We start from the raw sequence: 230,686 nt of genomic DNA on the forward strand, positions 1-230,686 counted from the left end.
GTAATGCGGCGGTAACCATATCGTCCTTTATGATAATGAAATAGTGCAGCTATTCTTTGCTGTTCGCCTTCAAAGCGTTCTCCACAGCCCTCCGCCTTAACGTGCCAGTAGTACGTGCTACGCGGCAATCCTGCTATATGAAGCAGCATTCTCAGGTTATGGTTTTGCCTTAATTCGGTAATTATTTTTGCTTTGTCTTCTGCTTTTCCCGGATCAAGGCTTGAAGCTTTTTTAGGTAGGCATTTTCCGCTCGCAGGTATTCAAGCTCTTCTTCAACGCTCTGGAACGCTGGAGGGGGATTATTAAGTTTTTTATCTGACGTTTCGTTCTTCCCTGACTTCACCGGACGTCCTCTGGGTTTATCCTGTAGGGCAATAACACCGCCTTCACGGTAAAGGCGCTCCCACTTGCTGACAGTATAAGCGGTTGCGATAAAAAACTCCGCCGCAGCTTTCCGGGATGACTTGTTGTGTTGCTGCATCCAGAGCACAACAGACTCTTTAAACTCAGCAGAGTAAGCTCTGGTAGGAATGGTAAAACCGTCCACACCATTCACTTTCCAGTGTTCAGTCCAGCGTCTGACCGCTCCGTGATCGACGCCGAACAACCTGGCTGTTTTCTTTGCACCGTCACCACTGTTCAGATAGTGGAGAACAACTTTCTGCTTGAATTCAGATGAATATTTTTTTCTGCCCATTGAAACGCAAAACCCCTAATCATTGGATGTCCAACTTTCGGGGTTCACTTCACCGGGCGGCCTTTTTTATTTCATCGCGTCTACACTTCATGGCAAAGTACATAAAAGCCTGCACCATTTTTTCTTTGGTAGCATGGCCTTACGGACATAATGGATATTTGCCTGGAGTTTTATGCCCACCCATCTGATTTGGTTCCGTGCAGATCTGCGCGTACATGACAACACCGCACTCGCGGCGGCTTGTCGTTCTCAGGATGCCAGCGTATTGGCGCTGTTTATCGCTACGCCTGGACAGTGGCAACTGCACGATATGGCACCGCGACACGCGGCTTATCTCAAATCACATCTGAACGATCTGCAATGTTCGCTTGCCGAAAAAGGCATTCCCCTGATTTATAGAGAGGTGAGTGACTTTGCCGCACAACTTCAGACGGTACAGGAGATCTGTCAGCAGAATGAAGTCACACATCTTTTTTATAACTATCAGTACGAACTGAACGAGCGTCAGCGAGATCGCCAGCTGGAGTCAATCCTGAAGGATGTTCAGTGCCAGGGATTTGATGACAGCGTAATACTGGCGCCGGGCAGCGTCATGACCGGCAGTCATGAAATGTACAAAGTGTTTACGCCCTTTAAAAATGCCTTTGTTAAACGCCTTAAAGAGGCATTGCCGGAGTGCGTGGCCGCCCCTGCAGTCCGGGGCGATGTGATAGCGGATCTGCCTGAGCTGACATTTAACTATCCCCAGCAGGCGTTCAATGCACTTCTGTTCCCCGAAAACGAGAAATCTGCCATCGCGAAACTGCGCCAGTTTTGCAAACAGGGCGCGGGCGAATATGACACGCGCAGGGATTTTCCCGCTATTGAAGGAACCAGCCGGTTATCGGCCTGTTTAGCGCTGGGTGTCCTTTCTCCACGCCAGTGTTTGCACCGTCTGCTGGCCGAACAACCTCAGGCGCTGGACGGAGGCGCTGGCTTAGTCTGGCTTAACGAACTTATCTGGCGTGAATTCTATCGCCATTTGATGACGTATCACCCTGATTTATGTAAGCATCGGCCATTCATTCCCTGGACCGATAACGTAAAATGGCAGTATAGCGAGACGCTTTTACAGGCCTGGCAGAAGGGAGAAACAGGCTACCCAATTGTTGATGCCGCGATGCGCCAACTGAATGAAACCGGATGGATGCACAACCGTCTGCGGATGATCACCGCCAGCTTCCTGGTGAAAGATCTGCTTATCGACTGGCGTATCGGGGAGCGCTATTTTATCTCTCAGTTGATCGATGGCGATCTGGCGGCGAACAACGGTGGCTGGCAGTGGGCGGCCTCGACCGGCACCGATGCGGCTCCCTATTTCCGGATTTTTAATCCGACCACCCAGGGGCAAAAATTTGATGCTGAAGGCGCATTTATTCGTGCCTGGGTACCTGAACTGAAGGATGTTCCCGCCAAAGCGATTCACGAACCGTGGATCTGGGCGGATAAACAGCGCGTCACGCTGGATTATCCTCGTCCGATTGTCGACCATAAACAGGCGCGCGTCGCCACGCTGGCGGCGTACGAAGCCGCCCGTAAAGCTTAAGAGAGTCATGATGAAAAATAGCGAACTGGAAAGCCTGATTAACGAAAAACTGAACAGTGTCTCCTTCAGCGATTATGGCCCGAATGGGCTCCAGGTTGAAGGACGTGAAACGGTACAGAAAATTATCACCGGTGTGACGGCAAGCCAGGCTCTGCTGGATGAGGCTGTTCGTCAGGACGCAGACGCGGTGATTGTCCATCACGGTTATTTCTGGAAAAACGAATCGCCGATTATTCGCGGAATGAAGCGCAATCGCCTGAAAACGCTGCTGGCAAATGACATCAACCTGTACGGTTACCATTTGCCGCTGGATGCGCATCCGGAACTGGGTAACAACGTCCAGCTGGCACAGCTTCTGGGGATTACTGTCATGGGTGAGATTGAACCTCTGGTACCGTGGGGCGAACTGGCGATGCCGGTTCCAGGTCTGGAGTTGGCCTCCTGGATTGAAGCGCGCCTGGGGCGTCGTCCATTGTGGTGCGGTGATACCGGACCGGATTTGGTTAAACGTGTTGCCTGGTGTACCGGTGGCGGTCAGGGCTTTATCGACAGCGCTGCACGCTTCGGTGTTGATGCGTTTATCACCGGCGAAGTCTCAGAGCAGACGGTTCACTCAGCCCGTGAGCAGGGCCTGCATTTTTACGCGGCAGGCCACCATGCCACTGAGCGCGGTGGCATTCGCGCCCTCAGCGAATGGCTGACGGAAAATACCGAGCTGGATGTGACCTTTATTGATATCCCCAACCCGGCCTGATGAGAGGTGATTAAGTGCAGCGAGCGCGTTGTTATCTTCTGGGGGAAACCGCAGTCGTACTGGAGCTTGAACCCCCGATCACGCTGGCCACACAAAAGCGTATCTGGCGGCTGACGCAGCGTCTGACCGAGATCCCTGAAGTGGTGGAAACCATTCCAGGTATGAATAACATCACCGTGGTACTGCGTAATCCGCATACGCTGGCCCTCGATGCCATCGAACGTTTGCAGTGCTGGTGGGAAGAGAGTGAAGCGCTGGAGCCTGACTCCAGAACGATTGAGATCCCGGTCGTTTATGGTGGCGCGCAGGGGCCCGATCTCTCAGTGGTGGCTGAACACTGCGGCTTAACGGAAAAGCAGGTCGTTGAGCTGCACGCCTCTGTTGATTACGTTGTCTGGTTTTTAGGATTTCAGCCGGGCTTTCCGTACCTGGGAGGACTCTCTCCGAGGCTGCATACACCGCGTCGCGCCGAGCCTCGCCTGAGTGTGCCAGCAGGTACTGTTGCGATTGGCGGTGAGCAGACCGGTATTTATCCACTGGCCTCACCGGGAGGCTGGCAACTAATTGGGTGGACATCCACACCGTTATTTGAACCCGGGCAGGAATCGCCGGTTCTCTTGCGTCCTGGCGATACCCTTCGCTTTATTCCGCAGAAGGAGGGGGTATGTTAACGCTTATTCGCGCCGGGCTTTACACCTCCGTTCAGGATGCAGGCCGCTTTGGTTTGCGCCAGTCTGGCGTGAGCTACTGTGGTGCGCTGGACAGGCCTGCACTGGAGATTGCTAACGTGCTGGTGGGCAACCCTGGCAATACGGCTGCGCTCGAAATTACGCTGGGTCAGTGTGTCATTGAGTTTGCTCAGGAGACATGGTTTGCCTTAACCGGAGCGGGGTGTGAGGCCACGCTGGATGGCAAAGCCGTCTGGACGGGCTGGAGACTGCGGGCGAAAGCCGGACAGCGTTTGACGCTTAAGCGTCCTCTGCACGGTGTCCGGAGCTATCTTGCGGTCGCGGGCGGCATTGATGTACCTGCGGTCCTGGGGTCTTCCAGTACCGATCAGAAAGCGGGTATCGGTGGGCACGAAGGACGTTTGTTACGCGACGGAGATCGCCTTGCGATTAAACCTTCAGCCCGCCATTTCTCCACGACGCTTGGCGTAAAACAGCTGTTGTGGGGAAATCAAATCCGCGCGTTGCCCGGACCGGAATATCAGGAGTTTGATGAGGTCTCTCAGGAGTCTTTCTGGCGTTCACCGTGGAAAATAAGTCCGCAAAGTAACCGCATGGGCTATCGTCTTCAGGGGCAACCACTGACCCGTACCACCGACCGGGAATTGCTTTCCCACGGTTTATTGCCTGGTGTCATTCAGGTACCGGGTAACGGTCAACCCATCGTCCTGATGAACGATGCGCAGACAACGGGCGGATACCCGCGAATTGCCTGCATTATTGAAGCCGATCGCTACCATCTGGCACAAATTCCCCTCGGGCAGCCGATTCATTTCGTGCAATGCTCACTGGAGGAGGCGCTGAAAGCGCGTCAGGATCAGCAGCGTTATCTTGAACAACTGGCGTGGAGGCTTGATGGCAAAGATTGATTTAAACGCCGATCTGGGCGAGGGCGGCAGCGCCGACGCGGAGCTGATGACACTGGTCTCTTCGGTCAATATTGCCTGCGGTTTTCACGCGGGCGATGCGCAAACCATGCTGGTGAGCGTGCGTCGTGCCATTAAAAATGGCGTGGCGATTGGCGCTCACCCGAGCTTCCCTGACAGGGAAAACTTTGGCCGTACAGCAATGGTGCTTCCACCTGAGACGGTATACGCCCAGACGCTTTACCAGATTGGTGCGCTGGAGGCGATAGTGCGTGCTGAGAAGGGGACGCTGCGCCACGTGAAGCCGCACGGCATGCTCTATAACCAGGCGGCAAAAGATCCGGCTCTGGCAGATGCTATTGCCCGTGCGGTAAGAGACTGCAATCCACAGCTTATTCTGGTGGGACTGGCGGGTAGCGAGCTTATTCGTGCCGGGCAACGGCTGGGGTTAACCACTCGGCAGGAAGTGTTTGCTGACCGGGGTTATCAGCCTGATGGTAGCCTGGTTCCCCGTTCGCAACCGGGGGCGCTTATCACCGACGAAGCGCAGGCGTTAGCGCAGACGCTGGATATGGTGCGTCTGGGGCAGGTCACAGCGGTTGATGGCACTTTAGCAACGGTGCAGGCGGAAACGGTTTGTTTACATGGTGATGGGGAGCATGCGCTGCAGTTTGCTCGCCGTTTGCGTGCAGCGTTTGCAGAGCAGGGGATCCTCATCAGCGCCTGACAAACACGATAAGGACAGAAAATAGCAGAAGGCCCGGTAGGCGTTAGCGCCACCGGGCTTGTCTTTTAGCGCTTCAGATCAGACTTAAAATCACGCTGCTCGTAGCCGGTATACAGCTGACGAGGACGAGCGATTTTCATGCCTTCGCTGTGCATTTCGTTCCAGTGCGCAATCCAGCCTACGGTACGTGCCATAGCGAAGATCACGGTGAACATGGAAGACGGAATACCCATCGCTTTCAGGATGATACCGGAGTAGAAATCGACGTTCGGGTAGAGTTTCTTCTCGATGAAGTACGGGTCGTTTAGCGCGATGTGTTCCAGCTCCATCGCCACTTCCAGCAGATCATCTTTGGTGCCCAGCTCTTTCAGCACTTCGTGGCAGGTCTCACGCATCACAGTTGCGCGTGGGTCGTAGTTTTTATAAACACGGTGACCAAAGCCCATCAGGCGGAAGGAGTCATTCTTGTCTTTCGCGCGACGCACGAATTCAGGAATGTGTTCAACAGAGCTGATTTCTTCCAGCATCTTCAGTGCCGCTTCATTCGCGCCGCCGTGTGCCGGTCCCCACAGGGAGGCGATGCCCGCAGCGATACAGGCGAACGGGTTCGCGCCTGAAGAGCCTGCGGTACGTACGGTGGAGGTAGAGGCGTTCTGTTCGTGGTCAGCGTGCAGGATCAGAATACGGTCCATTGCGCGTTCCAGAACCGGGTTCACTTCGTATTCTTCGCATGGTGTGGAGAACATCATGCGCAGGAAGTTACCGGCGTAGGAGAGGTCGTTACGTGGATACACAAACGGCTGACCGATGGAGTATTTGTAGCACATCGCTGCCATGGTTGGCATTTTGGACAGCAGGCGGAACGCCGCGATATCACGGTGGCGTGGGTTATTCACGTCCAGAGAATCGTGGTAGAACGCCGCCAGCGCACCGGTAATCCCGCACATCACCGCCATCGGGTGAGAGTCACGACGGAAAGCATGGAACAGACGAGTAATCTGCTCATGGATCATGGTGTGACGGGTCACGGTGGTTTTGAATTCATCGTATTGTGCCTGCGTCGGTTTTTCGCCGTTCAGCAGGATGTAGCACACTTCCAGGTAGTTGGATTTAGTGGCTAATTGATCAATTGGGAAGCCGCGATGGAGCAGGATACCTTCGTCACCGTCAATGTAGGTGATTTTGGATTCGCAAGATGCGGTAGAGGTAAATCCAGGGTCAAAGGTGAAAACTCCTTTAGAACCCAGCGTACGGATATCAATAACATCCTGACCGAGCGTGCCTTTTAGCACATCCAGTTCAATAGCAGTGTCACCATTTAGGGTGAGCGTTGCCTTTGTATCAGCCATTTACGGTCTCCTTAGCGCCTTATGCTTAAGACTGCGCTTTACCGGATTTGCTTTCAGCTGTTAATCACCGTTACCAGATTGTTATTTGGCTTACCGCTCAGCTCACGAGGACAAACCAGGGTACAGAGCTATGGCGCCTTGCAGGTAAACGAATGAAATATCAGTGAAACAACAGCAAATCAGCGTTTTTGCAGTCCGAATTATTCAAACCTGTATATCACTAATAACTGTCCTGATAACTTCGGTCAATACCATCACACTGTTACATAACTATTTGTCAGGTGAAAGAGAGACCTCATAACTTTTGCGCATTATATGCCTTTTCTGATGACGTTTGTAACAATATTGTTTAACATTTGTCAAATCAGATGATTAAAATTTAAAAAGATGTTGTTATCGTGACCCTGATCACTGTTCCAGAGAAAACCCGACAAACTGTATGTAGGTTAATTGTAATGATTTTGTGAACGGCCTATACTGCCGCCAGGTCTCCGGAACACCCTGCAATCCCGAGCCACCCAGCGTTGTAACGTGTCGTTTAAGCATCTGGAAGCAATGTTTTGCATGACGCGCAGTTATAGAAAAGGAACGCTGCTTGACCCGCATCGCAGTCCGGAGGAAGGAAACAATAAGAACAGCATGTGGGCGTTATTCATGATAAGAAATGTGAAAAAACAAAGACCTGTCAATCTGGATCTCAAAACGATCCGGTTCCCTGTAACAGCAATAGCGTCCATTTTGCACCGTGTTTCTGGTGTGATTACGTTTGTGGCGGTCGGTATTCTGCTGTGGCTACTGGGCACCAGCCTCTCTTCCCCTGAAGGATTCCTCCAGGCCTCTGCCATCATGAACAGTTTCTTCGTGAAATTTATCATGTGGGGCATTCTGACCGCGCTGGCATACCACGTTGTGGTGGGTGTTCGCCATATGCTGATGGACTTTGGCTATCTGGAAGAAACGTTCGAAGCCGGGAAACGCTCCGCTAACATTTCATTTGTGATTACAGTCGTGCTCTCACTTCTCGCAGGAGTTCTCGTATGGTAAGCAACGCCTCCGCATTAGGACGCAACGGCGTACATGACTTCATTCTGGTCCGTGCTACCGCCATCGTTCTCACCCTTTACATCATCTATATGATCGGTTTCTTCGCGACCAGCGGCACGCTGACGTGGGAAATCTGGAGTGGGTTCTTCGGATCTGCCTTCACCAAAGTGTTCACCCTGCTGGCGCTGTTCTCCATCCTTATTCATGCCTGGATTGGCATGTGGCAGGTGTTGACCGATTACGTTAAACCACTGGCTATTCGTCTCCCTCTGCAACTGGCTATCGTCGTTGCACTGGTGGTTTACGTTATTTATGGATTCGTTGTGGTGTGGGGTGTGTAATGAAACTGCCAGTCAGAGAATTTGATGCTGTCGTGATTGGTGCGGGTGGCGCAGGTATGCGTGCCGCACTGCAAATTTCCCAGAGCGGCCAGACCTGTGCGCTGCTCTCTAAAGTATTCCCAACCCGTTCCCACACTGTGTCTGCGCAGGGCGGTATCACCGTTGCGCTGGGCAACTCCCATGAAGATAACTGGGAATGGCACATGTATGACACGGTAAAAGGTTCCGACTACATCGGCGACCAGGATGCCATCGAATATATGTGTAAGACTGGCCCGGAAGCGATTCTGGAGCTGGATCACATGGGCCTGCCATTCTCCCGTCTGGAAAATGGCACCATCTATCAGCGTCCTTTTGGCGGCCAGTCGAAAAACTTCGGCGGCGAGCAGGCGGCACGTACCGCAGCGGCGGCTGACCGTACCGGTCACGCACTGCTGCACACCCTGTATCAGCAGAACCTGAAAAACCACACCACCATCTTCTCTGAGTGGTATGCGCTGGATCTGGTGAAAAACGCCGATGGCGCAGTGGTGGGTTGTACCGCGCTGTGCATCGAAACCGGTGAAGTGGTCTACTTCAAAGCACGTGCAACCGTGCTGGCTACCGGTGGTGCAGGCCGTATCTATCAGTCCACCACTAACGCCCACATCAACACAGGTGACGGCGTCGGTATGGCTATCCGCGCTGGCGTGCCGGTGCAGGATATGGAGATGTGGCAGTTCCACCCAACCGGTATCGCCGGTGCGGGCGTTCTGGTAACAGAAGGCTGCCGTGGTGAAGGTGGTTATCTGCTGAATAAACATGGCGAGCGCTTCATGGAGCGTTATGCCCCGAATGCGAAAGACCTGGCGGGTCGTGACGTGGTGGCGCGCTCCATCATGATCGAAATCCGTGAAGGCCGCGGCTGTGACGGTCCATGGGGTCCACACGCCAAGCTGAAACTCGACCATCTGGGTAAAGAAGTACTGGAGTCCCGTCTGCCAGGCATCCTGGAACTGTCCCGTACCTTCGCTCACGTTGACCCTGTAAAAGAGCCAATCCCGGTAATCCCAACCTGTCACTATATGATGGGCGGTATTCCGACCAAAGTGACCGGTCAGGCGCTGACCGTGAACGAGCAGGGCGAAGATGTGGTTATCCCGGGCCTGTTCGCGGTAGGCGAAATCGCCTGCGTCTCCGTACACGGTGCCAACCGTCTGGGCGGTAACTCTCTGCTGGACCTGGTGGTATTTGGTCGTGCGGTGGGCCTGCATCTGCAAGAGTCGATTGCAGAACAGGGCGACCTGCTTGACGCGACCGACGCTGAAATTGATGCTTCTCTTGAACGCCTCAACCGCTGGAACGGTAACCGTAACGGCGAAGATCCGGTGGAAATCCGTAAGGCTCTTCAGGAATGTATGCAGCACAACTTCTCGGTATTCCGTGAAGGTGACGCGATGGCCAAAGGTCTTGAACAGCTGAAAGCGATCCGCGAACGTCTGAAAAATGCCCGTCTGGACGACACTTCCAGTGAGTTCAACACCCAACGTGTTGAGTGTCTGGAGCTGGATAACCTGATGGAAACCGCATTTGCTACCGCGATGTCGGCAAACTTCCGTACCGAAAGCCGTGGCGCGCATAGCCGCTTCGACTTCCCGGAGCGTGACGATGAAAACTGGCTGTGCCATTCCCTGTATCTGCCAGAGTCGGAAACCATGACGCGCCGTCAGGTGAACATGGAACCGAAACTGCGTCCGGCGTTCCCGCCGAAGATTCGTACTTACTAATGCGGAGACAGGACAATGAAACTCGAATTCTCAGTTTATCGTTATAACCCGGACGTAGACGATGCTCCGCGTATGCAGGATTACACCCTGGAAGCGGAAGAAGGTCGTGACATGATGCTGCTGGATGCATTAATCCAGCTGAAAGAAAAAGATCCGACGCTGTCGTTTCGTCGTTCCTGCCGTGAAGGGGTGTGTGGCTCTGACGGCGTGAACATGAACGGCAAAAATGGTCTGGCCTGCATTACGCCAATTTCCGCGTTGCAGCGCCCGGGTCAAAAAATTGTTATCCGTCCTCTGCCAGGCCTGCCGGTTGTGCGTGATTTGGTGGTGGACATGGGGCAATTCTATGCACAATATGAGAAGATTAAGCCTTACTTGTTGAATAATGGGCAAAATCCACCCGCTCGCGAGCACTTACAGTCTCCTGAGCAGCGTGAAAAACTCGATGGGTTGTACGAGTGTATTCTCTGTGCATGTTGTTCGACGTCCTGCCCATCGTTCTGGTGGAACCCGGATAAGTTTATCGGCCCGGCCGGTCTGCTGGCTGCCTATCGCTTCCTGATCGATAGCCGCGACACCGAAACCGATAGTCGTCTGGAAGGACTGAGTGATGCTTTCAGCGTATTCCGCTGCCATAGCATCATGAACTGCGTCAGTGTGTGTCCGAAGGGACTGAACCCGACACGCGCCATCGGCCATATTAAGTCGATGTTGTTGCAGCGCAGTGCATAAGTAGTGAGAGGGGAGCGCTGTTCCCCTCACCCTGACCCTCTCCCTGTGGGAGAGGGGACAGATTGCAGAAACCTTTAAAAACTGCCCTGTACTACCCTGAAGTCCAGACAGTTTCTAAAGGTTCCTTCGCGGGCCAAATGAAAAGAGCTCGCAGGTGAACCCCGGCACGTACACGTGGTGTGCGTGGTAGTTTCTACGGCGAAAGTAAGCATAAAAATGCTTAAGGGATCACGATGCAGAACGGCGCAATGAAAGCCTGGCTGGACTCTTCTTACCTCTCTGGTGCCAACCAGAGCTGGATAGAACAGCTCTATGAAGACTTCTTAACCGATCCTGACTCAGTGGACGCAAACTGGCGTTCCATGTTCCAGCAGTTACCTGGCACGGGAGTCAAACCGGATCAATTCCATTCCAAAACACGTGATTATTTCCGTCGTCTGGCGAAGGATGCCTCACGTTACTCTTCTGCGATTTCCGACCCTGACACCAATGCGAAGCAGGTTAAAGTCCTGCAACTTATCAACGCTTATCGCTTCCGTGGTCACCAGCATGCGAATCTCGATCCGCTGGGACTGTGGCAGCAAGACCGTGTGGCCGATCTCGATCCGGCGTATCACGATCTGACCGAGGCCGATTTCCAAGAAAGCTTTAACGTAGGTTCCTTTGCCATCGGCAAAGACACGATGAAGCTGGGCGATCTGATTGACGCGCTCAAGCAAACCTACTGCGGCTCCATCGGCGCGGAATATATGCACATTACCTCTACCGAAGAGAAACGCTGGATCCAGCAGCGTATCGAATCCGTAGCGGGCCACGCGACCTTCTCGGCTGACGAGAAAAAACGCTTCCTTAACGAACTGACCGCTGCCGAGGGTCTTGAGCGCTATCTGGGCGCGAAATTCCCGGGCGCAAAACGCTTCTCGCTGGAAGGCGGTGATGCGCTGGTGCCGATGCTGAAAGAGCTGATTCGTCACGCAGGCAAGAGCGGCACCCGTGAAGTGGTACTCGGTATGGCGCACCGTGGTCGTCTGAACGTACTGGTCAACGTGCTGGGTAAAAAACCGCAGGACCTGTTCGACGAATTCGCGGGCAAACATAAAGAACATCTCGGCACTGGCGACGTGAAGTACCACATGGGCTTCTCGTCTGATATCGAAACCGAGGGCGGTCTGGTTCACCTGGCGCTGGCGTTTAACCCGTCACACCTGGAGATCGTCAGCCCGGTGGTTATCGGTTCCGTGCGTGCGCGTCTGGATCGTCTGGACGAGCCGAGCAGCAATAAAGTACTGCCAATCACCATCCACGGTGATGCGGCGGTAACAGGGCAGGGCGTGGTTCAGGAAACCCTGAACATGTCCAAAGCGCGTGGTTACGAAGTGGGCGGTACCGTTCGCATCGTGATCAACAACCAGGTGGGCTTCACCACCTCTAACCCGCTGGATGCACGTTCTACCCCGTACTGCACCGACATCGGTAAAATGGTACAGGCGCCGATCTTCCACGTTAACGCGGATGACCCGGAAGCTGTTGCTTTCGTTACCCGTCTGGCGCTGGACTTCCGTAACACCTTCAAGCGCGATGTGTTCATTGACCTGTTCTGCTACCGTCGTCACGGCCACAACGAAGCGGATGAGCCAAGTGCAACCCAGCCGCTGATGTACCAGAAAATCAAAAAACACCCGACCCCGCGCAAAATCTACGCTGACAAGCTGGAAGCGGACAAAGTGTCCACGCTGGAAGATGCGACCGAAATGGTTAATCTCTACCGCGACGCGCTGGATGCGGGTGAATGCGTGGTGAAAGAGCTGCGCCCAATGAACATGCACTCCTTTACCTGGTCGCCGTACCTCAACCACGAGTGGGATGAGAGCTACCCGAACAAGGTCGAGATGAAGCGCCTGCAGGAGCTGGCTAAACGCATCAGCACCGTACCAGACGCTATCGAGATGCAGTCTCGTGTGCAGAAAATCTACGCTGACCGTCAGTCCATGGCGGCAGGTGAGAAACTGTTCGACTGGGGCGGCGCGGAAACCCTGGCTTACGCAACCCTGGTTGACGAAGGCATTCCTGTTCGTCTGTCCGGTGAAGATGCGGGCCGTGGTACCTTCTTCCACCGTCACGCAGTTGTTCACAACCAGTCCAACGGTTCAACCTACACCCCGCTGCAGCACGTGCACAACGGTCAGGGCCAGTTCAAGGTCTGGGACTCCGTGCTGTCTGAAGAAGCGGTGCTGGCATTCGAATACGGTTACGCCACCGCAGAACCTCGCACCCTGACCATCTGGGAAGCGCAGTTCGGTGACTTCGCCAACGGAGCGCAGGTTGTAATCGACCAGTTCATCTCTTCTGGTGAGCAGAAATGGGGCCGTATGTGTGGCCTGGTGATGCTGCTGCCGCACGGTTATGAAGGCCAGGGTCCGGAGCACTCCTCCGCGCGTCTGGAGCGTTATCTGCAACTCTGCGCTGAGCAGAATATGCAGGTCTGCGTACCGTCTACCCCGGCTCAGGTTTACCACATGCTGCGTCGTCAGGCGCTGCGCGGTATGCGCCGCCCACTGGTGGTCATGTCGCCGAAATCGTTGCTGCGTCATCCGCTGGCCGTGTCCAGCCTGGACGAACTGGCGAATGGCACCTTCCTGCCAGCCATCGGTGAGATTGATGAACTGGATCCGCAGGCTGTGAAGCGTGTGGTGATGTGTTCTGGTAAGGTTTATTACGACCTGCTGGAACAGCGCCGTAAGAACGATCAGAAAGATGTCGCCATCGTGCGTATCGAACAGCTTTATCCGTTCCCGCACCAGGCGGTGCAGGAAGCGCTGAAACCGTACGCTCACGTTCATGATTTTGTCTGGTGCCAGGAAGAGCCGCTCAACCAGGGCGCATGGTACTGCAGCCAGCATCATTTCCGTGAAGTAATTCCATTTGGGTCAGCCCTGCGCTATGCAGGTCGCCCGGCCTCCGCCTCACCGGCGGTAGGGTATATGTCCGTTCACCAGAAGCAGCAACAAGATCTGGTCAATGACGCGCTGAACGTCGATTAATTAAAGGATACATAATGAGTAGCGTAGATATTCTTGTTCCCGACCTGCCTGAATCTGTAGCTGATGCGACCGTCGCTACCTGGCACAAAAAACCAGGCGATGCCGTTAAGCGCGATGAAGTGCTGGTAGAAATCGAAACTGACAAAGTGGTACTGGAAGTACCGGCTTCGGCGGATGGTGTTCTGGATGCAGTGCTGGAAGATGAAGGCACGACCGTAACCTCTCGTCAGATCCTGGGTCGTCTGCGCGAAGGCAACAGCGCGGGCAAAGAGTCCAGCGCGAAATCTGAAGAGAAAGCCTCTACGCCGGCTCAACGCCAGCAGGCTTCTCTGGAAGAGCAGACCAACGACGCACTCAGCCCGGCGATCCGTCGCCTGCTGGCTGAGCACAACCTGGATGCGGCTGCTATTAAAGGCACCGGTGTGGGTGGTCGTCTGACGCGTGAAGATATCGAGAAGCACCTGGCGAAAGCGCCTGCGAAAGCAGAAGCAAAAGCCCCTGCGGCAGCGCCAGCAGCACAGCCTGCTCTGGGTGCCCGTAGCGAAAAACGTGTGCCAATGACTCGCCTGCGTAAGCGTGTGGCTGAGCGTCTGCTGGAAGCGAAAAACTCCACCGCGATGCTGACCACCTTCAACGAAGTGAACATGAAGCCAATCATGGACCTGCGTAAGCAGTACGGTGACGCGTTTGAAAAACGTCACGGTATCCGTCTGGGCTTTATGTCCTTCTACGTGAAAGCGGTGGTTGAAGCGCTGAAACGCTACCCGGAAGTGAACGCGTCCATCGACGGTGATGACGTGGTTTACCACAACTACTTCGACGTCAGCATGGCGGTTTCTACTCCGCGCGGCCTGGTGACCCCGGTTCTGCGTGATGTGGATACCCTGGGTATGGCTGATATCGAGAAAAATATTAAAGAGCTGGCTGTGAAAGGCCGCGACGGCAAGCTGACCGTAGATGACCTGACCGGCGGTAACTTCACCATTACCAACGGCGGCGTATTCGGTTCGCTGATGTCTACCCCAATCATTAACCCGCCGCAGAGCGCGATTCTGGGTATGCATGCCATTAAAGATCGTCCTATGGCGGTAGACGGTAAAGTTGAGATCCTGCCGATGATGTACCTGGCACTTTCTTACGATCACCGTCTGATCGATGGCCGCGAGTCCGTGGGCTTCCTGGTGGCGATTAAAGAGCTGCTGGAAGATCCAACGCGTCTGCTGCTCGACGTCTAGTTTGCAGTCTTGCCCGGCGGCATATGGCTGCCGGGCCTATAAAAGCACGACCTAACGATTACCTGAAGGATGGATAGAACACATGAACTTACATGAATATCAGGCCAAACAGCTGTTTGCCCGGTATGGCTTACCGGCTCCGGTGGGTTATGCCTGTACTACCCCGCGTGAAGCAGAAGAAGCCGCATCTAAAATCGGTTCCGGCCCTTGGGTAGTTAAGTGTCAGGTTCACGCTGGTGGCCGTGGTAAAGCGGGCGGTGTGAAGGTTGTTAAGAGCAAAGAAGAGATTCGTGCGTTTGCTGAACATTGGCTCGGCAAGCGTCTGGTTACGTACCAGACAGATGCGAACGGCCAGCCGGTTAACCAGATCCTGGTAGAAGCCGCGACCGACATCGCGAAAGAACTGTACCTGGGTGCGGTCGTTGACCGTAGCTCCCGTCGCGTGGTGTTCATGGCGTCTACCGAAGGCGGCGTGGAAATCGAAAAAGTGGCAGAAGAAACCCCTCATCTGATCCACAAAGTGGCAATCGATCCGCTGGCAGGCCCAATGCCTTACCAGGGTCGTGAGCTGGCGTTCAAACTGGGTCTGGAAGGTAAACTGGTTCAACAGTTCACCAAGATCTTCATGGGTCTGGCGACCATCTTCCTTGAGCGCGACCTGGCGCTGATCGAGATCAACCCGCTGGTGATCACCACCCAGGGTGACCTGATCTGCCTCGACGGTAAACTGGGCGCTGACGGCAACGCACTGTTCCGCCAGCCGGATCTGCGCGAAATGCGTGACCAGTCTCAGGAAGACCCGCGTGAAGCGCAGGCTGCACAGTGGGAACTGAACTACGTGGCACTGGATGGCAACATCGGCTGCATGGTTAACGGTGCGGGCCTGGCAATGGGCACCATGGACATCGTTAAGCTGCACGGCGGTGAGCCAGCAAACTTCCTCGACGTAGGCGGTGGCGCCACCAAAGAGCGCGTAACCGAAGCATTCAAAATCATCCTGTCTGACGACAACGTGAAAGCCGTTCTGGTTAACATCTTCGGCGGTATTGTACGTTGTGACCTGATCGCCGACGGTATCATCGGTGCAGTTGAAGAAGTGGGTGTTAACGTTCCGGTGGTTGTGCGTCTGGAAGGTAACAACGCTGAACTCGGCGCGAAAAAACTGGCTGACAGCGGCCTGAATATTATTGCAGCGAAAAGTCTGACGGATGCAGCTCAGCAGGTTGTTGCCGCAGTGGAGGGGAAATAATGTCCGTTTTAATTAATAAAGATACCAAGGTTATCTGCCAGGGCTTCACCGGTAGCCAGGGGACTTTCCACTCCGAACAGGCAATTGCCTACGGTACGCAGATGGTAGGCGGCGTAACGCCTGGTAAAGGCGGCACCACACATCTGGGTCTGCCAGTCTTTAACACCGTGCGTGAAGCGGTAGAAGCGACGGGCGCAACCGCGACCGTGATCTACGTTCCGGCACCGTTCTGCAAAGATTCCATCCTGGAAGCGATCGACGCAGGCATCAAACTGATTATCACCATCACCGAAGGTATCCCGACGCTGGATATGCTGACCGTGAAGGTGAAGCTGGATGAAGCTGGCGTGCGTATGATCGGCCCGAACTGCCCGGGTGTTATCACCCCAGGCGAATGCAAAATCGGCATCATGCCGGGTCACATTCACAAGCCGGGCAAAGTGGGTATCGTTTCCCGTTCCGGTACGCTGACCTATGAAGCGGTCAAACAGACCACCGATTACGGCTTCGGCCAGTCCACCTGTGTGGGCATCGGCGGTGACCCGATCCCGGGTTCTAACTTCATCGACATCCTGAAGCTGTTCCAGGAAGATCCACAGACCGAAGCGATCGTGATGATCGGTGAGATCGGTGGTAGCGCTGAAGAAGAAGCGGCTGCTTACATCAAAGAACACGTAACCAAGCCGGTTGTCGGTTATATCGCGGGTGTGACTGCGCCGAAAGGCAAGCGTATGGGTCACGCAGGCGCGATTATCGCGGGTGGTAAAGGTACGGCTGATGAGAAATTCGCAGCGCTGGAAGCCGCAGGCGTGAAAACTGTTCGCAGCCTGGCGGATATCGGCGAAGCACTGAAATCCATCATTAAGTAAGTCCTCTCTGCTCCCCGAAAGGGGGGCGTTGAAGTATAAAAATGTCCGTTTCGACATGGTTGGCCGCTGTAAAGCGGCCTTTTTTTATTGTTTGCGTTTAGCGACCAGAGTGAATTTGTAGTCGTCGGTGTTAAACACGTTGCGGCTATATTCAAATACCTGGCCATCTTTCAGAAACCCGCGGGACACTTTTTCCAGTATCGGTTTTGCCGGATCTAGCGCCAGTGCGGCGATTGCTTCTTGCGAAGGCATGATCGGCACCAGCTCCTGCTCACTGCGGTCGATAACCATCTTTTTAATCTGTTCGATGTAATGATATTTGGAGTTTTCCATCACCGCCCAGGTGAGGTCGTCGAACATTGCCAGCGGCATCCACGTCTCTTCCAGATTCACGGGTTTTTGCTTAATAAAACGTACGCGTTTGATATGCCAGACGTTGTCATCACGGCGAATGTTGAGTTTTTCCGCGAGTTTCTCGTCCGCTTTGATCACTTCGAATGTTTTTACGTCGCTATGGGTATCAACGTTTCGATCCGCCAGTTTTTCATAAAAACCGGTGAGTTGATAAATGTCGTAATTAACGCGCTCCTCTTTGACATAGGAGCCGCTGCCCTGAATGCTCTCAATAATGTGCTCTTCGGTGAGCAGCTTCAGCGCCTGTCTCACCGTTACGCGACTTACGCTAAAGGCTTCCTGCAGACTGGATTCCGTCGGTAACGCATCACCTGGTTTTAACTCACCGGCGTTGATTTGCTCGCGAAGCGCATCGGCTATCTGCCGGTACATCGGTTTATTGCCCATATCATCTGCCTTTCTAATACCTTTTAACGGAATTATGCCTTCAGACTATAATTTGTAAACAATACAAATTAAATACAAATTGTTATATTTAGTTGAAAGTGATCACATAAATGTATTGTTTTGTCTGCCACACTCGATCCCGAAAAATAACCATTGAGTGTGAGGATCTTTATGGACCTGACGACCCTGACCCACCCCAGCGCAGTCTACGTGCAGGCGAGGTATACCAGCCGTGATGAGGCAATACGCCAGCTCACCCAGCGGCTGGTGGCACTGGGCAAAATTGCAGATGGCGAGACATTTTTGGCTGATGTCTTTCACCGGGAATCGCTTGGCCCTACCGCGCTGGGAGAAGGTCTGGCGGTACCGCATGGCAAATCTGGCGCAGTGAAAGAGGCCGCTTTTGCGGTGGCAACATTACGGGAGCCGCTGGCCTGGGAAGGTGTCGATGGCCCGGAAAACGTCGAGCTGATTGTCCTCCTCGCCATTCCCCCTGCTGAGGCGGGTTCAACGCATATTCAGGTGTTGACGGAACTGACATCTCACCTGGCGGATGATGCGCTTCGGGCGCGGGTGATGGCGGCAACCACGGCAGAAGCGCTGCTTGCCGCGTTAAATGATGTGCCACAGGATGAAGACGTTATCGCGTCAGAAGATGCGCCCACTGTTGTCTGTGTGACGGCGTGTCCGGCCGGGATTGCGCATACCTACATGGCTGCTGAGTACCTTGAAAAAGCCGGGCGCAAACTCGGCGTGAACGTGGTGGTTGAAAAACAGGGGGCGAACGGCATTGAAGGACGCCTTACCCCTGAGCAACTGCAGGAAGCTCGCGCCTGTATTTTTGCGGCAGAGGTGGCTATCAAGGAAAGTGAGCGTTTTCAGGGGATTCCCTCGCTATCAGTGCCTGTCGCGGAACCGCTGCGACATGCTGAGGCGTTGATTGAGCGCGCGCTCGCATTACAGCCCTCACAGGGTGCGCGCCCTGTGCAAACAGAAACTGAGGCGAGAAAGAGCGTTAAAACGGAACTCAAGCAGGCGCTTCTCAGCGGGATCTCCTTTGCGGTGCCGCTTATTGTCGCCGGGGGCACGGTGCTGGCCGTCGCAGTGTTACTGGCGCAGATCTTTGGATTGCAGCATCTGTTCGATCAGGAAAATTCGTGGCTGTGGATGTACCGCAAACTCGGTGGCGGCATGCTCGGCATTTTAATGGTGCCTGTGCTGGCAGCCTACACCGCGTACTCGCTTGCGGATAAACCCGCGCTGGCTCCGGGCTTCGCTGCCGGTCTTGCTGCCAACATGATCGGCTCAGGTTTTTTGGGCGCGATCGCAGGTGGTTTGATTGCGGGTTATCTGATGCGTTGGGTGAAAAACCATATCCGTCTCAATAATCGCTACAACGGTTTCTTAACCTATTACCTCTACCCGGTTCTCGGTGTGCTGGGCGCGGGCAGTCTGATGCTGTTTGTGATTGGCGAGCCGGTGGCATGGCTGAACAACTCTCTGACGGCCTGGCTTAACGGTCTATCCGGCGCCAATGCGCTATTACTTGGTACGCTCCTCGGTTTTATGTGTTCGTTCGATCTGGGCGGGCCTGTCAATAAAGCCGCGTACGCATTCTGTCTGGGGGCAATGGCCAACGGTGTATATGGCCCTTACGCCATTTTTGCCTCTGTCAAAATGGTATCGGCGTTTACCGTCACAGCGTCAACGATGCTGGCCCCGCACCTCTTCAAACAGTTTGAAATCGAAACCGGTAAATCAACGTGGCTTCTCGGGCTGGCGGGCATCACAGAAGGGGCGATCCCAATGGCGATTGAAGATCCTGTCCGGGTTATTGGTTCGTTTGTGCTTGGATCGATGGCAACGGGGGCGATTGTTGGCGCGATGGGGATCGGCTTGTCTACGCCAGGGGCGGGGATTTTCTCCCTCTTTTTACTTCATGACGCGGGGCTGGGCGGTGTGGTCGCTGCGGCGGGCTGGTTCGCTGCGGCATTGGTAGGTACTACCCTCTCTACGCTCGTTTTGCTGCTCTGGCGACGTCAGGCCGTCAAAAAGGGCAAATACATAACAGAAGACGTTACGCCATAAAACTCACTAACAGGAAACGAAGATGAAAGCTGTATCTCGCGTTCATATTACACCGCATATGCACTGGGACCGTGAGTGGTACTTCACCACCGAAGCGTCGCGTATTCTTCTGGTCAATAATATGGAGGAGATCCTGACCCGCCTGGAGCAGGACGATGAGTATAAATATTACGTTCTTGATGGGCAGACGGCGGTGCTGGAGGATTACTTCGCCGTGGTGCCTGAAAACCGGCCACGGGTGAAGGCGCTGGTCGAGCGTGGAAAGCTGATTATCGGTCCGTGGTATACCCAGACCGATACCACGATTGTCAGCGGTGAGTCGATTGTCCGCAACCTTATGTACGGCATGCGTGACTGCATGGCGTTAGGTGAGCCGATGAAAATTGGCTATCTGCCGGACTCGTTTGGTATGTCCGGGCAACTTCCGCATATCTACAATGGGTTTGGCATTACCCGTGCCTTGTTCTGGCGTGGGTGTTCTGAACGTCACGGAACCGATAAAACCGAGTTTTTATGGCAGAGTACAGACGGCAGCGAAGTGACGACACAGGTGTTGCCGTTGGGCTACGCGATTGGTAAGTACTTACCGGAGGACGAAGACGGGTTGCGGAAACGACTCGATAGCTATTTTGATGTGCTGGAAAGCGCCTCTGTAACCAAAGACATTTTGCTGCCCAATGGCCACGACCAGATGCCGTTACAGCAGAACATTTTTGCGGTGATGGATAAGCTCCGCGAAATCTACCCGCAACGTAAATTTGTAATGAGTCGGTTCGAGGAGGTGTTCGAGCGGATTGATGCACATCGTGATGAACTGGCGACGCTGAAAGGCGAGTTTATTGACGGGAAATACATGCGCGTGCACCGGACAATTGGCTCGACACGCATGGATATCAAAATCGCCCATGCGCGCATTGAGAACAAAATCGTCAATATCCTTGAGCCGCTGGCGACGCTCGCCTGGACGCTGGGCTTCGATTATCACCACGGCTTACTGGAAAAAATGTGGAAAGAGATCCTCAAAAATCACGCTCACGATAGCATCGGCTGCTGCTGCAGCGACAAGGTACATCGAGAGATTGTCTCCCGGTTCGAGCTGGCCGAAGACATGGCCGATAATCTGACGCGTTTCTATATGCGCAAGATTGTCGACAACATGCCGCAAAGTGATACCGATAAGCTGGTCATGTTCAACCTGATGCCCTGGCCACGTGAAGAGGTGATGAACACCACGATACGTCTGCGCGCCAGCCAGTTCCGTCTGCGTGATGAGAAAGGCAACGAGATCCCGTATTTCATCCGTAGTGCGCGTGAGCTCGACCCAGGTCTTATTGACCGGCAGATTGTCCATTACGGCAATTACGAACCGTTTATGGAGTTTGATATCCAGCTGAATCAAATCCTGCCGTCGATGGGGTACCGAACGCTGTTTATCGAACCGAATATTGCCGGGAAGGTGCTTTCCCCGGAAAGAGAAACAGAAACCCTGCTGGAAAATACCTTCTGGCAAATAGAGATAAACGACGACGGCACGCTGCGTCTGAGGGACAAAGAATCCGGGTGTATTTATGACCGGGTGCTGGAAGTCGAAGAGAGTTCGGATGATGGCGACGAGTATGACTACTCGCCTTCGCGAGAAGAGTGGCGACTCACTTCAGCACAAGGAGAGCATGATGTTGAGGTGGTGCATGAGGGGTGGCGGAGCAGGGCGGTAATCCATCATCGGATCGCCGTTCCGGAAAATCTGGCCGAGCGTTCGGCGCGTCAGCGAAAGGGGTCTCTTGACGTAGCGTTTGAAATCACTCTCGCGCACAACAGCAGGCGCATTGATGTTGACGTGCGTCTGGATAATCAGGCAGATGATCACCGTGTTCGGGTGCTCATCCCTACGCCATTTACCACGCAAGAGGTGCTGGCCGATACGCAGTTTGGCTCGATCACCCGCCCGGTACAGGACCCGGCGATGGAAAACTGGCAGGAAGAGGGCTGGAAAGAAGCGCCGGTGCCCGTCTGGAATCTATTGAACTACGCCGTTCTTCGGGAAAGGAGAAACGGACTTGCGTTGTTCACTGAGGGACTGCGCGAATTTGAGGTAGTGGGCGAGAACAAAAAGGCATTTGCCTTGACCTTATTGCGCGGTGTGGGATTACTCGGCAAAGAGGATCTGTTGTTGCGGCCAGGCAGGCCGTCGGGTATCAAACTGCCTGTTCCTGACTCTCAGGTTCGTGGCCGGTTAACCTGTCGTTTTAGTCTGTTCAGTTTCAGTGGAACGCCGGAAAACGCGGGTGTCGCGCAGCAGGCCAAATCGTGGTTAACGCCCGTGCAGTGCTATAACAAAATTCCCTGGGATGCGATGAAACTGAATCGCTCGTCGTTTACCACGCCGGAAAGTTACAGTCTGTTAGCCCTTTCGCCCACGGGATGCGTGCTCAGTGCGCTCAAGAAGGCGGAAGATCGTGACGAGCTTATTCTTCGCCTGTTCAATCCTTCGACGTTCAGCGCATGTGACACGACGTTATCCGTGAATCCGACGGTGAAACGGTGCTGCGAGACGGATATGAATGAACGGATAACGGGCAGGGAAGAGGTGCAGGGCATTGTGGGAGGGTTTAGACCTGGAGAGTCGCGCACTTTTAGCCTCCTTATCGACCGATAGCCGGTGATGCCCGTAAAAGGCCACAGGGAGTGTGGCCTTTTATACTAAATAGTCACAGTGCGGTGTTAACTTATGGGGTAATAAAAGTGAATTAAATGTAATTTTGCGGTTTTGCGGAAGAAAAATGGAAAAATAATTAGGGAAGACTATTCTTTATTGTTTACCTCTATCTGAAATGGCATTGTTCTGCTGCGTTAATTAAAATCACTTCTGTTCATATTTTTTCCCGTCTTCGATAACCAATTACACTTTCGAACGCACATGTCATTAACAAGAATTTTACCATTCTTATCACGATTAAACATGGTTAACATTGAAGTTTGTTTTTGATTTAAATCAAAGTTTAATCCTTGGAAAAAGGTACTGAAAAGCGCTAAATTGTCCCCGATCAAAATGGCCGAAAAGTGGTAATTTTGCTATAAATTGATCACCGTCGAAAAACGTAAATGTGATTCAATAAAAACCTGTTTATTGTAAGGGTTTTGCAGCGTATTATATTTGCGGGATCAATTTGAGTTTTTTATTAACGTATTTGTAACCTGACGTCATCGTTTTTTTCCTCCCTCAGGGTAATAACGACGACAGGGATGCGAATAATTTGTATTGGGGCATGCGTGTGGATCTCTCTCTGACGGGGTTCACTCTCGGAGTCTTCATGCGATGAGCAAGGAGTCATGATGTTAGATATAGTCGAACTGTCGCGCTTACAGTTTGCCTTGACCGCGATGTACCACTTCCTGTTTGTGCCACTGACGCTCGGTATGGCGTTCCTGCTGGCCATCATGGAAACGGTATACGTTCTCTCCGGCAAACAGATTTATAAAGATATGACCAAGTTCTGGGGCAAGTTGTTTGGTATCAACTTCGCACTGGGTGTGGCTACCGGTCTGACCATGGAGTTCCAGTTCGGGACTAACTGGTCTTACTATTCCCACTATGTAGGGGATATCTTCGGTGCGCCGCTGGCCATTGAAGGTTTGATGGCCTTCTTCCTCGAATCCACCTTTGTAGGTCTGTTCTTCTTCGGTTGGGACCGTCTGGGTAAAGTCCAGCATATGGCAGTGACCTGGCTGGTGGCATTAGGTTCGAACCTGTCCGCGCTGTGGATCCTGGTGGCGAACGGCTGGATGCAAAACCCAATCGCGTCTGATTTCAACTTCGAAACTATGCGTATGGAGATGGTCAGCTTTGCCGAGCTGGTACTGAACCCGGTTGCGCAGGTTAAATTCGTTCACACCGTGGCATCTGGCTATGTGTGCGGCGCGATGTTTATCCTGGGTATCAGTTCTTACTACATGCTGCGTGGTCGTGACTTTGCATTTGCTAAGCGCTCTTTCGCCATCGCTGCAAGTTTCGGTATGGCTGCAATCCTCTCTGTTATCGTCCTGGGTGATGAATCCGGTTACGAAATGGGTGACGTGCAGAAAACCAAACTGGCTGCTATCGAAGCTGAATGGGAAACGCAACCGGCCCCTGCAGCCTTTACCCTGTTCGGTATCCCGGATCAGGATGCGCAGCAAAACCACTTCGCCATTCAAATTCCTTACGCGCTGGGTATCATCGCCACCCGTTCTGTTGACAAACAGGTGACGGGGCTGAAAGAGCTGATGGTGCAGCATGAAGGCCGTATCCGTAACGGTATGAAAGCTTACGCACTGCTGGAACAGTTGCGTGCTGGCTCGACCGACCAGGCTGTGCGTGACCAGTTCAACGACGTGAAGAAAGATCTGGGTTACGGTTTGCTGCTGAAGCGTTATACCCCGAATGTGTCTGATGCGACGGAAGCTCAGATCCAGATGGCAACCAAAGACTCCATTCCGCGTGTTGCACCGCTGTACTTCGCATTCCGTATCATGGTGGGCTGCGGCATCATCATGCTGCTGATCATCGCGGCGTCCTTCTGGTCTGTTATCCGCAACCGCATCGGCGAGAAGAAATGGCTGCTGCGTACTGCGCTGTACGGTATTCCACTGCCATGGATCGCGATTGAATCCGGTTGGTTTGTTGCAGAGTATGGCCGTCAGCCATGGGCAATTGGTGAGGTGCTGCCAACGGCGGTAGCGAACTCCTCCCTGACAGCGGGCGACCTGATCTTCTCCATGCTGCTGATTTGTGGTCTGTACACCCTGTTCCTGGTGGCTGAACTGTTCCTGATGTTCAAGTTCGCGCGCCTTGGCCCAAGCAGCCTGAAAACCGGTCGCTATCACTACGAGCAGTCCACTGCGACTACTCAGCCGGCACGCTAAGACAGGAGTCATCAAATGATCGATTATGAAGTATTGCGTTTTATCTGGTGGCTGTTGATCGGCGTTCTGCTGATCGGTTTCGCTGTCACGGATGGTTTCGACATGGGGGTGGGGATGCTCACCCGTTTCCTCGGTCGTAATGACACCGAGCGTCGAATCATGATCAACTCCATCGCCCCGCACTGGGACGGTAACCAGGTGTGGCTGATCACTGCAGGCGGCGCGCTGTTCGCTGCCTGGCCGATGGTCTACGCGGCTGCGTTCTCCGGTTTCTATGTGGCGATGATTCTGGTGTTGGCGTCTTTATTCTTCCGTCCGGTTGGTTTCGACTACCGTTCCAAGATTGAAGACACCCGCTGGCGCAACATGTGGGACTGGGGCATCTTCATTGGTAGCTTCGTTCCACCGCTGGTGATTGGCGTGGCGTTCGGTAACCTGTTGCAGGGCGTACCATTCCACCTGGACGAATACATGCGTCTTTACTACACCGGTAACTTCTTCCAGTTGCTGAATCCGTTTGGTCTGCTGGCGGGTGTGGTAAGCGTAGCGATGATCATCACTCAGGGTGCAACCTATCTGCAGATGCGTACTGTCGGTGAATTGCACCTGCGTTCTCGTGCGACGGCTCAGGTTGCTGCGCTGATCACGCTGGTCTGCTTTGCACTGGCTGGTGTATGGGTGGTGTACGGAATTGATGGCTACGTTGTGACGTCTGCGATCAACCATACTGCGCCGTCTAACCCGCTGACCAAAGAAGTGGCGCGTCAGGCAGGTGCATGGCTGGTGAACTTCAACACGATGCCTGCGCTGTGGGCTATCCCGGCACTGGGTGTGCTGCTGCCGCTGCTGACGGTTCTGACGTCTCGTCTGGAAAAAGGCGCCCTGGCGTTTGTGTTCTCTTCATTGACCCTGGCGTGCATTATCCTGACTGCAGGTATTGCAATGTTCCCATTCGTGATGCCATCCAGCACCATGCTGAATGCTAGCCTGACCATGTGGGATGCGACCTCCAGCCATATGACGCTGAACTTAATGACTTATGTTGCTTGCGTGTTCGTTCCGATTGTGCTGGCCTACACCATCTGGTGTTACTGGAAAATGTTCGGACGCATTACTAAAGAACATATCGAAAGCAACACCCACTCTATGTACTAAGTAAGGAGCTGAATATGTGGTATTTCGCATGGATTTTAGGGACGCTTCTTGCCTGTGCTTTTGGTGTCATCACTGCCCTGGCGCTTGAGCACGTTGAAGCGACTAAAGCGGGTGAAGAAAAACACTAATGAATATTATCGCAAGGTTATATGCGGTAATGGATAAGCGCCCGTTACGGGCGCTTTCTTTAGTGATGGCATTACTGCTGGCAGGTTGTATCTTCTGGGACCCTTCGCGCTTTGCAGCGAAAACCAGCGAGCTTGAAATCTGGCACGGTTTCCTCATTATGTGGGCGGTGTGCGCAGGTGTGATTCACGGCGTGGGCTTTCGTCCGAAAGCTGTTCACTGGCAGGGCATCTTCTGTCCACTTATCGCCGATCTCGTTCTGCTTGCTGGATTGATTTTCTTCTTCTTCTGAATAAGAAATGTCCGTTAACGTTATGGGCTTACCCAAGCCCATAAAAATTTACTCTCCGTTTACTTTCTCCCATTCCAAACCACCTTTCCCGCGCGTATAGTAGCGAAGTTTAAAAGAGTTAACTTTTATTGCATTACCGGGATGTAAAGTGAATACAACGCTGTTTCGATGGCCGGTTCGTGTCTATTACGAAGATACCGATGCCGGTGGTGTGGTTTACCACGCCAGCTACGTTGCTTTTTATGAACGGGCACGCACAGAGATGCTGCGCCATCATCACTTTAGTCAACAGGTGCTGTTGGCTGAGCGAGTTGCCTTCGTGGTACGCAAGATGACGCTTGAGTATTTTGCGCCTGCCAGACTCGACGATATGCTCGAAGTCCAAACTGAAATTACATCAATGCGCGGGACCTCACTGGTTTTCACGCAGCGGATAGTCAATGCAGAGAACACCGTACTGAACTCAGCTGAGGTACTGATTGTCTGTGTTGATCCAACCATAATGAAGCCTCGTGCGCTTCCTAAGTCTATTGTCGCGGAGTTTAAGCAGTGACTGACATGAATATCCTTGATTTGTTCCTGAAGGCAAGCCTTCTGGTTAAACTTATCATGTTGATTTTGATTGGTTTTTCAATCGCATCCTGGGCCATCATCATCCAGAGAACGCGTATCCTCAATGCCGCTGGTCGTGAAGCTGAAGCGTTTGAAGATAAGTTCTGGTCGGGTATTGAGCTTTCTCGTCTGTATCAGGAAAGCCAGGGACGCCGTGAAAACCTTACGGGCTCCGAACAAATTTTCTATAGCGGTTTCAAAGAGTTTGCCCGCTTGCACCGTGCAAACAGCCATGCCCCGGAAGCGGTAGTAGAAGGTGCCTCGCGTGCGATGCGTATCTCCATGAATCGTGAACTGGAAAACCTTGAAACGCACATTCCTTTCCTGGGGACGGTAGGTTCTATCAGCCCGTATATCGGTCTGTTTGGTACGGTGTGGGGGATCATGCACGCCTTTATCGCACTCGGTGCGGTGAAGCAGGCGACACTGCAGATGGTTGCCCCGGGTATTGCAGAAGCACTGATTGCGACCGCTATCGGTCTGTTTGCGGCAATCCCGGCGGTTATGGCTTACAACCGTCTGAACCAGCGCGTGAACAAACTGGAACTGAACTACGACAACTTTATGGAAGAGTTCACTGCGATTCTGCACCGTCAGGCGTTTACCAGCACCGAGAGCAACAAGGGGTAAACCATGGCCAGATCGCGTGGACGAGGTCGTCGCGAGCTCAAGTCCGAAATCAATATCGTTCCACTGCTGGACGTGCTGTTGGTACTGCTGCTGATCTTCATGGCGACAGCGCCAATCATTACCCAGAGCGTGGAAGTGGATCTGCCGGATGCGACAGAATCACAGGCGGTGAGCACCAATGACGATCCTCCGGTCATCATTGAGGTTTCCGGCGTAGGGCAATACAGCGTGGTGGTAGAAAAAGATCGTATGGATCAGTTACCTCCTGAGCAGGTTATTGCTGAAGCACAGCGTCGCCTGGAGTCAAATCCGAAAACGGTCTTCTTAATCGGTGGCGCAAAAGACGTACCATACGATGAAATTATTAAAGCGCTGAACTTGCTACATAGTGCGGGTGTTAAGTCAGTTGGCTTAATGACTCAACCTATTTGATCATCCGCGTAGTTTTTGGGAACCGATAGTGTCAAAGGCAACCGAACAGAACGACAAGCTTAAGCGAGCGATAATCGTCTCCGCAGTGCTGCACGTTATTCTCTTTGCAGCGCTGATCTGGAGTTCGTTCGACGAGCATATTGATGCATCAGCCGGCGGCGGTGGAGGTTCTTCCATTGACGCCGTGATGGTGGATCCCGGTGCGGTAGTACAGAACTATAATCGCCAACAACAGCAGAAGGCGAGTGCCAAACGGGCTGAAGAGCAGCGTGAAAAACAGGCGCAACAGCAAGCGGAAGAGCTGCGTGAAAAGCAGGCCGCAGAGCAGGAGCGTCTGAAGCAGCTTGAGAAAGAACGTTTGCAGGCGCAGGAAGCGGCGAAAGAGCAGGCACAGCAGCAGAAACAAGCTGAAGAGGCTGCAAAGAAAGCACAGGAACAGCAAAAGCAGGCAGAGGAAGCGGCAGCAAAAGCCGCAGCGGACGCCAAAGCGCAGGCTGATGCCCAGGCCAAATTAGCGGCCGAAGCGGCGAAAAAAGCCGCTGCTGATGCTCAGAAAAAAGCTGAAGCAGAAGCGGCGAAAAAAGCCGCTGCTGATGCTCAGAAGAAAGCTGAAGCAGAAGCCGCGAAGAAAGCCGCTGCTGATGCCCAGAAGAAAGCAGAAGCAGAAGCCGCGAAGAAAGCTGCTGCTGATGCTCAGAAGAAAGCTGAAGCCGAAGCTGCTAAGAAAGCTGCTCAGGAAGCAGAGAAAAAAGCTGCTGCTGACGCCGCGAAGAAAGCCGCTGCCGCAGAGAAAGCTGCCGCAGAGAAAGCGGCTGCCGCTGAAAAAGCTGCCGCTGACAAAAAAGCTGCAGCTGAGAAGGCTGCTGCCGATAAGAAAGCCGCAGCTGAAAAAGCGGCTGCGAAAAAGGCTGCTGCTGCGGAGAAAGCCGCTGCCGCTGCGGGCGTTGACGACCTGCTGGGCGATCTCAGTTCTGGTAAGAATGCGCCGAAAACTGGCGGTGGGGCGAAAGGAAACAACGCAGCGCCGACGGGAAGTGGTAACACTAAGAGTAACGGTGCGTCAGGGGCTGAAATCAACGGTTATGCTTCGCAGATTAAATCCGCTATTGAAAGCCGATTCTATGATGCGTCGTCTTATGCCGGTAAAACGTGTACGTTGCGTATAAAACTGGCTCCAGACGGCATGCTGTTAGATATTAAGTCTGAAGGTGGCGACCCGGCTTTATGTACAGCGGCTCTCGCGGCTGCGCGTCAGGCGAAGATGCCTAAACCGCCGTCTCAGGCAGTCTATGAAGTCTTTAAAAATGCACCACTGGACTTCAAACCTTAAGTTACATTTTCCCCGTGCAAACGGGGAAAAATAGACCAGGTTTAGTCACAGGGTTCAGGTAGTTTTGTCTATTTGGGTTTGTTAACATTCTGCTAAATTATCGTGGGTAAGGTTACCCGGATAAGGGAGATATGATGAAGCAGGCATTACGTGTAGCATTTGGTTTTTTAATGCTGTGGGCAGCAGTACTGCACGCAGAAGTACGTATCGAGATCACCCAGGGGGTGGACTCGGCACGCCCAATCGGGGTTGTTCCGTTCCAGTGGGCCGGTCCTGGTGCTGCGCCTGAAGATGCCGGTGGCATCGTGGCGGCTGACCTGCGTAACAGCGGTAAATTCAACCCGTTAGACCGTTCTCGTCTGCCTCAGCAGCCGGGTAGCGCGCAGGAAGTACAGCCTGCAGCATGGTCTGCTCTGGGGATTGATGCCGTGGTTGTGGGTCAGGTTACGCCTAACCCTGACGGCTCCTACAATGTTGCCTGGCAGCTGGTTGATACCGGTGGTGCGCCGGGTACCGTTCTGGCACAGAACTCCTACAAGGTCACTAAGCAGTACCTGCGCTACGCTGCTCATGCTGCCAGCGATGCGGTATTCGAAAAACTGACGGGCATTAAAGGTGCGTTCCGTACCCGTATTGCCTATGTGGTACAGACTAACGGCGGTCAGTTCCCTTACGAACTGCGTGTATCTGACTACGACGGTTACAACCAGTTCCTGGTGAAACGTTCTTCCCAGCCTCTGATGTCTCCAGCATGGTCTCCGGATGGCGCTAAACTGGCTTACGTTACCTTCGAAAGCGGCCGTTCTGCGTTGGTTATCCAGACGCTGGCTAACGGTGCTGTTCGTCAGGTGGCCTCATTCCCTCGTCACAACGGTGCGCCTTCATTCTCTCCGGATGGGTCTAAACTGGCGTTTGCGCTGTCTAAAACCGGTAGCCTGAACCTGTACGTGATGGACATTGGCTCTGGTCAGATTCGCCAGGTGACTGATGGTCGTAGCAACAATACTGAACCTTCATGGTTCCCGGACAGCCAAAATCTGGCATTTACCTCTGACCAGGCAGGCCGTCCGCAAATCTATAAAGTGAATGTCAACGGCGGTGCTCCGCAGCGTATTTCCTGGGAAGGTACACAGAACCAGAACGCAGACGTGAGCAGCGACGGTAAGTTTATGGTAATGGTGAGCTCCAACGGTGGGCAGCAGCACATTGCCAAACAAGATCTGGTAGCGGGTGGCGTGCAAGTTCTGTCGTCAACGTTCCTGGATGAAACGCCAAGTCTGGCACCTAACGGCACTATGGTAATCTACAGCTCTTCTCAGGGGATGGGATCTGTGCTGAATCTGGTTTCTACAGATGGGCGTTTCAAAGCGCGTATTCCGGCAACTGATGGACAGGTAAAATCACCTGCCTGGTCGCCGTATCTGTAAATAATAATTAATTGATTACTAAAGGAATCATAGAAATGCAACTGAACAAAGTGCTGAAGGGGCTGATGATCGCTCTGCCTGTAATGGCAATCGCAGCGTGTTCTTCTAACAAGAACGCAAGCAATGACCAGAGCGGCGAAGGCATGATGGGTGCCGGCACCGGTATGGACGCGAACGGCAATGGCAACATGTCTTCTGAAGAGCAAGCGCGTCTTCAGATGCAGCAGCTGCAGCAGAACAACATCGTTTATTTCGATCTGGATAAATACGACATCCGTTCTGACTTCGCTGCGATGCTGGATGCTCACGCTAACTTCCTGCGTAGCAACCCATCTTACAAAGTCACCGTAGAAGGTCACGCGGACGAACGTGGTACTCCTGAGTACAACATCTCCCTGGGTGAACGTCGTGCTAACGCTGTTAAAATGTACCTGCAGGGTAAAGGCGTTTCTGCTGACCAGATCTCCATCGTTTCTTACGGTAAAGAAAAACCTGCAGTACTGGGTCACGACGAAGCGGCTTACTCCAAAAACCGTCGTGCCGTACTGGTTTACTAAGAGAATTGCATGAGCAGTAACTTCAGACATCATCTGTTGAGTCTGTCGTTACTGGTTGGAATAGCGGCCCCCTGGGCCGCTTTTGCTCAGGCACCAATCAGTAGTGTCGGCTCAGGCTCGGTAGAAGACCGGGTCACTCAACTCGAGCGTATTTCTAACGCTCACAGCCAGCTTTTAACCCAACTCCAGCAACAACTTTCCGATAACCAAAACGATATTGACTCTCTCCGTGGCCAGATTCAGGAAAGTCAGTATCAGCTTAACCAGGTTGTGGAACGCCAGAAGCAAATCTTGTTGCAGATAGATAGCCTGAGCAGCGGTGGTGGTGCAGCACAAGCACAGCCGGCAGCGGGCGATCAGAGCGGTGCGGCAACTTCTGCGCCAGCCCCGGCGGCTGATGCTTCTGCTTCAACAGGAGCGCCTGTACAAAGCGGTGACGCGAATACGGACTATAACGCGGCCATTGCCCTGGTACAGGATCAATCTCGTCAGGATGACGCGATTGCGGCGTTTCAGAACTTTGTTAAGAAATACCCTGATTCCACTTATCAACCAAATGCGAACTACTGGCTTGGTCAGTTGAATTACAACAAGGGTAAAAAGGACGATGCGGCGTTTTATTTTGCCTCTGTGGTGAAAAATTACCCGAAATCGCCAAAAGCGCCAGATGCGATGTATAAGGTCGGCGTGATCATGCAGGACAAAGGCGACACTGCGAAAGCCAAAGCGGTTTATCAGCAGGTGGTCTCAAAATTCCCGGGTACCGAAGGTGCTAAGCAGGCGCAAAAACGTCTGAATTCGATGGGATGATTATCGCATGACCAGAAATCGCGTTATTTCTGGTCGTGCAGCATGATTACTAAGCAGTTAAGTGATCTTCATCGAAATTTTTGTTGCGCTGAATTCTTAAATCAGTAATATATGCCGCCGTTGCCACGGGATATCAAACAACGTGAAAACAGCGTAAAAGTGGGTCGTTAGCTCAGTTGGTAGAGCAGTTGACTTTTAATCAATTGGTCGCAGGTTCGAATCCTGCACGACCCACCACTTAACGCATTACCGGCAGTACAGAGTGGGTGATTAGCTCAGTTGGTAGAGCATCTCCTTTACACGGAGGGGGTCGGCGGTTCGAGCCCGTCATCACCCACCACTCGGGTCGTTAGCTCAGTTGGTAGAGCAGTTGACTTTTAATCAATTGGTCGCAGGTTCGAATCCTGCACGACCCACCACTTTAAAGTGGCACCGAGTAAAAATCTTCGAAGTCAGCACCCGAATGGGTCGTTAGCTCAGTTGGTAGAGCAGTTGACTTTTAATCAATTGGTCGCAGGTTCGAATCCTGCACGACCCACCACTTCGAAGAAAAAATTCCCGCAAGGGGTCGTTAGCTCAGTTGGTAGAGCAGTTGACTTTTAATCAATTGGTCGCAGGTTCGAATCCTGCACGACCCACCAGTGTAAAAAGGCGCCCTAAAGGCGCCTTTTTGCTATCCATTTCGATGACATTTCCTCGTAAATTCGCTATCTTGTTTAGTATACAAAACACAATTGCCGTCCGTTTTGCTATGTCATGCAAATGAAAGGCAATATTGTTAAGCCCGTAAAACGAGAAGCCATAATGAGTGTGATGTTTGATCCTGAAGCCGCAATCTATCCGTTTCCGCCAAAGCCTGTTCCACTGAGCCTGGATGAAAAGCAATTCTACCGTGAGAAGATCAAACGACTTCTCAAAGAGCGAGACGCGGTGATGGTGGCGCATTACTACACCGACCCGGAAATTCAGCAACTGGCGGAAGAGACCGGGGGGTGTATTTCTGACTCACTGGAAATGGCACGCTTCGGTGCCATGCACTCCGCTTCGACGTTACTGGTTGCTGGCGTGCGTTTTATGGGCGAAACAGCAAAAATCCTGAGCCCTGAAAAAACCATTCTGATGCCGACGCTTAATGCGGAGTGTTCACTCGATCTCGGCTGCCCGATTGACGAATTCACGGCTTTCTGTGACGCCCATCCTGACCGGACCGTGGTGGTTTACGCTAATACCTCTGCGGCGGTAAAAGCGCGGGCTGATTGGGTGGTCACGTCGAGTATCGCCGTTGAGCTGATTGAACATCTGGACAGCCTGGGTGAGAAGATTATCTGGGCACCAGACCGTCATCTTGGAAATTATGTCCAGAAGCAGACCGGGGCTGATGTTCTTTGCTGGCAGGGCGCCTGTATTGTACATGATGAATTCAAGACGCAGGCACTGGCTCGCATGAAGGCGCTTTATCCTGACGCCGCCATTCTTGTTCACCCTGAATCACCGCAGTCTATTGTCGACATGGCGGATGCCGTGGGCTCAACCAGCCAGCTTATCAACGCGGCCAGAACGCTACCCCATAAACAGCTCATTGTGGCGACCGATCGCGGTATCTTCTATAAGATGCAGCAGGCCGTGCCGGAGAAAGAGCTTCTTGAAGCGCCTACAGCGGGTGAGGGGGCAACGTGTCGAAGCTGCGCACATTGTCCGTGGATGGCGATGAACGGCCTGAAGGCGATTGCCGAAGGGCTTGAGACAGGCGGTGCAGCACATGAAATCCATGTAGATGCCGCTCTGCGTGAAGGTGCGTTAATTCCGCTTAACCGCATGCTGGATTTTGCGGCTACACTACGTACTTAATTCAAAACGCTCCGGGGAAAAGATGGATTTTTTTAGCACGCAGAACATTCTGGTTCATATACCGATTGGTGCAGGTGGCTATGACCTGTCATGGATTGAGGCCGTAGGTACGCTGGCTGGTTTACTCTGTATCTGGCTGGCGAGCCTTGAGAAGATCAGCAATTACGCGTTTGGGCTGATTAACGTTACGCTGTTTGCGATTATCTTCTTCCAGATCCAGCTATACGCCAGCCTGCTTTTGCAGCTGTTCTTCTTCGCTGCCAATATTTACGGCTGGTACGCGTGGTCGCGTCAGAACAGTCAGCAGGAGGCGGAGCTGCAAATCCGCTGGCTGCCCTTGCCGAAAGCTATCGCCTGGTTTGTCGCCTGTGTGGTTGCCATTGGTTTAATGACCATCTATATCAACCCGGTATTTGCTTTCCTGACCCGTATAGCGGTGTCGGTGATGTCTGGTATGGGGTTGAATGTGTCTATGCCTTCACTTCAGCCAGATGCTTTCCCATTCTGGGATTCCTGCATGATGGTGTTGTCGATTGCCGCGATGATCCTGATGACCCGTAAGTACGTTGAGAACTGGTTGCTGTGGGTCATCATCAATGTCATCAGCGTGGTGATCTTCGCCCTGCAGGGCGTCTATGCGATGTCACTGGAATATCTGCTGCTGACCTTCATTGCGTTGAACGGTAGCCGGATGTGGATTAACAGCGCGCATGAGCGAGGCTCTCACGCGCTTTCCAGTTAATGGTGATGATGTGAATGGCCGGACTGCGCCTCATTCAGGTGGCAGTCCGGTCCGTTACACGGCTGATACTCCATCTGGATGGTCGCATGACTAATCTCATAGTGATGTTCAAGAAAGTGCTGGATCCGTTCAAGCAGCGCATCATGGTCATGAGGTGGGATCACCTGAACGTGCAACGTCATAACCGGTTTCTCCCCCACCAGCCAGACATGCACGTGATGCACATTGCGGACTTCCGGGACAGAGCGGTGCAGGTTACGTTTCAGCTCAGCAATATCTATTGATGTTGGTGCTCCTTCAAGCAGTTCATTTACGCTCTCCTTCAGCAGTCGCCAGGCGCTACGCAGTACCAGACACGACACCAGCACTGAAAGAATCGGGTCGGCAGGCGTCCAGCCGGTATAGAGGATCACCAGCGCGGCCACAATCGCCCCCACTGAACCGAGCAAATCACCCAACACATGCAAAGCCGCAGCACGTACGTTGAGGTTTTTTTCCCCACTTCCGCGGTGCAAAATCCAGAAAGCCAGAATATTTGCCAGCAGCCCTGCCACGGCGATGACCATCATTGTCATCCCTGCAACGGGTTGCGGGTGTCTGAAACGCTGGAAGGCCTCCCAGACGATGAGAATGGTAATGACAACCAGCGCAATGGCGTTAACAAAGGCGGCAAGCGTGGTAAGCCTGAGCCAGCCAAATGTATGACGGGCGTTTGGCGGACGACGTGCAAACTGTACAGCCAGCAGGGCAAACAGCAGAGCTGCGGCGTCGGTAAGCATATGACCGGCGTCTGCCAGTAGAGCAAGAGAGCCTGAAACCAGCCCACCAATGACCTCGATGACCATGAACGTTGCGGTGACGCCGAAAGCCAGCGTCAGTCGTTTAGCGTTTTCGTCCCCGGAAGCGTGCGAATGAGAGTGCGCCATATCAATTTTCCTGGTTCATTTTTAGGTTAAGTGTAGAGTTTTTAATGTGTTAGACAAACGTATTTTTTGGTCTGTTTCTGCAAATCCGGGAGAGAGTGTAAAAGGTGGTTTACACTAAGCGGCGAGCAAGTTAGATTGAAGGGATTGCATTCACTACTAGAGTTATGGCAGAGCTGGAAAGAAAATGAATTATCAGAATGACGATTTACGTATTAAAGAGATCAACGAGTTATTACCTCCTGTAGCACTCCTTGAGAAATTCCCCGCCACTGAAAATGCCGCAAACACGGTTTCTCATGCTCGTAAAGCGATCCATAAGATCCTGAAAGGTAATGACGATCGTCTTCTGGTGGTGATTGGTCCTTGCTCTATTCACGACCCGGCAGCCGCGAAAGAGTACGCAGCCCGTCTGCTCACCTTGCGAGAAGAGTTGAAAGACGAGCTGGAAATTGTCATGCGCGTTTACTTTGAAAAACCGCGTACCACCGTGGGATGGAAAGGTCTGATTAACGATCCGCACATGGACAACAGCTTCCAGATCAACGACGGTCTGCGCATTGCACGCAAACTACTGCTCGAAATCAACGACAGTGGCCTGCCGGCAGCCGGTGAGTTTCTGGACATGATCACGCCGCAGTACCTGGCTGATCTGATGAGCTGGGGCGCAATTGGCGCACGTACCACGGAATCGCAGGTTCACCGCGAACTGGCTTCCGGTCTCTCTTGCCCGGTTGGGTTTAAAAACGGGACTGATGGCACTATCAAGGTAGCTATTGACGCTATCAACGCTGCCGGGGCGCCGCACTGCTTCCTCTCTGTGACCAAATGGGGTCACTCCGCCATCGTTAACACCAGTGGTAACGGTGATTGCCATATCATTCTGCGCGGTGGCAAAGAGCCAAACTACAGTGCAAAACATGTGGCGGAAGTGAAAGTCGGTTTGGAAAAAGCGGGACTGCCATCTCAGGTGATGATCGACTTCAGCCATGCCAACTCCAGTAAGCAGTTTAAAAAGCAGATGGAAGTAGGGGCAGATGTCTGCCAGCAGATTGCCGGTGGTGAAAAAGCGGTGATTGGGGTGATGATCGAAAGCCATCTGGTTGAGGGTAATCAGAACCTGGAAGGCAGCGAGCCGCTTGTGTATGGCAAGAGTGTGACGGATGCCTGCATCGGCTGGGAAGATACCGACACGATCCTGCGTCAGCTGGCGAATGCGGTAAAAGCCCGTCGCGGTTGATTCTATCGGCACAAATAAAAAAGCGCGGAAGGCTCCGCGCTTTTTTTATGTCCGGCGAAAATTACTTCGCTTTACCCTGGTTGGCGACAGCCGCAGCTTTTGCTGCGATCTCATCTGCGTTACCCAGATAGTAATGTTTGATTGGTTTGAAGTTTTCGTCGAACTCATACACCAGCGGTACGCCAGTCGGGATGTTCAGTTCGAGGATCTCGTCTTCACCCATGTTGTCCAGGTATTTCACCAGCGCACGCAGGGAGTTACCGTGAGCAGCGATGATCACGCGCTCACCGCTTTTCAGGCGTGGCAGAATGGTTTCGTTCCAGTAAGGCACAACGCGGTCGATGGTCAGCGCCAGGCTTTCAGTCTGTGGCAGCTCGGCATCGGTCAGTTTTGCGTAACGTGGATCGTGACCCGGGTAGCGCTCATCATCTTTGGTCAGCTCTGGTGGAGTAACCGCGAAGCCACGACGCCACTGTTTAACCTGCTCGTCACCGTATTTCTCAGCGGTTTCCGCTTTGTTCAGACCCTGCAGCGCACCGTAGTGACGCTCGTTCAGTTTCCAGGATTTCTCAACTGGCAGCCAGGCCTGATCCAGTTCGTCCAGAACGTTCCACAGAGTGTGGATGGCACGTTTCAGCACAGAGGTGTAAGCAAAATCAAAGCTGAAGCCTTCTTCCTTCAGCAGTTTGCCTGCTGCTTTTGCTTCGCTTACGCCTTTCTCGGACAGATCAACGTCGTACCAACCGGTAAAGCGGTTTTCGTTGTTCCACTGGCTTTCGCCGTGACGCACCAGGACCAGCTTAGTTACAGCCATATCTTACTCCTCAAGCATTTTAGAATGATAACAATTCTCATTATATTGCCGTGGCCGTGCCAGCAGCAACGCTTAACCCTAACCATAGCGAAAATAGTCTCTGAGTGTAAGATGCTTGTGAATCCAGGGTTATGATTTTGTCTGCGATCGGCGCTATTTTCAGCAAGGCGAGCAGAAAAAAGCCCTCCGACAGGAGGGCTGGAAATTAATGCGGAATAAAATGGTATTCCGTCACGCTGATGTACTCTTCACCCGGGCGCAGTACACAATCTGGCTGCGGCCATTCCGGATGATTGGGGCTGTCCGGCAGGAACTCGCTTTCCAGCGCCAGGCCTTGCCAGTCGCTGTACTCATCGTGTTCGCGCGCTGTCGTGCCGCCAAGGTAGTTGCCTGAGTAGAATTGCAGTGCAGGGGCTGTGGTATACACCGTCATCTGCAGCTTCTCATCCGCAGACCAGACTTGTGCAGCTGGCTGGCTAACATCACCCTTTGCCTGCAGCAGGAAAGCGTGATCGTAACCTTTCACTTTGTGCTGATCGTCATCGCTGAGGAAATCCTGGGCGATAGATTTTGCACTGCGGAAGTCAAAGCTGGTGCCGCTCACGGACTTCAGCCCCTGATAAGGGATGCCCATTTCATCCACTGGCAGGTATTCATCTGCCAGGATCTGCAGCTTATGATTACGCACATCGCACTGGTTACCGTCCAGGTTGAAATAAGCGTGGTTGGTCAGGTTAACCGGACACGGTTTGTCGACCGTCGCACGGTACTCAATGGCGATACGGTTGTCGTCGGTCAGCGTAAAGCGTGCGGAGGCGATAAGGTTCCCCGGGAAGCCCTGATCGCCATCAAGCGAATCCAGTGAGAACAACACTTCCCCGTCGTTTTGCCGAACAATCTTCCAGCGGCGTTTGTCGAACCCGTCCGGACCACCGTGCAACTGGTTCTCACCCTGGCTTGGAAGCAGAGAATACTCCACGCCGTCGAGTTCAAAACGGCTCTTAGCGATGCGGTTAGCGTAGCGCCCTACAGATGCGCCCAGATAGGCGGACTGATTGACATACTGCTCAGGCGAGGCACAGCCGAGCAGGGTTTCGCGCACGCTGCCGTCCGGCATCGGTACGCGGGCAGAAAGAAGGGTTGCACCCCAGTCCATCAGCGTAACCACCATCCCCGCGCTGTTGCGCAGGGTTAACAGGCGATACGGCAGACCATCCGGTGCGAAGGTAGGTGTTTCGTTTAGCACTGTCCGGCTCCTTGTGATGCTTTACACACGTAGAACGTTTCTTTAATACCTGTTTTCGCTTCGTATTGTTTCTCTACCGCCTGCTGGACGGCAGGAACCAGTTCTTCCGGCACCAGGGCAACAATGCAGCCCCCGAAGCCACCGCCGGTCATACGCACGCCACCTTTATCGCCAATGACTGCCTTGACGATTTCCACCAGGGTGTCGATTTGCGGAACGGTGATCTCGAAATCATCGCGCATGGAGGCGTGAGATTCCGCCATCAACTCACCCATACGTTTCAGATCACCTTTCGCCAGCGCGGACGCGGCTTCGACGGTACGGACGTTCTCCGTCAGCACGTGACGAACGCGTTTGGCGACGACCGGATCCAGCTCGTGGGCCACCTTATTGAATTCATTAAGCGTCACGTCGCGCAGGGCGGGTTGCTGGAAGAAGCGCGCACCAGTTTCGCACTGCTGGCGGCGGGTGTTGTACTCGCTCCCCACCAGCGTGCGTTTAAAGTTGCTGTTGATAATAATGACCGCGGCACCTTTTGGCAGCGGAACGGCTTTGGTGCCAAGCGAGCGGCAGTCGATCAGCAGCGCATGCTCTTTTTTACCCAACGCGGAGATCAACTGATCCATAATGCCGCAGTTGCAGCCCACGAACTGGTTTTCTGCTTCCTGACCGTTCAGGGCGATTTGCGCGCCATCCAGCGGCAGATGATAAAGCTGCTGGAACACGGTTCCTACGGCGACTTCCAGAGAGGCTGAGGAGCTTAAGCCTGCCCCCTGTGGTACGTTGCCACTGATAACGAGATCGGCACCGCCAAAGTTCTTGTTACGTTTCTGCAGGTGCTTCACTACGCCGCGCACGTAGTTAGACCATTGCTGGTTGTCGTGTGTCACAATCGGGGCATCGAGAGAAAACTCGTCTGTCTCATTGCCGTAATCCGCCGCAATCACGCGGACTTTGCGGTCGTCGCGTTTTGCACAGCTGATGACTGTCTGGTAATCAATGGCACAAGGCAGCACAAAACCGTCGTTGTAGTCGGTATGTTCACCAATCAGGTTGACGCGGCCAGGTGCCTGGATAACGTGGGTGGCAGGGTAGCCAAATTTTTCAGCAAACAGGGATTGTGTTTTATCTTTCAGACTCATTTTTTTTAGACTCCTGATTCGCGATAGTGGACGTCGCTGACGGCACGCAGACGTTCTGCCGCCTGTTCCGCCGTCAGGTCACGCTGCGTTTCCGCCAGCATTTCATAGCCCACCATAAATTTACGTACCGTCGCAGAACGCAGCAGCGGCGGATAGAAATGGGCATGCAACTGCCAGTGTTGATTCTCTTCACCGTTAAACGGTGCGCCGTGCCAGCCCATGGAGTACGGGAAGGAGCACTGGAACAGATTGTCATAACGGCTGGTCAGTTTTTTCAGTGCCAGAGCAAGGTCGTCGCGCTGTGCGTCACTGAGGTCCGTAATGCGCTGCACGTGTGCTTTTGGCAGCAACAGCGTTTCGAAGGGCCAGGCGGCCCAGTAAGGCACCACGGCCAGCCAGTGTTCGGTTTCCACCACAGTGCGGCTGCCATCTGCCAGCTCACGTTGGGTGTAGTCCACCAGCATTGAAGAACCGTTTTCCGCGTAATAGGTTTTTTGCAGACGGTCTTCACGTTCGGCTTCGTTAGGCAGGAAACTGTTCGCCCAGATCTGCCCGTGCGGATGCGGGTTAGAGCAGCCCATAGCCGCACCTTTGTTTTCAAACACCTGCACCCATGGGTAAGTCTGACCCAGCTCTGCGGTTTGCGTTTGCCAGGTGTTTACTACTTCTTTCAGTGCCTCAATGCTCAGTTCCGGCAGCGTTTTGCTGTGATCGGGCGAGAAGCAGATCACGCGGCTGGTTCCGCGCGCGCTTTCGCAGCGCATCAGCGGATCGTGGCTTTCCGGCGCGTCCGGCGTGTCGGTCATCAGGGCGGCAAAATCGTTGGTAAAGACGAAGGTGCCTTTGTAGTCCGGGTTTTTATCTCCGGTGACGCGGGTGTTACCCGGACACAGGAAGCAGTCCGGATCATGCTGTGGCAGTGTCTGTTTCGCAGGCGTCTCCTGCGCCCCCTGCCAGGGGCGCTTGGCGCGATGCGGAGAAACTAAAATCCATTGCCCGCTTAACGGGTTAAAACGACGATGCGGATGATCGACGGGATTAAATGAAGTCATGACGGATCCTTAGTCCGGATAACCTTGTGGGTGGCGGGACTGCCAGTGCCAGGTATCCTGTGCCATTTCATCCAGCGTGCGGGTAACACGCCAGTTAAGCTCTTTATCGGCTTTGGAGGCATCGGCCCAGTAAGCAGGAAGGTCACCTTCACGACGCGGTGCGAAGTGATAGTTCACCGGCTTACCGCAGGCTTTGCTGAAGGCATTAACCACATCCAGCACGCTGCTGCCGATCCCGGCGCCGAGGTTATAAATATGTACGCCCGGCTTGTTTGCCAGTTGCTGCATGGCCGCCACGTGCCCGTCGGCCAGATCCATAACGTGGATGTAATCACGCACGCCGGTGCCATCTTCGGTTGGATAGTCATTACCAAAAATTGCCAGTGAGTCACGACGACCAACTGCAACCTGTGCGATATACGGCATCAGGTTGTTGGGAATACCCTGAGGATCTTCACCCATGTCACCTGATGAATGTGCACCGACCGGGTTGAAGTAGCGCAGCAACGCAATGCTCCACTCAGGCTGTGCTCTTTGCAGATCGGTCAGGATCTGTTCCACCATCAGTTTGCTTTTGCCATACGGACTTTGCGGCGTACCGGTTGGGAAACTTTCAACGTAAGGGATTTTGGGCTGGTCACCATAGACGGTGGCGGATGAGCTGAAGATAAAGTTTTTGACGTTTGCCGCACGCATGGCGGAGATTAAACGCAAGGTTCCGTTGACGTTGTTGTCGTAATACTCCAGCGGTTTCGCAACGGATTCACCGACCGCCTTCAGGCCGGCGAAGTGGATCACCGTTTCAATGGCGTGGTCGTGAAGGATCTCGGTCATCAGCGCTTCATTGCGGATGTCGCCTTCCACGAACGTTGGCTGTTTACCGCCAAGACGTTCAATTACAGGCAGCACGCTGCGCTTACTATTGCACAGGTTGTCGAGGATGATGACATCATGACCATTTTGCAGCAGTTGCACACAGGTATGACTTCCGATGTAACCGCTACCACCTGTTACCAGAACTCGCATATTTCGCTCCATTGGGCTTATGGTATGTAATAACCATAGCATAACAGAGTCGCGAAAAGTGTGACATGGGATAAAATAGTGGAATCGTTTACACTGTTTTTAAATACCGATTTTCAGATGTCGTGTGGCATTGTAGATCAAAGGGATAGAGATGTCTTAATGCAGGTTATCTGAAAAACGGAGGGCTGAGCCCTCCGGAGTTTAGTCTATTTTGCTCAGCAGATAATCATAGCGTTCACCGTCAGGGACAAACTCCAGACGGTGTGTGATGCAGTATGGGGCGTCTTCGGCATGGTGTGAAACAAACAGCAGTTGCGTTTCGCCTTCATTAATGAGGACATCCACAAAGCGGCGGATTAACTGTCGGTTCAGCGGGTCCAGTCCCTGCAGGGGTTCATCGAGGATCAGAAGCGTAGGGTGCTTCACCAGGGCGCGAACGATCAGCGCCAGCCGCTGCTGCCCCCACGACAGACTATGAAACGGCGCGTCAGCGACCCGGGTATCCATTCCAAGAATATCCAGCCATTGCTGAGCCAGCTTGTGCTGTTTGTCCGATACCGCCTGATAAATGCCGATGGAATCAAAATACCCGGAGAGGATCACATTGCGCACCGTTGTGCTGACACGGTAATCCAGATGCAGGCTGCTGCTGACATAACCGATATGCTTTTTGATATCCCAGATGGTTTCACCACTGCCGCGACGCCGACCAAACAGCGTGAGATCGTTACTGTAACCCTGAGGATGATCCCCGGTGATCAGGCTCAGCAGCGTCGATTTCCCCGCGCCATTAGGGCCAACAATCTGCCAGTGCTCGCCAGGATTGACTGTCCAGTTGAGGTGGTTAAGGATTGGGCGATCGTCATAAGAGACAAGTCCATCACGCAGCATGATGCGCGGCTGGTGAGGAGCAAGTGCATGCCGGGCTGAAGGGGCGTCGGGTTCCGGAAGCGTGATTCCATCAAGCTGTTCACTGTGTGCGAGTTGCGCAATTAATGCCTGCTTAAGCAGTACTGATTTTTCGCCGGTTTCAGTCAAGTTACAGTCGGCCAGCACACCTGCATTCTGGATAAAATCCGGAATTTCATCGAAGCGGTTAAGCACCAGCACAACGGTATATCCCTGCTGGTTAAGCGAACCCAGCAGAGTTGCCAGCTGGGCGAGAGACTGCACGTCAAGACCATCGAACGGTTCGTCGAGGATAAGCAACTCAGGTTCGCTCATCAAAGCCTGACAAAGCAGCGTTTTCCGCGTCTCGCCGGTTGAAAGATACTTAAAGCGGCGGTTCAGCAGGGCGGTGATGCCGAACTGTTCTGCCAGGTGCTGGCAACGGGCGGGATCGTTCACCTCATCCTGAATAATCTCCGCTGTCGTGCGGCCGGTATCTTCTTCACCAGGGCTGAGTAAATCGGTATTGTTGCGCTGCCATTCGTCACTCACAAGCTTTTGCAGTTGTTCAAATGACAGGCGTGTCAGGCGCGAAAAATGGCGCTGATATTCACCTTTGAGAAGAGGGAGCTCGCCAGCCAACGCACGGGCAAGGGCTGATTTACCGCTGCCGTTCGTGCCGACAAATGCCCAGCTTTCACCTGCGCGTATTGCCAAATCGGCAATCGTCAGTGTTCGGGTATCGCTAAGACGAAACGTGCCTTGCGAAATATGCAATGATGACATAATTTATCCCATTTTTTGCAGCAACAGATGTCAGGGATACTCACTGTCGGTACGATTGTCAATGTGCTCAGCACAATGTGGCGATAATCACCCGGTCTGCGTTGAAATATGCGGTGACTACAGCACCTTCTTCTAATCCGTCAGCCTCGCTAAGCGGCACCGTCGCGCAGAGCATTTGTCCGTCCGCCAGGGTCATCAGCACTTCACTCTGTTCTTCACCGTGCTCGATGTGGCTGATTGCACCGTGAAGCTGGTTATCGGCTGCCTTTGCTGTATCGGGATTGCTCGTGATATTGACCCATGGCGCTTTCAGTAACACCAGCACCTCTTTACCTTCATTCAGCTCAAGACGTTTTGCACTCTGCGACGTTATTGCGGCTTTCAGGCGGGTAGTCCCATCGGCAAGCAGGATCTCGATATGCTGCTGTATCTGGAGATTATCGCGTGCCGTTACCGTACCAAACCACTGGTTACGGGCGCTGGTTTGTAACGAGAAACGGGATATGGCGGCCAGCAAACTGTCCAGCGGGAGATTGTCGTCATCACTCAACACATCAAACGCTTTTTGCTGGATCTGGGCCAGGAGATCGTAAAGCTGAATCAGACGCTGGCCATAACGCGTAACCACTGCACCGCCGCCGCCTTTACCGCCTGTGGCTCTGTCCACCAGCGGTTGCTCGCTCAGGGTGTTCATCTCGTTGATGGCATCCCAGGCGCTTTTGTAACTGATACCGGCGTTTTTTGCCCCCTGGCTAATCGAGCCTGTTTGTTCTATCTGTTTAAGCAGGGTGATACGACGCGGATCGGCGAAAAGCTTTTGCTGAAGTCGGAGGGTGAGGAGAATTTCGGCCTGCATAACAGTATCCTGGCAAAAAGAGTATTGTGACCCAAATGGTGCAGGGCGCAAAGGGTACCGCACAAAAGGGGATGTTTTTCTCACTTGAAAGGGTAGAATAAGCTATTCACAATCTCTGGAGAAAACCATGTTAGAGTTGTTAAAAAGTCTGGTATTCGCCGTGATCATGGTACCAGTAGTGATGGCCATCATCCTCGGTGCCATCTACGGCCTGGGTGAAGTGTTCAACGTCTTTTCGAACATTGGTCACCGAGACCAGGCTAAAAAGCAGCATTAATTCCCTACAAAACGCCCGGCCAGTCCGGGCGTTTTGCTCTCAAGATTTTCTCCTTTTCGCCGATATTCTTTAAACCACCAGACCGACTTACTCCTTGAGCGGTAAGATTAAACGCTGGGATCTCTTTGAAGTTATCGTTATATTGGTATGTATATAACGATACTGACAGGAGTGACAAATGGCTTGTTCATGGGTACGCCTTTTCGCAGGGGCAACACTGACGCTTTCTCTTACCGGATACGCGCTGGCAGACGACGGTAAAATTACGGTCTTTGCGGCGGCGTCGCTGACCAATGCGTTGCAGGATATCGCTGCTGTGTATAAAAAAGAGAAGAACGTTGATGTAGTCTCCTCTTTTGCATCTTCCTCAACGCTGGCACGCCAGATTGAAGCGGGTGCACCGGCAGATCTGTTTATCTCAGCCGACCAGAAGTGGATGGATTACGCGGCGGGTAAAAAATCTGTTGATGTGGCGACCCGCGAAACACTGCTGGGGAATAGCCTCGTCGTGGTTGCGCCGAAAGCAAGTGCACAGAGCGACATCACTATCAACAGTAAGACTAACTGGATCAGCCTGCTAAATGGTGGCCGCCTGGCGGTGGGGGATCCTGAGCACGTACCGGCCGGGATCTACGCCAAAGAAGCGCTGCAAAAACTGGGCGCATGGGAGACATTGTCACCGAAACTGGCCCCGGCTGAAGATGTCCGCGGTGCGCTGGCGCTGGTGGAACGCAACGAAGCTCCGCTGGGTATTGTCTACGGTTCTGATGCCATTGCCAGCAAAGGTGTCAAAGTGGTGGGGACCTTCCCGGAAGACTCCCACAAGAAAGTGGAATACCCTGTTGCGATTGTTGATGGACATAAAAATGCGACGGTTTCTGCCTTTTATGATTATCTGAAAGGACCAGAAGCCTCTGCAATCTTTAAACGTTATGGATTTACAACTCACTGATGATATTGACCGATCCTGAATGGCAGGCCGTGCTGCTGAGCCTTAAAGTCTCTTCCCTGGCAGTCGTGCTGAGTTTGCCCTTCGGGATCTTCTTTGCCTGGTTACTGGTCCGCTGTAAGTTTCCAGGTAAAGCCCTGTTGGACAGTGTGCTTCATCTTCCCCTCGTGTTGCCGCCCGTGGTGGTCGGTTATCTGTTACTGATTTCAATGGGACGTCGCGGCTTTATCGGTGAGAAGCTCTATGACTGGTTTGGGCTGACGTTTGCTTTTAGCTGGCGCGGTGCGGTACTGGCGGCGGCGGTGATGTCATTCCCTCTGATGGTCAGGGCTATCCGTCTGGCGCTGGAGGGGGTGGATCTCAAGCTGGAACAGGCGGCCCGCACGCTGGGCGCCGGGCGCTGGCGCGTTTTCTTTACCATTACGCTGCCGCTGACATTACCCGGCATTATTGTCGGTACGGTGTTGGCCTTTGCCCGCTCGCTGGGCGAGTTTGGCGCGACAATTACCTTTGTGTCGAATATCCCCGGTGAGACTCGAACGATTCCGTCGGCCATGTACACCCTGATTCAGACGCCGGGTGGAGAAAGTGCCGCAGCGCGACTGTGCATTATATCAATCGTATTAGCGCTGGTATCATTGCTGGTGTCGGAATGGCTGGCGCGACTCAGCCGTGAGCGGATGGGGAAATAGTCATGCTGGAGCTTCAATTTACCCAGACGCTGGGAAATCATACCCTGACGATTAATGAAACGCTGCCAGCCAGTGGCATCACCGCTATTTTTGGCGTGTCTGGCGCGGGGAAAACGTCGTTGATTAATGCAATCAGCGGTCTGACCCGCCCGCAATCAGGGCGCATTGTATTAAATAACCGCGTCTTAAATGACGTGGAAAATAAAGTGTATCTTTCGCCGGATAAACGCCGTATTGGCTATGTTTTCCAGGATGCACGATTATTTCCGCACTACAGTGTGCGCGGAAATTTGCGTTATGGCATGGCGAAAAGCATGGCCGGTCAGTTTGATAAGCTGGTGACCCTTTTAGGGATTGAACCGCTGCTCGACAGGCTGCCATCTTCGCTTTCCGGCGGCGAGAAACAGCGTGTGGCGATTGGCCGGGCGTTACTGACCGCGCCAGAGTTGCTGTTGCTCGATGAACCTCTGGCCTCGCTGGATATTCCGCGTAAACGTGAACTCCTGCCGTATCTGCAGCGCCTGACGCGTGAAATTAATATTCCGATGCTCTACGTTAGCCACTCGCTGGATGAGATCCTGCATCTGGCCGATAAAGTGCTGGTGCTTGAAGAGGGCAGTGTTAAGGCCTTCGGCAACCTGGAAGAGGTGTGGGGCAGCAGCGTGATGCACCCCTGGTTACCCAGGGAACAGCAGAGCAGCATTCTCAAAGTCAGCGTGCTGGAACACCATCCGCATTACGCAATGACTGCGCTGGCACTGGGCGATCAGCATCTGTGGGTCAACAAAATCGACAAACCGTTGCAGTCTGCGCTGCGTATTCGTATTCAGGCGTCGGATGTCTCTCTGGTCTTGCAACCGCCGTTGCAGACCAGTATCCGAAATATTCTGCGTGCGAAAGTGGCGGAATGCTTTGATGATAACGGCCAGGTTGAAGTAAAGCTTGAGGTCGGCAGCAGGACGCTCTGGGCGCGTATCAGCCCGTGGGCCAGAGATGAATTGGGGATCAAACCCGGCCTCTGGCTTTACGCGCAAATTAAGAGCGTCTCGATCACCGCCTGATTACAGCAGGTGAGTATAAATGTACTGCGCGATACTGTCGGTAGTGTTATCGCCAATCACCACGTTGGCGCGCGCTTTCACCGCGTCATCGGCATTGCCCATCGCCACGCCGGTACCGGCGGCTTCCAGCATGCTGATGTCGTTGTAGTTGTCGCCAAAGGCGATCACGTCACGCATCGACCACCCCTGAGATTCCACATACTGTGTCAGACGTTTGCCTTTGCTGTTGCCTTTGCGGGCGATATCAACCTGGTCATGCCAGGACCATTCACACTCCAGACCCAGAGTCTCTTCCACGTGTTTTGCGAAGGTATTCAGTTTGGTGGTGTCTTCATCCGTTAGCGCGAATTTCCAGATAGCATCAACATCCTTCGCCGCCTGGCGCATAGAGGATATCTGGGTAAAGACCGGACGCTGGGCTTCAGGCAGGGACTGCGCCCAGTTGCTGGTGCGTATCACATGGCCGGTCGGGCGTTCATAGACCATCGCGTTATCCACATACATCAGGCCGTGTACGGCGTGTTCATCCAGCAGATCAATCAATTGCAGCGCCTGAGGAACCGGCAGCGGATCAGATTCCAGAACCTTTTTCGCCTGATAATCATACAAATAAGTGCCATTACAACAAATTGCAGGTGTATCTAACGCCAGTGCCTGATAAAAAGGGTGAATGGCAACGTGATGTCGACCCGTTACGATAAGGAGTTGATATCCCACTTCCTGCGCGCGTTTAAGCGCTTCAAGGGAGGAGGGGAGGAGGGTTTTTTGCGGCGTCAGTAAGGTACCGTCTAAATCCAGAGCAATCACACGCGAGGTCATTTGTTTTTCCGGGTTAATATTGAATTTACGTTTTGATGGGATGGTACACCGAGAGGCGGATGCTTCAAAACTCCTGTCGACAATTCAGCATTCACCGTCAAAAGTTAACTACTTTCATGCGCAGTGAGGAGTGAATATTCATGAAACAAACCGTTTATACCGCCAGTCCTGAAAGCCAGCAGATCCACGTCTGGCGTTTAAATACCGAGGGGACACTCACGCTGGTTCAGGTTGTTGATGTGCCAGGCCAGGTGCAGCCGATGGTCATCAGTCCGGATAAACGTTTCTTGTACGTGGGTGTACGCCCGGAGTTTCGCGTGCTGGCTTACCGTATTTCTCCGGATGACGGCGCGCTGACTTACACTGCCGAAGCGCCATTGCCGGGCAGCCCAACCCATATTTCAACCGATCATAAAGGTAACTTTGTCTTCAGTGGCTCTTATAACGCGGGCTGTGTCAGTGTTACACGTCTGGACGACGGCATCCCGGTCGAGACTGTGGATGTGGTGGAAGGGCTGGAAGGCTGCCACTCGGCGAATATCACGCCGGACAACCGCACGCTGTGGGTGCCAGCGCTGAAGCAGGATCGTATCTGCCTGTTCACCCTGAGCAACGATGGCCACCTGGTGGCACAGAATCCGGCGGAAGTGACCACCGTAGAGGGGGCTGGGCCGCGTCATATGGTCTTCCATCCGAACCAGCAGTACGCCTACGTTGTGAACGAACTGAACAGCTCGGTGGACGTCTGGGAACTGAAGGACCCTAACGGCCAGATTGAGTGCGTGCAGACGCTGGATATGATGCCATCTGACTTCTCTGACACCCGTTGGGCTGCGGATATTCACATTACGCCAAATGGCCGCCATTTGTACGCCTGTGATCGTACCTCCAGCCTGATTACCGTGTTTAGTGTCTCGGAAGATGGCAGTGTGCTGGCGATTGAAGGATTCCAGCCAACGGAAACCCAGCCGCGCGGTTTTAATATCGACCACAGTGGTAAATATCTGATTGCAGCAGGGCAGAAATCCCACCACATTGCGTTGTATGAAATCAAAGGCGAGCAGGGCCTGCTGGAAGAGAAAGGGCGCTATGCAGTAGGCCAGGGGCCGATGTGGGTGGTGGTTAACGCCCACTAAGCGGCTTAAAACAAAAAACCTCGCGAATGCGAGGTTTTTTTATGCCCGGTGGTCGCCGGGTGAGCACATCAAAACGTAACCAACCTGATCATCATAGTATTGGCTTAAGGCGATGTAAATTCATCGTCAACGAAGAAAAGAGAATACGGAATGATTAGTGATTGGTATTTATAAAATAATCAGTTAGTTAGGTGCATTTGCTTTATAAATTCCTAAACTGGCTTTAACTGTATTTATGTACAGTGATGGTTTGATATCATTATGTCCGTTGGTTCGATGTGTTGCAGTTCCGTAATTAAGGATCCTTTTTAAGACCTGGCCGTCGGGTGGTGCCGACGGTGCCTAAACTGCGGAGCACATCAAAACATAACCAACACACTTCTGGTGACAGGCAGCGGAAAGGTAAACCAGAGGAGAAGTGCTCTATACCAAAGGAGTGGCGTATGAGCGGTGTGGAATGGGCAATTCTGTTCCTGCAACTCATGGTTGCGATTATGCAACTATTGGATGCGTATCTTAAGTTCGGTACCTGACGTATCCAGTCGCAGTAAAAAGGGGGATTAACATCCCCCTTTTACTCTTATCTTACTGCTTCGGCTCAGCAACTACTTTGCTACCCAGACCGCGGTTGTTGTATTCCCACATGCGGTTGAAGTTAGCGTCGTTCAGGTTGCGCTGCACGTTTCCTTTATCGTCCACCGCACCGGTATTGCCGGAGAACGGACGTTTGGAGATTGCGGCATCTGCCCATGGCTTCGCCATGTTAAAGCCTTCGTTGATCACGCTATCGCGGATCACCACCTGACCGTTGGTAGCAGAGTCCACATCCAGGGAACGGCCCAGTTGCGCCACGCCATCACCGGCAGCATTGAAGCGGCTGTTGACGGCGAGGAAACCGTAGAACAGGTTAGATTGTGTTGCTGGCGCAAACACGTAACCTTCCTGCTGAGTACGTGAGTTCACCACGCGGAAGTCGGTGTTATCAAACACCACCGCGCCACGACCGGATACCAGGTCAACGTCACCTTCAATGTAGCTGTTGGTGACCAGCGTACGGGTCAGACGGTTATTCTGCAGGGTGTTCTGTACACCGCTGTTGGTCACGAAGAAGGTGTTCTGACGACCCAGAATGTTCACGTTGTTGATCTGGACCTTGTCACCATCGCTACGCAGCGCCACGGCCTGATGGTTACCTGCATCGACGCTGTCACCCAGGGTGTTCTGAATGGTCAGGTTCTGCAATTGCAGACCGTTGTTCTGAGACCAGACAACCGCTGAACACATCATGCCAACGGTAGCGGCACGCTTGCTCTGGCAGTTATCAAACATGTACCACGCAGGTTTACCCGGCATGTATTTACCGGCTGGGTTCACCAGGTGGCGCCAGGCGTTGCTGTCGATTTCGGAATCAATCGCCAGGCCAATTTTTACGTCGATCGCTTTTTCGCCCAGACCGTAAAGGGTAATACTGCCTGGTGCAGCCGGAACGTAAACGGTGCCTTCATATTCGCCTGGCAGGATCGCGATGTACTGACGAGAAGCGCTGTGCTTCGTGATGGCAGCATCAACCGCAGCCTGAATAGAGGTATGCGTTACACCCTGCGCACCTGCTGGCCCAACGACGAAGTCAGGCTGTTTTGGCAGGTTAATAGAAGACGGTGTCCACGGCGCAGCGTTGGGTTCCATCGCCGAGAAGTAGTGTGCACGGTCGAAGTTCTTCGCTTCATCAGCGGACAAAATCGGGCGGGAGGCGGTACCCGGTGCTACCTGCTCAGAAGGCAGCTGATCCGGTGGTGTTGAACTGCATGCGGATAATGTCACGCCAAAGGCGAGTGCTAACGCCAGACGGGAAATCCTGGAAATGTTCAAGGTAAAGCTCCTGGGTATGCAAGTCTTAACGGGATAGACGAAATAGCCTGCTTTTTTATACTAAGTTGAGCGAAACGGGAAGTTAAAAAGGGTAAAAGTTGCATTTTTTGCCCTCGGGGGGCGGGAAAGTCATCACAAATAAATAACATTTTCCATCAGGACGGTTGACAGCGGGCAGTGGATGAAAATAAATGTCTATACAACCCATGACAAGTGGAATACTCATGCAGCAGCTTCATCCCGACGATGTAATATGGCGAAATGCGCGACTGGCAACGATGGATCCGGAAGGCGACGCGCCGTATGGCCTGAAAGAGCAACACGCTCTGGTGGTGCGCGGCCAAACCATTCAGGCCGTGATCCCTGAATCTGAAATACCTTCAGGACACCGTCACAGCGTCGATCTTCAGGGACGTCTGGTTACACCAGGCCTGATTGACTGCCATACCCACCTGGTGTTTGGTGGTGATCGCGCGGCGGAGTGGGAGCAGCGTCTGAACGGTGTCTCTTATCAAACGATCAGCGCCCAGGGAGGCGGGATTAACGCTACTGTGACGGCGACGCGCAACAGTTCACCTGAAATCCTGCTGAAACTGGCGCAACAGCGGCTGCAGCGTCTCATTAACGAAGGTGTGACGACGGTCGAGATTAAGTCCGGATACGGGCTAAACGCTGATGCCGAAGAGAAGATGTTGCAGGTTGCACGTCAGTTGAGCCTGACTAATTCGATAGAGATCAGTCCAACGCTGCTGGCTGCACATGCGGTTCCGGCGGAATACCGTCACGATCCGCAGGCATATCTTACGCTGGTGTGCGAGCAGATCATGCCTGAGTTGTGGCGCAAAGGATTATTCGAAGTCGTGGATGTTTTCTGCGAAAACGTTGGCTTCACGCCTGAGCAAACCGAGCGACTTTTCCGCGCCGCCACAGCGCTGGGTATTCCGGTGAAAGGGCATGTGGAACAGCTATCAAATCTGGGTGGCGCAGCGCTGGTCAGCCGTTACAGAGGGCTTTCCGCCGATCATATTGAATATCTCGACGACGCAGGCGTTCAGGCGATGGCGCAAAGCGGTACGGTTGCTGTATTGCTGCCTGGCGCTTTTTATTTTCTTCAGGAGCGCCAGCGACCGCCGGTTGAACAGCTCAGGAAACAGGGCGTGCCGATGGCCGTCGCGACCGACTATAACCCCGGCACTAGCCCGTTTGCCAGCCTGCACCTGGCGATGAACATGGCCTGCGTCCAGTTTGGTCTGACCCCTGAAGAGGCCTGGGCTGGCGTCACGCGACATGCCGCCCAGGCGCTGGGTCGTGGTGCAACCTACGGACAGTTACGGGCAGGATTTGTCGCCGATTTTATCGTCTGGGATGCTCACCATCCGGTAGAGATGGTCTACGAACCGGGACGCAATCCGCTGTATCAACGTATTTTCCGTGGGGAGGCAGTATGAGTTTATGGCGGCCCGTAGCTGAAACGGTCTGGCTGGGGCGCGACGACAGCGCCGAAGCCAGCAACGCAAAGCGCATTTTTCAGACGATACAGCAGCAGCCGAATTTCACGCCGCTTTCATCCGGCATTGCGCTGATAGGCTTTGAATGTGATGAAGGGGTTAAACGCAATCAGGGCAGACCCGGCGCCGTGCAGGCTCCGGATATTCTGCGAAAGGCGCTGGCGAATATGGCAAGCCATCAGGGGCACGAACGGCTCGCAGATATGGGCTCGGTTTACGTAGAAGGTGACGAGCTGGAAGCGGCCCAGCAGGCTTTAAGTGATGCCGTCACGGCTTGCCAGCAGTCCGGGATGCGTACACTGGTCTTTGGCGGCGGGCACGAAACTGCCTGGGCGCACGGACGCGGCCTTCTGGATGCGTTCCCGAATGAACGCGTGGTGGTGATAAATCTCGATGCACATCTTGACCTGCGCAAGGCTGACCGTGCCACCTCAGGCACTCCGTTTCGCCAGCTAGCGCATTACTGCGATGAGCACGGCCGGGAATTTCAGTACGCCTGCTTTGGCGTGAGCCGCGCGGCGAACACGATGGCACTCTGGGATGAGGCTGCACGTCTCAACGTCACGCTGGTGGAAGATTTGCATTTCAGGCGCGACGCGCTTTCTGCGCTGGAAAAGGTGCTGGCGTGGGCCGATCGTATCTACCTGACGATTGATCTGGACGTCCTGCCCGCCAGCGAAATGCCTGCCGTTTCCGCACCGGCAGCTTTAGGGGTTCCGGCGCTGGAACTTCTGCCAGTCATCGAAAAGATCTGCCGCAGTGGCAAGCTGCAGGCCGCTGATCTGGTAGAGTTTAACCCACAGTATGATCGAGACGGACAAGGCGCGAAGCTTGCCGCCCGTCTGGCCTGGCAAATTGCTCACTGGTGGGCATAACAACATTTAAGGAATCACGATGTTTTCACGCTCACCCCTGCCGCAGTCGAGCCCTCCCGCGCCTTTTTACGAAAAGGTGAAGCAGGCGATTAGCGAAAAAATCGCCACCGGTGTCTGGCGGCCTCACGACCGTATTCCTTCTGAGGCCGATCTGGTGGCACAGTTTGGTTTTAGTCGGATGACCATCAACCGGGCGCTACGCGAACTGACCGATGACGGTCTGCTGGTGCGCTTGCAGGGGGTCGGAACGTTTGTGGCGGAACCGAAAGGCCAATCAGCCCTGTTTGAAATCCGCAGTATTGCCGATGAGATCACCGCGCGTAACCATCAGCACCGTTGTGAGGTGTTGGTACTGGAAGAAACCCAGGCCAGCGCCGAGCAGGCCGTAGAGCTGAACGTCAAAGAGGGCAGCCGTATCTTCCACTCCGTGATGGTGCATTTTGAAAACGATATTCCGGTGCAGATTGAAGACCGCTGCGTGAACGCTGAACGGATACCGGACTATCTGAATCAGGATTACACCCAGACCACACCGCATGCGTATCTGTCGCTTGTCGCACCATTGACTGAAGGGGAGCACATTGTGGAGGCCGTGCGCGCCACGCCGCAGGAGTGTGAGCGGCTGCGCATTAAAGAGCACGATCCGTGCCTGCTGATCCGTCGTCGTACATGGTCGTCATCGCAAATTGTGTCGCATGCCAGACTGCTTTTCCCGGGTAACCGTTACCGGCTGCAGGGGCACTTTATGTCATAAGTTTTAAAAGCGTGATAGCTAACGCAATATAACAAAATTGTATCTTTTTTGTTAAATTCGACCTTGTGTGTGCTTGTCTATACAAGTATATCTAAATGCATCATCTGTCCCGTATGAGGAGCACACAATGTCGTCAGGTAAATACCGCCAGCAGGATGTCCGCGCCCCGCGCGGCACCACCCTTACCGCAAAAAGCTGGCTCACCGAAGCCCCGCTGCGCATGTTGATGAACAACCTTGATCCTGAGGTTGCGGAAAACCCCCACGAGCTGGTGGTCTACGGCGGCATAGGCCGCGCCGCGCGCAACTGGGAATGCTATGACGCAATTGTAAAATCCCTGACCGAACTCGAACACGACGAAACCCTGCTGGTGCAGTCCGGCAAACCGGTTGGCGTGTTCAAAACGCACAAAAACGCGCCGCGCGTGCTGATTGCTAACTCTAACCTCGTGCCGCACTGGGCAACCTGGGAACATTTTAACGAGCTGGACGCTAAAGGGCTGGCGATGTATGGCCAGATGACCGCCGGGAGCTGGATCTACATCGGCAGCCAGGGAATTGTCCAGGGCACCTACGAAACTTTCGTGGAAGCGGGTCGCCAGCACTATAACGGTTCGCTGAAAGGTCGCTGGGTATTGACCGCTGGTCTCGGCGGCATGGGCGGCGCGCAGCCACTGGCCGCCACCCTTGCCGGTGCCTGCTCGCTGAACATTGAGTGCCAGCAGAGCCGCATTGATTTCCGTCTGCGTACCCGTTACGTCGACGAACAGGCAACCAGCCTGGACGATGCGCTGGCGCGTATCAAAAAATACACAACCGAAGGCAAAGCGGTGTCGATTGCCCTGTGCGGCAACGCGGCAGATATTCTTCCTGAACTCGTGGCTCGCGGCGTGCGCCCGGATCTGGTGACCGACCAGACCAGCGCTCATGATCCGTTGCACGGTTACCTGCCAAAAGGCTGGACGTGGGAAGCCTACCAGCAAAAAGCGGAAACCGACCCGGAAGGTACGGTACTTGCTGCCAAACGTTCCATGGCAGAGCATGTCTCCACCATGCTGGCCTTTAGCAAGATGGGTATTCCTACCTTTGACTACGGCAACAACATCCGCCAGATGGCGAAAGAGATGGGCGTGAATAATGCCTTCGACTTCCCGGGCTTCGTTCCTGCTTATATTCGCCCGCTGTTCTGCCGCGGTATCGGTCCGTTCCGCTGGGTTGCCCTGTCCGGTGACCCGGAGGATATCTACAAAACCGACGCCAAAGTGAAAGAGATTGTCGCGGATGACGAACATCTGCACCACTGGCTGGATATGGCCCGCGAGCGCATCAACTTCCAGGGCTTACCGGCGCGCATCTGCTGGGTAGGGCTGGAGTGGCGGCAAAAACTGGGTCTGGCCTTTAACGAAATGGTGCGCAGCGGCGAAGTCTCCGCGCCGATTGTGATTGGCCGTGACCATCTGGACTCCGGTTCCGTTGCCAGCCCTAACCGTGAAACCGAAGCCATGCGCGACGGTTCGGATGCAGTCTCCGACTGGCCTTTGCTGAACGCCTTACTGAATACCGCCAGCGGCGCGACCTGGGTATCGCTGCACCACGGTGGCGGCGTGGGGATGGGCTTCTCCCAACATTCCGGGATGGTTATTGTCTGTGACGGAACGGATGAAGCTGCTGCGCGTATCGCTCGCGTGCTGCACAACGACCCGGCAACCGGTGTGATGCGTCACGCAGACGCTGGTTACGAGATTGCCATTGAATGTGCCAAAGAGCAGGGGCTAAACCTGCCGATGATCGCTGCCACACAAGGAAATCATGAATGAACGCCTTAACACTCACACCCGGCTCACTGACGCTCAAACAACTGCGTAGCGTCTGGCGTCAACCGGTCACGCTCTCGCTTGATGAAAGTGCCCACGCTGCGATCAACGACAGTGTTGCCTGCGTCGAAGCCATTGTTGCCGAAGGGCGCACCGCCTACGGCATTAACACCGGTTTTGGGCTGCTGGCGCAGACACGTATTGCGACACACGATCTGGAAAACTTACAGCGTTCGCTGGTGCTTTCACACGCGGCGGGGGTTGGCCAGCCGCTGGATGATGAGATTGTCCGCCTGATGATGGTGCTTAAAATCAACAGTCTGGCGCGCGGTTTCTCGGGTATTCGCCTGAGCGTGATCCAGGCGTTAATGGCGCTGGTGAACGCAGAAGTCTATCCGTGGATCCCGGCAAAAGGTTCTGTCGGTGCATCCGGCGATCTCGCGCCGCTGGCGCACATGTCGCTGCTGCTGCTTGGTGAAGGGCAGGCGCGCTGGAAGGGAGAGTGGCTTCCTGCGAAAGAGGCACTGAAAAAAGCCGGGTTGAACCCGATCACCCTGGCGGCAAAAGAGGGACTGGCGCTGCTGAACGGTACTCAGGCGTCCACGGCATTCGCTTTACGCGGCCTGTTTGAGGCTGAAGATCTTTTCGCCTCAGCAGTGGTGTGCGGAGCCTTGACCACTGAAGCTGTACTGGGCTCTCGTCGCCCGTTCGACGCCCGTATTCACGAGGTGCGCGGCCAGCGCGGACAAATTGATGCCGCTGCGATGTACCGTCATGTACTCACCGAAACCAGTGGTATTGCAGATTCACACCACAACTGTGAAAAGGTGCAGGATCCGTATTCCCTTCGTTGCCAGCCGCAGGTGATGGGCGCGTGTCTGACGCAACTGCGCCAGGCTGCAGAGGTGTTGCTGGTGGAAGCCAACGCGGTGTCCGATAACCCACTGGTATTCGCGCAGGAAAATGAAGTGGTGTCCGGCGGTAACTTCCATGCTGAGCCTGTGGCAATGGCGGCGGACAACATTGCCCTGGCGATTGCTGAAGTCGGTGCGTTGTCTGAACGCCGCATTGCGTTGATGATGGATAAACACATGTCTCAGTTGCCACCGTTCCTGGTACGTAACGGCGGGGTTAACTCGGGCTTTATGATTGCCCAGGTGACGGCGGCGGCTCTGGCGAGCGAGAACAAAGCCCTGTCGCATCCGCATAGCGTGGATAGCCTGCCAACATCGGCAAACCAGGAAGATCACGTTTCTATGGCACCGGCTGCCGGGCGTCGTTTGTGGGAGATGGCATCCAACACCCGTGGCGTGCTGGCGGTGGAATGGCTGGCGGCGTGTCAGGGAATCGATCTGCGCGAAGGGCTGAAATCCAGTCCGCTGCTGGAACAGGCGCGTCATGCGCTGCGCGAGCATGTATCGCATTATGACGACGACCGCTTCTTTGCGCCGGATATTGATAAAGCGATGCAGCTTCTGGAAGAAGGGCGGCTGGTGGGGCTGTTGCCTTCGGTGCTGTGATTTTTTGCCCGGTGGCGCTGCGCTTACCGGGCCCAGGAGTGCGAAATGTAGGCCGGGTAAGGCGTAGCCGCCACCCGGCTTTTTTTCTATGAATACATCGCCGTAATCGACGCGCTGCCCAGCGAATGGAAATGTACGTTAAACCCTACCATCGCGCCACTCGCCCCTTCATCCACCTCAATCTTGTCCACATCCAGCGCATGCACCGTGAAAATGTAGCGGTGGGTTTCCCCTTTTGGCGGCGCTGCGCCACCGTAACCTGCTTTACCAAAATCGGTACGGGTCTGAATCGCGCCTTCAGGCAGAGCAACCAGGCCAGAGCCGGAACCCTGTGGCAGTACGCGTGTGTCGGCGGGCAGGTTCGCCACAATCCAGTGCCACCAGCCTGAGCCTGTCGGTGCATCCGGGTCGTAACAGGTGACCACAAAACTTTTGGTTCCGGCCGGAACCTCGTCCCACGCCAGGTGCGGAGAGATATTATCCCCCTGGTACCCCATGCCGTTGAAAACATGACGCTCCGGCAGTTTTTCACCGTCGCGCAGATCTTTACTGATGATTTTCATACGATTTACCCTCGTTAATCACTCGTGCAGAAAGTGTAATGCATAGGGTTAAATCGCGAAATGCGCGGGAATGTTAACGGCTTCGACGACCGCGTCGGTTAGTTTACGCAACTGAACGGGCGTAATGATATACGGCGGCATCAGATAGATAAGCTTGCCGAATGGACGAACCCAGACGCCACGTTCGACAAAGAAGCGCTGCAGCGCTGCCATATTCACCGGATGGGTGGTTTCAATCACGCCGATGGCGCCCAGCACGCGTACGTCTGCCACAAAATTCGCACCAGAGGCAGCGCTCAGCTCTTCTTTCAACTGCGTCTCTATCGCTGCAACCTGCGTTTGCCACTCGCCGCTTTCCAGAATGGCAAGGCTTTCGCTCGCCACCGCGCAGGCCAGCGGATTGCCCATAAACGTCGGGCCGTGCATAAAGCAGCCCGCTTCACCGTCGCTTATAGTGTCGGCAACATGGCGGGTAGTCAGTGTGGCGGAAAGCGTCATCGTACCGCCGGTGAGCGCTTTACCCAGACACAGAATATCTGGCGCGATGCCCGCATGTTCACAGGCAAACAGCTTGCCGGTGCGGCCAAAGCCGGTGGCGATCTCATCGGCAATCAGCAGAATGCCCTCGCGATCACACATCTTGCGAATACGCCTCAGCCACTCAGGGTGGTACATCCGCATCCCGCCAGCCCCCTGCACGACAGGCTCCAGGATCACTGCAGCGATTTCATGACGATGCGCCGCCATCAGGCGGGCGAAACCGACCATGTCCATCTCGTTCCACTCGCCATCGAAGCGGCTCTGCGGGGCCGGAGCAAACAGGTTTTCCGGCAGATACCCCTTCCACAGGCTGTGCATAGAGTTATCCGGATCGCACACCGACATCGCCCCGAAGGTATCGCCGTGATAGCCGTTGCGGAAGGTCAGGAACCGCTGACGGGATTCCCCTCTGGCATGCCAGTACTGCAGCGCCATTTTCATCGCCACTTCCACCGCCACAGAACCGGAGTCTGCGAGGAACACGCACTCCAGGGCTTCAGGCGTCATTGCCACCAGGCGACGGCATAAATCCACCGCGGGCTGATGGGTGATCCCGCCAAACATCACGTGCGACATCTGGTCAATCTGCGCTTTCATTGCCGCATTCAGGCGCGGATGGTTGTACCCGTGAATAGCTGCCCACCAGGAAGACATCCCGTCAACCAGCGGCTCACCGCTGGCGAGGCGTAGCTCGCAACCGTGAGCCGAAGCCACCGGATAAACGGGAAGGGGGCTGGTGGTGGAGGTGTAAGGGTGCCAGATATGCTGCTTGTCGAAGGCGAGATCGTCCTGGGTCATAATCGACTTGTAAACCATTTTGAAAAGTTTTAGGTTTACGAGTATAAACCGAACCGAAAATTAACAAAACCCTTTGGAGAAGCCCAATGGCTCACCACGCACGCTGGACGATGTCGCAAGTCACTGAATTATTTAACAAGCCTTTCCTTGAGCTGATGTTTGAAGCCCAGCAGGTACATCGTCAGCACTTCGACCCCCGCCATGTACAGGTCAGTACGCTGCTGTCGATCAAGACCGGTGCCTGCCCGGAAGATTGCAAATATTGCCCACAGAGCGCGCGTTATAAAACCGGTCTGGAATCTGAACGACTGATGGAAGTGGAGCAGGTGCTCGACTCGGCGCGTAAGGCGAAAAACGCGGGCTCGACCCGCTTCTGCATGGGCGCCGCGTGGAAAAACCCGCACGATCGCGACATGCCGTATCTGGAGCAGATGGTGAAGGGCGTTAAGGAGATGGGACTCGAAGCCTGTATGACCCTTGGTACCCTGAATGAAGAGCAGGCGCAGCGCCTCTCTGAGGCCGGGCTGGATTACTACAACCACAACCTAGACACCTCGCCAGAGTTTTACGGCAATATCATCACCACGCGTACCTACCAGGAGCGTCTGGACACGCTGGATAAAGTCCGCGATGCCGGTATTAAAGTCTGTTCAGGCGGTATTGTGGGCTTAGGTGAAACGGTGAAAGATCGCGCGGGTCTGCTGCTGCAACTGGCGAACCTGCCAACGCCGCCGGAAAGCGTGCCAATCAACATGCTGGTGAAGGTCAAAGGCACGCCACTGGCGGATAACGACGACGTGGATGCGTTTGACTTTATCCGCACCATTGCGGTGGCGCGCATCATGATGCCGACCTCTTTCGTTCGCCTCTCCGCTGGTCGTGAGCAGATGAATGAGCAGACCCAGGCGATGTGCTTTATGGCCGGAGCCAACTCAATCTTCTACGGCTGCAAACTGCTGACTACACCGAACCCGGAAGAGGACAAAGATGTTCAGCTGTTCCGCAAACTGGGGCTTAACCCGCATCAGACCGAGGTGCTGACGGGTGATAACGAGCAACAGCAGCAGCTGGAGCAGCAGATTTTCAACGCCGACACCGAACAGTTCTATAACGCGGCATCCGTATGACCTGGCAGGCACGTATCCATTCCGCGCTGGAAGAGCGTCGGGCGGCAGATGCGTTTCGCGTCCGCAGGGTAGTTGAAAACGGCGCAGGCCGTTTTCTTACCCGTGATAACCGGCAGTTTTGTAATTTCTCCAGCAATGATTATCTCGGGCTGAGCCAGCATCCGGCCATCGTTCGCGCCTGGCAGCAGGGGGCGGAGCGATTTGGCGTGGGCAGCGGCGGTTCGGGACATGTCAGCGGATACACTACAGCGCATCAGGCGCTGGAGGAGGAGCTTGCCGACTGGCTGGGTTACCCGCGTGCGTTGCCGTTTATCTCTGGTTTTGCCGCGAATCAGGCGGTTATCGCTGCCCTGATGGGAAAAGATGACCGCATTGTCGCCGACCGTTTAAGCCACGCCTCGCTGCTGGAGGCGGCAAATTTAAGCCCGGCTCAGCTGCGCCGTTTTGCCCATAACGATGCGGGGCAACTCGCTACGCTGCTGGATAAACCCTGCGACGGTCAACAACTGGCGGTCACGGAAGGGGTGTTCAGCATGGACGGCGACAGCGCGCCGCTTGCCGCGCTGCACGATGCAGCAAAAAGGCAAAACGCCTGGCTGTTGGTCGACGATGCCCACGGTATTGGTGTGATGGGGGATGAAGGACGCGGCAGCGCGCACCAGCAAGGCGTGAAGCCGGAACTGCTGATTGTGACCTTCGGCAAAGGTTTTGGCGTGAGCGGAGCCGCTGTATTGTGCAGTGAGTCCGTTGCTGACTATCTGTTGCAGTTCGCCCGGCATTTGATTTACAGCACCAGTATGCCACCCGCCCAGGCCGTGGCGTTATCTGCGTCAATGGCGGTGATCCGCAGCCAGGAAGGCAAAGAACGTCGTGAGCGTCTGGCGGAACATATTCAGCGTTTTCGTCAGGGGTTGTGCCATCTTCCTTTCCGCAGTACCGATTCGCAAAGCGCCATCCAGCCGGTGATCGTGGGTGAAAACAGTCTGGCGCTCACGCTGGCAGAGACGCTGCGCGAGAAGGGGATGTGGGTAACTGCCATTCGTCCACCCACCGTGCCACCGGGCACGGCGCGTCTGCGTCTGACACTGACGGCGGCGCACGAAGCAGAGGACATTTCGGCACTTCTGGAGGCACTGTATGTCGCCAGTCAATAAACAGGCCATTGCGGCAGCGTTTGGCCGGGCGGCACGCAGCTATTCGCAGCATGATGAACTCCAGCGCCAGAGTGCACAGGGGTTACTGGCTTTACTCGGCGAGACCCGTTTTGCGCAGGTGCTGGATGCCGGATGTGGTCCCGGCGGGAATAGTCGATACTGGCGCGAGTCGGGAAGCCACGTTACGGCCATTGACCTGTCATCAGACATGCTTGATGAGGCGCGTCATCAGCAGGCTGCGCATCACTATCTGGTGGCGGATATTGAGGCCATTCCGTTGGCCGAGGCTCAATTTGATCTGGTCTGGAGCCATCTGGCAGTGCAATGGTGTAACAGCCTGCCACTGGCGTTAAGCGAGCTTTACCGCGTGGCGCGTCCGGGTGGCAAGGTGGCCTTTACCACGCTGCTGGAAAGCTCGCTACCGGAGCTGGATCAGGCGTGGCGAGCAGTTGATGAACAGCCGCATGCCAACCGATTTTTATCGCATGATCAGGTCACGCAGGCGCTGGCAGGCTGGCGCTATCGAAGCACGGTGCAGGTCATCACCCTCAATTTCAGCGATGCAGTCAGTGCCATGCGCTCGCTCAAGGGCATTGGTGCCACGCACCTGCATGCCGGACGCGAGAAAAAGCCACTCACCCGTGGGCAGTTGCAACACCTGGAGCTGGCCTGGCCGCAGCAGCGGGGGCATTTCCCGCTCTCTTATCAACTTTTTCATGGGATTATCGAACGTGACTGAACGTTATTTTGTCACCGGAACGGATACGGAAGTGGGCAAAACAGTTGCCAGTTCTGCACTGTTGCAGGCGGCGCGGCAGCGGGGAAAAGCGACTGCTGGCTATAAGCCTGTTGCCTCCGGCAGCGAGATGACTGCGGAAGGGTTACGCAACACCGATGCGCTGGCGCTGCAGCGTAACAGTACCCTTACACTCGACTATTCAGCGGTGAATCCCTACACCTTCGCCGAGGCGACGTCGCCGCACATTATCAGCGCCGACGAAGGACGGCCGATTGATTTCGCCGCGCTGTCTGCCGGGTTGCGGACACTGGAAAATCAGGCAAACTGGGTGCTGGTGGAGGGGGCAGGAGGCTGGTTTACGCCGCTTTCGGACACGCAGACATTTGCTGACTGGGTACAGGCCGAGCGGCTCCCGGTCATCCTTGTCGTCGGCGTCAAGCTTGGCTGTATCAATCACGCTATGTTGACCGCACAGGCCGTACAGCAGGCTGGACTGCATCTGGCAGGCTGGATAGCTAACGACGTAGTTGAACCCGGTAAACGACACCAGGAGTATCTGACGACACTCAGGCGTGTCATTCCCGCGCCGTGCCTCGGGGAAATTCCCTGGCTTGCTGACGGCGCGGAAAATGCCGAAACGGGTCATTATCTTGATCTCAGCGTCTTGCTTCCCGCGACATCCAGTGAGCGATGAGCTCGTCATCCAGTTCCTTAACGTGGCCCTGTGCCACGTTACGCCCGCGATAGAGCATACAGAAACGGTCCGCAACCCGGCGGATAAACGACAGCTGCTGTTCAGCTAATAACACCGTCATACCTAACTCCCGGTTTAAGCGCGCCAGCAGCTGCCCCAGCTTCTGGGCAAAGCCGTGACCTGCACCATGCATGGGTTCATCCAGAATCAGCATTTGCGGGCGATTCACCAGTGCATTGGCCAGAGCCAACTGATACTGGTCGTCGGGTGAGAGCGTGTTGGCGCGGGTCTGTCGCAGCGCGTAGAGCTCCGGGAAAAGGTCGTAAACATCGCTTTTTGCTTCCGGGTCGGGTTTTCCTGTCGCCCGCATGGCAATATGCAGATTCTCCTCAATCGTTAACTGGGAGAAGATCCGCCTGTCCTGCGGGACATAGCCTATTTTCGGGTCTGAACGTTGTTCTGATGGCGGGTTGAGCAAATCACATGGCGGGGCCCCTGCTTCATGCCAGATAATCGTGCCGCTCTCGACGGGCAGTTTCCCGGCGATACAATTCATAAGCGTGGTTTTTCCCATTCCCGGCAGGCCAACTACGCCTGTACACATCCCCTGCGGAAAATCTAAATCCACGTTCCATAGCGTATGTTGGCTTCCGTAAAACTGATTCACTGCACGCAGACTCAACATCTTTCTCTCCTTAAAAATGTGTGTAGGTGAGGCTCGTTTTTGATTGTGCAAAACTCCTGCCAGGAACCTGAAAGTGATTAAAAAAAGAGCTTTTTTAGGAGTAAGCCTCAACGTTGCGGGATAACAAATTGACGATTTGCACATCGACGGTGCCAGAGATGTTGAGTTGTGGTGCAGGGCAGGAAATGATGGAAATGTGAGCAAGATCCCATCGGTTGGTTATGAATGACACAACTGTTAATCACCAAAAAATAGCTATAAAAATTTTTTGTTGCTGTCCCATGGGAAAATCCGGGAATTTGCTGAGCGGCAGTCTGCACGGGCTGGAAGCAGTTATCCACTATTCCTGTGGATAACCATGTGTATTAGAGTTAGAAAACACGCGATAAGCGAGAGAAGACGCGGCTTACGCCCAAATTGGCGCGAAACACGGCTTTAGAAAATATCGCTTATTATTTAATTGGTTAGATAAAAGCAATTACCGTAATGAAAGTGTCACCGGTTGCCATAAAACTATCATTACCTGGCTTGACAAATGTTAAAAAAGAAAAAGTTCTGGGGATAACCTGGCCCGGGTGGTGTTTTATGTTGTCAGAGTCCAAACTTTGACCGCTATTACGCTAATCATTCAGTCGCTACTCTAAATATCCTGACATGCTACTGGTTTTTCATCCAGTGTTTTTTACTGGCATTCCTGGCAACAAGGAGTAAAATTACTCACCTGCCGCTTATAACGTCATCAGGTCGTCGCCCATGAGTAAACCGTTCAAATTGAATTCTGCTTTCCGTCCATCTGGCGATCAGCCTGAGGCGATCCGTCGTCTGGAGGAGGGGCTGGAAGATGGGCTGGCGCACCAGACGCTGCTGGGGGTAACTGGCTCGGGCAAAACGTTTACCATTGCCAACGTTATCGCGGACCTGCAGCGTCCCACAATGGTACTTGCCCCCAACAAAACCCTGGCCGCGCAGCTTTATGGCGAGATGAAAGAGTTCTTCCCGGATAACGCGGTGGAATATTTTGTCTCCTACTACGATTACTACCAGCCAGAAGCCTATGTTCCGAGCTCTGACACCTTCATTGAGAAAGATGCCTCGGTAAACGAACACATTGAGCAGATGCGTCTTTCCGCAACGAAAGCGCTGCTTGAGCGTCGTGATGTGGTGGTGGTGGCGTCTGTTTCTGCGATCTACGGTCTGGGCGATCCGGATCTGTATCTCAAGATGATGCTGCACCTGACGCAGGGGATGATCATCGATCAGCGTGCGATTTTACGCCGCCTGGCCGAGCTGCAGTACACCCGCAACGACCAGGCGTTCCAGCGTGGCACCTTCCGCGTACGCGGAGAGGTGATCGACATCTTCCCGGCAGAATCGGACGACATGGCGCTGCGCGTCGAGCTGTTTGACGAAGAGGTTGAACGCCTGTCGCTATTTGACCCGCTGACCGGCCACATTGAGTCAGTGATCCAGCGCTTCACCATCTACCCGAAAACGCACTACGTCACGCCACGCGAGCGTATCGTGCAGGCGATGGAAGAGATCAAAGTGGAGCTGGCCGAGCGCCGTAAGGTGCTGCTGGCGAACAATAAGCTGCTGGAAGAGCAACGTCTGAGCCAGCGAACCCAGTTTGATCTGGAGATGATGAACGAGCTGGGTTACTGCTCCGGCATTGAGAACTACTCACGCTTCCTCTCCGGTCGTGGGCCGGGTGAGCCGCCGCCGACGCTGTTTGATTACCTCCCGGCAGACGGTTTGTTGGTGATCGACGAATCCCACGTCACGATCCCACAGATCGGCGGGATGTATCGCGGTGACCGCGCGCGTAAAGAGACGCTGGTGGAGTATGGTTTCCGACTGCCATCGGCGCTGGATAACCGTCCGATGAAGTTTGAAGAGTTTGAGGCGCTAGCGCCGCAAACCATTTATGTGTCGGCAACGCCCGGTAACTACGAGCTGGAGAAATCAGGCGACGAGGTGGTTGATCAGGTGGTGCGTCCAACAGGGTTGCTGGACCCGGTCATTGAAGTCCGGCCGGTGGCGACTCAGGTGGATGACCTGCTTTCTGAGATCCGCGCCCGTTCCGCCATTAATGAGCGTGTGCTGGTGACCACACTCACTAAACGCATGGCAGAAGACCTGACCGAGTATCTGGAAGAGCACGGTGAGAAGGTGCGTTATCTGCACTCGGATATTGATACCGTTGAGCGTATGGAGATTATCCGCGATCTGCGTCTGGGCGAGTTTGACGTGCTGGTGGGGATCAACCTGTTGCGAGAAGGTCTGGATATGCCGGAAGTCTCGCTGGTGGCGATTCTGGATGCAGACAAAGAAGGCTTCCTGCGTTCTGAACGTTCCCTGATCCAGACGATTGGTCGCGCCGCGCGAAACGTTAACGGTAAAGCGATTCTGTACGGCGACAAAATTACGCCGTCGATGGCGAAAGCGATTGGTGAAACGGAGCGCCGCCGCGAGAAGCAGCAGCGCTACAACGAAGAGCACGGCATCATCCCGCAGGGGCTGAACAAGAAGGTGGTGGATATCCTGGCGCTGGGTCAGAACATTGCGAAGACCAAAACGAAAGGTCGCGGCAAGGCGCGTTCAGTGGTGGAAGAGGATACCGTTGTGCTGACGCCAAAAGCGTTGCAGCAGAAAATCCACGAACTGGAAGGCCAGATGATGCAGCACGCGCAGAATCTGGAGTTCGAAGAGGCGGCGCAGATCCGCGACCAGTTACATCAGTTGCGGGATCTCTTTATCGCGGCATCGTAGTGGATTTTGCCCGGTGGCGCAGCGCCACCGGGCATATTTGGTTATCCCAGCGCCTGAATCGCTTTCTCCAGTGCCTCACGCAGCAGGTGGCGGTCATGGCGGTATTTGATGTCTGTGGCCTCCAGCGGCTCCTGCACCACCAGACGATCGCCGATACCGGATACATCAACCTTTGGCCCCACCACCACGCCGTCAATGATCTTCTTCCCGACGTAATGCTCCATTAAATTCAGTTTGTCCGGCAGCGACAAGCTCGCCGCTGCTGGACTCAGCTCACGGCCCAGGTTACCAATGTAAACCATCGGGGCAGGGGTGCGGCGCAGCGCCTGTGCCAGCTCTTTCACCAGCAGAATCGGCATCAGGCTGGTATAAAAACTGCCAGGACCGATCAGGATAAGATCCGCTTCCCCGATTGCCTCCACCGCTTCGCGCGTGGCGGGGACGCTTGGATAGGTCATTAGCTCCGTTGGTGGCAGGATAAGCTGATCAATATTCACCTCGCCGTAAACTTCATGTCCTTCGGCATCGATTGCCATCAAGTCAACCGGTTGTTCAGACATAGGGATCAGGAATGCATCCACTTTAAGCAGATTACGGATTAAATTGATGGCTTCCAGAGGCCGTACGCTCAGATGATCCAGCGCCTTTAACATTAAGTTTCCGAGGTTATGCCCGGAAAGTTCACCATTACCGCCAAAACGGTACTCAAACATCGCCGAAGCAACACTCGGTTCAGTAATTAACTGGTTCAGACAGTTGCGCATGTCTCCCCAGGCAATGCCGCCTTCGGCACGACGGATGCGTCCGGTTGAGCCGCCGTTATCGGTGGTGGTTACTATCCCTGTCAACCTTGAGCCGAGTGACGACAAAGAGGACATAACCCGACCCAGTCCGTGGCCTCCGCCAAGAGCGACTACCCGGTCAAGATCCGCAAAAGTGCGATTGCGCATACGTATTCCTTATCACGTTTGATCGCGTAACAGTAACCTAACTACCCCTAAAAGACGATGCCTCAGCCGATGCAAAATGACGTATATCAATGTGAAAGTGCGGTTTTTAGGTATTCTGTAGTGAAAATGCAGGATTGATTCGCTATATAGGTGATTATATAGCGTAAAGCGATAATGGCGCAGTCAGAATTTCCGCGCTACTATCGCCATAACCACGTTTTCAAAATTGAAAACATACACTCTAGCCTTTGTGCCTGTGTCGAAAGATATGGCGCTCTGGCCGTGGCGAATTTGCCACCAGGGTACAGAAAGAAATGACTGTGCCTCCCGTATCTGGAAAGGTGTACATGGCTTCACAACTTACTGATGCTTTCGCGCGTAAGTTTTATTACTTACGTCTGTCGATTACCGATGTGTGCAACTTCCGTTGCACCTACTGTCTGCCCGATGGCTACAAACCGGGCAGCGTCACCAATAACGGCTTTCTCTCCGTGGATGAAGTGCGGCGTGTGACGCGCGCATTCTCTGAACTCGGCACGGAAAAAGTGCGTCTGACCGGGGGCGAGCCTTCGCTGCGTCGCGATTTCCCCGACATCATTGCCGCCGTGCGTGAAAACAAACGTATCCGCCAGATTGCGGTCACCACTAACGGCTACCGCATGGCGCGTGACGTGGCGAACTGGCGTGATGCGGGATTAACCGCTATCAACGTTAGCGTTGATAGCCTCGATGCCCGTCAGTTTCACGCCATTACCGGTCAGGATAAGTTCCAGCAGGTCATGGATGGTATCGATGCCGCGTTCACGGCGGGCTTCGAAAAAGTCAAAGTCAACACGGTGTTGATGCGCGATGTAAATCATCATAAGCTGGACACCTTCCTGGCGTGGATCAAATCACGTCCCATTCAACTGCGCTTTATCGAGCTAATGGAAACCGGCGAGGGCAGCGAGCTGTTTCGTCGTCATCACATCTCTGGCATGGTGCTGCGCGACGAGCTGCTGAAACGCGGCTGGATCCATCAGATCCGCCAGCGCAGCGACGGCCCGGCACAGGTCTTTTGTCACCCGGATTACGAAGGGGAGATTGGGCTTATCATGCCCTATGAGAAAGACTTCTGCGCCAGCTGCAACCGCCTGCGCGTCTCCTCCGTTGGCAAGCTCCATCTTTGCCTGTTCGGCGACGGCGGCGTAGACCTTCGCGATCTGCTGGAAGACGATGCGCAGCAGGATGCGCTTGAATCACGCATTTCTGAAGCGCTGACGCATAAAAAACAGACCCACTTCCTGCATCAGGGCAACACCGGAATTACTCAGAACCTGTCTTATATCGGCGGGTAATCAGGCTTAAGAAGGAATCAGAAGATGAGTCAGGTAAGCGCAGAATTTATCCCGACACGTATTGCCATTCTTACCGTTTCCGACCGTCGTGGCGAAGAGGATGATACCTCCGGCCACTGGTTGCGTGATGCAGCCCACGAAGCGGGTCATAAGATCGTTGATAAAGCGATTGTGAAAGAGAACCGCTACGCCATTCGCGCGCAGGTTTCGCAGTGGATCGCCAGCGATGAGGTGCAGGTGGTGCTGATTACTGGCGGCACCGGCTTTACCGTAGGCGATCAAGCCCCCGAGGCGCTGCTCCCGCTGTTTGACCGCGAGGTGGAAGGATTCGGTGAAGTTTTCCGTATGCTCTCGTTTGAAGAGATTGGTACCTCCACGCTGCAGTCGCGTGCGGTAGCGGGTGTCGCGAACAACACGCTGATTTTCGCCATGCCTGGCTCGACGAAAGCCTGTCGCACTGCGTGGGACAATATCATCGCCCCACAGCTGGATGCCCGTACCCGTCCGTGTAATTTCCATCCCCATTTAAAGAAATAAGCTATGTCACAACTGACCCACATTAACGCCGCTGGCGAAGCGCATATGGTCGATGTCTCCGCCAAAGCGGAAACGGTGCGCGAGGCACGCGCGGAAGCGTTCGTCACCATGCTGCCGGAGACCCTGGCGATGATTATCGACGGTAGCCATCATAAGGGCGACGTTTTTGCGACTGCCCGTATTGCAGGAATTCAGGCCGCCAAACGTACATGGGATTTAATCCCGCTGTGCCATCCGCTGATGCTGAGCAAGGTGGAGGTGAATCTGCAGGCGCAGCCAGAGCACAGTCGCGTGCGCATTGAGTCACTCTGTCGCTTAACCGGCAAAACAGGCGTGGAGATGGAAGCCTTGACTGCGGCCTCTGTTGCCGCGCTGACCATCTACGACATGTGCAAAGCGGTGCAAAAAGATATGGTGATTGGCCCGGTTCGCCTGCTGGCGAAAAGCGGTGGCAAATCCGGCGATTTTAAGGTGGACAGCCATGATTAAGGTGCTCTTTTTTGCCCAGGTACGCGAGCTGGTGAATACCGACAGCCTGATGCTGGATGCGTCCTTCGAAAACGTTGCTGCCCTGCGCGCGCATCTTGCCGAACAAAGCGACCGTTGGGCACTGGCGCTGGACGAAGGCAAGCTGCTGGCCGCCGTTAATCAGACGCTGGTGGAGTTCACCCATCCGCTGAACGCAGGTGATGAAGTGGCGTTCTTCCCACCGGTGACCGGGGGCTAAGATGGCGGAAACCCGAATTCTGGTAGGTCCTGAACGCTTCGACGTGGGTACAGAATATAACTGGCTGGCAGAGCGTGATGAAGACGGTGCGGTGGTGACCTTCACCGGCAAAGTGCGTAACCACAACCTGGGTGACAGCGTGAAAGCACTGACCCTGGAGCACTATCCGGGCATGACGGAAAAATCGCTGGCGGCGATTGTGGAAGAAGCACGCGGGCGCTGGCCGCTCGGACGAGTGACAGTTATCCACCGTATTGGCGAAATGTGGCCTGGCGAGGAAATTGTCTTCGTCGGGGTGACCAGCGCACACCGTGACAGCGCGTTTGCGGCAGGCGAGTTCATTATGGATTACCTCAAAACCAAAGCACCGTTCTGGAAGCGTGAAGCCACGCCGGAAGGTGACCGCTGGGTTGAATCTCGCGACAGCGATAAACAAGCCGCCAGCCGTTGGTAGTCGGTTTACGTGGATGTGTTAATCTTAACGTGTGTGTCAACTTAATCTTAATCAGGAGTGAATCATGGACCGATTTCCGCGTTCCGATTCGATAGTACAGCAGACCCGTAGTGGGCTGCAGACGTATATGGCTCAGGTGTATGGCTGGATGACGGTTGGCCTGTTGCTGACCGCGTTTATCGCGTGGTATGCGGCCAATACACCGGAGCTGATGATGTTTATCTTCTCCAGCAAAATCACCTTCTTTGGGCTGATTATTGCCCAGCTAGCGCTGGTGTTCGTCCTTTCAGGCCTGGTGCAAAAGCTCAGTGCCGGCATGGCGACTACGCTGTTTATGCTCTACTCGGCGCTGACCGGGCTGACGCTTTCCAGCATTTTCATCGTTTACACTTACTCTTCCATCGCCAGTACCTTTGTGGTGACCGGCGGGATGTTTGGTGCGATGAGCCTCTATGGTTACACCACCAAACGCGATCTGAGCGGCTTCGGCAGTATGCTGTTTATGGGGCTGATTGGGATTGTGCTGGCATCTCTGGTGAACCTGTGGCTGAAGAGTGAAGCACTGATGTGGGCGGTGACCTATATCGGGGTGGTGATCTTTGTTGGGTTGACGGCTTATGACACCCAGAAGCTGAAAAACATCGGCGAGCAGATCGACGTACGCGACAGTTCGAACCTGCGCAAATACGCGATCCTGGGGGCCCTGACGCTGTATCTGGACTTTATCAACCTGTTCCTGATGCTGCTGCGGATCTTCGGCAACCGTCGTTAAAGTTGTTTTGCCGGGTGGCGGCTGCGCCTTGCCCGGCCTACGAAACTAAAAAACGGCAACCTGGTTGCCGTTTTGCTTTTTATTTTGCCAACGCCTTCTCGTTCTTCGCTCTCAGCTTTTTCGCCCGACTTTCCAGCATCAGATAACAGACCGTTGCCAGCGCCAGCGGCAGGAAGTAATACAGCATACGGTAGGCCAGCAGGGCAGCGATAATCGTCCCCTGAGAGACATGTTCCCCGGCCAGCAGCGCGATAAACACCGCCTCCAGCACGCCGATCCCTGCCGGAATATGGACAATCACCCCGGCAATACTGCTCACCAGCAGTACGCCCAGCACGAAGAAGTAGTTCACATCTTCGCCAGTCAACAGCCAGATAATTGCCCCCATAGTCATCCAGTTAGCGCTGGATACCGCCATCTGCAACACCGCGAAGCGCCATGAAGGTAATACCAGCTTTTGCCCTTTAATGGTCATATGACGGCGTTTAGCAAAGGCGCAGGCCCACAGATAAAAAGCGATAGTCAGCAGCAACACGATGCCGAGAATACGCAGCGTGGCTTCATCGATATACCAGTGCGTGGGCAACTGCACCACGCCGAGGGTAAAAATCACCCCGCCGAGCAGAATGTACCCCAGCCAGTTGGTGGTAATGCTGAGCGAGAAAATTCGCGTAATAGTTCCGCCCGGTAGTCCCAGCCGCGAGTAGAGGCGATAGCGCATGCCAATCCCACCGACCCAGGTGCTTAATGTCAGGTTAAAGGCATAGCAGATGAACGACACCAGCATTACCTGGCGTTTAGCCAGTTTGTGGCCGCAATAGGCGCGCCCCAGCAGGTCATAGCAGCCGTACATCAGATAGCTGATAATAACCAACCCAACGGCACCCAGCAGCACCAGTCGGTTGTAGTTGCGGATAACTTTCCACACCTCTTCCCAGTCAACTTTCTGCGCGTAAACCACCAGCAACACGGCGACCGCAATAAAGAAGATCCAGGTGAGGATTTTTTTTGCCAGCCGCCAGCGCGGATGCGATTTTGACATCAGGTTTTCCCTCCGTCTTGCGCTTCAACGCGATCCTGGGTTTCCATTTCAGGTTGCACAGGCGGCTCCACGAGCGCCAGTTTTGGTGTATGTGCTGGCAGCCAGCCGACCATCGCCGGGAAATGGCGCAGGAAGTGGAACACCAGCACGCTGATGCCCAGGTTCCACCAGGTGCGTTTGGGCACCATGGATTCATCCACGCGCACGCAGTCATTGACGATCAACGCCTGCAGGTTATCCCGCAGCGTCTGGTTAAACTGGCGATCGTAAATGATCAGGTTTGCTTCAAGATTGAGCGATAAACTTAACGGGTCAAGGTTACTGGAGCCGACGGTTGCCCAGTGATCGTCCATCAACGCAACTTTGCCGTGTAGCGGGCGACGGCGGTATTCGTAAATCTGCACACCGCCTTTCACCAGATAGTGATACAGCAGCCGTGCGCCGACTTTGACTATCGGCATATCCGGCTCGCCCTGCACAATCAGCTTCACACGTACACCACGTCGAGCCGCATTGCGCATGGCATGCAGCAGACGATAGCCCGGGAAAAAGTAGGCGTTGGCGATGATCACTTCACGCTTCGCATTGGCGAGCATCTTCAGATAATGACGCTCAATGTCGTTTCTGTGCTCGGCGTTATCCCGCCAGACGAAAAGTGCCTGCGCTTCACCGGGATTCCGGTTCTCTTCCGGACGATGGCGGCGCTTCCACCAGCGACGTACCACCTCTTTACCGGGCAAGTTTTCCAGTTCGAATAGCAGAATATCCCGGACCACAGGCCCTTCGATGCGGATCGCATAATCCTGTTTCGCTTCCGGGCCGTAATCAGACATATGTTCAGCGGAGTAGTTAATGCCGCCGACAAATGCCACCGTCTCATCCACCACCACAATTTTTCGGTGCATCCGACGGAAAAGGTTGGTACGCATGCCGAACAGGCGAGTTCCGGGATCGTAGTAGCGGAAGATCACACCCGCTGAAGTGAGTTCATTGACGAAGGCGTCGCTGAGATCCGGTGAACCATAGCCATCAAGGAGGACTTCAATATTGACACCACGCCGGGCGGCGCGCAGCAGTACGCTGTGCAGTTGTTTACCGACGTCGTCTTCGAACCAGATAAAGGTTTCGAGGATCACTTTCTGCTTTGCATGGTCAATCGCTTTGAACACGGCCGGGTAATACTCGTCGCCATTAACCAGCAGCGTGATCCGGTTACCATCTTGCCAGGAACATTTCATAAGTGGATCTCCGCACTCAGCGGGGCATGGTCGGAGAGATGTCGCCAGTTGAGTAACGCCAGGGCAGTCGGACTGCTGGCGTGAGCATTTTTCACGTAGATCCGGTCAAGACGCAGCAAGGGGAAACGTACCGGAAAGGTGCGCGCGGGTCTGCCGGTCGCGCGGGTGAAAATTTCCTCCAGCCCGGCATTCACTTTCAACGGATGGTTCGCCCGCTGTCGCCAGTCGTTGAAATCGCCGGCCACGACCACCGGTTCACCTTCAGGAAGTGCATTGGCCCACTCGGCCAGCATGTTCAGCTGCGCCTGGCGATGGGCTTCGCGCAGACCGAGATGAACACAGCCGACATGGATGGGAAGCTCAAGGTCGGGTGGCGTGATGCGGCAGTAAAGCAGGCCGCGTTTTTCGCTTTCCCCGACGGAAACGTCGCGGTTCTCGTAATATTCAATTGGGAAACGTGACAGCACCGCGTTGCCGTGATGGCCTTCCGGATAGACCGCGTTGCGCCCGTAAGCGTAATCATTCCACATGGTGTCGGCCAGAAATTCGTAGTGGGGCGTGTCGGGCCAGTTCTCAACGTGGAGCGGATGCACTTCGTGTGCGCCCATTACCTCCTGCAGGCAAACAATGTCCGCATTGACGGTGCGTACCGCGTCGCGCAGCTCCGGTAAAATGAAGCGGCGGTTAAATGCTGTGAAGCCTTTATGAATGTTTATTGTCAGCACGTTAAGCAAGAAATGCTGCATTTTTGGCGTCATAAGCTCCTTCCTGAGTGTCTATCCCGATGAAAATAAAGTGTAGTAGGCGTCACAAAAAGATGCGGTGTTACGGAATTTTCCGTAAAGTGCGGTAGTCTGAATAAGCAGAGAAAAATCCTTCAGGAGAGAAGCCATGAAGTGGCAACAACGTGTTCGTGTCGCAACTGGCCTGAGTTGCTGGCAGATAATGTTGCATTTACTGGTCGTGGCCGTGCTGGTGATGGGCTGGATGAGCGGCACGCTGGTGCGTGTTGGCCTGGGACTGTGCGTCCTCTACGGCGTCACCGTACTGTCGATGTTGTTCTTACAGCGCCACCATGAAGCACGCTGGCGTGAGGTGGGTGATGTGCTCGAAGAGCTCACCACCACCTGGTACTTTGGTGCCGCGATGATTGTGCTTTGGTTGTTGTCCCGTGTACTGCAAAACAACCTGCTGCTGGCCCTGGCCGGTCTGGCAATCCTCGCAGGGCCTGCGGTGGTCTCGTTACTGACCAAAGAGAAAAAGCTACGCAATGTTGCGTCTAAACATCGCGTACGCCACTGAGCCCGTCGTGGCCGCTATGACCAGTAGCGGCCACAAACTTCCCCACACAATATCCAGACTCGCATCCTTCAGATAAATTTGCTTGGTGATATCCGTAAAGTGCCGAATCGGGTTTATCCACGTTAAATCCTGCAACCACACAGGCATGTTCTCGACAGGGGAAACATACCCCGAAAGCAAAATCGCTGGCATCATAAAGACGAACACCCCGATAAACGCCTGCTGTTGCGTGGAGCAGAGCGCTGAAATCAGCAGTCCAAATCCCACCAGTGACAGACCATAAATCACCATCGTGAAGTAAAACAGCGCCAGCGATCCGGCGAAGGGGATCTGGTAAGCCCAAATACCCACGCCCAGTACAATGGTGGCCTGAAAGGTGGCAACAATCAGGGCCGGAACCGCTTTACCGACGAAAATTTGCCAGGTGGCAAGCGGGGAGACCAGTAGTTGATCCAGCGTACCTTGTTCGCGCTCGCGGGCGACGGACAGAGAGGTGACGATCATCACCCCAATGGTGGTGATCATGGCGATCAGCGACGGTACCACAAACCATTTGTAATCCAGATTCTGGTTATACCAGTTACGCACCACCAGTTCGCTGTTATTAGGTTTAGGTTTGCCCTCCATCAGCTCCTGCTGGTAATTCTTGACCACCTGTTGCAGGTAGTTGGCCGCGATCTGGGCGCTGTTGGAGTTACGTCCGTCGAGGATCAACTGCATGGGGGCGGTCTGGAAAGTGTCCAGGTTACGGGAAAAATCTGCCGGGAATCTCACCAGCAGCAGCGCTTTTTGCGTGTCGATAGTGGGCTGGATTTCCTGCGGGCTTTTCAGCAGCAGAATGTGGGTAAAAGCTTTTGCACGTGCAAAACGCTGCGTCAGTTCAACGGAGTGTTTACCGTTGTCTTCGTTGTAGATGGCGATGGTGGCGTTCGTCACCTCAAGCGTGGCGGCAAACGGAAACAGTAAAACCTGAATAAGTACCGGCAACACCAGAATGGCACGGGTTTGCGGCTCGCGCAGCAGCGATTGCAGTTCTTTGCGGATCAATGTCCATAAACGGTGAAACATGTTCGCTCCTTAATCCAGTCGCCGTTTGGTTTTTATCCACGTCAGGCCAATAAACATCGTTGCTGACGCCATCAGGAACAGCGTGTTGATAATCAGCACCACCGGAATATTTCCCGCGAGGAACAGGCTTTGCAACGTGCTCACGAAGTAGCGAGCCGGAATAATGTAGGTCACGGCGCGGATCACGGCGGGCATGCTGTCTATCTGGAAAATAAACCCGGACAGCATAATCGACGGTAAAAAAGCGGCGTTGAGCGCCACCTGGGCGGCGTTAAACTGGTTGCGGGTGACGGTGGAGATAAGCAGCCCCATGCCGAGCGTGCTGAGCAGAAACAGGCTGGTGATAAAGAACAGCACGACCAGCGAGCCGCGGTACGGAACACCGAGAATAAATACCGACACAAGCATACAGAGCAGCATCGCCAGCATGCCGAGGAAGTAGTAGGGGATAAGTTTACACAGCAGCAACTCGACACGCGTCACTTCGGTAGAAAGCAGCGCCTCCATGGTGCCGCGCTCCCACTCACGGGCGATCACCAGCGAGGTCAGGATCGCACCAATAACCGTCATGATTATGGTCACCGCGCCAGGAATAATAAAGTGCTGACTGATGGCGGCGGGGTTAAACCAGTAGCGGGTCTGCACGTCAATCAGAGGGTCGAACGTTTCCCCCCGGTCCTCAGCGCGCTGCATCTGCCAGAGCTGCCAGATACCCTCCACGTAACCCTGCACAAAGTTCGCGGTATTCGGCTCGCTGCCGTCGGTGATCACCTGTATCGGTGCATCTGTATTCGCCAGCGCCATATTGGCGGCGAAATCGACCGGGATCACCACCAGCCCGCGAATTTTCCCGGCCTGCATCTTCTGGATCAACGCCTGGCGGTTGTCGCTGATGGTGGCGTCAATGTAGGGTGAGCCGGTCATCGCGTGGGTGAAATCCAGCGCCTCTTCGCTCTGCTGTTCCAGCAAAATACCGACTCTGAGCTTGCTGGAGTCGAGGTTAATGCCGTAGCCAAAGATAAACAGCAATAGCAGGGGGATCACCACGGCAATCAGCCAACTGCTGGGGTCACGCACGATCTGGCGCGTCTCTTTGATGCACAGCGCGCGCACCCTGCGCCAGGAAATGGCGTTATTGTGCATGGGCATTCTCCTTATCCCAGTCATGGATGAGGGTGATAAACGCCTGCTCCATCGTCGGGTCCGGGACATCATCGTCGGCGGCCTGTGCTTTCAGGTCATCTGGCGTACCGTGGGCAATCAGCTTGCCGCGGTACACCAGCCCGATACGGTCGCAGTACTCAGCCTCATCCATAAAGTGGGTCGTCACCATCACGGTAACCCCTTTTTCAACCATGCTGTTGATGTGCAGCCAGAATTCGCGGCGGGTGAGGGGATCAACGCCGGATGTAGGCTCATCAAGAAACAGAATATCGGGCTCATGCATCAGGGAACAGGCCAGCGCCAGCCGCTGTTTGAAGCCGAGCGGCAGTTCATCCGTTGCGTGGGAGGCAATGCTGGTTAACCCGAATGCGTCGCTCATACGGCGGATTTTCTCGTTCTGCGCCCGCCCGCGCAGGCCGTACACACCGGAGAAAAAGCGCAGATTCTGTTCGACCGTCAGGTTGCCATAGAGGGAGAACTTCTGCGCCATATAGCCCAGATGCTGACGCGCTTTGCCGGAACTGACCTTCAGGTCCATATCCAGTACCAGCGCTTTACCGGCGGTGGGGACCAGCAAACCGCACATCATCTTAAAGGTGGTGGATTTTCCGGCACCATTCGGCCCGAGCAGGCCAAAAATCTCGCCGCGTTTCACCGCGAAATTCACGTTATCGGTGGCGGCGAAATCACCAAATTTTTTAGTGAGGGATTTGGCTTCAATCACCGTTTCGCCCGGCGTGCCTTCAACCGTATGCAGGATCGCCCCGAGGGGAGATTCTGACGTGCCCGCACCGCCCAGCAGGTCGATAAACGCATCTTCGAAGCGCGGTGCGGTCTCTTCCATCTCGATCTCAGGCATACCTGGCGCACGGCGAATATCGTCGACGGTTGCTTCCTTCTTGAGGATCACGCGTACCGAACGGCCCTGAATCATCCCGTCGCTGACCTGCGGCAATTTCAGCACTCGCTGTAACAGCTTGCGGTTGGATTCCTGCGGGCTGTGCAACAGAAAACTGCGCCCGGCCATACTTTGTGTCAGTGTCGTCGGCTCACCCTGATAAAGCAGTTCACCTTCGTTCATCAGCAGCACATCCCGGCACTGCTCCGCTTCGTCAAGGTAGGAGGTGCTCCAGAGGATCAGCATCCCGTCGCCTGCCAGTTCGTGCACCATCTGCCACAATTCACGGCGAGAAATGGGGTCAACACCGACACCCGGCTCATCGAGGAGCAGAACTTTCGGTTCACCGACCAGCGTACAGGCCAGCCCCAGTTTCTGTTTCATGCCGCCGGAGAGCTTACCTGCCAGCCGGTCAGTGAATGGACCGAGTGAGGTAAACTCCAGCAAACGAGCGAAGGTCTTCTGGCGAATGTCGCCGGTTACGCTGCGCAGGTCGGCATACAGATTCAGGTTTTCCATTACCGTCAGATCTTCATACAGACCAAACTTCTGCGGCATATAGCCGAGCATGGCGTGGAGCGCGCTGTCATCCTTGATCGGGTCGAGCCCGAGCACGCTGGCGGCCCCGTCATCCGGCTTAAGCAACCCCGCCAGCATCCGCATTAGCGTGGTTTTGCCGGCACCGTCCGGGCCGACCAGTCCGGTGACATAGCCCTTCTGAATGGTGCAGTTCAGCGGCGCGACGGCCGGTTTGTCCATTCCCGGGAAGCGTTTAACCAGATTGCTAAGCTCAATAACCGCGTCATTCATGTCGTTCCCCGCTGTTTACTTTTACGGTGACAGGCATGCCCTGACGCAGCGCGTCGTCCGCATCGGTCACGATGATACGCAGGCGATAGACCAGGTCGGTACGCAGATCCGGCGTTTCAACGGTTTTTGGTGTGAATTCGGCGGTTGGGGAAACGAAGCCCACTTTGCCGTGATACGGCTTGTCCGGTCGACCATCGGTATAGAGCAACAGCTCGCGTCCCGGCTTCATCTGGCCGAGATTCGGCTCGTCGATGTACGCACGCACCCATACCGGACGGGTCAGGGAGAGTGTTAAAACGGTGCTGCCCGCGCTTAGCATGCTGCCTGGCTCCACGGCGCGGGTCATCAGCGTACCGTCAGACGGTGCAACCAGAGTGGTATCGTGAAGATCCAGTTCGGCCTGGGCGAGTTGCGCCTGAGCCTGTTCAAGGCTGGCTTTCGCCTGGGCAATGTCCTGCGGGCGATTACCGGTGTGGTACTGACTCAGTTTGTCCTGGGCGGATTTGAGCGTGGCCTGCGCCTGATCGCGGGAAGAACGGGCATTTTCGAGGTCATTGGCAGAAATGGTGCGGCTTTTCCACAGCCCCTGCTGACGGGCATAGAAGTTTTGTGCGTAGTCGTAAGCTGCCTGCGCCTGTTTGACCGCTGCGGCGGCCTGGGCAATCTCTTCATCGCGATAACCCGCCAGCATCAGATCATATTGTGCCTGGGCTACAGATACGCCTGCCTTTGCCTGCATCAGCGCGTTCTCGTAAGGGGCTTTATCCAGCATACCCAGCGTCTGACCGCGCATAATTGTGTCGCCTTCATCAACGTTAAGCGATGCCAGACGTCCTCCCACGCGGAAGCTCATATTCACCGTACGAATATCGACGTTACCGTAAAGCGTCAGGCTTCTCTCCTGGTGGCTTTGATACCACAGCCAGCCACCGACTCCCGCAGCAAGCAAAACAACAACCACCAGAATGATGGCGACAGGTTTTTTCATGACTTCAGGCTCCTTTGCGTTAAACCTTGCAGGATCAGATCGAGATGACAGGTGATGACCTGGATAATCTGCGCGGCTTTATCCTCATCAAATTGTGACCAGCCGGTGCGTAACAGGATAGTCTCCCGCCCCAGACGGAAGGCGAGGATTTCACCCAGCAGGGCATGGGTATGCAAAATTGTCTCGGTATCGTTGGCATCCCGCCCGGTATAGGCGGCGATCAGCCGGGTCAGGTGAGTATGCATCGGGGCAATCACCTGATCGTGCACTCGCTGGTACGCGGCAGTAGGGGAGAGCTGCTCGCGGGAGATAAATTTACTCAGGTTGAGCGTATCGTCGTGCGTCAGCAGGCGGATCATATTGTGGCAGGCGTTGAGGATCAGCTGGCGGATGGCATCGCGATCCGGCGACGGCTGGCTGAGCAGCGCGGTGGCTTCCTCAACGTGCGGGTGAAATTGCGTGCCGATGAAATCGGCGATCCACTGGGCACAGGCGAGGTATAAATCCTCTTTTGAGCCAAAATAGTAGGGTATGGCTGCAATGTTCTGCCCGGCCAGTGCCGCAATATCGCGCGTCGTGGCATGCAATCCATACTCGCCAAACTGTGCCAGGGCGGCGGCGATAAGCTGGCTTTTGGCCTGTTCACCTTTGGTTGTTGTTGGGGTTGTATTCATAGCAGCATTAAAAATTAATCAATCGATTGATTAACATTATGCCCGGTTCACCCTTTTGTCCAGTTGTCTCCCCGGCGGGAAATATTTCGTTGATGAATGGCTGAGGGATATTTTATGCGCCACGTCACAAAAGCTGCTACACTCCGCTGCTTCACGACATTGTGGTTTTTGTCCTTACCATTGTTATATCTCCCTGAAAACTACACCTGTGATGGTCGGGGCGGTTCGGAGTTTTTATGTCTTTTGATTCCCTTGGCCTGAACCCGGAAATTCTGCGTGCGATTGCAGAGCAGGGCTACGTCGAGCCAACCCCAATCCAGCAGCAGGCTATCCCCGCCGTCTTGCAGGGCCGTGATCTGATGGCCAGCGCCCAGACCGGGACCGGTAAAACCGCCGGTTTTACCCTGCCGCTGTTAGAGCTGCTGGTTAAGAACCAGCCGCATGCGAAAGGCCGTCGTCCGGTTCGTGCGCTGATCCTCACCCCAACCCGTGAGCTCGCAGCCCAGATTGGTGAGAACGTGCGTGACTACAGCCGCTATCTCAACATTCGCTCGCTGGTGGTTTTCGGTGGTGTAAGCATTAACCCGCAGATGATGAAGCTGCGCGGCGGTGTGGACGTGCTGGTGGCAACGCCGGGTCGTCTGCTGGATCTGGAACACCAGAACGCGGTGAAACTGGATAACGTCGAAATTCTGGTACTGGACGAAGCCGACCGCATGCTCGACATGGGCTTTATTCACGACATTCGCCGCGTGCTGGCTAAACTGCCACCGCGTCGTCAGAATCTGCTCTTCTCCGCAACCTTCTCCGACGAGATCAAGGCGCTGGCGGAAAAGCTGCTGCATAACCCGCTGGAAGTCGAAGTTGCGCGTCGCAACACCGCCTCTGAGCAGGTGACTCAGCACGTTCACTTCGTAGATAAAAAGCGTAAGCGGGAATTGCTCTCCCAGATGATCGGTCAGGGCAACTGGCAGCAGGTACTGGTCTTCACCCGCACCAAGCACGGTGCGAACCACCTGGCGGAACAGCTGAATAAAGATGGCATCCGCAGTGCGGCCATCCATGGTAACAAGAGCCAGGGGGCACGTACCCGCGCGCTGGCTGACTTCAAATCTGGCGATATCCGTGTGCTGGTGGCAACCGACATTGCTGCCCGTGGCCTCGACATTGAAGAGCTGCCGCACGTGGTGAACTATGAGCTACCAAACGTGCCGGAAGATTATGTTCACCGTATTGGCCGTACCGGTCGTGCGGCGGCAACGGGTGAAGCGCTTTCTCTGGTTTGCGTGGATGAGCACAAGCTGCTGCGTGATATTGAACGCCTGCTGAAGAAAGAGATCCCGCGTATCGAAACGCCGGGCTATGAAGTTGACCCGTCGATTAAAGCTGAGCCGATTCAGAACGGTCGTCAGGGTGGTCGTGGTCAGGGTGGCGGTGGTCGCGGTCAGCAACCGCGTCGTGCTGACGGTGGTGCGCCAAAATCAGCGGGTAAACCGCCGCGTCGTAGCAACGAAGCTAAACCTGCCGGTGAAAACCCGTGGCGCAGTGGCGAAGGGAAACCCGCAGGGGAAGGGCAGCGCCGACGCCGCCCACGTAAACCTGCTAACCCGCAGTAATCTGGAAGCCCGGTCGTAAAGCCGGGCTTTTCTTTTTGCGACAGCAAAGAGAAAGTGCCACAATAGTGGCTGTTTATACAGTATTTCAGGTTTTCCAATGGCTTTAACCGCTGCGCTCAAGGCGCAAATTGGCGCATGGTATAAGGCGCTACAACAGCAGATACCCGATTTTATCCCCCGAGCGCCGCAGCGGCAGATGATTGCTGACGTGGCAAAAACGCTCGCCGGGGACGACGGGCGACATCTGGCGATTGAAGCCCCCACCGGCGTCGGGAAAACCCTCTCATATCTTATCCCTGGCATTGCTATTGCGCGGGAAGAGGACAAAACGCTGGTGGTCAGCACCGCCAACGTGGCGTTGCAGGATCAGATCTTCAGCAAAGATTTACCGCTGCTGCGCAAAATCATCCCTGATCTGCGTTTTACCGCAGCCTTTGGGCGCGGACGCTACGTCTGCCCGCGTAACCTGGCGGCACTTGCCAGCAGTGAGCCGAATCAGCAAGATTTGCTGGCGTTTCTTGATGACGAACTGACGCCGAACAACAAGGTCGAGCAGGAGCAGTGCGCAAAGCTAAAAGCCGATCTCGATGGCTACAAATGGGATGGCCTGCGCGATCACACCAGCCAGGCAATTAGCGATGACTTATGGCGCCGGCTAAGCACTGATAAAGCGAGTTGTCTTAACCGCAACTGCCACTACTATCGGGAGTGCCCGTTCTTTGTCGCCCGACGTGAAATTCAGGAGGCGGAAGTGGTGGTCGCCAACCATGCGCTGGTGATGGCGGCGCTCGAGAGCGAAGCGGTGCTGCCGGAGCCCAAAAACCTGCTGCTGGTGCTCGATGAAGGCCACCATTTACCCGATGTGGCGCGGGATGCGCTGGAAATGAGTGCCGAAATTACCGCCCCGTGGTTCCGCCTGCAGCTGGATCTGTTCTGCAAGCTGGTGGCAACCTGCATGGAGCAGTTCCGGCCAAAAACCACACCGCCGTTGGCGATACCCGAGCGGTTGAGCGAACACTGTGAAGAGGTTTACAGCCTGATTGCTTCGCTCAATAACATCCTCAATCTCTACCTTCCGGCAACTCAGGAAGCGGAACACCGCTTTGCGATGGGAGAGCTTCCTGAAGAGGTGATGGAGATTTGCCAGCAACTGGCGAAGCATCTGGAAAAGCTGCGTGGCCTGGCGGAGATGTTCCTGAACGATCTCAGTGAGAAAACCGGTACCCATGACGTCGTCCGTCTGCACCGTATTCTCCTTCAAATGAACCGTGCGCTGGGCATGTTCGAATCACAGAGCAAGCTCTGGCGGCTGGCGTCAATGGCGCAGGCGTCGGGCGCACCCGTCACCAAATGGGCCACTCGCGAAGTGCGGGACGGACAAGTGCATCTCTTTTTCCACTGCGTGGGCATCCGCGTGGCCGATCAACTCGAGAAGCTGATCTGGCGCAGCGTGCCGCACGTGGTGGTGACCTCCGCGACATTGCGCTCACTCAACAGTTTTTCTCGTTTACAGGAGATGAGCGGTCTGAAAGAGAAAGCGGGCGACCGTTTTGTCGCGCTGGAGTCACCGTTTAACCACTGCGAGCAGGGCAAGCTGGTCATTCCGCGCATGAAGTTTGAGCCGTTGATTGACAATGAAGAACAGCATATTGCCGAAATGGCAGCCTATTTTCGCGGGCAAGTCGAGAGCAAAAAGTACCCTGGGATGCTGGTGCTGTTTGCCAGTGGGCGGGCGATGCAGCGTTTCCTGGAGCACGTTACCGATCTGCGTTTATTGCTGCTGGTGCAGGGAGATCAGCCTCGCTACCGGCTGGTGGAAACGCACCGTAAACGCATTGATAACGGCGAGCGCAGCGTGCTGGTGGGTTTGCAGTCATTTGCAGAAGGGCTGGATCTGAAAGGGGACTATCTGACGCAGGTGCATATCCATAAAATCGCTTTCCCGCCGATCGACAGCCCGGTGGTGATCACCGAAGGGGAATGGCTGAAAAGCCTTAACCGCTATCCGTTTGAGGTGCAGAGCTTACCCGCGGCATCGTTTAACCTGATCCAGCAGGTAGGGCGTCTGATCCGTAGCCACGGTTGTTGGGGTGAGGTGGTGATTTACGACAAACGCTTGCTCACCAAAAATTACGGTCAGCGGCTGTTGAATGCTTTGCCCGTTTTCCCCATCGAACAACCGGAAGTGCCTGAGGTAAAAAAACGCCCGGCCAAATTACTTGCCGGGCGTAAGAAAAGCCTCCGTGCTAAGGGGCGCGGTCCTACTGGTAAGTGAAGGTCACCTGCACGACGCTGTTGAACGTGCCGGCGGTGACGGGCATTGAGGTGGCGTAGTAACGCGCAGCTAAGGGAAAGTCTGCCGTATGATCGCTTTGATTGATCAGCACACTAAAGCTGGCCAGTGGCGCGATAAGTATGTGATCCTGACGATCGGCCAGTTCGAGAGCCAGGCCGCCAGCCGTGCCGTTATTCGCAAATTTTGTCGGATGTGCGCCATCCGCCTGTCCGTGAAACGTAGCGGTGGCGAGGGTTGTGGTGGCCGGGCATTTTGAGAGTGTCAGATCTACGTTTTTCCATACCCCCGTGTCACCGATGTCTTTAAAATCCCCTGACGCTGCCTGACCGAGATCGACAGTTAAATTCTGGCTGGCGCTGTCAACGGAACAGGTATTGGCTAAAATATTCCCCTGCATGAGCACCTGTATTTCGTCTGCGCAGGCGTGAGATGCCAGACCAAGCAGTAAAACCGGAAGATATTTTGTCATTTATACCCCAGCGTGATGGTGGCAATGCTGTTGGCGCTGCCTGGTGTGACGTCGGCTGCGGTTTGCTCGTAACGAACCTGAAAAGGAATCGCCAGCGTTTCATTGGCTTGCGCAACTGCGACAGTGTTCTTGTATGTGCCAAAGTCCGGGACTTCTCCGTCAAATAACATGTGAACCCCTATCCCCGTCGCGACACCGGTTTCCTGAGTCAGGTTGATGACGCCCGGGAAGTTCGAATCATAGCCATTTGCGCTTGTTATCATGACTTCTGGCTGCACGGTGTCGGTACAATTCACGTCCACGTCAAATGTCTTATAGGGAGCCATCGTACCCGTGCCAGTAAACGCACTGATCGGGAAATCCCCTAAGGTAATTGTCAGGCTTTTTGGGGAGACCGAGCAGGTCACCTCGTGAACCGTGATATTCCCTGCGTAGGAAATAGTATTGGGATAGCCAATCCCCTCATGGCCAAACACGCCAATGCCAAAGCGGGTTTGTTCCTGAACCAGTGTGCCTGATGAGACCGTATTGCTGGTTTTCACCAGCTCCAGTGTGACGTCAAAACTGAATGATAATTGTCCGTCGGTGGAGACGTAGCCAATGGGCGTGCTGCGCGAATCACACTGTACGCCGCCAGCACCGCTGATACGCTGGCCCTTGTCGTTCATCAATGCGATACCAATCCCGGGCACACCTGAGTCATAAACGCCAGTCATGCCCGGAATTTCAGCACCTGTACCGTAATAGCAGGATACGATTTCCAGCCCACTATCGATGCTTTGATCGCAGTTTCCCGCCACATGGACAGTATTTTCCGAACCGGGAATCGTCGCGCCTACGGCCAGTGTTGAGGAAACCGAAATCGACGCGACGTTGATCATTTTTGGCATATCCGGGGTGGTGCAGGTCGCTTTCGCATGCGGCATAAATAATGCTGCCGTTCCCAGAATCAGTAAAAAAAAGCAGTCTTTAATCAATTGCATAATATTGAGCCTGAACGGTGGATCACTGACACTGCGCGTCAGCACGAGTAATGGTGGATTTATCTTTCTCATCCGTTAGCGCGTATTCAGCGCTGCAATGCTCGCTGGCATCTTGTCCCCAGCTGACAGAGAGTTTTCCGTGCTGAGGTAAACCGGAGAGATAAGTCTGGCCGTCGTTGCCCACAATAAACTCGCTGTCCTTATCATCGGTGGTGACCGTTGCGCCAAAGGGCAGCGGTTTACCGTTTTGTGTCAACGTCATCAGCACCCGATGTCCCACGCGAGTGTTGAAGCTTGCCCGAACGACAGCCCCACGTGTCGGAGTGACAATCTGCGCGGCATGGGTCACGTCGGCATCCTCTGGTAGCGTTTCAGTGTCCAGTGAAATGGTGTTATGGCGATAGGCGGTGACAAATGGCACAACGGTATAGCCACGGAAATCGGTCTCGACACCCGTCTGGTTGGTGATATGTGTGCCATGGGTCCCCGGAGCTTTCACCAGAGCGATGGTTTCCCCTAGCGGCTGACTTAATGTGATGCCGTTAGCATGCGCCACGACGCCACCCTGCAGACCCATGTTCACCGTGCGTTGATATTTATCCTGACTAATACCGCCGCTCACTTCGCCATAGGTTGCCTTATAGTCGGCATTTGCACTGGTGGAATTGCCGCTGCCGGTTGTGCTCAACCCTTCCTGAATATTCCAGTTGAGATTCTCCTCCTTCAGCGCCGTACCGTTCAGGCCAATATTCTGCGTGGTACCCTCTTTGGTGTTATTCAGATTGTACGTAGCCCATGTGTTGTGCATCCAGTGGTCAAGCGGAACGGAAACACTCAGAGAGAACTGGTTGTCGTTTGTGACTGACTCCCCGTTCTCATCGCTGTCGTCTGTATTCTTGTTCATGCTGTAGCTCAGGCTGTAGCTCATGCCATGCCAGCTATTGTTGTAGCTGACGCTCATGGAGGTCATGTCCTGACTCTGGCTCCAGTAAGTCTCTTTCACCATGCTCAGGGTGACGGACCCCCACCCTTTGGGCAGTGTCTGGTCGATAGTCGCTTCTGTCCGTGCGCGACGCTGTTGTGGGGCCGACCAGTCGTCCGAGCGGGTCCAGGACTCCATGGTGTCTTCCAGGGTGTAAAACCCTTTGCTGTTGTAGCGATAGCCCGCGAGAGAGAAGTTGGTACCGGAGCCGGTAAAATCTTTGCTGTAACGTACACGCCAGGACTGGCCTTTGCTGGTCTGTTGCTTTTTAAGCAGGGCTTTCGCGCGGGTCACGTCGATGGAAAAGGCACCTAAATCCCCCATGTTTTTTCCCGTGCCCAGCGCCTGGGACTGATAATGGTTACTCTGCTGGACGCCACCATAGGCGGTGAAACCATACGGTAAACCATAAATTGCGCTGCCCTGGGCAAACGGCGTTTTCTCTACGTCGCTGTCATATGAGCGATAACGGCCGGCAGTAACGCTATAGCGCAGGTTATGTTCACGCTGGAGCACCGGTACTGAAGCGTAGGGCACCACAAAATGGCTTTCGCTGCCGTCGGTTTCTTTTACTGTCACCTGAAGATCACCGCTACTGCCCGTCGGGTAGAGGTCGTTGATCTCAAACGCACCGGGTGCAACGGTATTTTGATAAATGACGTAACCGTTCTGGCGCACCATCACCAGAGCGTTACTGTGCGCTGTGCCGCGAATAATCGGGGCATACCCTTTCTCGCTGTCCGGGAGCATGTCGCTGTCGGAGTTAAGCTGCACGCCGGTATAGGGCACGCTATCAAAAACGTCGGCAGGGGAAGAACTTTGTCCGACCGTCAGACTGCTTTTCATCGCCACAATATCGCGCTGGGCGTAGGTATAAATGGATGAAAATGTCTGCTGTTGTTCTTTACTCGTGGTGCTGCGGTTCCATGTTGAGTAGTTTCTGACCCGCCATGCGCCAATGTTAATGCCAGGCCGGAGATTGACGTACTGGCTGCTGGTATCCTGTTCACCCTGTTGCAGCGCGTGGCTTTGGCTCGCGGTCGCACTGTAATTGAGCAGACCCGCCGTGATCCCTTCATCAAACTCTTTTGGGTTGATATAGCCCCGTGGAACCTGGCCCAGTGCCAGTTGCGGAACACTGAGCAGCAATTGCTGATTGTGAACATGAAACGTCGCAGATGCGTCCGGAATGGCGTTTAAATCAGCACACTGGCCTTTTGCCATCAGCTCAGGATATTTTTTGGTTTTGATACCCAGGTTTTTTAAGTCGCTCAGACTAAAGCAAGGCTGAAGGGAGTTATTACCATGCGGATCTTTTTGTAATTTGAACGTGACATCGCGTGTATCAATTTTGTTGTTATTAATAAAAATAGCGACCTGATATTTTCCTGGCGCTTGCCCGGGACCTTTTTCGTAGATCGACAGGTCGGTCTTTCCCTGTTGAGGATTATCAATATCCAGTAATGCCGGGTTAAAATAATCATCAGCCATAACCTGCTGTGCAAAGATCGCCATTGCCAGGCCACATAATATGACCAGCAATGAAGACATTCGACAGGTGAACGGCTTTTTATGGCTGTACATGATGAGCGTAATTATCTGCAGATGCTTTTAATGGACGGGTTTTGACCAGGTCTGACTGATACTGCCGTAGTCTGTAATAATCGAATATGCGACAGTTGACCCACCAATGTTGCCTGATAATGCAAAATGTGTTTCCGTTTCAGGGACGGCCCAGGTCGCTTTACCGACTTTATGACCATTCAGTGTCACCTTCTGGAAATTCATATAGAAAGGCGTTGGGTTATTCACGACCAGATCGTTGCCTTCACGATGCCACTCAAGTTTGTCAGCCACCTCTTCGGGTTTACCTTTAACGGCCGATGGGCGATACAACAATTTAATTCGCGTATTGATAGCAATTTGCAGCGTATTCATCCCTTCAACATGTTTTGAGGAGGGAATGGCTTTGATATTTAACCAGTACAGCGATTCGCGATCTTCCGGTAAATTTCCGCCGGTGCGTACCACGCGCAGCACGTTATCCTCTTTCGCATCAAGACGAAAAAGCGGTGGTGTGATCAGAAAGGGGGCTTTGGCCAGGTTTCTACCGCCAGAATCAACCCAGGACTGTACCAGATAATCTGTCGCATCTGGGTTTGAAACGCCAAGAGAGGATTCCTTTTTATTTCCCTGGTAGACCAGACGGGTGCCATTAATAATAACACCTGCATGTGCAGTGGCGGCTGCCAGTAAAAGCGTGCTCAGTAAATAACCGTGGCGCATAACTTTTTCTCAAAAAAAGAAGAGATATTAACGTCGATGAAAACGTTAATACCTCAGGGTGGATAATATCAGTTATAGATAACGGTAAAGGTTGATACAGAGTTAGCTGGACCTGCGGTAATTGCGGCCCCGGTTTGAATATACCGTGCGCCGAATATCAGGTCATTAACCGTCGTGCCGGAGGCTAACGGATATTGCTGAGAAGGTGTATACAGGCTCACGGGTTGTTCAGACGCGTCAACCAGTTGAATAGCGACACCTGTTGCAGCATCCGCAGCTGGCGTTAATGCCAACGTAGCGTTGTTATTTGCATCCGGGGTTCCACCAAAGTTAATGGCTGCGGAGGTAACGGTTTCCGGACAATCTTTTAACTGAATATCGAACTTTGTTAATGTGCTGGTGGAGCCCGCACCGGTAAATACCGTTTTAGACACTTTACCTAGCTGAACATTTAATGGATTACTTAACCCATTAACCACCTGACACGCAGAATCAATAATCTCTCCGGTGAAGTTTATCTGACCTTCACCGTTTGTAGCCGCCAATGCGGATGCAGAACATCCCACTGTCGCGGCGATGAATAAACCTAAAGCAACCTTGTTCATAACAAATCCTGGTATGTTTCTGGTGAGAACGTTGCCTGGACGTTTTCACCGGTGACCCTTAATGACTTTCCGCTGGCTATTTAAGCAAACAATGACGTATTAAGAATCTTCTGGCGGAATTACAAATAATTGAAATAGTGCTTGAGTTTCACTTTTCATCATAAAAACAGAAGGTTGATCCCGTTGAAAAAAACTAACGTCTGGATGTTCTTCAGGGCTATATTGTTAACAAGATGATGTTTTCAGGAGAGATGTCGTGGATTATCGCAAAATTATCAAAGAAGTAGGGCGCGGGAAAAACCATGCCCGCGATCTGGACCATGAAACCGCTCGTGCGCTTTACACCCATATGCTCAATGGCGAAGTACCTGACCTGGAGATGGGGGGCATTCTGATTGCGCTGCGTATCAAAGGAGAAGGTGAAGCGGAGATGCGCGGCTTCTATGAAGCCATGCAGGCGCATACGCTGCGCTTAACGCCGCCGGTGGCAAAACCGATGCCGATTGTGATCCCAAGCTATAACGGTGCGCGCAAGCAGGCAAATCTCACTCCACTGCTGGCTATCTTATTACACAAACTCGGGTTTCCGGTGGTGGTGCACGGTGTGAGCGAAGACCCTACGCGCGTACTGACGGAGACCGTTTTCGGGATGCTGGGGATCGCACCAACACGACATGCTGGTCAGGCGCAGGCGAAACTGGATGGCCATCAACCGGTTTACATCCCTGTGGGTGCATTTTGCCCGCCGTTGGAAAAGCAGCTTGATATGCGCTGGCGCATGGGAGTGCGTAACAGCGCACATACCCTGGCGAAACTGGCGACACCTTTTGGCGAAGATGCTGCTCTGCGTCTCTCCAGTGTTTCTCACCCTGAATATGTTGCGCGCGTGGGTAAATTTTTTGAGGACATTGGGGGCAGGGCATTGCTGATGCATGGCACAGAGGGCGAGGTTTATGCTAACCCGCAGCGTTGCCCTCAGGTGATGCTGATTGATTCCGTCGGTACGCGCGCCATTCTGGAGCGTGGGGACGAAAATTGCGGCGTGATACTGCCTGAAGCAAAAGATCCACACACCACCGCGCACTGGATTGAGCAGTGTCTTGCCGGAAATGTGCCCGTTCCCCATTCCCTCAAGCTACAGATGGCCTGTTGTTTGCTGGCTACCGGGGAAGTTGAAACGTTCGAAGCAGGACTGAAACGCGTTGAAGAGGCGTTTTGAGCAAAAAAAAAGCCCGTCCAGTGGCGGACGGGCAAGCAAGGGTAACAACAGGGTCAATGAGGGGTGGAGCATCTCACCAGAGGGTACGGGTGAGGGTGGAGCATAATTCGTTCGATTATTTGTAAATAACCGCAGTACCGCTCAGCTTATTATTGGTGTTAGCGGAGGTGATGGTGTATCCGCTTGCACCAGCAGCTGCGGCTTTCTCAGCCAGTTTGGCTTCCAGACCGTCCAGCGTGGTCGCGCCTTCTGCACTTACCACACCGATTTTATTCATGCCCTGGGCCTGAGTCGTTGAGACAGGCTCTGCAGCAAATACACCAAAAGACAGAGCGGACAGGGCAACAGCAGCAACAGCATATTTGATGGTTTTCATAATTAATCTCTCGCAGGTTATTCTGTTAAGGGGACGATGTTCCGTCGATGTGATAAGTATCACGCTTTTTTGCGGAGGATAAAATCGAAGAGAATTGACGTGGTCGCTCAAAAAAATTGAATGACAAATAACTTATTGAATATTAATAAATTCAAAGTGCCACTTTACACTTCTTGTTGAAGCGCTTTACAGAAGAGAGAAGAAGGGCACATTTTGCTACGCGTTTGACTAAAAATCGTGAGAGTAAAGGAATACGCTTGCGTGGTTAGCTTAGGTAAAGGAAGGTCAACGTAACTGGCTGTCTTTCGATCCTCTGCGATTATATCCCGAATGAGATGATATTTTTGAATCTTTATCCTGCTGGCAGGTTATGCATAACCGTACTCCTGGAATGGCCTTACGTCGTGCCTCCGGAATAGGTTCACCACATTCTTCGCATTCCGATAAACTTTCGCCGCGAGGAATTTCACCGCGAGCACGGGCAACGGCATCTTCAATTGTACTGTTGATTTGTTCGTTAACGGCGTCGTCATTCGCCCAACCTGAAGCCATGATCTCCTCCGGGAATCTGTTGAAGGCATACGCTCAATATGGGGTTAAAAATTGAACAATCAAGAAACAGGCGAAGAAAACTGCACCTGTGTTGCAGATGCAGTGCGTTGAGTGGACGTTGGATTACTTGTAAATGGTCGCCGTGCCAAACATATGGTTATCACCGCTGGCAGAATTAATCTCAAATCCTTTGGCGCCTTCCTGGCGGGCTTTCTCGGCCAGTTTACTTTGCAGATCGTCAAGGTTGCTTGCACGACTTACCGATACTGTACCTGCAGGTCGTAACTGGCTGGTATCGGTATTGTCAGACAGTGACTGAACGGCCATGGCTGAGAATGACGCGGTCGCCAGGGCTGCGGCGATAACAGTAAGGGCTAGATACTTTTTCATAATCACATCCTCATGAGGAAACAACAGGTGATTCCCTTTAAGTTTAGAAGCCCGAGGAGTGTGATTTAGCGCAAAAATTTGATGATGATCTGCTTATTTTTTGAACAACAAAAATTGACAATGTACTGACAGATCATAGATATAAAGGTGATTGATTTTTGTCGCTTTTTTGAGCGCCAAAGAGAAAGATTTACCGTTCGGCCCGCAAAGGGTATCTTACGCCGCTGTTTAAAGGAGAATGCCATGACTTCCCAAAAGCCGGGATTGCACCCACGAAATCGCCATCGCAGCCGCTACGATATGAACGCGTTATGCCAGAGCTGCCCTCCACTGCAGGACTATATCGTCCAGACGCCTGCGGGCGAGCCTTCGGTGAACTTTGCTGATCCTGTGGCAGTTAAAATGCTGAACAAAGCCCTGCTGGCGCATTTTTACGGTGTGGCGCACTGGGATATTCCAGAAGGCTTTCTCTGCCCACCTGTACCGGGGCGTGCTGATTACATTCACCACCTTGCCGACCTTCTTGCAGACGATCGTGGCGGTGTTGTTCCGCAGCAAGCTACTGTCCTGGATATCGGTACCGGGGCAAATCTGATCTACCCATTGATTGGCGCTCATGAGTATCACTGGCGTTTTACCGGGAGTGAAATCGGCGCTGAGGCATTTGCCAGCGCACAGGCGATTATCAGCGCCAACCCTGGGCTAAGCCGCGCCATTCGCTTGCGTCGTCAGAAAGATGCGGCCTCTATCTTCAACGGCATTATTCACAAAAACGAAAATTACGATGCCACGATGTGCAACCCACCGTTCCATGATTCAGCGGCAGCGGCCCGTGCTGGGAGCGAACGTAAGCGCCGCAATCTGGGGCAGGCGGAAGATGCGGCGCTGAACTTTGGCGGACAGCAGCAGGAGTTGTGGTGCGAGGGCGGTGAAGTCGCCTTTATCCTGCGCATGATTGATGAAAGTAAGCAGTTTGGTCGTCAGGTGAAGTGGTTCACAACGCTGGTTTCCCGTGGGGATAACCTGCCGCCACTCTACCGTGCCCTGACCGAAGCGGGTGCCGTGAAAGTGGTGAAAAAAGAGATGGCGCAAGGTCAGAAACAGAGCCGCTTTATCGCCTGGTCGTTTATGGACGATAACAAACGCCGCAAATAATGTGTCTCGTAGGCCGGGTCAGGCGAAGCCGCCACCCGGCAACCAGGCTACAGCGTCGGCTCCTGCGGTGGGAGCGGCGATGCGGGTGGTGGCAGCACCTGATATGTCTGCACAGGCATCCGCACATTCACCAGATCAAAGTGTTTTTTCACCATGCTGTCGAGGGCAAAGCGCACCGTCCACTGCTTCAGCGGTTGCGTGGTGAACGAGACACGCAGAGTAAATGCCGTGTTTGTCAGCCCGACAATGCCGGCAAATGACGGCTCCCCGATCACCAGCCCGCGAATATCTTCCATCTGCATCAGTTCTTCTACCGCGTCGCGCAGCGCCTGTTTAGCTTTTTCTGCATCTTCATGACGGTCCACATCATAGTTCGCCACGACGGAACCAATACCGCGCACAAAGTTGGCGAAAGTGGTGATCGAAGACCAGGGAATGATGTGGTACGCCCCGGTGTCCTGACGCACGCCGACTGAGCGAATGGACATCCGCTCTACCGTGCCGGTTAATGGCCCAATCGTGACCAGATCGCCCGTGTTCATTCCATTCTCAAACTGGATAAAAATGCCGGTAATAATATCCTTCACCAGCGTTTGCGAACCGAAGGAGATCGCCAGCCCCAAAGCACCTGCCCCCGCCAGCAGCGGGGCGATATTTACACCGATTTCCGAGAGCACAATCATGATGGTGATAGTGCTGATAATCACCGCCAGGGCGTTGCGGAACAGAGTCAGTAACGTTCGGGCACGGGCGCTGGGCAGCGGTCTGCCATGAATATCAGATACCAGACGGTTCTCAATAAGACTCGCCAGTAACGTCCAGCCGACGGCTGAGAAGAACAAAATCAGCGCAATGCGAATCAGAATGTCGACCGTTTTTTCACCCGCACCGTTATGCAGCCAGTTCCAGAAATCAAACAGGCTCCATGCATTCAGAAGCAGCATCATCGCCACGCAGACGGTCAGAATGCGCGCCACCTTAAGTGATACCGACATCCAGCCGTTTACGCGTTTTTGCAGTTCAGGGTAGCTACGCTGCACTTGCGGTGAGAGGGTAATGGTTTTCGAGATCCAGCGGGAGAGCAGGCCGGAGATAAAGGCTGCCACGCCAATAATGGCCAGGCTCTTAAATGTCGCCCCCATCATAAATTTCAGGCTGTTACCGGGATCGAACAGCGAGAAGAAGCACAGTACGATGAAGTAAGCGCTTGCCAGCCAGTGCCACACCAGCGCAAAAGCGCGAATGAAGAGGCTAAAGAACGAGAGGGAACGGTCGGCCAGGTGCAGCAGGCTCTCAGTAATGGCCTTTTTGTTATGGAAGATAAGGTACAGCGACCAGACGGTAATGCAGATCATAATTAGCACGTTTGCCAGCGCCCCAAACTGGACGTTCACCTGGTTGGAGATGATCGGCACGGCAACCAGCAGACCATAACCAATTAACCCGCTGAGCACGCTCAGACGCAGTGCCCAGTATTTTGCGCTCACATCCCGGATGGAGAAAGGACGTAGCGCCGGTACGCGCGGACAAAAAAGTAACCGCAACAGCGCTTTAAAAAACTCGATCAGGGCAAAGGCATTCAGGAAAAGTGATTGCTGGAAGGCGATGGTTTTGTTGCCAGCATTCAGCTTGTCGGCCAGCATCTGGCCTAAAAACAGCGTCAACGCCAGCAGCAGTAAATCGATGATAAACGCTGAGGCTATCATTAACGGCAGGTGCAGCCAGCTGTTTTTCTGCTGATTCTTCCTGCGTCCCCATTGTCCCATCTTACGGTACAGCGGCCACGCGCACAGACGCACCAGCCAGTAAAAGAGAAATACCGCGCCGGCCAGCATCAGGAACTGTGTAGCGGCAGTGGTAAACGTTTTTGGATTAAAGGGCTTATGCGGTGAGCCAATCAGGTTGCGGTAAAGCTGGGCAAAACGAGAGGAGAGGGCTTCACCATAGTGGCGACTGACGTCGGTGACGTTTTCCAGCACCGTTTTTTGCTCCTCCACTTGTGAAGGAGCGAGGGGCGGAACGCTCTCCTGCGGAGGCGTGGCGGCGGTTTTCCGCAGCTGATCAATTAACTCTTTCCGTGAGGAGTCGTTTTCAAGGAGGTCAGCAAGCGCACTGTAAGCCGCTTTTTTTTGTTCAACATCCGGCTCCGGAGGAGGCGAACCTGGCTGTGTAGAGGCCGTTCCGGCAGTGACCCCGGGGATCGCCACAGCGAGCGATGGCGCACTAAACAGGCTTATCAACAGCAGCAGGATCCACGGCACGGTGCCCTCCGGTGAAAATAGTGTGCAAAATGATAAGTATAGAGTGCGAGGGTCGGAGGGGAGTTTTTGGGAACAATCTGGCGTAAAAAAGCCGGGCATGCCCGGCTCTGTGTGAAGCGAAAGAACGAGGATCAGGAGACGTGCTGCAGGAACTCCTGCAAACGCTGGCTTGGCGGGTTCGCAATCAATTCCTGCGGGTTACCGTCTTCCGCGATACGGCCTTTATCAATGAAGATCAGACGGGACGCAACTTTCTCAGCAAAGCCGATTTCGTGGGTCACGATCACCATCGTCATCCCTTCTTCTGCCAGATCCTGCATGACTTTCAGTACTTCGTGGCGAAGTTCCGGGTCAAGCGCAGAGGTTGGCTCATCAAACAGCATCATTTTTGGTTTGACCGCCAGCGCGCGGGCGATAGCCACACGCTGCTGTTGACCGCCGGACAGCTCGGAAGGGTAGTGGTGCGCACGTTCTGCCAGACCGACTTTAGCGAGCAGATCTTTTGCCAGCGCTTCCGCCGCCGTTTTGTTGGCACCGCGCACACGCAGCGGACCAAACATCACGTTCTCCAGCGCCGTCAGGTGCGGGAACAGGTAGAACTGCTGGAACACCATGCCCGCTTCCTGACGAATCAGACGGTCGTCGACTTTCGGGTCGTTCACTTTCAGGCCATCGACGATCAGATCGCCGCTGGTGATCTCTTCCAGCTTGTTGATGCAGCGCAGCAGCGTCGATTTACCGGAACCGGATGGCCCGATGATGACCACCACTTCACCTTGTTTGATGTTCAGATCAATATTGTGCAGCACCTGGGTTGGACCAAAGTGCTTGGAAACGTTTTTAAATTCAATCACAGGATTTTCATCCTTCTTTCAAGACGACGCAGAACGAAGCTCAGAACCAGAGTAATGATCAGGTAGACAACGGCCACCGCACTCCAGATTTCCAGCGCGCGGAAGTTGCCAGCAATGATCTCCTGCCCCTGACGGGTCAGCTCAGCCACGCCGATAACGATGAACAGCGACGTATCTTTAATGCTGATGATCCACTGGTTACCGAGTGGTGGCAGCATACGGCGAAGTGCCAGAGGCAAAATCACGTGGCGGATCGTTTCGCGACGAGAAAGACCTAACGCCAGACCCGCTTCACTGAAACCTTTATGAATCGACAGAACCGCACCGCGGGTAATTTCTGCGATGTAGGCTCCTGAGTTGATCATAATGGTCACAACGGCCGCGCTGAACGGATCGATACGCAGGTCGGTGAAGGCCATTGGCAGGGCGAAGTAGATGAACATGACCTGCACGACAATAGGGGTGCCGCGGATCACTTCGATGAAAACCAGTGCGATGTGGTTTGCAATCCAGCCACCGTAGGTGCGGGCGAAACCGGCGACAAGACCGATAATCAACCCACCAACCAGACCCAGGACCGAAATCCACAGGGTCATCTTAGCGCCTTCAAGCAAGATAGGAATGGCAGGCCAGATGGCGCTCCAGTCAAACTGCATGATAATTTCCTGTTACTGTTACCGTGTTTCAAAAATATCAGGGGCGAAAGGTCGCCCCCGAGTGAACGTCATTTTTACGTATTATTATTTAGGCTCAGTACCGAACCATTTTTTGTAGATTTCGTTGTAGGTGCCGTTCTCTTTCAGCGTTTTCAGCGCACCGTTAACTTTTGTACGCAGGTCATCGCTGCCTTTAGGGAACGCGATACCGTACTGCTGTGCTTCCAGAGATTCACCGACAGCTTTGAACTTGCCGTTGCCTGCTGTTTTGATGAAGTACAGGATGTTTGGTGTATCATGCAGAACAGCATCAGCACGGTTGGTGCCGAGTTCCATGTACGCGTTGTCGATGTTCGGGAACTGACGCAGGTCTTTAGTTTTGATATTTGCTTTTGCGTAATCAACAGAACCGGTGCCGCTCTTCACTGCAACCACTTTACCGTCGAGATCTTTCACGCTTTTTACGTCGTTATTGTCGGCTTTAACCATGACCAGCAGGCCGCTTTTGTAGTAGCCGTCAGAGAAGTCGATGGCTTTTTTACGTTCATCAGTGATGGTGATACCGGCCAGAGCCAGATCAACGTTTTTGGTTTGCAGTGCCGGGATGATGCCGCTGAAGTCCATTGGCTTCAGGGTGTAATCCAGTTTGAGTTCTTTTGCGATAGCAGCCCACAAATCCACATCAAAACCAACGTATTTATCACCCTGTTTGAATTCAAACGGAACGAACGCCGTGTCGGTCGCCACAACCAGTTTGTCGGCAGCCTGAGAAGACACCGCAAAAGCCAGGGTAAGTGCAGCCAGTGAAACTTTTAATACAGACTTCATAGCATTTCCTTTTATATCCACGGGGCGATCCCCTGCGAGAACATGTGGCACAATGAAAAAATCGTGCCAACTTTACAACTTGTTGTTTTGCAAAGGGGATGATGTCATGCATTGCACAATAAACAGGGCAATGATGGCTGATTGCACCAAAGTGGAGCACTGTTTTGGTGCGCTTCGTTTGGGGCAACTGACGGAGAGATATTTAGCGTAAATTCTGACGAAAAAACAATCTCTCGTTAACGGTTGTGTGAGGTGATTATTACAATTTTTTCACGTTTGCACTGTCTCAGGGAAAAAACGTGCACCATAGATGTGCAAAACCCTCGCCACAGGCGAGGGTTGAAGAGAAAATTCCGATGAATTATTCGATGTTAGATTCAATGAACCACAGGAATTGGTCCAGATCACGAGAAGCGGCGGTGAAGATATCAGCTGTGTCTTCATCTTTTGCTTCGCTAATCGCTTTACGTACATCGTTTGCGACTATCGCGTAGCGGTCTGCAAGCTCTTTCAGGTGATCCTGAACGGTATGGATATCCAGCGGGTAACTTTTCAGTGGTGTTTTACTGTTAATCACCTGTGTGGTACCCAATGCCACACCACCTAACTGAACGGCACGTTCGGCCATCGTATCAAGGTGGGTGACCAGAGCAGTACGGAAGCCATCCAGCATTTCATGAACGGCAATAAAGTTTGCACCGCGCATATTCCAGTGGGCTTGTTTGGTGATCAGCGAAAGATCGATGAACTGGATCACCTGGCGATTCAACAACTCAATGGTCGCTTTTTTGTCGCTATCCGATACATCGTTACGGGTATAAAGCAGATTAGACGCTTTCGTTTTCACCAGTTTAGCGGTACTCATAATCTCATATCCTCTTGATGTTTATGTCCCAGGTAATTACGGAACTAAGTATAGCATCGGTTTTTTTGTCTGCGGTTTGGCTGTACCTATCAGTTTAATAGAGATAAGAGAGTTGAGAATTTAACTTATTGAAATTAAATGGTTATTCACAATATGATACGGATTGATCTTAATTTGTTACTGGGGTTGGCGGGGGAAGGAGCATATTTCGATAATATGACAAACTGTGTGTGAAATTATAACGCCTGTCGACCTGGCCTTTATTCTGCATGGCGGTGAAGCCATGCAGAATATAAGACCTTAGTTGATATTGACCTTTTCAACTTTAGGTTCAGAACGCATGGTCAGCGTCGATCCCATTGAGGCCGCAATAATCGAGCAGAGCGCCAGCGTCTGGGTCAATGTCAGGGTTTCGCCAAGAAACACCATCCCGGAGATTGCGGCGAGCGCAGGCTCCATACTCATCAGGGTGCCAAATATGCGCGTCGGCAGGCGCGTAAGGGCAATCATCTCCAGAGAATAGGGGAGTGCTGTAGAGAGAATAGCGACCGCCAGCCCAATCGGCATAACTGACCATTGCCAGATAGATTCTGTTGCCTGGGCCATACCGATGGGCACAAACACGATAGCCGCAATCAGTGAACCCAATGCGACGGTTGCCGGGCCATGCTCTTCCCCAGCGCGTTGACCCGTGAGTATATAGATAGCCCAGCAGGCGCCTGCACCTAAGGCCAGCGCCGCGCCTGTCAGATCAATCTCAGAAACATTCTGACCCAGCGGCAGCAAGAACCATAACCCCAGAACGGCTAACACGACCCAGATAAAATCCACCGGCCGACGCGAGGAGAAGAGTGCCACGGCCAGCGGGCCGGTAAATTCCAGCGCAACGGCGATCCCCAGAGGTATTGTCTGGATGGAGAGATAGAACAGATAGTTCATTGCCCCCAGGGACAAACCATAAAATAGCAGGGGTAAACGCTGCTCTTTTTTGAAGCGTAAACGCCAGGGTTTGAAAATAACCACCAGTATTGCCGTACCCAACACGATACGCAGGGCAGTGACTCCAGGGGCACCAACCAGCGGAAAAAGCGATTTTGCCAGCGAGGCACCACTTTGAATGGACAACATTGCTATGAGTATGACTGCTACCGGCAACCAGACCGACGATGTGCGGGATAACCCAGGCATCCTTTCTCCTGTCAGCTTATGTCAAATGAAGTAAAGGTTGCAGTGTAAAGGAATTATGTTGCAACGGTTGAGACGCCGTTGAAAAAAAACCACGTGAAATCCGTAAAATGGTTAAGCGTTGTTGGATTTATCGCCTGTCAGATTAGGAATAATCTGGATGAATGTAACAGCGCAGGCGCGCACTATGGGCGTTTTGTAGTGAAAATTGCATGTGATTTGAAAGAGATAGCTGAAGCTGGAAATGTTCTGTTACAGGAAAGGAACCTTTAGACATCACGAATCACAAAGAGTTTCGCAAATTTTTTTGATATATTTAAAACTTACGGACTTACTTGAAGCACATTTGAGGTGGTTATGAAAAAAATTGCATGTCTTTCAGCACTGGCCGCTGTACTGGCTGTTTCCGCAGGTACCGCTGTAGCTGCTACTTCTACCGTTACCGGTGGTTACGCTCAGAGCGACTATCAGGGCGTGATGAACAAAGCTAACGGTTTCAACCTGAAGTATCGCTACGAGCAGGATAACAACCCGCTGGGCGTGATCGGTTCTTTCACTTACACCGAGAAAGATCGTTCTGAGAACGGCGCATACAACAAAGGTCAGTACTACGGTATCACTGCTGGTCCAGCTTACCGTCTGAACGACTGGGCAAGCATCTACGGTGTTGTAGGTGTTGGCTACGGTAAATTCCAGCAGACCGAAAACCAGGGTCTGAACCGCACTGCAAGCAACAGCGACTACGGCTTCTCCTATGGCGCAGGCCTGCAGTTCAACCCAATCCAGGACGTTGCTCTGGACTTCTCTTATGAGCAGAGCCGTATCCGCAACGTTGACGTTGGCACCTGGATCGCGGGCGTAGGTTACCGCTTCTAATCACTCCGGTGAGCTAATAAAAAATCCGCCCAATGTGGCGGATTTTTTTTGTCTTTGTACCCTCTTCCGTGGAAGAGGGTAATGCTTACTTACTCTTTATATCGAAGATATCCGTGCCCAGATGGTTGTAGTCAACTTTCTGTAACTTGAAGTTGGTAACGTAAACTGGGGGAGCTTTCTTACCTGAAACAAATGGGTAAGCCGTTTTTATCTGCTCGGCAGAGATCCCCGTCCACTGAGAGAAGAACTGCAGAAAATCATTTGCTGAACGTCGGGCTTTGATGACGCGATGTTTTTTATCGTCACTCGACAGCACCATAAAGGGTACCTGGAAGTTCTGCTGGAACTTGTCATCGTGCGCCAGATACTGCACCTCTTTTCCACGTTCTTTAAACGCCAGCCCGTGATCTGAGAAATAGACCAGCGAGAAGCTGTCGCCCGTATTGCGTAACTGCTCGTACAACTTGCTGAGCAGGTCGTCGGTTTGCGTCATGGTATAGAGATAACAAGAGGTCTCTTTGGACTGCACGAACTCGGCGTACTTCCCACCAGTGCGATCGCAGGCCTGCGGATGCGATCCCATCAGGTGCAGGACAATCAACTGAGGCTGCGTACGCGGGGTGGCAAAGACCTGCGACGTCATTTTCAGCAGCGCTTCATCTTTCGTATTTTTATCGGCTTCAAAGTCGCCGCTCTTCAGGAACTGCACTTCATCAGCACGCTTAGCGATACTGGCGATGGCCGTATCGTATTCACCAATTTGCCCCTGATTGGAGAACCACCATGTCTGAAAACCTGCGCGGTTTGCCAGCGTGACAAAGTTATCCTGGTATTGTGGTTTGCCATCAACCACACGGTTGAGCGTCAGACCGAGCGATTTCTGCGTTGAACCGCTGGCCGCGACATAATCGGTAAACAGTGTGCCATTAACCGAACTGGCAAACGGCGTGTTATCCCAGTGTCCACCAAACGCCCCCATGGCATCGCGACGCGCGCTTTCGCCAATCACCACCACATAGGTGTGATATTTCGGCTTAACAGCCAGCACGTTCCAGGTGTCTTTCATATTGGAAAGTTCAGCCATGCGGGCCTGCTCGTCGAGAACCTCTTTATTATTGACTACGACGTCTTTCACGAAGCGGAAAACTGGATAGCCGATATTGATGAGCCTTAGCTTACCGTCCCAGGGAATATTCTGGATAGGGGCGACAAACGCCACGGCAATGCTGAACACCAGACAGAGTATTTCGATCTTACCCCAGGATTTTTTCTCGCCCGACTGACGACGGATGGCGATAACGCCCAACGCGAAAATAAAGAGCCCAACCACGTAGCTGTACCATGGGAAGATCGTCAGGATCTCCGTCGACTCTTCCATGTTGGTCGAGTGCAGCGCGAGCAGGGTATTAAAGTTTGGTGAGCCGTACGCCTGACCAAACGGGAAATAGAGCGCAGCAACCAGCGAGCAGATCCCGATTAACGTTTTTTGCGCGCGCGGTGCGGCTCGCCATAGCAAATGCAAAATGCAGGTGAAAGCGACCGCATAGAGCAGACTAAAGGGATAGCCAAGCGCAAAGTTAATCAGCAATGACTGCAAAAAGTAAAACCCCGTCCACGGGTTTAGGGCCCGGCTGCGGGTAACAACAGTATCTATCAGGGTTAAATTCATAGGTCACTATCATGGATAAAAACGCCATGTGCTCACCCTGGCGTCAAGGGTCATAACCTGCCTGACAGTGCGTGGAGAGGGAATGAGGGTCCGCTTCAGCGAGCCGCAAATTGTGCAGGGCTGCAAGAAGATAGTGCGAGTAGTAAATAATATCAACAGTTGCTAAGCAGATGTTTTGCGAAGGGGACTGCAAATCCGTAAAAAAGATCGGGAATAAGGCGGCTAAACGCCATCGTACAGAGGGATTATGACGGAAAAATGAAGCGGCGTACCGCAACGCCGCTTAGTGAGAAGGTTTATCGTCCTGTTGCGGTTTGTTGCTAAACATATCGCACAGCATGTTCAACAGCATTAAGCGCACTTTAAAGGGGGAGTGAGTAAACACGGTCATACACCTCTTGAATTCGTTCATAAGACCTCCTGATTTTAGATCCCTTCGATCCATGAAGGGTGACTGCATTACATACAGATATAGCACAGGCTATATTGTATAGCTATGGCTATTTCGTTAATTTTTTGTGCTTACAGAGTGATGGTTTACAATGTGCGCTCTCGATACCGGGCGCTGGAAGCGTCACCCCACTGAGGAAGTACAATGAACCGTCGCGCAGGTAAGCCAACGATGAGAAAAACGACGCAACTGGTGAATGTTGAAGAGCACGTTGAAGGGTTCCGCCAGGTACGTGAAGCGCACCGACGTGAACTGATTGATGATTATGTGGAGTTGATTTCCGATCTGATCCGTGAGGTCGGGGAAGCGCGTCAGGTTGATATGGCTGCCAGACTGGGGGTTTCGCAACCTACCGTTGCTAAAATGTTAAAGCGACTGGCTTCTGTGGGGCTCATTGAAATGATTCCCTGGCGCGGTGTTTTCCTGACGCCGGAAGGGGACAAGCTTGCGCAGGAGAGCCGCGAGCGCCATCAGCTCGTTGAGAACTTTTTACTGGTACTGGGTGTAAGTCCGGAGATCGCCCGCCGGGATGCGGAAGGAATGGAACACCACGTTAGCGAAGAGACGCTGGTGAAGTTTCGTGAATTTACTCTTAAATATGGTTCCTCCGCTGAATGAATATTCCTGGATTACAAGCCCTGGCACGCGACCGTTTCTTTCATCTCTTATTAGTTGTTGGCGCAGGGTTGAGCTTCTTTGTCCCTTTTGCGCCACATGCCTGGCCTGCGGCGATTGACTGGCGAACCATCATTACCCTGAGCGGTTTAATGATGCTCACTAAAGGTGTTGAGCTGAGCGGCTATTTTGACGTGCTGGGACGCAAAATGGTGCGCCGCTTTGCCACCGAGCGTAAGTTGTCACTGTTTATGGTCTTCTCTGCTGCGGTGCTGTCGACCTTTTTGACCAACGACGTAGCACTGTTTATCATCGTGCCCCTCACGCTCACGCTGCGAAAGCTTTGTGAGATCCCGGTAAGCAGGCTGATCATCTTTGAAGCGCTGGCCGTGAATGCCGGTTCTCTTTTGACTCCCATTGGTAACCCACAAAATATCCTCCTCTGGGGACGTTCCGGGTTGTCGTTTGCCGTATTTACCTGGCAGATGGCCCCGCTGGCACTGGTGATGATGTTGTCGCTACTGGCGGTTTGCTGGTTTGCGTTTCCTGATAAAAAACTGCAATACCACAGCGGAACAATGGGTCCACAGTGGCAACCTCGTCTTGTCTGGAGCTGCCTGGGACTGTATATCGTCTTTCTGTTCGCGCTGGAGCTGAAATATGAGCTGGTGGGTGTCCTGCTCGTGGCCGCGGGGTTTGTCCTCCTGGCGCGGCGCGTTCTGGTGAGCGTGGACTGGACGTTATTGCTGGTCTTCATGGCGATGTTTATTGATGTGCATCTCCTTATCCAGCTTCCGGTACTGCAAAACGTTCTTCACAGTGTCAGCACGCTTCCCCAGCCTGGTTTGTGGCTGACGGCGATTGGCCTGTCTCAGTTTATCAGTAATGTGCCGGCCACCATTCTGCTGCTCAACTATGTGCCACCTGACACGCTCCTGGCCTGGGCAGTTAACATCGGCGGATTTGGGCTCCTGCCCGGTTCTCTGGCCAATCTGATTGCCCTGCGTATGGCTAACGATCGCCGTATCTGGTGGCGCTTCCATGTCTGGTCGATCCCAATGTTGATTTGGGCGGCACTGGCAGGCTTTTTACTGCTTTAGAGAAATGGGCAAGAAATAGACAGAAACGACACATTCGCAATGAGAACCAGAGAGGTATAACTCTCTGGTCGCCATTGAATGAACATTGAGAGGTGTGTCGTATGCGTTATCAAAAACTGGGCAATACCGGTCTGTTTGTTTCCGAACTGTGCCTCGGCACCATGACCTTCGGCGGAGAAGGGGGGATGTGGGGCAAGATTGGTCAACTGCAGCAACGCGACGCCGAGCAGCTTGTGGGTCGCGCGCTGGACGCCGGGATAAACTTTATCGACACCGCGGACGTTTACTCTGAAGGACGCTCAGAGGAGATCACCGGTCAGGCGCTGAAAAACCTGAAAATACCGCGTGAGAACGTGGTGGTTGCCACCAAAGTGTTCGGTGAAACGGGCACGGCGGGGGTGAACTCACGCGGCAGTTCCCGCTACCACATCATCAGCAGCGTAAAAGAGAGCCTGCGCCGCCTCCAGCTCGATCATATCGATCTCTATCAGCTACACGGTTTTGACCCAGCAACTCCCATCGAAGAGATGCTCTATGCGCTGGATAATCTGGTGCAGCACGGCCATGTACGTTATATCGGCGTATCGAACTGGGCGGCGTGGCAAATTACCAAAGCGCTCGGTATTTCTGAACGTCTTGGGCTGGCGCGTTTCGCATCTCTGCAGGCGTATTACACCATTGCCGGACGCGACCTTGAACGTGAGCTGGTACCGATGATGCAGAGCGAAGGAGTTGGACTGATGGTCTGGAGCCCGCTGGCGGGCGGTCTTCTGAGCGGAAAATATGAACGTGACGGGCAAAGTGAAGCGGGTGGCCGTCGTCTGGAGTTCGATTTCCCTCCGGTGAATAAAGAGCGCGCCTTCGACTGCGTGGACGTGATGCGCACTATCGCCGAAAGCAAGGGGGGCTCCGTGGCGCAAATCGCGCTGGCGTGGCTGCTGCATCAAAAAGCCGTGACCAGCGTGATTATTGGTGCCAAACGCGTTGAGCAACTGGACGATAATATTGCCGCGACCGGGATCAGCCTGAGCGAACAAGAGCTAAAACAGCTCGATGCCGTAAGCGCGTTGCCACGCGAATATCCTGGCTGGATGCTGGAGCGGCAGGGGGAATATCGCCGCAATCAGTTAATGCAACAGTAACCTTTCTTATCCCGGTGGCGGCTTGATCACCGGGTTTTTTTCCTCGCATTGCTCACAAAAAACGATCTTCCTCTTTGATTGATTTTTCATCTTCGCCTATATGACTAGTCATGTAACTTTAAATGACTAGTCATATGAGAGGGGACGATGAATCAATTACTGCCAGCCAACTTTTTATGGGGTAACTCGGTATCGAGCATGCAGACGGAAGGTGCATGGAACGAGGGCGGGAAGGGGATGTCGGTGTATGACATTCGTGAGGCCGGGGAAAACGTCTCGGACTGGAAAGTCGCAACAGACTCTTACCACCGTTATCGGGAAGATTTTGACCTGATGCAGGACCTGGGCATGAATTGCTATCGCTTTCAGATCGCCTGGAGCCGCGTCTGCCCGCAGGGAGATGGTGATTTTAATGACGAAGGTATCGCCTTTTACGACCGCTTTATTGACGATCTGATTGCTCGTGGTATAGAGCCGATGATTTGTCTCTATCACTTCGATATGCCTCTGGCGCTGGCGCAGGAGTACAACGGTTTTAATGATCGCCATGTGATGGATGCCTTTATCCGTTATGGCAAAAAGATGATCGACTGCTTCGGTGATCGCGTGAAGTACTGGCTGACCTTCAACGAGCAGAACATCTTCCATATGCCGGAAGCTTTCCGGATTTCCGGCTATATGAAAGGGGAGAAAACCCTGCGCGAGTTGTATGAGCTACAGCACCATACAATGGTGGCGCACATGGCGTTGACTGAGTATCTGCACCAGACTAAACCGGGAAAATTGATGGGCGGCATGCTGGCGCATCAGTTGATCTATCCGGCCACCTGCAAACCGCGCGATATATTCTGTGCGCAACAATACGACGAGTTCCTCAACCAGAACCTGCTGCGCGTCTTTGCCGGCCAGGGCTACAGCCCGGCGGTGTTGGCAGTGGTGGAACAGGAAGGCTTTAGTGACATCTACCGTGCTGACGATCTCCAGCTTTTGGCGCGTACTAAAAACGACTTTATGGCGTTCAGCTACTACGCCAGTAAAACCCTGGACAGTGATGCAATCCCCGAAGGCACACCGGTTAATTATTACCTGCTGCAGGGTGAGAAAAATAATCCGTACCTGAAGGCTACCGAATGGAACTGGCAGATAGATCCGCTCGGGTTCCGCACCATCATCACGCGTTATGCCAATGACTGGCGCATGCCGGTCTTCCCGATCGAAAACGGCATTGGGGTGATCGAGTCCTGGGATGGTGTAAATCCGATCGAAGATACCTACCGTATCGACTATCACCGGGCGCATATCGAGGCCATGAAAGAAGCGATCTTTGAAGATGGTGCAGAAGTGATGGGCTATCTCGGCTGGGGCCTCATCGACATTCTCAGCTCTCAGGGGGACATGCGTAAACGCTACGGTGTGGTTTACGTCAACCGGGAAAACCACGACCTGAAAGACCTGAAACGTGTGCCGAAGAAAAGTTACGCGTGGTTAAAACAGGTTATCCATACCAACGGACGCGAGATGTAAGTTGTACGCTGCCGGGCCGTTTTTGTGACTGATTGATGGGAAATATCCGCTATGTCTGAAACAAAAATAACACCGCATATGCAGTCCTTTGTCGATAAATTTGTAGAGTTCTCGGCGCGTCTGGCAAACCAGGTGCACTTGCGTTCCCTGCGCGATGCTTTCGCCACGGTAATGCCGATTTTCATCCTCGCGGGTCTGGCGGTGCTGGTGAATAATGTGGTGTTTCCGTGGATCTTTGAAGGCGACACGCTGGCACAATGTAAGCTGTGGGGGGAGGCGATAATCAACGGTACGCTGAATATCGCTGCTCTGCTATTGGCTCCAATGATTGCCTGGTCGCTGGCGCGTAACAAAGATTTCGACAATCCGGTCTCGGCAGTGGTTATCGCGGTCAGCAGTTTTATCATCATGATGCCGATGCGCTTACAGCTCACGCCCGTCGGCAGCGATACCACGGTGAACGTCACCCAGGTGCTGACGTTTGCCAATATCGGCTCCACCGGGATTTTCGCCGGGGTGTTGATAGGTTTGCTTTCAACGGAGTTGTTTATTGCTATTTCGCGCCTGAAAGCACTGCATATTTCGCTCGGGGAAAATGTGCCACCCGCGGTGAGTAAATCCTTTACCGCGCTCATCCCGACTATTCTCACGCTCTCTCTGTTTGCGGTACTGGCAGCGCTGCTGGCAAGCGTACTGCATACGGATTTGATCCACCTGATCACTACCTTTATTCAGCAGCCACTGCGGCTAATCAACACCAGTCTGCCGGGCACGATCTTTATCTACAGTTTTGGTAATTTCCTGTTCACGCTTGGAATTCATCAGTCGGTGGTCAATAGCGTGGTGCTGGAGCCGTTCCTGCTAATCAACACCAACGAGAATATGCTGGCCTTTGCTAACGGTCAGCCAATACCACACATCATCAATAACATCTTCGTGCCGACGTTTGGCATGGTGGGCGGCACGGGCAGTACCATTTCCCTGTTGATAGCAATTTTTATCTTCTCGCGCCAAAAATCGGCGAAACAGGTGGCGCGCCTGTCGCTGGCGCCTGGCCTGTTCAACATCAACGAGCCGGTCATTTTTGGCTTGCCAATTGTGTTTAATTTGCCGTTGATGATCCCCTTTGTACTTTTGCCTGCTATTGGCATCTACTTTGCCTGGCTCTGTACCACGCTGGGATTAATGTCGCGCTGTGTAGTGATGATCCCCTGGACAACGCCACCCATCCTGAGTGCCTGGCTGGCGACAGCAGGAGACTGGCGTGCGGTGGTGGTGCAGTTGGCAATCATTGTTTTTGGTGTATTCTTCTACCTGCCTTTCCTCAAAATTGCCGAGAGAGTGGCGTTGAAAAACAGCGGGATAGAAAACTAGCAGAAAGGAAGGACGATGGCGGCGAAGTACATCACCATAGCGCGGGAAATTAAGAAACGCATTATCAGCCAGCAATATGCCGCCAATGAACCGCTGCCGGATCAGTTTGCGCTGGCGGCGGAGTTCAACTCCAGCCGGATGACCATCCAGCAGGCGATGCGGCAGTTGATCGTGGAAGGACTTGTCTATACCCGCCAGGGACAGGGGACGTTTATTCGCAAAAATTTCCTTCAGCTTTCGCAATGGGATCTCTCTGGCAGTGACTACTTTGGGGCGACTAAAACGTGGGAACATCTGGGAACGGTGACCAGCCAGGTGGTGCACTTTGAGCTGCGTTTCCCGAACGAGAAAGAGCAGGCATCGCTGATGATTAACGCCGATGCGCCTGTCTATGACTTTATTCGTTTACGTTTGCTCAACGGAGAACCCATGTCGCTGGATTCAACGGTGATGCCAATGAACCTGGTCCCCGGCCTGACGAAAAACCATCTTGAGGGCTCGGTATTTCAGTATGTCCAGGAGACGCTGGGGCTGAAAATTATGGGGTCGTACCGGATTGTGCGGGCGTTAAAACCGAATGCGCTGGACAGACAACATCTGGTCTGCGAGCAGAGCGACCCTGTGCTGGAAGTGGAGCAGGTTATTTATCTGGAGGATGGCACACCACTGGAGTATGCCCACTGTCACTATCGTTACGATCATGGTGGGATCGTGATCGTCAATAACGGCTAGCTACTCTGTCAGGCACACGACTCGAAATAGCTGTCGGTGTCTTGTATATAAAGATCATTCTGACACAGATGCTGGATTTGACCCGGTTTGAACGTTAAACGGACTTTTTGAAGCCAGGAACGTTTTATTTTGCTGGTATTGTCACGTGATAAACCGTAGTCATGGATTATTTCATGAACAAAACGAATACTTTGCGCAGAAACATAGACAGGAGTTTTGGTTAGCTGAATCAGTTTGCTGATCCAAATATCATCCGCGCGAGGACAAACCTTAATGAAGTCCTCGTTATAATGGAAATATTCCGGGATCATTCTCTTCTTGAGTACAACACCGCCGAGACCCGTGATGATATAGTTCTGTTCAACGACTTTTGGGACCGTGATAAGTGGGAAATTACGATAGGTATCAAGAAGATCTTTCTTCTTTTTTACCGTTTCTCGCACACGCGCTGCCACCACAAATTCCTGATTGTGGCGATAAAAATCATCCAGCAGTGTTTCCGCCCAAATTTCGTTGTAGATAGCGTCGTCGTCAGCATAAATCAGAATATCGTCTTCGTCTGCTGCTTGTAGCGCCGGAAACAATTTTCGATAAGGCCCGGTGTTTTTAACCCACTTAAAGACCAGATTGGTGCCCGTCTGGCGAATTTTCTGCGCCCATTCAGGCTCTTCAGTGATGCCTTCGTCACTGAGATAAGGTGTGCTGGAGACCCACACAACAATTTGATCTACCTTCTTACTCTGGTTCGTCAGTGACCACACTGTTTGCGAACAGAGATAAAGGCGCGATTTTGTTGTTGTTAAATTAATACTGATCATCAAACTGAACGGGCTCCAGGAAATAAAAAAACCTGATAAATACAGATTAAACTGATTTTACAAGTACGCGCATCATAACACTTATATGATGGGATGTAACCCCGCTGGGTTAGCATAAAATGGCAAGAATGGGACTTACGACAATAATTGCTTTTCAGACATGATGAGGGCGTTGAAGAGCAATAAGACCCCAAAAATTAGGGGTCTTATTAAGAGGCTTCAGTGGAGCTGTTTGATTAGTTCAAACGCACCGGCATACCAGAGCGGTTCTGAACGGCCTGGTCAACAATCGTCGTCTCTACGTCCGGTTGAGAGGTCACTGACTGCACTGCGCTGTTCAGCGTAACCGGTACGATTTCGTTATTGTTGATCTGATCTTCGCTGGTGGACAGCGGGTTGTGCACTTCAATGTAACGGCTGCCATCTGGCTCAGACGTGGCTTTCACCGGTTCGTTTATGAACTGCACGCGCGTGCCGACAGGTACGTTTTCGAACAAGAATTTGATGTCTTCGTTACGCAGACGCACACAGCCGTGGCTGACGCGCAGGCCGATACCGAAGTTAGCGTTGGTACCGTGGATCGCATACAGACGGCCAATGTACAGCGCGTACAGACCCATTGGGTTATCCGGGCCTGCCGGAACAACGGCTGGCAGCGGTTCGCCCGCAGCGATGTATTCCGCGTGCATTTTGGCAGTAGGTGTCCAGGTTGGGCCTGCTTTCTTACGCTCAACTTTGGTGGTCCAGTTCAGCGGGGTGTCTTTACCCAACTGGCCGATACCAATCGGCAGCACGATTACGGTGTTGGTGCCTTTCGGGTAGTAATACAGACGCATTTCCGCACTGTTAATCACGATACCTTCATGAACGGTATCCGGCAGGATCAGCTGCTGTGGAATATTCAGCACGGTACCTGCTTTCGGCAGATACGGGTCAACGCCCGGGTTCGCTTCCAGCATGTTGGACAGGCCCAACTGGTACTGTGCAGCGAAATACTCCAGTGGCTGAGTGTTGCCCTCAGGCACCGTCACCACCTGGTTTTGACCCACCAGACGGCTACCGTCGGTTGGCAGCGGATAAGTCACCGCAGACGCGGTCTTACAAAAACCTACTACGGCTAACGCCGCCGCAAAAAGCGTTGTTAATTTCATGTTCATGTTATGCGAGGTATCTGAGCCACTCTGGCGATTAGTTGAATAAGTCTGAATTTGATGGGAGCGCATTATATGTGCATTCCCGCTAACAGGGAATTCAGATGTGTACGAAATCACACTTTTTTCGATTTTGTTAAAGTTTAGTGGATTGCGGCAACAGGGGATCTCAATTCGGAATTGTGGCATAATGCCGTGTTTATCACACTTTTCGCAGGAATCTCTCCGTGTTAGTTACCAGCAACGTCACTATGCAGTTTGGCAGTAAGCCGCTGTTCGAAAACATTTCCGTCAAATTTGGCGGCGGCAACCGTTACGGCCTGATTGGTGCCAACGGTAGCGGTAAATCCACCTTTATGAAAATTCTTGGCGGTGACCTGGAGCCGACGCTCGGCAACGTATCGCTCGATCCTAATGAGCGCATCGGTAAGCTGCGTCAGGATCAGTTCGCCTTCGAAGAATTCACTGTGCTCGACACGGTGATCATGGGACACGCGGAGCTGTGGGAAGTAAAACAAGAGCGCGACCGTATTTACGCGCTGGCCGAGATGAGCGAAGAAGACGGCTATAAAGTGGCCGAACTGGAAACGCAATACGGTGAGATGGACGGTTACTCTGCGGAAGCGCGTGCAGGTGAACTGCTGCTGGGCGTCGGCATTCCGGTAGAACAACACTACGGCCCGATGAGCGAAGTCGCGCCTGGCTGGAAACTGCGTGTGCTGCTGGCTCAGGCGCTGTTCTCCAACCCGGACATCCTGTTGCTCGATGAACCGACGAACAACCTGGACATCGACACCATCCGCTGGCTGGAGCAGACGCTGAACGATCGCGACAGCACCATGATCATCATTTCGCACGACCGTCACTTCCTGAATATGGTGTGTACGCACATGGCGGATCTGGACTACGGCGAGCTGCGCGTTTATCCGGGCAACTACGATGAATACATGACGGCTGCCACCCAGGCGCGTGAACGTCTGCTGGCCGATAACGCCAAGAAGAAAGCGCAAATTGCTGACCTGCAGTCCTTCGTCAGCCGCTTTAGCGCTAACGCCTCTAAATCCCGTCAGGCGACCTCGCGTGCGCGCCAGATCGATAAAATCAAGCTGGAAGAAGTCAAAGCGTCCAGCCGTCAGAACCCGTTCATTCGTTTCGAGCAAGATAAGAAACTGTTCCGTAACGCACTGGAAGTGGAAGCCCTTACTAAAGGTTTCGATGAAGGTCCGTTGTTCAAAAATTTCAATTTACTGCTGGAAGTTGGTGAGAAAATTGCCATTCTGGGTGCTAACGGCGTGGGTAAATCCACCATGCTCAAAACCCTGGTCGGCGAACTGCAGCCGGATAACGGTACGGTTAAATGGTCTGAAAACGCCCAGATTGGTTACTATGCACAGGACCACGAATACGAGTTCGAAAACGACCTGACCGTCTTTGACTGGATGAGCCAGTGGAAGCAGGAAGGCGACGACGAGCAGGCGGTGCGCAGTATTCTGGGGCGTCTGCTGTTCAGCCAGGACGACATCAAAAAGCCAGCTAAAGTGCTCTCCGGTGGTGAGAAGGGCCGTATGCTGTTCGGCAAGCTGATGATGGAAAAACCAAATATCCTGGTGATGGACGAACCAACCAACCACCTGGATATGGAATCTATCGAATCGCTGAACATGGCGCTGGAGATGTATCAGGGGACTCTGATCTTCGTCTCTCACGACCGTGAGTTCGTCAGCTCGCTGGCGACCCGCGTGATTGAAATTACGCCAGAGCGCGTGGTGGACTTCACCGGTAACTATGAAGATTATCTGCGCAGTAAAGGTATCGAAAGCTAATTTCCCGTCGTCTTTCACGCTGCAGATGCGTTGGCTTCACCTGTTCACCCCGGTCACTTACTTATGTAAGCTCCCGGGGATTCACTGGTTTGCCGCCTTCCTGCAGCGCGAAATACTTAGGGAAAGATGTAGTGCTTTTATTCCCTCTCCCGGTGGGAGAGGGTTAGGGTGAGGGCATCAGGCCGCACTACACTACCCACTCACTCCCTTCAACACCATTCACCCGCAGCGTACGTTTTTCCCCCGCCGGTAATGACACCTTCAGCGCTTTCCACGCCGGACGATAATCCCCGCGCGCGTTGACCTTCAGGTTGATGGTGGCGCCGTCGCACACCATTTCCCATTCAACCCACAACGCATTGCCGTTCTGGTAACCCCAGCTTTCGCCGTCATCTTCAAACTGCAGACCGGTGCTGGTACCAACGCCTTTTACCGGGAACAGCTTCAGCTCGCGGGTGTCGTCTTTCTCAGCATTCACATGGCTGATGCGTTCACTGAGCGGCAGACCGGCCCCGGCGCGCACCAACAGAGGGAGTTTTTCCAGCGGGGCGTCGAGGTCGATCCATTGCCCGCCGGAGAACCATGCATGGGTGTAAAAGTCATACCAGCCCGTTTCATTATCCGGCAGCCAGACGCGACGTTCGCGTTGACCGGCTTCGACCACGCTTGCGACCAGGATGTCGCGGCCCAGCAGGAACTCATCGCACTCTTCAAAGGTTTGCGCATCGTGTTCGTGGTCGAGGAACGTCGGGCGCAGCATCGGTTCGTCGTCAGCATGCGCCTGCCAGAGCAGAGTGTAGAGATACGGCAGCAGACGATAACGCAGTTCAATGGCGCTACGAATGGCTGGCGTGACACCGGGATACATCCACGGCTCGTTAACGGTATGGTCGTCATTCCACGAGTGAATGGTAAAACGTGGATGCATCACGCCGTTTTGTACCCAGCGGACAAACAGTTCGGCATCCGGTTTATCGCCAGAGAAACCGCCCACGTCGTGACCGACGTTAAACAGTCCGGACAAACTCATCCCCAGGCCCATGCGAATATTAAAGCGTAGGGTGTCCCAGTTGGTGCGGTTATCGCCACTCCAGGTCTGAACGTAACGCTGCATCCCTGCACAGCCGGAACGAGAGATCAGATACGGACGTTTTTCCGGGGCAAAGCGCTGCTGCGCTTCCAGCGAGGCGCGCATCATCAAAAGCGGCATCACCGGGCGAATATGCTTGATGGCAATCTCTTTACCGAAACCATAACAGCGGGCTTCACCATCCCATACCTCATACTCGTTATTGTCGTTCCAGGTGGAGTCGATACCCATCTCCAGCAGTTGCGTGGTCACACCTTCCTGCCACCATTGCACTGTCTGCGGGTTGGTAAAATCGAGATGAGAACCTTCGTCATCCCAGAAGCTGGAACGTTCGGGGGTATCGGTTTCTGAATCGCGAATGAACAGGCCGCTTTCCGCCACTTCATTATAGCGCGGATGATCCTGCAGCAGGCACGGCTTGATGTTCGCGGCAAGTTTCAGCCCCGCGTCGTGGAATGCCTGGCTCATTACCTTTGGCTGCGGCACCTTGTCGTAGTTCCAGTTAAAGACGTAACGTTTGCCGTTGATCGAGGTATAGCCCGACGAGAGCTGGAACGAGTCGCATGGAATGGCGTGCTCTTCGCACAGGCGAATGAAGTTCATCAACTGGTTCTGCGCGTCCGGTGCGTCGGTATAGTGCATGGTCGAGCCGCTGTATCCGAGGCTCCACTTCGGCCCGAACAACGTTTTCCCGGTCAGGCGTACAAACGCTTTGGTGACGTCCAGAACGCGTTTACCGGTGAAGATGTAGTAATCAATATCGCCCGCTTCCGCCTGCCAGCGGCGGTAGGCGGTGTGGTAGTTATCAATTTCGTTACCCAGATCCAGCCAGCAGCTGCTCAGGTTGTCGTAGAACAGACCATAGCTCACATCATCACGACGGGTGATAGTGAAGGGAATATGCTTGTATAGTGGGTCAGTGCTGGCCGCGTTATAACCCATTGCGTCGAGATTGCGCATCTCATAGCGCTTGCCGTTACGCTGTAAATCACCGGCTTTTTCACCCAGGCCGTAAAAGCGCTCGTCCTTACGACGGCTCAGGTAGTGTGCCACGCCATCGCCGTGGGCATTCAGCAGGTAAGCGCTGGTCGGACGGTCATTGACCAGCGGTTGCCATTCACCTGCGTCGTTACGGTAGTGCCATTCGAGCCACAGCGGCTGGTGTACGGTCACGCGAAGCTGTTCGGTTGCCACGGTTAACGTTTTATCCTGCTGCGTCAGCGTCCAGGCAGGACAAGTGAAACCGCTTAAATCATCGCGACGGCGACCTTCCCACGGCACGTCTTGCTCCGGGGCGATGCTCCAGGTGCGGTCCAGCGCCAGTTCGCCTTTGCGTTTGATCAGCACGCGGAACAGGTTCTCTTCCAGCACATACAGGCACAGGCGGTGCTGGTTATCGACCAGCAGTTCCAGATGGTTTGCCGACTGCGTATCAATGGTCCAGTTTTTCAGGGTTTTCATAATCACTACATCCACTATCAGGCGCGCTTGGCGCGACGTTCAGCAATAAATGCTACCAGGAAGACAGCGCCAATCAGGTCAAAGAAGCCCATGGCAATAAACAGTGGGTTAAAGCCGATTTTGTCGGCAGTCACACCAATCAAAAGTGAGAACAGGAAACTGGCGATCCATGCCGCCGAGCCACGCATGCCGTTGACGGTTGCCATCTGGCCCTTATCAAACGATTCCACCACCAGGGCGCTCAGCATGCAGGAGATGATCTGGTGCCCGAAGCCACCGATGGAGATCAGCACAATAGTGATATATGGGTCGCGGGTAATGGCGACGATGCCCAAAGAGATCATCAGGAACGCACCCGTCACGGAGCTTGCGACCACCGAGTTAACGCGAGAGCAGCCGAACAGGCGGGTATACAGACGCGTCAGGTAACCACTCGCCACGCTGCCGAGATCCGCAGCGAGGAACGGTAACCAGGCAAACATCGCAATCTGCTTCAGGTCCATACCGTGCTCTTTGGCGAGGTACAGCGGTACCCAGAAACTCAGTACTGCCCAGGCAGGTTCTGCCATAAAGGCCGGAATGGCGATGCCGTAGAAACGTTTGTTCTTCGAGACGGTTTTCAGCGCGGTCAGGAAGGGCAGTTTCACCGCAGGCGGTTCGTTATCCTGCTTGATAAACGCCAGCTCTTCTTTGCTCAGGTTCGGGTGCTGTTCCGGGTTGTAGTAGAACGCCCACCATAGAATCACCCACAGCAGCGCCAGCACGCCGGTAAACATAAACGCGCCCTGCCAGCCGAACGAGGCGTGCGCAAAGTAGATGATAGGTGGAGCCAGCATCGCGCCGATGGAGAAGCCCACACCCGCCCAGCCGGCGGCCACAGGACGCTCTGATTTCGGGAACCATTCGCCGATGGTTTTGGCGTTCGCCGGGGTAGCGGCGGCTTCTGAGGCACCCATAAAGAAGCGCAGAATAGCCAGGTGCAGCCAGCTTCCGGCACCTGCATGGAAAATACACATCAGCGCCCAGATCCCGGCGCAGACCATAAAGCCAATCTTCAGGCCGATGACGTCAATCAACCAGCCGCACAGAGGCTGGAAAATGGTATAGGCGATCTGGAATGCTCCCACGATCCAGGAATATTGCTCGGTGGTGATCCCGAGGCTCTCTTTCAGTTCCGGGGCGAGGATCCCTAATGAGTTTCGGGTGATGTAGTTAACAGTGACGCCAAGTAAGAACAGCACCAGCACGTACCAGCGCAGGTTCTTGATGACGCGACGGGTTTTGCTTGCCGCAACAGTGTTATTGATGTCCTGACTCATTTTACTCTCCACAAGACGGACGGTAAGGGGACGGAGGTTCAGGTGTCACACAGTTTTTTATGGCTTTGATTTCTATCCGGTTATACTGCTTCAATTGGTATACAACTAGTATGGAAGTTGTGTGACAAGTTCACCTTAAGGGAGAAAATGAGTAGGCAATAGTGGATTTTGTGCAAAATTTCTCATAACTGACCTGAACCCTCTGGCATGATGGCTTTTATGTCAGTTATTGCCTGATAGATACGCTATGAAAATTTTTTCATTTCGCAAATGGAGCCAGATCACAAAATGGACAAAAGGCTAAAAATCACCGAAATCGCCGCCCGAACGCAGCTTTCAATCAGCACTGTATCGCGTGTGCTGGCGGGAAAAGCGAATACCAGCGAAAAAGCGCGTGCAAAGGTGCTGGCGTGCGCGCGAGAGCTGGGGGTGATGGACGGTATGGCGGCAGGGCGTCTGCTGCTTAACAGCCTGGTGGTTTTTGCCCCCCAGCGGGCGTTTGACGAGCGGTCCGACATCTTTTACTACCGTGTGATCCAGAGTGTAGGTAAAGGACTGGCATCCCACGAAGTGCGGTTACGCTACTGTGCGCTGGAAGAGAACGACAGCGACGCGCAACTTTTTCTGGCACGGATGAACGAACCGGATACCCAGGCCGCCATTTTGCTCGGTATCGACGATCCGCATATCCACGATCTGGCGGTGGATGTGGGTAAACCCTGCATGCTGATTAACTGTCGTGACCGCCATATGCGTCTGCCAGCCGTCGCGCCGGATCATCGCGCCATTGGCGAGCGGGCGGCGGAATATCTGTTCGAGATGGGACACCGTGAGGTGATGAACGTGCTGTGTCTGCGACGCTACACCATGGAGCAGCGCCTGGCGGGGATCCGCGATGCGTGGCTGTCCCATAACCTGAAGTTCAGCGATAAACATGACCTGCTGGTGGTGCCCAGCTTCAGCGCACGCGAAACGGAACAGCTGGTCAGCAACTGGCTCGACGAAATGCAGGGGAAGGATTTACCTACCGCGTTTTTGGTGGGCGGCGACTTTATGGCGGCGGGCACCATCAGCGCGCTGCAAAACCACGGTCTTCGCGTGCCGCAGGACGTGTCGGTGATGAGTATCGACGGGTTTAATCTGGCGGCGATTCAGGATGTTCCTCTGACGGCCGTGCATGTCCCCCGTGATGAACTGGGAACGGAGGCGGTACATATGCTGCAGCAGCGGCTGATGCGCCCGGATGCGCCGGTAGGAACATTGCTGCTTAACGGCACGCTGACCGTGCGGGAATCGGTACGGCGGATACGTCAGGGAAAACGACGCACCGCCGTTGAGCGGGAAGGGCTATACGACAGTTAAACCATGCCCAGCGCACGCTTGCCGTGGATGTTGAGATCGTTCACGGTAAAGCGGTCCTGCCAGGTTTTTTCATAATCTTCACGCGGGAAATCACCCGGCGATGCGCCGGTTTCCAGCGCTTGCTTGACCTTCTTCGCATAGGCGAGATTTTTCTCGCACATCGGCGCGGCAGGAATGTACATCACATTGCCCCAGCCCTGCTGATTTTCCACGGGTGCGACGGAGTGAATAACATCACAGTGCCACCATACGGAATCGCCTGCTTCCAGCGCCGGGATACTGGTTAACGCTTCGATTAACAGTGGGTGCCATTTTTCGGAAATCGGCAGTACACGCCCTGGTGCGACGCCGCACAGTTCGTCTTCCGGCACGTCATCCAGCAGCGGACGCAGCAGAATGTAAGCCATAGCTTCCGGGATCGGCACCACGTGCAGTAACCCCTGGCCCGGGATCATGTCCGACAGTGCCGTCCAGCCCTGGAAGGTGCGGAACACCGAACATTTGGTGGTGTTATCGACAGTGTACTCTTCCACTTCGGTGCGGTGCGCGGCGTTCCATGGATCATATTTATCGACGTTGCCGTCGAAGACACGGGCAAACACCTGCTGATAAGCCGGTAACAGCCAGCGCTCCAGCGCGCCGGAGTCGGTATGTGCGCCCAGTCCTTTTGAGGTGGTTCCCGGTGGACGACGACGAATACGATCCGGATAAATTACGCTCACGTCCGGGTCGAACCAGGTTTTACCGTTGCTCTCGAATGTCCATAAACGGTTCAGGAACGACTGCACCTGTGCCATCTCTTCGCTCTGACGCGCCTGCATTTGTGCCTGCGACCAGTAGATCGGGTAAATTTCCGGGCGAGAGGCCGTTAAGGTGCCAAAGAAGTTATCGCCCGGGCCTTTATATACCTCGTCAAACTTGTTGAGATCGAGGTAATCGAGCATCGACTGATCCCACGCCAGCGCCTGCTCGCGCGGGAAGTGGTTCTTGATGACTGCACAGCCACGACGTTTAACGGCTTCGCGCAGTTCAGCACTGATCGTGCCGTTTTTTACATCGGCAAACGGGATCACCGGCCAGACGGTTTCGCCTTTGTTTTTCAGCGCGTTGATTTCCGCCACGCGGGTGGCAATTTTATCACTGAGCTTGTTGAACACCGCCTGCACGTCACCGATCTGCGCGCGTAACTCACGTTTTAACTGACGGATTGCCGCTTTGTGATCTGCTGGCAAAGTTTCACTGGTAAAGGTCATAACTGCCTCGAATCTTTCATTCGAAAGTAAAAATATCTACAAGTGATACTTTAAGTTAAAAATAAGTTAATGCAAGTTTAAAAACTTGACGTGTGCCACAGGATGGAAAAGAAGGGAAAAGCCGGGAAAAGCCGGAGCAAAGCCCCGGCGAGGAGAGGATTACGCGTCGAAAGGAGAATGCTCGTCGAGCACCGCCTGAATGACATTCAGTGCGCCCTGATGATTGTTATCGTCGGTGCTGTAGCGGCTGATCTCTTTGATGCTTTCTGCCGCGTTGCCCATCGCAAAGGAATATTTCACCAGTTTCAGCATTTCGGCATCGTTACCGCTGTCGCCAATAGCCACACACTCCTGCGGGGAGATCTTCCAGCGCTTCAACAGACGGCTAATGCCGTTGGCTTTGTGCAGGCCAGGGATAATCAAATCAACGAAGCCAAAGCCGCTGGTGACGGGCTTCATGATGCCATCCAGCGACACATGCAGTTTGTCGATAAGATTCGGGATATCGCTATCCGGCAGGTTCAGGGAGAACTTAAACAGGACGTCGTCGATTTCGTGGTAATCACTGATGCGTTTTAAACGGTGATAGTGTTTTGACATCAGTGCCACGAAGGCCTCCGGAGCCTGGTCGCTGACGTATGCACTTTCAAGGCCGCAGGCTACAAAATTCAGCCCTTTGTCTTTCAGCAGTTCGCCAATAACGATTTGCGATTCGTGACGCGTCAGTTCGCCATGGAAAATCTGCTCGCCGTGGTCGAACACCAGTGCGCCGTTTTCGGCCACAAAGGAGATCTGATCTTTCAGTTCCGGAAAGAAGGAGATGAGCTGGTAATACTGGTTGCCGCTGGCGACAACGAATTCAATATCTCGGGCTTTAAGCTGTTCAAACTGCGCCTGGAAGCGGTCACGATCGTACTGCTTGGCATCATTAAGGAAAGTTCCGTCCATATCGGTGACGATAACTTTTACGGTCATACATTGCGCTCCTGGATCACTGCGTTTGAAACATTCTAATAACAAGGTGACGGAGAGCACAAATTTAATTTCGAATGAAAGTAAAAAGCCGGGTGGTGGCTACGCCTTACCCGGCCTACGGGGAGACAATGTAGGCCCGGTAAGCGCAGCGCCACCGGGCGTTTTTTTACAGCGTATGTTCAGTTCGCGCAATAATATCGTCCTGCGCATCCGGCGACAGGGCGGTAAAGAACGCCGAGTAGCCTGCCACGCGTACGACCAGGTCACGATATTGGTCAGGATGTTTCTTCGCTTCCAGCAGCGTTTCACGCGAGACGATGTTGTACTGAATATGCCAGCCTTTATGCACCTCAAAGAAGGTGCGCAGCAGCACCATCAGCTTCTGGCGATCGCTGTCGTTTTCCAGCGTCGACGGGTTCAGTTTCTGGTTTAACAGCACGCCACCGAGAATCGCTTCCGTCGGCAGTTTACCCACAGAGCCGATCACCGCCGTCGGGCCAAGGTGGTCAGTACCGGAGGCCGGGCTTGCCCCTTCCGCCAGCGGGGTGTGCGCCTTACGTCCGTCCGGGGTCGCCATCGTTGCCGCACCAAACGGCACGTTTGCGGAGATGGACGACGTACCTGCGTAGTAATTACCGCCAATCGGGCCGCGACCATAGCGCGGGTTGTGGTACTGCTTCAGCTCTTCAATGTAGGTCTGATAGGCACGCGTCAGCAGCATGTCCACGCTGTCGTCGTCGTTGCCGTACTTCGGCGCACCGTTGATGAGACGCTGTCGCAGCTGCTCGTGGGTCAGCCCGTCGAAATCATCTGCCAGGGCGGCGGCAAGCTGCTGCTGACCAATCGTACCCTGCTCGAAGACCAGTTTCTTCACCGCCGCCAGGCTGTTGCCGAGGTTGGCGATCCCCACCTGCAGACCCGAAACCCAGTCGTATTTCGCGCCGCCTTGCTTGATGCTTTTCGCACGCTCGATGCAGTCGTCCACCAGAGCCGAGCAGAGAATGTCGTGAACATTTTCTTCCAGCATCGTATCCACCACATATTCAATCTCAATAGATTTACGGGTGTAGTAGCGGATCTGGCTATCCCAGGCCGCCATCACTTCTTCGAAGTTATCGAAATTACCGGCAGAGAGCGCTTTCTCCTGCGGCAGGAAGACCTTGCCGCTGGTGGCATCGCGACCGCCTTCCAGCGCGGCGAGCATCACGCGGGCAAAGTTAATGAAACTCATACCGGTGCAGCGATAACCCCACTTGCCGCCCACCGCGGTTTCGATACAGCCGATTGCCGCATAGTCATACGCATCGTCTTTTTCCACGCCGAGCTTGATGAATTCCGGGATCACGATTTCATCGTTATTAAACGCGGGCATACCGAAGCCGCAGCGGATCACCTGTACGCAGGCGTCGAGGAAGTCGTTGCTCATACCCGCGTGGTAACGCACGCTCAGGTTTGGCTGGGTTGAGCGCAGACGACCGCAGGATTCCAGAATGGCGTAGGAGAGCGGGTTTACGGCATCCATTGGCTCGCCGTTCACCAGTTTCTGACCACCGATAGTGACGTTTTGGTACAGCGGGCTGCCGGCAGAGGCTTTAGAGTGCGAGCCGGAGCGGATCTTGTTCACTTCCAGCAGTTTCAGCCAGCAGCTGTGCAGCAGTTCGATGGCGTGTTCGCGGTCAAGACTCTGGTTCAGCTCCACGTCGCGACGGTAGTACGGATAGAGATACTGGTCCATACGCGCAAAGGAGACGGAGTGACCGTTGGATTCAATCTGCAGGATCAACTGAATGAAGTAGCACAGCTGCAGCGCCTGCCAGAAGGTTTTGGGTGGTTCATGGGCTATCACGTCACAGTTTTCTGCCATCGCCAGCAGCTCGTCGCGGCGGCTTTCGCGGGTTTCAGTCGCAGCCATTTCACGCGCCAGATTGGCAAAGCGCGTGATGTGCAGGCTTACCGCTTCCAGCACGATATCAATCGCCTTCAGGAACTGATCACCGTGCAGGTCTTCCAGCACCGTCAGGTTGATGCGCGAGCGGCGCTCAGCCACTTTGGCACGCAGACCATCAAGACCTTTCTCCAGTACCAGCGGGAAGTTAACAGCCAGGTGTGCATCACCCGAAGTCATGTTGCCTTCCGCCTTGATAATGCCGGTTTCCAGCAAACCTTTTTGCTCGTCGGTGAACATACCGTAGCAGCGATCCTGCACCGTCTGGCCGCGCCACCACGGGCAGATCTCATGCAGCACGCGCTTGTTCTCTTCGCTTACCGCAAAGCCCGCGCCCGGGCGGTCTGCCAAATCGTCGATCTCTTTTTCAATCCAGGAGACGGTATATTCCGGGAAGATCGGCGCGGCGCGCACTTCGCTTGCCTGGTTACCGATGATCAGCTCATCGTGTTTGATCCAGATGGTACGTTCAGCCAGGTGATGTGCCAGCGCCAGGGCGCGACGCACCGGGATCGGTTTGTCCATATGCTGCTGGTACATCTCGGTGTAATGCTGTGCGCGCTCGGTACAAACCGGCGGCTTCACAATATGTACCAGGGCCATTTTATGCGCTTTAATGCGCTCGCTGAGGGTGTTGAGATTCAGGGTGGTCATAAGTTTATCCTCGTAAGGTCGCGGTTAACCCTTTCTGGCAGGCGTACTGCTGCGCGAAGTCCAGCAGGGCAGGGTTATCCAGCGGTTTGTCAGGGGCAGAGTAAGGTTGGCCGAGCAGGGTGTATTTGTTCATGCCCAGCGTGTGATACGGCAGGAAATGGATATCATCGACACCGAGTTCGTCGGCGGCGAAGTTGGTAATGGCGGTAATAGAGGCTTCATCGGCGTTGAAGCCCTGAATCAGCGGCACACGAATGGTCATTTTTTTCCCGGCAGCCGCGAGGCGCTTCAGGTTATCCAGGATCCGTTTGGCTGACCCATCCGTCCATTGTTTGAATACCTCGCTATCCACATGCTTAAGGTCGGCGAGGAACAGATCGACATACGGTAATGACGGCTCGATATAGTGCCACGGCACGTGAAGGCAGGTTTCAACGGCGGTGTGGATACCCTGTTCGTGGCTGGCCTTAAACAGGGCATGCGCCAGTTGCGGGTTCATAAATGGCTCGCCGCCGGAGAGGGTGATCCCGCCGCCGCTGCGATCATAAAATGGTTTATCGCGCAGCACGGTTGCCATAATGTCTGCGACCTGCTTTTCTTCACCACACACGGTTAGAGCCTGTGTAGGGCAACAGTCGGTGAGGGCATTAAGCGTCTCTTCACTCAGCTTCTCGCGGTGGATGACCAGGCCATTCAGCGCACGTTCGATACAACCCGGGGCCGCCTGTTGACACAGATCGCAGCCGTCCAGACACAGGCGCGCATCAAACAGCACATCCCGGGTGCGGGCGCGGCTTTCCGGGTTCTGGCACCAGCGACAGCCCAGCGAGCAGCCTTTCAGGAACACCACGGTACGAATACCGGGGCCATCGTGGGTGGAGTAACGCTGAATATTGAAGATCATGTTTTCGCCTCTCGTATTGCATATGAAGATTAAATTACTTTCGAATGAAAGTTATCTTGATGCAGGTCAACTACTGAGCAGGTTTTGCTGTGATAGGGTAAGTGCAGGCTAATTTTGAGGGTTACATCATGGAACTTTATCTCGACACATCTGACGTTGCGGCAGTCAAAAAACTGGCGCGTATCTTCCCACTGGCGGGCGTGACCACGAATCCAAGTATTGTTGCGGCGGGTAAAACGCCGCTGGATGTTTTGCTCCCGGAACTGCACGACGCACTGGGTGGGAAGGGGCGTCTGTTTGCACAAGTTATGGCAACGACCGCAGACGGGATGGTTGAGGATGCACGTAAGCTACGTGCCATTATTAATGATCTGGTCGTGAAAGTACCGGTGACGGCGGAAGGGCTGGCGGCAATCAAAATGCTGAAAGCGGAAGGGATCCCGACGCTGGGTACGGCGGTGTACGGCGCTGCGCAGGGGATGCTGTCCGCACTGGCGGGGGCTGAATATGTGGCCCCTTACGTTAACCGCGTGGATGCGCAGGGCGGGGACGGGATCCAGACGGTTGTGGAATTACAGCAGTTGCTGACGCTGCACGCACCGCAGTCAAAGGTGCTGGCCGCGAGCTTTAAAACGCCGCGTCAGGCGCTGGACTGTCTGCTGGCAGGCTGCGAGTCCATCACGCTGCCGCTGGATGTGGCGCAACAGTTTATTACGTCTCCGGCCGTGGATGCGGCGATTGTGAAGTTTGAGCAGGACTGGCAGGGGGCGTTTGGCCGGACGTCTATCTGATTCTGATGCTGTTGCCGGGTGGCGCTTATGCTTACCCGGCCTATGTTTTATTTGCTACAAACCTCACATCCCGGGTTACGCATCAGCTTCATCTCGCGGAACTGGCAGGTCATCGCATCATACATCACGATTTTCCCTGCCGCAGGCGTGCCGTAGTGCGTCAGCACTTTGATCGCTTCCATTGCCTGCAATGACCCGATAACGCCAACTAACGGTGCCATTACACCCGCTTCGACGCAGGTTAGCGCGTTCTCGCCAAACAAACGGCTCAGGCAACGGTAGCAGGGTTCTCCCTCAGCGTAAGTGAAGACGCTGATTTGCCCCTCCATGCGGATCGCCGCGCCGGAAACCAGCGGGGTTTTATGGGCAAAACAGCCTGCGTTTAGCTGGTTACGGACGGCGACGTTATCAGTGCAGTCGAGAACCAGATCGTGCTGCGCAATCTGCGCATACAACCCGTCGTCATCCAGCATCGCGTTAATCAGAGTGAACTGAACGTTGGGGTTGATGCGCGCCAGCGCCGTGCGTGCAGATTCCACTTTTGGCTGGCCAATTGTCGCATCGCTGTGCAGCGTCTGGCGCTGCAGGTTAGACACCGAGACGGTATCAAAATCCAGCAATGTCATCCTGCCCACGCCTGCCGCCGCAAGATACTGCGCGGCGGCGCAGCCCAGACCGCCAAGACCGACGACCAGCACACTGGCCGCCTTGAGCGCTTCCTGGCCCTCGAAATCAAAACCACGCAGTACAATCTGGCGGTTGTAGCGCATCATCTCCTGGTCGGTCAGTTCCACCGTCATCTTAGCCTCCGAACAGGTGGTTAAAGCTCTCAACCTCAACCCATTCACCGGCTTCCACATTGCCACGTTCGCGTTCCAGCACGACAAAGCAGTTGCCCTGACTGAAGGAACTGAAGATATGCGAACCCTGGTGTCCGGTGGTGCTCACTTCCAGTTCGCCATCCGCGTTGCGCGCCAGAATACCGCGCTGGAAATCGAGACGACCCGGTGATTTTTTCAGGCGCGTGGCGGCACGTACGCGCTGGCGTACCGGTAGCGGGCTGGCGTGGTTGCCTGAAAGTTTTGCCAGCAGCGGGATCACCAACTGGTAGAAAGTCAGTGCGGCAGAGACCGGGTTACCCGGCAGGCCGCAGAACCAGCTGTGCTTGAGCTTGCCAAACGCGAACGGTTTGCCCGGTTTGATAGCCAGTTTCCAGAAGGCGATTTCACCCAGCTCTTCAAGAATGGTTTTGGTGTAATCCGCTTCGCCCACGGAGACGCCGCCGGAGCTGATGACCACATCAGCGGATTTGTCCGCCTCGATAAACGCCGCACGCAGTTTTTCCGGGTCATCAGGAATGATACCGAGGTTAATCACCTCGCAGCCCAGTTGCTCAAGCATCAGGTGTACCGCCAGACGGTTGGTGTCATAAATCTGGCCGTCCTGCAGCGGCTGGCCCGGAAGCTGCAGCTCGTCACCAGTGGAGAATACAGCGACGCGCACCTTGCGAACGACGTCGATTTCCGCGATGCCGAGTGATGCCAGTATGGGCAGCTCGCCCACGGTCAATTTCTGCCCCGCAGCAAAGACTGTCGCGCCGAGTGTGATGTCTTCCCCTGTGCGGCGGATGTTCTGACCCGCTTTAACGCCAGCGGTAAAGCGCACACCGTCGTCCGTCTGTTCAGTCTCTTCCTGCATCACTACCGCCTCGCAGCCTGCCGGAACAGGTGCTCCGGTCATGATGCGTACGCAGGTGCCCGCAGGCCATTCACCGCTAAACGGCTGACCCGCAAAGGCTTTACCCGCCACTGGCAGAGCCTGACCTGTCTGAATATCCGCCAGGCGCACCGCGTAACCGTCCATCGCGGAGTTATCGAACCCCGGCACGTTAAGCGGAGAGACGATATCGCGAGCGGCAATACGGCCAAAACAGCGCACGAGGGGCAGCGTCTCAACGTCATGCAGCGGGGAAAGTCGGTCAAGCATCTGCGTGAGTGCCGTCTCAAGCGGCATCAGTCCGGCGGTAAAATCCATGGTGGGCTCCAGCACAGTAACTACGAAAGCGCTCATTATGGCAGAAAAGTGCGGCTAACTGTATGACCCGATGGGTGTACGCTTTACATCACAGTTACGTCTTTCTATATTCAAAAATCATCTGAAGTTTCATCGACGATAATGATATTTATAGAAAAAGCCGCAAATCAGGCTAATGGGTGATGCGAATGGTTAATGCGGTAATCGCAATTCATGGCGGCGCCGGGGCAATCACCCGTGCACAACTCAGCCCAGAACAGGAAAAGCGTTATATTGACGCGCTGTACTCCATTGTGGAAACGGGCCAGAAAATGCTGGAAGCGGGCGAAAGCGCGCTGGATGTGGTCACCGAGGCGGTTCGTCTGCTGGAAGAGTGCCCGTTATTTAACGCGGGGATCGGCTCAGTCTTTACCCGGGATGAAACGCACGAACTGGATGCCTGCGTGATGGACGGTATTACCCTGAAAGCAGGGGCCGTGGCAGGTGTCAGCCATCTACGGAACCCGGTGCTGGCGGCGCGTCTGGTCATGGAAGAGAGTCCGCATGTGCTGCTGACGGGCGCAGGAGCGGAAAAATTTGCCCGTGAACACGGAATGGAATCTGTTTCTCCTGACCTGTTTTCAACGCCGGAACGTTACCAGCAACTGCTGGAAGCCCGTTCGGCGGGCATGACGCAGCTTGACCATACTGCACCGCTCGATGAAACCACCAAAATGGGCACGGTCGGCGCGGTGGCACTCGATAAAGCCGGGAACCTTGCGGCAGCCACCTCCACGGGTGGGATGACCAACAAATTGCCTGGACGTGTCGGCGACAGTCCATTGCCCGGTGCCGGCTGCTATGCCAATAACGCGACGGCGGCCGTGTCGTGCACGGGAACCGGAGAAGTGTTTATTCGCGCGCTTGCAGCTTATGACATCACCGCGCTGATGGATTACGGTGGTTTGAGTCTGGCTGAGGCCTGCGAGCGGGTAGTCATGGAAAAACTGCCTGCGCTCGGCGGCGTCGGTGGGCTCATTGCGGTGGATCATGAGGGCAATGTGGCATTGCCGTTCAACAGCGAAGGCATGTACCGCGCCTGGGGATATGCCGGTGATGAACCCAGTACCGGGATCTATCGTGAATAAGGGGGCAACACGTGCCGCACAGTGAAGAGCTGGACAACCGCGAAGTGCTGGCTGTCCATCAACTGAATATTGCGTTTCAGGAAGAGCGGCAGTTCATCCCCGCAGTACAGAATTTATCGTTCTCGCTCAGGCGCGGCGAAACGCTGGCGATTGTCGGTGAATCCGGTTCCGGAAAATCGGTCACCGCGCTGGCATTGATGCGCCTGCTGGAACAGACAGGTGGGCAAATCAGCAGCGAGAAAATGCTCCTGCGCCGTCGCAACCGCCAGGTGATTGATTTAAACACGCTGAGCGCCGCCCAGATGCAGGGCGTGCGCGGGGCGGATATTGCGATGATCTTTCAGGAGCCGATGACCTCCCTGAACCCGGTCTTCCCGGTCGGGGAGCAGATTGCCGAATCCATCCGGTTACATCAGGGGTTGAGCGGTGATGAAGCACTCAAAGAAGCCAGACGGATGCTGGAGCTGGTGCGCATTCCGGAGGCGAAAGCCATTCTGGCACGTTATCCGCATCAACTTTCAGGCGGCATGCGCCAGCGGGTGATGATTGCGATGGCGCTCTCCTGTCGCCCGGCAGTGCTGATCGCCGATGAACCGACCACGGCACTGGACGTGACGATCCAGGCGCAGATCCTGCAGCTCATCAAGGTGCTGCAGCAGGAGATGGAAATGGGGGTGATTTTCATCACCCACGATATGGGCGTGGTCGCCGATATTGCCGATCGCGTTCTGGTGATGCACAAGGGCAACGCGGTGGAAACCGGTACGGTTGAGCAAATCTTCCACGCGCCCGTTCACCCTTACACCAAAGCGCTGCTGGCGGCGGTTCCGCGTCTTGGGGCCATGAACGGTAGTGATTTACCGCGCCGCTTCCCGTTGATTTCCCCTGAAGCGACAGGGCCGGAAGTGGAGGAACGCGAGCAGGACACGGTGGTGCCAGGTAGGCCTATTCTGGAGGTGCGCGATCTGGTCACCCGTTTTCCGCTGCGCAGCGGCATTCTTAATCGCGTGAAGCGCGAAGTGCATGCGGTGGAAAACGTCAGTTTTGATTTATGGCCAGGCGAAACACTGGCGCTGGTGGGAGAGTCCGGTTGCGGGAAATCCACTACCGGGCGCGCGTTGCTCCGGCTGGTGGAATCTCAGGAAGGTAGCATTACCTTTAACGGCGAACGCATTGATACGTTGCCAGACAGTAAGCTGCAGACGATAAGGCGGGATATCCAGTTTATATTCCAGGATCCGTATGCCTCCCTCGATCCACGTCATACGGTGGGGTACTCGATTATGGAGCCGCTGCGGGTACATAACCTGCTCGATGGCGACGCGGCACAGCGTCGCGTGGCCTGGCTGCTGGAACGCGTCGGTCTGAAGCCGGAACATGCCTGGCGTTATCCGCACGAGTTTTCCGGCGGTCAGCGGCAACGTATTTGTATTGCCCGTGCGCTGGCGTTAAACCCAAAAGTGGTGATTGCCGATGAGTCTGTCTCGGCGCTGGATGTCTCTATCCGCGCGCAAATCATCAATTTATTGCTCGATTTACAGCGAGATATGGGCATCGCCTTCCTGTTTATCTCACACGATATGGCGGTGGTCGAACGCATCAGCCATCGCGTGGCGGTGATGTTGATGGGGCAAATCGTGGAGATTGGTCCGCGAAGGGCGGTGTTTGAGAACCCACAACACCCGTACACGCGCAAGCTTATTGCTGCTGTACCGGTTGCCGATCCGGCGCATCGTCACGGCCAGCGCGTGCTGCTGCAGGATGAAATGCCGGGCAATATTCGTAAACGCGGCGAGGCCGTAGAGCGAGTCACGCTGCGTGAAGTCGGTCCGGGCCATTTTGTGGCCCCCCCGCGTCAGGACAACGCCTTTTCGCGGCTATAACATTCAACAGGCAGGAGAACACAATGGTTAAATTTGTCGCGCGTAGATGGATGTTAGCTGCGAGCGTGACGGCAGCCCTGGCTGCTGGCCCCGCGTTCGCTGCCAAAGATGTGGTGGTGGCCGTCGGCTCCAATTTCACCACGCTTGATCCGTATGATGCCAACGACACGCTCTCTCAGGCGGTGGCGAAATCGTTCTATCAGGGTCTCTTTGGCCTGGATAAAGAGATGAAGCTCAAAAACGTTCTGGCTGAAGGGTACACCGTATCCGACGACGGGCTGGTGTATACCATCACGCTCAGAACCGGCGTGAAATTCCAGGATGGTACAGATTTCAATGCGGAGGCGGTAAAAGTTAACCTCGACCGCGCCAGTAATCCGGAAAATAGCCTCAAGCGCTACAACCTGTATAAAAACATCGCCAGCACCGAGGTGGTCAACCCGACAACGGTAAAAATCACCCTGAAAGAGCCGTTCTCTGCGTTTATCAACATCCTGGCGCATCCGGCGACGGTAATGATTTCCCCGGCCGCACTGAAAAAATACGGTAAAGAGATCGGCTTCCATCCGGTAGGGACCGGCCCGTACGAACTGCTCACCTGGAACCAGACCGATTTTGTGAAGGTGAAAAAATTCGCTGGATACTGGCAGCAGGGATTGCCGAAGCTGGACACCATTACCTGGCGCCCGGTGGTGGACAACAACACCCGTGCGGCGATGCTGCAAACCGGCGAGGCGCAGTTTGCTTTCCCGATCCCGTATGAGCAGGCCGCCATTTTGCAGAAAAACAGTAAGCTGGAGCTGGTTGCCAGCCCGTCCATCATGCAGCGCTACATCAGTATGAACGTAACGCAAAAGCCATTCGATAACCCGAAGGTACGTGAGGCCATCAACTATGCCATTAACCGTCAGGCGCTGGTGAAAGTCGCTTTTGCCGGCTATGCCATTCCTGCGACCGGCGTGCTGCCACCGGCTATCGCGTATGCGCAAAGCTATCAGCCGTGGCCGTACGATCCGGCCAAAGCGCGCGAGCTGCTGAAAGAGGCGGGTTTCCCGAATGGGTTTAGCACCACGCTGTGGTCGTCACACAATCACAGTACCGCGCAGAAAGTGCTGCAGTTCACTCAGCAGCAGCTGGCGCAGGTCGGGATTAAGGTGCAGGTCACCGCGATGGATGCCGGACAGCGTGCGGCTGAAGTGGAAGGTAAAGGGCAAAAAGAGAGCGGCGTGCGGATGTTCTACACCGGCTGGACGGCCTCGACCGGTGAAGCCGACTGGGCGTTATCACCGTTGTTCGCTTCGCAGAACTGGCCGCCAACCCTGTTCAATACCGCGTTCTACAGTAACCCGCAGGTGGACAAAGACCTGGCCGATGCACTGAAAACCACCAAACCAGATGAGAAAGCGCGTCTCTACAAAGACGCTCAGGATATTATCTGGAAAGAGTCACCGTGGGTGCCGCTGGTGGTCGAGAAACTGGTGTCAGCCCATAACAAAGCGTTGACCGGTTTCTACATCATGCCGGACACCGGCTTTAGCTTTGACGATGCGGATATAAAATAACACTCATGCTGAATTATGTTTGTAAACGCTTGCTGGGGCTTATCCCGACGCTGCTGATTGTGGCGGTGCTGGTGTTTTTGTTTGTTCATATGCTGCCGGGCGATCCGGCGCGTCTGGTTGCGGGGCCTGAAGCGGATGCCACCGTCATTGACCTGGTGCGTAAACAGTTGGGTCTCGACCAGCCTATGTATATGCAGTTTCTTCATTATATCTGCAACGTTCTGCAGGGCGACTTTGGCACCTCGATGGTGTCGCGCCGTCCGGTGTCAGAAGAGATTGCCAGCCGTTTTATGCCAACATTCTGGTTAACGATTGCCAGCATGAGCTGGGCGGTACTGTTTGGGCTGGGTGCTGGAATTGTCGCGGCCGTCTGGCGCAACCGCTGGCCGGATAAGCTCGGTATGGCGCTGGCCGTGACCGGTATCTCTTTCCCGGCGTTTGCGCTGGGGATGCTGTTGATGCAGATCTTCTCGGTCGAACTGGGCTGGTTACCAACCGTCGGAGCGGATACCTGGCAGCACTATATTCTGCCCTCTATGACGCTGGGGGCTGCTGTTGCGGCGGTGATGGCCCGCTTTACTCGCGCCTCGTTCGTTGACGTGCTTAGCGAAGATTATATCCGCACCGCGCGGGCGAAAGGGGTGAGCGAGAAGTGGGTCGTTCTCAAGCACGGGTTCCGCAATGCGATGATCCCGGTGGTTACGATGATGGGGCTACAGTTTGGCTTCCTGTTGGGCGGCTCTATTGTGGTGGAAAAGGTCTTCAACTGGCCGGGGCTGGGACGCCTTCTTGTCGATTCGGTCGAGATGCGAGACTACCCGGTGATTCAGGCGGAGGTCCTGCTTTTTTCGCTGGAGTTTATTCTTATCAACTTAGTGGTGGACGTGCTCTACGCCGCCATTAACCCGGCCATCAGGTATAAGTGAGATGCGATTGTTGAACTGGCGACGTCAGGCCGTTTTAAACGCTATGCCGGGGCTAAAACCGGATCATATCCGCACGCCATGGTCTGAATTCTGGCGACGTTTTCGCCGTCAGCCGGTGGCCATGACTGCGGGGTTATTTGTGCTGCTGCTCATTGTCCTGGCGATCGTTGCGCCGTGGATAGCGCCCTTTGATGCGGAAAACTATTTTGATTACGACCGGCTGAACGACGGTCCTTCCATGCTGCACTGGTTTGGGGTGGATTCGCTCGGGCGCGATATTTTTAGCCGCGTGCTGGTTGGAGCGCAGATCTCGCTCGCCGCCGGGGTCTTCGCGGTGCTGATTGGCGCAGCGACAGGGACGGTGCTGGGTCTTATCGCCGGATATTACGAAGGCTGGTGGGATCGCATCATTATGCGTATCTGCGATGTGTTGTTTGCCTTCCCTGGGATTCTGCTGGCGATTGCGGTGGTGGCGATCATGGGCAGTGGCATGGCGAACGTGATCGTTGCGGTTGCGGTCTTCTCCATTCCGGCGTTTGCCCGCCTGGTGCGCGGCAACACGCTGGTGCTGAAACGGCAGACGTTTATTGAGTCGGCGCGCAGTATGGGAGCGAGCGATGCCACGATCCTGTTTAGCCACATTCTGCCGGGGACGGTGTCGTCGATCGTGGTCTATTTCACTATGCGTATTGGCGTGTCGATTATCTCGGCGGCCAGCCTGTCGTTTCTGGGATTAGGGGCGCAGCCACCGACGCCGGAGTGGGGCGCGATGCTGAATGAGGCGAGAGCAGACATGGTGATCGCGCCGCACGTGGCGATCTTCCCGAGTCTGGCGATTTTCCTGACCGTGCTGGCGTTTAACCTGCTGGGTGATGGTCTGCGTGATGCGCTGGATCCGAGGATTAAGGGATAGCGCAGAGGAATGTGCCGGGTGGCGGCTACGCCTTACCCGGCATACAAAAGCGGAGTGGGGAGATTAAACCCGGCTACCCCACAGGTCATACTCGTCGGCGTTTTCAACTTTCACGCGGATAATATCACCCGGTTTAACGTTGGTTTCGCCGTTCAGGTATACCGCACCGTCGATTTCAGGGGCATCCGCCATGCTGCGGCCAATTGCGCCTTCTTCATCAACTTCGTCAACGATGACCATAATCTCGCGGCCCACTTTTTCCTGCAGACGTTCAGCAGAGATCTGCTGTTGCAGCTGCATGAAGCGGTTCCAGCGCTCTTCTTTCACCTCTTCCGGCACCTGATCCGCCAGCTCATTGGCGGTTGCGCCTTCTACCGGGCTGTACTTGAAGCAACCTACGCGGTCCAGACGCGCTTCTTTCAGGAAGTCGAGCAGCATCTGGAAGTCTTCTTCGGTTTCACCCGGGAAGCCGACGATGAAGGTGGAGCGCAGGGTTAGATCCGGGCAGATTTCACGCCACTGCTTGATGCGCGCCAGCTGGCGGTCAACGGAGCCAGGACGCTTCATCAGCTTCAGAATGCGTGGGCTGGCGTGCTGCAGTGGGATATCCAGATACGGCAGAATTTTGCCTTCCGCCATCAGCGGGATCACGTCGTCAACGTGTGGGTAAGGGTAGACGTAATGCAGACGTGTCCAGATACCCAGTTTAGAAAGTTGTTCGCACAGGCCCACCATGCTGGTTTTCACTGGTTCACCGTTGTGGAAACCGGAGCGGTGTTTGACATCCACACCGTAGGCAGAAGTATCCTGGGAGATGACCAGCAACTCCTTCACGCCCGCATCAGCCAGACGTTTCGCTTCCGCCAGCACTTCACCAATTGGACGGCTTACCAGATCGCCACGCATGGACGGGATGATGCAGAAGGTGCAGCGGTGGTTGCAGCCTTCAGAAATTTTCAGGTACGCGTAGTGGCGTGGGGTCAGCTTCACACCCTGTTCTGGCACCAGGCTCAGGAACGGGTTGTGCTTTGGTTTTGGCACGTAGTGATGAACATGTTCCAGCACCTGCTCGTAGCTGTGTGGGCCGGTGATCTCAAGCACTTTCGGGTGCACTTCGCGGATCTGATCCTCTTTCGCGCCCAGGCAGCCGGTCACAATCACTTTGCCGTTTTCAGTCAGGGCTTCACCGATGGCTTCCAGTGACTCCTGAACCGCGCTGTCGATAAACCCGCAGGTATTAACGATCACCATATCGGCGTTGTCGTAGCTTGGCACCACGTCATAGCCCTCGGTGCGCAGTTCGGTCAGGATACGTTCGGAATCCACCAGGTTTTTCGGGCAGCCCAGGGAGACAAAGCCGATTTTCGGCTGGTGCGTAACATTGCTCATAGGTTAAAAATTCATCAATTATGGAGTTATCAGGGCGGGATTTTACAGCGTATCGCGGGGGATTTATACACTCTTTGCAAGGCGGATGCGGTTGGCGGGTGTTGTAACATTGTAAATGATGTTAATCAGTTATGTTTTATTGATCTGAGGCATTAAATTGTACAAAAAATAACCTTATTCTGAATGTGCAAAATGGCTGACAGAGGAGGAAAGAGAATGTCCGTTGACAGACTGAAACGCGATCTGCTGAACAAGCTGATCAACGCCCGAATCGACCTGGCCGCGTACCTGCAGTTGAGGAAGGCAAAAGGGTATATGTCAGTCAGCGAAAGCGAACATCTGCGTGATAATCTGTTTGAACTATGTAATTTCATGCGTGAAAAAGCACCGACCCTGAAAGCGGAATACTGCGAAAGTGAGCTGATAGCGCTCCGTCGCGCCGCTGAGGTGCTCTCCATTGCAGGGGTGTGCCTGATGAACGGACGCCACGACTGCCCGAATTTTATCGCTGTTAACGCGGAGAAGCTTGAAAACTGCCTGACAACGCTCTCTCTTTGCATCATGTGTCTGAACGAGCACGAGAAGCTCGAACAGTACTGAATCGGGGGGAGGCAACTCCCCCTTCTGATTAAGCTTTTGTAAAAGTGATAACGTGCCTGGGCGTTATGGCTAACCTTTAAGCCATATGCCGATAAAGGAGCGCGTTATGCCTCGAACCTCGCTCATTTTCCTGCCCGCGTTGTTATTATCATTTTCTCTTCTTGCCGCACCGGTCGCGGTCAACGTCGAGGTGTTGCAAAACAGACTCGATCACCCCTGGTCTCTGGCGTTTCTGCCGGATAATAAAGGGCTGCTGGTGACCCTCAGGGGAGGCCAACTCAAACACTGGCAGGCCGGGACCGGGCTTTCCGCTCCGATTGTCGGCGTGCCGAAGGTATGGGCGAACGGTCAGGGAGGATTGCTGGACGTGGCTCTCGCCCCGGATTTTGAAAAGTCGCGCCGCGTCTGGCTAAGCTTCGCCGAAGCCGGGGAGGACGGCAAAGCCGGAACGGCGGTGGGCTATGGTCGCCTGAGCGACGATCTTTCACGTATTGACGGTTTCCAGGTGGTGTTCCGCCAGATGCCAAAACTCTCTACCGGTAACCATTTTGGTGGGCGGCTGGTGTTCGATGGTAAAGGCCATCTCTTTATTGGGCTCGGCGAGAACAACCAGCGACCGACGGCGCAGGAACTGGATAAACTGCAGGGCAAAGTGGTGCGCCTGACGGAAGACGGCAAAGTGCCTGCGGATAACCCGTTCGTGAACACCTCCGGCGCGCGGCCTGAAATCTGGTCCTACGGCATTCGTAACCCGCAGGGGATGGCGATGAATCCCTGGAACGACACGCTGTGGCTTAACGAGCATGGTCCGCGCGGCGGAGATGAAATCAATATCCCGGAGAGAGGGAAAAACTACGGTTGGCCGCTGGCGACGCACGGTATCAACTACAGTGGCCTGAAAATCCCGGAAGCTAAAGGTGAGCACGTTGAGGGAACCGAAAAACCGCTGTTTGTCTGGAAAGTTTCGCCCGCCGTGAGCGGTATGGCGTTCTACAACAGCGACGTCTTTCCGCAGTGGAAAAACAAACTGTTTATCGGCGCACTGAAGGAAAAGGACGTTATCGTGCTGAGCGTGAGCGGCAATAAAGTAACGGAAGACGGGCGGATTTTGGGCGACCGTGATCAGCGTATCCGTGATGTGAGGGTGGGACCGGATGGGTATCTGTATGTCCTGACCGATGAGACGGACGGGCAACTGTTGAGAGTCAGCCCGTCCGGAACGTAATCAGGTTACCGGGATCATCACGACGTTACGGTATGCCGGACGATCGCTAAGCTGCTTTAACCAGCGCTCAAGGTGAGGGCGTGGCGTCCACTTCAGGCCCATGTTGGTCAGGTTCCAGACAAACGGCGCGACGGCGATATCGCCTGTGCCAAATGCGTCACCGGAGAACCATTTGTGCTTCGCCAGTTCGTCATCCATCATGGCAAACAGGTTTTCACAGGCATCCTGTGCGGCATGGATGGCGGGATAGTCACGTTCGGCTTCTGGTGTTCTGATCAGTCCCATCAGGATCACGCGATGGGTTGGCGAAAGCGTCTGATTCGCCCAGTCCATCCACTTTTCACCCTGAGCACGACGAGCCGGGTTTTCTACCCACAGACGGCCCTGGCCGTACTGGGCCGCAAGGTAACGCACAATCGTGTTGGACTCCCAAAGCGTCGCGTCTGTTTCATCATCGCGCAGCAGCGGCACCAGGCCGTTCGGGTTCATGGCCAGATAGTCGGCCTCTTTGTTCACACCAAACGACAACCCAGCCATGATTTGATTGAACGGTAAATCCAGCTCCTCCAGTGTCCAGAGCACTTTCTTAACATTGGTCGAATTGTTCCTGCCCCACAGCGTAATCATATTTACTCCCGATGAGATGTGAATCCGAGTCAGCTTTTTGCCATGGTGAGATAAACCTAACAATTACGCAACAGAAGACAAAAAAATCGCCTGAATCAAAGCGTATCTGAATGTTATTGCATAAACTTTAATAACTTTACCCTCGTTGGGTTTCTTTAACGGTTTTAGTGCGCTATTACTCATCGCTTCTTGCGACACGGTGATGTGACGTAATTTTTGAATGGACACTCGGGTGGCATTTATGACGCGAAAAATGACTTCTCTGCGCAGCCTTGCGACAGGCTCTGCGCTCCTTTTCCTGTTTGCACCAACTCTCTACGCAGCTGAGCAGGCTGCGCCCGAAGCGCCGCCAGTGGACGCGCGCGCCTGGATCCTGATGGACTACTCCAGCGGTAAAGTGCTGGCGGAAGGCAATGCGGATGAGAAACTCGATCCAGCCAGTCTGACCAAAATCATGACCAGCTATGTGGTCGGCCAGGCGTTAAAAGCAGGCAAGATCAAGCTTGACGATATGGTCACCATCGGGAAGGACGCCTGGGCGACCGGCAACCCGGCGCTGCGGGGCTCATCAGTGATGTTCCTTAAACCAGGCGATCAGGTTTCCGTTTCTGATTTGAATAAAGGGGTGATTATCCAGTCCGGTAACGACGCCTGTATCGCACTGGCGGATTATGTCGCTGGCAGTCAGGATTCATTTATCGGTCTGATGAATGGCTATGCGCAAAAGCTGGGCCTGACCAACACCACCTTTAAAACCGTTCACGGTCTTGATTCGCCGGGCCAGTTCAGTACCGCCCGTGATATGGCGCTGTTGGGTAAAGCGCTGATCCACGACGTGCCGGATGAATACGCTATCCATAAAGAGAAAGAGTTTACCTTCAATAAAATTCGTCAGCCGAACCGCAACCGCCTGCTGTGGAGCAGTAACGTCAACGTGGACGGGATGAAGACAGGTACCACTGCCGGGGCGGGATACAACCTGGTGGCCTCCGCAACCCAGGGTGACATGCGTTTGATCTCGGTGGTACTGGGGACTAAAACCGACCGTATCCGTTTTAACGAATCAGAAAAATTACTGACCTGGGGCTTCCGCTTCTTTGAAACGGTGACGCCGATTAAACCGGATGCCACCTTCGTCAGCCAGCGTGTCTGGTTTGGTGATAAGAACGAAGTGAACCTGGGGGCCGGTGAGGCTGGGTCAGTGACCATCCCACGCGGTCAGCTTAAAAACCTGAAAGCCAGCTATACCCTGACCGATCCGCAGCTCACCGCGCCGCTGAAAAAAGGCCAGGTGGTCGGGACGATTGATTTCCAGCTTAATGGCAAGTCGATTGAACAGCGTCCGCTGATTGTGATGGAAGCAGTTGAAGAGGGCGGCTTCTTCAGCCGGATGTGGGATTTCGTATTAATGAAATTCCATAGCTGGTTTGGCAGCTGGTTTAGCTAAGTTTTTTGCCGGGTGGCGCTGCGCTTACCCGGCACAACCTCAATACATCAACTTCACCTGCTGCGCCTTCGCATACGCAACATACTCTTCATCCGGACGGCAATCGCTGACGATAGCATCGAACTGTGCCAGCTCTCCCATCCGTGCCGGACGCACCTTGCCAAACTTGCTGTGATCCACCACCAGCACATGATACTGCGCGGCGCTTAATGCCCAGTGTTTCACCGGCAGCTCTTCCAGGTTAAAACAGGTCGCCCCCTGACGGGTACTGACGCCCGCTGCGGAGTAAAATGCGATATCCGGGCACAAATTGCTGAGCGTATCCTGAAGATTGAGCGGCTTAAAAATGGCGTTACTGGCGTGGAACTCACCACCGCAGAGGATCACCCGACACTCGGGTTTCTCCTGAAGCGCCAGAAAGGTGTTCAGCGAATAACACACAGCAGTGAAAGGAATACTGCTGTCGATGGCTTCGATTATCCACGGTGTTGTCGTGCCACAGTCAAAAAACAGCGTCTGATGCGGCTGTACCAGTGAGGCCGCAAGCCGGGCGGCTTTACGTTTTTCTTCAACCAGGCGCGTTTTTTGATCGCTAATCAGGTAGTGGCTGGCACTGCGTGGCTCCAGCACAATATACCCGCCCAGTAGCACGACGGGTGCGCTGTCGCTGTTCAGATCACGACGAATGGTCATCTCTGAAACGCCGAGGAGGGTGGCGGCTTCCTTAAGATGAAGCTTATCACTGCGCTTCAGCGCCTGTAGCAGCTGAGCAATGCGGTCATCGCGTCGTGTTTCCATAGATCCTCGGCGTGGAAAAAGTGAACCCCCGCAGGGCGGGGGTCCAAGTGTAACCTGTTGGGCCAGGGTTAGTCACGTACCCAGCCTTTGCGGATCGGGATAGCAAAGAGGATACGATAGAGTTGGGAGATCCCGCGGTAGAGCGCCTGACCAAAGAGGCTCCACAGGATCGCTGCACTTACGCAACCAATCAGCCCCACCAGGAAACCGCCAACCATATCCAGCGGCCAGTGTACGCCCAGGTAGACACGCGACCAGGCGATAGCTGCCGCCACCACCATCAGTACCGCACCAGACCACAGGCGGTGCCAGAACAAAAACGCCAGTGCAAAGGTGAAAATCACCGTGCCGTGGTCGCTCGGGAAGGAGTCATCAGGCGCATGATGCAGGAAGGTATAGCCAGCGTGGGCAACGAAAGGACGATCGTGCGGGAACAGATGCCCCAGTGCAAAACTTACCAGTACGCTTACCGCAAGGGCCATCGCAACTTTGATAACCAACTGGCGCTGCGCGACGACCTGCTTGCGCGGCCCCCATAACCAGAGGATCACGGCCAGCACTGGCACGATACTGATCAGATCTTTGGCAAAAAAAGTGGCGATATCAATCATCCACTCCGGTGATGCCGGGGTGGCGTTGATCAGATAAAACAGTCCATAGTTCAATTGCTCTAACATAACGTCGTTACTCTTTAGCAAACCGGGTGGAAACAAGGCCATAGACCACCACCTGGGAAAACCAAACCCACCACCCAGCCCACAGGTTGTGAGATAAGAAATGTGCGCCGCGCATCACCTGGCCATAACCCATCACCAGACCTAACACCACACCAAGTACGACAAAAGACCAGGCCAGACGTGGACGCTCGCGCCAGAAGGCAAAAAACAGGCCCATGACCATAAAGCCACTGGACGCGTGACCGCCGGGGAAACAACGCCCGGGACCGCTGTCTGCAGGGACAGAACTGAACAGGGGATAAGCAACAGCCTTTCCGCCGTATTCCACCAGATCCCACGGGCAACTGTGATGGCTTACACTTTTCAGTACGCCAACCACCAGCGCGCCAAGCCCCATCAACAACGCAGCCGTGACCAGTCTTGTGTTACGCGTGTAAGCGCCGTAAAACAGCGCCACAGCACCTAAGGCGATGGCAATATACTTCGCAATGCGGTGGTTCAGCAGATCCAGCAGATGGTCTTTCTGCAGTGGAAAACTCTGTGTCGCCGCGTCGTACCAAAAACCGGTCACCCATTTGTCGAGCGTTTCATCGCGGGATAACCACGTAAACAGCACGGCAAGGGCTATCAGGACCAGAAGCTGGTAACCATAAAAGCGGGCCGGTAAGCGGTAAAGTTGTTTTGTCTTATTTGTCTGTAAGTTAGATAATTCTGAACGGCTGGAGGTGAGTGCCATAATCTGGGGTCGTTGACGAATAATGGGGCTATCATAAATCTGTCAACTTAAGGAAACCTTAAACGAAGACGATATGTGCCTTATTTCTGTTTATCCTCGATAAATCACTATCTCGGGCTGGGGCATTTCATTACACTCGTCGCGATTTTGTCATTAAAAAGAGATTGCATGTTAAACCGTTCTTCTTCTGCAGCACGTCTGGGTCGTCAGGCGTTGCTTTTTCCTCTGTGTCTGGTGCTCTACGAATTCTCTACCTATATCGGTAACGATATGATCCAGCCCGGTATGCTGGCCGTTGTGGAACAGTACAACGCGGGAATTGAATGGGTGCCGACCTCCATGACCGCCTATCTGGCAGGTGGTATGTTTTTACAGTGGCTGTTAGGCCCACTGTCGGATCGTATTGGTCGCCGTCCGGTGATGCTGACTGGCGTGGTGTGGTTTATCGTGACCTGTCTTGCCACGCTTCTGGCGCAAAACATTGAACAATTTACCCTGCTGCGTTTCCTGCAGGGGGTGAGTCTGTGCTTTATCGGTGCCGTGGGGTATGCCGCCATTCAGGAGTCGTTTGAAGAGGCGGTGTGTATCAAGATCACCGCACTGATGGCGAATGTGGCGTTGATCGCCCCGTTGCTCGGCCCGCTGGTGGGGGCCGCGTGGGTGCACGTTGCGCCGTGGGAAGGGATGTTTGTGCTCTTTGCTGTTTTCGCCGCCATCGCGTTCTTTGGCCTGCACCGTGCGATGCCGGAAACGGCCACCCGCATCGGCGAGAAACTTTCGCTCAAAGAGCTGGGCCGGGATTACAAAGAAGTGCTCAGGAATGGACGATTTGTTGCGGGTGCGCTGGCGACGGGGTTCGTCAGTCTGCCGCTGCTGGCGTGGATTGCGCAGTCTCCGGTCATTATCATCAGCGGTGAAAAGCTCAGCAGCTACGAGTATGGCCTGCTGCAGGTGCCGATTTTCGGCGCGTTGATAATAGGTAACCTGGTGCTGGCACGTCTGACGTCACGCCGCACCGTGCGTTCGCTGATTATTATGGGCGGCTGGCCGATTGCGGCGGGGCTGATTGTCGCTGCGGTCGCGACCGTGGTGTCATCACATGCGTATCTGTGGATGACCGCAGGGTTAAGCATTTATGCGTTCGGGATTGGTGTAGCGAATGCCGGGCTGGTACGCCTGACGCTGTTTGCCAGCGAGATGAGTAAAGGTACGGTGTCAGCGGCAATGGGAATGTTGCAGATGCTAATTTTTACCGTCGGTATCGAAGTGAGCAAGCATGCTTATGCGATGGGCGGCAACGGGCTGTTCAGCCTGTTTAACCTCGCCAACGGCGTGCTATGGGTTGGACTGATGGTGGTGTTCCTGAAAGACAAACGCGTCGGAAACGCCCTGCAGCCTTAAGTCTAATTCCCTCTCCCTGTGGGAGAGGGTTAGGGGGAGGGCACCAGACCGCACGCTATCAATTAAACGGTGCTTTCCCCTCCAGCACCTTATCAATCACATCCAGAACACCTTCCTCGTTATTATGCGGCGCTTCAAAGCGCGCCACCGCTTTAATATGCGGTCTGGCATTTGCCATCGCAAAGCTGAACCCGGACTGGCGCAACATCTCCACGTCATTACCGCTATCACCAAAGGCCAGTACTTCACTGTCGTCTATGCCCCAGCGCTTTTGCAGTATCCGCAGACCATTGGCTTTATGTACGCCTGGGATGATCAGGTCTATGCTGCCGTGCCCGGTCGTGACGGGCACCATGATGTCACTCAGTTTTTCATGCAGCAGTGCCTGTATACGCGGGATTTCATCGTCAGAAACGTTAAGCCCGAACTTGAAGAAAATATCGTTCAGGTTGTCGAAATTACTCACCATTTCGAGGCGGTGGTAGTATTTCGCCGCGATCTCCTTAAAGCCCTCGTCATAGCATTTCAGCGTATACGCGCTGCTTTTCCCGCAGGCGATGATCTCAATGCCCGGAACGTCGTTTAAGACGTTGGCGACGGTCTCGAAATGGGCTTTCGACAGTTCACCGTTAAAGACATCTTCCCCTTCGCTCACGACCCAGCCACCATTTTCGGCGACAAATGCAATTTCATGGGCGATCTCCGGGAAAAAGGAGATCAACTGGTAGTACTGGTTGCCGCTGGCGACCGCGAAGCGAATACCTTGCGCCTTCATACGCGCATACTGGGCCAGAAAACGCGGGCGATTATAGGTCTTGGCATCACTCAGGAAAGTGCCATCCATGTCGACGGCGATCAGTTTAACGCTCATATCCCTTCTCCAGTGTCGTTTGATTCGTTTCCGGCTTTGCCACCGCGCGCGCCACCAGCGCTGCGATGATGACCAGCCCTAACACCACCAGCATGGCGCTGCGCAGCCCGTAGTGCTCGCCGAGGAAACCAAGCAGTGGTGGCCCGACCAGGAAAGCGAGGTAGCCCGTGGTCGCCACCACGCTGACGCGCGTTGGCGCATCCGGGCCGGTATCGCTGGCGGCCGAAATGGTTAGCGGGAAGCCGAGTGATGCACCCAGACCCCAGAGGATCACCGACACGCCGGCAATCCAGTCCACATCCACAAAGATGATCATCGCAATCCCCAGCCCTCCGAGCAGAGCACTGGCGCGAACCACCGCCACGCGGCTGTAGCGATCGATAAACCAGCCGCCGGTAAAGCGCCCTACGGTCATTCCCAGCGTAAATCCGGCGTAGATCAGCGAGCCGGAGGTCGGGCTAAAGCCGTGGCCGTCCACCATCAGCAGCGGCAGCCAGTCGTTGGCGGAACCTTCCGCGAAAGCCATCGCCAACACCACCACGCCGATCAGCATCAGCTGAATATCGCGGTAGAAAGGAAGCCCTTTTTCCGCCGAATGTTGTTCATCCGAGGAGTTCTTACCTGTGCCGTCAGGGATTGCCCGGATACCGGTCAAAATCGGAATAATACAAACCAGTGCTGCCAGCAGGATATGCAGATTGGCTGTGACGCCAAATGCCGTCAGTGCCATCCCCACGCCCGCACCGGCCAGCGTGCCAAGGCTGTAAAAGCCATGCATCATTGGCAGCACGGTTTTGTTCATTTCACGCTCGACCGTTGCCCCTTCAACGTTAATGGCGACCTCCGCCGAACCGAAGCTGCCGCCAAATATTGTCAGCCCCAGGGCAAACAGAACCGGTGAGGCAAACCATAGCGCAACGCTCAGTACCCCCATCCCGAACACAGCGCTGCACATGGTGGTGCGGATCACCGCCCGTGTACCAAAGCGCTTCACCAGCCACGCCGAGCAAAGAATGCCGCTCATGGAGCCTATCGACAGACCGAACAGCACAATGCCCATCTCGGCCGTAGAAACGGACAAAATATCGCGAATGGCGGGGGTACGCGTGGCCCAGGAAGCCATCAGCAGACCGGGAATAAAGAAGAACATGAACAGCGCCCACAGACGTAGCTGCAGAGTTCGACGAGGGGAGGCGAGAGTCATTGAGATTAGCACCAGAAGTACAACAATAGCGACAACACTAGCAAGTTTGTGTACATTTGTACATAAACTACGTGAGGAATTTATGACCAGACCACCGAACGATCCTCATCGCCGGGAGAAGATCCTGCAGGCGACGCTGGACACCATCGCTGAGCACGGTATCCATGCCGTCACGCACCGCAAAATCGCGTCCTGTGCAGGTGTGCCGCTAGGGTCGATGACCTATTATTTCGAGGGTATGGAGTCGCTGCTGGAGGAGGCTTTCACGTGGTTTACCCGGCAGATGTCGCAACAGTACCGGGATTTCTTCGCCGGTGTCACCGGGCCTGAAATGGCGTGTGAAGCCATCACCACGCTGATCCACAGTTCGCAGGTGACGACGCCGCACAACATGGCGCTGATGTATCAACTCTACGCCTTTATGCACCGCAGCACGGCGCTCAAAACGGTGATGCAGGACTGGATGAAGATGAGCCAGACCACGCTTGAGAAGTGGTTTGACCCGGTCACCACTCGTGCACTGGATGCGTTTATCGAAGGGATGACGCTGCACTTTGTTACCGATCGGGCACCGTTAACCCGCGAAGAGATCCGGGCAATGGTGGGAAGAATTGCGGGCGAGGGCGGATGCTAGGTTGCGCCTGCGGTCATATTGACGGAGGTTCCCGTGATGGCGCTTGCCGCATCTGAGGCCAGAAACGTAATTGTGTCGGCCACCTGTGCCAGCGTTGGCAGGCGATGCGTCAGGGTACTTTGCGCGGCACCACCGAGAAACTGCTCGACCGTAATCCCCATCTCCTGCGCTTTAGCGGCGAAAATGGCACCGACATACGAACCTGCCTGTATCGCGTCGGCTACCGCGTGCGAACGCACGCACACGACGCGAATATTTTTAACCCCCAGTTCTGCGGCAAGCGCCCGGGTAAACGCTTCGGTTCCCGCGCAGCCAACGATATGCCCCAGGTGCCCGGAGATCGCCATATTCGCGGCGGGCGCGACGACGGTAATCAGAGTTCCGCCATGTTCACCGCCCATGCGGGGCGCAACGGTTTTGGCGATGTTAAAGTACGCGGTCAGGAAGGGATCAAAACCCTGCCTGAATTCGCTAAGAGTTAACGCGTCAAGGCGTTTGCCCTGATCGTGCATAAAGCCTGTGGCGTTGACGACAATATCAATATGGGCAAGCTCAGGAAGCCGCGCGGACTCATCCAGCGCATCGAAAATAAATGTGCTGGCAGACCCGCCTGCGGCACGAATGCTATTGGCAACATGTTCCAGCCTGGTAGGTGTGCGCGCAGCGAGGTGAACCTCAGCCCCCTCACGCGCCAGAGCATGTGCCACAGCGCTGCCGATGGCGCCGCTGCCACCAAAGATGACAGCGATTTTGTTTTTAAAGCCCATACCCGCATACCCTCACCAGACCTGACCCTCAAAAGTATGAGCCGGGTTTCGGCTGATGCAACTCAGCCGGTAGGTGGGGTATGCCGCATGCAAGCCTTACTGCGCCATTATCAATAGGTTACTTTTGCGAGATTTTTTTCCCGCTGGCATCCACGACGGCTTCGCCATCCTCTTTCGTAAATGCCCCTTTTTGCGCGTCAGGCAGGATGTCGAGGACGACTTCAGAAGGGCGGCACAGGCGAGTGCCCAGCGGCGTCACGACGATCGGACGGTTAATCAGGATCGGGTATTGCAGCATGAAGTCGAGCAGTTGTTCGTCGGTGAATTTATCTTCGGCCAGGTCGAGCTGTTCATAGGGCTCCACGTTTTTACGCAGCAGGTCCCGTACAGAAATTCCCATATCCGCAATCAGGGTAGTCAGCGTATCGCGCGATGGCGGGGTTTCCAGATACAGAATAATCTCTGGCTCCGTGCCGCTGTTGCGGATCATCTCCAGCGTATTGCGCGAGGTGCCGCAGGCTGGGTTGTGGTAAATGGTGATGTGGGTCATATCAGTGGCTCATTACAGTGTGAAGGAGAGACGTAGCGCCAGCGCGGCGAGCGTCACAAACAGGACCGGTAACGTCATTATGATACCCGTCCGGAAATAGTAGCCCCAGGTAATCGTCATGTTTTTCTGCGCCAGTACATGAAGCCAGAGCAGGGTCGCCAGGCTGCCGATAGGTGTGATTTTCGGCCCCAGGTCGCAACCAATCACGTTGGCGTAAATCATTGCGTCCTTAATCAATCCTGTTGCCATACTGCCATCAATAGAGAGCGCGCCAATCAGCACCGTGGGCATATTGTTCATTATGGATGACAGGAACGCAGTGATGAACCCGGTTCCCAGCGTGGTGGCCCACAGCCCGTGTCCGGCCAGGCTATTCAGTACGCCTGTGAGATAGTCCGTCAGCCCGGCATTGCGCAGGCCATACACCACCAGATACATCCCCAGCGAGAAGATGACGATCTGCCACGGTGCGCCGCGCAGCACTTTTCCGGTGTTTATCGCATGTCCGCGTTTTGCGACAGCGAATAAAATCAGCGCGCCGACGGTCGCAATGGCGCTGACCGGAATACCGAGAGGTTCAAGTACAAAGAAACCGACAAGCAGAAGCAGCAGGACGATCCAGCCCGTTCTGAACGTCGGGAGATCGGTAATAGCGCGTGCCGGCTCCCGAAGTTTCGACAGGTCATATTCCGGTGGAATTTCCTTGCGAAAGAACAGATGCAGCATCACCAGCGTGGCAGCAATTGCGGCGATATCAACCGGGATCATCACCGAGGCATATTCGCTGAACCCCAGCGTGAAGAAATCGGCTGACACAATGTTGACCAGGTTAGAGACAATCAGCGGCAGGCTGGCGGTATCGGCGATAAACCCTGCCGCCATCACAAACGCCAGCGTTGCCTGCTTGCTGAACCCCAGCGCCAGCAGCATAGCAATCACGATAGGTGTCAGGATCAGCGCCGCACCGTCATTGGCAAACAGCGCCGCAACCGCCGCGCCCAGCAGCACGATATACGTAAAAAGTAATCTCCCCCGGCCATTTCCCCAGCGGGCAACGTGCAACGCAGCCCATTCGAAAAAGCCAGACTCATCCAGCAGCAGGCTGATGATAATGACGGCGATAAACGTGGCCGTCGCATTCCAGACAATATTCCAGACCACCGGAATATCATTAATGTGGATCACACCGCTGACCAGCGCCAGCACGGCACCAATGGTCGCGCTCCAGCCGATACTCAGCCCCCTTGGCTGCCAGATAACCAGTACCAGCGTAAACAGAAAAATTGCCCCTGCCAGAAACATTGCTTACTCCATCATATCTGTTTTTGTGAATGTGTATTGATTAACACGAACCCGTAAGTCTGTTTTTCAGTTTTTCACGCGTCTCTTCCCGCAGGCAGTTCCAGCTGTTGTCGATAATGGTTGCCGCCCATGCAGGCATGTGGGGAGATAAACGGTAATGGATCCATTTCCCTTCCCGGCGATCGATAACCAGCCCGGACTCGCGGAGCAACGCCATATGGCGGGAGACTTTCGGCTGCGACTCGGTGGTCGCGGAGCAGAGATCGCAGACGCATAGCTCGCCCGCTTCGCGGAGCAGCATGATGATGGCGAGCCGCGTTTCGTCGGAGAGGGTTTTGAAGAGTTGGAGCGGGTGGAGCATTCGGCCATCCTGAATGTTTTTTATCATATACATTAAATCATATATGTCTATGGCTGGCGAGAGAAGAGGGAAAAGCAGGAAGGATAGAAAAAATTCCGGGGGGCTTGTAGAAGACCAAAATAGTCTTTATGGCTTGCCTGGACCACCCCTGACAGTCATGGGAAAGAAACCGTTCCCTGGAACGGTTCCTTTTTATCTGCTCACTTTAAACGCTCTTCTGTACTCAGGCGCAACAGCGATCGTTCCAAGTGTCACGGTAGATGATATTCCCCTCAGTGTACTTCCAGGAAATGGCTTCATAACGCAATTCGAGCGTTTCAAGATGAGTGCTGCTCATCCCGTTAGGGGTTAGGAAGGGTGCCACAGTCGTGAACTTAACGTTTTCCATTACGATATTGAAATATTCGGCCTCGATACCGGACGCCAGAATACGGTACATCTTAATAATTCCCTTCTTCATAACTCGCCCTTCACACACGGCGCGGTAAAGAACTGGGGTAGTCTGATCAAATTCTTTGACTATCGTAATAGGGCGATGGACGCGCGTGCCGGTGAGCTTGCCCCAGCTCGGGTCAACCGGAATGGTTACGCCGTGGGAGAACGATTTCAGTTCTATGGAACCAAGACGGGTGGGCATCATGCAGCTACCGACAATTGGCGAGCCGTTCTCGTCCTCAAGCCAGAGATGTGCGGGTGTAGACATGTCATTTCCTTATTCGTAAACGTGAAGCTTTTATGGTCCTCAATGCCATATCCAGTAAGCCAGCCCCAGTGTGACCAGGTAAAACAGGAGGATGAATCCCTGGCTAACCTCAGGGAAATAAACGTCAAGGACATAGCCAAAAATGAACGTGAGGATGATGGGTATATAGGTCCAGAAGAAAAACTGGGCCTGAGATTTGAACCAGCGTCTTAGAAAGCCCATTAGTGTCTGCCCATGAGCTTCAGGATTGTGTCAGCAGCATCATAAGGGCTTTGACTGTCAGTCCATTGCTGGGTTAGTACGCCCGCACGCATAAACGCAGGTTCCACCAAGAAATACATCATTTCCAGTTCTCGCAGGTACAACGCTTGATAGTAGGCGGGATGCATCACTTGCAAGCGGTGAGCACTGTCAGCGGCCTTTTGCACAATCCCATATATCCCCAGCCCGCCAATAGCCGCGCCCGTTAATCCTGAAACGACCTTTAACCCTGAAGGTGGGAGGGTCACATAGAGGCAAATAGTCGATGCAACGCCTGCAGAGAATGAATACGAGGTTAGCGTGCTGGTGGATATGTGAACGTTCGCGCGCATTAGAGCATGCTTTATCGCTGATAATTCTTCCGGTGAATAATTCTTAACCAGCTCCTCAACGTACGTGTTGATTAGGTCAAAGACGATGTTCCAGCGAGATACGAGGTGGAATATGCCTTTTCGAAAGCGAGCGTCCTCCAGGTTTTGTCTGGTGCATACATCGTAATATTCATCAGTAAAGCAGGAAGTGTAGTACAGCAGGCGTTGGGCACCGGCCCCTATATTACTCAGGTGGCTCTTTACCTCTTCACCTACCGCGCGTACCGCCTGGTCCAGCTTCATGGCCAGTATTTTTTGGCTCTGAAACTGGCGGATGATCTCTTCAGAATGGTACATGCTTACTGGCCTCGCACTTGAGCTCAATCGAGCGAACTTTTGCTGCATTCCCTAATACCGGCATTGCCATTACTGAGCTTGAAAATCGCATCCCTATCCCCTCCATAGTATGTTTCTATCCGCTCCAGATTATTCTCGTCGCTTGTATGGAAGTTCAAAACAGATCATGTTTATGAAAAACTGGGGATTTTTAGGATAATGACTTGATATTTTTTAACCTAAATATGATTTATCGGGAGTTTAAAGTGAGAAGAGATGGTAAATTTCAGGCAACAAAAAACCCATCAACCTTGAACCAAAACGGCGGGGTTGATGGGCTCCACAAATTGGGGACATCAAAGAAAAGCAGTGGCACTAGTTATGACTGCCCCCTGATCAAAAAGTTCTGCGCATAACGAAAATTTTTTCTTTATGCGCAAACTTAGGAGTTATCCGAGTCCAGGCCAGATGATAATGATCAGCGTACCTGCCAGCGTCAGCAGTACGTTAGCGATAGCGTAAGTGCCTGCATAGCCCAGTGCCGGGATGTTGCTGCGCGCGGTGTCACTGATAATTTCCATGGCTGGCGCACAGGTACGAGCACCCATCATGGCTCCGAAGAGCAGGGCGCGGTTCATGCGCAGCACGTAGGCACCGAACAGGAAACAGATCACTACCGGCACCAGGCTGACGATGAGTCCGGAAACCAACATCTGCCAGCCAACGGCACCCAGGCTGTGGCCAATGCCGCTACCCGCGCTTAAACCGACACCCGCCATAAAGACCATCAGGCCGAACTCTTTCACCATATTCAGCGCGCCCTGCGGAATGTAGCCGAAGGTCGGATGGTTCGCTCGCAGGAAGCCCAGCATGATCCCGGCGAACAGCAAACCGGCGGCGTTACCGATGCCGAAGCTAAAGTTGCTGAACTGGAAGGTGATCATCCCGATCATCAGGCCAACGATAAAGAAGGCGCAGAAGGCCAGCAGGTCGGTGACCTGGCTGTGAATGGAGATAAAGCCGATGCGGTCAGCAACGGTTTTCACGCGGCGTGCGTCGCCGCTGACCTGCAAAACGTCACCTTTATTCAGTACGACGTTGTCGTCGATAGGCATCTCAATCTGGCTGCGGATCACGCGGTTGAGGAAGCAACCGTGGTCGGTCAGCTTCAGTTGCGCCAGACGGCGGCCAACGGCGTTATGGTTTTTCACCACAATCTCTTCGGTAACGATACGCATGTCGAGCAGGTCGCGGTCGAACACCTCTTTGCCGTTACGGAAGCTTGGGTCAAGACGGGCGTGAGCATCCGGGTAACCCACCAGTGCGATATCATCGCCCATCTGCAGCACCGCATCGCCGTCCGGGTTCGCCAGAATGCCGTTGCGACGAATGCGTTCGATATAGCAACCGGTCTGGCGGTATATACCAAGCTCGCGAAGATTTTTCCCGTCAGCCCATGCAACAAGCTCTGGCCCGACGCGATACGCCCGGATCACCGGGAGATAGACTTTACGTTTGGTGTCGGTATCCAGACCGCGTTCGCGGGCGATTTGCTGGGCGCTGGTCTGCAGATCCTGGTGTTGCAGTTTTGGCAGGTAGCGCGCGCCCACAATCAGGCTCACAAGACCGATCAGATAAGTCAGGGCATAGCCCAGGCTCAGGTGGTCGAGGGCGGTAGAGAGTTGTGCACCAGCCATGCCGGAATGGCGCAGGGTATCACCTGCACCGACAAGCACTGGCGTAGAGGTCATCGAACCTGCCAGCATACCGGCCGTTAACCCGATGTCCCAGCCAAACAGTTTACCCAGCCCTAACGCAATCAGCAGTGCGCTACCGACCATGACCAGCGCCAGCATCAGATAATTTTTGCCGTCGCGGAAGAAAATTGAAAAAAAGTTGGGACCCGCTTCCACACCAACACAAAAAATAAACAGCATAAAACCTAAGTTGAGCGCGTCCGTGTTAATGCTGAAATGCTGCTGACCTAATATTAATGATACGACTAAAACGCCAATGGAATTACCAAGTTGAACCGACCCCAGGCGCAATTTACCCAGGCAAAGGCCCAGCGCGAGTACAACAAATAATAACAGGATGTAATTCCCATTTAACAAGTCTGCGACGTTTATATTCACGGAGGCTAACTTCTTGTTTACCAGTAAGTTGTTGAATGAAAGGGCTTTTTGGGCTACTGTTTTCTGGGTCAGGGAAAGGCGTTAACGCTCCCTGTTTCCTGCTTTATTCCCTAAAACATTAGCTGGCGTGTAGTTTAATCGTATTAGCTACTGACAGCTACTGATTATCGCATCACCCTGTGCGTACTTTGGCAAGGATTGCCGCATTGCTTTATCTGACTGGGCGTCTACCCGACGAATGTGTATTTGATAGAGATAAGTCAGGAGGATAGTTTGAACATTAAACGAAACTGGGCGGGGGTGATCAGCTGCTTTTTGCTGTTCACCGTCGTGTGCATGTCGCTCGCTTTTAATGTGAAAGGGGCATTCAGGGCATCGGGTCATCCGGAGCTGGGTTTACTCTTTTTCACTCTGCCGGGCGCGGCCGCCAGCTTTCTCTCCCGTAAAGGGGAGGTGGTGAAACCGCTATTGGGTGCAATGCTTGCAGCACCGCTGTGTCTGCTGCTGATGCGCTTGCTGTTTGTTCCCGTGAGAAGTTTCTGGCAGGAGCTGGCCTGGTTGCTGAGCGGTGTGTTTTGGTGCGCCCTTGGCGCGTTGTGCTATCTGTTTGTGCGCAGTCTGATACAGCGACGGCACACCAAATAAAAACGCCCTCAAGGTGAGGGCGTTCAGGTATTACTGCTCAGCAAACAGGCCAAGATGCTCTTTGGCGTAAGCTTCAAAATCTGTGCAACCACCGATGTGTTTCTGATCGAGGAAGATCTGCGGTACGGTTTCAACCGGCTTACCGACGGTTTTTTCCAGATCGGCTTTCGTGATGCCTTCCGCGTGGATATCAACGTAGCGGAAGTTGAAATCATCGCGCTCTGCGGTCAGTTTCTCAGCCAGCTCTTTCGCGCGCACACAGTAAGGGCACCCTGGACGACCAAAAATTACTGCAAACATTTCTCTCTCCTCAAAAAACAAGCCTGACGGCGAATGACACATATAGTGCCCGATAACCTGCCGCCATTAAAGAAGGTTTCGCCTGTCGCTTTGATACAGTCAGGCTATGTTTCGCCAATTACACTGCACTAATCATTGCCTATACTGGCTGCCATGTGAATTAAGCAAGACAAAGAGAGACAATATGACGCCAACCATAGACCTGCTCCGCTCCCATCGTTCGATCCGCCACTTTACTGATGAGCCGATTACCGCGGCGCAGCGTGAAGCCATAATTAACAGCGCAAGGGCGACCTCCAGCTCCAGCTTCCTGCAGTGCAGCTCTATTATCCGCATTACCGATCCGGCCATGCGGGAACAACTGGTCACGCTTACGGGCGGACAGAAGCATGTGGCCCAGGCGGCTGAGTTCTGGGTATTCTGTGCCGATTTTAACCGTCACCTGCAGATCTGCCCTGAGGCCGAGCTGGGGCTGGCAGAACAACTGCTGCTGGGTGTGGTGGATACCGCGCTGATGGCGCAAAACGCCTTTACGGCTGCGGAATCGCTGGGATTAGGGGGCGTGTATATCGGCGGCTTGCGTAACAATATCGAAAGCGTCACCGAACTGCTGAAGCTGCCAAAACATGTTCTGCCGTTGTTTGGCCTGTGCCTCGGCTGGCCATCGGATAACCCGGATCTGAAGCCGCGTATTCCTGCAGCCATGCTGGTGCATGAAAATCACTATCAACCTGTCGATCAGGATGTCCTGGCGCAATACGATGAAGAACTGGCGAACTACTATATGACGCGCGGCAGCAATAACCGCCGCGATACCTGGAGTGACCATATTCGTCGCACCATCATTAAAGAAAATCGCCCGTTTATTCTCGATTATCTGCACAAACAGGGCTGGGCGACGCGATAGTCCATTCCTCCTGCGCCTGCCTGCGTATATGATATGCAGGCTTTTTCCATGTCTTTAGAGAGGTGCAGGGTGAAAATTGCCATTTTGTCCCGGGATGGAACGCTCTATTCATGTAAACGTCTGCGAGAAGCGGCGGCAAAACGCGGGCATCAGGTCGAGATCCTCGACCCAATGTCCTGCTATATGAACATTGATCCAGCTGCCTCGTCGATTCACTACAAAGGCCGCAAGCTGCCGCACTTTGATGCGGTGATCCCCCGCATCGGCTCCCAGATAACCTATTACGGCACCGCCGCGCTGCGCCAGTTTGAAATGCTGGGCAGCTATCCGCTCAATGAATCCGTCGCCATTTCCCGCGCCCGCGATAAGCTGCGCTCGTTACAGCTGCTCGCCCGCCAGGGGATCGATCTCCCTGTCACGGGGATTGCCCATTCACCGGACGACACCAGCGATCTGATCGATATGGTGGGCGGCGCACCTTTAGTGATCAAACTGGTGGAAGGTACGCAGGGCATTGGCGTGGTGCTGGCGGAAACACGCCAGGCGGCAGAAAGCGTCATTGATGCTTTCCGGGGGCTGAATGCCCACATTCTGGTGCAGGAATACATCAACGAGGCCAAAGGTCGCGACATTCGTTGCTTCGTGGTAGGGAACGAGGTGGTAGCGGCCATAGAGCGCCAGGCAAAAGAGGGCGACTTCCGCTCAAACCTGCACCGTGGCGGTGTGGCGAGGGTGGCGGATATCAGCGAGCGCGAGCGGGAAATTGCGGTGAAAGCGGCACAAACCCTGGGGCTGGACGTGGCGGGGGTAGACCTTCTGCGGGCAACGCGTGGTCCGCTGGTCATGGAAGTGAATGCCTCGCCGGGGCTGGAAGGCGTGGAAAAAACCACAGGGGTCGATATTGCGGGTAAAATGATCTCATGGATCGAACGTCATGCGACGCCGGGTTACTGTCTGAAAACGGGCGGGTGAATGGTATTGATCGCACTTTTTGCGTACCCTATGCGAAGTTTTTATTAAAGAGGCTGCACAGCGATGGATTTACAGGTCGTTCCAACACTGGATACGTTACGTCAATGGCTTGATGATGCCGGAATTACGTTCTTCGAATGCGATTCCTGTCAGGCGCTGCATCTGCCTCATATGCAGAATTTCGATGGCATTTTCGATGCCAAAATCGATCTCATTAACGACGTGATTCTTTTCTCGGCGCTGGCCGAAGTGAAGCCGTCTGCGCTGCTGGCGCTGGCCTCCGACCTGTCGGCCATCAACGCCAGTTCTTTGACCGTGAAAGCATTTCTCGATATACAGGATGATAATCTGCCAAAACTGGTCGTTTGCCAGTCTTTATTCTCCGGTGCAGGGCTCTCGTTCAAACAGTTCTCCTGGTTTATGCGCTTGAGTGAAGAGCAAATTTCCATGGTAATGATGGAAGCCAATGCACATCATCTGCTGTATAGCGCGGAAGATGATGCAGAGAATAATGATGCATCTCCCAATTTTCTTCACTAAGCCTGTCTGACTTTTGCGCAGTCGCTGCCATAGCGGCTGCAGAAGGCCATTTTTTCTGCTGCTTTTAACCTTTTTTTAAAGAATTATTCACCTCCCGGAAGGCCGTTTCGGCTTATCACATAGACATAACCTGCATAAAAAATTGATAAAAGGCGTTTTTTCGTCTGGGCTATAGCCGGAGACACGGGCTACAGTTATTCTTGCGATGCTTAAAAAAGCGAGCGGATCCTGCCGGGTAAAGAGGTTTCTTTTTATTTTAGGCAGAGCGACAAACTATGCATGATTTTTGCATATATCCAGATTGCACAGTTTTAGTTCGTTTGTTAACGAGCTTTCAGAAGGAATAACACTATGATCGCCTTGAATAAAAAATGGTTATCGGGTCTGGTTGCGGGTGCTCTGATGGCCGTCTCTGCCGGCACGCTCGCTGCGGAACAAAAAACGCTGCACGTTTACAACTGGTCTGATTATATTGCGCCGGACACGGTCGCCAATTTTGAAAAAGAGACCGGCATTAAAGTGGTCTACGACGTTTTCGATTCCAACGAAGTGCTGGAAGGAAAATTGATGGCGGGCAGTACCGGTTTTGACCTGGTGGTACCTTCCGCAAGCTTCCTGGAGCGTCAGCTGACCGCAGGTGTTTTCCAGCCGCTGGACAAGAGCAAGTTACCAAACTGGAAAAACCTCGACCCGGAAGTGCTGAAGCTGGTTGCGAAGCACGACCCTGATAATAAATACGCCATGCCTTATCTGTGGGCGACCACCGGTATCGGCTACAACGTCGATAAAGTCAAAGCGGCGCTGGGCCCGGACGTCAAGCTGGACAGCTGGGACGTGGTGCTGAAGCCGGAAAACCTTGAGAAACTGAAAAGCTGCGGCGTCTCCTTCCTCGATGCACCGGAAGAGATTTTCGCCACCGTGCTGAACTACCTGGGCAAAGATCCAAACAGCAACAAGGCTAACGACTACACCGGCCCGGCGACTGATCTGCTGCTGAAGCTGCGTCCGAATATCCGCTACTTCCACTCTTCACAGTACATTAACGACCTGGCTAACGGCGACATCTGCGTCGCGATTGGCTGGGCGGGCGATGTATGGCAGGCGGCGAACCGTGCGAAAGAGGCGAAAAACGGCGTGAACGTTTCCTATTTCATTCCGAAAGAGGGAGCACTGGCGTTCTTTGACGTCTTCGCGATGCCAGCCGATGCGAAAAACAAAGACGAAGCGTATCAGTTCCTTAATTACCTGATGCGTCCTGAAGTGATTGCCCATATCAGTGACCACGTCTACTACGCGAACGGTAACAAGGCCTCCGTGCCACTGGTTAGCGAAGAGATCCGCAAAAATCCGGCTATCTATCCGCCAGCGGATGTGTTCGCCAAGCTGTTCACCCTGAAAGTTCAGGATCCAAAAATTGACCGCGTACGTACCCGTGCGTGGACCAAGGTGAAAAGCGGTAAATAATTATCCGTGAGTTGTAGGCCGGGCAAGCGTAGCGCCCCCGGCAACAGGCGCACCGTTATGGTGCGCCTGCACCATGATTTGATTTCTGCCGGAGAGCACCCCGTGAATGACGCGATCCCCCGCCCGCAGGCGAAAGTCCGTAAAGCGCTGACCCCGCTTCTTGAAATTCGTAACCTCACCAAATCTTTCGATGGCCAGCATGCCGTGGACGACGTCAATCTGACGATCTACAAAGGTGAAATTTTTGCCCTCCTGGGGGCATCTGGCTGCGGTAAGTCGACCTTGCTGCGTATGCTGGCCGGTTTTGAACAGCCCACTGCCGGGCAGATTGTGCTGGATGGCGTGGATCTCTCCAGTGTGCCGCCGTACCAGCGTCCGATTAACATGATGTTCCAGTCCTACGCGTTGTTCCCGCACATGACGGTGGAACAGAACATCGCCTTTGGCCTGAAGCAGGACAAACTGCCGAAAGCCGAAATTACCGCGCGTGTGACCGAGATGCTGAGCCTGGTTCACATGCAGGAGTTTGCGAAGCGTAAACCGCACCAGCTCTCTGGCGGTCAGCGTCAGCGCGTGGCCCTGGCCCGCAGTCTGGCAAAACGTCCGAAATTATTGCTGCTTGATGAGCCAATGGGTGCCCTGGATAAAAAACTGCGCGACCGTATGCAGCTCGAAGTGGTGGATATCCTCGAACGTGTGGGGGTGACCTGCGTGATGGTGACTCACGACCAGGAAGAGGCGATGACCATGGCCGGGCGAATCGCCATCATGAACCGTGGGAAGTTCGTGCAGATTGGTGAACCGGAAGAGATTTATGAGCACCCGACTACCCGCTACAGCGCGGAGTTCATTGGCTCGGTCAACGTCTTCGAAGGGCTGCTGAAAGACCGCCAGGAAGATGGACTGGTCATTGAATCACCGGGGCTGCAACACCCGCTTAAGGTCGATCCGGATAACTCGGTGGTGGATAACGTGCCGGTTTACGTCGCGCTGCGCCCGGAGAAAATCATGCTCTGTGAAGATCCGCCTGCGGATGGCTATAACTTTGCCGTGGGTGAAGTGGTGCATATTGCTTACCTTGGCGATCTTTCCATCTACCATGTGCGTCTGAAAAGCGGACAGATGCTCAGCGCTCAGTTGCAGAACGAACATCGCTATCGCAAGGGGCAGCCGACCTGGGGTGACGAAGTGCGCCTGTGCTGGGATGCTGACAGTTGCGTTGTGCTGACGGTATAAGGAGCGGCCCATGAGTACATTAGAACCTCCAGCCCGCGCAGAAAAACCAGGTGGTTTTACGAACTGGCTGGCGCGGATGCAGATGAACCACGGTCGCAAGCTGGTGATCGCCATGCCATACGTGTGGCTGATCCTGCTGTTCTTGCTGCCATTCCTGATTGTTTTCAAGATCAGCCTCGCAGAAATGGCGCGGGCGATCCCTCCGTATACCGATCTGTGGGAGTGGGCTGACGGACAGCTCACGCTGACGCTTAATCTCGGCAACTTCCTGCAGTTGACTGACGATCCGCTCTATTTCGAAGCGTATTTACAGTCGTTACAGGTGGCGGCGATTTCGACGATCTGCTGTCTGGTGATGGGTTACCCGCTGGCGTGGGCCGTGGCGCACAGTAAGCCGTCGACGCGTAACATTTTACTGTTGCTGGTGATCCTGCCGTCGTGGACCTCGTTCCTGATCCGCGTTTACGCCTGGATGGGGATCCTCAAAAACAACGGTGTGCTGAATAATTTCCTTATGTGGCTCGGGGTTATCGATCAGCCGCTGACGATCCTGCACACCAACCTCGCGGTCTACATTGGCATTGTTTACGCCTATCTGCCGTTTATGGTGCTGCCGATTTATACGGCGCTGACGCGTATTGATTACTCACTGGTGGAAGCGTCGCTTGATCTCGGCGCGCGCCCGTTGAAGACCTTCTTCAGTGTGATCGTCCCGCTGACCAAAGGCGGGATTATTGCCGGGTCGATGCTGGTCTTTATTCCGGCGGTGGGGGAGTTTGTGATCCCGGAACTGCTCGGCGGGCCGGACAGCATCATGATTGGTCGCGTGCTGTGGCAAGAGTTCTTTAATAACCGTGACTGGCCAGTGGCGTCTGCGGTGGCAATTGTGATGTTACTCCTGCTGATCGTGCCGATCATGTGGTTCCATAAGCACCAGCAGAAACAGATGGGAGACCACGGATGAACAACTTACCGGTAGTGCGCTCCCCGTGGCGAATTGCGATCCTGGTGATTGGCTTTACCTTCCTGTACGCACCCATGTTGATGCTGGTGATCTACTCGTTCAACAGCTCCAAACTGGTGACGGTCTGGGCGGGCTGGTCAACGCGCTGGTACAGCGAGTTGTTCCACGATGATGCGATGATGAGCGCGGTGGGGCTGAGCCTGACGATTGCTGCGCTGGCCGCAACCATGGCGTCGGTGCTGGGGACCATCGCTGCACTGGTGATGGTGCGTTTCGGGCGTTTTCGCGGTTCGAATGGCTTTGCTTTTATGATCACCGCCCCGCTGGTTATGCCGGACGTGATCACCGGTCTGGCGTTGCTGCTGCTGTTCGTGGCGCTGGCGCATGCCATCGGCTGGCCGGCGGATCGCGGGATGCTCACCATCTGGCTGGCGCACGTCACTTTCTGTACCGCATACGTGGCGGTGGTGATCTCCTCGCGTCTGCGCGAGCTGGATCGCTCCATTGAAGAGGCGGCGATGGATCTTGGAGCGACGCCGCTGAAGGTCTTTTTCATCATCACCTTGCCGATGATCATGCCAGCGGTGATCTCGGGCTGGCTGCTGGCGTTTACCCTGTCGCTCGACGATCTGGTTATCGCCAGCTTTGTTTCTGGCCCGGGGGCGACGACGCTGCCGATGCTGGTCTTCTCCAGCGTGCGCATGGGGGTCAACCCGGAAATCAACGCCCTGGCCTCGATTATTCTCGGTGTGGTCGGAATTGTCGGATTTATCGCCTGGTATTTGATGGCGCGCGCGGAAAAACAGCGTGTGCGTGATATCCAGCGTGCAAGACGCGGCTGAAGGATTTAAAATTTCCAGTGATGTGCCGCGTACGACGCGGCACTGTTTTTCAGGGAAGTAAAACATTGGGATTATTAAAAAAATCACGTCTTACGCACGCTCGTCCTAACGTTCCTGCGCTGGTTCAGGTGGCGGCGCTCGCCATTATTATGATCCGCTGCCTGGATGTGCTGATGATTCTGAATACCCTGGGCGCGCGCGGCATTGGTGAATTTATTCACCGCAGTGTGCAGACGTGGAATCTGACGCTGGTCTTTTTGAGCAGCCTGGTGCTGGTGTTTATCGAGATCTACTGCGCCTTTTCGCTGGTGAAAGGGCGTAACTGGGCACGCTGGGTCTATCTGCTGACGCAGGTGACCGCCGCCAGCTATCTGTGGGCCGCCTCGCTGGGCTATGGCTACCCGGAGCTGTTCAGCATTGCCGGTGAATCCAAACGCGAGATCCTGCGCGCGCTGTTTATGCAAAAACTGCCGGACATACTGGTGCTCTTTTTACTCTTCGTTCCAGCCTCCAGTCGGCGGTTCTTCCGTCTGCAATAATGTGTATAATCGCAGCCCTCGTGATTTTTAAGGTCTTCATATGCAGTGCGCACTCTATGACGCCGGTCGCTGTCGCTCCTGTCAGTGGATAGAACAGCCGGTCTCTCAACAACTCACCGCCAAAATGGCCGACCTGCAACAGCTGCTGGCTGAACATGCGGTGGGCGAGTGGTGCGCACCCGTCGGCGGCCCGGAGCAGGGGTTTCGTAATAAAGCCAAAATGGTGGTCAGCGGCAGCGTTGAAAAACCGCTGCTGGGAATGTTGCATCGTGATGGCACACCAGAAGATTTAACTGACTGCCCGCTTTACCCCACCTCATTTGAGCCCGTCTTTGCGGCACTCAAACCGTTTATTGCGCGGGCCGGGTTAACGCCTTACAACGTCGCCCGCAAGCGCGGCGAGCTGAAATACCTTCTGCTGACGGAAAGCCAGATTGACGGCGGTATGATGCTGCGTTTCGTTCTGCGTTCCGAAACCAAGCTGGAGCAGCTTCGCGCGGCGCTGCCGTGGTTGCAGGAACAGCTTCCGCAGCTTAAGGTCATTACGGCAAATATTCAGCCAGTGCATATGGCGATCATGGAAGGGGAAAAAGAGGTCTTCTTCACCGAACAGCATGCGCTGGCGGAGAATTTCAATGGTGTGCCACTGTGGATCCGTCCGCAGAGTTTCTTCCAGACTAACCCTGTCGTGGCGAGCGCCCTGTATGCAACCGCCCGCGACTGGGTTCGGGCGCTGAACATCAACCATATGTGGGATCTGTTCTGTGGTGTGGGAGGATTTGGTCTGCACTGCGCCACGCCTGAGATGCAGCTTACCGGGATTGAGATCTCCGCTGAAGCGATTGCCTGCGCCAGACAGTCCGCTGCTGAGCTGGGGTTAACGAATCTGCACTTCCAGGCGCTGGACTCTACGCAGTTCGCGACCGGACAGGGTAACGTGCCAGAGCTGGTACTGGTGAATCCGCCGCGCCGTGGCATCGGACAAGCGCTATGCGACTACCTGAGCCAGATGGCACCGGATTACATCGTTTATTCAAGCTGCAACGCGCAGACGATGGCGAAAGACATTGCGCATTTGCCGGGTTACCGCATTGAGCGCGTACAGCTTTTCGATATGTTCCCGCACACTGCGCATTATGAAGTGTTGACGCTACTCGTTAAACAATAAGCGAAGCAGCCGGAGGGCGGGTGCCTCCGGCTGCGATGAGACTTACTGGCTCATGGCGTCTTTTTTACCCATCTCATCCTTTTTCATATTGTCCATTTTGCCCATTTTGTCTTTCCCCATGTGATCCTTCTTCATGGCGTCTTTGCACATGTCGCCCTTACACATTTTATCGTGTGGCTGGGACATGTTGTCTTTTGCCATCGTCTCTTTGCTCATGGAGTCTGCTGCCTGCACATTTGCCATAAACAGAGCTGAAAGCACGGTTGCTGCAATAATCATTTTTTTCATGGTATTTCCTCGTCGTTACGTTGTTGTATTAACTGCCACCAAACCAGTTGTAACCCTGGTCTTCCCAGTAACCGCCGGGGAAGCGATTGGTGATTTCAATGACCTGAATATGCTTCGGGTTTTTGTACCCCAGCTTGGTCGGGATACGGAGTTTCATGGGATAACCGTACTCAGGAGGGAGGATTTGGTTATCCCAGGTCAGGGCGAGCAGCGTTTGTGGGTGCAACGCGGTCGCCATATCAATGCTGGTGTAGTAATCATCCGCACAGCGGAAGCTGATGTATTTGGCGCGGGTATCGGCACCGATCACCTGCAGAAAATGGCGGAAGGGGATACCACCCCAGCGGCCAATGGCACTCCACCCTTCGACGCAAATATGGCGCGTGATCTGGTTTACCTGTTGCATACGATACAACTCAGGCAGAGACCAGCTGCGGGTGTCTCGCACCAGGCCACGAATGGCGAGTTGATAATCCCGGCCGTCGACCTGCGGAATTTGGTCGCGATCGTAAAAGGCGTTAAACGGGAAAGGTCGGGTGATGTCGCTTTCGGCATACTCCGGTGCCAGATGACGGTCACTGAACAGGAACCCCTGAACACGATCGTTAAAGCGCGACATTCGTGAAAGTGCAGTTTCAACACTGTCGTTGTCGCTCAGGTCACACCCTGTAAGCAGCATAATCCCGCCTAACGTCAACCCCTGTTTAAGGAAGTTACGTCGCTGTGCGTTTACGGATTTTTCTGCGTCTTTCACCAGATATTCCGCGTCGCGGGAAGAGAGAAAGGTTGGCTTTTTCATGAGATACCCTTAGCGACCGCGCAACATTGCCAGTAATGTTTTAGGAACGAGCAGCACCATAATCAGGTGGATCACGACAAACACGACAATGAAGGACATACAAAAGAAGTGGATGTAACGCGCGGCGTCATAACCTCCTAGCAGTTCACGTAAAAGCGGAAACTGAACGGATTTCCAGATAACCAGCCCGGAAAGCACAAGCATTACCCCCGTCAGGATGGCCAGTAAGTAGGCCAGTTTTTGCACCATGTTGTAGTGGCTGAGATCGGCATGCTGCAGTTTTCCCCGCAGGGCCAGCGCTATATCCTTCAGTAACCCCTTAACAGATAACGGGAAAAAGGTGCGTGCAAAGCGCCCGGTGACAATACCTAACGTGCAGTAGATCAGGCCGTTAATACCTAAAACCCACATCATGGCGAAGTGCCACTGCAGGGCACCGCCCAGCCAGCCTCCTAACGTGAAAGAGGACGGAAAAGTGAATGGAAACAACGGCGAGGCGTTATAAATGCGCCATCCGCTGAATATCATGCCAGCCATAGCGAGGGCATTAATCCAGTGGCACACCCTGACCCAAAGGGGATGAATAACAGCTGTTGGCAGAGACATGGTGACCTCGTTTTTCCATTGCGTGGTCAAATCCTAAGGTAAATTCGGTCACCACATCCTCACGGAAGTTTAAATAAAATGTGATAACTCCGGCGGGCGTTATTAGGTAAGCTCAACTGTAATGAAACGGCGTGGATGTGGGTCATGAGTAACGCAAAGAAAATATTGCTGGTGGAAGACGATAGCGATATCGCCACCTTCCTGAGCCTGAACTTAAAAGATGAAGGTTTCGAGATTGTGCACGAAGCCGATGGCGAACGTGCTCTGCTTCAACTGGAAAAGCAGAACTGGGATGCCGTGATCCTCGATCTGATGCTGCCTGGCGTGGACGGGCTGGAGATCTGTCGCCGTATCCGTCAGATGACCCGCTATCTGCCTGTCATTATCATCAGCGCTCGTACCAGCGAGACGCACCGGGTGCTGGGGCTTGAGATGGGGGCTGACGACTATCTGCCCAAACCATTCTCCGTTCTGGAGTTGATTGCTCGGGTTAAGGCGCTCTTTCGACGTCAGGAGGCGATGGGGCAAAATCTTCGTCTGGAGGCGGGCATTATTCGTTGCCACAGCATGGAGATTGACCCACTGGCACGTGAGGTTCGCCTGCGGGGGGAAACCATCGACTTAACTCCGCGTGAGTTTGATTTGCTCTACTGGTTTGCCCGTCATCCGGGCGAGGTATTCTCCCGTTTATCGTTGCTGGATCATGTCTGGGGTTACCAGCATGAAGGGTACGAGCACACGGTAAATACGCACATTAACCGTCTGCGCGTCAAAATTGAAAAAGATGCCGCAGAGCCAGATATCATCCTGACTGTGTGGGGGAAAGGGTACAAATTTGCCGTCGAAAAAGCGGAGCCCCACGCATGATAAGCCACTTAACGTTAAGCCAGCGCCTGTCACTTCTTTTTAGCGCCACGCTTGTTTTATGCATGTTCGTGGCATGTGGCGTACAGCTTTATAGCAGTAAGCAGTATGGTGATGCCATGGTGCAGCGTCTGTCTGCGGGGTTGGCACAGCAGATAGTGAGCAGTGAACCGCTTCTGGATAACCAGGGTAAAGCAAACACTGAGAATCTCAAATCGCTGTTTGATCGCCTGATGACGCTTAATCCCAGCGTTGAACTCTACGTGGTGTCGCCTCAGGGACATATTGTGGCAGACGCCGCACCGGTCGGGCACATGAAGCGTCAAACGATCGATCTTACCCCGTTAAACAACTATTTATCCGGGGCCGCTTTTCCTGTGTATGGCGATGATCCAAGAAGTCTGGATCAACGTAAGGTGTTCAGCGTGGCGCCGATCCTTCTTAACGGCACTCTCCACTCCTACTTGTATATCATTCTCCAGGGCGAAGACCTGAATGCACTGGCGAACACCGCGTGGCACAAGGCTTTGACCGACGCTATCGTTGGATCGCTTTTACTGGCATTACTCTTTGGCGCACTGGCCTGGTGGTTAGTCAAAAAATGGGTTACCCGTCCAGTGGAACAGTTAACCAGTGAGGTAAATGACCTTGAGCAGGACAGCATCAGCGCCATAAAAAGTCTGGCCGCCCGGCCGATCAATCTGGCCCCTGAAAATGAAGTCGAACTGCTTCGTAACACCTTTATCGAATTATCGCGCAAGATTGCTTCACAATGGGATCAACTCGCTGACAGCGACCGTCAGCGCAGGGAGTTTATCGCCAATATCTCTCACGATCTTCGCACGCCGCTGACTTCGCTGCTGGGGTATCTCGAAACCCTATCGCTTAAGTCCGCCACGTTGAGTGCCGAGGAGCAGAATCAATACCTGGCTATCGCACTGCGTCAGGGGCAGAAAGTGCGCCATCTCTCTCAACAGCTGTTTGAACTGGCGCGCCTTGAGCATGGGGGGATTAAACCGCAGCGCGAGCGTTTTGCCATGGCTGAATTGATTTCAGATGTGGCGCAAAAATTCGAACTGACTACACAGACAAGGCAGTTGCGAATGCATATAGACGTCCCTGGCCCGCTGCCGCTGGTGTATGCCGATGTGTCGATGATTGAGCGGGTGGTTACGAATTTGCTGGATAATGCCGTTCGCCATACCCCGGCAGGCGGCGAGATTTTGCTTAAGGTCTGGCAGGAGAATGGGCTTCTGCAGGTTGAGGTGGCGGACAGTGGCTCAGGCATCGAGCGTGCATTGCGTGACGATCTGTTTCAGCGTCCTTCTGCGTTAAACCCGCAGGCATCGCGGGAGAATCGCGGCGGATTAGGCTTGCTGATTGTGAAGCGAATGCTGGAGCTGCACGGGGGAGGGATCAGGCTGATGGATTCGGTGAGCGGGGCGCGTTTCAGATTCTTTGTGCCGTTGTAAGAAATTGCCGGGTAAGGCGAAACCATCACCCGGCAAAAATGCTTACTGCGGGAACCACTGATCGCTGATTTTCTGATAGGTGCCGTCCGCTTTAATCGCTTTCAGGGCGCCGTTCAGTTTTTCCAGCAACGCTTTGTTATCCGGACGTACTGCAATACCCAGACCGGTACCGAAGTACTGTGGATCGGTCACTTTCTCGGTTGCGGTACCCAGTTGCGGGTTGGTTTTCAGCCACTCGTTCACCACGGCAGTGTCACCAAAGACACCATCAATACGGCCATTTTTCAGGTCGATAATCGCGTTCTGGTAGCTGTCATAGGCCACGGTTTTCACTTCAGGATGTTTGTCCTGCAGGTACTTCTGGTGCGTGGTCCCGTTTTCCATACCAATGCGTTTGCCTTTCAGCTCGTCAAAGGATTTATAAGCCCCTTTCTTCGCAATCACCACCGCCGAGTTGGCGTAGTACGGGTCGGTGAAGGAAACCTGCTTGCTACGCTCTGGCGTGATGTCCATACCGGAGATCACCGCATCGTATTTTTTGAATTTCAGAGACGGGATCAGGCTGTCGAACGCATGGTTAGTGAAGGTGCAGTCGGCCTGCATCTGTTTGCACAGTGCTTTCGCCAGATCGATATCGAAACCGACGATCTGATTGCTGGCATCCAGCGATTCAAATGGCGGATAAGTGGCAGAAACGCCGAAATTGATTTTATCTGCAGCTGTTGCGCTTGCGGCAAACGTTGCCAGTAATGCGGCCAGAACTAACTTTTTCATTGTAATACTCCCGTCTGTCTTATTTATGCGCCGTGTCTGCGGCCTGGATGTACAATGCCAGTTAATGAATTTGTATGCAATAAAAATGATTAAATATTGTGTTTTGTTGTAAAAAAAAGCGGATAACCCATCAGGTTACCCGCTTCATGAATATCGTTTTATGCATTCGCGTGGTTAATTTCTGCGCTCAAACGCCAGCGCTTTACGCTCAATCAGGCGCATCATCAGCGTCAACAGACCGTTAACCACCAGATACACCACGCCTGCGGCTCCAAATACCATCACGTCATAGGTGCGTCCATACAGCAGCTGTCCGTGACCCATCACTTCCATCAGGGTGATGGTGTAGGCCAGAGAAGTACTCTTGAACACCAGCACCACTTCGTTGGAGTAGGAGGAGAGCGCGCGCTTAAAGGCGTACGGCAGCAAAATCGCCAGCGTGTCTTTCTTGCTCATGCCCAGCGCCCCACAGGACTGCCATTGCCCTTCCGGGATGGCGCGGATAGCCCCGTAGAACAGTTGGGTGGTGTAGGCCGCACTGTTCAGCGAAAGGGCAATCAGGGCACACAGCCACGGCTCAGAGAGCAGGTGCCAGATAACCGGATAGTCCTGCAGCGACGGGAACTGGCCCGGACCGTAGTAAATCAGGAAGATCTGCACCAGCAATGGCGTACCGGTAAACAGGGTGATGTAGCCGCGCACAATCCACACCAGCACTGGCGTTTTTAGCGTCAGGATGATGGTAAAGATCAGCGCCAGGATCAGCGCGACGATGATGGACGCCACGGTCAGCGTCAGGCTGGTGTGCAGCCCTTTCATCAACTCGGGAAAATATTCAAGCATCAGCCTGGTCTCCGTTCAAAGCGCGTCGCACGCAGGTCAATACGCTTGAGGATGTACTGACTGAGCAACGTAATCACCAGGTAGATTGCTGCCGCCACGATGTACCAGGTAAACGGCTCCTGAGTACGGGTGGCGATGCTTTTGGTTTGCAGCATCAAATCATTTACGCTTATCAGGCTCACCAGAGCGGTATCTTTTAGCAGCACCAGCCACTGGTTACCCAGCCCCGGCAGGGCATGACGCCACATTTGCGGCATCACCAGACGGAAGAAGATGGCTGACTTTGACAAGCCTAACGCCTGACCGGATTCCCATTGCCCCTGCGGCACCGCTTTCAGCGCACCGCGCAGCGTTTGCGACGCGTAGGCGGAGTAGAGCAGAGAGAGGGCAATGACGCCGCACAGGAACGGGCTAACGTCAAAATTCTCAATTTGCATCTGCACCGGGATCTGCACAACGCCAAGATTTATGGTGAAGCCGTCCGACAGCATTAACAGCAGCTGTGAGGAACCGAAATAGATAAACAGGACCACCAGAATTTCCGGTAGTCCACGCAGCACAGTGACCAGCGCGGAGCCTGCCCAGGCGACGGGGAACCATTTTGCTGATTCCCACACTGCGAAGAACATCGCCAGCACAAGGCCGATAATCAGTGCGCAAACGGCAAGGCCGACGGTCATCCCGGCGGCACTTGCTAAAGGAAAAATTTCATTCATCAGGAATTACTTCTGGAACCATTTTTTGTAGATGGTTTCGTAGGTGCCGTCTTTCTTCACTTTTTCCAGCGCAGCGTTAAATTTCTGCTGCAGCTCAGTGTTGCCCTGACGAACGGCAATCCCCAGACCGGTGCCGAAGTAATCCTTATCGGTCACTTTGTCGCCCACTGCTGCCAGCTTGTCGTTGGCTTTCAGCCACTCGGTCACCACAGCGGTATCACCAAAGACGCCATCAATACGACCATTTTGCAGGTCCAGCTTCGCGTTCTGGTAGCTGTCATACGGAACAGTGGTGATTTCCGGATGTTTATCCATGATGAATTTCTGGTGCGTGGTGCCGTTCTGTACACCGACTTTCTTGCCTTTCAGCTGATCAACAGAGGTGAATTTCCCTTTCTGACCAATGAACAGGGCGGAGTTGTCGTAGTAAGGGGTGGTAAACAGCACCTGTTTTTCGCGCTCAGGGGTGATGTCCATACCGGCCATCACAGCGTCGATACGACGGAACTTCAGGCTTGGGATCAGGCTATCGAACGCCTGGTTGCTGAAGGTACAGGTTGCGTCGATCTCTTTACACAGAGCATTTGCCAGATCCACATCGAAGCCCACAATCTTGTTGTTCGCATCAATGGACTCAAACGGAGGGTAAGACGCTTCCGTGGCGAAACGAATGGTCTGGGCTGCGGTAGCGGAAAGGGTAACGCCAGCAAGCAGCACGGCAAGTAATACTTTTTTCATTATATTTCCCCTGACACAATCAATGAGATAAATAGTTTTTGAAGGCATCGGTTTGCGGGTTGGAGAAGCAGCTCGCATCACCTTGCTCGACGATATAACCGTTTTCCATGTAAACCACGCGGCTGGCGGTTTTGCGCGCCACTTCCACTTCGTGGGTTACGATGACCTGAGTAATGTTGGTTTCCGCCAGTTCACGAATGATGCTGACGATCTGGGCGGTGATTTCCGGGTCCAGCGCCGCCGTCGGTTCATCAAACAGCAGTACCGCAGGCTCCATCATCAACGCACGGGCAATCGCCACACGCTGTTGTTGTCCACCAGAAAGGTGCAGCGGATAGCGGTCGCTGTAAGGCTTAAGACGCAGACGTTCCAGCAGTTTTTCGGCACGCGCAATCGCCTGATCTTTGCTTAACCCCAGCACGCGACACGGGGCTTCAATCAGGTTTTGCAGCACGGTCAGATGCGGCCAGAGATTGTATTGCTGGAAGACCATGCCGACGTTTTGACGCAGTTCGCGAATCGCTTTATCTGACGGGGTTTTCGCGAAATCAAAATGGTTACCGGCGATTGCCAGCGTACCTGAACGTGGCATTTCAAGCAGATTAAGGACACGCAGAAGGGAACTTTTACCTGCACCGCTTGGGCCAAGCAAAACCAGCGTTTCGCCTTCCGGGCAGTTCAGCGTGATGTCAAACAGCGCCTGGTGTGCGCCGTAGAAGCAGTTAATGCCGTTTAGTTTAATACTCATCGGGGCAGTCTTTACTCATCCAGGCAATCTATAGCAATTGAGGCCGCAGATAGTACCGTTGACAGAATAGTTATGCAATATTTCTGCGTTAAAAGTTAAATATAACCCGTATTTCCTCTTAAACATAGCACAAAATAGCGAACGGCAAGGTCGGCGAGTATAAATGTCGGCATTCCGAATGAAATGCCGCACATTTTTCGGGGGTTACAATTTTGTATCGGATGGTTTAGCGGTTTTCAATCGACTGACGCAGTGTGCCTGCCGGGGCATGAACGCTGCCGCCGACGTAGCGTACGTCGTCCACCGCCCAGCATTGACCCTCACGGATCATCAGTACTTCATCCTGCCAGGTCTGAGTACCCTGAGTCAGCTTCACACGCAGCGGAATGTTTCGTGCATCAGTGTTCGGGATAGTTGACGCGCTGGCCACTTCGGCGCTGTCAGGCAGCGTGGCGCGGCTGGAGAACGGATCGGATTTCAACAGCGCGTTGTGCTGCGGATCGCGGGTGGCATCGTTCAGCAATTTTGCCAGTCCATCGCTGAGATACGGGCGCAGGCCGGTGAGATCGTTGCTGCGGTGCTGAATGCGATAATCATAGAACTGCTGCGCCACGGTGTCCGGGCCGCCATCAATACAGGGGCCGCTGCGGGTACCGATATCCTTAAAGGCTGGCGTGACCGTGGTAGTACAGGCGCTGAGCACCAGCGCGCAGGGCACGAAAAGTGTTAAAGCAGAATAGCGCATGTTGATTTCCTTATTTATTAACTATCCTTTCAATCATAGCGTAACGAACCGATAATGCTGTTCCTAAGGCATTGAACGCTAAAGAAGGAGATAAAGTATGCAGTTTTCAACAACGCCAACCCTGGAAGGGCAGACGATTACCGAGTATTGCGGGGTGGTCACCGGTGAAGCGATTCTCGGTGCCAACATCTTCCGTGACTTTTTTGCCGGCATCCGCGATATCGTGGGTGGACGCTCCGGCGCATACGAAAAAGAGCTACGCAAAGCGCGTGAGATCGCCTTTAAAGAGCTCGGCGAGCAGGCGGAAGCCCTCGGCGCGGATGCGGTTGTGGGAATTGATATCGACTACGAAACGGTCGGGAAAGATGCCAGTATGCTGATGGTGAGTGTAAGCGGTACGGCGGTGAAAACCCTTCGATGACGCGTTCGCTTGCGGCGTTCCTGCTGGCGCTGTTGCTGGCAGGGTGCGCTTCGGAAAAAGGGATTATTGATAAAGGCACCTACGAGCTGGATACCCGGCATCAGGCGCAGGCGGCTTACCCGCGCATCAAGGTGCTGGTGATCCACTACACCGCGGATGATTTTGACAGCTCGCTCGCCACGCTGACAGATAAAAACGTCAGCTCACACTATTTAATCCCTGCGAAGCCCCCGGCACCGGAAGGAAAACCGCGCATCTGGCAACTGGTGCCCGAGAGTGAACTGGCCTGGCATGCAGGCATTAGCTTCTGGCGGGGTACTAACCGTATCAATGATACGTCCGTGGGTATTGAGCTGGAAAACCGTGGCTGGCAAAAAACGTCTGGCGTTAAGCACTTTACTCCTTTTGAGCCTGCGCAGATCGCGGCGCTGGTACCGCTCGCTAAAGACATTATTGCCCGCTACAACATCAAACCTGAAAATGTCGTGGCCCATTCGGATATCGCGCCGCAGCGTAAAGATGACCCCGGTCCGTTGTTTCCGTGGCGACAACTGGCTCAGCAAGGCATCGGCGCATGGCCTGATCCCGCGCGTGTCGCGTTCTACATGAACGGGCGTCCGCGCTATCAACAGGTGGATACCCCCGCGTTACTCGATCTCCTCACGCGTTATGGCTATGAAGTACCGGCTGACAGTACGCCGGCGCAGCAAAAACGCATCATCATGGTCTTCCAGATGCATTTCAGACCAGACCTGTGGAACGGTGTTGCGGATGTCGAAACGATGGCCATTGCCGAAGCACTTTTAGAGAAATACGGGCAGGGGTAATTCTTCGGAATGCCCCCGAATGAACCTGTTTATGCATCATTGCTTGAGATTAATCTTAAGTACAAACTCAATTCATTTTTAGTTAATTGACTTAAAATTATCCGGATTTAAGATAGACACATGGCTTGCTAAGTAACGCAGCAGATAAATATAACGTACTCGTCTTTTATTTTCTCCTTGAGAATATCATCAGGAAAATATTCAAAGGTTAAGGTTTTATACCTTAGTCTTGCTTTTTAAATTTCACATCTTAAATCGGGTATAACAATGTTAAGCATTTATGCGAAAAAATTACGTCCGCAGCATGAAATGGACACCATTATTTCTGCTACAGCAGGTTTTGAAGAAAGAACCTTAAAGAAATGGCAAAAAATATCGACCTCTGATTCACAGTATATTCATATTATCGTCAGCGGTGAAGTTGAGTTCCGCCGTGAATCTGACGAGCTATGTATGTTCACTGTGACGGGCCAGTGCATTTTTGGTCTCTCTGCCATGTACTACAACGCAACGCACATGTATGGCCTCGTTCGTGCCAATACCGTGGTGCGCTCAATTAAAAAAGAGGTTTTCGCCCAGCTAATGACTGAAAACAACTTATGGCCGGAACTGACTAAAGTCCTCTCCTGGTACATTTGCATGCTGAGCAAACGAGACGATGTGCTGGTCGCCCGCAGTGCCTATTCGGTCGTGCGTGAATTCCTGTACGAAATAAATGATCTGATTACCTATCATCAACGAGATATCAATGTTTATGATTATATTCAGGAGTACACCAATCTGGCGCGCAGTACCATTATTAAAATTCTCTCCGATCTGAAAAAAGGTCAATATATTGTTGTGGAAAAGGGGCGACTCCTTAACCTGGCAACATTGCCTGAGAAATATTAATTATTCCAGCCGATCACCTTTCTGACTCAAAGGTGATCGGTTATCTGCTTTATGTAATACACCAGCCTGTGAATTATCCTGTGTTTCGTCAACTGGCGGCGCGGGAATTTTACCTTGCGAATAATCCTGTTCTTGTTCTTTTAAAGCCTGCTTAAACAACTCGGTTAACGTATCCCGCGACGTATCGTGCGGTTCCGTACCCTCAGGTGCCTGCTGCCAGTCGGCATCATCGCTGTTAATGGGCAGATCCTGCATGGCAGGGATATCATGGTGCGCAGGCGCAGGTTTCGGCTCTGGATGGGGGAACGGCTTACTCACATACACATAGTGCATATCTGAAATCTGCGTCTCGGGTTTTACAACGCTGACTTTTTGGACCGGTTCCGGTGTGGGATGACGCAGGTTCCAGTAAGTATGCGTGTACAGCCCAGCCATCACCATGGCACACAGACTCACCATCCATACAACGGTGTTGGTGATGACTTTTCTCAGGCTGGGAAAACGATACGAAAACCAGACCGCTTCCCCGGTTGTGTAGCTGCGCTGAGCCGCAAGACAGATGGTAGACATCAGGAACGTCCCTCCTGCGTTTGAGTGGTCTGAAGCAATACGCTCGGCGTGGTATTGGTTACGCGCATTAACTGCATCAACGTCTCTTCCCCGGGAATACCATCCACATGCAGATGCATTTTTTGCTGGAACTCGCGGGTGCGTTTCATCATTTCCGCCGTCCAGGTTTGAGAATGGGTTTCCGGTTGGGCAAGGGCCTGGCTCAACTGCTGGTCAAGCCAGGTCATCTCTTTACTGTCACTGGCGGCGCTGATCGCGTCTTTACCTTCCGGCGTCAGGCTGTGCAGTTGGGTGTAGTTTCCGGTCGCGTGTTGGTTAAACCAGTTGCGGCTCACCTGCCAGGTACGGTTGTTCATCAGCAGGTCGATTGAGGTCTCTCCGACGCGGGCGACCACGGCATAATTGAGGTGATTGCCCGTTTTCAGTTCACTGATCCACGGATAGCCTTCATGTGCCAGCGCCTCCGGTGAGGCATTTCCCTGTTTACACATCAGGTTCACTTTCGCGGCGTTTTGACACAGAGCATCGTCTGCCGAGGCGTCATAGCCCCACATCAGATAGAGCTGATGCATGGCATCTGACTGAGTGATCATTTCTTTGTCGATAACCGGCACAACAGGCACCTGAGCTTTTGGCGTCTGATGCCGCCAGCTCACCGGAACCGGCAGCTGAATCGGAAGGCGTGCTGTCATCGCTGAACTGAAATACCAGCCACAGGCAGCGAACAGCACAGACGCGAATAATCCCACGGTTGCCAGGCGCTTACCGTGTTTTTTCGCGGGCAGGATCTCCCCCGCGGCCAGGCGTAAATGACGCGGGCTGACCTGGCTTGCACGCTCGGTCCAGGCGGCGAGCATCGCCAGGTGCGCCAGTTCATTCAGCTTGCTGATATTCCCTTTGGTCAGGGCATGCATTTTACGCACGCGAGCCGGGCTTAACGGTGAGTTCTCGCAACCCTGTTCGTCACACTGCGCCTGCACGTAGTTGAGATATTCCCGGCAGGTGAGGGAGCGCAACGGGTGATGGGTATGTGTATATTCCCGCAATACAGATTGCTGTGTCAGAACGGCTTCCTGATCCGCTGCCCCCATCAGCACGATGGAAAGACGAAACTCCAGCTCCTGGGCGCGCGTGAGCAACAGTGCCAGCACCTCCCGGCAGGTGTCTTTCATGGCTTCGGCGTGGGTAATCACCAGCACTTTCGTCCTGGTTTTACCTCCTTGCCACTGGAGCAACACAGCATCTACTGCCTGAATCCGGTTCTTGTTCTCTTTCGTTCCTGGGTTGAGCTTATACAGCAGGCTACTGGCACTCAGTTTGGGGAACGCGTTGATGGCAAGAACGGCAGGGTTAACAGATTTCAGGGCATCGCTGAACTGGCCCAGCAGCAGGGGATCGTCAGAAAAGAGCCCCATAATTCCCGCCAGTTGGGTTTTCTCTTTCAGCAGGTTGAAAACGTCCTGATGATAAGGCACCAGAAAATCCCCGGATAAACGGGTGATCTTGCGAAAAGGCGGATTTTTAAAATTAAAGTGGCTCTGATACATAACGACTTACCGTCTCTGATTGAATAGCAACAGGACGAGAAAGTAAGACAACCCTACCGGGGAGGCAATTTATACACAGGGTAAAAATATCCTGCTGTCGATACCTAACATCTGGATTTTATACGGTCAATATATTTTTTCATGAAAGTTAGCGGCAAAGCCAGTGGTCGTATTTATCGCGAGGGATTACGCTTTCTACACATATTAGTGCAGCGTAATGCTGCTTATTTTCGCTTTGCTAAAGGCCAGATGAAAAATGAGGTTCTCATATCTGTCTCGGTGGATAACGCCTTGCATTATGTTTGTACTGTTAATTTTTTGCGGTCAGCAAGGGTATCTGACGTTTAAAGATTATAAAAAAGTTACGAATAAGTTGGCTAATTCTGATGTGCAGCCAGGGACAAATCGTCGTGAAGAAAAGACATTCACACTTTTCGCCGCTGCCGTGCGTCAGGATAACGTGTCTGCGACAGTAAAAGCCCCTCTGGCTGCGGAGATTGAAGGCATCGTACGCAGTGATGATGCCTGGCTTTCCTTCGCTGTCATCAAAACACCCGGTGGTCAGAAGAGTTACCGCGAAGGTGAACCACTGGCCGGATTTAACGATGCCTTTATTCAGGAAATTAACAAAGATAATGTGGTGGTTAATTACGAAGGTGCTACGCAGGTACTGGCTTTAAATAAACCTGATTATTTTAAGGGTGGCGTTGATAACGGCCCGGTAACCCAATCGACGAAAGATGCAGGTGCAGATAATTTGCATCTGGATGATTATCTGGTGTTAAAGCCAATAATCGAAAAGGGGCGACTGGAAGGCTATAACATTAATCCAAGGGATGCTTCCACCTTCTACAACCATTCCGGGTTGAAAAAAGGAGATGTGGCAGTAGAAGTGAACTCTGTCGATATGACCGATGAAGCAAAGGCAAAAAGTATTATTGCCAGTTGGTCGAAAATGAAAGAAGCGGAGGTCGTCGTCAGACGTCACGCTCGCCTTGAAAACATTCGGGTTAATGTTCTTAACAATTAACAAGTGTACAGACATGAAGAAATTTCCCTGGGCGTGCGTGGCGCTGACCGCATTGTCGTTATATTCGAGTTCGCTGCTTGCAGCCAACTTTAGCGCGAGCTTTAAAAACACCGATATCCGCGAGTTTATTGATACGGTTGGCCGCAATCTTAATAAAACCATTCTCGTCGACCCGTCCGTTCAGGGTACGGTGTCGGTCAGAACCTACAACGTGCTGACGGAAGATGAGTATTACCAGTTCTTCCTGAGCGTGCTGGATTTGTACGGTCTGTCGGTGATCCCGATGGATAACGACATGGTGAAAGTGGTGCGCTCAAGTGTTGCCCGCACCGCCGGTGCACCGCTGGCAGACAGCAAAAATCCGGGCAAGGGCGATGAGATCATCACTCGCGTCGTGCGCATGGAAAATGTGCCAGTACGTGAACTGGCCCCGCTGCTGCGTCAGCTCAACGATGCCACCGGCATCGGCAACGTGGTCCATTTCGAACCCTCCAACGTATTGCTGTTAACCGGTAAAGCTTCGGTGGTGAACCGCCTGGTGGACCTGGTTCAGCGTGTGGATAAAGACGGGGTTCAGCGTCGTGAGATTGTGCCGCTGCGCTTTGCGTCCGCGAAGGCGCTCTCAGACATGTTGAACAACCTCAACAACGAAGAGCAGAAAGGGCAAAACGCGCCGCAACTGGCTACCAAAGTGGTGGCGGATGACGAAACGAATAGTCTGGTGATCAGCGGTTCGGAAGATGCGCGGATGCGTACCCGTTCCCTCATTCATCAACTGGATCGCGAGCAGAACAACGAGGGCAACACCCGCGTCTTCTATCTCAAGTATGCCAGTGCCACGAAAGTGGTTCCGGTGCTTACCGGTATTGGCGAGCAACTGAAAGACAAAGCGGGCGCACCGAAAGCGAAAACGGCCACCACATCCAGCGATCTGAACATTACCGCCGATGAGGCAACCAACTCACTGGTGATCACCGCGCAGCCTAACGTGATGAACTCCCTGGAGAAGGTGATCGACAAGCTTGACATCCGTCGTCCACAGGTCCTGGTGGAAGCGATCATTGCTGAAGTGCAGGACGGTAACGGACTGGATCTCGGTGTGCAGTGGACCGGCAAGCACGGCGGTGTGCAGTTTGGTTCAACTGGCCTGCCCATCAGTCAGATAAAAAATGGCACCATGAAAGGGGCGAGTTTCACCGGCCTGGCGACAGGCTTCTTTAACGGTGATTTCGGGGCCCTGATGACCGCGCTCTCAACCGATGGCAAAAATGACATTCTTTCCACCCCAAGCGTGGTCACGCTGGATAACAAAGAAGCGTCGTTCAACGTGGGTCAGGATGTGCCGGTACTTTCCGGTTCGCAGACCACCAGCGGCGACAACGTCTTTAACTCTGTTGAGCGTAAGACGGTCGGTACCAAGCTGAAGATTGTGCCGCAAATTAACGACGGCGACATGATCCATCTGAAGATCGAGCAGGAAGTGTCCAGCGTCGACAACAGTGCGACGGAAGACGCCAGCCTCGGCCCAACCTTTAACACCCGTACTATCAACAACGAAGTGATGGTGCACAGTGGGCAGACGGTGGTGCTTGGCGGTCTGATGGAAAACGTCACCAAACAGTCGGTTTCCAAAGTGCCGCTGCTCGGCGATATCCCGCTGGTCGGTCAGCTGTTCCGCTACACCTCGCAGGATACGTCCAAACGCAACCTGATGGTATTCATCCATACCACTGTCCTGCGTGACGACGATAACTACAGTGCGGCGTCGAAAGAGAAATATGACCAGATCCGCGCCCGTCAGCAGCAGCGTATGGAAGAGAAAAAACTCGGCATCGTTGAACCAACCGATAATGCGATCTTGCCTGCATTGCCCTCTGCCTCCCGCAATCCGTTTAAAGAGTAAGGGAGGCATAACGTGGACGAGCTGAGTAAAACTCTGTGTAGCAGTAGCTACGCGAAAGATAACGGCGTTTTATTTTACAACAATGACGTCTATATCCGTGATGACACCCCGGCGTTTGCTCTGCTGGAGGTGCACCGGGTGCTGAGGCGTGCGTTTGTTCCGGTAACCCTGACATCTGACGCCTTCGATGAGATGCTGGCCAAAATCTGGCAGCAGAGCAGCGGTGTGTCTCAGCAGCTGGTGGACGATATGGATGCGGATATCGATCTGATGGCGTTAACCGAGGAGATCCCGGATAACGAAGATCTGCTTGATAACGACGAAAACTCGCCGGTGATCCGCCTGATCAACGCCATTCTCGGCGAGGCGGTCAAGGATGGTGCGTCAGATATTCATATCGAAACTTTTGAGCGCACACTGAGTATTCGCTTTCGCGTCGACGGCGTACTGCGCCCGGTGTTGCAGCCTGCGCGTAAACTCGCGCCGCTGCTGGTATCACGTATTAAAGTCATGTCGAAACTCGACATCGCCGAGAAGCGTTTGCCGCAGGATGGCCGTATCTCCCTGCGCATTGGTCGTAAGGCGATTGATGTGCGTGTGTCGACCATCCCATCTCAGTATGGCGAGCGCGTGGTGATGCGTCTGCTCGATAAAAGCAATCTCAAGCCCGACATCAACAAGCTGGGGCTGATTGAAGAAGAGCTGGAAAAGTTAAAAGGACTGATTGACCGTCCGCACGGCATTATCCTGGTCACCGGGCCAACGGGTTCCGGTAAAAGTACCACCCTTTACGCCATTCTGTCGGCGTTGAACGGCCATGAACGCAATATTCTGACCGTTGAAGATCCGATTGAATACGAGCTCGAAGGGGTGGGGCAGACGCAGGTTAACCCGCGCGTGGACATGACCTTTGCCCGCGGGCTGCGCGCAATTTTGCGTCAGGACCCGGACGTGGTGATGATCGGGGAAATTCGTGACGGCGAAACCGCGCAAATTGCGGTGCAAGCGTCGCTGACCGGTCACCTGGTCATGTCTACGCTGCACACCAACAGTGCCGCAGGGGCGATTACCCGTCTGCGGGATATGGGGCTGGAGTCCTTTTTAATCGGTTCATCGTTACTCGGTGTCATTGCCCAGCGTCTGGTGCGTCGGTTGTGCCCCCACTGCCGCACCACCAGTCCGCTGGATGACAATGAAAAGGCGCTGTTCAGCTTTATGGAGACGCCACCCAAAACGATCTATCGCGCAGTAGGGTGTGAGCACTGCCGCCAGAGCGGCTATCAGGGCCGGGCCGGTATTCATGAATTCCTGGTAGTGGACAGCACTATGCGTCGCGCCATTCATGAAGATAAAGACGAGATGTCCATCGAAACACAGCTCTTTAAGCAGGCTTACAGTCTGCGTGAAAACGGGCTGTTGAAAGTGATCAGCGGCGTAACGTCTCTTGAAGAGGTGATGCGGGTGACCGCCGAGCGTGGAGGAGATGCGTAATGGCCTTCTACGCCTGGACGGCAACGGATGTCGCGGGCAAAACCGTGCGTGGCGCGTTGCAGGCCGAAGGGCAGAAGCAGGTTCGCCAGATGTTGCGCGAGCAAAAGCTGATGCCCGTCAGCATCACCGAGACCCGGGAAGCAGCATCAACCGGAAAAGCGAAAACGGGAACTAAACTCTCCACCCCGGTGCTGTCGATGTTTACCCGCCAGCTCTCCACGCTGGTCAACGCCGCGCTGCCGCTGGAGAGCGCGCTGAAAGCGATCTCGAAGCAGACGGAAGACAAAAAGCTGGCGGCGATGGTGGTGGAAATCCGCGAGAAAGTGGTGGAAGGGCACACGCTCTTTGACGCCTTCAGCCAGTTTCCGCGCACCTTCGACAAACTCTACTGCACGCTGGTGATGGCCGGAGAAAAGACCGGCCACCTTGGCGATGTGCTGGAGAAACTGGCCGAGTACAACGAGCAGCGTCAGAAGATGAAAAGCAAGCTGACGCAGGCGATGGTTTACCCGATCACGTTGACCGTGGTGGCCATTGCGGTGATCAGTATTCTGCTGGTGGCGGTGGTGCCGCAAGTGATCGAGCAGTTCACCCATATGAAACAGCAACTGCCGATCACCACCCGGACGCTGATTGCGGTGAGTGATTTCCTGCAGGCCTACGGCATCTACATTGTCGGCGTGCTGGGTGGCGGATTCGTCGGCTTTAAGGCCTGGCTCAGGCATACCAAAAACCGTTTCACGTGGAACCGCTGGCTGGTTAACGGATCGCCAGTTAAAAAGCTGGTGTGCGCCATTAACAGTGCCCGTTATATCCGTACCCTGAGTATTCTGCAGGCCAGCAGCGTGCCGTTACTGGAAGGGATGTATATCGCGATGGACGGTATTGAAAACCTCTATGCCCGTCAGGTGCTGGAGCAAGCTGCAGATACCGTGCGCCAGGGGGCATCGCTGTATGCCGCGCTGGAACAGGCAAAATTATTCCCGCCGACCATGCTGTATATGATTGCCTCCGGCGAAGAGAGCGGCGAATTAGGCAATTTAATGGACCGCGCGGCGGAAAACCAGGAATCGGCATTACAACATCGAATTACGTTAACGCTGTCGGTATTTGAACCGGCACTGGTGGTATCTATGGCAACGATTGTTTTATTCATCGTGCTGTCAATATTACAACCGCTTCTGCAACTTAATAATATGGTAGGTTAAAACATGGCTATGAAAAGAAAACACCTGGCTCGCCAGGCGGGGTTTACTTTGCTCGAATTAATGGTGGTTATTGTTATTCTCGGCGTGTTAGCGAGTATGGTGGTGCCAAACTTAATGGGGAATAAAGAAAAGGCCGATACCCAAAAAGCGACCAGCGATATTGTTGCGCTCGAAGGCTCCCTGGATATGTATAAGCTGGATAACCACCGTTATCCGACAACGGAACAGGGTTTGCAGGCGCTGGTGACTAAACCTGAAATCGCGCCAATCCCGAACGGCTACCGTGCTGACGGCTATATTCGTCGCCTGCCGCAGGACCCGTGGGGCGGGGAGTATATTCTGGTGAGCCCAGGGGAACACGGTGCGGTCGATGTCTTCTCTGCAGGGCCTGACGGTGAAGCTAATACCGCCGATGATATTACGAACTGGTCTCTGGATAAGAAAGAGAAATAATGAAAAACCAACGCGGCTTTACGTTGCTGGAAATTATTCTGGCGCTGGTGATATTTGCCAGTTGCGCCATGATGGTGGTATCAACAATACCTTCGCGCAGCGGTGCGGATATATTTGGCCAGCAATTAAAAGCCCTCGTTGATTATGGTTCAGACCGTGCGGTGATGGACGGAAATATCGTCGGGCTGGTGCTAACCACGGATAACTATCAGCTGGTGACACTTGAGGATAAAAACGGCGAGCGGCACTGGGTACCGTTATCCGCAGGTCGTATTACCACCAAAGGCGATTTTCCGGAAGAGATGCACGTTTCGCTCTCACCGCAACGCCTGGCTGCCACCGTGGCATCCGAACCGCAGGTGCTCTTTTTGCCTGACGGCGAAATCAGCCGCTTCACGCTGACGCTGCAAAGCGACGACAAACAGCACCATTTCCGCGTGGTGTCGCAAGGCGCGGCCCCGGTATCGGTAGAAAACGATGACTAAAGGCAACGCTAAGCAAACGGGCATGACACTGCTGGAGGTGATGGTCGCGCTGGTCATCTTCTCGACGGCCGCGCTGGCACTGATGAACTCGGTGTCTCTGAACATGCGTTTCACCCACGGCCTGGCCGACACGCTGCAGGCGAGCTGGGTGGCCGAGAACCAGCTGGCGGAAGCGCAGCTGACTAAAAGCGATTTCCCCGACGCTGAAGAACGGGGAACCGAGCTTATGGGCGGACGCAGCTGGGACTGGCGCAAACAGCGCGTCAAAACGGCAGATAACCGCTGGGCTAACGCGATACGCGTTTATGCGGAAGGAGACGACAGCCAGCCGGTTATCTCGCTGCAAATCATTGGGCCGGGAGAGAGCAAGTGAAGAAAACCCGACGCCAGCGCGGATTTACCCTGCTGGAGATCATGATTGCGCTGACCATTTTTGCGGTGATCAGCACCCTGGCCTGGCAAATTCTGGACGGCGCGATGCGTACCAGTTCAGCCACCGATGCCAGCGCGCTGAAGCTCAATCAGCTTCAGCGGGCCTGGAACCTGATGGAGCGTGATTTCTACCAGCTTCAGGCGCGCGCCCCGCGTAACGAGCCGGATCGATTTCGTCAGGTTGGTGATTCGCTTGAACTGACGACGCTGAACGGCGTGAGTGGCTCGGTACAACTGGAGCGCGTGCGCTGGCGGCTGGAGGAGGGGCGCCTGTATCGCGACGTCTGGCCGGTGATTGACAGCCCGGCGGAGGTCAAACCCGATGAAGTACCGATTGTCAGCGAGGTGAAATCCCTGCAGTGGCGTTTTTACCGTCAGGGCTGGCAGAAAAGCTGGAGCGACCCGACTCATCTGCCGGACGGCGTAGAGCTGACGCTGACCATGGAAAACGGTGATACCTGGCGCTGGGTGTTTACGACTCCGGGCGATCTGCCTGAAGCTGCCGCGCCGGCGCCGCCAGCGGCACCGGAAGCAACATCATGAGTGTATTACGCAAACAGAAAGGGGTGGCCCTGCTGGTGGTGTTGATCCTGCTGGTCATGATGTCGGCGCTGGCCGCCAAAATCAGCCAGCAATTTTGCCGCAACCTGCAAAAAACGCATTACCAGGTGAGCCAGCAGCAGCTGCGCTGGGCGATGCAGGCGCAGGAAAAGGTGGTGAAAGACCGGCTGCAAGCCGACGCCAGCGGCGAGAGTAAAGCCCTCACCCTTGAGGGTGACTGGCATCAACCGCTGGAAACACGCGGGGAAGACTATACGGTCGTCAGCCAGGTAGAAGACGCGCAGGACTGTTTTAACGTCAACAACCTGCTGGCCGCTGAGAAAATTGCCCAGGTGCAAAATGTGCCTGTCACGCCGGAAAAATCGCGTAAAGCGCAGATTGTTGAACAGCTTCTGACAGAGAGTGGCCTGAGTCACTCCGCGGCAGAAGAGGTGTATCAACAGCTGGTGGACTATCTCGATGGCGATACGACGACGGCCAAAGAAGGTACCGAGACCGATGCCTGGGCTGGCGTGGTGCCTGCCCGTCAACCGGCGAACCAGATGATGCGCACGATTGCGGAGATCACGCTGCTGCCGGCATTTCCGGCAACGGCATACCCGAAGGTGAGCAAGCTGTTATGCGCATTACCGGACTCTGCCAGCAAGGTGGATGTGAACACGCTGAAACCGGTGCAGGCGGCCTTACTGGCCGCGATGTTCCCCGGAAAAATGAATGAAGATGACGCCCTTCGCCTGATTGAGTCGCGTCCTGAAACTGGCTGGGAAAATATGGAAGCGTTCAGCAAAGCGCTGGAACAGGCCTTCCCGCAGCTAAGAGACGAGCTCCCTCAGGTGGCTGAGCTCCTCTCAACCAATAGCCGGTATTTCCGGGTCAACTATACCGGCAATACCGATGAATTAACACTTCGCGTGGTGAGCCAGCTTCAGGTCAACAATGGGGCTGGCGAGATCGTGACGTGGCAACGTCGTTACCGAATGATTGAATAAGAAAAGTAGAACGCTATGAAACAGGTACTTTTTGTTCGTCCCGACAGCCGCGAGGACGGGAAAATTATGTGGTGTCTCTCCGACAGCGAACAGGTTGAGGTGGCGGATAGCCTGGACGTACTGGTGAACCATCCTCTGGCCGCCCGTGTTTGTCTGCTGCTGCCCGCGAGTAACATGATTTTCCGCCATTTTACGTTGCCGAAGAAAGTCGCCTCGCAGGCGACGGCGTTCTCGTGGATGGCGGAAGAGACGCTGATTGGCGATGTGGACAACCTTCACTGGACGGTGCTCAACAAAAAGGGTGCCGAGGTGGACGCCGTAGCCATCGACGCCGATTGTCTGCGCGGGTGGTTAAACCGCTGTCAGGACGCTGGGTTGACGGTCATACAGGCGCTGCCGGATGCCTGGCTGCTGCCCGCAACGGCAGGCGGAAGCACGCTTGTCGCCATGGACGACGGTTACTGGCTGCGTTTATCACCGCATGTCGCCTGCGAAATAGCGCCGGGCCTGTTGCCCCTTTTACTGCAGAAAGCGGGAGAGGGCGAGGTGTGCTGTTACGGTGAAACGCCTGCCGAGGTTGACGTCGATATCGTGCAACCCTGGCAGCATCCACTAGTGTTGATCCAGCCGCAGTGGCAAACCTGTCGCCTTACGCTCCTGCATGGTCAGTTCAGCGCGAAAGCGAGCGCGGGTAAAGCCGCGAAGGGCATCAAAGCGGCAATGGCCGCAGTGGGCCTGCTCTCTCTTGGCCTGCTACTGGGCCCGCGGATCGCCATGGCCTGGATGCTGGTGCAACAGGAAAATCAGGTTCAACAAGAGATCCTTCAGGTTTACCAGCACCATTTCCCCAGCATGCGCCAGCAGACCAATATCAAATATCACTTTGGTCAAAACATGAAAAAGCAGAGTAAAGGGGTATTTCTGCAACTGGACGATCTGGAGAAAGCCAGACAGACGGTACCAGGAATGGAGATCTCTTTGCTCGAATACGATGCCCGGCAAAACACGTTGACGCTGAGCGTCAGTTCGCAAAACCAAACTGCCTTGCAGAGGTTTGTGGATCAGGCGGGTGAGTATTTTGATTTCACACTCCAGCCTGTTTCTACGTCTGCACCTTATACCGCCATGATCACAGGGAAATATAAATGAAAGCGCGAATCGCCCAGATCAAGTCTCGTTATCAGCATTACAGCGCCAGAGAAAAAATCGTCCTGAAAATAGGTGCCGTCGCCATATTGGGGAGCGCTATATATTATGCAGGTGTTATCCCTCTGGATAATATGATTCAAAATAGTAAAACCACGCTCAGCAGACAAAAAGAGACGCTGAACTGGATGCGCAACGAAATAAATAAAAACCATCTCCTGGTTCAGGTTGTTAAAACCGACAATCCGCGCACAGTAGTAGAAAATAGCGCGCAGGAAATTAAACTGCCCCTGACGGATGTGCGTCAGGATGGACAAACATTATCGTTCGTCGTTAATCGAGTAAACGTGTATGAATTAAAGAACTGGCTGCGGGAAATTAACCAGACCTCCGGCGTCAGGCTGCAAAAAATGAATCTCACCCCGGTCGATCATCTCAGCGACGTGAAGGCAGAGGTGCAGCTTACCTGGAGCAAAACCGCATGAATACCTTCGCGCTGATGCGGGAGGTTTACCCGGTGGGGTTCCCGGTGATGAGTGCGATTCTGGGCGGCATTGTGGGGAGCTTTCTGGGCGTCGTCGCCGAGCGTGTGCCTGGCATGGTGATGGAAGAGGAAGACAGTGGCAATTTGCTGTTCCCGGCCTCGCACTGCCCGGTATGCCAGCACACGCTTGCCGCCTGGGAGAATATCCCGCTGGTCAGCTGGCTTGTTTTACGCGGCCGCTGTAGCTGCTGCGGTACTGCGATACCATTGCGGATATTTTTGGTCGAACTTTTTTCGGCCCTGTTTTTTGGTACCACCGCCTGGTGTATGCCGAACGTGCAAATCGTGTTTTCCCTGTGGTTGCTGGCCGCGTTTTTACTACCTCTCGCCATGATCGACTGGCGACACCAGCTGCTGCCGGATTGCCTGACCCAGCCGCTGCTTTGGGCGGGACTGCTGCTCCATGCTTTTGATCACCGGTTACCCTTACGGGATGCGCTGTTCGGTGCCGTGGAGGGCTATCTGTCGCTCTGGTTACTGTATTGGGCGTTTCGCCTGACAACGGGACGGGAAGGTCTGGGATACGGTGATTTTAAGCTGCTGGCGGCCTTAGGAGCCTGGTGTGGCTGGCAGACGTTACCTGCGCTTGAATTAATCGCTGCATTAAGCGGTATTGCCGGTTATTTCGCTTTGACGCATTTAAATAAAAATAACCTCACAATTTCTTTCGGACCGTATCTCTCATTTGCTGGAATAGTGGTGTTTATCAGCCAGCAGTTCTCTTTTGCATTTTAAATATTCAGGTCAAGTTTTTTTATAAATTTTTTTGACGGAGGAAGAGAAGGACGTCTCTTTGCGCTCAGTGTATCGTGAGAGATATAAGCTACACGGAAATTGGGCTTGTATCTTTTTATGGAGGAATACAACGCAACAACACGTTTTTTGTCACGGTTTCAGGTTGGTTAAATACGCATTACGCGAAAGACTCCATGTTCTCAAGGAAGACATGGATGATTAACGTTACGAATAAATTTATCAGGAAATAAAAATGAAATTTATGAAGCCTAAATATCTGGCGCTCTTTATTGCTGCGGCAACCAGCTCCGCATTTGCAGCGGCGCCAGGGGCACCGACGATCGGCTATGGCAATGACAAATTCGCCCTGGTTGAAGTGGATCAAGCCGCTCAGGATTATAACAATCTGGTCAAAGTGCATAATGATGGCGTGGATGTGAAAGTTGAGTGGAACGTCTGGAGCGGCGATGCGCCAACTTCAGCCAAAGTGCTGCTGGACGGGCAGACCGTCTGGAGCGGTGCAGGGGGTGCCACGGGCTCAGCAACGTTCAAAGTGAAAAAAGGTGGGCGTTATCAGGAACAGGTTGAAGTCTGTAACACCAGCGGTTGTGCGAAAAGTGCCAGCAAGCTGATTATCGTTGCTGATACCGATGGCAGCCATCTGCTGCCGCTGAACAGCGCGATGAAGGAGAACAACAAAACCTTCGCGAACCACACAGATAAAGTGGTTGCTGCTTACTTCCCGGAATGGGGGGTTTACGATCGTAATTTCTCTGTTGATAAAATCCCTGCTGCCAACCTTAACCACATTCTTTACGGCTTTATCCCAATCTGCGGCGGTGACGGCATCAACGATGGCCTGAAAACGGTTGAAGGGGGTAACAGCTTCAGAGTACTTCAGAACGACTGTAAGGGCCGTCCGGACTTTACCGTGGCAATCCACGATCCTTGGGCTGCGCTGCAAAAACCACAGGCTGGCGTCTCCAGCTGGGACGACCCGTACAAAGGTAACTTTGGTCAGCTGATGGCGCTGAAAAAAGCGCATCCGGACCTGAAAGTGCTGCCATCTATCGGCGGCTGGACACTCTCCGATCCCTTCTTCCACATGGGCGATCCGGCGATCCGTGCCCGCTTTGTCTCCTCTGTTAAAGATTTCCTGCAAACCTGGAAATTCTTTGACGGTGTGGATATCGACTGGGAATTCCCTGGCGGTGGCGGCGTGACGGAAACCAAAGGTAACCCTCAGCAGGATAAAGCTACCTATACCGCGCTGATGCACGACCTGCGCACCATGCTGAACGAGTTGTCTGCCCAGACAGGCCGTACCTATGAGCTGACCAGCGCCATCGGGGCCGGTAAAGATAAGATTGAAGACGTGGATTACACCACGGCTCAGCAGTATCTCGACCACATCTTCCTGATGAGCTATGACTTCTACGGCGGCTGGAGCAACACCGAACTGGGACACCAGGCTGCGCTGCGTGCGCCAGCATGGCGACCAGACACCAACTACACCACGGAGAATGGTGTTAATGCGCTGCTTCAGCAGGGCGTACAACCTGGCAAGATCGTCGTGGGTGCGGGGATGTATGGCCGTGGCTGGACCGGTGTGCATGGCTACACGAGTGATAACCCATTCACCGGTACCGCAACGGGCATGGTGAAAGGCACCTGGGAACCGGGTGTGGTTGACTATCGTCAGATCGTCAACGAATACAAAGGCAAGCCTGGTTGGGAGTACGGCTATGATGCGGACGCAGAAGCACCTTATGTCTTCAACAAATCTACTGGCGATCTGATCTCTTATGAAGATGCGCGTTCTACCACTGCGAAGGGTAAATACGTGCTGTCGAAAAACCTGGGTGGGCTGTTCGCATGGTCTATTGACTCTGATAACGGCGATATTCTGAACGCGATGAACGAAAGCCTACTGGGTAGTGGCTCTACGCCGGTTGATCCGGTGGTCACTAACCACGCGCCAATCGCGTCATCAGTTGATCAGAATGTCTCTGGTCCGGCAACCGTCACGCTCGATGGTTCTGCTTCCAGCGATCCGGATGGCGATGCGATTACCTACAAATGGACTCAGATCTCTGGTCCGTCTGTCGCCCTTACCAACAGCACCAAAGCGAAAGCGACCTTTAACGTTGCTGCTGTCACCACTGACCAGACCATGGCGTTCCGCCTGACAGTGACGGACGCTAAAGGCCTGAGCAACGCGATCGATGTGCAGGTGGTGAACAAAGCGCCAAAAGCTAACCAGGCTCCGGTCGTGAACCCAATGGAAGCGGTGACGCTACAGGCAGGCGAGACCTATGCTCTGCATGCGCAGGCCGTGGATCCAGACGGCGATGCTCTGACCTACACCTGGAGCGTTCCAGCGGATATGCACGCAACCGGCACGGATACGGCGAACGTGAGTATCACAGCGCCAGACGTGACCTCAACGTCTACCTACACCCTGAGCGTGGTGGTGGGCGATGGTAAAACCAGCGTGCAGTCTAACGTGCAGGTCACGGTGGATCCGAAACCGGCTGAGGTCACCCCTCCAACTGATGAAGTAACGCCTCCAGCCGAGGAAGGTACTGCAAACGGTAGCTGTGACGCACCTGTGGATGCGAATGCCAGCAAATATGCCGCGTGGGATGCCAGCAAAATCTACAACAATGGCGATACCGTAAGTGCCGATCATCTGGTGTGGAAAGCGAAATACTGGACGCAAGGTAACAAACCTGGCTTCGGTGTGGATGCCTGGGAACTGGTGAGCAACGTGAAGATGAACTGGCGTTCTGACCTGGTCTACAACGGCGGTGAAACCACTACCTACCAGGGTAACGTTTACCGTGCCAAATGGTGGACCCGTGGTGATAACCCGGCTAATAGCGACGTATGGGTGAAAGAAGGCGTATCAGCCGATTGCAAATAATCTAACCCGATAATCACTCCCCCTCACGAAGGGGGGAGTGATGCAATATTCATTTTACAGGATGTTGGTAAGGAGAAATAACTGAAACTGTCAGCAGGTAAAAATGAAAAAGGTCATTTTGTTGTTATTAATAATAAGCCAAAGTGCACTGGCAAACTGTTGGGATAAAGCGGCGCATTATTATCATGTTGACCCGTATTTATTGTATGCCATAGCTAATGTTGAATCCGGTATGAACCCGTATGCGGTGGGACAAAATCATGATGGCACGCGTGATGTCGGGTTGATGCAAATTAACAGCTCACATTTTACAGAACTGGAGACCAGAGGTATTGATGAACACCGCCTGATGGCTGAACCCTGTACCTCCATCATGGTCGGTGCTTCCATTCTGTCAGGAATGATTAAGGTCTATGGCTATAACTGGGAAGCTGTCGGTGCATATAACGCGGGTTTAAAAAAAGAGAATTATCCGCAGCGTATGATCTATGCCCATAAAGTCTGGAAAAAATATCAGCAATTAAAATTAGCTGCGCAATATTAATGCTTTTTATTTTTTGAAGAATTCCTGAGGGTGTTCTTCGAAAAGAAATACAGCTGTCTGTGGTTTATGTATTAATGGATTAATACATAAATCGGGATTTTAATTTTAACTTCAATTAACAGGAATCTGAAATGAACAAAAGGACGTTACTGAGTGTACTCGTTGCCGGAGCATGCGTAGCCCCCTTTATGGCACAGGCTGCCTCGCTGCAAGCGACCACCAGTGAGCCATACACCATGAAAGCCAGTGATCTGGCGAAGAAAGAAAAAGAGCTGACCAGCTTCCCGCTGATGGCCTCGGTGAAGGAGACCATTCAGACGCTGGACAATGCGCAGGTCGAACTGATTGAGCCAGGCCGTGCAGCGAACCCGGAAAACGTGAAGCGCGTTGAAGGCATTGTTAAGGCCAGCGACTGGGAATATCTCTTCCCGCTGCGTGCGCAGGCGTACACCTATAGCAACTTCCTGAAAGCGGTCGGTAAATTCCCGGCGCTGTGTAAGACCTATAAGGATGGTCGTGACAGCGACGCCATCTGCCGCAAAGAACTGGCTACCATGTTTGCTCATTTCGCTCAGGAGACTGGCGGCCATGAAAGCTGGCGTCCGGAAGCCGAATGGCGTCAGGCACTGGTTCACGTACGTGAAATGGGCTGGAGCGAAGGGCAGAAGGGGGGCTATAACGGCGAATGTAACCCGGATGTCTGGCAGGGGCAGACCTGGCCGTGCGGTAAAGATAAAGACGGCGATTTCCTGAGCTACTTCGGTCGCGGCGCGAAACAGTTGTCTTACAACTACAACTATGGCCCGTTCTCTGAAGCGATGTACGGTGACGTGCGTACGCTGCTCGATAAACCTGAGCTGGTGGCAGATACCTGGCTGAACCTGGCGAGTGCAATCTTCTTCTTCGCCTATCCACAGCCACCAAAACCCAGCATGCTGCAGGTTATCGACGGCACATGGCAGCCGAATGATCACGATAAAGCCAACGGTCTGGTGCCGGGCTTCGGCGTGACCACGCAGATCATTAACGGAGGTGTCGAATGCGGCGGCCCGACTGAAATTGCGCAATCCCAGAACCGTATCAAGTATTACAAAGAGTTTGCTAACTACCTGAAAGTGCCCGTTCCGGCGAATGAAGTGCTGGGTTGCGCCAACATGAAGCAGTTCGATGAAGGTGGCGCAGGCGCGCTGAAGATTTACTGGGAGCAGGACTGGGGATGGAGTGCGGATACGCCGAGCGGCGAAACCTACTCGTGTCAACTGGTAGGTTACCAGACACCGTTCAGTGCGTTCAAAGAGGGCGACTACAGCAAGTGCGTGCAGAAGTTCTTTAAAGTGAACATCGTTAACGACGAAGGCTCTGCCACCACGCCTGATGAAACCCCGACTCCGGCACCAACACCTGTTCCGGATGAAACACCGGCAGAACCGGCGGCTGTGAATCACGCACCGGTCGCGCATATTGCCGGCCCAATTGGTGCGGTTGACGCCGGTGCGCAGGTTTCACTGAGCGCCGAAGGTTCGACGGATGCTGATGGTAACCAGCTGACTTACACCTGGCGTTCTCAGGATGGCCAGACTGTGACGGGTCAGGATAAAGCGGTTGTGACTTTCAGAGCACCAGAAGCGGCGACGACTCAGCAGATTGAAATCAGCCTCACTGTTAGCGACGGTGAACTGAGCAGTACAACCTCTTATCTGCTGAACGTGAAGGCGAAAGCGGTTCCGTCTCAGGACGAAGGGACATCCGGCTCTTACGCCGCGTGGAGTGCGAACAGTAAGTACAAAGCAGGTGATATCGTGAACAACCACGGTAAACTGTTCCAGTGCAAACCGTTCCCGTACAGCGGCTGGTGTAACACGGCTCCGGCGTACTATGAACCCGGTGCAGGTCTGGCATGGTCTGACGCCTGGACGGCACTGTAAAAGCAAACGGCAACCGAGAGGTTGCCGTTTTCGTGTTTGCACTTGCACTGTGCTGTTGTAGGCCCGGTAAGGCGAAGCCGCCACCGGGCAAAAAGGCTAACGATGAAGCTTCCCGTGATCCCGCAACCACGCCGCCGTGCGCACAATCCCTTCATCCAGCGTCACGATCGGTTTATACCCCAGCTCGTTCTCTGCGCGGGTAATATCCAGCGTGAAATCAAAGTTGAGCTTTGATACTCCATAGTGCGTCAGCGCAGGTTCTTTTGCCGATTTACTGCCAAAACGCTCCATGCTGCGGGCAATCATATCCAGCATTGGGTAGGGCACTGAACGAATACGGCAGTTGATCTGCAGTTCATCAATCAGTCGCTGCACAATACTGCGTAACGAGCACGGCTCGCCGTTAGTGATGTTGTATGCCCGGCCAGAAATGAGCGTATCGCAGTCCGGCTGACTTGCCAGCCACATGGCGTGGACTGCATTTTCGTAGTAGGTCATATCCACCAGCGCATCGCCGCCACGTGGCAACAGCACGCTACCGTAATGGTGCATCATCTGTGCCAGACGCGGAATGAACACTTTGTCGTGCGGCCCGAACAGGCTCTGCGGACGCAGTACTGTAAAACGGGTATGCGGGTTTGACTGCGCCAGCAGGTCAATCACCTCTTCGCTGGCTGCCTTGCTGCGGGCAAACTCACAGGCAAAACGTGCCGGGCGGAAATCTTCCTGCACGTCACGATGGTGGTGATAGTCGAAATAGAGTGACGGGGAGGAGATATGGATAAAGTTACGCACGCCCCAGGCAACGGCCCATTCGCCCAGACGGCGGGTTGCCCGCACGTTAGCGAGGTCAAAGGCTTCCTGGGTTCCCCACGGAGAGGTGAAACTGGAGCAGTGCCACAGCGTGTCGATACCGGCGAGCATCACTTTCGCCTGAGAGGAGACCAGCTCCGTCAGGTCAGCATGGACAAACTCTGCGCCCATTTTTTGCAGCAGTTTTCCCATCGCTTCGTTGCGACCGGTAGCCCTGACGCTGATGCCTTTGTTGCGAAGAAATTCGACCGCATTTCGGCCTAAGCCGCTGGTCGCCCCGGTAACCAGTACCTTCATATCAATCCACTGTGTTGAAAAAGAATTTCGTGCGCATTCTTTCGTGAATTACGGCGGGTTGCAATGGGAAAGGTGAAAGAAAGAGAGTTTTATTTAGATCTTTTCCGTCTTCAGTTCTGCCAGTTGCGCAATCCGTTTCGCCATTCCCCGGAAGATAAACAGATGTGCGGGGATCATGAACAACCAGTAGAACAGACCCGGCATCCCGTGCGGATGCCACCAGGCGCGGACGTCCAGTTCACGATGGTCGCCTTTGTCTTTCAGTGTAAAGCAGAGTCGGCCCAGCCCCGGGGCTTTCATACCGAACAGCAGTGCCAGCTGTTTTTCTGGCTCAACGATAATCACCTTCCAGCTGTCTACTGTATCGCCCACCTCAAGATACGGGCGCGCCGGGCGACCTTTTGCCAGCCTGTGCCCTACCAGCAGATCCATTGCTCCACGTGTTTGCCAGAGAATATTGCCGAAGAAATAACGTTCTTTGCCGCCAATCTGGTTCACCACGTCCCACAGCGCCGCCAGGCTTGCCTGCGTTTTTACGGTGCAGCCAGCCTGTTTCGGGTAGTAACCATACTCCGGTCGCCAGCGGGCAAACGCCTGGGCGTCGTAACCCCAGTCGCTGGAGTTCACCAGTTGCTCTTCTTCTTTCAGCGTATTGTGTACGGCATCATCAAAGTGGATCAGCTTCTGGGGAATGAGGGCGCGCAACTCCCGATCGTCCGCCAGTAAATCATGTTTCAGCCCCTGGATCAGCGCTTTGGCGGTCGTCGGCGGCACAGAGGTGATCACATTCAAAAACCACACCGAAATCCAGCGAGTCGGGAAGGGAACAGGGATCAGCCAGCGTTTACGGCCGCTGACGCGCATGAAATGCTCGAACTGCTCCTGATAACTCAGCACTTCCGGGCCTGCCGCCTCCAGCACGCGGTGTTGCCCGGCAGGGTGATCCAGCAGGGCCACCAGGTAATGCAGTAAATTCTCCAGCGCAATCGGCGTGGTGCGCGAACGGACCCAGCGCGGCGGCGTGAGGACTGGCAGGTTGTAGACCATATCGCGCATCACTTCGAAGGCAGCAGAGCCTGCACCGACGATAATTCCGGCGCGCAGTTCGGTAACAGGAATAGTTGCGCCGCGCAGGGTTTCAGCCGTCAGCTGGCGGGCTCGCAGATGATCGGATTGCTCATGTTCGGGAGCCTGGAGTGAGCTTAAAAAAATCACCTGTTTCACCGGCGTTTGCAGCAAGGCATCGCGGACGTTCATCGCCACCTGACGCTCGTGGGCGATAAAATCGCCGCCTTCGCCCATGCTGTGCACCAGGTAGTAAAGTGTGTCGACCCCTTCCAGCAGCGCGGGAAGTTCCTTCGGCCAGTTGAGGTCAACGTTATGGCAGGTGACGCCAGGCCAATTGAGTTTTTGCAGACGTTCGGTGTTCCGTGCCGCTGCCAGCACCTGATGCCCCTGCTGGCTTAACGCCGCGGTGAGGTGCTGACCGATATACCCGCTGGCGCCAAGCACCAGAATTCGTTGCGGCACGTGAGGCTCCTTAACGCTGTAAAAACGCCTGCCAGTGTTTCACCACTTCTGACAGCTGTTCACGATTAACATCGAGATGCATGACCAGGCGCACGACAGGTGAGGCATTGATCAGCACGCCACGGGCTTTCATAAATTCACCCAGCGCGGCAGCGTGTTCTTCACCCACGCGAACGAACAGCATGTTGGTATCGTGGCGCATTACATCGGCACCTATTTCGCGCAGCTGCGCCGCCATCCATGCGGCATTGTCATGATCGTCTTTCAGACGTGCCACGTTGTTTTTCAGGGCATACAGCCCGGCCGCCGCCAGAATACCCGCCTGACGCATCCCGCCGCCGGTCATTTTACGCCAGCGGTTGGCACGTTTAATGTAGTCCGCATTACCGACCAGCAGGGAACCCACGGGCGTACCCAACCCTTTAGAGAGGCAAATGGTGAACGAATCGCAATATTGCGTGATCTCTTTTAGCTCGCAACCGTACGCCACCACGGCGTTAAAGATGCGTGCGCCATCCACGTGCAGCCCCAGTTTGCGCTCACGGGTAAATTCCCACGCCGCCTTCAGATACTCGCGCGGCAAAACTTTACCGTTATGGGTGTTTTCCAGACTGAGCAGTTTTGTGCGCGCAAAGTGAATATCGTCAGCTTTGATTTTCGCAGCGACCTTATCAAGCGGGAGGGTGCCGTCAGGCGCTGCGTCAATCGGTTGTGGCTGAATGCTGCCGAGCACCGCCGCACCGCCTGCTTCATACAGATAGTTATGCGCGCCCTGGCCGACAATGTACTCTTCGCCGCGCTCGCAGTGGCTCAGCAGCGCCACCAGGTTGGCCTGAGTGCCGGTTGGCAGGAACAGAGCGGCCTCTTTCCCGCTGAGCTCTGCGGCATAGCGCTGAAGCTCATTAACCGTCGGATCGTCACCATAGACGTCGTCCCCGACCGGAGCGGCCATCATCTCTTCGAGCATGGCGCGGCTCGGACGGGTTACGGTATCACTGCGTAAATCAATCATGGCATGTCCTTATATTTAAAAGGCGATGCCAGATGTTTTACCTGAGCCAGTTTGTTTTTGCCAGTTCGATCACCTCATCACCACGGCCGCTGATGATGGCGCGCAGCATGTAGAGGCTAAAGCCTTTGGCCTGTTCCAGTTTGATTTGCGGTGGGATCGCCAGCTCTTCTTTGGCGACCACTACGTCCACCAGTACCGGACCGTCAATGGAAAAGGCGCGTTGCAGGGCTTCATCCACCTCTGACGCTTTTTCCACGCGAATACCGGTGATGCCACAAGCCTCGGCGATGCGCGCGAAGTTGGTGTCGTGCAGCTCAGTGCCGTCCGTCAGGTAGCCGCCGGCCTTCATCTCCATCGCCACAAAGCCCAGCACGCTGTTGTTGAAAACCACGATTTTAAGCGGGAGCTTCATCTGCACCACCGACAGGAAATCACCCATCAGCATGCTGAACCCGCCATCGCCGCACATCGCCACGACCTGACGTTCCGGTGCCGTGGCTTTCGCCCCCAGCGCCTGCGGCATGGCGTTGGCCATCGAACCGTGGTTGAACGAGCCGAGCAGGCGACGTTTACCGTTCATTTTCAGATAGCGTGCTGCCCACACGGTTGGGGTGCCCACGTCGCAGGTAAAGATGGCGTCATCGTCAGCAAAATGGCTGATCTGCTGCGCCAGATACTGCGGGTGAATGGCTTTGTCGCTCGGTTTGGCGAGGTCGTCCAGCCCTTTGCGGGCATCGCGATAATCGCTCAGCGCTTTATCAAGGAATGAGCGATCGGTTTTCTCTTCCAGCAGCGGCAACAGGGCGGCAAGGGTGGATTTGATATCGCCCACCAGCGCCATATCGACCTTGCTGTGCGCGCCGATACTGGCGGGGTTGATATCAATCTGAATGATTTTAGCGTCCGTCGGGTAGAACGGACGATAAGGGAACTGCGTGCCGAGCAAAATGAGAGTATCGGCATTCATCATCGTGTGGAAGCCGCTGGAAAAACCGATCAAGCCGGTCATACCCACGTCGTAGGGGTTATCGTACTCAACATGCTCTTTGCCGCGCAGGGCGTGGACGATCGGCGCTTTGAGCTTACCGGCGAACTCAAGTAATTCTTTATGCGCACCTGCGCAGCCGCTGCCGCACATCAGGGCGATATTGCTGGAATAGCGCAGCAGTTGCGCCAGTTTTTTCAGCTCTTCTTCGGCTGGCGTCACCACTGGCTGAGGCGCATGATACCAGTGGCTGCTGGCGGTTTCTGGTGCGGCCTTGAGCGCGACGTCACCAGGTAACACGACCACGGAAACACCGCGGTTTAGCACGGCTTTGCGCATGGCGATCGCCAGAACCTGCGGGATCTGCTCGGGTGTTGAAACGAGCTCGCAATAGTGGCTACATTCACGGAACAGCTCCTGAGGATGCGTCTCCTGAAAATAGCCACTGCCGATTTCTGTCGATGGAATATGAGCGGCAATCGCCAGAACGGGCACATGGTTGCGGTGGCAATCGAACAGACCGTTGATTAAATGCAGGTTTCCTGGCCCGCATGACCCGGCGCAGACGGCCAGTTCACCCGTGAGCTGGGCTTCGGCACCGGCGGCAAAGGCGGCGACCTCCTCATGACGGGTCGGCATCCATTCAATGGTTTTCATCTTGTTGAGACTGTCGCTCAGTCCGTTAAGTGAATCGCCGGTGACACCCCAGATACGTTTTACGCCTGCTTGTTCCAGGGTTTTCGCTATGTATGCAGCCACAGTTTGTTTCATGGTTGTCCATCTCCTTTTAGTGATATCGCTTACAAGCTTAGAAGAAAGTCTCCGTATTGCCCGCCGCATCCCCCCAATTAAAAGGTGCTGTTCATGCGCAATTATTCGGCATAATCTGGTTATACCTCAGTGAAAACAGGAATCATTTCAAATGGTTAAATCATTGTTAATTGCTGTTAATGAAAAGCTATCGTACGACGATGCTGGCAAACTCTTGTTACGACTTGCCGTCGGTGGGCTAATGCTGTTTCACGGTTTGCATAAGCTGTTTGGTGGCGTGGGATTCATCAGCGGCATGCTGGTGGAAAAAGGGTTGCCGGGGTTTATCGCCTATGGCGTGTTGGTTGGCGAAGTAGTGGCACCGATCTTGATTATCATTGGGCTCTTTACGCGCCCGGCCGCGCTGGTGCTGGCATTTACGATGATTGTGGCGTGGTTAATGGTGGGCATTGGTGAAACGTTCACCCTTGATGCTGTCGGAGCATGGGGAATTGAAAGCCTGGTGTATTTCTTTATCGGCTCGCTGGCAGTCGCGTTTTTAGGGGCAGGGCGGTTTGCGGTAGGGAAAGCTCCCGCATGGCGGTGAGGATAACAAAAGCCCGGTGGCGCTAGCGCTTACCGGGCCTGTGATCGAACGTTTAACGTTTATGCGAGGACGAGATCACCCTGCGGATGACACGAGCAGGCCAACACGTAACCTTCTGCAATTTCCGCGTCGGTCAGCGTCATGGTGCTGGTAACCGTGTAGTTGCCATCCACCACTTTGGTTTTGCAGCAACCGCACACACCTGCACGACAGGCCGCCACCACGGGGATTTTATTGCTTTCCAGCGCCTCCAGCAGTGTCGTGCCCACACGGCCAAAGAAAGTCTGTGCAGGTTGCAGTTTGCTGAATTTAATCCCGCTGGTTGCCGCTTCTGCCACGGGGGTAAAGAACTGCTCTTTGAAAAAGCGGGTCACACCCAGGGTCTTCACTTCCTCTTCCACGATATCCATATACGGCGCCGGGCCGCAGGTCATCACGGTACGATTCGCGATATCAGGCACACTTTGCAGCAGCTCGCGGCTCAGACGACCGGGCACAAAACCCTGGGTTGCGTTATGTTCCGCCACCAGTGTGACCGGATAGTCGCGCCATTCTTCGGCAAAAATAACATCTTCCGGAGAACGCACGCTGAAGATCACCTGCACATCAGCCTGCGGGCGGTTCTTCGCCAGCCAGCGACGCATCGACATAATCGGTGTTACGCCACAACCCGCTGCCAGCAGCAGGAATTTATCTTCGGCTTTGTCGTCACAGGTGAAATCACCCTGCGCGTCAGAGAGCCAGATATAATCCCCGCGTTTCACGTCCCGGGTCAGCCATTGCGAGCCAGCACCATCATCAATACGACGGATGGTGAGCGTAATGTACTCACTCACGCCCGGCGTCGAGGAGATTGTGTAGGCGCGCAGGGTGTCCGCCGTGTTGCGGACACTGACCAGCGCATACTGCCCTGCACGGTACGGATAGTAGTCATGGCACAGCAGTGACAGTGTCCACACATCCGGCGTCTCCTGATGGATGTGATGAACCTGCATCCGCCACGGACATTGTGAGGTTGGCATGGTCATGAATAACTCCTTACGCGCTCAACAGTTGCTTCATATCGTCTTCAACATTCGTCACCGAACGCAGACCGAATTTTTCATTCAGCACGGCCAGCAGATCCGGCGTCAGGAAGCCCGGCGCAGTGGGGCCGGTGACGATGTTCGTCACGCCGAGAGAGAGCAAGGTCAGCAGGATGACGATCGCTTTCTGCTCAAACCAGGAGAGCACCAGCGACAGCGGAAGATCATTCACGCTGCAGCCCAGTTTTTCCGCCAGTGTGACCGCCAGGATGATTGCAGAGTAGGCATCATTACATTGACCAGCATCCACCAGGCGCGGCAGACCTTCGATGTTACCGAAGTCCAGTTTATTGAAGCGGTATTTACCGCAGGCCAGCGTCAGGATCAGGCAGTCTTCCGGCACGCGGGTGGCGAAATCAGTGAAGTAGTTACGTTCGCCGCGCGCGCCGTCACAGCCACCGACGAGGAAGATGTGGCGCAGTTTTTCACGGCTGACGAGATCAATCAGTGTATCTGCGGCCCCGAGCAGTGTTTCACGGCCAAAACCGACGGTAATAAGGTGCGGAATTTCACTGTACGGGAAACCCGCCATCTGCTGCGCTTGCTTGATGACCGGACCAAAGTCATCGCCCTCAAGGTGGCTTACACCCGGCCAGCCGACGATGCTGCGGGTCCAGATACGGTCATCATACGCGCCTACGGTCGGGTCGATGATGCAGTTAGAGGTCATCACGATTGGGCCCGGGAAGCGGGCAAACTCCACCTGCTGGTTCTGCCAGCCGCTGCCGTAGTTACCGATCAGATGTTTGAATTTACGCAGCTCTGGATACCCGTGAGCCGGCAGCATTTCACCGTGGGTATAGACGTTAACACCCGTACCTTCGGTTTGCTTCAGGAGGTTATAAAGATCTTTCAGGTCATGACCGGAAATCAGAATACATTTGCCTTCGGTTGCTTTGACATTGACCTGGGTGGGCGTTGGGTGACCATAGGTGCTGGTTTCACCGGCGTCGAGAATGCTCATCACTTTGAAGTTCATCTGGCCGATTTCCATCGAGCACTCAAGCAGCGCGTTCATATCTGCAGGCCAGGTGCCTAGCCACGCCATGATGTTGTGGTACTGGGCGTAGATGTCGTTGTCGTATTGACCGAGCACATGTGCGTGCTCCATATAGGCCGCGGCGCCTTTCAGACCGTACAGGCATAGCAGACGCAAGCCAAGGATATTCTCGCCAATCGCCGCTTTGTCTTTATTTGGGGTGAACTCTGCTGCCTGACGCTGCAGGTCGCCCAGGTCATCACTCACCAGTTGAAGTTCTGACATGGGGTTTTCAACACGAGCGTTAGCATCAACCTTCAGACACTGTGCTTTCAGCGCTTCTCGCAGAGCGATGGCTTCACGGGCATACCCGACGATGCGAGGTGAATCAAAGTTGACGTTAGTCAGCGTCGAGAAAAATGCGCGCGGGGCGAAGCTATCTACATAGTGGTCGACAATGCCATATTCGCGGGCTTTGAATGCCCATGCGGAGAGGCCTTGCAGGGTAGCAATCAGCAGGTCCTGCAGGTCTGATGTTTCTGCGGTTTTGCCGCACATACCTTGCGCGTAAGAGCAGCCATTACCTGCCGGAGTACGGATGGTTTGTTCACATTGCACACAAAACATAATCACACCTGTTAAAGTTATATTTAATATACATGTTTGAGATTATGCCTGTGGTGGAGTGGTGAAAAGGGCTTTTTTCTACAAAATAGAGGGATATTGATTTAGCGCAATTTTGGCGGCAGAGATTCTACCGCCTTAGAGGTATCAGGCAGAGAACAATGCCATCAGAACGGGAACCAGCAGACTCAGAATAAAACCGTGTACGATGGCCGCAGGCACCATTTCCAGCCCGCCCGAACGCTGGAGGACCGGTAAGGTAAAGTCCATTGACGTAGCACCACACAGGCCCAACGCAGTAGAGCGACTGCGACGCACCAGACCCGGGATCAGCATAATGGCAATTAATTCTCGTGCCAGGTCGTTAAAGAAGGCGGCGCTACCAATCACCGGGCCGAACGATTCGGTCAGCAGAATCCCGGAGAGGGAATACCAGCCGAATCCTGATGCCATTGCCAGACCGGTTTTGAGCGGCAGGCCGAGAATAAAGGCGTTAATAACTCCTGCGACCAGAGAACTGGCGATAACGATCACCGCGACCATCATTCCCCGACGATTAAGGACAATCTGCTTCAGGGTCATACCATTATTTCGTAGCTGAATACCGATCAGGAACAGCAGGAATATCAGGGTATATTCGCTGGCTTCCGTTGCGTGTTGTAAAAATGCCCATCCGCTGAGTCCAAGTACAAAACCAAGTACCACGACGCCGCACAGTTTTAATGATTCCAGCGCCATTGCAATTCGGGAAGGGAGTTTTTCCTGATGATGGTGATTTTTCCACGGAACAGTGCGTTCAAGCCAGAATAATGCGGCGATATTACAGAGCAAAATAACCACAACAGTCACGGCAGAATAATGCAGGATCGCCAGCAGATTGCTGGCCAGATTATCCAGGAATGCCAGGCTTATCCCCATAAAGAAAAGAATGACGTAAACAATCCAGCTGAGAAAACGGTTGATAAGCCGTAATGCAGATTCTCGATGCAACGGGATAAGGTAGCCCACAATCAGGGGCAGCAAAATGATGAGGAGTCCTGAAAACATGAACAGCTGGTCCTTTTGAGTATCTGTTAAGCGCCAGTGACACTACCCAATAAAGGCTGTTCAGTAAAGCGGCAAAAAGAAAGCCGGGTGGCGACTGCGCCTTACCCGGCTTGAGTGTATGTGGGGTTGTGCGGCCTGATGCCCTCACCCCAACCCTCTCCCACGGGAGAGGGAGAAATCATTAATCGCGTTTTTCCAGCAGGGTGCGATACAGCACGCCGCCCAGAATACCGCCGATGATTGGCATGACCCAGAACAGCCACAACTGTTCAAGCGCCCAACCGCCCTGGAAAATGGCAACTGCGGTACTGCGTGCCGGGTTGACGGAGGTGTTAGTGACTGGAATAGAAATCAGGTGGATAAGGGTCAGTGCGAGACCAATGGCAATAGGGGCAAAGCCTGCTGGCGCGTGTTTGTCAGTTGCGCCGTGGATCACCAGCAGGAAGCCTGCGGTCAGCACAATTTCAATCACGATGGCAGACAGCATAGAGTAGCCGCCAGGTGAGTGTTCACCGAAGCCGTTAGAGGCAAAACCGCTGGCTGCAGCGTCGAAGCCGGCTTTACCGCTGGCAATCACGTAAAGCACTGCTGCCGCAATAATACCGCCTACTACCTGAGCGACGATGTAGCCAATGACCTCTTTCGCAGGGAAACGGCCGCCCGCCCATAAGCCCAATGTCACCGCCGGGTTAAAATGACCACCCGAAATATGCCCTACGGCAAAGGCCATGGTTAATACGGTTAAACCAAACGCCAGTGCGACACCGACAAAACCAATGCCTAATTCCGGGAATGCCGCAGCGAGAACGGCGCTACCACAGCCACCAAATACCAGCCAGAATGTACCAAAGCATTCTGCTGCCAATTTTCTAAACATAACCACCTCAATAATAAATTTCCGCACGCTTTCCCGCGTACGGGATATATCGCCATAAAGGGATGACGACTCAAAGAGCCGTTATTCTAAAAACCAACAACACCCCTTCGCCACTTAAATAAATTCGATTAATTTGATTTAAGGCAATGTGATGTCAATCCTTGTTCAAATAAACGGTAAATAGAGCATAGACCAATTCTCGCAAGGACGAATGTTATGCTGTCGTGACAGAACGCCTCCCGCTATACTGCTGATAACTTAAAGGAAAAAGTGGTCATTTCGCGGGGGATTTATGCTTCTCGAACGTGTGGAAATTGTCGGGTTTCGCGGGATTAACCGCCTGTCGCTGCATCTGGAGCAGAACAACGTCCTGATCGGTGAGAACGCCTGGGGTAAGTCCAGCCTGCTGGATGCGCTGACGTTGCTGCTTTCGCCCGAAGATGATTTGTATCACTTCGTCCACGACGATTTCTGGTTCCCCCCGGGTGACATCACGGGCCGTGAGAAGCATTTGCATATTATTCTGACGTTCCGGGAATCCGAGCCAGGACGTCATCGCGTGCGTCGCTTCCGCCCGTTGTCGCCTTGCTGGGTGCCATGTGATGACGATTTCCATCGCATTTTCTATCGGCTCGAAGGCGAGATGTCGGAAAACGAGGGGGTACTCACCCTGCGCGATTTTCTTGATGAGAAAGCCAACCCGATCCCCCTGGATAATATCGACGATCTGGCGCGCCACCTGACCCGCCTGACGCCGGTACTACGCTTGCGTGATGCACGCTTTATGCGGCGTATCCGTAACGGTACCGTACCGCATATGCCGGAAGTGGAAGTCACGGCCCGGGAGCTGGATTTCCTGGCCAGAGAGCTGGTTTCGCGTCCGCAGAATCTGACCGATGGTCAAATCCGACAGGGATTGTCCGCGATGGTGCAACTTCTCGAGCACTATTTTTCCGAACAGGGAACGTCGGAGTCGCGCCATCGTCTGATGCGCCGACGTTCTCATGATGAGCAACGAAGCTGGCGTTACCTCGATATCATTAACCGGATGATCGACCGGCCTGGAGGCCGTACCCATCGGGTGATTTTGCTGGGGCTGTTTTCGACTCTTCTGCAGGCCAAAGGAACCGTTCGTCTTGACCGGGACGCCCGGCCGCTGCTACTGGTGGAGGATCCTGAGACCCGTCTGCATCCCATTATGCTTTCCGTGGCATGGCATCTGCTGAATCTGCTGCCGCTCCAGCGCATTACCACCACCAATTCCGGGGAGTTATTATCGTTGACGCCGGTTGAACACGTCTGCCGTCTGGTGCGTGAATCTTCGCGTGTTTCTGCTTACCGGCTCGGGCCTGGCGGTCTGAACGCGGAAGATGGGCGTCGTATCGCGTTTCATATTCGCTTTAATCGAGCATCGTCGCTTTTTGCCCGCTGTTGGCTGTTGGTTGAGGGGGAAACGGAAACCTGGGTCATCAACGAACTGGCGCGCCAGTGCGGCCACCATTTTGATGCCGAAGGCATTAAGGTGATCGAATTTGCCCAGTCGGGATTAAAACCGTTGATAAAATTTGCCCGCCGGATGGGGATCGAGTGGCATGTCCTGGTCGACGGCGACGAAGCGGGTAAAAAATATGCCTCAACCGTGCGTAGCCTGCTGAATGATGAGCGAGAAGAAGAGCGTGACCATTTAACCATGCTGCCCGCGATGGACATGGAGCATTTTATGTATCGTCAGGGGTTTGACGACGTCTTCCACAGAATTGCGATGGTGCCGGTCGATGTCCCGATGAACATGCGGCGCGTGATTGCCAAAGCCATTCATCGTTCTTCAAAACCGGATTTGGCCATTGAAGTGGCGACGGAAGCGGGGAAGCGGGGCGTGGAGTCGGTACCGACGTTGCTGCGCAAGATGTTCTCCCGCGTGCTGTGGCTGGCACGCGGGAAAGCGGATTAAGGTTGGGTCGCCTGGTTCACTTGCTGAATCAGGCTATCCAGCAGTTCGTAGCGGCGGCGATATTCGGAACGTTTTTTGCTCGCGATCTCTTCCATCGGTTTACGTGGCATGACAAGCGGCAGCCTAAAGTTACCGTTATCCTGTTTTTCACCACCAATGGAGACCCAGAAACTGTCGTAATCGGCCAGCAGTTTCCCCTCTTTTTTCTTGCGATAACGCCAGCTGCGATAAATATGGGTGGCGTTACTGACGGCAACAATCTGTTCTACCGGGAAAGCCGTGCCGAGCGTCATTGCGGCCTCAACGAGCATACGTTTCGGGAACAGGCCATGACAGGCTTTCGTTGCCCCCTGGATAAGCTCGTGCGGAACATGTGCTTTTGCACCCTGCAAACCGCCGATAAACAGCGTCACTTTTCCTTCTGACTGGCACAACGTAAAGGTCATTTCTGCCAGCACCGTGTTCTGGCTGTCACAGAAAGCAAGGGTGGCTTCTCCCTCTTTATCCAGGAATGCATCAGCGCACAGACGAACGGTAAATTGCTGCTCATCTTTGCCGGTTAAGGTCAGCAGCGTGAATCCCTGCTTAGAAAGATAACCATTAAGCAGCGTCGCAGGAAGCTGGTGGCTCATCATTTGATAGTGCCAGTTGAGGGATTCCAGTGCGTGCTGGCTATCCATGTTCACCGTTAACCAGGGACGATGCAGCCGGCATGGCAGCCCAGGTTGTACATGCAGCATCTGCATCAGCCGCGGTTGTTTTGCAAGACTCGTTAACAGGCGCGCAGTGCTAACAGGTGACGCCAGCGAACGTAACATGAATTTACGTCGATAGGAGGGGTTCTTCCACGCAAGCCCTGGTGTGAGCTGACCGAAAGCCAGATTTTTGAACAGCTGCCAGCCTGATTTAGGCTGCGGCAGGTTTGAAAAAGGTGTATCGACGATGGAAGACATGATAGATCCTGCTTCTTGTTGAAGAGCTTCATTTCAGCAGGCGAACATTCAACATCTCGTAAACAAATTGTGACGATTTCGGGAATCAGGGGTTTCGTTGAGGAGTCGTTTAGATAAAATCAATACTGATAATTGCCAGAACATTTATTTGGAATATTTATGAACCTCAAGGGAAAACGCAGAACGCTGTTTCTGCTGCTGGCGGTCGTGGTTTTGGTCGGCGGATACTGGCTCTGGCAGGTGCTTAATGCGCCTGTGCCACAGTATCAGACACTGATTGTTCGCCCGGGCGAACTGCAGCAAAACGTCCTCGCAACGGGCAAACTTGATGCCCTGCGCAAGGTTGATGTCGGCGCTCAGGTCAGCGGCCAGTTGAAAACGTTGTCGGTAGAGATTGGCGACAAGGTGAAAAAAGGTCAGTTGCTTGGGGTAATCGACCCTGAACAGGCTGAGAACCAGATCCGTGAGGTGGAAGCGACGCTGATGGAACTGCGGGCGCAGCGTGCACAGGCACTGGCAGAGCGTAACCTCGCCCAGGTGACGCTCACCCGCCAGCAGGCGCTTGCCAAAACTCAGGCTATTTCGAAACAAGATTTAGATACCGCCACCACTGAACTGGCGGTCAAGCAGGCGCAGATTGGCACTATTGATGCACAAATCAAGCGCAATCAGGCCTCACTGGATACGGCGAAAACCAACCTCGATTACACGCAAATTGTTGCCCCGATGGCCGGGGAAGTCACCCAGATCACGACGCTTCAGGGCCAGACGGTTATTGCCGCTCAGCAGGCGCCAAACATACTGACGCTGGCAGACATGAGCACCATGCTGGTGAAAGCCCAGGTCTCAGAGGCGGATGTCATTCATCTTAAACCGGGGCAGAATGCCTGGTTTACGGTGCTCGGCGACCCGCAAACGCGTTATGAAGGTGTGCTGAAAGATATTCTGCCGACGCCGGAAAAGGTCAACGACGCTATTTTCTACTATGCCCGTTTTGAGGTGCCCAACCCGCAGGGCGTTTTGCGTCTGGACATGACCGCACAGGTGCATATTCAGCTCACTGGCGTGAAAAACGTGCTGACCATTCCACTCTCCGCGCTGGGTGAATCCACTGGCGAGGGACGTTATAAGGTGAAGGTGCTGCGTAATGGCGAAACGCGTGAGCGAGAAGTGCTGATTGGCGCGCGCAACGACACCGACGTGGTAGTAGTGAAAGGGCTCGAAGAGGGTGAGGAGGTTGTCACCAGCGAAAGCCTGCCCGGAGCGCCTAAATGACGGCGCTGCTTGAGCTGCATGACATTCGTCGCAGCTACCCGTCGGGCGACGGCCCGGTGGAGGTACTGAAGGGGATTTCGTTACGCGTTGAGGCTGGCGAAATGGTGGCGATTGTCGGGGCGTCTGGTTCCGGTAAATCGACGCTGATGAATATTCTCGGGTGCCTGGATAAACCCACCAGCGGTACCTATCGCGTGGCGGGAACGGATGTCTCCACGCTTGATGGTGACGCGTTGGCAAAACTGCGGCGCGAACACTTTGGTTTTATCTTCCAGCGTTACCACCTGCTTTCTCATTTAAGTGCGGTACAGAACGTGGAAGTGCCCGCGGTCTATGCTGGTGTGGAGCGTAAGAAGCGGCTGGAACGGGCGCAAGCGTTATTAACGCGTCTGGGGCTGGCAGAACGGGTGGAATATCAACCGTCTCAGCTTTCCGGCGGTCAGCAGCAGCGAGTCAGTATTGCCCGTGCGCTCATGAACGGTGGACAGGTGATCCTCGCGGATGAACCGACCGGCGCGCTCGACAGCCATTCGGGTGAAGAGGTCATGGCGATCCTGCATCAGCTGCGCGATCAGGGGCACACGGTGATTATCGTGACGCATGACCCACAAGTCGCGGCGCAGGCGGAGCGGATCATTGAGATCCACGACGGCGAGTTGGTCAGTAACCCGCCCCCGCGACAGTCCAGAGCGGCAGCACCGAAAGAAGCCTTGCCTGCGTCAACCGGTTGGGGACAATTTTCCAGTGGCTTTCGTGAGGCGCTGACCATGGCCTGGCTGGCGATGGCGGCTAATAAAATGCGCACCTTGCTGACGATGCTCGGCATTATAATTGGTATCGCCTCGGTGGTGTCGATTGTGGTGGTGGGCGATGCCGCCAAGCAGCTGGTGCTGGCCGATATTCGCGCCATCGGTACCAATACCATTGATGTCTATCCCGGCAAAGACTTTGGCGACGACGAGCCGCAGTATCAGCAGGCGCTGAAATATAACGATCTGGAGGCTATTCAGAAGCAGCCGTGGGTCAACTCCGCGACACCGGCTGTTTCGCAAAACCTCCGTCTGCGCGTGGGGAATGTCGACGTTGCCGCCAGCGCGAATGGCGTCAGCGGGGACTATTTCAACGTCTACGGCATGACCTTCAGTGAAGGTGCCACCTTTAATGCCGAACAGCTGGCAGGCAGGGCACAGGTGGTGGTGCTGGATGCGAATTCACGCAGGCAACTCTTCCCCAATAAAACCAACGTGGTGGGGGAAGTCATCCTTGTGGGGAATATGCCTGCCACCGTCATTGGCGTGGCGGAAGAGAAGCAGTCGATGTTTGGCAGCAGTAAGATCCTGCGCGTCTGGCTGCCCTATACCACCATCTCAGGGCGGATCATGGGGCAATCCTGGCTCAACTCCATCACCGTACGCGTGAAGGAAGGTTACGACAGCGCCCGGGCTGAGCAGCAACTGGAACAGTTACTCACGTTACGTCACGGGAAGAAAGATTTCTTTACCTGGAACATGGACGGCCTCTTGAAAACGGCGGAAAAGACCACACGTACTCTTCAGCTGTTCCTCACGCTGGTGGCGGTGATCTCGTTGGTTGTCGGCGGTATCGGGGTGATGAATATCATGCTGGTGTCGGTAACCGAACGCACGCGGGAGATTGGCATCCGTATGGCTGTCGGGGCCAGGGCCAGTGATGTGCTACAACAGTTTTTGATTGAAGCGGTGCTGGTGTGTCTGGTCGGCGGTGCAATGGGTATTGCGCTCTCGATGATAATTGCATTTACGCTCCAGCTCTTTTTACCCGGCTGGGAGATCGGTTTCTCACCGCTGGCTATTCTTACGGCATTTTTGTGTTCGACATTTACCGGCATTTTGTTTGGCTGGTTGCCGGCCCGCAACGCGGCGCGACTGGATCCGGTTGATGCGCTGGCCCGTGAATAGGCTGAAAATAAAAATGCCAGCCGATCGGGCTGGCATTTTGACTGCGGGATGTACACAATAAAACAGAGAGCTATGCAACCGTCTCTGCTTCAATGGGTACGATAAGGCTTGCATGATTGCCTTTTGGCCCCTGGTGTACATCGAACCGGACGGACTGCCCGGCTTTGAGCGTTCTGTAACCATCCATCTGAATGGTGGAATAGTGAGCGAAGATATCCTCGCCGCCGCCTTCGGGGCAGATGAAGCCAAACCCTTTGGCGTTGTTGAACCACTTAACAGTACCCATTTCCATGCTTCGACATCCTTCGTAAATCTTATAAATTAAGATGGAATGAACCGGTGGTGGAGTGGGGGCTGTTCAAAACCTCGCCATCTCACGCTTGTACAATTTAGAGAAACGAAAGAAGTCGTCAAGCGTTTGGCGCTGGAGATGGGACAATAATCAACCAAAGTTTGAAGCAGTTAACGCTATTGCAACAGTTTGTGACAGACATCGCGGATGACAGTAATAGATGATTGTTATCTAACATCTGAGGTAGATTCAAAGTGGTTATGCATAATGGGTAAGACCAACGATTGGCTGGATTTTGACCAGCTGGCGGAAGACAAAGTGCGCGACGCGCTAAAACCGCCATCTATGTATAAAGTTATGTTAATGAACGATGATTACACGCCGATGGAATTTGTTATTGACGTGCTACAAAAGTTCTTTTCTTATGATGTAGAACGTGCAACGCAACTGATGCTTACCGTTCATTATCGTGGCAAAGCGATCTGCGGCATCTTTACTGCCGAAGTGGCGGAAACCAAAGTGGCGATGGTGAACGACTACGCGAGGGAGAACGAGCATCCGTTGCTGTGTACGCTGGAAAAGGCCTGATAAGGCATAAAATTGGGGGAGGTGCCTATGCTCAATCAAGAACTGGAACTCAGTTTAAATATGGCTTTCGCCAGAGCGCGTGAGCACCGACATGAGTTTATGACCGTCGAGCATTTACTGCTCGCACTGCTTAGCAACCCATCTGCCCGCGAAGCGCTGGAAGCCTGCTCCGTGGATCTGGTGGCGCTACGTCAGGAACTCGAAGCCTTCATCGAACAAACTACACCGGTGCTGCCAGCCAGTGAAGAAGAGCGCGACACTCAGCCGACGCTCAGCTTCCAGCGTGTATTGCAGCGCGCGGTTTTCCACGTCCAGTCTTCCGGACGTAGCGAAGTGACTGGCGCCAACGTCCTGGTCGCCATCTTCAGCGAGCAGGAGTCACAGGCTGCTTATCTGCTGCGCAAACACGAAGTCAGCCGACTCGATGTGGTTAACTTTATCTCTCACGGAACGCGAAAAGACGAGCCTAACCAGGCATCGGATTCCAGCAATCAGGTCAATAACAATAATGAAGAGCAAGCAGGCGGGGAGGATCGTATGGAAAACTTCACCACCAACCTTAACCAGCTTGCTCGCGTTGGCGGTATCGACCCGCTGATTGGCCGCGATAAAGAGCTGGAGCGCGCGATCCAGGTGCTGTGCCGTCGCCGCAAGAACAACCCGCTGTTGGTGGGGGAATCTGGCGTGGGTAAAACCGCGATTGCCGAAGGTCTGGCCTGGCGTATCGTGCAGGGTGACGTGCCGGAAGTGATTGCCGATTGCACCATTTACTCACTGGATATCGGTTCTCTGCTGGCAGGCACCAAATACCGTGGTGATTTTGAAAAACGCTTCAAGGCGCTGTTAAAGCAGCTGGAGCAGGACACCAACAGCATTCTGTTTATTGATGAAATTCATACCATCATCGGTGCAGGTGCGGCTTCTGGTGGCCAGGTGGATGCCGCTAACCTGATCAAACCGCTGCTCTCCAGCGGCAAGATCCGCGTGATTGGCTCCACGACCTACCAGGAGTTCAGCAACATCTTTGAGAAAGACCGTGCGCTGGCGCGTCGCTTCCAGAAAATCGACGTGACTGAACCGTCCGTCGAGGAAACGGTGCAGATCATCAACGGCCTGAAACCGAAGTACGAAGCGCACCACGACGTGCGTTACACCGCGAAAGCGGTTCGTGCGGCGGTGGAGCTGGCGGTGAAATACATCAACGACCGTCATCTGCCGGATAAGGCGATTGACGTAATTGATGAGGCAGGGGCGCGTGCGCGCCTGATGCCGGCCAGCAAGCGTAAGAAAACCGTTAACGTGGCGGATATTGAGTCCGTGGTGGCTCGTATCGCGCGTATCCCTGAGAAGAGTGTTTCTCAGAGTGACCGCGACACGCTGCGTACGCTTGGCAATCGCCTGAAAATGCTGGTCTTTGGTCAGGATAAAGCCATTGAGGCCTTAACTGAGGCTATCAAGATGGCCCGTGCCGGACTGGGTCATGATCACAAGCCAGTCGGTTCCTTCCTCTTCGCCGGCCCAACCGGTGTCGGGAAAACCGAGGTGACGGTTCAGCTCTCCAAAGCGCTGGGCATTGAGCTGCTGCGCTTTGATATGTCCGAGTATATGGAGCGTCACACCGTCAGCCGTTTGATTGGTGCACCTCCGGGCTATGTGGGCTTTGACCAGGGCGGTCTGCTCACCGACGCGGTGATCAAGCATCCGCACGCGGTACTGCTGCTTGATGAAATCGAGAAAGCGCACCCGGACGTGTTCAACATCCTGCTGCAGGTGATGGACAACGGGACGCTGACCGACAACAACGGGCGCAAGGCGGACTTCCGCAACGTGGTGCTGGTGATGACCACCAACGCCGGTGTACGTGAAACCGAGCGTAAATCCATCGGCCTGATCCACCAGGATAACAGCACCGATGCGATGGAAGAGATCAAGAAGATCTTTACGCCGGAATTCCGTAACCGTCTGGACAACATTATCTGGTTCGATCACTTGTCTACCGAAGTGATCCATCAGGTTGTCGACAAGTTCATCGTCGAACTGCAGGTTCAGTTGGATCAGAAAGGCGTGTCGCTGGAAGTAAGCCAGGAAGCCCGCAACTGGCTGGCTGAGAAAGGCTACGACCGTGCGATGGGCGCTCGTCCAATGGCGCGTGTGATTCAGGACAACCTGAAGAAACCGCTGGCGAACGAGCTGCTATTTGGCTCGCTGGTGGACGGCGGCCAGGTGACGGTGGCGCTGGATCAGGCGAAGAATGAGTTGACGTATGATTTCCAGAGTGCGCAGAAGCACAAACCTGAAGCGGCTCACTGAGTTGAACGTTAATGTTAAAAACCGGGCATTTGCCCGGTTTTTTTTATGCCTGCTTTTCTCCCTCTCCCTGTGGGAGAGGGCCGGGGTGAGGGCATCAGGCCGCAGAAGAATTTTGCGAGGCGGTTTCCAGTTTCTTTCGAAGTCAGTTGCTGGATAAATACACAGTAATAAAATGGCGACGCACCTACAAAATCAGGTGACAGGATTGGCGTCCTGAAAGTGTGTGCACAGACAATCTTGCGTGCATAAAGGATCACATATGACTGATATTAATAGCTTCGCCCAACTCTACACCGAACTCTCCCACAACCCCGATCTCCCAACCCTCGCAGAGCGCTGTAAACTGCTCACCGAAATCCTGCTCGACTGCAAGTCACTTCCACAAACGCAGCCCGTATGCCGTTGCCTTGAAACCTACCTGGAAGAGGTGAAATCCGCCCTCACAGAATCAATGCGTGACTTTCAGGTGGTGGAATTTGAGGACGAAGCGGAACAGCCGCGACAAAAAGAGTGGTTACTGGAAGATACCGAAGAGAAGTGCGACTACTGCCGGGCGTTAAACCACGTACTGCTGGTGTCGCATTTTGACCGCGATATGTTGCCGTATCTCACGGGATTACTCCATGATATGGCCCATTCTATGGCGGGGGATTTAATCGCTCCTGTACAACCGTGGATGACAATACATCTTCCGACGCAGCAACACTAAAGCCATAAATAAAAAAGGCCGGGAATATCCCGACCTTTTATATATTCATCTGCCATTACAGGCGAAAACAATTAGCGACTACGGAAGACAATGCGGCCTTTGCTCAGGTCGTACGGGGTCAGTTCAACAGTCACTTTGTCGCCCGTCAAAATGCGGATGTAGTTTTTGCGCATTTTACCGGAGATGTGCGCAGTTACCACGTGACCGTTTTCCAGCTCTACGCGAAACATGGTATTAGGCAACGTATCAAGTACGGTACCCTGCATTTCAATATTGTCTTCTTTGGCCATCTAATCCTCTGGGGTATCACTACCAAGTTTTGAACCGGCAAGATAATGCCGAAATTCATCAATTAAGTAAAGAATTGCGCGATTAAAACGCAGCAAAACAGTTTCGGCGCATTGCCCAAGCGTCACGGTACAACCGAACAGGAAGCGCATTCGTAAAGGGGAGACGACAGGATAAACGTCAGGACGTTATCTGAAGCGAGGGTCCCAAACGGCGGCGGGGCAACAGGCAGAAGCTACTCTGCGGCATAATTATAACACCCTCACAAAAAATATGCGGAAAACATTTAGGCATTGGGCAGAAAGAGCGTTCTCGGTATCCAGAAGTCGCGCGGGAGCTTCTCCTGACGGCTGGCATCCAGATGCTCGATATACTGGCGTCGCGGGATTTCAACGGCACCCAGAGAGGCTGTGTGCTCATTGAGAACCTGACAATCGATCAGGCGTCCGCCGCGCTGAGCAAACTCCCGGCAGAAAACCAGCAGCGCGGTTTTCGAGCCATTAACCGCTCTGGAGAACATGGATTCGCCGCAAAAAAGCGTCCCTTGTGCGACGCCATACATACCGCCGACGAGTTCATCCCCTTCCCACACCTCGATGGAATGGGCGTAACCCAGTTCATGGAGTTGGTGGTAGGCGGTAATGATATCGCGGGTTATCCATGTCCCTTCATAGCGGTCTTCAGCACAGCCTTCAATCACCTGACCAAAGGCGTGATTCAGGGTCACCCGATACGGTGATTTTGCATGGAAACGCTTCATACTGCGGCTCAGGTGAAACTGCGCAGGCCACAGCACGGCACGTGGATCGGGAGACCACCATAAAATCGGGTCACCGGGGGAAAACCAGGGAAAAATACCTCGCTGGTAGGCCATCAATAGTCGTGCAGGACTTAGATCGCCACCAAGAGCCAGCAACCCATTGGGTTCACGTAGCGCCCCCTCCGGAGAAGGGAACGCAATATTATGACGAGAAAGCTGGACCAGGCGCATGACAGCAGAACTCCAATACGCGAGTGAGGATCGGTACAAATATAGTCTACAGACGCTGTTTAAACTGGTAGTAGCGACCCTGTTTCGCCAACAGTTCTGTGTGACTACCTTGCTCAATAATGTGTCCGTTGTCCATCACAATTATCTGATCAAAACTCGCCAGTCCGCGCAGGCGGTGCGTGACCATCAGAACGGTTTTACCGGTCATTACAGTGGTCAGTAAATCAAGTATTTGGCTCTCGGTTGTGGCGTCCAGACCTTCCGTTGGTTCGTCGAGCAACATCAGCGGTGCATCGTGCAGCAGCGCGCGGGCAATCGCCAGACGGCGCAGCTCACCACCTGAGAGCTGACGGCCACCTTCACCCAGCCAGCTGTTTAGCCCTGCATCTTCAAGCAACTTATGCAGTCCAACCTGTTCCAGCATGGCGTTCAGTTCATCATCAGAGGCCTCTGGTGCTGCCAGCAGCAGGTTATCGCGCAGTGTGGCGCTAAACAGATGCACGCGCTGCGGAACCACGCTGACAGTTTTGCGCAGAGCCTGTTCGCTGAAATCTGTCAGCAACGTATCATTGAAACGAATCTGACCGCGCTGCGGGTCCCAGGCGCGGGTCAGCAACTGTAACAACGTTGATTTGCCACAGCCGGTACGGCCGAGTATGGCAATGCGCTGGCCAGCATTTACCGCGAGATTCACACCTTCCAGTGCATTCTGCGCCTGTTTGTCGTAGGCAAAAGTGACATTATCAAGCGTAAGCGCAACGTTCTCTGGCACTGTGGTCTGCGCGGCACTGAACGTGACTTCAGGCTCTTGCTCGGCAATCTGGGTGATGCGCAGGGCAGAGGCGATCACCTGTCCCAGATGCTGGAAAGCGCCTGTCACCGGTGCCAGTGCTTCAAATGCGGCCAGAGCACAGAACACGAAGAGGGCGATCAGCGGACCTGGCTGCGTATTACCGCCAATACCACCTGATGCCAGCCACAGCATCGCGATGACTGCAATTCCGCCGATTAACATCATCAGCGCCTGAGAGAAGGCCGTCAGTTCCGACTGGCGGCGCTGGGCCTCATGCCAGTTCAGTTCCGTACTTTCCATTCGGGCGCGGTAGCGCTTGCTGGCGCCAAAAATCGTCAGTTCTGCCTGCCCCTGAAGCCAGGAGGTCAGTTGCTGGCGGTAATCTCCGCGCAGACGCGTCAGGTTTTCCCCGGTAGATTTCCCGGCGCGGTAAAACAGCGGTGGCAGAATAATGAGCGTGAGCAACATGATCCCACACAGCGTCAGCGCAACGGGAACATCCAGAACGGACAGTCCCAGCGTGACCACTACAATCACCACAAATGCGCCCACTATCGGTGAGATCACGCGCAGGTACAGGTGATCCAGCGTGTCGACATCCGCTACGACACGGTTAAGTAACTCACCCTGACGAAAACGCGCCAGCCCGGCAGGGGAGAGGGGCAGTAGTTTGCTGAAGGTGTAGATACGCAGGTGTTGCAGCACGCGGAAAGTAGCGTCGTGGCTGACGAGCCGCTCGAAATAGCGTCCGGCAGTACGGGTGATGGCGGTACCGCGGACACCGGCCGCCGGAAGCATATAGTTGAAGCTGTATAATCCGGCAACGCCCGCAACGGCAGAGGCCGACAGGAACCAACCGGAAAGGGTGAGCAGGCCGATACTGGCGAGTAGCGTGACAATCGCCAGCACAATGCCCAGCGTCAGCATCCATTTGTGGCGTTTATAGAGCGCAAGATAAGGCAGCAGAGCACGCATCAGATGTCCTCCTGACGATTCGCCAGCAGGGCGGCAAACGGTCCCTGCGCGGTAACGAGAGAGGCGTAATCGCCTTGCTCAACAATACGACCGTTCTCCATGACCCAGATCTGGTCCCAGTCGGCAATGCCTTCCAGTTGATGGGTGACCATCAGGGTGGTTTGCTGCAGAGAGGCGTCATTCAGGGCATCCATTACACGCTGCTCGCTGTGCGCATCCAGGCTGGCGGCGGGCTCATCCAGCAGCATCAGCTGGCATGGGTTAAGCAGCGCACGGGCAACCGCCACACGCTGCGCCTGTCCGACCGACAGTCCGGCAGACTGGTCGCCGACCACGGTATCAACTCCTTGCGGAAGTTGCGGCAGGAATTCGCTGACCCAGGCGCGGTCAAGGACGGATTGCAGTTCGTCTTCTCGGGCATCCGGGCGCGCCAGCAGCACGTTTTCACGCAGCGTAGAGGCTGGAAGCTGCGGGTTTTGGCCTACCCAACTGAGCTGTTTACGCCAGGCGTCAGGATCGAGGTTGCGCAGTTCCGTTTTGTTGATCCGCAGTGAACCTGTGTAGGCCATAAAACCGGATAGCGCATTCAGCAGCGAACTTTTCCCGGAACCGCTGGTGCCGACGAGCACAACGCGTTGTCCGGCAGGTAAGGTAAAGTTCAGCGGACCTGCGAGCACTTTGCCTTCGGGTGACAGAATGGAAAAGTCCTGCGCCTCAATGGTCACGGGATCTTTAGCATTCAGTGTAACGTCACCCCGTTCCGGGTGCGCCAGCGGCGTTTCCAGGAATGTTTTCAGGCTGTCGGCAGCGCCAACCGCCTGTGCTTTAGCGTGATAGAAGGTCCCCAGATCACGAAGCGGCTGGAAAAACTCCGGGGCCAGAATCAGCGCCAGGAACCCGGCAGAAAGGGTCACTGCCGTGCCGTAATGGCCAAAATCCAGCGCGCCAAGGTAGGAGAAGCCGAAGTAGACCGCCACGAGGGCAATCGACAGCGAGGTAAAGAATTCCAGTACGCCAGAAGACAAGAAGGCGAGGCGTAACACTTCCATGGTGCGCTGACGGAAGTCTTGCGATGCCTGGCGAATGTTTTCGGTTTCCGCTTCACCGCGACCAAAAATGCGTAACGTCTCCATGCCGCGCAGACGGTCGAGAAAATGGCCGCTTAAGCGACCTAATGCCAGGAAGTTACGACGGTTAGCGTCCGCAGCCCCCATGCCGACCAGCGCCATAAACAGCGGGATCAGCGGAGCTGTGCCCATCAATATCAACGCAGCCATCCAGTTGACCGGGAAGATGGCGAGCACAATAAGCAGCGGAACAAAGACGGCAAGAGCCATTTGCGGCAGGTAGCGAGCATAGTAGTCGTGCATATCGTCAATCTGCTCGAGGATCAGTGTCGCCCAGCTTCCGGCGGGTTTTCCCTGGATCCACGCGGGTCCGGCCTCCTGAAGACGGTCAAGCACCTGACGGCGGATCTCATAGCGGATATGCTGTCCGGCGTGAAACCCGACACGCTCACGTAGCCATACCACCCAGGCTCGCAGGATAAAAATCAGGATCAGAACAATAAAGGGCAGCAGGAGTGCCTCGCGTGGAATGTTCTCCATGATCATGTGATTAAGAATGCGGGCCAGCAGCCATGCCTGGGCAACAATCAACAGACCACTGACGAACCCCAGAATACGGGAGATCGTAAGCCAGCGGCGGGAAAGAACGCTTTGCTGTTTCAGCCAGCGTGTTAACTCTTGTTGACGGGTTTTTTCCATTGCGTACTTTGCAGGTGACGTTATTAGAAATTGGGCAGCGCAATGTTACAACGGTGAGACAATAAAGGCGACTTATCGCCGCCTTTATTTACGTTTGTTACTGACTTGTAAAGATTATTTACCTTGTTCAGCCAGTCCATCGAGGTAGCGTTCAGCGTCCAGCGCGGCCATACAGCCGGTGCCCGCAGAGGTAATCGCCTGACGATAAATATGGTCCATCACGTCGCCAGCGGCGAACACGCCCGGGATACTGGTCTGGGTCGCGTTGCCATGAATACCCGACTGCACTTTAATGTAGCCGTTTTCCAGCTCCAGCTGACCGTCGAAGATCGCGGTGTTCGGGCTGTGGCCGATAGCCACAAACAGACCCGCCACTTCCAGCGTTTCGACGTTATCGGTGTTCTGGGTATCACGGATACGCAGACCCGCAACGCCCATCTGATCGCCCGTCACCTCTTCCAGGGTACGGTTTGTGTGCAGCACGATGTTGCCGCTCGCCACTTTATCCATCAGACGTTTGATCAGGATTTTCTCTGCACGGAAGGTGTCGCGACGGTGGATCAGATGCACCTCAGAGGCAATGTTCGCCAGGTAGAGTGCTTCTTCCACTGCGGTATTACCGCCGCCAATGACCGCGACTTTCTGATTGCGGTAGAAGAAACCGTCGCAGGTGGCGCAGGCAGAGACGCCGCGGCCTTTGAACGCTTCTTCGGATGGCAGACCGAGGTAACGGGCAGAGGCACCGGTGGCGATGATCAGTGCGTCACAGGTGTATTCGCCGCTGTCGCCCGTCAGGCGGAACGGACGGTTCTGCAGATCGACCTTATTGATGTGGTCGAACAGAATTTCGGTTTCGAATTTAGCGGCATGCTCGTGCATACGCTCCATCAGCAGCGGCCCGGTCAGGTCGTGCGGGTCGCCTGGCCAGTTTTCCACTTCGGTGGTAGTGGTCAGCTGACCGCCTTTTTCCATGCCAGTAATTAATACCGGTTGCAGGTTAGCGCGTGCAGCATAGACCGCCGCGGTATATCCCGCAGGTCCAGAACCAAGGATTAGCAGCTTACTGTGTTTAGCCGTGCCCATGAGATCCCCATTGTTGTTGGCAGACATTTGGCTGGATTGTAGGGAATTTGTTGCCGTAAAAAAAGAGCGCAGCAATTTTGATATCAATCTGTGTAATAGCCACGGACGATGAATGGCGCGCGATAACATCACGCTTTCTCCAGAAAACCGGTCGTTTGTAAGGCAATAAAATGACGATTAATACCCTGCCGTAATGAATATCCGGCATGTTGTACTAAAAAACGATGTTTTGCTTTGACAATCCCCTGCGCTTTTGCGAAAACATTCAAGGAAGAAAAAAAACCGCGTTAACCGTATGCCGCATAGGCATGCACGTAAATGCCATTTTTACCGGGTCAGTGAAATCTACGCATGGCGTGGACAGACGCCATACGTGATGTCGGTGACTGCCTTCGGGCAACGGTCTTCTTACCAACAGAACCCGAATCCGCATCGCGTCTAATACAAAACCAGGCGATGTGATGACTAACGGGTACAGGCTCTGAACAGTGATGTGCACAGGGTCCAGGCAGGAGTAGGGAAGGAATACAGAGAGACAATAATAATGGTAGATAGCAAGAAGCGCCCTGGCAAAGATCTCGACCGTATCGATCGTAACATTCTTAATGAATTGCAAAAGGATGGGCGTATTTCCAACGTCGAGCTTTCAAAACGTGTGGGACTTTCCCCGACGCCATGCCTTGAGCGTGTGCGCCGACTGGAAAGACAGGGTTTCATTCAGGGCTATACTGCTCTGCTGAACCCGCATTATCTGGATGCCTCACTTCTGGTATTTGTTGAGATTACTCTGAATCGTGGTGCGCCGGATGTGTTTGAGCAATTTAACGCCGCTGTACAAAAACTTGAAGAAATTCAAGAGTGTCACCTGGTGTCCGGTGATTTCGACTACCTGTTGAAAACCCGTGTGCCTGATATGTCCGCTTACCGTAAGCTGCTGGGTGAGACCCTGCTGCGTCTGCCGGGCGTGAACGACACCCGTACTTATGTGGTAATGGAAGAGGTCAAACAGAGCAATCGTCTGGTTATTAAGACGCGCTAACACGGAACAGGTGCAAAATCAGCGTAGTTTGATTACACTCCTGTTAATCCATACAGCAACAGTGCCGGGGAGTCCCGGCGCTGTTGTCCGTTTTAGCAAACAGGCAGGATATGCCTGATACCTGGAGAGCCTTTCTTGAGCCAGGAATACACTGAAGACAAAGAAGTCACACTATCGAAGCTAAGCAGCGGACGTCGTCTCCTCGAGGCTTTGCTGATTGTTATTGCCCTTTTTGCCGTCTGGCTGATGGCAGCCTTACTCAGTTTTAATCCCTCAGATCCCAGTTGGTCACAAACCGCATGGCATGAGCCTATCCATAATTTAGGTGGCGTACCCGGTGCCTGGCTTGCGGACACGCTGTTTTTCATTTTCGGTGTGATGGCCTACACCCTTCCCGTCATTATCATTGGCGGATGCTGGTTTGCGTGGCGTCATCGTCAGAACGATGATTACATCGACTATTTCGCCGTTTCGCTGCGCCTGATTGGCGCGCTGGCGCTGATCCTGACCTCATGTGGTCTGGCGGCTATTAATGCCGATGATATCTGGTACTTTGCCTCTGGCGGAGTGATCGGCAGTTTGTTGAGTTCTGCACTGCAACCGATGCTTCACAGCAGCGGCGGCACGCTGGCTTTGCTGTGCATCTGGGCGGCTGGGTTAACATTGTTTACTGGCTGGTCATGGGTGAGTATCGCCGAGAAGATCGGCAGCTTTATCCTCACGATCCTGACCTTTGCCAGCAACCGTACCCGTCGCGACGATACGTGGGTTGATGAAGACGAGTACGAAGATGAAGAGGAAGACGATGCACCTGTACAGCGTCGTGAATCTCGTCGTGCGCGTATTTTGCGCGGCGCCCTGGCGCGTCGTCAGCGTGTAGCTGAGAAATTTGCCAACCCGCTTGGACGCAAAACCGATGCCGCGCTCTTCTCCGGTAAGCGCATGGATGAAGACGAGCAGGTTGAGTATCGCGCAGCAGGTAACACCGTCGATCCTGATGATGTGCTTTTCTCTGGTAGCCGTGCCACACCGGGTGACTTTGACGAATACGATCCGTTGCTAAATGGCCAAACCGTTACCGCACCGGTTGCGGCAGCCGCAGCAGCAACGACCGCTGCGCAGGCGTATGCCGCGCCTGTCGACGCCGTAATGCCATCCGCGCCGGTTCCACCACCGGAATCCGTTATTCAGCAGCCTCAGGTTGCGTGGCAGACCGCGCCGGGTGTTCACACGCCGGAGCCCGTAGTCGCGCCTGAACCAGAAAGCTACATCCCTGTACAGCAGGAGCAGTGGCAACAACCTTATCAGCCACCGCAACCTGAATATGAACCGCAGCAATATGAACAGCCTGTGGCCCAGACGTATCAGGAGTATGTACCTGAACCGGTTGAACCTGTGCAGCCTTATGTAGCGCCACAGCCTGAACCTGAAGTAGTGGAAGAGGTTAAGCCATCTCGTCCGCCAATGTACTATTTTGAAGAGGTGGAAGAACGCCGGGCTCGTGAACGCGAGCAACTGGCCGCCTGGTATCAGCCTGTGCCTGAGCCGGTACAGGAGCCAGTTACGAAGGCACCTTCAGTTTCGGTTCCACCGGTCGATCCGACGCCTGCTGTTGCACCTGTAGCGGAAAGCGTTAAGCAGGCTACGGCGGCGGCGGCAGTGGCTGCGCCTGTCTTTAGCTTGGCAACAGGTGGCGCACCACGTCCTCAGGTAAAAGAGGGTATTGGCCCACAATTGCCTCGCCCTAACCGCGTCCGCGTTCCCACTCGTCGTGAGCTTGCCTCTTACGGTATCAAGCTACCTTCCCAGCGCATGGCTGAGGAAAAAGCGCGCGAACCAGAGTACGAAGATGACGCCGATGAAATGCAGCAGGACGAACTGGCCCGCCAGTTTGCAGCGCAACAGAATCAACGCTACGGTGAAGACTATCAGCACGATGAACCGATGCTGGAAGACGAAGATGACGCGGCAGAAGCCGAATTAGCGCGTCAGTTTGCGGCAACGCAGCAACAGCGTTACTCCGGTGAACAGCCTGCTGGCGCGAACCCGTTCTCATTGTCAGATTTCGAGTTCTCACCGATGAAAGATCTGGTGGATGATGGCCCGAGTGAGCCTCTGTTTACCCCTAGCGTGATGCCGGAAGTAGAGCCTGTGCGCCAGCAAACACCACCGGCATACGCGCAGCCGCAGCAACCTGTTCAGCAGCCGTATGCGCAGCCGCAGCAGCCACAACAACCACAACAACAGCCGCCGCAGTTCCAGCAGGCAGCGCCACAGCCGCAGGAGAGCCTGATTCACCCGCTGCTAATGCGTAACGGTGACAGCCGTCCGCTGCAGCGTCCGAGTACGCCGCTGCCGTCACTGGATCTGCTGACGCCGCCTCCGGCTGAAGTCGAGCCGGTTGATACATTTGCTCTGGAGCAGATGGCTCGTCTGGTGGAAGCACGTCTGGCAGACTTCCGCATCAAGGCAGACGTGGTGAACTACTCGCCGGGTCCTGTTATCACCCGTTTTGAACTGAATCTGGCGCCGGGTGTAAAAGCTGCGCGTATTTCTAACCTGTCCCGTGACCTGGCGCGTTCACTGTCCACTGTTGCGGTGCGTGTGGTGGAAGTGATTCCGGGCAAACCGTACGTTGGCCTTGAGCTGCCGAACAAAAAACGTCAGACCGTTTACCTGCGTGAAGTACTGGATAATACCAAGTTCCGCGATAACCCATCCCCGCTGACTGTGGTGCTGGGCAAAGATATTGCTGGCGATCCGGTGGTGGCAGATCTCGCGAAAATGCCTCACCTGCTGGTAGCGGGTACTACCGGTTCAGGTAAATCCGTCGGTGTGAACGCCATGATCCTCAGCATGCTCTATAAAGCGCAGCCGGAAGATGTGCGTTTCATCATGATCGACCCGAAAATGCTCGAACTGTCAGTCTACGAAGGCATTCCGCATCTGCTGACCGAAGTTGTGACCGATATGAAAGACGCTGCCAACGCCCTGCGCTGGAGCGTCAATGAGATGGAGCGTCGCTACAAGCTGATGTCTGCGCTGGGAGTGCGTAACCTGGCTGGTTATAACGAGAAGATCGCTGAGGCGGCACGTATGGGCCGTCCGATCCCGGATCCGTACTGGAAACCAGGTGACAGCATGGATGCCCAGCATCCGGTGCTGGAAAAACTGCCTTATATCGTCGTGCTGGTCGATGAATTCGCCGACCTGATGATGACCGTTGGTAAGAAAGTAGAAGAGTTGATTGCGCGCCTGGCGCAGAAAGCGCGTGCGGCGGGTATTCATCTTGTACTGGCGACCCAGCGCCCTTCAGTGGACGTTATTACAGGTCTGATTAAAGCGAACATTCCGACGCGTATTGCGTTTACCGTATCAAGCAAAATTGACTCACGAACCATCCTCGACCAGGGGGGGGCTGAATCGCTGCTGGGTATGGGGGATATGCTTTACTCCGGTCCGAACTCCACCTCTCCGGTGCGTGTTCACGGTGCATTTGTTCGGGACCAGGAAGTGCACGCCGTGGTGCAGGACTGGAAAGCGCGAGGCCGTCCGCAGTATGTCGATGGCATTACGAGCGACACTGAAAGCGAAGGTGGCGGCGGTGGCTTTGATGGCGGTGAAGAGCTGGATCCTTTATTCGATCAGGCAGTTAACTTTGTCACCGAAAAGCGTAAAGCATCTATCTCTGGCGTGCAGCGCCAGTTCCGAATCGGTTATAACCGCGCGGCGCGTATCATCGAGCAGATGGAAGCGCAGGGCATTGTGAGCGAGCAGGGGCATAACGGTAACCGTGAGGTGCTTGCTCCGCCGCCATTTGATTAACCTTCAGCGATTGCAAAGAAGGGTAAATCAGGAAAAATTAAGCATTTTCTTCTGTCGCCTGCCTTCGGGCAGGTTCAGAATAGAAGACGGAAACCCCATTTCGGGAAGACGTATTTTAAGGAATAACAATGAAAAAAATCGCCATCGCCTGTGCATTACTGACCAGTTTTGTCGCCAGCAGCGTCTGGGCTGATGCAGCCAGCGACCTTAAAAGCCGACTGGATAAAGTAAGCAGCTTCCACGCCAGTTTCACGCAAAAAGTGACAGACGGCAGCGGTAACGCGGTGCAGGAAGGTCAGGGGGATTTGTGGGTAAAACGCCCGAACCTGTTTAACTGGCATATGACTCAGCCGGATGAAAGCATCCTGGTGTCTGACGGTAAAACCTTATGGTTCTTTAACCCGTTTGTAGAGCAGGCAACGGCGACCTGGCTGAAAGATGCCACCAGCAATACGCCTTTCATGCTGATTGCCCGCAACCAGTCCAGTGACTGGCAGCAGTACAATATTAAACAGAATGGTGATGAGTTTGTCCTGACGCCGAAAGGCACTAATGGCAACCTGAAGCAGTTCACCATTAATGTAAGCACTAACGGCACTATCAATCAGTTCGGTGCGGTTGAGCAGGACGATCAGCGCAGCAGCTATCAGCTTAAGTCACAGCAGAATGGCGCTGTTGACGCATCGAAATTTACCTTTACCCCGCCGAAGGGCGTAACGGTGGATGACCAACGTAAGTAAGAGGCGTGAGTGAGCAATCTGTCGCTCGATTTTTCAGATAACGCGTTTCAACCTCTGGCCGCTCGTATGCGGCCAGAAAATTTAGCGCAGTACATCGGCCAGCAGCATCTGCTGGCTGCTGGTAAGCCATTGCCCCGTGCCATTGAGGCCGGGCATCTTCACTCCATGATCCTCTGGGGGCCTCCTGGCACCGGCAAAACCACACTTGCAGAAGTGATCGCCCGCTATGCCAACGCGGACGTTGAACGTATCTCGGCGGTTACCTCCGGCGTGAAAGAGATCCGCGAGGCGATCGAGCGTGCGCGGCAGAACCGCAATGCCGGGCGGCGCACCATCCTGTTCGTGGATGAAGTCCACCGCTTCAACAAGAGCCAGCAAGATGCCTTCCTGCCGCATATTGAAGACGGCACGATCTTCTTCATCGGTGCGACCACTGAAAACCCATCGTTTGAACTGAATTCGGCGCTGCTTTCGCGCGCGCGGGTTTACCTGCTCAAATCGCTAACCACCGAGGATATCGAAAAAGTTCTCACTCAGGCGATGGATGATAGTGCGCGCGGCTATGGCGGGCAGGATATCGTTTTACCTGACGAGACGCGTAAGGCGATAGCGGAGCTGGTCAACGGTGATGCGCGTCGGGCACTGAATACGCTGGAAATGATGGCCGATATGGCCGAAATTGATGACTCCGGCAAGAGAGTGCTTAAACCGGATTTGCTCACCGAGATTGCCGGTGAGCGTAGCGCGCGTTTCGATAATAAAGGTGACCGTTTTTACGATCTGATCTCAGCGCTGCATAAGTCTGTACGCGGCAGCGCACCGGATGCGGCACTTTACTGGTACGCACGCATTATCACTGCCGGTGGCGATCCCCTCTATGTCGCGCGACGTTGCCTGGCCATTGCCTCGGAAGATGTCGGCAATGCTGACCCACGGGCTATGCAGGTGGCACTCTCTGCATGGGACTGTTTTACCCGCGTCGGTCCCGCTGAAGGGGAGCGCGCCATTGCGCAGGCGATTGTCTATCTGGCTTGCGCGCCGAAGAGTAATGCGGTCTATACCGCCTTTAAAGCGGCAATGTCTGACGCGCGTGAACGCCCGGACTACGATGTGCCGGTTCATCTGCGTAACGCACCGACCAAACTGATGAAAGAGATGGGTTATGGGCAGGAGTACCGTTACGCCCATGATGAACCCAATGCCTACGCTGCCGGAGAGGAATATTTCCCGCAAGAGATGGCACAAACGCGCTATTATCACCCCACAAACAGAGGTCTTGAAGGCAAGATTGGTGAAAAGCTCACCTGGCTCGCCGGACAGGATCAAAATAGCCCTATAAAACGCTACCGTTAGCGCTATCGTTGCGGTAATGTTGGCAATGTATCCCTGTGACCGCAGGCTGTGGTCACATTTTCCTATTTTAATTCGATAAGCACAGGATAAGCATGCTCGATCCCAATCTGCTGCGTAACGAGCCAGACGCAGTCGCTGAAAAACTGGCACGCCGGGGCTTTAAGCTGGATGTAGATAAGCTGCGCGCTCTTGAAGAGCGTCGTAAAGTTCTGCAGGTACAAACTGAAAATCTGCAGGCAGAGCGTAACTCTCGATCGAAATCCATTGGCCAGGCGAAAGCGCGCGGGGAAGATATTGAGCCATTACGCCTGGAAGTGAACAAACTGGGTGAAGAGCTGGATCAGGCGAAAGCTGAGCTGGATGTTCTTCAGACCGAAATTCGTGATATTGCCCTGGCTATCCCGAATATTCCTGACGACAGTGTGCCTGTCGGCAAAGATGAAAACGACAACGTTGAAGTGAAACGTTGGGGTACGCCTCGCGAGTTTGACTTCGAAGTGCGCGATCACGTGACGCTGGGCGAAATGCACGCGGGCCTGGACTTTGCGGCAGCGGTTAAGCTGACCGGCTCTCGCTTCGTGGTGATGAAAGGCCAGATTGCCCATTTGCACCGTGCACTGGCGCAGTTCATGCTGGATTTGCACACTGAGCAGCATGGCTACAGCGAAACCTACGTCCCGTATCTGGTCAACCACGATACGCTGTACGGCACGGGTCAACTGCCGAAATTTGCCGGTGATCTGTTCCACACCCGTCCGCTGGACGAGGAAGCGGATAGCAGCAACTACGCGCTGATCCCAACCGCAGAAGTGCCGCTGACAAACCTCGTGCGTGATGAGATCATCGACGAAGACGATCTGCCAATTAAGCTGACAGCACACTCTCCGTGCTTCCGTTCTGAAGCAGGATCTTACGGTCGCGACACTCGCGGTCTGATCCGTATGCACCAGTTCGACAAAGTTGAGATGGTACAGATTGTCCGTCCTGAAGAATCCATGGACGCGCTGGAAGAGATGACCGGCCACGCGGAGAAAGTGCTGGAACTGCTGGGTCTGCCGTACCGTCGTATGGCGCTGTGCACCGGTGATATGGGCTTTGGCGCCTGCAAAACCTTCGATCTGGAAGTGTGGGTGCCTGCGCAGAATACTTACCGTGAAATCTCATCCTGCTCTAACGTCTGGGATTTCCAGGCGCGTCGCATGCAGGCACGCTGCCGCAGCAAGTCTGACAAGAAAACCCGCCTGGTTCATACCCTGAACGGCTCTGGTCTGGCTGTCGGCCGTACGCTGGTTGCCGTGCTGGAAAACTATCAGCAGGCAGATGGACGTATTGAGATCCCTGAAGTACTGCGCCCATACATGAAAGGCCAGCAGTACATCGGCTAATTGTTTGCCTCACAACAAAAAAGCGCCTTCGGGCGCTTTTTTTATGCCTCTGAATTGATACTACGCAATACCCCCTCCCTCTAAAGTAGTAATACTCCTCCGAATGAAAGTTAGCATAAAAGACTGATAACGAAGAGTTTCGTTATATATAAAACTATATAGCGGTATATGCCGCCACTCTTTTCTTTGTGAGCAACCAAAGTGAGTCTCTATGAAAATCAACGCGCCTGAAACATTAATGGCAGCTGAGGTCACTCGCCGTGGGTTGATGAAAACCACGGCAATAGGCGGCCTGGCTATGGCCAGTAGCGCCCTCACGCTCCCTTTTACCCGACTGGCGTCGGCGGCAGATGCATTGTCCCCGGCGACAACTCCGGAAAAAGTGGTGTGGAGCGCCTGTACCGTAAACTGCGGTAGCCGTTGTCCACTGCGCATGCATGTGGTGGATGGCGAAATAAAATATGTCGAAACCGATAATACAGGGGACGATAACTACGAAGGATTACATCAGGTACGCGCTTGCCTGCGTGGCCGTTCCATGCGTCGCCGTGTGTATAACCCGGACCGTTTGAAGTACCCAATGAAGCGCGTTGGTAAGCGTGGGGAAGGGAAGTTCGAGCGGATCAGCTGGGATGAAGCCTACGATATCATCGCCACCAACATGCAGCGCTTGATCAAAGAGTATGGCAACGAATCTATCTACCTGAACTACGGTACCGGAACGCTCGGCGGCACCATGACCCGTTCCTGGCCACCGGGTAAAACACTGGTGGCGCGCCTGATGAACTGCTGCGGCGGTTATCTTAATCACTATGGTGACTACTCCTCTGCGCAGATCGCTGCTGGTCTGAACTACACCTACGGTGGCTGGGCGGACGGTAACAGCCCGTCTGATATCGAAAACAGTAAGCTGGTCGTCCTGTTCGGTAATAATCCGGGTGAAACCCGCATGAGCGGTGGCGGGGTGACATATTACCTCGAGCAGGCTCGCGCCAAATCCAATGCCCGCATGATCATCATCGATCCGCGCTATACCGATACCGGTGCCGGGCGAGAAGATGAGTGGATCCCAATCCGTCCTGGCACCGATGCGGCTCTGGTCTCAGCGCTGGCGTGGGTGATGATCACCGAAAACCTCGTCGATCAGCCTTTCCTCGATAAATATTGTGTCGGTTACGACGAGAAAACCCTGCCAGCCAGCGCGCCAGCAAACGGGCATTACAAAGCGTACATTCTTGGCCAGGGCAGCGATGGCGTGGCGAAAACGCCCGAGTGGGCATCCACCATCACCGGTATTCCGGTCGAGCGCATCGTCCAACTGGCGCGTGAGATTGGCTCAGCCAAACCGGCCTACATCAGCCAGGGCTGGGGCCCGCAACGTCATGCAAACGGCGAAATCGCGACCCGCGCCATCTCTATGCTCTCCATCCTGACCGGTAACGTCGGTATTCACGGCGGTAACACTGGCGCGCGTGAAGGCTCATATGAAGTGCCGTTCGAACGTATGCCGACGCTGGATAACCCGGTTCAGACCAGCATTTCCATGTTTATGTGGACCGATGCGATTGAACGTGGCCCTGAAATGACTGCCCTGCGTGATGGCGTACGTGGCAAGGACAAGCTGGATGTGCCGATCAAGATGATCTGGAACTATGCCGGCAACTGTCTGATTAACCAGCATTCTGAGATTAACCGTACCCACGAAATCCTGCAGGATGACAAGAAGTGCGAGATGATTGTGGTCATCGACTGCCACATGACCTCCTCGGCAAAATATGCCGATATCCTGCTGCCGGACTGTACTGCGTCAGAGCAGATGGATTTCGCATTGGATGCCTCCTGCGGCAACATGTCCTATGTGATCTTCACCGATCAGGCCATCAAACCTCGCTTTGAGTGCAAAACCATCTATGAGATGACCTCTGAGCTGGCGAAACGTCTTGGCGTTGAGCCGCAGTTTACCGAGGGACGTACTCAGGAAGGGTGGATGCGCCATCTGCATGAACTCTCCCGTAAAGCGATCCCTGACCTGCCTGATTTCGATACCTTCCGTAAGCAAGGGATGTACAAACAGCGCGATCCGGAAGGGCACCACGTAGCGTACAAAGCGTTCCGTGAAGATCCACAGACGAACCCGCTGACCACGCCGTCGGGCAAAATTGAAATCTATTCCGAAGAGCTGGCAAAAATTGCTTCTACCTGGGAGTTGCCAGAAGGGGACGTGATCGATCCTCTGCCGATCTACACGCCTGGTTTTGAAAACTATAACGATCCGCTGACGGCGAAATTCCCGCTACAGCTAACCGGTTTTCACTACAAAGCGCGTGTCCACTCCACCTACGGTAACGTCGACGTACTGAAAGCCGCCTGCCGTCAGGAGATGTGGATCAACCCGATGGATGCCAAAGCACGCGGCATCAGCAATGGCGATCGCGTACGCATTTTCAACGGGCGTGGTGAGGTGCATATCGAAGCCAAGGTTACACCGCGCATGATGCCTGGCGTTGTCGCGCTGGGGGAAGGGGCCTGGTATAACCCGGATGCTAACCGCATCGACCAGGCAGGCAGTATTAACGTACTGACCACGCAGCGTCCATCGCCACTGGCGAAAGGTAACCCATCTCACACAAACCTTGTTCAGGTTGAAAAGGTTTAAGGAGTAACCGATGACAACCCAGTATGGATTTTTTATTGATTCCAGCCGTTGCACCGGGTGCAAAACCTGCGAGCTGGCCTGTAAAGATTACAAAGACCTGACCCCGGACGTTAGCTTCCGCCGTATCTACGAATACGCCGGGGGGGAATGGCAGGAAGATAACGGCGTCTGGCATCAAAACGTTTTCGCCTACTACCTGTCGATTGCCTGCAACCACTGTGAGGATCCGGCCTGTACTAAGGTCTGTCCGAGTGGGGCGATGCACAAGCGCGATGACGGTTTTGTGGTCGTGGATGAAGATGTCTGCATCGGTTGCCGTTACTGCCATATGGCTTGTCCGTACGGCGCTCCGCAGTACAACGCTGCCAAAGGCCATATGACCAAGTGCGACGGCTGTCATTCCCGCGTGGCGGATGGCAAAAAACCGATCTGTGTGGAGTCCTGTCCTCTGCGTGCGCTGGACTTTGGCCCAATTGAAGAGCTTCGTCAAAAACACGGTCAGCTTGCGGCGGTAGCGCCACTGCCGTCGGCGCACTTCACCAGACCGAGTATTGTGATTAAACCTAACGCCAACAGCCGTCCGACAGGTGACACCACCGGCTACCTGGCTAATCCGAAGGAGGTGTGAGATGGGAAGTGGATGGCATGAATGGCCGCTGATGATCTTCACGGTCTTTGGGCAATGTGTCGCAGGTGGATTTATTGTGCTCGCCCTGGCGCTGTTAAAAGGCAATCTGAACACTGAGCAGCAGCAGCGTTTAGTGTTGAGTATGTTTGGTCTGTGGGTGCTGATGGGAATTGGCTTTATCGCCTCAACATTGCATCTGGGTTCACCGATGCGCGCGTTTAATTCCCTGAACCGCGTAGGCGCCTCATCGCTCAGTAATGAGATTGCCAGCGGGGCCATTTTCTTCGCCGTTGGTGGGCTGGGTTGGCTGCTGGCTGCGCTGAAAAAATTGCCTGCCGGTCTGCGCAGCCTGTGGCTGATCGTGACCATGGTGCTGGGCGTGGTGTTTGTGTGGATGATGGTGCGTGTGTACAACACCATTGATACCGTTCCAACCTGGTACAGCGTCTGGACGCCGATGAGCTTCTTCCTGACGATGTTTATCGGAGGTCCGCTGCTGGGCTATCTGCTGCTGCGCGTGGCGGGTGTTGATGGATGGGCAATGCGTTTGCTGCCAGCTGTTTCATTGCTGGCGCTGGTGGTGAGTGCGATGGTCGCCCTGATGCAGGGTGCCGAACTGGCAACCATTCATAGCTCTATCCAGCAGGCTTCTGCCCTGGTGCCGGACTACGGTTCTCTGATGGCCTGGCGCATCGTTCTGCTGGTCGCGGCGTTGGTATTCTGGATCGCGCCTCAGCTCAAAGGTTATCAGCCCGCGCTGCCGCTGCTGTCTCTGGCTTTTGTGCTGGTACTGGCAGGTGAACTGATTGGCCGTGGTGTGTTCTACGGATTGCATATGACCGTGGGTATGGCTATTGCCAGTTAACGTTGCATTTAGTTATATCAAGCCGGGCCAGAGTGCCCGGCTTTTTCTTTTTTCGATCATGAAATTTTTCGACTGTCGTTTTGTTTTAATTTCATTCATTAATAAATAAAAACAGATACATAATTAATATCTATAGCAGGCGTTGCATTAGCAGGATAAGTTTTTTAAATCGACAGGGAACATATTGTGCGTGACGGCTAAATCAGTGGATTGACTTTGTTTTTGCCAGTGGCATGATGCGCACGAAATCTGAACTTCCTCACGGTTTTTAACCCATGACCACCTATACCCGGCCAGTGCTTCTGTTGCTCTGTGGCCTGCTTCTGCTGACCCTGGCGATCGCAGTGTTGAATACACTCGTCCCGCTGTGGCTCGCCCACGAAAACTTACCAACCTGGCAGGTGGGGATGGTCAGCTCGTCCTTTTTTACCGGGAACCTGTTGGGTACGCTAGTTACCGGGAGCCTGATTAAGCGCTTTGGT

Annotated in this window: 212 protein-coding genes, 5 tRNA genes, 2 pseudogenes and 1 riboswitch (1 of these 220 cut by a window edge); of the genes and pseudogenes, 127 read left to right on the forward strand and 92 right to left on the reverse strand. The window is 54.0% G+C overall.

Features of this window, described 5'->3' with window-relative positions:
- A pseudogene (locus tag V6E55_RS02020) lies at positions 1-697 on the reverse strand (helix-turn-helix domain-containing protein); the annotation flags it as partial.
- A gap of 172 nt (positions 698-869) precedes the next feature.
- Here V6E55_RS02020 and phrB point away from each other — a divergent pair.
- From phrB to pxpA, 5 genes are read left to right on the forward strand one after another with little or no spacing between them, the layout of a single operon-like run.
- A complete protein-coding gene (phrB, locus tag V6E55_RS02025) occupies positions 870-2,282 on the forward strand; it encodes a deoxyribodipyrimidine photo-lyase (protein WP_316942050.1) in 1,413 nt (470 codons plus the stop codon).
- Positions 2,283-2,292: 10 nt separating this feature from the next.
- Positions 2,293-3,036, forward strand: a complete 744-nt coding sequence (locus V6E55_RS02030; RefSeq protein ID WP_114978383.1) for a type 2 GTP cyclohydrolase I — start codon at positions 2,293-2,295, stop codon at positions 3,034-3,036.
- A 14-nt stretch (positions 3,037-3,050) separates the two neighbouring features.
- Positions 3,051-3,707 (forward strand): 5-oxoprolinase subunit PxpB, encoded by a 657-nt coding sequence (gene pxpB, locus V6E55_RS02035; protein WP_316942051.1) that lies wholly within the window; start codon positions 3,051-3,053, stop codon positions 3,705-3,707.
- Positions 3,701-4,633: a 5-oxoprolinase subunit PxpC gene (gene pxpC, locus V6E55_RS02040; protein WP_114978385.1), complete on the forward strand. Its 933-nt coding sequence runs from the start codon at positions 3,701-3,703 to the stop codon at positions 4,631-4,633. Before pxpB ends, pxpC begins: the two co-directional genes overlap by 7 nt.
- Positions 4,620-5,357, forward strand: coding sequence for a 5-oxoprolinase subunit PxpA (pxpA, locus tag V6E55_RS02045; RefSeq protein ID WP_316942052.1), 738 nt, complete (start codon positions 4,620-4,622; stop codon positions 5,355-5,357). The genes pxpC and pxpA overlap by 14 nt, the downstream gene beginning before the upstream one ends.
- 65 nt (positions 5,358-5,422) lie before the next feature.
- Here pxpA and V6E55_RS02050 read toward each other — a convergent pair whose 3' ends face one another.
- The gene (locus V6E55_RS02050; protein WP_114978387.1) at positions 5,423-6,706 is read right to left on the reverse strand and encodes a citrate synthase; all 1,284 of its coding nucleotides are present in this window, start codon (positions 6,704-6,706) and stop codon (positions 5,423-5,425) included.
- 639 nt (positions 6,707-7,345) lie between these two features.
- Here V6E55_RS02050 and sdhC point away from each other — a divergent pair.
- The 8 genes from sdhC to sucD all read left to right on the forward strand — a co-directional run bounded on the left by sdhC (position 7,346) and on the right by sucD (position 16,983).
- A complete protein-coding gene (gene sdhC / locus V6E55_RS02055) occupies positions 7,346-7,750 on the forward strand; it encodes a succinate dehydrogenase cytochrome b556 subunit (RefSeq protein WP_020684965.1) in 405 nt (134 codons plus the stop codon).
- The gene (gene sdhD / locus V6E55_RS02060; RefSeq protein ID WP_008501088.1) at positions 7,744-8,091 is read left to right on the forward strand and encodes a succinate dehydrogenase membrane anchor subunit; all 348 of its coding nucleotides are present in this window, start codon (positions 7,744-7,746) and stop codon (positions 8,089-8,091) included. Before sdhC ends, sdhD begins: the two co-directional genes overlap by 7 nt.
- A complete protein-coding gene (sdhA, locus tag V6E55_RS02065; RefSeq protein WP_129996433.1) occupies positions 8,091-9,857 on the forward strand; it encodes a succinate dehydrogenase flavoprotein subunit in 1,767 nt (588 codons plus the stop codon). The genes sdhD and sdhA overlap by 1 nt, the downstream gene beginning before the upstream one ends.
- A 15-nt stretch (positions 9,858-9,872) precedes the next feature.
- Complete coding sequence (sdhB, locus tag V6E55_RS02070; protein WP_008501090.1) at positions 9,873-10,589, forward strand: succinate dehydrogenase iron-sulfur subunit SdhB; 717 nt, start codon at positions 9,873-9,875, stop codon at positions 10,587-10,589.
- 233 nt (positions 10,590-10,822) lie between these two features.
- A complete protein-coding gene (sucA, locus tag V6E55_RS02075) occupies positions 10,823-13,630 on the forward strand; it encodes a 2-oxoglutarate dehydrogenase E1 component (protein WP_114978389.1) in 2,808 nt (935 codons plus the stop codon).
- 14 nt (positions 13,631-13,644) lie between these two features.
- Positions 13,645-14,865 (forward strand): 2-oxoglutarate dehydrogenase complex dihydrolipoyllysine-residue succinyltransferase, encoded by a 1,221-nt coding sequence (odhB, locus tag V6E55_RS02080; RefSeq protein ID WP_028019435.1) that lies wholly within the window; start codon positions 13,645-13,647, stop codon positions 14,863-14,865.
- Between the two features lie 82 nt (positions 14,866-14,947).
- Positions 14,948-16,114: an ADP-forming succinate--CoA ligase subunit beta gene (gene sucC, locus V6E55_RS02085; RefSeq protein WP_006809579.1), complete on the forward strand. Its 1,167-nt coding sequence runs from the start codon at positions 14,948-14,950 to the stop codon at positions 16,112-16,114.
- The gene (sucD, locus tag V6E55_RS02090; protein ID WP_008501094.1) at positions 16,114-16,983 is read left to right on the forward strand and encodes a succinate--CoA ligase subunit alpha; all 870 of its coding nucleotides are present in this window, start codon (positions 16,114-16,116) and stop codon (positions 16,981-16,983) included. The genes sucC and sucD overlap by 1 nt, the downstream gene beginning before the upstream one ends.
- Before the next feature lie 84 nt (positions 16,984-17,067).
- On the opposite strand, the gene V6E55_RS02095 is transcribed toward sucD, so the two are convergent.
- Positions 17,068-17,784, reverse strand: a complete 717-nt coding sequence (locus V6E55_RS02095) for a GntR family transcriptional regulator (protein WP_316942053.1) — start codon at positions 17,782-17,784, stop codon at positions 17,068-17,070.
- Between the two features lie 171 nt (positions 17,785-17,955).
- Between V6E55_RS02095 and mngA the strand changes: the two genes are divergently transcribed.
- The 20 genes from mngA to pnuC all read left to right on the forward strand — a co-directional run bounded on the left by mngA (position 17,956) and on the right by pnuC (position 34,735).
- Entirely contained in the window at positions 17,956-19,872 is a 1,917-nt protein-coding gene (gene mngA / locus V6E55_RS02100) for a PTS 2-O-a-mannosyl-D-glycerate transporter subunit IIABC (RefSeq protein ID WP_316942054.1), read from the forward strand.
- A gap of 22 nt (positions 19,873-19,894) precedes the next feature.
- Positions 19,895-22,528, forward strand: a complete 2,634-nt coding sequence (mngB, locus tag V6E55_RS02105; protein WP_316942055.1) for a mannosylglycerate hydrolase — start codon at positions 19,895-19,897, stop codon at positions 22,526-22,528.
- A gap of 677 nt (positions 22,529-23,205) precedes the next feature.
- Entirely contained in the window at positions 23,206-24,774 is a 1,569-nt protein-coding gene (cydA, locus tag V6E55_RS02110) for a cytochrome ubiquinol oxidase subunit I (RefSeq protein ID WP_028019427.1), read from the forward strand.
- Between the two features lie 15 nt (positions 24,775-24,789).
- Positions 24,790-25,929, forward strand: a complete 1,140-nt coding sequence (gene cydB, locus V6E55_RS02115; RefSeq protein WP_316942056.1) for a cytochrome d ubiquinol oxidase subunit II — start codon at positions 24,790-24,792, stop codon at positions 25,927-25,929.
- Positions 25,930-25,943: 14 nt separating this feature from the next.
- Complete coding sequence (gene cydX, locus V6E55_RS02120; protein WP_003858598.1) at positions 25,944-26,057, forward strand: cytochrome bd-I oxidase subunit CydX; 114 nt, start codon at positions 25,944-25,946, stop codon at positions 26,055-26,057.
- Positions 26,057-26,347 carry a cyd operon protein YbgE gene (gene ybgE, locus V6E55_RS02125; RefSeq protein WP_028019425.1) on the forward strand — a complete coding sequence of 97 codons (291 nt, stop codon included), beginning with the start codon at positions 26,057-26,059 and terminating at the stop codon, positions 26,345-26,347. Before cydX ends, ybgE begins: the two co-directional genes overlap by 1 nt.
- Before the next feature lie 148 nt (positions 26,348-26,495).
- Positions 26,496-26,900 (forward strand): tol-pal system-associated acyl-CoA thioesterase, encoded by a 405-nt coding sequence (gene ybgC, locus V6E55_RS02130; protein ID WP_003858593.1) that lies wholly within the window; start codon positions 26,496-26,498, stop codon positions 26,898-26,900.
- On the forward strand, positions 26,897-27,589 hold the full coding sequence (gene tolQ, locus V6E55_RS02135) for a Tol-Pal system protein TolQ (RefSeq protein WP_114978393.1): 693 nt from the start codon (positions 26,897-26,899) through the stop codon (positions 27,587-27,589). The genes ybgC and tolQ overlap by 4 nt, the downstream gene beginning before the upstream one ends.
- A 3-nt stretch (positions 27,590-27,592) precedes the next feature.
- Complete coding sequence (gene tolR, locus V6E55_RS02140; protein WP_003858589.1) at positions 27,593-28,021, forward strand: colicin uptake protein TolR; 429 nt, start codon at positions 27,593-27,595, stop codon at positions 28,019-28,021.
- A 28-nt stretch (positions 28,022-28,049) separates the two neighbouring features.
- The gene (gene tolA / locus V6E55_RS02145; protein WP_028019424.1) at positions 28,050-29,351 is read left to right on the forward strand and encodes a cell envelope integrity protein TolA; all 1,302 of its coding nucleotides are present in this window, start codon (positions 28,050-28,052) and stop codon (positions 29,349-29,351) included.
- Positions 29,352-29,485: 134 nt separating this feature from the next.
- Positions 29,486-30,778, forward strand: a complete 1,293-nt coding sequence (gene tolB / locus V6E55_RS02150; RefSeq protein ID WP_129997122.1) for a Tol-Pal system beta propeller repeat protein TolB — start codon at positions 29,486-29,488, stop codon at positions 30,776-30,778.
- Between the two features lie 35 nt (positions 30,779-30,813).
- The gene (gene pal, locus V6E55_RS02155; protein ID WP_003858578.1) at positions 30,814-31,335 is read left to right on the forward strand and encodes a peptidoglycan-associated lipoprotein Pal; all 522 of its coding nucleotides are present in this window, start codon (positions 30,814-30,816) and stop codon (positions 31,333-31,335) included.
- Between the two features lie 9 nt (positions 31,336-31,344).
- A complete protein-coding gene (gene cpoB, locus V6E55_RS02160) occupies positions 31,345-32,145 on the forward strand; it encodes a cell division protein CpoB (RefSeq protein WP_108090576.1) in 801 nt (266 codons plus the stop codon).
- A 161-nt stretch (positions 32,146-32,306) separates the two neighbouring features.
- A tRNA-Lys gene (locus V6E55_RS02165) sits at positions 32,307-32,382 on the forward strand.
- Between the two features lie 27 nt (positions 32,383-32,409).
- Positions 32,410-32,485: transfer RNA gene (locus V6E55_RS02170), tRNA-Val, on the forward strand.
- 3 nt (positions 32,486-32,488) lie between these two features.
- Positions 32,489-32,564: transfer RNA gene (locus V6E55_RS02175), tRNA-Lys, on the forward strand.
- Positions 32,565-32,610: 46 nt separating this feature from the next.
- Positions 32,611-32,686: transfer RNA gene (locus tag V6E55_RS02180), tRNA-Lys, on the forward strand.
- 24 nt (positions 32,687-32,710) lie between these two features.
- A tRNA-Lys gene (locus V6E55_RS02185) sits at positions 32,711-32,786 on the forward strand.
- Positions 32,787-32,949: 163 nt separating this feature from the next.
- Positions 32,950-33,993: a quinolinate synthase NadA gene (nadA, locus tag V6E55_RS02190; RefSeq protein ID WP_316942057.1), complete on the forward strand. Its 1,044-nt coding sequence runs from the start codon at positions 32,950-32,952 to the stop codon at positions 33,991-33,993.
- A gap of 22 nt (positions 33,994-34,015) precedes the next feature.
- Entirely contained in the window at positions 34,016-34,735 is a 720-nt protein-coding gene (gene pnuC / locus V6E55_RS02195; RefSeq protein ID WP_316942058.1) for a nicotinamide riboside transporter PnuC, read from the forward strand.
- Here pnuC and zitB read toward each other — a convergent pair.
- Positions 34,732-35,661, reverse strand: coding sequence for a CDF family zinc transporter ZitB (gene zitB, locus V6E55_RS02200; RefSeq protein WP_316942059.1), 930 nt, complete (start codon positions 35,659-35,661; stop codon positions 34,732-34,734). The genes pnuC and zitB overlap by 4 nt on opposite strands.
- 184 nt (positions 35,662-35,845) lie before the next feature.
- On the opposite strand from zitB, the gene aroG reads away from it, so the two are divergent.
- Positions 35,846-36,898, forward strand: coding sequence for a 3-deoxy-7-phosphoheptulonate synthase AroG (gene aroG, locus V6E55_RS02205; RefSeq protein ID WP_114978399.1), 1,053 nt, complete (start codon positions 35,846-35,848; stop codon positions 36,896-36,898).
- 61 nt (positions 36,899-36,959) lie between these two features.
- Here the strand turns inward: aroG and gpmA are convergent, their stop codons facing one another.
- From gpmA to modE, 7 genes are all read right to left on the reverse strand, one after another.
- Positions 36,960-37,712 carry a 2,3-diphosphoglycerate-dependent phosphoglycerate mutase gene (gene gpmA / locus V6E55_RS02210; RefSeq protein WP_114978400.1) on the reverse strand — a complete coding sequence of 251 codons (753 nt, stop codon included), beginning with the start codon at positions 37,710-37,712 and terminating at the stop codon, positions 36,960-36,962.
- 205 nt (positions 37,713-37,917) lie between these two features.
- Positions 37,918-38,958 (reverse strand): galactose-1-epimerase, encoded by a 1,041-nt coding sequence (gene galM, locus V6E55_RS02215; protein WP_316942060.1) that lies wholly within the window; start codon positions 38,956-38,958, stop codon positions 37,918-37,920.
- Complete coding sequence (galK, locus tag V6E55_RS02220) at positions 38,952-40,100, reverse strand: galactokinase (RefSeq protein WP_316942061.1); 1,149 nt, start codon at positions 40,098-40,100, stop codon at positions 38,952-38,954. Before galK ends, galM begins: the two co-directional genes overlap by 7 nt.
- A gap of 5 nt (positions 40,101-40,105) precedes the next feature.
- The gene (galT, locus tag V6E55_RS02225) at positions 40,106-41,152 is read right to left on the reverse strand and encodes a galactose-1-phosphate uridylyltransferase (protein ID WP_316942062.1); all 1,047 of its coding nucleotides are present in this window, start codon (positions 41,150-41,152) and stop codon (positions 40,106-40,108) included.
- Between the two features lie 9 nt (positions 41,153-41,161).
- Entirely contained in the window at positions 41,162-42,178 is a 1,017-nt protein-coding gene (galE, locus tag V6E55_RS02230; RefSeq protein WP_316942063.1) for a UDP-glucose 4-epimerase GalE, read from the reverse strand.
- A gap of 201 nt (positions 42,179-42,379) precedes the next feature.
- On the reverse strand, positions 42,380-43,852 hold the full coding sequence (gene modF / locus V6E55_RS02235) for a molybdate ABC transporter ATP-binding protein ModF (protein WP_316942064.1): 1,473 nt from the start codon (positions 43,850-43,852) through the stop codon (positions 42,380-42,382).
- 67 nt (positions 43,853-43,919) lie between these two features.
- On the reverse strand, positions 43,920-44,708 hold the full coding sequence (gene modE / locus V6E55_RS02240; protein ID WP_316942065.1) for a molybdenum-dependent transcriptional regulator: 789 nt from the start codon (positions 44,706-44,708) through the stop codon (positions 43,920-43,922).
- 127 nt (positions 44,709-44,835) lie between these two features.
- Here modE and V6E55_RS02245 point away from each other — a divergent pair, with 127 nt between their 5' ends.
- From V6E55_RS02245 to modC, 4 genes are all read left to right on the forward strand, one after another.
- Positions 44,836-44,985: an AcrZ family multidrug efflux pump-associated protein gene (locus V6E55_RS02245; RefSeq protein ID WP_008501118.1), complete on the forward strand. Its 150-nt coding sequence runs from the start codon at positions 44,836-44,838 to the stop codon at positions 44,983-44,985.
- 178 nt (positions 44,986-45,163) lie between these two features.
- Positions 45,164-45,937 carry a molybdate ABC transporter substrate-binding protein gene (gene modA / locus V6E55_RS02250; protein ID WP_316942066.1) on the forward strand — a complete coding sequence of 258 codons (774 nt, stop codon included), beginning with the start codon at positions 45,164-45,166 and terminating at the stop codon, positions 45,935-45,937.
- Positions 45,937-46,626 carry a molybdate ABC transporter permease subunit gene (gene modB, locus V6E55_RS02255; protein ID WP_114978408.1) on the forward strand — a complete coding sequence of 230 codons (690 nt, stop codon included), beginning with the start codon at positions 45,937-45,939 and terminating at the stop codon, positions 46,624-46,626. Before modA ends, modB begins: the two co-directional genes overlap by 1 nt.
- Positions 46,627-46,628: 2 nt before the next feature.
- Positions 46,629-47,687 carry a molybdenum ABC transporter ATP-binding protein ModC gene (gene modC / locus V6E55_RS02260; RefSeq protein ID WP_114978409.1) on the forward strand — a complete coding sequence of 353 codons (1,059 nt, stop codon included), beginning with the start codon at positions 46,629-46,631 and terminating at the stop codon, positions 47,685-47,687.
- Here the strand turns inward: modC and V6E55_RS02265 are convergent, their stop codons facing one another.
- A complete protein-coding gene (locus V6E55_RS02265) occupies positions 47,688-48,506 on the reverse strand; it encodes a pyridoxal phosphatase (RefSeq protein ID WP_316942067.1) in 819 nt (272 codons plus the stop codon).
- Between the two features lie 140 nt (positions 48,507-48,646).
- Here V6E55_RS02265 and pgl point away from each other — a divergent pair, with 140 nt between their 5' ends.
- Both pgl and tisB read left to right on the forward strand, forming a co-directional pair.
- Positions 48,647-49,642, forward strand: coding sequence for a 6-phosphogluconolactonase (gene pgl / locus V6E55_RS02270; RefSeq protein WP_316942069.1), 996 nt, complete (start codon positions 48,647-48,649; stop codon positions 49,640-49,642).
- Positions 49,643-50,085: 443 nt separating this feature from the next.
- The gene (tisB, locus tag V6E55_RS02275; RefSeq protein ID WP_129996418.1) at positions 50,086-50,175 is read left to right on the forward strand and encodes a type I toxin-antitoxin system toxin TisB; all 90 of its coding nucleotides are present in this window, start codon (positions 50,086-50,088) and stop codon (positions 50,173-50,175) included.
- Between the two features lie 52 nt (positions 50,176-50,227).
- Here tisB and V6E55_RS02280 read toward each other — a convergent pair whose 3' ends face one another.
- Entirely contained in the window at positions 50,228-51,511 is a 1,284-nt protein-coding gene (locus V6E55_RS02280) for a putative acyl-CoA thioester hydrolase (protein ID WP_114978413.1), read from the reverse strand.
- A 224-nt stretch (positions 51,512-51,735) separates the two neighbouring features.
- Here V6E55_RS02280 and hutI point away from each other — a divergent pair, with 224 nt between their 5' ends.
- The 5 genes from hutI (at position 51,736) to hutH (ending at position 57,981) form a co-directional block, all read left to right on the forward strand.
- Positions 51,736-52,959, forward strand: coding sequence for an imidazolonepropionase (hutI, locus tag V6E55_RS02285; RefSeq protein ID WP_316942071.1), 1,224 nt, complete (start codon positions 51,736-51,738; stop codon positions 52,957-52,959).
- On the forward strand, positions 52,956-53,894 hold the full coding sequence (gene hutG / locus V6E55_RS02290) for a formimidoylglutamase (protein ID WP_316942072.1): 939 nt from the start codon (positions 52,956-52,958) through the stop codon (positions 53,892-53,894). Before hutI ends, hutG begins: the two co-directional genes overlap by 4 nt.
- Before the next feature lie 19 nt (positions 53,895-53,913).
- The gene (locus V6E55_RS02295) at positions 53,914-54,648 is read left to right on the forward strand and encodes a histidine utilization repressor (RefSeq protein ID WP_236919747.1); all 735 of its coding nucleotides are present in this window, start codon (positions 53,914-53,916) and stop codon (positions 54,646-54,648) included.
- A 127-nt stretch (positions 54,649-54,775) separates the two neighbouring features.
- On the forward strand, positions 54,776-56,464 hold the full coding sequence (hutU, locus tag V6E55_RS02300) for a urocanate hydratase (RefSeq protein ID WP_316942074.1): 1,689 nt from the start codon (positions 54,776-54,778) through the stop codon (positions 56,462-56,464).
- On the forward strand, positions 56,461-57,981 hold the full coding sequence (gene hutH, locus V6E55_RS02305) for a histidine ammonia-lyase (RefSeq protein ID WP_316942076.1): 1,521 nt from the start codon (positions 56,461-56,463) through the stop codon (positions 57,979-57,981). The genes hutU and hutH overlap by 4 nt, the downstream gene beginning before the upstream one ends.
- A gap of 86 nt (positions 57,982-58,067) precedes the next feature.
- On the opposite strand, the gene V6E55_RS02310 is transcribed toward hutH, so the two are convergent.
- Both V6E55_RS02310 and bioA read right to left on the reverse strand, forming a co-directional pair.
- Complete coding sequence (locus V6E55_RS02310; protein WP_014883071.1) at positions 58,068-58,544, reverse strand: kinase inhibitor; 477 nt, start codon at positions 58,542-58,544, stop codon at positions 58,068-58,070.
- 48 nt (positions 58,545-58,592) lie between these two features.
- Positions 58,593-59,900 (reverse strand): adenosylmethionine--8-amino-7-oxononanoate transaminase, encoded by a 1,308-nt coding sequence (bioA, locus tag V6E55_RS02315; protein ID WP_316942077.1) that lies wholly within the window; start codon positions 59,898-59,900, stop codon positions 58,593-58,595.
- A 68-nt stretch (positions 59,901-59,968) separates the two neighbouring features.
- Here bioA and bioB point away from each other — a divergent pair, with 68 nt between their 5' ends.
- Genes bioB through bioD form a run of 4 tightly spaced genes read left to right on the forward strand, consistent with a single transcriptional unit; the run spans position 59,969 to position 63,596 of the window.
- The gene (bioB, locus tag V6E55_RS02320; RefSeq protein WP_316942079.1) at positions 59,969-61,009 is read left to right on the forward strand and encodes a biotin synthase BioB; all 1,041 of its coding nucleotides are present in this window, start codon (positions 59,969-59,971) and stop codon (positions 61,007-61,009) included.
- Positions 61,006-62,163, forward strand: a complete 1,158-nt coding sequence (gene bioF, locus V6E55_RS02325; RefSeq protein WP_316942080.1) for an 8-amino-7-oxononanoate synthase — start codon at positions 61,006-61,008, stop codon at positions 62,161-62,163. The genes bioB and bioF overlap by 4 nt, the downstream gene beginning before the upstream one ends.
- Positions 62,147-62,902, forward strand: a complete 756-nt coding sequence (gene bioC, locus V6E55_RS02330; protein ID WP_316942081.1) for a malonyl-ACP O-methyltransferase BioC — start codon at positions 62,147-62,149, stop codon at positions 62,900-62,902. The genes bioF and bioC overlap by 17 nt, the downstream gene beginning before the upstream one ends.
- Positions 62,895-63,596, forward strand: coding sequence for a dethiobiotin synthase (bioD, locus tag V6E55_RS02335; RefSeq protein WP_316942082.1), 702 nt, complete (start codon positions 62,895-62,897; stop codon positions 63,594-63,596). The genes bioC and bioD overlap by 8 nt, the downstream gene beginning before the upstream one ends.
- On the opposite strand, the gene V6E55_RS02340 is transcribed toward bioD, so the two are convergent.
- Positions 63,559-64,281, reverse strand: a complete 723-nt coding sequence (locus V6E55_RS02340) for an ABC transporter ATP-binding protein (protein ID WP_129996408.1) — start codon at positions 64,279-64,281, stop codon at positions 63,559-63,561. The two genes, bioD and V6E55_RS02340, sit on opposite strands and share 38 nt — an antisense overlap.
- 753 nt (positions 64,282-65,034) lie before the next feature.
- On the opposite strand from V6E55_RS02340, the gene uvrB reads away from it, so the two are divergent.
- Positions 65,035-67,050, forward strand: coding sequence for an excinuclease ABC subunit UvrB (uvrB, locus tag V6E55_RS02345; protein WP_049006456.1), 2,016 nt, complete (start codon positions 65,035-65,037; stop codon positions 67,048-67,050).
- Positions 67,051-67,091: 41 nt separating this feature from the next.
- Here the strand turns inward: uvrB and yvcK are convergent, their stop codons facing one another.
- The gene (gene yvcK, locus V6E55_RS02350) at positions 67,092-68,000 is read right to left on the reverse strand and encodes a uridine diphosphate-N-acetylglucosamine-binding protein YvcK (protein ID WP_114978424.1); all 909 of its coding nucleotides are present in this window, start codon (positions 67,998-68,000) and stop codon (positions 67,092-67,094) included.
- 225 nt (positions 68,001-68,225) lie between these two features.
- A riboswitch (molybdenum cofactor riboswitch) is annotated at positions 68,226-68,360 on the forward strand.
- On the opposite strand from yvcK, the gene moaA reads away from it, so the two are divergent.
- From moaA to V6E55_RS02380, 6 genes are all read left to right on the forward strand, one after another.
- Positions 68,348-69,337, forward strand: coding sequence for a GTP 3',8-cyclase MoaA (gene moaA / locus V6E55_RS02355; protein WP_316942083.1), 990 nt, complete (start codon positions 68,348-68,350; stop codon positions 69,335-69,337). Its footprint overlaps the riboswitch before it by 13 nt.
- Before the next feature lie 24 nt (positions 69,338-69,361).
- Positions 69,362-69,874 (forward strand): molybdenum cofactor biosynthesis protein B, encoded by a 513-nt coding sequence (gene moaB, locus V6E55_RS02360; RefSeq protein WP_316942084.1) that lies wholly within the window; start codon positions 69,362-69,364, stop codon positions 69,872-69,874.
- 3 nt (positions 69,875-69,877) lie between these two features.
- The gene (gene moaC, locus V6E55_RS02365; protein ID WP_049008689.1) at positions 69,878-70,363 is read left to right on the forward strand and encodes a cyclic pyranopterin monophosphate synthase MoaC; all 486 of its coding nucleotides are present in this window, start codon (positions 69,878-69,880) and stop codon (positions 70,361-70,363) included.
- The gene (gene moaD, locus V6E55_RS02370; protein ID WP_316942085.1) at positions 70,356-70,601 is read left to right on the forward strand and encodes a molybdopterin synthase sulfur carrier subunit; all 246 of its coding nucleotides are present in this window, start codon (positions 70,356-70,358) and stop codon (positions 70,599-70,601) included. Before moaC ends, moaD begins: the two co-directional genes overlap by 8 nt.
- Before the next feature lies 1 nt (position 70,602).
- Positions 70,603-71,055: a molybdopterin synthase catalytic subunit MoaE gene (gene moaE / locus V6E55_RS02375; protein ID WP_316942086.1), complete on the forward strand. Its 453-nt coding sequence runs from the start codon at positions 70,603-70,605 to the stop codon at positions 71,053-71,055.
- Positions 71,056-71,119: 64 nt separating this feature from the next.
- Entirely contained in the window at positions 71,120-71,827 is a 708-nt protein-coding gene (locus V6E55_RS02380; protein WP_024908758.1) for a Bax inhibitor-1/YccA family protein, read from the forward strand.
- A gap of 79 nt (positions 71,828-71,906) precedes the next feature.
- Here the strand turns inward: V6E55_RS02380 and V6E55_RS02385 are convergent, their stop codons facing one another.
- From V6E55_RS02385 to V6E55_RS02395, 3 genes are read right to left on the reverse strand one after another with little or no spacing between them, the layout of a single operon-like run.
- Positions 71,907-72,869, reverse strand: a complete 963-nt coding sequence (locus V6E55_RS02385; RefSeq protein ID WP_129996405.1) for a lysylphosphatidylglycerol synthase domain-containing protein — start codon at positions 72,867-72,869, stop codon at positions 71,907-71,909.
- Positions 72,869-74,107: a cardiolipin synthase ClsB gene (gene clsB, locus V6E55_RS02390; RefSeq protein WP_316942088.1), complete on the reverse strand. Its 1,239-nt coding sequence runs from the start codon at positions 74,105-74,107 to the stop codon at positions 72,869-72,871. The genes V6E55_RS02385 and clsB overlap by 1 nt, the downstream gene beginning before the upstream one ends.
- Entirely contained in the window at positions 74,104-74,865 is a 762-nt protein-coding gene (locus V6E55_RS02395) for an endonuclease/exonuclease/phosphatase family protein (RefSeq protein WP_316942089.1), read from the reverse strand. Before V6E55_RS02395 ends, clsB begins: the two co-directional genes overlap by 4 nt.
- Before the next feature lie 133 nt (positions 74,866-74,998).
- On the opposite strand from V6E55_RS02395, the gene V6E55_RS02400 reads away from it, so the two are divergent.
- The gene (locus V6E55_RS02400; RefSeq protein WP_014883088.1) at positions 74,999-75,409 is read left to right on the forward strand and encodes a YbhQ family protein; all 411 of its coding nucleotides are present in this window, start codon (positions 74,999-75,001) and stop codon (positions 75,407-75,409) included.
- On the opposite strand, the gene V6E55_RS02405 is transcribed toward V6E55_RS02400, so the two are convergent.
- From V6E55_RS02405 to cecR, 5 genes are read right to left on the reverse strand one after another with little or no spacing between them, the layout of a single operon-like run.
- Positions 75,371-76,477, reverse strand: coding sequence for an ABC transporter permease (locus V6E55_RS02405; RefSeq protein WP_316942090.1), 1,107 nt, complete (start codon positions 76,475-76,477; stop codon positions 75,371-75,373). The genes V6E55_RS02400 and V6E55_RS02405 overlap by 39 nt on opposite strands.
- Positions 76,478-76,486: 9 nt before the next feature.
- Positions 76,487-77,620, reverse strand: coding sequence for an ABC transporter permease (locus V6E55_RS02410; RefSeq protein ID WP_316942092.1), 1,134 nt, complete (start codon positions 77,618-77,620; stop codon positions 76,487-76,489).
- Positions 77,610-79,349, reverse strand: coding sequence for an ATP-binding cassette domain-containing protein (locus V6E55_RS02415; RefSeq protein ID WP_236919759.1), 1,740 nt, complete (start codon positions 79,347-79,349; stop codon positions 77,610-77,612). The genes V6E55_RS02410 and V6E55_RS02415 overlap by 11 nt, the downstream gene beginning before the upstream one ends.
- A complete protein-coding gene (hlyD, locus tag V6E55_RS02420) occupies positions 79,342-80,337 on the reverse strand; it encodes a secretion protein HlyD (RefSeq protein WP_316942093.1) in 996 nt (331 codons plus the stop codon). The genes V6E55_RS02415 and hlyD overlap by 8 nt, the downstream gene beginning before the upstream one ends.
- Positions 80,334-81,011 carry a transcriptional regulator CecR gene (gene cecR / locus V6E55_RS02425; RefSeq protein ID WP_114978435.1) on the reverse strand — a complete coding sequence of 226 codons (678 nt, stop codon included), beginning with the start codon at positions 81,009-81,011 and terminating at the stop codon, positions 80,334-80,336. The genes hlyD and cecR overlap by 4 nt, the downstream gene beginning before the upstream one ends.
- Before the next feature lie 236 nt (positions 81,012-81,247).
- On the opposite strand from cecR, the gene rhlE reads away from it, so the two are divergent.
- Together rhlE and dinG are read left to right on the forward strand one after the other, a co-directional pair.
- On the forward strand, positions 81,248-82,627 hold the full coding sequence (gene rhlE, locus V6E55_RS02430) for an ATP-dependent RNA helicase RhlE (protein ID WP_049008675.1): 1,380 nt from the start codon (positions 81,248-81,250) through the stop codon (positions 82,625-82,627).
- Positions 82,628-82,724: 97 nt separating this feature from the next.
- Positions 82,725-84,902 (forward strand): ATP-dependent DNA helicase DinG, encoded by a 2,178-nt coding sequence (gene dinG / locus V6E55_RS02435; protein ID WP_316942095.1) that lies wholly within the window; start codon positions 82,725-82,727, stop codon positions 84,900-84,902.
- Here dinG and V6E55_RS02440 read toward each other — a convergent pair.
- From V6E55_RS02440 to V6E55_RS02460, 5 genes are all read right to left on the reverse strand, one after another.
- Positions 84,889-85,392: a fimbrial protein gene (locus V6E55_RS02440; protein WP_114978437.1), complete on the reverse strand. Its 504-nt coding sequence runs from the start codon at positions 85,390-85,392 to the stop codon at positions 84,889-84,891. The genes dinG and V6E55_RS02440 overlap by 14 nt on opposite strands.
- Positions 85,389-86,375: a fimbrial protein gene (locus V6E55_RS02445; protein WP_316942097.1), complete on the reverse strand. Its 987-nt coding sequence runs from the start codon at positions 86,373-86,375 to the stop codon at positions 85,389-85,391. The genes V6E55_RS02440 and V6E55_RS02445 overlap by 4 nt, the downstream gene beginning before the upstream one ends.
- 22 nt (positions 86,376-86,397) lie before the next feature.
- Complete coding sequence (locus V6E55_RS02450) at positions 86,398-88,941, reverse strand: fimbria/pilus outer membrane usher protein (RefSeq protein WP_316942098.1); 2,544 nt, start codon at positions 88,939-88,941, stop codon at positions 86,398-86,400.
- A 27-nt stretch (positions 88,942-88,968) separates the two neighbouring features.
- Positions 88,969-89,643, reverse strand: a complete 675-nt coding sequence (locus V6E55_RS02455) for a fimbrial biogenesis chaperone (RefSeq protein WP_114978440.1) — start codon at positions 89,641-89,643, stop codon at positions 88,969-88,971.
- A 68-nt stretch (positions 89,644-89,711) separates the two neighbouring features.
- Positions 89,712-90,248, reverse strand: coding sequence for a fimbrial protein (locus V6E55_RS02460; protein ID WP_114978441.1), 537 nt, complete (start codon positions 90,246-90,248; stop codon positions 89,712-89,714).
- Positions 90,249-90,504: 256 nt separating this feature from the next.
- Between V6E55_RS02460 and ybiB the strand changes: the two genes are divergently transcribed.
- Positions 90,505-91,467 (forward strand): DNA-binding protein YbiB, encoded by a 963-nt coding sequence (gene ybiB / locus V6E55_RS02465; RefSeq protein WP_129996395.1) that lies wholly within the window; start codon positions 90,505-90,507, stop codon positions 91,465-91,467.
- A gap of 115 nt (positions 91,468-91,582) precedes the next feature.
- On the opposite strand, the gene ybiJ is transcribed toward ybiB, so the two are convergent.
- The 3 genes from ybiJ to bhsA all read right to left on the reverse strand — a co-directional run bounded on the left by ybiJ (position 91,583) and on the right by bhsA (position 92,785).
- A complete protein-coding gene (gene ybiJ, locus V6E55_RS02470; protein WP_114978443.1) occupies positions 91,583-91,843 on the reverse strand; it encodes a DUF1471 family protein YbiJ in 261 nt (86 codons plus the stop codon).
- Between the two features lie 285 nt (positions 91,844-92,128).
- Positions 92,129-92,395 carry a DksA/TraR family C4-type zinc finger protein gene (locus tag V6E55_RS02475; protein ID WP_129996394.1) on the reverse strand — a complete coding sequence of 89 codons (267 nt, stop codon included), beginning with the start codon at positions 92,393-92,395 and terminating at the stop codon, positions 92,129-92,131.
- A 123-nt stretch (positions 92,396-92,518) separates the two neighbouring features.
- On the reverse strand, positions 92,519-92,785 hold the full coding sequence (gene bhsA, locus V6E55_RS02480; RefSeq protein ID WP_129996393.1) for a multiple stress resistance protein BhsA: 267 nt from the start codon (positions 92,783-92,785) through the stop codon (positions 92,519-92,521).
- A 243-nt stretch (positions 92,786-93,028) separates the two neighbouring features.
- On the opposite strand from bhsA, the gene rlmF reads away from it, so the two are divergent.
- Entirely contained in the window at positions 93,029-93,940 is a 912-nt protein-coding gene (rlmF, locus tag V6E55_RS02485) for a 23S rRNA (adenine(1618)-N(6))-methyltransferase RlmF (RefSeq protein ID WP_165383601.1), read from the forward strand.
- 47 nt (positions 93,941-93,987) lie between these two features.
- Here rlmF and ybiO read toward each other — a convergent pair whose 3' ends face one another.
- From ybiO to rhtA, 6 genes are all read right to left on the reverse strand, one after another.
- Positions 93,988-96,201, reverse strand: coding sequence for a mechanosensitive channel protein (gene ybiO, locus V6E55_RS02490; RefSeq protein WP_129996392.1), 2,214 nt, complete (start codon positions 96,199-96,201; stop codon positions 93,988-93,990).
- Positions 96,202-96,332: 131 nt separating this feature from the next.
- A complete protein-coding gene (gene glnQ / locus V6E55_RS02495) occupies positions 96,333-97,055 on the reverse strand; it encodes a glutamine ABC transporter ATP-binding protein GlnQ (protein ID WP_129996391.1) in 723 nt (240 codons plus the stop codon).
- Positions 97,052-97,711, reverse strand: a complete 660-nt coding sequence (gene glnP, locus V6E55_RS02500) for a glutamine ABC transporter permease GlnP (protein ID WP_014169254.1) — start codon at positions 97,709-97,711, stop codon at positions 97,052-97,054. Before glnP ends, glnQ begins: the two co-directional genes overlap by 4 nt.
- Positions 97,712-97,795: 84 nt before the next feature.
- Entirely contained in the window at positions 97,796-98,539 is a 744-nt protein-coding gene (gene glnH, locus V6E55_RS02505; protein WP_013097464.1) for a glutamine ABC transporter substrate-binding protein GlnH, read from the reverse strand.
- Positions 98,540-98,900: 361 nt separating this feature from the next.
- Positions 98,901-99,404, reverse strand: a complete 504-nt coding sequence (gene dps / locus V6E55_RS02510) for a DNA starvation/stationary phase protection protein Dps (RefSeq protein WP_008501171.1) — start codon at positions 99,402-99,404, stop codon at positions 98,901-98,903.
- Positions 99,405-99,704: 300 nt separating this feature from the next.
- Positions 99,705-100,592 carry a threonine/homoserine exporter RhtA gene (gene rhtA, locus V6E55_RS02515; RefSeq protein WP_049005393.1) on the reverse strand — a complete coding sequence of 296 codons (888 nt, stop codon included), beginning with the start codon at positions 100,590-100,592 and terminating at the stop codon, positions 99,705-99,707.
- Positions 100,593-100,946: 354 nt separating this feature from the next.
- Between rhtA and ompX the strand changes: the two genes are divergently transcribed.
- Positions 100,947-101,465: an outer membrane protein OmpX gene (gene ompX / locus V6E55_RS02520; protein ID WP_024908709.1), complete on the forward strand. Its 519-nt coding sequence runs from the start codon at positions 100,947-100,949 to the stop codon at positions 101,463-101,465.
- A gap of 85 nt (positions 101,466-101,550) precedes the next feature.
- Here ompX and V6E55_RS02525 read toward each other — a convergent pair whose 3' ends face one another.
- Positions 101,551-103,134, reverse strand: a complete 1,584-nt coding sequence (locus V6E55_RS02525; RefSeq protein WP_236919768.1) for a phosphoethanolamine transferase — start codon at positions 103,132-103,134, stop codon at positions 101,551-101,553.
- Between the two features lie 283 nt (positions 103,135-103,417).
- Positions 103,418-103,546: a manganase accumulation protein MntS gene (mntS, locus tag V6E55_RS02530; RefSeq protein WP_316942100.1), complete on the reverse strand. Its 129-nt coding sequence runs from the start codon at positions 103,544-103,546 to the stop codon at positions 103,418-103,420.
- 183 nt (positions 103,547-103,729) lie between these two features.
- On the opposite strand from mntS, the gene mntR reads away from it, so the two are divergent.
- From mntR to V6E55_RS02560, 6 genes are all read left to right on the forward strand, one after another.
- Positions 103,730-104,203 (forward strand): manganese-binding transcriptional regulator MntR, encoded by a 474-nt coding sequence (mntR, locus tag V6E55_RS02535; protein ID WP_114978452.1) that lies wholly within the window; start codon positions 103,730-103,732, stop codon positions 104,201-104,203.
- On the forward strand, positions 104,200-105,300 hold the full coding sequence (locus V6E55_RS02540) for an anion transporter (protein WP_316942101.1): 1,101 nt from the start codon (positions 104,200-104,202) through the stop codon (positions 105,298-105,300). Before mntR ends, V6E55_RS02540 begins: the two co-directional genes overlap by 4 nt.
- 101 nt (positions 105,301-105,401) lie before the next feature.
- On the forward strand, positions 105,402-106,442 hold the full coding sequence (locus V6E55_RS02545) for an aldo/keto reductase (RefSeq protein ID WP_316942102.1): 1,041 nt from the start codon (positions 105,402-105,404) through the stop codon (positions 106,440-106,442).
- Between the two features lie 147 nt (positions 106,443-106,589).
- Complete coding sequence (locus V6E55_RS02550) at positions 106,590-107,966, forward strand: glycoside hydrolase family 1 protein (protein WP_129996386.1); 1,377 nt, start codon at positions 106,590-106,592, stop codon at positions 107,964-107,966.
- Between the two features lie 51 nt (positions 107,967-108,017).
- Complete coding sequence (locus V6E55_RS02555; protein WP_028019357.1) at positions 108,018-109,340, forward strand: PTS sugar transporter subunit IIC; 1,323 nt, start codon at positions 108,018-108,020, stop codon at positions 109,338-109,340.
- A gap of 15 nt (positions 109,341-109,355) precedes the next feature.
- Positions 109,356-110,072, forward strand: coding sequence for a GntR family transcriptional regulator (locus tag V6E55_RS02560; RefSeq protein ID WP_129996384.1), 717 nt, complete (start codon positions 109,356-109,358; stop codon positions 110,070-110,072).
- Positions 110,073-110,080: 8 nt separating this feature from the next.
- Here V6E55_RS02560 and V6E55_RS02565 read toward each other — a convergent pair whose 3' ends face one another.
- Both V6E55_RS02565 and ldtB read right to left on the reverse strand, forming a co-directional pair.
- A complete protein-coding gene (locus V6E55_RS02565; RefSeq protein WP_316942159.1) occupies positions 110,081-110,890 on the reverse strand; it encodes a glycosyltransferase in 810 nt (269 codons plus the stop codon).
- 236 nt (positions 110,891-111,126) lie between these two features.
- Positions 111,127-112,047: a L,D-transpeptidase gene (gene ldtB / locus V6E55_RS02570; RefSeq protein WP_129996383.1), complete on the reverse strand. Its 921-nt coding sequence runs from the start codon at positions 112,045-112,047 to the stop codon at positions 111,127-111,129.
- Between the two features lie 221 nt (positions 112,048-112,268).
- Here ldtB and V6E55_RS02575 point away from each other — a divergent pair, with 221 nt between their 5' ends.
- The gene (locus V6E55_RS02575) at positions 112,269-113,864 is read left to right on the forward strand and encodes an ABC-F family ATPase (protein WP_316942103.1); all 1,596 of its coding nucleotides are present in this window, start codon (positions 112,269-112,271) and stop codon (positions 113,862-113,864) included.
- A gap of 187 nt (positions 113,865-114,051) precedes the next feature.
- Here the strand turns inward: V6E55_RS02575 and V6E55_RS02580 are convergent, their stop codons facing one another.
- Both V6E55_RS02580 and V6E55_RS02585 read right to left on the reverse strand, forming a co-directional pair.
- Positions 114,052-116,415, reverse strand: a complete 2,364-nt coding sequence (locus V6E55_RS02580; RefSeq protein ID WP_316942104.1) for a glycoside hydrolase family 31 protein — start codon at positions 116,413-116,415, stop codon at positions 114,052-114,054.
- Between the two features lie 17 nt (positions 116,416-116,432).
- A complete protein-coding gene (locus V6E55_RS02585; RefSeq protein WP_114978459.1) occupies positions 116,433-117,734 on the reverse strand; it encodes an MFS transporter in 1,302 nt (433 codons plus the stop codon).
- Between the two features lie 288 nt (positions 117,735-118,022).
- Here V6E55_RS02585 and V6E55_RS02590 point away from each other — a divergent pair, with 288 nt between their 5' ends.
- The gene (locus V6E55_RS02590) at positions 118,023-119,096 is read left to right on the forward strand and encodes a LacI family DNA-binding transcriptional regulator (RefSeq protein WP_316942106.1); all 1,074 of its coding nucleotides are present in this window, start codon (positions 118,023-118,025) and stop codon (positions 119,094-119,096) included.
- Here V6E55_RS02590 and V6E55_RS02595 read toward each other — a convergent pair.
- From V6E55_RS02595 to V6E55_RS02610, 4 genes are all read right to left on the reverse strand, one after another.
- Entirely contained in the window at positions 119,093-120,349 is a 1,257-nt protein-coding gene (locus V6E55_RS02595; protein WP_316942107.1) for a DUF1479 domain-containing protein, read from the reverse strand. The two genes, V6E55_RS02590 and V6E55_RS02595, sit on opposite strands and share 4 nt — an antisense overlap.
- Positions 120,350-120,508: 159 nt before the next feature.
- Complete coding sequence (locus V6E55_RS02600) at positions 120,509-121,324, reverse strand: Cof-type HAD-IIB family hydrolase (RefSeq protein ID WP_114978462.1); 816 nt, start codon at positions 121,322-121,324, stop codon at positions 120,509-120,511.
- 166 nt (positions 121,325-121,490) lie between these two features.
- A complete protein-coding gene (locus V6E55_RS02605) occupies positions 121,491-123,923 on the reverse strand; it encodes a formate C-acetyltransferase/glycerol dehydratase family glycyl radical enzyme (protein WP_316942108.1) in 2,433 nt (810 codons plus the stop codon).
- 4 nt (positions 123,924-123,927) lie between these two features.
- Positions 123,928-124,827, reverse strand: coding sequence for a glycyl-radical enzyme activating protein (locus tag V6E55_RS02610; protein ID WP_114978464.1), 900 nt, complete (start codon positions 124,825-124,827; stop codon positions 123,928-123,930).
- Positions 124,828-124,955: 128 nt separating this feature from the next.
- Here V6E55_RS02610 and fsa point away from each other — a divergent pair, with 128 nt between their 5' ends.
- Complete coding sequence (fsa, locus tag V6E55_RS02615) at positions 124,956-125,618, forward strand: fructose-6-phosphate aldolase (protein WP_114978465.1); 663 nt, start codon at positions 124,956-124,958, stop codon at positions 125,616-125,618.
- Between the two features lie 47 nt (positions 125,619-125,665).
- On the opposite strand, the gene moeB is transcribed toward fsa, so the two are convergent.
- Complete coding sequence (gene moeB / locus V6E55_RS02620) at positions 125,666-126,418, reverse strand: molybdopterin-synthase adenylyltransferase MoeB (RefSeq protein WP_316942109.1); 753 nt, start codon at positions 126,416-126,418, stop codon at positions 125,666-125,668.
- Between the two features lies 1 nt (position 126,419).
- The gene (moeA, locus tag V6E55_RS02625; RefSeq protein ID WP_114978467.1) at positions 126,420-127,652 is read right to left on the reverse strand and encodes a molybdopterin molybdotransferase MoeA; all 1,233 of its coding nucleotides are present in this window, start codon (positions 127,650-127,652) and stop codon (positions 126,420-126,422) included.
- 188 nt (positions 127,653-127,840) lie between these two features.
- On the opposite strand from moeA, the pseudogene iaaA reads away from it, so the two are divergent.
- The 5 genes and pseudogenes from iaaA (at position 127,841) to gsiD (ending at position 134,063) form a co-directional block, all read left to right on the forward strand.
- Positions 127,841-128,804: pseudogene (gene iaaA, locus V6E55_RS02630) on the forward strand (beta-aspartyl-peptidase).
- Entirely contained in the window at positions 128,791-130,662 is a 1,872-nt protein-coding gene (gsiA, locus tag V6E55_RS02635) for a glutathione ABC transporter ATP-binding protein GsiA (RefSeq protein ID WP_129996374.1), read from the forward strand. Before iaaA ends, gsiA begins: the two are co-directional and overlap by 14 nt.
- A gap of 23 nt (positions 130,663-130,685) precedes the next feature.
- Positions 130,686-132,224, forward strand: a complete 1,539-nt coding sequence (gsiB, locus tag V6E55_RS02640) for a glutathione ABC transporter substrate-binding protein GsiB (protein WP_316942111.1) — start codon at positions 130,686-130,688, stop codon at positions 132,222-132,224.
- A gap of 5 nt (positions 132,225-132,229) precedes the next feature.
- Positions 132,230-133,150, forward strand: coding sequence for a glutathione ABC transporter permease GsiC (gsiC, locus tag V6E55_RS02645; protein WP_114978471.1), 921 nt, complete (start codon positions 132,230-132,232; stop codon positions 133,148-133,150).
- A 1-nt stretch (position 133,151) separates the two neighbouring features.
- Positions 133,152-134,063, forward strand: coding sequence for a glutathione ABC transporter permease GsiD (gene gsiD, locus V6E55_RS02650; RefSeq protein WP_114978472.1), 912 nt, complete (start codon positions 133,152-133,154; stop codon positions 134,061-134,063).
- Between the two features lie 63 nt (positions 134,064-134,126).
- Here the strand turns inward: gsiD and rimO are convergent, their stop codons facing one another.
- Positions 134,127-135,452, reverse strand: coding sequence for a 30S ribosomal protein S12 methylthiotransferase RimO (gene rimO / locus V6E55_RS02655; protein WP_023310913.1), 1,326 nt, complete (start codon positions 135,450-135,452; stop codon positions 134,127-134,129).
- 216 nt (positions 135,453-135,668) lie between these two features.
- Here rimO and bssR point away from each other — a divergent pair, with 216 nt between their 5' ends.
- Positions 135,669-136,052, forward strand: a complete 384-nt coding sequence (gene bssR, locus V6E55_RS02660) for a biofilm formation regulator BssR (RefSeq protein WP_114978474.1) — start codon at positions 135,669-135,671, stop codon at positions 136,050-136,052.
- 106 nt (positions 136,053-136,158) lie between these two features.
- The gene (locus V6E55_RS02665) at positions 136,159-137,277 is read left to right on the forward strand and encodes a PQQ-dependent sugar dehydrogenase (RefSeq protein ID WP_236919782.1); all 1,119 of its coding nucleotides are present in this window, start codon (positions 136,159-136,161) and stop codon (positions 137,275-137,277) included.
- Here the strand turns inward: V6E55_RS02665 and V6E55_RS02670 are convergent, their stop codons facing one another.
- Entirely contained in the window at positions 137,278-137,904 is a 627-nt protein-coding gene (locus tag V6E55_RS02670) for a glutathione S-transferase family protein (protein ID WP_028019335.1), read from the reverse strand.
- 241 nt (positions 137,905-138,145) lie between these two features.
- Between V6E55_RS02670 and dacC the strand changes: the two genes are divergently transcribed.
- The gene (gene dacC / locus V6E55_RS02675; protein WP_114978559.1) at positions 138,146-139,351 is read left to right on the forward strand and encodes a serine-type D-Ala-D-Ala carboxypeptidase; all 1,206 of its coding nucleotides are present in this window, start codon (positions 138,146-138,148) and stop codon (positions 139,349-139,351) included.
- Between the two features lie 39 nt (positions 139,352-139,390).
- On the opposite strand, the gene deoR is transcribed toward dacC, so the two are convergent.
- The 3 genes from deoR to V6E55_RS02690 form a co-directional block, all read right to left on the reverse strand.
- Positions 139,391-140,149 carry a DNA-binding transcriptional repressor DeoR gene (gene deoR, locus V6E55_RS02680; RefSeq protein WP_236919783.1) on the reverse strand — a complete coding sequence of 253 codons (759 nt, stop codon included), beginning with the start codon at positions 140,147-140,149 and terminating at the stop codon, positions 139,391-139,393.
- A 68-nt stretch (positions 140,150-140,217) separates the two neighbouring features.
- Entirely contained in the window at positions 140,218-140,826 is a 609-nt protein-coding gene (gene ybjG / locus V6E55_RS02685) for an undecaprenyl-diphosphate phosphatase (protein WP_236919784.1), read from the reverse strand.
- Positions 140,827-140,833: 7 nt separating this feature from the next.
- Entirely contained in the window at positions 140,834-141,562 is a 729-nt protein-coding gene (locus V6E55_RS02690) for a phosphatase PAP2 family protein (RefSeq protein ID WP_114978478.1), read from the reverse strand.
- Positions 141,563-141,730: 168 nt separating this feature from the next.
- Here V6E55_RS02690 and V6E55_RS02695 point away from each other — a divergent pair, with 168 nt between their 5' ends.
- Entirely contained in the window at positions 141,731-142,963 is a 1,233-nt protein-coding gene (locus tag V6E55_RS02695) for an MFS transporter (protein ID WP_236919785.1), read from the forward strand.
- A 58-nt stretch (positions 142,964-143,021) separates the two neighbouring features.
- Here the strand turns inward: V6E55_RS02695 and V6E55_RS02700 are convergent, their stop codons facing one another.
- Positions 143,022-143,834 (reverse strand): Cof-type HAD-IIB family hydrolase, encoded by an 813-nt coding sequence (locus tag V6E55_RS02700; RefSeq protein ID WP_236919786.1) that lies wholly within the window; start codon positions 143,832-143,834, stop codon positions 143,022-143,024.
- Positions 143,824-145,038, reverse strand: coding sequence for an MFS transporter (locus tag V6E55_RS02705; RefSeq protein ID WP_236919787.1), 1,215 nt, complete (start codon positions 145,036-145,038; stop codon positions 143,824-143,826). Before V6E55_RS02705 ends, V6E55_RS02700 begins: the two co-directional genes overlap by 11 nt.
- Before the next feature lie 82 nt (positions 145,039-145,120).
- Here V6E55_RS02705 and V6E55_RS02710 point away from each other — a divergent pair, with 82 nt between their 5' ends.
- Complete coding sequence (locus V6E55_RS02710; RefSeq protein WP_236919788.1) at positions 145,121-145,672, forward strand: TetR/AcrR family transcriptional regulator; 552 nt, start codon at positions 145,121-145,123, stop codon at positions 145,670-145,672.
- Here V6E55_RS02710 and V6E55_RS02715 read toward each other — a convergent pair.
- From V6E55_RS02715 to V6E55_RS02745, 7 genes are all read right to left on the reverse strand, one after another.
- Positions 145,669-146,439, reverse strand: coding sequence for an SDR family NAD(P)-dependent oxidoreductase (locus V6E55_RS02715; RefSeq protein ID WP_236919789.1), 771 nt, complete (start codon positions 146,437-146,439; stop codon positions 145,669-145,671). The genes V6E55_RS02710 and V6E55_RS02715 overlap by 4 nt on opposite strands.
- Before the next feature lie 118 nt (positions 146,440-146,557).
- Positions 146,558-146,989: a glutaredoxin-dependent arsenate reductase gene (gene arsC / locus V6E55_RS02720; protein ID WP_129996362.1), complete on the reverse strand. Its 432-nt coding sequence runs from the start codon at positions 146,987-146,989 to the stop codon at positions 146,558-146,560.
- A 12-nt stretch (positions 146,990-147,001) separates the two neighbouring features.
- Positions 147,002-148,291, reverse strand: coding sequence for an arsenic transporter (locus V6E55_RS02725; protein ID WP_236919790.1), 1,290 nt, complete (start codon positions 148,289-148,291; stop codon positions 147,002-147,004).
- Between the two features lie 40 nt (positions 148,292-148,331).
- Entirely contained in the window at positions 148,332-148,652 is a 321-nt protein-coding gene (locus V6E55_RS02730; RefSeq protein WP_236919791.1) for a metalloregulator ArsR/SmtB family transcription factor, read from the reverse strand.
- 223 nt (positions 148,653-148,875) lie between these two features.
- Positions 148,876-149,355: an Hcp family type VI secretion system effector gene (locus V6E55_RS02735; RefSeq protein ID WP_316942114.1), complete on the reverse strand. Its 480-nt coding sequence runs from the start codon at positions 149,353-149,355 to the stop codon at positions 148,876-148,878.
- Positions 149,356-149,576: 221 nt separating this feature from the next.
- The gene (locus V6E55_RS02740) at positions 149,577-150,284 is read right to left on the reverse strand and encodes a hypothetical protein (protein WP_316942116.1); all 708 of its coding nucleotides are present in this window, start codon (positions 150,282-150,284) and stop codon (positions 149,577-149,579) included.
- A gap of 428 nt (positions 150,285-150,712) precedes the next feature.
- The gene (locus V6E55_RS02745; protein ID WP_114978487.1) at positions 150,713-152,398 is read right to left on the reverse strand and encodes an aspartate:alanine antiporter; all 1,686 of its coding nucleotides are present in this window, start codon (positions 152,396-152,398) and stop codon (positions 150,713-150,715) included.
- A 273-nt stretch (positions 152,399-152,671) separates the two neighbouring features.
- Between V6E55_RS02745 and V6E55_RS02750 the strand changes: the two genes are divergently transcribed.
- A complete protein-coding gene (locus V6E55_RS02750; RefSeq protein WP_236919793.1) occupies positions 152,672-153,043 on the forward strand; it encodes an inner membrane protein YbjM in 372 nt (123 codons plus the stop codon).
- 30 nt (positions 153,044-153,073) lie between these two features.
- On the opposite strand, the gene V6E55_RS02755 is transcribed toward V6E55_RS02750, so the two are convergent.
- Entirely contained in the window at positions 153,074-153,343 is a 270-nt protein-coding gene (locus V6E55_RS02755; protein ID WP_014883149.1) for a GrxA family glutaredoxin, read from the reverse strand.
- 184 nt (positions 153,344-153,527) lie between these two features.
- On the opposite strand from V6E55_RS02755, the gene nfsA reads away from it, so the two are divergent.
- The 9 genes from nfsA (at position 153,528) to rlmC (ending at position 161,975) form a co-directional block, all read left to right on the forward strand.
- Positions 153,528-154,250, forward strand: a complete 723-nt coding sequence (nfsA, locus tag V6E55_RS02760) for a nitroreductase NfsA (protein ID WP_316942119.1) — start codon at positions 153,528-153,530, stop codon at positions 154,248-154,250.
- Positions 154,251-154,319: 69 nt separating this feature from the next.
- Positions 154,320-155,222 carry a 30S ribosomal protein S6--L-glutamate ligase gene (rimK, locus tag V6E55_RS02765; protein WP_316942120.1) on the forward strand — a complete coding sequence of 301 codons (903 nt, stop codon included), beginning with the start codon at positions 154,320-154,322 and terminating at the stop codon, positions 155,220-155,222.
- A gap of 63 nt (positions 155,223-155,285) precedes the next feature.
- The gene (locus V6E55_RS02770) at positions 155,286-155,762 is read left to right on the forward strand and encodes a YbjN domain-containing protein (protein ID WP_014169308.1); all 477 of its coding nucleotides are present in this window, start codon (positions 155,286-155,288) and stop codon (positions 155,760-155,762) included.
- 351 nt (positions 155,763-156,113) lie between these two features.
- Positions 156,114-157,226 carry a spermidine/putrescine ABC transporter substrate-binding protein PotF gene (potF, locus tag V6E55_RS02775; protein WP_114978489.1) on the forward strand — a complete coding sequence of 371 codons (1,113 nt, stop codon included), beginning with the start codon at positions 156,114-156,116 and terminating at the stop codon, positions 157,224-157,226.
- Positions 157,227-157,328: 102 nt separating this feature from the next.
- On the forward strand, positions 157,329-158,462 hold the full coding sequence (gene potG, locus V6E55_RS02780; protein ID WP_316942160.1) for a putrescine ABC transporter ATP-binding subunit PotG: 1,134 nt from the start codon (positions 157,329-157,331) through the stop codon (positions 158,460-158,462).
- A 10-nt stretch (positions 158,463-158,472) separates the two neighbouring features.
- A complete protein-coding gene (gene potH, locus V6E55_RS02785; RefSeq protein ID WP_316942121.1) occupies positions 158,473-159,426 on the forward strand; it encodes a putrescine ABC transporter permease PotH in 954 nt (317 codons plus the stop codon).
- A complete protein-coding gene (potI, locus tag V6E55_RS02790) occupies positions 159,423-160,268 on the forward strand; it encodes a putrescine ABC transporter permease PotI (RefSeq protein WP_023310934.1) in 846 nt (281 codons plus the stop codon). Before potH ends, potI begins: the two co-directional genes overlap by 4 nt.
- A 20-nt stretch (positions 160,269-160,288) precedes the next feature.
- Positions 160,289-160,807 carry a YbjO family protein gene (locus tag V6E55_RS02795; protein ID WP_114978491.1) on the forward strand — a complete coding sequence of 173 codons (519 nt, stop codon included), beginning with the start codon at positions 160,289-160,291 and terminating at the stop codon, positions 160,805-160,807.
- A 40-nt stretch (positions 160,808-160,847) separates the two neighbouring features.
- Positions 160,848-161,975 carry a 23S rRNA (uracil(747)-C(5))-methyltransferase RlmC gene (rlmC, locus tag V6E55_RS02800; RefSeq protein ID WP_316942122.1) on the forward strand — a complete coding sequence of 376 codons (1,128 nt, stop codon included), beginning with the start codon at positions 160,848-160,850 and terminating at the stop codon, positions 161,973-161,975.
- A gap of 42 nt (positions 161,976-162,017) precedes the next feature.
- On the opposite strand, the gene V6E55_RS02805 is transcribed toward rlmC, so the two are convergent.
- The 3 genes from V6E55_RS02805 to V6E55_RS02815 are packed head-to-tail and all read right to left on the reverse strand — an operon-like array spanning position 162,018 to position 163,668.
- Positions 162,018-162,263 carry a pentapeptide MXKDX repeat protein gene (locus tag V6E55_RS02805; protein ID WP_028019306.1) on the reverse strand — a complete coding sequence of 82 codons (246 nt, stop codon included), beginning with the start codon at positions 162,261-162,263 and terminating at the stop codon, positions 162,018-162,020.
- Positions 162,264-162,291: 28 nt separating this feature from the next.
- Positions 162,292-163,062 (reverse strand): molybdopterin-dependent oxidoreductase, encoded by a 771-nt coding sequence (locus V6E55_RS02810; RefSeq protein ID WP_129996354.1) that lies wholly within the window; start codon positions 163,060-163,062, stop codon positions 162,292-162,294.
- Between the two features lie 9 nt (positions 163,063-163,071).
- Complete coding sequence (locus V6E55_RS02815) at positions 163,072-163,668, reverse strand: cytochrome b/b6 domain-containing protein (protein WP_236919797.1); 597 nt, start codon at positions 163,666-163,668, stop codon at positions 163,072-163,074.
- Between the two features lie 144 nt (positions 163,669-163,812).
- Between V6E55_RS02815 and V6E55_RS02820 the strand changes: the two genes are divergently transcribed.
- Entirely contained in the window at positions 163,813-164,535 is a 723-nt protein-coding gene (locus V6E55_RS02820; protein ID WP_114978495.1) for a response regulator transcription factor, read from the forward strand.
- A complete protein-coding gene (locus V6E55_RS02825; RefSeq protein WP_129996353.1) occupies positions 164,532-166,004 on the forward strand; it encodes a sensor histidine kinase in 1,473 nt (490 codons plus the stop codon). Before V6E55_RS02820 ends, V6E55_RS02825 begins: the two co-directional genes overlap by 4 nt.
- A gap of 42 nt (positions 166,005-166,046) precedes the next feature.
- On the opposite strand, the gene artJ is transcribed toward V6E55_RS02825, so the two are convergent.
- The 6 genes from artJ to V6E55_RS02855 form a co-directional block, all read right to left on the reverse strand.
- Positions 166,047-166,778: an arginine ABC transporter substrate-binding protein ArtJ gene (gene artJ / locus V6E55_RS02830; protein WP_316942123.1), complete on the reverse strand. Its 732-nt coding sequence runs from the start codon at positions 166,776-166,778 to the stop codon at positions 166,047-166,049.
- A 174-nt stretch (positions 166,779-166,952) separates the two neighbouring features.
- Positions 166,953-167,621, reverse strand: a complete 669-nt coding sequence (artM, locus tag V6E55_RS02835) for an arginine ABC transporter permease ArtM (protein ID WP_024907847.1) — start codon at positions 167,619-167,621, stop codon at positions 166,953-166,955.
- Positions 167,621-168,337: an arginine ABC transporter permease ArtQ gene (artQ, locus tag V6E55_RS02840; RefSeq protein ID WP_114978499.1), complete on the reverse strand. Its 717-nt coding sequence runs from the start codon at positions 168,335-168,337 to the stop codon at positions 167,621-167,623. Before artQ ends, artM begins: the two co-directional genes overlap by 1 nt.
- A 6-nt stretch (positions 168,338-168,343) precedes the next feature.
- Complete coding sequence (gene artI, locus V6E55_RS02845) at positions 168,344-169,075, reverse strand: arginine ABC transporter substrate-binding protein ArtI (RefSeq protein WP_129996352.1); 732 nt, start codon at positions 169,073-169,075, stop codon at positions 168,344-168,346.
- A 19-nt stretch (positions 169,076-169,094) separates the two neighbouring features.
- Positions 169,095-169,823: an arginine ABC transporter ATP-binding protein ArtP gene (gene artP, locus V6E55_RS02850; RefSeq protein WP_028019297.1), complete on the reverse strand. Its 729-nt coding sequence runs from the start codon at positions 169,821-169,823 to the stop codon at positions 169,095-169,097.
- Positions 169,824-170,049: 226 nt separating this feature from the next.
- On the reverse strand, positions 170,050-170,568 hold the full coding sequence (locus tag V6E55_RS02855; RefSeq protein ID WP_028019296.1) for a lipoprotein: 519 nt from the start codon (positions 170,566-170,568) through the stop codon (positions 170,050-170,052).
- A 97-nt stretch (positions 170,569-170,665) separates the two neighbouring features.
- Between V6E55_RS02855 and V6E55_RS02860 the strand changes: the two genes are divergently transcribed.
- The 3 genes from V6E55_RS02860 to V6E55_RS02870 all read left to right on the forward strand — a co-directional run bounded on the left by V6E55_RS02860 (position 170,666) and on the right by V6E55_RS02870 (position 172,707).
- Positions 170,666-170,989 (forward strand): heavy metal-binding domain-containing protein, encoded by a 324-nt coding sequence (locus V6E55_RS02860; RefSeq protein ID WP_023310944.1) that lies wholly within the window; start codon positions 170,666-170,668, stop codon positions 170,987-170,989.
- Positions 170,986-171,816 (forward strand): N-acetylmuramoyl-L-alanine amidase, encoded by an 831-nt coding sequence (locus V6E55_RS02865; protein ID WP_316942124.1) that lies wholly within the window; start codon positions 170,986-170,988, stop codon positions 171,814-171,816. Before V6E55_RS02860 ends, V6E55_RS02865 begins: the two co-directional genes overlap by 4 nt.
- A gap of 267 nt (positions 171,817-172,083) precedes the next feature.
- Positions 172,084-172,707 (forward strand): helix-turn-helix domain-containing protein, encoded by a 624-nt coding sequence (locus V6E55_RS02870; RefSeq protein WP_316942125.1) that lies wholly within the window; start codon positions 172,084-172,086, stop codon positions 172,705-172,707.
- On the opposite strand, the gene V6E55_RS02875 is transcribed toward V6E55_RS02870, so the two are convergent.
- On the reverse strand, positions 172,708-173,277 hold the full coding sequence (locus V6E55_RS02875; protein ID WP_316942126.1) for a hypothetical protein: 570 nt from the start codon (positions 173,275-173,277) through the stop codon (positions 172,708-172,710). It lies immediately after the preceding gene.
- Positions 173,277-174,824: an ExeA family protein gene (locus V6E55_RS02880; protein ID WP_316942127.1), complete on the reverse strand. Its 1,548-nt coding sequence runs from the start codon at positions 174,822-174,824 to the stop codon at positions 173,277-173,279. Before V6E55_RS02880 ends, V6E55_RS02875 begins: the two co-directional genes overlap by 1 nt.
- 298 nt (positions 174,825-175,122) lie before the next feature.
- Here V6E55_RS02880 and gspC point away from each other — a divergent pair, with 298 nt between their 5' ends.
- The 15 genes from gspC (at position 175,123) to V6E55_RS02955 (ending at position 191,196) form a co-directional block, all read left to right on the forward strand.
- The gene (gspC, locus tag V6E55_RS02885; RefSeq protein ID WP_316942128.1) at positions 175,123-175,854 is read left to right on the forward strand and encodes a type II secretion system protein GspC; all 732 of its coding nucleotides are present in this window, start codon (positions 175,123-175,125) and stop codon (positions 175,852-175,854) included.
- 13 nt (positions 175,855-175,867) lie between these two features.
- Positions 175,868-177,757, forward strand: coding sequence for a type II secretion system secretin GspD (gspD, locus tag V6E55_RS02890; protein ID WP_316942129.1), 1,890 nt, complete (start codon positions 175,868-175,870; stop codon positions 177,755-177,757).
- A gap of 12 nt (positions 177,758-177,769) precedes the next feature.
- Complete coding sequence (gene gspE, locus V6E55_RS02895; RefSeq protein WP_316942130.1) at positions 177,770-179,248, forward strand: type II secretion system ATPase GspE; 1,479 nt, start codon at positions 177,770-177,772, stop codon at positions 179,246-179,248.
- Positions 179,248-180,456: a type II secretion system inner membrane protein GspF gene (gene gspF, locus V6E55_RS02900; RefSeq protein ID WP_114978508.1), complete on the forward strand. Its 1,209-nt coding sequence runs from the start codon at positions 179,248-179,250 to the stop codon at positions 180,454-180,456. The genes gspE and gspF overlap by 1 nt, the downstream gene beginning before the upstream one ends.
- Positions 180,457-180,459: 3 nt before the next feature.
- Complete coding sequence (gspG, locus tag V6E55_RS02905) at positions 180,460-180,909, forward strand: type II secretion system major pseudopilin GspG (protein ID WP_028019287.1); 450 nt, start codon at positions 180,460-180,462, stop codon at positions 180,907-180,909.
- Positions 180,909-181,394: a type II secretion system minor pseudopilin GspH gene (gene gspH / locus V6E55_RS02910; RefSeq protein WP_114978509.1), complete on the forward strand. Its 486-nt coding sequence runs from the start codon at positions 180,909-180,911 to the stop codon at positions 181,392-181,394. Before gspG ends, gspH begins: the two co-directional genes overlap by 1 nt.
- Positions 181,387-181,767 (forward strand): type II secretion system minor pseudopilin GspI, encoded by a 381-nt coding sequence (gspI, locus tag V6E55_RS02915; RefSeq protein ID WP_316942131.1) that lies wholly within the window; start codon positions 181,387-181,389, stop codon positions 181,765-181,767. Before gspH ends, gspI begins: the two co-directional genes overlap by 8 nt.
- On the forward strand, positions 181,764-182,369 hold the full coding sequence (gene gspJ, locus V6E55_RS02920; RefSeq protein ID WP_316942132.1) for a type II secretion system minor pseudopilin GspJ: 606 nt from the start codon (positions 181,764-181,766) through the stop codon (positions 182,367-182,369). The genes gspI and gspJ overlap by 4 nt, the downstream gene beginning before the upstream one ends.
- Positions 182,366-183,376 carry a type II secretion system minor pseudopilin GspK gene (gene gspK, locus V6E55_RS02925; RefSeq protein ID WP_316942133.1) on the forward strand — a complete coding sequence of 337 codons (1,011 nt, stop codon included), beginning with the start codon at positions 182,366-182,368 and terminating at the stop codon, positions 183,374-183,376. Before gspJ ends, gspK begins: the two co-directional genes overlap by 4 nt.
- A gap of 15 nt (positions 183,377-183,391) precedes the next feature.
- On the forward strand, positions 183,392-184,525 hold the full coding sequence (gene gspL, locus V6E55_RS02930; protein WP_316942134.1) for a type II secretion system protein GspL: 1,134 nt from the start codon (positions 183,392-183,394) through the stop codon (positions 184,523-184,525).
- On the forward strand, positions 184,522-185,007 hold the full coding sequence (locus V6E55_RS02935) for a type II secretion system protein M (protein ID WP_316942135.1): 486 nt from the start codon (positions 184,522-184,524) through the stop codon (positions 185,005-185,007). Before gspL ends, V6E55_RS02935 begins: the two co-directional genes overlap by 4 nt.
- Entirely contained in the window at positions 185,004-185,801 is a 798-nt protein-coding gene (locus V6E55_RS02940) for a prepilin peptidase (protein ID WP_316942136.1), read from the forward strand. Before V6E55_RS02935 ends, V6E55_RS02940 begins: the two co-directional genes overlap by 4 nt.
- A gap of 253 nt (positions 185,802-186,054) precedes the next feature.
- The gene (locus tag V6E55_RS02945; RefSeq protein ID WP_316942137.1) at positions 186,055-188,727 is read left to right on the forward strand and encodes a glycosyl hydrolase family 18 protein; all 2,673 of its coding nucleotides are present in this window, start codon (positions 186,055-186,057) and stop codon (positions 188,725-188,727) included.
- A 103-nt stretch (positions 188,728-188,830) separates the two neighbouring features.
- Positions 188,831-189,271 (forward strand): type III secretion system invasion protein IagB, encoded by a 441-nt coding sequence (gene iagB, locus V6E55_RS02950; protein ID WP_129996338.1) that lies wholly within the window; start codon positions 188,831-188,833, stop codon positions 189,269-189,271.
- A 131-nt stretch (positions 189,272-189,402) separates the two neighbouring features.
- The gene (locus tag V6E55_RS02955; RefSeq protein ID WP_316942138.1) at positions 189,403-191,196 is read left to right on the forward strand and encodes a glycoside hydrolase family 19 protein; all 1,794 of its coding nucleotides are present in this window, start codon (positions 189,403-189,405) and stop codon (positions 191,194-191,196) included.
- A 96-nt stretch (positions 191,197-191,292) separates the two neighbouring features.
- Here the strand turns inward: V6E55_RS02955 and V6E55_RS02960 are convergent, their stop codons facing one another.
- The 4 genes from V6E55_RS02960 to poxB all read right to left on the reverse strand — a co-directional run bounded on the left by V6E55_RS02960 (position 191,293) and on the right by poxB (position 196,604).
- Positions 191,293-192,306, reverse strand: coding sequence for an NAD-dependent epimerase/dehydratase family protein (locus V6E55_RS02960; protein WP_129996336.1), 1,014 nt, complete (start codon positions 192,304-192,306; stop codon positions 191,293-191,295).
- A gap of 93 nt (positions 192,307-192,399) precedes the next feature.
- The gene (locus tag V6E55_RS02965; protein WP_316942139.1) at positions 192,400-193,836 is read right to left on the reverse strand and encodes an SDR family oxidoreductase; all 1,437 of its coding nucleotides are present in this window, start codon (positions 193,834-193,836) and stop codon (positions 192,400-192,402) included.
- Positions 193,837-193,846: 10 nt separating this feature from the next.
- On the reverse strand, positions 193,847-194,848 hold the full coding sequence (ltaE, locus tag V6E55_RS02970; protein WP_316942140.1) for a low-specificity L-threonine aldolase: 1,002 nt from the start codon (positions 194,846-194,848) through the stop codon (positions 193,847-193,849).
- A gap of 37 nt (positions 194,849-194,885) precedes the next feature.
- The gene (gene poxB, locus V6E55_RS02975) at positions 194,886-196,604 is read right to left on the reverse strand and encodes a ubiquinone-dependent pyruvate dehydrogenase (protein ID WP_316942141.1); all 1,719 of its coding nucleotides are present in this window, start codon (positions 196,602-196,604) and stop codon (positions 194,886-194,888) included.
- Positions 196,605-196,755: 151 nt separating this feature from the next.
- Between poxB and V6E55_RS02980 the strand changes: the two genes are divergently transcribed.
- Positions 196,756-197,190 (forward strand): DoxX family protein, encoded by a 435-nt coding sequence (locus tag V6E55_RS02980; RefSeq protein ID WP_316942142.1) that lies wholly within the window; start codon positions 196,756-196,758, stop codon positions 197,188-197,190.
- A 59-nt stretch (positions 197,191-197,249) separates the two neighbouring features.
- Here the strand turns inward: V6E55_RS02980 and hcr are convergent, their stop codons facing one another.
- The 4 genes from hcr to aqpZ all read right to left on the reverse strand — a co-directional run bounded on the left by hcr (position 197,250) and on the right by aqpZ (position 201,802).
- Positions 197,250-198,218 carry an NADH oxidoreductase gene (gene hcr, locus V6E55_RS02985; protein ID WP_236920884.1) on the reverse strand — a complete coding sequence of 323 codons (969 nt, stop codon included), beginning with the start codon at positions 198,216-198,218 and terminating at the stop codon, positions 197,250-197,252.
- Between the two features lie 10 nt (positions 198,219-198,228).
- Positions 198,229-199,881, reverse strand: coding sequence for a hydroxylamine reductase (gene hcp, locus V6E55_RS02990; RefSeq protein WP_236920885.1), 1,653 nt, complete (start codon positions 199,879-199,881; stop codon positions 198,229-198,231).
- A gap of 144 nt (positions 199,882-200,025) precedes the next feature.
- Complete coding sequence (locus V6E55_RS02995) at positions 200,026-200,925, reverse strand: lysine exporter LysO family protein (protein WP_114978526.1); 900 nt, start codon at positions 200,923-200,925, stop codon at positions 200,026-200,028.
- 181 nt (positions 200,926-201,106) lie between these two features.
- Complete coding sequence (gene aqpZ, locus V6E55_RS03000) at positions 201,107-201,802, reverse strand: aquaporin Z (protein ID WP_025204573.1); 696 nt, start codon at positions 201,800-201,802, stop codon at positions 201,107-201,109.
- A 292-nt stretch (positions 201,803-202,094) separates the two neighbouring features.
- On the opposite strand from aqpZ, the gene V6E55_RS03005 reads away from it, so the two are divergent.
- A complete protein-coding gene (locus tag V6E55_RS03005; protein WP_316942143.1) occupies positions 202,095-203,753 on the forward strand; it encodes an ATP-dependent endonuclease in 1,659 nt (552 codons plus the stop codon).
- On the opposite strand, the gene V6E55_RS03010 is transcribed toward V6E55_RS03005, so the two are convergent.
- Positions 203,750-204,706 (reverse strand): VirK/YbjX family protein, encoded by a 957-nt coding sequence (locus V6E55_RS03010; protein ID WP_316942144.1) that lies wholly within the window; start codon positions 204,704-204,706, stop codon positions 203,750-203,752. The genes V6E55_RS03005 and V6E55_RS03010 overlap by 4 nt on opposite strands.
- Before the next feature lie 159 nt (positions 204,707-204,865).
- On the opposite strand from V6E55_RS03010, the gene macA reads away from it, so the two are divergent.
- Together macA and macB are read left to right on the forward strand one after the other, a co-directional pair.
- Entirely contained in the window at positions 204,866-205,981 is a 1,116-nt protein-coding gene (gene macA / locus V6E55_RS03015; protein WP_114978529.1) for a macrolide transporter subunit MacA, read from the forward strand.
- Positions 205,978-207,918: a macrolide ABC transporter ATP-binding protein/permease MacB gene (macB, locus tag V6E55_RS03020; RefSeq protein ID WP_316942145.1), complete on the forward strand. Its 1,941-nt coding sequence runs from the start codon at positions 205,978-205,980 to the stop codon at positions 207,916-207,918. Before macA ends, macB begins: the two co-directional genes overlap by 4 nt.
- A 70-nt stretch (positions 207,919-207,988) precedes the next feature.
- Here macB and cspD read toward each other — a convergent pair whose 3' ends face one another.
- Complete coding sequence (gene cspD / locus V6E55_RS03025; protein WP_008499993.1) at positions 207,989-208,210, reverse strand: cold shock-like protein CspD; 222 nt, start codon at positions 208,208-208,210, stop codon at positions 207,989-207,991.
- A gap of 267 nt (positions 208,211-208,477) precedes the next feature.
- On the opposite strand from cspD, the gene clpS reads away from it, so the two are divergent.
- The 3 genes from clpS (at position 208,478) to V6E55_RS03040 (ending at position 211,817) form a co-directional block, all read left to right on the forward strand.
- Positions 208,478-208,798 carry an ATP-dependent Clp protease adapter ClpS gene (clpS, locus tag V6E55_RS03030; protein WP_006174393.1) on the forward strand — a complete coding sequence of 107 codons (321 nt, stop codon included), beginning with the start codon at positions 208,478-208,480 and terminating at the stop codon, positions 208,796-208,798.
- Between the two features lie 27 nt (positions 208,799-208,825).
- Complete coding sequence (gene clpA / locus V6E55_RS03035; RefSeq protein WP_049005459.1) at positions 208,826-211,108, forward strand: ATP-dependent Clp protease ATP-binding subunit ClpA; 2,283 nt, start codon at positions 208,826-208,828, stop codon at positions 211,106-211,108.
- 259 nt (positions 211,109-211,367) lie between these two features.
- Positions 211,368-211,817 carry a hypothetical protein gene (locus V6E55_RS03040; protein ID WP_114978532.1) on the forward strand — a complete coding sequence of 150 codons (450 nt, stop codon included), beginning with the start codon at positions 211,368-211,370 and terminating at the stop codon, positions 211,815-211,817.
- A 71-nt stretch (positions 211,818-211,888) separates the two neighbouring features.
- On the opposite strand, the gene infA is transcribed toward V6E55_RS03040, so the two are convergent.
- The 5 genes from infA to trxB form a co-directional block, all read right to left on the reverse strand.
- The gene (gene infA / locus V6E55_RS03045) at positions 211,889-212,107 is read right to left on the reverse strand and encodes a translation initiation factor IF-1 (protein WP_002211347.1); all 219 of its coding nucleotides are present in this window, start codon (positions 212,105-212,107) and stop codon (positions 211,889-211,891) included.
- A 284-nt stretch (positions 212,108-212,391) separates the two neighbouring features.
- Positions 212,392-213,096 (reverse strand): leucyl/phenylalanyl-tRNA--protein transferase, encoded by a 705-nt coding sequence (gene aat, locus V6E55_RS03050; RefSeq protein WP_316942146.1) that lies wholly within the window; start codon positions 213,094-213,096, stop codon positions 212,392-212,394.
- 46 nt (positions 213,097-213,142) lie between these two features.
- A complete protein-coding gene (gene cydC, locus V6E55_RS03055; RefSeq protein WP_316942147.1) occupies positions 213,143-214,864 on the reverse strand; it encodes a heme ABC transporter ATP-binding protein/permease CydC in 1,722 nt (573 codons plus the stop codon).
- Positions 214,864-216,630: a heme ABC transporter permease/ATP-binding protein CydD gene (gene cydD / locus V6E55_RS03060; protein WP_236920892.1), complete on the reverse strand. Its 1,767-nt coding sequence runs from the start codon at positions 216,628-216,630 to the stop codon at positions 214,864-214,866. Before cydD ends, cydC begins: the two co-directional genes overlap by 1 nt.
- A gap of 114 nt (positions 216,631-216,744) precedes the next feature.
- Positions 216,745-217,713 carry a thioredoxin-disulfide reductase gene (gene trxB / locus V6E55_RS03065; protein ID WP_049005462.1) on the reverse strand — a complete coding sequence of 323 codons (969 nt, stop codon included), beginning with the start codon at positions 217,711-217,713 and terminating at the stop codon, positions 216,745-216,747.
- A 544-nt stretch (positions 217,714-218,257) separates the two neighbouring features.
- Between trxB and lrp the strand changes: the two genes are divergently transcribed.
- From lrp to V6E55_RS03110, 9 genes are all read left to right on the forward strand, one after another.
- A complete protein-coding gene (lrp, locus tag V6E55_RS03070; RefSeq protein ID WP_000228469.1) occupies positions 218,258-218,752 on the forward strand; it encodes a leucine-responsive transcriptional regulator Lrp in 495 nt (164 codons plus the stop codon).
- Positions 218,753-218,887: 135 nt separating this feature from the next.
- Positions 218,888-222,577, forward strand: a complete 3,690-nt coding sequence (locus tag V6E55_RS03075; protein ID WP_316942148.1) for a DNA translocase FtsK 4TM domain-containing protein — start codon at positions 218,888-218,890, stop codon at positions 222,575-222,577.
- A 128-nt stretch (positions 222,578-222,705) separates the two neighbouring features.
- Positions 222,706-223,317: an outer membrane lipoprotein chaperone LolA gene (lolA, locus tag V6E55_RS03080; protein ID WP_114978538.1), complete on the forward strand. Its 612-nt coding sequence runs from the start codon at positions 222,706-222,708 to the stop codon at positions 223,315-223,317.
- 9 nt (positions 223,318-223,326) lie between these two features.
- Entirely contained in the window at positions 223,327-224,670 is a 1,344-nt protein-coding gene (rarA, locus tag V6E55_RS03085; protein ID WP_114978539.1) for a replication-associated recombination protein RarA, read from the forward strand.
- A gap of 92 nt (positions 224,671-224,762) precedes the next feature.
- Entirely contained in the window at positions 224,763-226,055 is a 1,293-nt protein-coding gene (serS, locus tag V6E55_RS03090) for a serine--tRNA ligase (protein ID WP_047071876.1), read from the forward strand.
- Positions 226,056-226,266: 211 nt separating this feature from the next.
- Positions 226,267-228,711, forward strand: a complete 2,445-nt coding sequence (gene dmsA, locus V6E55_RS03095) for a dimethylsulfoxide reductase subunit A (protein ID WP_316942149.1) — start codon at positions 226,267-226,269, stop codon at positions 228,709-228,711.
- A 10-nt stretch (positions 228,712-228,721) separates the two neighbouring features.
- Positions 228,722-229,339 carry a DMSO/selenate family reductase complex B subunit gene (locus V6E55_RS03100; RefSeq protein WP_316942150.1) on the forward strand — a complete coding sequence of 206 codons (618 nt, stop codon included), beginning with the start codon at positions 228,722-228,724 and terminating at the stop codon, positions 229,337-229,339.
- Between the two features lies 1 nt (position 229,340).
- The gene (locus V6E55_RS03105) at positions 229,341-230,204 is read left to right on the forward strand and encodes a dimethyl sulfoxide reductase anchor subunit family protein (RefSeq protein WP_316942151.1); all 864 of its coding nucleotides are present in this window, start codon (positions 229,341-229,343) and stop codon (positions 230,202-230,204) included.
- A 275-nt stretch (positions 230,205-230,479) separates the two neighbouring features.
- Positions 230,480-230,686: the 5' portion of an MFS transporter gene (locus tag V6E55_RS03110; protein ID WP_316942152.1), read on the forward strand. Its footprint extends 942 nt past the window's final position; 207 of the gene's 1,149 nt are visible here — the first part of the coding sequence; the start codon lies at positions 230,480-230,482; its stop codon lies beyond the right edge, outside the window.

Origin of the sequence: Enterobacter sp. 342, assembly GCF_036663495.1 — a bacterium.
Taxonomy (GTDB): domain Bacteria; phylum Pseudomonadota; class Gammaproteobacteria; order Enterobacterales; family Enterobacteriaceae; genus Enterobacter.

Bases quoted from the DNA above. Each gene is read 5' to 3' on its own strand.
- V6E55_RS02690 (WP_114978478.1), bottom strand. From the start codon at position 141,562: ATGGCACTCACCTCCAGCCGTTCAGAATTATCTAACTTACAGACAAAT.
- V6E55_RS02590 (WP_316942106.1), top strand. From the start codon at position 118,023: ATGGACAAAAGGCTAAAAATCACCGAAATCGCCGCCCGAACGCAGCTT.
- V6E55_RS02295 (WP_236919747.1), top strand. From the start codon at position 53,914: ATGTTTTCACGCTCACCCCTGCCGCAGTCGAGCCCTCCCGCGCCTTTT.
- V6E55_RS02405 (WP_316942090.1), bottom strand. From the start codon at position 76,477: ATGTTTCACCGTTTATGGACATTGATCCGCAAAGAACTGCAATCGCTG.
- infA (WP_002211347.1), bottom strand. From the start codon at position 212,107: ATGGCCAAAGAAGACAATATTGAAATGCAGGGTACCGTACTTGATACG.
- V6E55_RS03105 (WP_316942151.1), top strand. From the start codon at position 229,341: ATGGGAAGTGGATGGCATGAATGGCCGCTGATGATCTTCACGGTCTTT.
- V6E55_RS02410 (WP_316942092.1), bottom strand. From the start codon at position 77,620: ATGCACAATAACGCCATTTCCTGGCGCAGGGTGCGCGCGCTGTGCATC.
- mntS (WP_316942100.1), bottom strand. From the start codon at position 103,546: ATGAACGAATTCAAGAGGTGTATGACCGTGTTTACTCACTCCCCCTTT.
- V6E55_RS02525 (WP_236919768.1), bottom strand. From the start codon at position 103,134: ATGAATTTAACCCTGATAGATACTGTTGTTACCCGCAGCCGGGCCCTA.
- rhlE (WP_049008675.1), top strand. From the start codon at position 81,248: ATGTCTTTTGATTCCCTTGGCCTGAACCCGGAAATTCTGCGTGCGATT.
- cspD (WP_008499993.1), bottom strand. From the start codon at position 208,210: ATGGAAATGGGTACTGTTAAGTGGTTCAACAACGCCAAAGGGTTTGGC.
- yvcK (WP_114978424.1), bottom strand. From the start codon at position 68,000: ATGCGCAATCGCACTTTTGCGGATCTTGACCGGGTAGTCGCTCTTGGC.
- uvrB (WP_049006456.1), top strand. From the start codon at position 65,035: ATGAGTAAACCGTTCAAATTGAATTCTGCTTTCCGTCCATCTGGCGAT.
- V6E55_RS02340 (WP_129996408.1), bottom strand. From the start codon at position 64,281: ATGTTGAGTCTGCGTGCAGTGAATCAGTTTTACGGAAGCCAACATACG.
- hutH (WP_316942076.1), top strand. From the start codon at position 56,461: ATGAACGCCTTAACACTCACACCCGGCTCACTGACGCTCAAACAACTG.
- V6E55_RS02875 (WP_316942126.1), bottom strand. From the start codon at position 173,277: ATGTCTACCATCTGTCTTGCGGCTCAGCGCAGCTACACAACCGGGGAA.
- ybgE (WP_028019425.1), top strand. From the start codon at position 26,057: ATGAATATTATCGCAAGGTTATATGCGGTAATGGATAAGCGCCCGTTA.
- cydD (WP_236920892.1), bottom strand. From the start codon at position 216,630: ATGGAAAAAACCCGTCAACAAGAGTTAACACGCTGGCTGAAACAGCAA.
- V6E55_RS02605 (WP_316942108.1), bottom strand. From the start codon at position 123,923: ATGACCACCCTGAATCTCAACACCCTCAGCGAGCGCATTAAAGCGCAT.
- hutI (WP_316942071.1), top strand. From the start codon at position 51,736: ATGCAGCAGCTTCATCCCGACGATGTAATATGGCGAAATGCGCGACTG.
- V6E55_RS02805 (WP_028019306.1), bottom strand. From the start codon at position 162,263: ATGAAAAAAATGATTATTGCAGCAACCGTGCTTTCAGCTCTGTTTATG.
- cecR (WP_114978435.1), bottom strand. From the start codon at position 81,011: ATGAATACAACCCCAACAACAACCAAAGGTGAACAGGCCAAAAGCCAG.
- odhB (WP_028019435.1), top strand. From the start codon at position 13,645: ATGAGTAGCGTAGATATTCTTGTTCCCGACCTGCCTGAATCTGTAGCT.
- pnuC (WP_316942058.1), top strand. From the start codon at position 34,016: ATGGATTTTTTTAGCACGCAGAACATTCTGGTTCATATACCGATTGGT.
- gspD (WP_316942129.1), top strand. From the start codon at position 175,868: ATGAAGAAATTTCCCTGGGCGTGCGTGGCGCTGACCGCATTGTCGTTA.
- potH (WP_316942121.1), top strand. From the start codon at position 158,473: ATGAGTACATTAGAACCTCCAGCCCGCGCAGAAAAACCAGGTGGTTTT.
- gspG (WP_028019287.1), top strand. From the start codon at position 180,460: ATGGCTATGAAAAGAAAACACCTGGCTCGCCAGGCGGGGTTTACTTTG.
- modF (WP_316942064.1), bottom strand. From the start codon at position 43,852: ATGTCATCATTGCATATTTCGCAAGGCACGTTTCGTCTTAGCGATACC.
- cydB (WP_316942056.1), top strand. From the start codon at position 24,790: ATGATCGATTATGAAGTATTGCGTTTTATCTGGTGGCTGTTGATCGGC.
- zitB (WP_316942059.1), bottom strand. From the start codon at position 35,661: ATGGCGCACTCTCATTCGCACGCTTCCGGGGACGAAAACGCTAAACGA.
- iagB (WP_129996338.1), top strand. From the start codon at position 188,831: ATGAAAAAGGTCATTTTGTTGTTATTAATAATAAGCCAAAGTGCACTG.
- V6E55_RS02730 (WP_236919791.1), bottom strand. From the start codon at position 148,652: ATGCTCCACCCGCTCCAACTCTTCAAAACCCTCTCCGACGAAACGCGG.
- hcr (WP_236920884.1), bottom strand. From the start codon at position 198,218: ATGACCATGCCAACCTCACAATGTCCGTGGCGGATGCAGGTTCATCAC.
- V6E55_RS02810 (WP_129996354.1), bottom strand. From the start codon at position 163,062: ATGAAAAAGCCAACCTTTCTCTCTTCCCGCGACGCGGAATATCTGGTG.
- sdhD (WP_008501088.1), top strand. From the start codon at position 7,744: ATGGTAAGCAACGCCTCCGCATTAGGACGCAACGGCGTACATGACTTC.
- ybiJ (WP_114978443.1), bottom strand. From the start codon at position 91,843: ATGAAAACCATCAAATATGCTGTTGCTGCTGTTGCCCTGTCCGCTCTG.
- artI (WP_129996352.1), bottom strand. From the start codon at position 169,075: ATGAAAAAAGTATTACTTGCCGTGCTGCTTGCTGGCGTTACCCTTTCC.
- V6E55_RS02595 (WP_316942107.1), bottom strand. From the start codon at position 120,349: ATGACCTTTACCAGTGAAACTTTGCCAGCAGATCACAAAGCGGCAATC.
- galK (WP_316942061.1), bottom strand. From the start codon at position 40,100: ATGAGTCTGAAAGATAAAACACAATCCCTGTTTGCTGAAAAATTTGGC.
- V6E55_RS02725 (WP_236919790.1), bottom strand. From the start codon at position 148,291: ATGTTTCTGGCAGGGGCAATTTTTCTGTTTACGCTGGTACTGGTTATC.
- tisB (WP_129996418.1), top strand. From the start codon at position 50,086: ATGAGCGGTGTGGAATGGGCAATTCTGTTCCTGCAACTCATGGTTGCG.
- V6E55_RS02940 (WP_316942136.1), top strand. From the start codon at position 185,004: ATGAATACCTTCGCGCTGATGCGGGAGGTTTACCCGGTGGGGTTCCCG.
- potF (WP_114978489.1), top strand. From the start codon at position 156,114: ATGATCGCCTTGAATAAAAAATGGTTATCGGGTCTGGTTGCGGGTGCT.
- dacC (WP_114978559.1), top strand. From the start codon at position 138,146: ATGACGCGAAAAATGACTTCTCTGCGCAGCCTTGCGACAGGCTCTGCG.
- modA (WP_316942066.1), top strand. From the start codon at position 45,164: ATGGCTTGTTCATGGGTACGCCTTTTCGCAGGGGCAACACTGACGCTT.
- pxpA (WP_316942052.1), top strand. From the start codon at position 4,620: ATGGCAAAGATTGATTTAAACGCCGATCTGGGCGAGGGCGGCAGCGCC.
- cydC (WP_316942147.1), bottom strand. From the start codon at position 214,864: ATGCGTGCTCTGCTGCCTTATCTTGCGCTCTATAAACGCCACAAATGG.
- gspK (WP_316942133.1), top strand. From the start codon at position 182,366: ATGAGTGTATTACGCAAACAGAAAGGGGTGGCCCTGCTGGTGGTGTTG.
- fsa (WP_114978465.1), top strand. From the start codon at position 124,956: ATGGAACTTTATCTCGACACATCTGACGTTGCGGCAGTCAAAAAACTG.
- V6E55_RS02610 (WP_114978464.1), bottom strand. From the start codon at position 124,827: ATGATCTTCAATATTCAGCGTTACTCCACCCACGATGGCCCCGGTATT.
- glnP (WP_014169254.1), bottom strand. From the start codon at position 97,711: ATGCAGTTTGACTGGAGCGCCATCTGGCCTGCCATTCCTATCTTGCTT.
- hutG (WP_316942072.1), top strand. From the start codon at position 52,956: ATGAGTTTATGGCGGCCCGTAGCTGAAACGGTCTGGCTGGGGCGCGAC.
- V6E55_RS02710 (WP_236919788.1), top strand. From the start codon at position 145,121: ATGACCAGACCACCGAACGATCCTCATCGCCGGGAGAAGATCCTGCAG.
- hutU (WP_316942074.1), top strand. From the start codon at position 54,776: ATGTCGTCAGGTAAATACCGCCAGCAGGATGTCCGCGCCCCGCGCGGC.
- V6E55_RS02095 (WP_316942053.1), bottom strand. From the start codon at position 17,784: ATGGGCAATAAACCGATGTACCGGCAGATAGCCGATGCGCTTCGCGAG.
- artM (WP_024907847.1), bottom strand. From the start codon at position 167,621: ATGCTTGAATATTTTCCCGAGTTGATGAAAGGGCTGCACACCAGCCTG.
- V6E55_RS02385 (WP_129996405.1), bottom strand. From the start codon at position 72,869: ATGTCAAAATCGCATCCGCGCTGGCGGCTGGCAAAAAAAATCCTCACC.
- arsC (WP_129996362.1), bottom strand. From the start codon at position 146,989: ATGACCCACATCACCATTTACCACAACCCAGCCTGCGGCACCTCGCGC.
- V6E55_RS02880 (WP_316942127.1), bottom strand. From the start codon at position 174,824: ATGTATCAGAGCCACTTTAATTTTAAAAATCCGCCTTTTCGCAAGATC.
- cydA (WP_028019427.1), top strand. From the start codon at position 23,206: ATGTTAGATATAGTCGAACTGTCGCGCTTACAGTTTGCCTTGACCGCG.
- V6E55_RS03010 (WP_316942144.1), bottom strand. From the start codon at position 204,706: ATGTCTTCCATCGTCGATACACCTTTTTCAAACCTGCCGCAGCCTAAA.
- moaD (WP_316942085.1), top strand. From the start codon at position 70,356: ATGATTAAGGTGCTCTTTTTTGCCCAGGTACGCGAGCTGGTGAATACC.
- V6E55_RS02580 (WP_316942104.1), bottom strand. From the start codon at position 116,415: ATGAAAACCCTGAAAAACTGGACCATTGATACGCAGTCGGCAAACCAT.
- V6E55_RS02565 (WP_316942159.1), bottom strand. From the start codon at position 110,890: ATGATCAGTATTAATTTAACAACAACAAAATCGCGCCTTTATCTCTGT.
- gsiD (WP_114978472.1), top strand. From the start codon at position 133,152: ATGCGATTGTTGAACTGGCGACGTCAGGCCGTTTTAAACGCTATGCCG.
- gsiC (WP_114978471.1), top strand. From the start codon at position 132,230: ATGCTGAATTATGTTTGTAAACGCTTGCTGGGGCTTATCCCGACGCTG.
- V6E55_RS02695 (WP_236919785.1), top strand. From the start codon at position 141,731: ATGTTAAACCGTTCTTCTTCTGCAGCACGTCTGGGTCGTCAGGCGTTG.
- rimO (WP_023310913.1), bottom strand. From the start codon at position 135,452: ATGAGCAATGTTACGCACCAGCCGAAAATCGGCTTTGTCTCCCTGGGC.
- gspH (WP_114978509.1), top strand. From the start codon at position 180,909: ATGAAAAACCAACGCGGCTTTACGTTGCTGGAAATTATTCTGGCGCTG.
- V6E55_RS02815 (WP_236919797.1), bottom strand. From the start codon at position 163,668: ATGTCTCTGCCAACAGCTGTTATTCATCCCCTTTGGGTCAGGGTGTGC.
- clpA (WP_049005459.1), top strand. From the start codon at position 208,826: ATGCTCAATCAAGAACTGGAACTCAGTTTAAATATGGCTTTCGCCAGA.
- modE (WP_316942065.1), bottom strand. From the start codon at position 44,708: ATGCAGGCCGAAATTCTCCTCACCCTCCGACTTCAGCAAAAGCTTTTC.
- V6E55_RS02475 (WP_129996394.1), bottom strand. From the start codon at position 92,395: ATGGCTTCAGGTTGGGCGAATGACGACGCCGTTAACGAACAAATCAAC.
- V6E55_RS02795 (WP_114978491.1), top strand. From the start codon at position 160,289: ATGTGCCGCGTACGACGCGGCACTGTTTTTCAGGGAAGTAAAACATTG.
- V6E55_RS02550 (WP_129996386.1), top strand. From the start codon at position 106,590: ATGAATCAATTACTGCCAGCCAACTTTTTATGGGGTAACTCGGTATCG.
- rhtA (WP_049005393.1), bottom strand. From the start codon at position 100,592: ATGCCTGGGTTATCCCGCACATCGTCGGTCTGGTTGCCGGTAGCAGTC.
- gpmA (WP_114978400.1), bottom strand. From the start codon at position 37,712: ATGGCTGTAACTAAGCTGGTCCTGGTGCGTCACGGCGAAAGCCAGTGG.
- moaA (WP_316942083.1), top strand. From the start codon at position 68,348: ATGGCTTCACAACTTACTGATGCTTTCGCGCGTAAGTTTTATTACTTA.
- V6E55_RS02445 (WP_316942097.1), bottom strand. From the start codon at position 86,375: ATGCAATTGATTAAAGACTGCTTTTTTTTACTGATTCTGGGAACGGCA.
- bioB (WP_316942079.1), top strand. From the start codon at position 59,969: ATGGCTCACCACGCACGCTGGACGATGTCGCAAGTCACTGAATTATTT.
- V6E55_RS02820 (WP_114978495.1), top strand. From the start codon at position 163,813: ATGAGTAACGCAAAGAAAATATTGCTGGTGGAAGACGATAGCGATATC.
- V6E55_RS02440 (WP_114978437.1), bottom strand. From the start codon at position 85,392: ATGACAAAATATCTTCCGGTTTTACTGCTTGGTCTGGCATCTCACGCC.
- V6E55_RS02665 (WP_236919782.1), top strand. From the start codon at position 136,159: ATGCCTCGAACCTCGCTCATTTTCCTGCCCGCGTTGTTATTATCATTT.
- aat (WP_316942146.1), bottom strand. From the start codon at position 213,096: ATGCGCCTGGTCCAGCTTTCTCGTCATAATATTGCGTTCCCTTCTCCG.
- nfsA (WP_316942119.1), top strand. From the start codon at position 153,528: ATGACGCCAACCATAGACCTGCTCCGCTCCCATCGTTCGATCCGCCAC.
- modC (WP_114978409.1), top strand. From the start codon at position 46,629: ATGCTGGAGCTTCAATTTACCCAGACGCTGGGAAATCATACCCTGACG.
- V6E55_RS02030 (WP_114978383.1), top strand. From the start codon at position 2,293: ATGAAAAATAGCGAACTGGAAAGCCTGATTAACGAAAAACTGAACAGT.
- glnH (WP_013097464.1), bottom strand. From the start codon at position 98,539: ATGAAGTCTGTATTAAAAGTTTCACTGGCTGCACTTACCCTGGCTTTT.
- bioC (WP_316942081.1), top strand. From the start codon at position 62,147: ATGTCGCCAGTCAATAAACAGGCCATTGCGGCAGCGTTTGGCCGGGCG.
- V6E55_RS02460 (WP_114978441.1), bottom strand. From the start codon at position 90,248: ATGAACAAGGTTGCTTTAGGTTTATTCATCGCCGCGACAGTGGGATGT.
- V6E55_RS02955 (WP_316942138.1), top strand. From the start codon at position 189,403: ATGAACAAAAGGACGTTACTGAGTGTACTCGTTGCCGGAGCATGCGTA.
- moaE (WP_316942086.1), top strand. From the start codon at position 70,603: ATGGCGGAAACCCGAATTCTGGTAGGTCCTGAACGCTTCGACGTGGGT.
- V6E55_RS02735 (WP_316942114.1), bottom strand. From the start codon at position 149,355: ATGTCTACACCCGCACATCTCTGGCTTGAGGACGAGAACGGCTCGCCA.
- V6E55_RS02740 (WP_316942116.1), bottom strand. From the start codon at position 150,284: ATGTACCATTCTGAAGAGATCATCCGCCAGTTTCAGAGCCAAAAAATA.
- aroG (WP_114978399.1), top strand. From the start codon at position 35,846: ATGAATTATCAGAATGACGATTTACGTATTAAAGAGATCAACGAGTTA.
- pal (WP_003858578.1), top strand. From the start codon at position 30,814: ATGCAACTGAACAAAGTGCTGAAGGGGCTGATGATCGCTCTGCCTGTA.
- V6E55_RS02715 (WP_236919789.1), bottom strand. From the start codon at position 146,439: ATGGGCTTTAAAAACAAAATCGCTGTCATCTTTGGTGGCAGCGGCGCC.
- V6E55_RS02860 (WP_023310944.1), top strand. From the start codon at position 170,666: ATGCAGTTTTCAACAACGCCAACCCTGGAAGGGCAGACGATTACCGAG.
- pgl (WP_316942069.1), top strand. From the start codon at position 48,647: ATGAAACAAACCGTTTATACCGCCAGTCCTGAAAGCCAGCAGATCCAC.
- mntR (WP_114978452.1), top strand. From the start codon at position 103,730: ATGAACCGTCGCGCAGGTAAGCCAACGATGAGAAAAACGACGCAACTG.
- bioF (WP_316942080.1), top strand. From the start codon at position 61,006: ATGACCTGGCAGGCACGTATCCATTCCGCGCTGGAAGAGCGTCGGGCG.
- V6E55_RS02400 (WP_014883088.1), top strand. From the start codon at position 74,999: ATGAAGTGGCAACAACGTGTTCGTGTCGCAACTGGCCTGAGTTGCTGG.
- V6E55_RS02980 (WP_316942142.1), top strand. From the start codon at position 196,756: ATGGTTAAATCATTGTTAATTGCTGTTAATGAAAAGCTATCGTACGAC.
- V6E55_RS02995 (WP_114978526.1), bottom strand. From the start codon at position 200,925: ATGTTTTCAGGACTCCTCATCATTTTGCTGCCCCTGATTGTGGGCTAC.
- sdhA (WP_129996433.1), top strand. From the start codon at position 8,091: ATGAAACTGCCAGTCAGAGAATTTGATGCTGTCGTGATTGGTGCGGGT.
- hlyD (WP_316942093.1), bottom strand. From the start codon at position 80,337: ATGAAAAAACCTGTCGCCATCATTCTGGTGGTTGTTGTTTTGCTTGCT.
- dps (WP_008501171.1), bottom strand. From the start codon at position 99,404: ATGAGTACCGCTAAACTGGTGAAAACGAAAGCGTCTAATCTGCTTTAT.
- V6E55_RS02050 (WP_114978387.1), bottom strand. From the start codon at position 6,706: ATGGCTGATACAAAGGCAACGCTCACCCTAAATGGTGACACTGCTATT.
- ldtB (WP_129996383.1), bottom strand. From the start codon at position 112,047: ATGAACATGAAATTAACAACGCTTTTTGCGGCGGCGTTAGCCGTAGTA.
- gsiB (WP_316942111.1), top strand. From the start codon at position 130,686: ATGGTTAAATTTGTCGCGCGTAGATGGATGTTAGCTGCGAGCGTGACG.
- V6E55_RS02855 (WP_028019296.1), bottom strand. From the start codon at position 170,568: ATGCGCTATTCTGCTTTAACACTTTTCGTGCCCTGCGCGCTGGTGCTC.
- moaC (WP_049008689.1), top strand. From the start codon at position 69,878: ATGTCACAACTGACCCACATTAACGCCGCTGGCGAAGCGCATATGGTC.
- V6E55_RS02245 (WP_008501118.1), top strand. From the start codon at position 44,836: ATGTTAGAGTTGTTAAAAAGTCTGGTATTCGCCGTGATCATGGTACCA.
- potI (WP_023310934.1), top strand. From the start codon at position 159,423: ATGAACAACTTACCGGTAGTGCGCTCCCCGTGGCGAATTGCGATCCTG.
- dmsA (WP_316942149.1), top strand. From the start codon at position 226,267: ATGAAAATCAACGCGCCTGAAACATTAATGGCAGCTGAGGTCACTCGC.
- galE (WP_316942063.1), bottom strand. From the start codon at position 42,178: ATGCGAGTTCTGGTAACAGGTGGTAGCGGTTACATCGGAAGTCATACC.
- bhsA (WP_129996393.1), bottom strand. From the start codon at position 92,785: ATGAAAAAGTATCTAGCCCTTACTGTTATCGCCGCAGCCCTGGCGACC.
- nadA (WP_316942057.1), top strand. From the start codon at position 32,950: ATGAGTGTGATGTTTGATCCTGAAGCCGCAATCTATCCGTTTCCGCCA.
- V6E55_RS02310 (WP_014883071.1), bottom strand. From the start codon at position 58,544: ATGAAAATCATCAGTAAAGATCTGCGCGACGGTGAAAAACTGCCGGAG.
- cydX (WP_003858598.1), top strand. From the start codon at position 25,944: ATGTGGTATTTCGCATGGATTTTAGGGACGCTTCTTGCCTGTGCTTTT.
- V6E55_RS02545 (WP_316942102.1), top strand. From the start codon at position 105,402: ATGCGTTATCAAAAACTGGGCAATACCGGTCTGTTTGTTTCCGAACTG.
- modB (WP_114978408.1), top strand. From the start codon at position 45,937: ATGATATTGACCGATCCTGAATGGCAGGCCGTGCTGCTGAGCCTTAAA.
- lolA (WP_114978538.1), top strand. From the start codon at position 222,706: ATGAAAAAAATCGCCATCGCCTGTGCATTACTGACCAGTTTTGTCGCC.
- V6E55_RS02380 (WP_024908758.1), top strand. From the start codon at position 71,120: ATGGACCGATTTCCGCGTTCCGATTCGATAGTACAGCAGACCCGTAGT.
- tolB (WP_129997122.1), top strand. From the start codon at position 29,486: ATGAAGCAGGCATTACGTGTAGCATTTGGTTTTTTAATGCTGTGGGCA.
- V6E55_RS02395 (WP_316942089.1), bottom strand. From the start codon at position 74,865: ATGACGCCAAAAATGCAGCATTTCTTGCTTAACGTGCTGACAATAAAC.
- V6E55_RS02555 (WP_028019357.1), top strand. From the start codon at position 108,018: ATGTCTGAAACAAAAATAACACCGCATATGCAGTCCTTTGTCGATAAA.
- ltaE (WP_316942140.1), bottom strand. From the start codon at position 194,848: ATGATTGATTTACGCAGTGATACCGTAACCCGTCCGAGCCGCGCCATG.
- poxB (WP_316942141.1), bottom strand. From the start codon at position 196,604: ATGAAACAAACTGTGGCTGCATACATAGCGAAAACCCTGGAACAAGCA.
- sucA (WP_114978389.1), top strand. From the start codon at position 10,823: ATGCAGAACGGCGCAATGAAAGCCTGGCTGGACTCTTCTTACCTCTCT.
- trxB (WP_049005462.1), bottom strand. From the start codon at position 217,713: ATGGGCACGGCTAAACACAGTAAGCTGCTAATCCTTGGTTCTGGACCT.
- moaB (WP_316942084.1), top strand. From the start codon at position 69,362: ATGAGTCAGGTAAGCGCAGAATTTATCCCGACACGTATTGCCATTCTT.
- gspC (WP_316942128.1), top strand. From the start codon at position 175,123: ATGTTTGTACTGTTAATTTTTTGCGGTCAGCAAGGGTATCTGACGTTT.
- V6E55_RS02560 (WP_129996384.1), top strand. From the start codon at position 109,356: ATGGCGGCGAAGTACATCACCATAGCGCGGGAAATTAAGAAACGCATT.
- V6E55_RS02455 (WP_114978440.1), bottom strand. From the start codon at position 89,643: ATGCGCCACGGTTATTTACTGAGCACGCTTTTACTGGCAGCCGCCACT.
- sucD (WP_008501094.1), top strand. From the start codon at position 16,114: ATGTCCGTTTTAATTAATAAAGATACCAAGGTTATCTGCCAGGGCTTC.
- V6E55_RS02865 (WP_316942124.1), top strand. From the start codon at position 170,986: ATGACGCGTTCGCTTGCGGCGTTCCTGCTGGCGCTGTTGCTGGCAGGG.
- sdhC (WP_020684965.1), top strand. From the start codon at position 7,346: ATGTGGGCGTTATTCATGATAAGAAATGTGAAAAAACAAAGACCTGTC.
- pxpC (WP_114978385.1), top strand. From the start codon at position 3,701: ATGTTAACGCTTATTCGCGCCGGGCTTTACACCTCCGTTCAGGATGCA.
- V6E55_RS02755 (WP_014883149.1), bottom strand. From the start codon at position 153,343: ATGTTTGCAGTAATTTTTGGTCGTCCAGGGTGCCCTTACTGTGTGCGC.
- V6E55_RS03040 (WP_114978532.1), top strand. From the start codon at position 211,368: ATGACTGATATTAATAGCTTCGCCCAACTCTACACCGAACTCTCCCAC.
- V6E55_RS02450 (WP_316942098.1), bottom strand. From the start codon at position 88,941: ATGTACAGCCATAAAAAGCCGTTCACCTGTCGAATGTCTTCATTGCTG.
- dinG (WP_316942095.1), top strand. From the start codon at position 82,725: ATGGCTTTAACCGCTGCGCTCAAGGCGCAAATTGGCGCATGGTATAAG.
- gspI (WP_316942131.1), top strand. From the start codon at position 181,387: ATGACTAAAGGCAACGCTAAGCAAACGGGCATGACACTGCTGGAGGTG.
- cpoB (WP_108090576.1), top strand. From the start codon at position 31,345: ATGAGCAGTAACTTCAGACATCATCTGTTGAGTCTGTCGTTACTGGTT.
- mngB (WP_316942055.1), top strand. From the start codon at position 19,895: ATGAAAGCTGTATCTCGCGTTCATATTACACCGCATATGCACTGGGAC.
- V6E55_RS02700 (WP_236919786.1), bottom strand. From the start codon at position 143,834: ATGAGCGTTAAACTGATCGCCGTCGACATGGATGGCACTTTCCTGAGT.
- V6E55_RS02670 (WP_028019335.1), bottom strand. From the start codon at position 137,904: ATGATTACGCTGTGGGGCAGGAACAATTCGACCAATGTTAAGAAAGTG.
- macB (WP_316942145.1), top strand. From the start codon at position 205,978: ATGACGGCGCTGCTTGAGCTGCATGACATTCGTCGCAGCTACCCGTCG.
- deoR (WP_236919783.1), bottom strand. From the start codon at position 140,149: ATGGAAACACGACGCGATGACCGCATTGCTCAGCTGCTACAGGCGCTG.
- gspF (WP_114978508.1), top strand. From the start codon at position 179,248: ATGGCCTTCTACGCCTGGACGGCAACGGATGTCGCGGGCAAAACCGTG.
- clpS (WP_006174393.1), top strand. From the start codon at position 208,478: ATGGGTAAGACCAACGATTGGCTGGATTTTGACCAGCTGGCGGAAGAC.
- lrp (WP_000228469.1), top strand. From the start codon at position 218,258: ATGGTAGATAGCAAGAAGCGCCCTGGCAAAGATCTCGACCGTATCGAT.
- V6E55_RS02265 (WP_316942067.1), bottom strand. From the start codon at position 48,506: ATGACCTCGCGTGTGATTGCTCTGGATTTAGACGGTACCTTACTGACG.
- V6E55_RS02540 (WP_316942101.1), top strand. From the start codon at position 104,200: ATGAATATTCCTGGATTACAAGCCCTGGCACGCGACCGTTTCTTTCAT.
- gspL (WP_316942134.1), top strand. From the start codon at position 183,392: ATGAAACAGGTACTTTTTGTTCGTCCCGACAGCCGCGAGGACGGGAAA.
- rlmF (WP_165383601.1), top strand. From the start codon at position 93,029: ATGACTTCCCAAAAGCCGGGATTGCACCCACGAAATCGCCATCGCAGC.
- tolR (WP_003858589.1), top strand. From the start codon at position 27,593: ATGGCCAGATCGCGTGGACGAGGTCGTCGCGAGCTCAAGTCCGAAATC.
- V6E55_RS03100 (WP_316942150.1), top strand. From the start codon at position 228,722: ATGACAACCCAGTATGGATTTTTTATTGATTCCAGCCGTTGCACCGGG.
- artJ (WP_316942123.1), bottom strand. From the start codon at position 166,778: ATGAAAAAGTTAGTTCTGGCCGCATTACTGGCAACGTTTGCCGCAAGC.
- V6E55_RS03005 (WP_316942143.1), top strand. From the start codon at position 202,095: ATGCTTCTCGAACGTGTGGAAATTGTCGGGTTTCGCGGGATTAACCGC.
- artP (WP_028019297.1), bottom strand. From the start codon at position 169,823: ATGAGTATTAAACTAAACGGCATTAACTGCTTCTACGGCGCACACCAG.
- V6E55_RS02600 (WP_114978462.1), bottom strand. From the start codon at position 121,324: ATGACCGTAAAAGTTATCGTCACCGATATGGACGGAACTTTCCTTAAT.
- V6E55_RS02935 (WP_316942135.1), top strand. From the start codon at position 184,522: ATGAAAGCGCGAATCGCCCAGATCAAGTCTCGTTATCAGCATTACAGC.
- hcp (WP_236920885.1), bottom strand. From the start codon at position 199,881: ATGTTTTGTGTGCAATGTGAACAAACCATCCGTACTCCGGCAGGTAAT.
- V6E55_RS02770 (WP_014169308.1), top strand. From the start codon at position 155,286: ATGGATTTACAGGTCGTTCCAACACTGGATACGTTACGTCAATGGCTT.
- sucC (WP_006809579.1), top strand. From the start codon at position 14,948: ATGAACTTACATGAATATCAGGCCAAACAGCTGTTTGCCCGGTATGGC.
- mngA (WP_316942054.1), top strand. From the start codon at position 17,956: ATGGACCTGACGACCCTGACCCACCCCAGCGCAGTCTACGTGCAGGCG.
- sdhB (WP_008501090.1), top strand. From the start codon at position 9,873: ATGAAACTCGAATTCTCAGTTTATCGTTATAACCCGGACGTAGACGAT.
- serS (WP_047071876.1), top strand. From the start codon at position 224,763: ATGCTCGATCCCAATCTGCTGCGTAACGAGCCAGACGCAGTCGCTGAA.
- phrB (WP_316942050.1), top strand. From the start codon at position 870: ATGCCCACCCATCTGATTTGGTTCCGTGCAGATCTGCGCGTACATGAC.
- V6E55_RS02870 (WP_316942125.1), top strand. From the start codon at position 172,084: ATGTTAAGCATTTATGCGAAAAAATTACGTCCGCAGCATGAAATGGAC.
- bioA (WP_316942077.1), bottom strand. From the start codon at position 59,900: ATGGTTTACAAGTCGATTATGACCCAGGACGATCTCGCCTTCGACAAG.
- V6E55_RS02585 (WP_114978459.1), bottom strand. From the start codon at position 117,734: ATGAGTCAGGACATCAATAACACTGTTGCGGCAAGCAAAACCCGTCGC.
- clsB (WP_316942088.1), bottom strand. From the start codon at position 74,107: ATGAAATGTTCCTGGCAAGATGGTAACCGGATCACGCTGCTGGTTAAT.
- galT (WP_316942062.1), bottom strand. From the start codon at position 41,152: ATGACTTCATTTAATCCCGTCGATCATCCGCATCGTCGTTTTAACCCG.
- ompX (WP_024908709.1), top strand. From the start codon at position 100,947: ATGAAAAAAATTGCATGTCTTTCAGCACTGGCCGCTGTACTGGCTGTT.
- bssR (WP_114978474.1), top strand. From the start codon at position 135,669: ATGTCCGTTGACAGACTGAAACGCGATCTGCTGAACAAGCTGATCAAC.
- V6E55_RS02960 (WP_129996336.1), bottom strand. From the start codon at position 192,306: ATGAAGGTACTGGTTACCGGGGCGACCAGCGGCTTAGGCCGAAATGCG.
- moeA (WP_114978467.1), bottom strand. From the start codon at position 127,652: ATGGATTTTACCGCCGGACTGATGCCGCTTGAGACGGCACTCACGCAG.
- ybjG (WP_236919784.1), bottom strand. From the start codon at position 140,826: ATGTTAGAGCAATTGAACTATGGACTGTTTTATCTGATCAACGCCACC.
- artQ (WP_114978499.1), bottom strand. From the start codon at position 168,337: ATGAATGAAATTTTTCCTTTAGCAAGTGCCGCCGGGATGACCGTCGGC.
- V6E55_RS02705 (WP_236919787.1), bottom strand. From the start codon at position 145,038: ATGACTCTCGCCTCCCCTCGTCGAACTCTGCAGCTACGTCTGTGGGCG.
- rlmC (WP_316942122.1), top strand. From the start codon at position 160,848: ATGCAGTGCGCACTCTATGACGCCGGTCGCTGTCGCTCCTGTCAGTGG.
- macA (WP_114978529.1), top strand. From the start codon at position 204,866: ATGAACCTCAAGGGAAAACGCAGAACGCTGTTTCTGCTGCTGGCGGTC.
- V6E55_RS02415 (WP_236919759.1), bottom strand. From the start codon at position 79,349: ATGAATGACGCGGTTATTGAGCTTAGCAATCTGGTTAAACGCTTCCCG.
- V6E55_RS02945 (WP_316942137.1), top strand. From the start codon at position 186,055: ATGAAATTTATGAAGCCTAAATATCTGGCGCTCTTTATTGCTGCGGCA.
- aqpZ (WP_025204573.1), bottom strand. From the start codon at position 201,802: ATGTTTAGAAAATTGGCAGCAGAATGCTTTGGTACATTCTGGCTGGTA.
- V6E55_RS02825 (WP_129996353.1), top strand. From the start codon at position 164,532: ATGATAAGCCACTTAACGTTAAGCCAGCGCCTGTCACTTCTTTTTAGC.
- moeB (WP_316942109.1), bottom strand. From the start codon at position 126,418: ATGACGGTGGAACTGACCGACCAGGAGATGATGCGCTACAACCGCCAG.